The sequence below is a fragment of the Flavobacterium sediminilitoris genome (assembly GCF_023008245.1).
Classification (GTDB): domain Bacteria; phylum Bacteroidota; class Bacteroidia; order Flavobacteriales; family Flavobacteriaceae; genus Flavobacterium; species Flavobacterium sediminilitoris.
The window spans coordinates 2,362,464-2,593,149 of sequence record NZ_CP090145.1; the positions used below are offsets into that span (position 1 = coordinate 2,362,464).

Below are 230,686 nucleotides of genomic sequence, written 5' to 3' on the forward strand. Positions count from 1 at the left end.
TTATGTATTTACCAAATGGTTTCATTTAAAAAGAGGTAGTTGCTGTGCTAACGGTTGTAGACATTGTCCGTATTAATTATTTTAATGGTGAATTATTAATTAGTAAATAATGACAATATAAAAAAAACAAACATAGCAACTTGTTTTTATAAATAAGAGTAACTCTAAAACTAATGAGAAACATAATCAAACTAAAAAATAATGTCTACACAATCCAAATCCATTAATAATCAATCATCAACCATTAATAATTAACTCAATGTTTTATTTAATAACAGGAGGAGAACGCTCAGGAAAAAGCGGTTACGGACAAGATTTAGCAATGTCTTTATCAAAAAATCCAATGTATGTAGCAACAGCGCGCAACTGGGATGGAGATTTTCAAAAGCGAATTGATCGTCATCAAAAAGATAGAGATGAAAATTGGATAAATATTGAAAAAGAAAAACACTTAAGCGAGATTGATTTTTCAGGAAAAGTAGCTTTGATTGATTGTGTAACGCTTTGGCTAACTAATTTCTTTGTAGATACTAAAAACGATGTGGAATTGTGTTTAGAACAGGCTAAAAAAGAAATTGAATTAGTATTACAACAAGAAGATATTACTTTAATTGTTATAACCAATGAAATAGGGATGGGTGTTCATGCAGCTACACACGTGGGTAGGAAATTCACCGAATTACAAGGTTGGATAAACCAATATTTAGCTAAAAAAGCAGATAAAGTAGTTTTAATGGTTTCAGGAATTCCTGTGCCAATTAAATAAAAGATATGAAAGTTTTAAGTTCTTGGAGCGGAGGAAAAGATAGTTGCTATGCTCTAATGCAAGCTGTTAAAGAGGGTTTACAACCAACTGTTTTATTAAACATGATGAATGAAAATGGAAAAGTATCACGTTCGCATGGTATTCCATTGGCTATTTTAGAACAGCAAGCCACTCAAATAAACGTACCTTTAGTAGCTGTTCCAGCTTCATGGTCACAATATGAAGAAAATTATATTGCTACGTTACATAAAATTAAAGAAGAGTATCAAATAGAAGGAGTTGTTTTTGGAGATATTGATTTAGAATCACATCGTGAATGGGAAGAAAAAGTATGTAAAGCAGCAAATTTGAAGGCTTTTTTACCCTTGTGGCAACAAGATAGAATTGCATTAGTGAACCAAATGCTTAATGCGGGAATTGAAACAATGATTGTTTCTTGCAATTTAGAAATGGGAGAGAACTATTTAGGGAAAATACTAACGAAAGAATTAGCCTTAGAATTAGAAGCAAAAGGAATTGATCCTTGCGGAGAAAATGGAGAATTTCACACCCTAGTTATAAATTGTCCATTATTTAGAAACCAAATTCAATTGCCTAAATTTGAAGTGAAAACCTATGATAACTATTGTTTTGTAGTTTGGGAATAAAATTTAATAGGAGACTGATACGAAATAATAGTTCACGCAGATTTTGCTGATTTTTATGTTTGGAATTAGCTTCTCGATATGTTTCTTACTTGAAATGACGTGGTTTGTGTGAATTGAGTATGTGATTACATTACGTTAGTTTGAGTGTTTTTATGAAATGAAGTGGAATAAAAAATGTATCGAGAACATTTAAAACAAACAAATATTCAGAAAAGAATTAAAATTAAATGAAAGATTTATACGAAATAATAACATCACGAAGAGATACACGTCATTTTACAACAGATAAAGTACCTAATGAAGTGCTTGAGAAAGCTATTGAAGCAGGTCATCATGCTCCGTCTGTTGGTTTAACAGATGCGACTCGTTATTATGTTATTGAATCAGTAAGTATAAAAAAGAAGATAAAAGAATTGTTTTTAACTTATCATGAAAAAGCAGCCAATGCTACAGATGATGAAGCACAAAAAGAATCCTATTTGAAATTAAAACTAGAAGCTATAGAAGAAGCACCTATCGGAATGGTAATTGCGTATGATCGTTCTGTTTTAGATTCATTTACTATTGGAACAATTGGAAGTAATGAAGCTATAAAGTTTAGTGCGGTTTGTGCTGCGCAAAATATATGGTTGTCTTTAACCGAACAAGGCTATTCTATGGGTTGGGTTTCTATTTTAAATTATTACGATTTCAAAAGCATTTTAAATATTCCAGAACACATTGAACCTTTAGGGTATTTCTGTATAGGAAAACCCGCAACAGATTATGGAAATCAACCCATGTTGCAACAATTACATTGGAAAGAGAAAAAAACTGTTGCTAATGTAATTAAAGTGAAAGAAATACAAGAAGTAACTAAAACAACTTTTACTATTGAAAAAGAAACAACTTTTAAAAGTGAGGATTTAGTTCAGAAATTACAATACAAAATAGACCATAAAACCAAACCTGAAGGTGCTTTAGGACTTTTAGAAAAATTAGCGTTACAAATAGGATTGGCTTTTAAAACGGAAACACCACAAATTCAAAATCCACATATTGTTGTTTTTGCTGCCGATCATGGAATTGCAAATCACGGTGTAAGTGCTTATCCACAAGAAGTAACGCGTCAAATGATAACTAACTTTTTGGAAGGTGGTGCAGCTATTAATGTTTTCTGCAAGCAAAGCAACATTGCTTTAGAAATAGTGGATGCAGGAGTGAATTATGATTTTCCAACGAATATCAACCTCATTAATAAAAAAGTAGCCAAAGGCACGCAATCCTTTTTGCAAACGGCAGCTATGAGTTACACGGAAATGGAGTTGTGTTTTCAAAACGGAGCTACTGTTGTAAATGAGATTCATCAAAAAGGTTCTAATTGTATTGGTTTTGGTGAAATGGGTATTGGGAATACTTCAACTGCTTCCGTTTTAATGACTGTTTTAACTTCTTTTTCAATTGAAGAGTGTGTAGGAAAAGGAACAGGCGTTACTAATGAAAAATTAGAAAACAAAATAAATATTCTTTCAAAAGCAATTCAAAATTATACAGGTTCAAATGAATTAGAAGAACTTATAGCTCATTTTGGAGGATTTGAAATTTTACAAATGGCAGGCGGAATGTTGCAAGCGTATCAAAATAACATGCTCATTTTAGTAGATGGATTCATTTCGAGTGTTGCCTTTTTAATCGCTTATAAAAAGAAGCCAGCAATAAAAGCTAATACTATCTTTTGTCATTGTTCGGAAGAAAAAGCACATAAAACATTGTTGGATTATTTAGAAGTTGAACCTGTTTTACATTTAAATATGCGATTAGGAGAGGGAAGTGGTTGTGCGGTTGCGTTTCCAATTATACAATCGGCTATAGGTTTTTTAAATGAAATGGCTAGTTTTGAAAGTTCAGGTGTAAGTAATAAATAAATTAAAAATGAAAAAAGAAATCGATATATTTTTTACAGCACTGATGTTTTATACCAGAATTCCTTGCCCAAAAAAAATTACACACGATCCTGATTATTTGAACAAGGCTACTCGTTATTTTCCTTTAATTGGTTGGATTGTAGGTTTGTTTTCAGGAGTAGTATTTATTGCTTTTACTCAAATTTTACCTGTAACTATTTCTGTTCTGTTGAGTATGATTGCTAGTATTTTAACAACAGGAGCCTTTCATGAAGACGGTTTTGCCGATGTTTGTGATGGTTTTGGCGGTGGTTGGAACAAAGAGAAAATTCTGAAAATAATGAAAGATAGTGCTATTGGTGCTTATGGCGCTATTGGAATTTTACTTTTATTGGTTTTAAAATATAGTGTTTTAGTTGAAATTTTATCAGCTCAATCGAATATTGTTACAATTCTTTTAATTTTTATAGCGGCTCATGCTGTAAGCCGTTGGGCAGCAGCAACCATTATTTTTACTAATGAGTATGTTCGTGAAGATGAATTAAGTAAAAGCAAACCCATTGCAAAGAGTTATTCATGGAAAGAAGTTTTTGGAACTGCTTTTTTCGGATTTTTACCTTTACTGTATTTTGTTTTTTATAATTATAAGATTGTTTTTGTTCTTTTGCCTGTTTTTATCTTTCGATGGTATTTAGCGCGCTATTTCAAAAAATGGATTGGTGGTTATACAGGCGATTGTTTGGGTGCTACTCAACAAGTTTGTGAAGTTGTTTTTTATATTTCAATAGTAATTTTATGGAAGTTTATTTAATACGGCATACAGAAACTGTTTGTGAAAAAGGCATTTGTTATGGTCAAGCCGATGTGACTATTCAAGAACCATTTGAGCATTTGTTTCAAGAAATAAAAGACCAACTTCCTTCTGAAGAAATGAAAGTAATTTCAAGTCCATTAAAAAGATGCACCGTTTTAGCCGATTTTCTTTCGAATGAAAAGATTGAAAAAGACAAACGTTTAATGGAAATGGATTTTGGTAATTGGGAACTTAAAAATTGGAATGATATTCCTCAGGAAGAGTTAAACCCTTGGATGAAAGATTTTGTTTCGGTTCAAGTGCCAAATGGAGAATCTTTTGAAATATTATATGATAGAGTGCTTTCTTTTATTGAAGATTTAAGAATACAACAGCATAAAAAAGTCGCAATTGTAACGCATGCGGGTGTAATTAGAAGTTTCTTATGTTACCAACAAAATTTACCTTTAAAAGAGGCTTTTCAAAATAAAGTTACCTTTGGACAAATTATAAAAATAATACTTTAAATTATGAATACGGATTCAAAAGAATTTATGGCTGCACTATATACAATAATTGCTATTCATGTGATTATTGGTCTTATTATTTTGGTGCGTAAAATGAGGAAAAAGAAAAAGAAATGAAAAGCTTTTTTATAAAAAGGAATAAGAAAAAACAAATTTTATTTATCAGTTAAACTAAAAGTAATTATTGAAGCATATTTCACTGCTACAATTTTGCCTTTTTGCTCACCTGGAATGAATTTTGGAAGCTTTGATATAATTCTAATGGCTTCTTCTTCAAAAAGAGTATAAAAATCTTGATTTGTAGCTTTGATTTTAGTTTTTAAATTGGTAATATTTCCTTCTTTTGAAATTTCAAATTGTACAATTGCTTTTGCTTCAACTTTATTTTGTTTTGCAGCTTTAGGATATTTTAAATGTTTTTTAATATGTTCTTGTAGTTTTTCGTGAAAGCAAGCTTTGTTTTCAGTTTCGGTAGTGTATTTACAATTTACAAAAGATGGTGTTTTGTCTATAAAAGCATAAGGTAATATTAAATCTTCATCAAAATCACTTACTTCTACAACAGTTGGTTGAACCACAACAGGCTCAGAATTATGTCTGTCAATAGCAGGTTCGTTTGTAGTTTGCGAAAAACTATTTAAAACTAATAAAAGCGCAAAAAATGTAAATACAGATTTCATATTTAAAATATATAATTTCAAAAATAGTATTAAATCTTGTAATATGCTAAAATATATGTACTTTTGCACTCGAATTTTGGTTGTTGTTTTGAAAATCTTTTTTTAGAACAACATTAAAAGGGAATTAGGTTTAATGCCTAAGCTGTACCCGCAACTGTAAGCTACAAAGCTTGTTATTATCTACATACCACTGAGTTAATTGATTTCTATCAATGTCTTGGGAAGGTGAATAACAAGACGCAAGCCAGGAGACCTGCCACATTCGTTAGTAACAAACTTTCGGGAAAAAAGGTTTGAGTATGGGTAAATTCTATGCTTTTCTTCCTATTTATTAAAATCTATTATTAACTAAAATGAACATTAAGTTTATTAGATGGAGTGTGTGTGCAACATTCTTAACGAGTATTGTTTTTGCACAAGAAAAGAAGGACTCTTTAAGGGTAACTCAGTTAAATGAAGTGGTTGTGTCTGATACTAAGTTTGCTCAAAGCAAAGAAAAATCGGGTAAAATTATAGACAAAATTACTGCGGATGATTTACAAAGACGAAAAGGACAATCTGTAGCAACAGTTTTAAATCAGGTTGCAGGTGTTGAAATCAATGGAAATCAAACAGGTAACGGAATGAATGTTGAGTACTACATTCGTGGAGGAAGAAGTCGTCAAGTTTTAATCATGATAGATGGCGTTCCTGTTACAGATGCTTCGGGTTCAAGTATGACCTATGATTTAAGATTATTACCAGTAGATCAAGTAGATAGTATTGAGGTTATGAAAGGATCATCAAGTACGCTTTATGGTTCAAATGCTGGAACAGCAGTGATAAATATTACGTTAAAAAAAGCAAGAAAGGAAAATATTTCTGGAGGAGCTTATTTTAATTTGGGAACAATGAATTCTGTAAAAGATGATAAAACTTCTGCTCAAGATTTTAATCAAGGTTTTTCATTTAGTGCAGGTTCAAAAAAGCTAACATCATATACTTCATTTAATAGTACAGAAACTACAGGTTTGAGTGAAGCTTTAGGAGAAAATTTTGAAATCGATCATTTTTCTAGAGTAAATGCTTTACAAAAAATAGGATATCAATTGACTGATAAATTAAGTATTTCTTCATTTTTTGGATATGATAAAATAAAGAATAAATATGATTCAGGTTCGTTTGCAGATGAAGACAAAAATTCATTTTTAAGTGAGCAATTCAGAACAGGCTTGAATTCTATATATAAATATAACAAAGGTGAATTACACATAAATAGTAGTTTTTCAAATTTAGAGAGATTATATAATAGTTATACAGCATATAATTCAACATTAAATAATTATGATTATAAATCACGTCATTTTAATGCTGATATTTTTAATAAATATGTAATTAATAAGCAATTATTTTTTGTTCTAGGAGGTCAGTTTCAATTTATGGATATGAATAATGTAACAACTCCTTCGTCTATTTATACAGTAAATGTTTTAAATAAGAACACTAAATTTAACATGATAGATCCTTATACAACATTTGTATATAATTCTGATTTTGGATTAAATGTTAATGTAGGAGCGCGTTTAAATATGCATAATGTTTATGGTGAAAATCTAACTTATAATATTAATCCATCTTATAAAATTAAAAATTTACCAGTTCGTATTCTCTCATCATTAAGTACAGCATTTATTACACCTTCTTTGTATCAATTGTTTTCTCAATATGGAAATTCAGAATTAAAACCAGAAGAAAATACAACAGTAGAAGTAGGCTTTGAAACGGAATTACTAAATAAAAAAGTAGTTATTAATGCAGTAGGTTTTTATAGAGAATCAAAAAACAGAGTAGATTTTTATACAAATCCGGTCACTTTTACTTCAAATTATATTAATAACGATTTGTTAGTAAACACAAAAGGTATTGAGACTAATGTTACAATTTTTCCAATAAAAAATGTACAATTGACAGGGAATTATACATACTTGCAATTTTCGGAAGAAGAAAATATTAGACTACCTAAGCATAAAGCTAATGCATCAATTGGTGTGAATTTTACAAAAAGAATTCAGTGGAATGCACAATATCAGTATGTAGACCAAAGAGCAGATAGATATTATGATAGTGCTACTTTTTCTTCTAAAAATGTAGTTTTAAGCTCTTACCAATTAGTTCATACAAATATATCTTTTGATATTTTACCAAATAGACTTTCTGTTTTTGGAGCTGTAAACAACTTATTTAATGATGATTTTGTTGAAGTGAGTGGATTTACAACAAGAGGAAGAAATTTCAAATTAGGTTTAAATCTTCAATTTTAAAGATTAATATAAAACGCTTCTTTATTACAAAGAGGCGTTTCTGTTTTTATTTTCAAATTAGTTAAGAATACTTTCTTTATCGTTTTAAAAAGATTAGTGATTTTATGAAATTCATATTCGTTTTATTCATTTTTATCTATACTTCTATTGCTTTTTCGCAACAAGATTCTGTTGTGAAATTGAAAGAGGTAGTCTTAATCGATAGTAAATTGAAGACCTTTTCTTTGGCTCATTCTATATTTAATTTATCAGATAGTATTATACAGCGGAACAACACATCATTAACAGATCTTTTACGAAATAATACCACAATTTATTTTAAAGAAAATGGAAAAGGAATGGTGTCTTCTCCTTCGTTTAGAGGAACAACTGCTCAACAAACGGCTGTAATTTGGAACGGTATTAATATTAATTCACAATTTAACGGTCAAACAGATTTTAACACTATAAATAGTTTCGATTTTAACTCTATTTCAGTTAGAACAGGTGGTGGAAGTGTGATTTATGGAAGTGGAGCAATTGGCGGTACAATTCATCTAAATTCCTATTTAAATTTTGAAGATAGAATATCAAATACATTGCGTTTAAATTATGGAAGTTATTCTACTCTTGGATTACATTACAAATTAGATGTTGGATCAGATAAGATTTCAGCGAATATAAATTTTTCAAGAAATGAATCGGAAAATGACTATGAATATATTGGATACAATAAAAAGAATGAGAATGGGAACTATCAAAATAATAGCTTTAATAGTTTATTTGGGTATAAAATAAATGAGAAAAATGTACTAAAATTTGCAACTCATTTTTTTGATGGAGAACGTTTTTTTTCAGGAACAATAGCATCACCTTCAAAGAGTAAATATCAAGATTTTAATACTAGAAATTTAATAGAATGGAAATTTGAAAATAATGCTATAATTTCTACTACTCAATTTGCATTTTTAACTGAAAAATATAAATATTTTGAAAATAAAAATAGTGATTTATTTTCCTTTGGAGAAGCAAAAAACGCTGTTTTTAAATATGATTTAGTGTATAAAGTGTCTTCTAAAATAAAGATTAATCCAATTGTTAGTCATACACAAAGCACAGGAAAAGGAACAAATGTTTTAAAAATTAATAGAGACATTACATCATTTAGTTTTTTACTAACTCATAAAATAGATAAGAAACTAGATTATGAAGCAAGCGTTAGGACAGAAATAACCTCTAATTATGAAAGTCCTATACTGTACTCAATAGGAGTGAAATATAATCCTTCTTCTTTTTATAGTCTTGCTATTAATTCTTCTAAAAATTTTAGAATTCCTTCATTCAATGATTTGTATTGGGAAGGATTAGGTAATCCCAACTTAAAGCCAGAACACTCTTTACAATATGAACTTAATAACATATTTAAAATTAAAGAAATTGAAATTAAACTTTCTCCATTTTATACTAAATTAAAAGATATGTTACGATGGGTTCCAAATGCATCGGGAGTTTGGCAACCCATAAATACAGATAAAGTGAAAATTTATGGAGTAGAAACAGCATTGACTTGGATGAAAAAAACAAGAATTGGTTTGTTTCAATTCAATGGGAATTATGCATACACAGAATCTATAAATGAACAAACAGATAAACAACTTATTTATGTTCCTTATCATAAACTTAGTACGGGTTTAACATTAAATGTAAAATCAATTAACCTGAATTATAATTATGTTTTTAATGGAAAAGTATTTACATCTTCGGATAATTTTTATACTCTAAAAGAATATGGATTATCGAATGCTTCTTTAGATTATACAATGGGTACAAAAATTAAAGGAATAATTTCTTTTCAAGTTTTAAACTTAGAAAATAAACCATATCAAAATGTACTTTCAAGACCAATGCCAGGTCGAAATTATACAATAAACTTAACCCTTAACTTTTAAATAATATGAAATTAAAAAAACTGTATTTATTAGGATTTTTATTAACAGCATTATTCTTCTCTTGTAGTAGTGACGATGAGTTAAGAGACGAACCTCTAGGTGCTTATGATAATGGAATAATAATTCTGAATGAAGGAAATTTCAATACAGATAATAGTGAAATTACTTATCTATCAAACGACCTTTCTACATTAAGAAATAATGTTTTCAATACGATAAATTCAACTCTTACATTAGGAGATACAGGACAAAGTATTGGATTTTATAATGAATTAGCATTTGTAGTGGTAAACAATTCTCAAAAAATTGAAGTAGTAAATCGTTATACAATGTTGCATGTTGCGAGTATTACAACAGGATTAAGTAATCCTAGATATATTGCTTTTTCAAATGGTAAAGGATATGTGACAAATTGGGGAGATGGTGGATCAAGTACAGATGATTATATTGCTGTTATAGATTTAAATACTTACACTGTTTCTTCAACAATTTCTGTTAGTGAAGGTCCAGAACGTATTATTTCAAATGGAACTAAACTATATGTAGCACATAAAGGAGGTTATGGAGAAGGAAATACAGTATCGGTAGTAAATTTATCAGATAATAATGTTACATCTATACCTGTTGGAGATATTCCAAATTCTTTAGAATTAATAGGAACCAATCTATATGTTTTATGTGGAGGAATTCCAAGTTGGTCAATAGTATCAGCAGAAACAACAGGAGAATTAGTCATAATAAATACATTAGATAATACAACTCAAAGAAAAGTTTTTTCGGGTATTGTGCATCCTTCTAATTTGTATTATGAATCAAATAACTTTTATTACACAGTAGATTCTAAGATATATAAAATGGGAATTAATGATACTTCATTACCTACAACTGAATTGTTTAATACGGTGAATCAAGGAGCTTATGGAGTGTATAGTCTTGCCGTTAATAATGGGAAAATTTACTTAGGAGATGCTAATGATTATTCTTCTAATGGAAAATTACATGTTTATTCTTTAACAGGAACTTTAATAAACAGCTTTGACGTTGGAGTTTCTCCAACAGGAATTTATTTTAATAATTAAAAAAACAAACAACATCCTTATTTAATATAGTATTAAAGGAATTTTAAATTAATATACAATGAAAAAAAATTACATTTTATCTCTTATAACTTTCTTAGTTGGTTTTCTTGGTTTTTCTCAATCTTATTTAGATGGTATTTTAGTTCTAAATGAAGGAAATTATGGAAGTAACGCAGCATCTGTTAGTTTTATGACAACCAATAATCAGGTTACAGGTGACATCTTTGGACTAGCGAATAATAATGATCCTTTGGGAGATGTTGCTCAGAGCATGAATTTTATTGATGATAAAGCTTATATTGTTCTAAATGGGTCAAGCGCTATAAAAGTTGTAAACTATGAAACGTTTGAAGTTTTAGCCACGATAGATCAAGGATTAACTAATCCGCGATATATAGCTTTTCATAATAATAAAGGATATGTAACATGTTGGGGAGATGGAAGTGTTACTACCGATGATTATTTAGCTGTTATCAATTTAACTACTAATTTGGTCGAATCTACTATACCAATGGCTGAAGGTGTTGAAACAATAGAAGTTATAAATGATAAACTTTATGTTGCACATCAAGGAGGTTATGGGTATGGAACAACAATATCTGTTGTTGAAATAAGCAATCAAAATGTTTCCTCAATTATAGTTGGAGATCTTCCAAGCTCAATGATAGTTAAAGATAATTTTTTATATGTATTATGTCGTGGATTACCAAGTTGGTCAGGACAAACAGAAACTACTGGGAAACTAGTAAAAATAGACCTGACAGATAATAGTATAGTAAGTGATTTACCATTTGATAATATTACACATCCATCACATTTAATTGCTGATGCAGATAATTTATACTACACAATTGGTTCAGATATTTTTAAAATGCCATTTACAAACACAACATTACCTACAACCTCTTTTATCACAACACCAGTAACAGATTATTTAGGAATTTATGGATTAGATTTAATTGATGATAAAATATATGTTGCAGATGCTAATGGATATGCGGCTACAGGATTTGCTCATATTTACAATGTAACAGGAGATTTTGTAATTACAAATACAGTTGAAAATATTCCAAATAATTTCTATAAATCTAAAGAAAGTAGCCTTGGTTTAGATAATAATCTAGCAAATACATCTTTTTCACTATATCCAAATCCTGCAACAACAACATTTTATATTAATTCAAATAAAAATGTAGCTGTTAAAATATTTGATTTAACAGGGAAAGTGGTGAAAACCCAACTATATAATACATCAGGAATTGATGTTTCAAACCTTGAGAAAGGAATTTATATTGTAGAAATAAACTCTGAAAACAAAAAGCAAATATCAAAACTGATTGTTAAATAAAAACAAATAGAAATGAGAAGAATTATTTTTTTAACTAGTCTTTTATTAATCGGATTAAACAGTTATTCGCAACTTTATCCACCAATAAATGGACAAATTGGCTCTACAGCAATTCATAAAAATAATTCTTCTTTTGTGGCTTGGGCAACCGAAGTCCAAGTTAATAGAGGTTATAAAAAAATATCTGATCCAACTTTAGGGTATGCTTCAACAGGTGAAAGTTCAAATGCTATTGGAATGCCTAATGGTGCTATTGTTAGTTTAGGAGATAGAGGAGAAGCAATTATTACATTTGATGTTCCCATAATTGATGGAAACGGATTCGATTTTGCTGTTTTTGAAAATGGAAGTATTAGTTATTTAGAATTAGCAATTGTAACAGTAAGTTCAGATGGTGTTAATTATTTTGGTTTTCAAACGCATAGTCAAACACAAACAAATACTCAAATAGGAACTTTTGAAACTCCACACGCAGAATATCTCAATAATATAGCAGGAAAGTATGAAGGAAATTACGGAACGCCATTTGATTTAAATGAAATACCTAATAACCCATTATTAGATAAAAACAATATAACTCATATTAAAATCACCGATGTAGTTGGAAGTATAGAAGCCCAATATGCTACTTATGATAGCTTTGGCAATGTAATAAATGATTCTTATCCAACAGCTTTTCAATCTGGAGGATTTGACTTGGATGCAGTTGGTGTAATAAATCAAAAAACATTAGGATTGAACGAATCTAATCTCCATTTATTTTCAATTTATCCGAATCCAGCAACTAATACTATATTCATAAAGTTAGAAGAACAAGCAGCTATTGTAATTTATGATTTATATGGAAGAAAAATAAAAAGCTATCCAAAAGGAAATTATACAACTGTAGATATTTCAAATTTGCCATCAGGAAGTTATTTAATAGAAGTATTAATTGATGATAAAAGAGAAATTAAGAAAATGATTATTCAATAAAAACAACCAAATAAATTTTAAAAAAAAATGAAAAAAACGTTACTTTTAATTACGCTATGCGTTGCAACAATTTCAAATGGACAATCTTATGCTCCTCCAGCAGGACAACCAGGCTCAACAGCTATTGCTGCAAGTAGCCCTTCCATAGTAGCTTGGGCTACAGGAGCAACAATTGTGAGAGGAAAACAAGATATCTCAAATCCGTCAAGTCCATTAGCTTCTTTTGGAACATCAAGTGATGCTTTAGGGGCACCAGTTGGAAGTACATTAGGTGTAGTAAGTCTTGGAGATGGTGGATCTGCAATTGTTACATTTGAACAACCAATTATTGATGGATCAGGTTATGATTTTGCTGTTTTTGAAAATAGCTTCTCAGATACCTTTTTAGAACTAGCATTTGTTGAGGTAAGCTCTGATGGGGTTAATTTCTTTAGATTTCCATCTCATAGTGAAACACAAACAGCAACTCAAATTGGAGGTTTTGGATCTGTTGATTGTAGATATATCCATAATTTAGCAGGAAAATATAAAATAAATTATGGTACACCATTTGACTTGTCAGAAGTGCCAAATAATGCATTATTAGATAAAAATAATGTTACGCATGTAAAAATTATTGACGTTGTAGGAAGTATAAATGCAGCTTACGCTTCCTATGATAGTTTTGGAAATAAAATAAACGATCCCTTTACAACTCCTTTCAATTCAAGTGGATTTGATTTAGATGCTGTAGGTGTTATAAATCAAGGCTCTAGTTTAAGAGTAATGTCTAAAAGTGAAAAAGAGGATATTGTTGAATTTTCAATGTATCCAAATCCAGCAAATGATGTTGTTTACATGAATTCTAACCAACAAACAGCAATTACTGTTTTTGATCTTTCAGGACGAATTGTGAAAAACCTACCTAAAGGAAATTACAATCAAATAATAGTATCAGATTTAAAATCAGGAATTTATATTTTTGAAGTTATTGTAAATAATGAGAAAATAACAAAAAGAATAATGATTAATTAAAAACAATCTTACTTTTTAAACATAAAAAACGTCTATAGCTATAAGTTATAGACGTTTTTTTTATAATTGTAGAATTATTTTAATAAAAAATCAGGCACCTTTTCTAAATACATTTCATTACCAAAAGGTTGTATGGATTTAACATCTCCAAAATGTTTGAAAGTATGTTCTGGCTGATTAATTGAAAAACGACCATTAACATCTACATAATTTAAAGCAGTATTTAGCAAAGGATCACTCTCTTCCCCAAGAACACCTAAATTATTTAAATCTTCTAATTGACTAATACTAGGTTGTAATCCATTTGTATAATCACTAAAATTATTTTTATTTGCTATCTTTAAAACAATAGGTTGCATCGCATAACGATGATTAGGATTTACATTTTGTTTTCTGAAATTTGGAGAATCATAAAGCGTAATAGAACCTACATTTTTACCTGTTGTAGCGTCTCCTATTTGTACTACGTTTATGTGCGGAGCTAATCCGTTAATAATTAATTCACTGGCAGATGCAGTTCTTTTTGAGGTCAACACATACAATTTGTCTAAATTTAAACTCTGAATACTCGAACCGTTACCTAAAGTAGTTGTAAAACGATTTAACAATTCTTCCGGATTATTATTATTAAATATATTTTGAATTTTATAATTCCATTGTTGTTTTCCAAATATTTCATTGTTAAACTGGCCAGTTATCATACTAGCAAGTCTTGTAGCAGTATCTACAGAACCACCAGAATTATAACGTAAATCTAATATTAAATGGCTAATTCCTTCTGAAGCAAAATAACCAAAAGCATTATTTAATTCTGTTTCATATTGAGAATAAAAACCATTATACATTAAATACCCTACTTTTTTAGTTCCAACAGTAAATGTTTTCTTTAAATATACAGGATTTTCTGAAAAAGCAGTTTTTGTAAGTGAAACAGTATTTCCATTTGAAGTAATATTTCCATTATCATAATCAGCTAAATTCAAAGTATAAGTATCATTGTTAAGAAGAGAGCGGTAATTATCAACAGTTAATGAGGTTCCATTTACAGCGTAGAAAAAATCTCCTCTTTGTATGTTTTTTGAAGCAGCATCAGAATTAGGTAAAATATATCTTATCCATCCAAATAATTCTGTTGAGCTACCTGTTTTGTAACGTAATTCATAGTCAACACCATTACTTTTTTGTGTTCCAGATAAAGTTTGTTCAAGTGCGTCGTAATCTGAAAAAATAACACTAAAACGATCAATTTGTCTATCAACCACTAAATGTTCAAATAAAGATTCTGGAGGTGAAAAAGAATTTAAAAAATTTTGATAATCACTATTTGTTGAAAAACGATTATCAACCAAATCAGGTGAATCTTCAAGCCAATAGTAATATTGATTTAATCCTTTCCAAATAAAATCATTTACACTTGTTCGTTGCGGATTATCATCAAAATCATCACTACAACTGAAAGTAATAAAGAGCGCTAGAAATAGGCTAGATAATAAATAAATTCTTTTTTTCATTAGTTAATGTTTTTTATTATTTGGGTTGAAATAATTAAATTATAATGAGCGTTTCTTCTTATTTATAGGACTTTAGCTCATTTTAGACCGAAAATTGTATTGATTAATAAAAATAGGTTTATTTTTTAATGTAACAAAATTAATTTACATTCGTCTGTATTTAAAACCAACTAAATAAAATGAAACAACAGGAGTTTATACATATCATTTCTCCTTTTAAAGATAAAATTTTTAGAATAGCAAAGAGGTTGTTAATAAGTATTGAAGAAGCAGAAGATGCAACTCAAGAAGTATTAGTTCGTTTGTGGAATAAAAATGATGGTCTATTAAAATATAATAGTGTAGAAGCTTTGGCAATGACAATTACAAAGAACTATTGTTTAGACCAGTTAAAATCAAAAAGGGCATCAAATTTGCAATTAGTACATAGTAATTATGGAGATAATTCAGCAGGAGTTGATAAACAAGTAGAAGATAAAGATAGTTGGAACTGGGTAGAGAAAATTATTGATGAACTACCAGAACAACAGAAAATTATCGTTCAAATGAGAGATGTAGAAGAATATGAATTTAGTGAAATTGCATCCATATTAGATATGAACGAAGCAACAGTTAGAGTAGCTCTTTCAAGAGCTAGAAAAGTGATAAGAGAGAAATTGTTAGAAAAACACAATCATGGAATTAAAGTTAGTTGAAATATTATTAGAAAAGTACCTAGAAGGTACATTAAGTATAGCAGAAGAGAAACAATTAAAGGCCTATTTTTCTTCTGAAGAAGTAGCATCACATTTGGTTCAGTATAAACCTTTGTTTTGTTATTTCGAAAATCAAAAAGAACAACAATATACTAAAGCCCTACCATTACAATCTAGAAAGCATTCATATGGGAAGTGGATAGGAGTAGCTGCTGTAATTGTTGCTTTTTTTGGAACAGTGGGATATTTTTATAATAATTCCTCAGATGTTGATTTAGGAACATATACTAATCCTGAAGAAGCATTTGTAGAAACACAAAAAGCCCTCGAAATGCTTTCTGAAGAAGTAAATAACGGAGTAGAAAGTGTTGTCATCTTAAAAGAGTATGAAAAAACAAAAAAAACAATTTTTAAATAATTAAGAAAATGAAAAAAATAATTTTAGGTATAGTATTTATGATGTTTGCATCAGTAGGATTTTCTCAATCAACATTTGATAAATATGAAGATAGCGATGTAGTAAAAACAATCATTGTGAACAAGAAGATGTTTGAGTTAATGGGGAAAATTGAAGTTGATGCAAAAGGAACCGAAAAGCAATTTATAGAACTAGTTAAAAAATTAGATAATTTAAAGGTATTTATGACAGGAAATGTAAAAGTAGCTAGTGATATGAAAGGAACTGTTGCAAGCTATTTAAAATCAAACCCTCTTGAAGAATTAATGAGAATTAGTGATGGCGGAAAAAAAGTTAATATTTATGTAAAATCAGGAGCTTCAGCTAATATCGTTAAAGAATTATTAATGTTTATAGAATCTCCTGAAGATAAAGAAAATCAAGCAATTGTTCTATCTTTAACTGGGAATTTTAACTTAGATGAAATTTCAGCATTAACTGAGAAGATGAATCTTCCTGGAGGAAATGAATTGAAAAAAGCATCTAAAAAATAGAAAAATGAAAAAAATTATATTAGGTATAATGGCAATTGTATTGTTTAGTTGTAACAATAAAGGAAGTTTACAGAAATATTTCGTAGAAAACTCTGAATCTTCAAACTTTATCTCTTTAGATGTTACACCTTCAATAATTAATACAGAGAAATTAACATTGTCTCAAAAAGATAAAGAAACACTAAGCTCTTTTGAAAAGATGAATATTTTGGCTTTTAAGAAAGATTCATTAAATGTAAAAGTTTATGATGTAGAGAAAGAAAAAGTTAAAGGATTACTTAAAGATGAAGCATATCAAGAACTTTTAAAGATAGGTTCAGGAAGTGAAGGAGGAGCGCTTTATTATGTAGGTGATGAAGAAAAGATTAATGAATTTGTACTATTTGCAAATAGTAAAGAAAACGGATTTGCAGTAGTTAGAATCTTAGGTGATGATATGAATCCTACGCGGATTATGAACTTGATTAGCTTAATTAATAAATCAGACGTGAAGCTAGATGAATTTAAGGCATTGCAAAATATGTTGAAATAAAAAAAGCCCAGTTTTGGGCTTTTTTTATTGGAATAAAGTAAAAATAATTGTCAATATAATTTTAAAATTATACGTAAACAGAATTTCAACGGGTTTAACTTTTTATAGTTGAACCCGTTTTTTAAATATAGTTAAGTATCAACTCCAAATTTTGTATCGAGATTGTCCACTTTGTTAGTGATTTATATTAACTAATTTTTAATACACAAAACATACTAATTAGTATGTTTTGTGTATTTTTGTAAAATAACTAATCAATTAAGCAATGCAAGATAATTTTACACAATTAGGGATTTTGAATAAAAATGAAATTTCAAGATTTAAGATTTCACTTATAAAGTCTACATTAAATGAAAATATAAAGAGAGTTTTAACTCAATTAGGGTTGAATTCGTATGCTAAATTTAACTTTAACGATTTGACAATTCCAGATTCAAAATTAGCGCTGTTAGCTATCGAGGAAGCAAATGATATCTATAATCCTATTCTTTTAAAACATTGTTATCGAACTTTTTTTTGGAGTGCAGGAATAGCAATTTCTGAAGGAATAAAAACAGACAATGAATTATTATTTATATCCTCTATTTTACACGATTCAGGATTAACAGATAAACACAATCATATTTGCAGTCAACAATGTTTTGCTAATTATGGTGGAGACTATGCTAAAAATTTTGTTCTGAAAAATGGGATGGATACTAATAATGCAAATCTTGTAAAAAAAGCTATTGATTTGCATTTATATCCTAATGTAGATAAAGTGAAATTTGGAAATGAAGCTTATTTGTTATCAAAAGGAGCTGCTATGGATGTTATTGGGTCTCATTATTTTCAACTTCCAAATGAATTTATTAAAGCTACTCATAAGAAATATTCAAGAATTGATTTTAAAGATGATATTATACAAACTATAGAAGAGTTGAAACATAAAGAAAATACAAGAGCAGATATACTTTATAAAATGGGATTTAATAAATTAGCGAATAAAAATAGATTAGATACTAATTTTTAATTATTAATATTTTTTCATGACAAAAGCATCAAATACAAGATATACAATACTTGAAAAAGCATTTGAATTAATCTATAAAAAAGGATATCAAACAACAAGTATAGATGAAATTATAGCCACAACAAAAGTAACTAAAGGAGCGTTCTATTATCATTTCAAAACAAAGGATGAAATGGGAATTTCCATTATCAATGAGATTGTTAAACCAACTATGTATAATTCTTTAATCCGTCCATTAGAAAACACCTCAGAACCAATTGAAGAAATCTATTTGGTAATGAAATCACTTTTATTAAAAAATCCAGTTTTAACATTTGAATATGGTTGTCCTATTGGAAATTTGGTACAAGAAATGACACCTTGGAATTCCGAATTCACAAAAGTGCTTAATGAAGTTGTATTAGAATGGCAGGAAAGTATGGAAAATGCCTTAAAAGAGGCAATTAAAAGCAATTGTCTAAGTAATAATATAAATACAAAGCAAGTTGCTCATTTTGTATTATCAAGTTATTGGGGTATCAGAAATTTTAGTAAAATATCTAATAATGATGAGTGTTACCATACTTATTTAAAAGAACTTAAAACTTATTTAAATAATCTTGAATAGTTAAGATTGTATGTTTACACAAGCATCTTTTTATGATACCCCGCTTTTAGAAATCTTTAAAAAACCGTCGAAGTGATCTCTGGTCTTGAATTATTTTAGCTATTCATCATGGAATAATTCTTTTATTTTGACGCTTTAAGAAGTAATTTTATTTACGTATAACTTCACTAGCTTGATATATATCCGCTTCTGCTTTATATATTTTAAACTGTACATCAAATCCTTCAGGAACATAGATAACAATAGGAGATCTGCCATTGTATCTTGTTATTTGAGGTGGAGCAGTAATAAATCGATCAACTTTATTGCTGTCTAGGCAAGCCATTTGAGTCGATATACTATTTCCATTTGATTTGAATACATAATAAGAACCCCATCCCTTTAAATCTTTCTGTTCTAAAGATCCTTGAAGACCATGTTTGTTACATGTATCAACCTCCATCCATTTACCAACTGTAAATTCTATTTTCTTAGCGTCATCATTGTTAGAATGAGGAACTTCAATGACCATTTGTTTGTAGCCTTTTTCAGGTTTTGGATAAATAGACAAGTCAACTTTAGAAACGGATGATTGCCCTATAACGGATATACTACTTAAACATAAAAATACGATAAAAAAGAAACTGATTTGTTTGTGTGCTTTCATAATTATTTTTTTATGACTGATTTCAATATTTGTGCCAGAAATTATTATACTTGAAAATATGATGTATTTTTTAACAAGAATCTAAATCTAATTAGTTGATAAAATTATCCGTTTTATTTGGTTCTGAAATTAGTTTTATGCAATCCTTAACATTGTGAAGATTATGAACACTGTTAAGTTGCTTCTACGGAGTTTTAAACTTAAAAAATGTTTTTAAAATTAAATAAAAACTAATAGTATATAAGTAGTTGGTTGTTATCGTATAAATAAAAAGCTATATGGCAGTATTTCTTGCCATATAGCTTTAAGTGACCATGATGGGATTCGAACCCATACGTCTTGCGACACCACCCCCTCAAGATGGCGAGTCTACCAATTCCTCCACATGGCCATAAATAAAAAAAAGTTAAGCATTTTTTGCTTAACTTTTTCTGTGACCTGGCTGGGGCTCGAACCCAGGACCCCATCATTAAAAGTGATGTGCTCTACCAACTGAGCTACCAAGTCTATGCTTGAAGTGTTAAAAAAATTGTGACCTGGCTGGGGCTCGAACCCAGGACCCCATCATTAAAAGTGATGTGCTCTACCAACTGAGCTACCAAGTCATTTATTTCCTTCAATGCGGGTGCAAATATAAGGGGTATATTTTATTTTCCAAGGATTTTTTTGCATAAATTTACATTTTTTTTAAAAATATATTTTAACTCCTTAGTTTTTAGACAATTATTTATATTATGAAAATCGTTTTAATTGGTTACATGGGATCAGGTAAATCTACAATTGGTAAAGAAGTTGCTAAAAATGTAGGAATTCCCTTTTATGATCTTGATAAAATAATAGAAGATAGAGAAGAAGATACTGTGAAAAATATTTTTAAAAGAAAAGGAGAAATCTATTTTAGAAAGAAAGAGAGTATGGTTTTTAGAGATTTTATACAGAATAATGATACGTTTATTTTGGCACTTGGTGGAGGAACTCCATGCTATGCAAATAATCATGAAGTTTTAAAAAATGAAGATATAGTATCATTTTACTTAAAAGGGTCTATTAAAACGCTTTCAAATAGGCTTGAAGACGAAAAAAAGAATAGACCCTTAATAGCTAGTTTGTCAAAAGATGAATTAGATGATTACATACGAAAGCATCTGTTTGATAGAAGCTATTATTATTTGCAATCAAAGTATATAATATCTATTGATGAAAAATCTATAGAAGAAATTACAAATGAAATAATCTTGAGATTAACTTAAATATACATAGCTATTGTCTTTTTCAAAAACAACTTGAATGTGTTCTTGTAAAGATGTAGAAAGAGACAATCCTTTAAAATCGGCTTTTACAGGATATTTTTTGTGATTTCTATCAACTAACACTGCGGTTTTAAATTTACTTAAAGGAACTTCTAAAAAGTGCTTTACTCCGTAAATTAAGGTTGTGCCAGAATTCAATACATCATCTACAAGAATTAAGCCTTTGTTTTGATATAATTCACTCGAAATTGAAGTAGTAATTTTTTCTTGTGGATTCTGTTTGTTAATGTTCACTTCGCAAAGTGTTATTTCTAAATCTGAAATTATTCTTAATTCTTCACAAATTTTTTCAGCTAAAACATATCCGCTTTTTGAAATTCCAGCTATAATAATTTCTTTTTCATTAACAAAAGTTTCAAATATTTGATAGCTAATCCTTTTTATCTTATGCTGGATTTCTTGGTGATTTAAAATGATATTTTGCATATTATTGTATTGTTTTTATAATTAAATAAGAAAGGGCTATTTGAAAATATACTTTTTTCAATGATGTTTTATTCAAAATCAGTTGAAGAATCATTTTCAGTTGTATAATCATCAATATCTCTTCTGTCTTTTTTCGTAGGTCTTCCTTCTCCTTTAGCTCTGTAATATTCTTTACTTAATTTAAGTAATTCTAAATGAGCAAAAGCTTCATCTGGAGTGGTGTCTTTTCTGTAAATATCAACAAGTTTTGCTCCAACTCTGCTAGGAGGAATATCTAAAATAGTTAATTGATAATTAATCTGATCTTTTCTTAATACAATTTTGTCTGTTGGATATACTTCTCTTGAGGCTTTTGCAACTTGCCCATTTACGGTTACATGTCCTTTTTTTATAGCTTCTGATGCAATGTTTCTAGTTTTAAAATAACGGGTGCACCATAAAAATTTGTCTACTCTCATTTTTAATCAAAAATCATTGTTAATTTTTATACAAAAATAAAGTAAAATTGTATCTTGCAACACAAAATTTATGAAAATGAAGAATATTTTTAAGAGTAGTTTTTTTGTCATGGTAGCCATGTTAGTAATTTCTTGTAACAAAGATGATAGTTCAAATTCTTCCATCGAGTTAAGAAATAGACAAGATGTGTATGATGAAAATATTGCTGAAATAGAAGCATATTTAAAAGCTACTTATCTTACTGTTGATGCAGATTTGGATGCTACAGTAGATAGTATTGATGCAGGACAGGTTTCTATATGGGATCAATTAGATTACCCTTTACAATCTGTTACAGTTAAAAACGACGCAAGGACAACAAATTTTACTGATGGAAGATTTCCAGATGATGTAGACTATAAATTATATTATATTGTTTTGAATGAAGGAGGAGGAGAGTTTCCAAAAAGTGTAGATTCAACACTTGTGGGATATAAAGGGTGGAATTTAGAAAATAAAATATTTGATCAAAATGATCAAGGAGTATGGTTTACATTTCCTCAGTTAGGTCAGTTTGACCCAGTTTCAATTTCTGGATTTAGACAAATATTGTCAAAAGTAAGAACGTCTCCTAATGCTCCTACTTTAGAGTCAGATGGGACTTTAACATGGTCTGATTATGGAAATGTATTAGTTTTTATTCCATCAGGATTAGCTTATTTTAGTTCACCAAGAGCAGGTATTGGAGCTTATAAACCAATTGCTTTTCAAACAAAGTTATATAAACTTAAAAAAAATGATCATGATAGGGATAGAGTGCTAAGTGTATATGAAGATTTGAATAATGATAATGATTACTTTAATGATGATACAGATGGAGATAGAATACCAGATTTTCTTGATATAGATGATGATGGAGATGGTTTTGTTACTAAAACAGAGATTAAAAAACCAGAAGGAGAGGCAGGATTGTTGAAATATTATCCATTTAATATAGTACTTGATGATCCGACTACACCTGAAGATGAAACAGAATTAAAAGGAATTCCAAGTTGTTCTAATGATTTTACTACACCAGCAAGATTGAGAAAGCATTTAGATAGAAATTGTCATTAATATTTTCGATAGTAAATAAAAATAAGTTATAAAAAACGCCCAACTTTAAAGTTGGGCGTTTTTTATGCAATTTGAAAATATATTACTTTCTTTTTATAACCTTTTCTGCTGCATTAATAATTGCATCAGCATTTAAACCATATTTTTCCATTAATTGAGCAGGTGTTCCACTTTCTCCAAAACTATCATTAACGGCTACAAATTCTTGAGGAACAGGATTATTAGATACCAATGTTCGGGATACACTTTCACCTAAACCACCTAAAATATTATGTTCTTCTGCTGTTACAATACAACCTGTTTTTGAAATTGATTTTAAAATAGCTTCTTCATCAAGAGGCTTAATAGTATGTATGTTGATTACTTCAGCAGAAATTCCTTTTTCTTCTAATTTTTCAGCAGCAATTAAGGCTTCCCAAACTAAATGACCTGTTGCCACAATAGTAACATCTGTTCCTTCATTTAGCATAACAGCCTTACCAATGACAAATTCATCATTTTCAGGAGTGAAATTAGCAACACTAGGACGACCAAAACGTAGGTAAACAGGACCATGATGATCTGCAATAGCTATAGTTGCTGCTTTCGTTTGGTTATAATCACATGGATTAATAACAACCATTCCAGGTAGCATTTTCATTAAGCCAATATCTTCTAAAATTTGATGAGTAGCTCCGTCTTCACCAAGTGTTAAACCTGCATGAGAAGCACAAATTTTTACATTTTTATCAGAATAGGCTATAGATTGACGAATTTGATCGTAAACTCTACCTGTTGAGAAATTAGCAAAAGTACCTGTGAAAGGAATTTTTCCTCCAATAGTCATTCCTGCTGCAATTCCCATCATATTTGCCTCTGCAATTCCAACTTGAAAGAAACGTTCTGGGTGATTTTTTTTGAAATCATCCATTTTTAACGATCCAATTAAATCAGCACAAAGTGCTACAACATTTTCATTTTTTTGACCAAGCTCAGTTAAACCAGCACCAAATCCTGAACGTGTATCTTTATTTCCTGTATTTGTATATTTTTTCATTTTCATTTTAGTTGAAGGATTAATAGTCACCTAGAGTTTCAGGATTTTGCGCTAATGCATTTGCTAATTGCTCATCATTAGGTGCTTTACCATGCCATGCATGAGTGTGCATCATAAAATCTACACCATTACCCATTTCAGTGTACAATAAAACACAAACGGGTTTTCCTTTTCCTGTTTTTGCTTTTGCTTCCGTCATGCCATTAATAATAGCATCAATATTGTTACCTTCTTTGATTTCTAAAACATCCCAACCAAAAGCTTCAAATTTAGCTCTTAAGCTTCCCATTGCTAAAACTTCGTCAGTTGTTCCATCAATTTGTTTACCATTTACATCTACTGTAGCAATTAAATTATCTACTTTTTTAGCTGATGCATACATAATTGCTTCCCAGTTTTGACCTTCTTGTAATTCGCCATCTCCATGTAGTGTGTAAACTAAACTAGAATCGTTATTTAGTTTTTTTACTTGTGCAGTACCTAAAGCAACACTTAATCCTTGACCAAGAGACCCAGAAGCCATTCTTATTCCAGGTAAACCTTCATGTGTAGTTGGATGCCCTTGTAAACGAGAATTTAATAATCTAAAAGTAGCTAGTTCACTTATAGGAAAATAACCACTTCTTGCTAGTACGCTATAGAAAACAGGAGAGATATGACCGTTAGATAAGAAGAAAACATCTTCATTAATTCCGTCCATATCAAAACCTTCTTTTCTGTTCATTAAGTTTTGATAAAGGGTTACTAAAAATTCTGTACAACCAAGTGATCCTCCGGGATGACCTGAATTTACAGCATGTACCATGCGTAGGATATCTCTTCTTACTTGGACAGTTAATTCTTGTAATTGTTGTGTGTTTGGTTTCATTTACATAAATAATTTGGGCAAAAATACTTCATAATTTTTCTTTCAACAAACCTTTTATCAGGAAGTTATTCGAATTAATGAATTTATTTATTCACAATTAGTATTTCATAAAACTATTTTAAAATTTTAGTTTGAGTAACATGCAAGTGCACTATTTGATTTATATTTGCCCAGTAAAATTGTTATATGAAGTTCGATTTAGTTAAAAAAGATCCAAAAAGCCAAGCAAGAGCAGGAGTGATTACTACAGATCATGGAGTTATTGAAACCCCAATATTTATGCCTGTTGGCACTGTAGCATCTGTAAAAGGTGTTCATCAAAGAGAATTAAAAAATGATATTAATCCAGATATTATATTGGGAAATACATATCATTTATATTTAAGACCGCAAACAGATATTCTTGAAAAAGCAGGTGGTTTGCATAAATTTATGAATTGGGATCGAAATATTTTGACAGATTCAGGAGGATACCAAGTATATTCTCTTTCTTCAAATAGAAAAATAAAAGAAGAAGGAGTGAAATTTAAGAGTCATATTGATGGTTCATATCATTTTTTCTCTCCTGAAAATGTAATGGAAATTCAAAGAACCATTGGTGCAGATATTATTATGGCGTTTGATGAATGTACTCCATATCCATGTGATTACCGTTATGCAAAGCGATCTATGCACATGACGCATCGTTGGTTAGACAGATGTATTACGCATTTAGAAAAACTGCCATTTAAGTATGGCTATGAGCAAACTTTTTTTCCAATTGTTCAAGGAAGCACTTACAAAGATCTACGTCAACAATCAGCAGAATATATTGCTAATGCAGGAGCACAAGGAAATGCAATTGGAGGACTTTCAGTAGGTGAACCTGCTGAGGAGATGTACGCAATGACCGAAGTTGTTACCGCAATTTTACCAGAAGATAAACCAAGATATTTAATGGGAGTAGGAACACCAATTAATATTTTAGAAAATATTGCTTTAGGTATTGACATGTTTGATTGTGTTATGCCAACACGTAATGCAAGAAATGGGATGCTTTTTACAGCTCATGGATCAATCAATATAAAGAATAAAAAGTGGGAAGCCGATTTTTCTCCAATTGATGAAATGGGACATACTTTTGTTGATTTAGAATATTCAAAAGCTTATTTACGTCATTTATTTGCTGCAAATGAGTATCTTGGAAAGCAAATTGCTACTATTCATAATTTAGGTTTTTATATGTGGCTTGTTCGTGAAGCAAGAAGACAAATTGTAGCAGGAACATTTAGAGAATGGAAAGATAAAATGGTAATTCAAATGAGTCAACGCTTATAGTTAATTTAATGAAGCTAATTGATAAATATATTTTAAAGAGATATCTAGGTACATTTAGTGTAATGTTATTATTATTTATTCCTATTGGAATTGTAATAGACGTCTCTGAAAAAGTAAATAGAATGATTGAAAGGAAAGCTCCTTTTAATGAAATAATAATGTATTACGGTGATTTTATAATATACTTTGCTAATTTATTATTTCCTATTTTCCTATTTTTATCAGTTATTTGGTTTACCTCAAAATTAGCAAACAATACAGAAATTATTGCTATTCTTAGTTCTGGAATCTCGTTTAAAAGATTTTTAAGACCTTTTCTATTTGGAGCAACTATTGTTTGTGTTTTTGCATTATTAATGGGGTTTTTCTTAGTACCAAAGGCAAGTAAAGGATTTCTAGATTTTAGAAATACATATTTGAGAAGTAGTAGTTATAAAACAATGGAAACTTCGGATATATTTAGACAAATAGGAGAAGGAGAATACATTTACATTAGCAATTATAATTTTACCTCTAAAACAGGATTTAACTTTACGTATGAGAAATTTAAGGATAATGTTTTAGTTGAGAAAATTACCTCAAATAGAATAAAATATGATGAAGAGATAAAAAAATACTCTTTATTTAATTATGTAAAAAGGAATATTGGGAATAACAATGATATATTAGAGTTAGTAGATAAAAAAATTGTTGATTTTAACTTTGAACCAGACGAATTAACTCCAGTTTTTTATATTGCAGAGACAATGACAATTGGAGAGTTATTCAAATTTATTAATAAAGAAAAAGAAAAAGGAAATACTAGAATCAATGCATATTTAGTTGTATTGTATAAAAAATTTAGTTTACCAATTTCAGCATTCATACTTACTATTATTGCAGTAGCAGTATCATCCATGAAAAGAAGAGGAGGAATGGGAGTTAATTTAGCTATTGGAATTGTAATTGCATTTACCTTTATATTTTTTGATAAAGTATTTGGAACCATTGCAGAAAATTCAGATTTTTCGCCATTATTAGCAGTTTGGATTCCAAACATATTTTTTGGAATATTAGCCTTTTATCTTCTTAGAAATGCAAAACGATAGTATAAAAACATATTTGCATCTTCATTTAATAGTGTTTATTTGGGGATTTACAGCCATATTAGGAAAACTAATATCATTAGAAGCATTAAACTTAGTTTGGTATAGAATGTTTTTTGCGTCACTCTTTGTTTTAGCTTTTTTACTTATAAAAAAGAAAAGTATGGTGATTACAAAAAATGCATTTATAAGTTTTTCATTTGCCGGAATTGTAATAGCAGTACATTGGTATACTTTTTATGAAGCAATAAAAGTATCAAATATTTCAGTAACACTGGCATGCTTATCAACAGGCGCTTTTTTTGCATCTATTTTAGAACCTATCATACACAAAAAGAAAGTAGTTTGGTATGAAATGCTTTTCGGAATAATAACAATTATTGGATTAGGAATTATCTTTAAAGTAGAAACCCAATTTAAAGCGGGGATTTATTTAGCCATTACTTCAGCATTCTTATCAGCCCTTTTCTCTGTATTAAATGGAAAATACGTAAAAGAGTATGATCCAAATGTAATCTCTTTCTATGAAATTTTAATAGGCGTTTTAGGAATAAGTGTATATATGTTATTTACTAATAATTTTGATACAGCTTTTTTTGAAATATCATTAGAAGATTTATTTTGGTTATTAATACTTTCATCAATTTGTACCGCTTATGCCTTTTCTGCATCTGTGAAAATTATGAAGTTTTTAAGCCCATTTACAGTGATGCTAACTGTAAATATGGAACCTGTTTATGGAATTATTTTAGCATTGTTAATATTTAAAGACTCAGAACACATGAATTCCTATTTTTATCTAGGAGCAGGAATTATTTTAGTGACAGTTCTAGCAAATGGATTAGTGAAAAATTATAAAAAAAGAAAACTAAAATTAGTTGAATAATACATTTAATTAATTGAAAATTTTATCTTTGTCACAACAAACACAAACCAAAATTTAGTCCCATGGAATATTTAGATTTTGAATTACCTATTAAAGAGCTTGAAGACCAATTAGATAAATGTGTCGTTATAGGTCAGGAATCTGAAGTAGATGTAAGTAATACATGCAAACAGATTGAGAAAAAATTAGAAGAAACTAAGAAAAATATATATAAAAATTTAACTGCTTGGCAACGTGTTCAAATGTCACGTCACCCAAATCGTCCTTATACGATGGATCATATCAAAGCATTATGTGGTGATACTTTCCTAGAATTATTTGGAGATAGAGGAGTTAAAGACGATAAAGCCATGGTAGGTGGTTTAGGGAAGATTGACGGACAATCATTCATGATTGTAGGACAACAAAAAGGATATAATACGAAAACGCGTCAATATCGTAATTTCGGAATGGCAAATCCAGAAGGATATAGAAAAGCACTTCGATTGATGAAAATGGCAGAAAAATTTGGAATTCCTGTTGTTACTCTTGTTGATACTCCAGGGGCATATCCAGGTTTAGAAGCAGAAGAAAGAGGACAAGGAGAAGCAATTGCTCGTAATATTTTTGAAATGATTCGATTAAAAGTTCCTATTATTACAATTGTTGTTGGAGAAGGAGCTTCAGGAGGAGCATTAGGAATTGGAGTAGGAGATAGAGTATTTATGTTAGAAAATACTTGGTACTCTGTAATATCACCAGAATCATGTTCGTCTATTTTATGGAGAAGTTGGGAATATAAAGAACAAGCTGCTGAAGCTTTGAAATTGACACCAACTGATATGAAGAAGCAAAAATTAATTGATGATATTATTCCAGAACCACTTGGAGGAGCTCATCATGATAGAGAAACTACTTTTAAAAATGTTGAGACTTTTATTATGAAAGCATATAAAGAATTAAAAGACTTATCAACAGAAGATTTAATCGTACAAAGAATGGACAAATACAGTAAAATGGGAGAATTTAAAGAATAATTCATTTTACATTCAACATATAAAGTCCGAAGCCTAATAGTTTCGGATTTTTTTTGTGTTATTAACAAAAAGAATTATGTTTTCAACAGGTTTTTAACACAATAGAGCTAATAAGTTAGGATATAATTTATCAAAATTTGGTTACCTTCGCAATATGGAAAACGTCAGAAATAGCAGCTTTCAAAAAGAAAATAAAAGCGCTATTATTAATCTAGAAAAAGGAAAACTTCCTCCTCAAGCTGTAGATTTAGAAGAAGCAGTTTTAGGAGCAATGATGATTGATAAGAAAGGTGTAGATGAAGTAATTGATATTCTTCAACCTGATGCTTTTTATAAAGAATCTCATAAACATATTTTTGAAGCAATTGTTGAATTGTTTAACGATACTCAACCTATCGACTTATTAACAGTTTCTTCTCAATTAAAAAAGAATGCAAAATTAGAGTTAGCAGGAGGCGATTTTTATCTTATTCAATTAACTCAAAAAATATCATCTTCAGCTCATATTGAATTTCACTCAAGAATTATATTGCAAAAATATATTCAAAGAAGTTTAATAAAGATTTCCAACGAAATAATTGAAGAATCTTATGATGAAACAACAGATGTTTTTGATTTATTGGATAAAGCTGAATCTAAATTGTACGAAGTTACACAAGGGAATATTAAAAGAAGTTCTGAAACCGCCCAAAGTTTAGTTATCCAAGCTAAAAAGCGTATTGAAGAAATTGCAGGAAAAGAAGGATTAAGTGGTGTTCCAACAGGATTTCATGATTTAGATAAACTTACTTCTGGTTGGCAACCTTCAGATTTAATTATTGTGGCAGCTCGTCCAGGTATGGGTAAAACAGCCTTCACATTATCAATGGCAAGAAATATGGCGATTGATTATGGAGCTCCTGTTGCTTTTTTCTCTCTTGAGATGTCTTCAGTTCAGCTAATTACGCGTCTTATTTCATCTGAAACTGGCTTGTCATCTGAAAAGTTGAGAACAGGAAAGTTAGAAAAACACGAATGGGAGCAACTTTCAATAAAAGTTAAAGATTTAGAAAAAGCTCCTTTATATATTGATGATACTCCATCATTATCCATTTTTGACTTACGTGCCAAAGCACGTCGTTTAGCTTCTCAATATGGAATTAAAATGATTGTAATTGATTACCTTCAACTAATGACTGCTGGTGGAAATGGAAAAGGAGGAGGAAATCGTGAACAAGAAATTTCAACCATTTCCCGAAATTTAAAAGCATTAGCAAAAGAATTAAATGTACCAGTTATTGCTCTTTCACAGTTATCTCGTGCCGTTGAAACTCGTGGATCTAGTAAAAGACCATTACTTTCCGATTTAAGGGAATCGGGAGCGATTGAGCAAGATGCGGATATTGTTTCTTTTATTTATCGCCCTGAATATTATAAAATTGATGAATGGGATGATGAAGAGCGTTCTCCAACGCAAGGTCAGGCTGAATTTATTGTAGCAAAGCATCGTAATGGTGGTTTAGATAATATACGACTAAAATTCGTTGGAAACTTAGGTAAGTTTGATAATTTAGATGATTTTAGTTCTCCTTTTGATTCGCTACCTTCAAAAATGAATTTAGATGAACAAAATCCTTTTATTACTCAAAATCTTCCATCAGCAAATGAAGCATTTGGGAGTAATTTTAGTAGTGTTGATGATGAAGATTCAGATGTTCCTTTTTAAAAAGAACAACGATAATAATAAAAAAAAGGTTCCTTACAAGGAACCTTTTTTTTATTAGAATTTTAAGTTTTTAAATTTTAACTAAATGAAAATTAAAAGAGGATGTTGTTTGATTTCCAGAATTGATATTCTTTGGAGTAAATTCGGGTTTAAAATTAGGATTATAATTCCATTCTTCAGAGTGAATATAGCATCCTTTTGTAGTTAAATAAATATTACCATTATAAGGTTTGTATCCATCAGCTTGAATATGAATATCTATTTTATCCTGTATGTTTGATTTTGAAAACCCAGTTTGTATATGATAACTACTATTTGTAGATTCTAAAGATTTATTTAAAGGGAAAAATCGATTCCTTTTTACTTTTGCTTCCATCTTAATAGGTGATAAGATAGGTTTTAAAGTTATTGAATCTATAAAGAAACCTTTTAAAGTTAATTCATTTTCAATTAGCGCTACAGGAGAAAAATCTATTGTGTTTAAAGAATTTTCCGTTTCAGTAGCATATAGATTAGTGCTTGATAAGGCAATCGTACCAGTAGTAAAAATACCAACTTTTTTTACAAATGATCTTCTTTTCATAATTATTGGGATTAATAGTGTTATTTTAAATCTAGTTTTTAATTTAAGTTGACTTTTTATATAAAAGGTTGTTATATATTCTATAACAACCTTTTTTTAACCTTCTAATTAAAAGATAAGATTATTTTTTAATTATCAGTTTTTGAGAACTTATTTCTGTTCCATTAGTTCCTTTTATGAAGTAAATACCGTCAGATAAATTTTCAACATTTATTGTATTTTCAATATTTGAATTTACTCTAAATGATTTTACTGTTTGACCTACTTGATTTACAATAATAAATTGACCATCAAAATCAGCATTGATATTTAATTGTCCATTATTTGGATTAGGATAGATTGAGAATTTTGATTTGTTTTCAAAAGTATTTGAACCTAAAGTATTAACTGTATAACACGCTGATTCAACCGTACAAGTTCCAACAGTTACTTCAACTTTATAATCGCCAATTACTGTTGGAGTAAAATCTTGATTTGTTTCTCCTGCTAATAATGTATTTGGACATTCATACCATTGATAAGTAGCACCCACTTCGTTTGCTGTTAAAATACCAGTAGTTAATTCAGATATAGTATTATTAATAGCAGATGGCTCAGTAATTGTAACTGAAGCTGTATTTGTACAACCATTATCATCTGTTATAGTCACAATATAAAATCCAGCACTTATACCAGTAATTGATGCTGTTGTAGCTCCGCTGCTCCATAGGTAAGTATAAGGAGCTGTTCCTCCAGATGCAGTTGCAGTTGCAGCACCATCAGCTTCTCCATTACAAGAAGCATTGTTGTCTACACTTGCAGAGGCTATTAAAGCAGTTGGCTCAGTAATTGTAACTGAAGCTGTATTTGTACAACCATTATCATCTGTTATAGTCACAGTATACATTCCAGCACTTACACCAGTAATTGATGCTGTTGTAGCTGAATTACTCCATAAGTAAGTATAAGGAGCTGTTCCTCCAGATGCAGATGCAGTTGCAGCACCATCAGTTTCTCCATTACAAGAAGCATTGTTATCTACACTTGCAGAGGCTATTAAAGCAGTTGGTTCAGTAATTGTAACTGAAGCTGTATTTGTACAACCATTATCATCTGTTATAGTCACAGTATACATTCCAGCACTTGCACCAGTAATTGATGCTGTTGTAGCTGAATTACTCCATAAGTATGTATAAGGAGCTGTTCCTCCAGATGCAGTTGCAGTTGCAGCACCATCAGTTTCTCCATTACAAGAAGCATTGTTATCTACACTTGCAGAAGCTATTAAAGCAGTTGGTTCAGTAATTGTAACTGAAGCTGTATTTGTACAACCATTATCATCTGTTATAGTCACAGTATACATTCCAGCACTTACACCAGTAATTGATGCTGTTGTAGCTGAATTACTCCATAAGTAAGTATAAGGAGCTGTTCCTCCAGATGCAGATGCAGTTGCAGCACCATCAGTTTCTCCATTACAAGAAGCATTGTTATCTACACTTGCAGAAGCTATTAAAGTAGATGGTTCAGTAATTGTAAAACTTTGAGTAGTAGTACAACTGTTAGCATCTGTTACTGTTACTGTGTATGTTCCCGCAGTAAGTCCTGTAGCTGTAGCAGCAGTTCCCCCTGAAGGTGCCCAAGAATATGTATATCCAGGAGTTCCACCCGTAACACTTACAGTTGCACTACCATTAGTACCACCATTACAAGAAACATTAGTTTGCGAGTTAGCAGAAGCAACTAAAGCAGTTGGTTGAGTTATTGTGAAACTTTGAGTAGTAGTACAACTGTTAGCGTCAGTTACTGTACAAGTCCAAGTACCCGCTGGTAAACCAGTTACAGAAGTTGTTCCGTCACCTGTAGGGTTACCAGGAGTCCAATTATAAGTATATCCACCTACTCCACCAGTTGCAACGTTTACAGTTGCTGCACCGTTTGAACCACCATTACATGATACATTAGTTTGAGAAGAAGGCGTAAGTACTAAAGTAGTTGGCTCAGTTATAGTTACGGAAGTTGAAGCACTACAGTTATTAGCATCTGTAACCATTACATTGTATGTTCCAGCAGCTAAACCAGTTGCTGTAGCCGTAGTAATTCCAGAAGGAGACCATGAATAGTTAAAAGGACCAGTTCCTCCAGTAGGTGTTACAGTAGCAGCACCATTTGTTCCCCCATTACAAGCCACATTAGTTTGTGAAGATATAGATGCTGTAAGTGCAGGATTTACATTAATAGTTATTGTTGCACAAGTTCCAGGTGTTACACAACCTCCTTCACCTCTGATATAATATGTTGTGCTAGAACCAGAAGGAGTAACAGCAAATGTAGAACTTGCAGTAGTTCCTAATAATGACCCTCCGCAAGAACCCGTATAAATAGCCCATTGCGTAGCATCATTTAAAGTTCCAGTAATATTTAAAGTAGTAGATGCACCATTACAAACAGGATTTGCTGTTGCAGTAACCGTAGGTACAGTTGGATCTGTACATGATGGAGCTTCAAACAATCTAAAATTATCGACTGCGATTTCTTGAGAAGCTGAAGCATTTGCATGACAATTAAATCGGATATCTAAAGTTGAACCTGTATTAGGGATATTAGCAGATAATTCTGTAAAAGCATATGTTAATGCGGTACCATCACCTAAAAGATCTCCGTTAGTATCAACACTAAAAGTATTAGAAGAACTAGCATTGTCAGCATATATACCTATTATTTTATTCCAAGAACCACCATCAATTCTATATTCGATTACGATAAAGTCTTGCGCTGGAGGTCCTGGATTGATCCAATCAGTACCTTGAAAACTACCATTTATATTGTTACATGCAAAAAAGCCTTTAAAAGAAAGACCTGTTTTTCCAGCAATATTAATTCCTGACCAAGTTACTTGTTGATTTGCTGATATAGAATTTGATGAACAAGTAGGACCTCTATCAATATCTTCAGCTGCCCAAAATTTTGAACCTTCAAAATTGGAGTAAGTTCCAGACTGTAAGGCTATACCAGATAAATCAGTTCTCTTAAAATAAGCTGTTGCAGGAGGACCACCACAAGAAAATTCAGCTATTGAAGGTGTTCTAGTTCCAGAACTTGGAGCGCCAACATCTTCAAATGAGTCACTCCAAAACTGAGTTTGTGCATTTCCTTCTAAACAGAAAAAGGAAATGATGAATAAAAGTAAAGTAATTTTTTGTTTCATATTAGTCTTTTTATTGTTAATTTTTATACAAATATACTATTTAATTAAATGCTAAATTTATTAAATTCAATTTTGTATGTAATTGTTTTACAGTTTGTATGCCCTCTTGAGTTTGTATTATTGTAGCACTTATATGTAGATTATCTGAGGTAGCAATATGAATCTCATTTTCATCAATAATACTTACAATTGTACCAGGAAAGATATTGTGGTGTGGTTTATTAATTATTTTTGCATCTATTATTTTTGCTGGTTGTCCTAAAAAAGTAGTGTCAGCACCTCCATTCCAAGGATTACAAGCATGTATTAAAGCTACAATTTCATCTGCATCCATTTTTTTCCAATTAATATAAGTATCAGATAGAGTAGGTTTTTCATAGTAATAGGCCAGCTCTTCATCTTGAATAATACTAGGAATAGAATTAGCATATTGTAGCATATTAGCCATATTTAGGGTTACTTGGGCTATTCTATTACTTAATTTTACAGTTAAGCTACCATATGTTTCAGCTTCATTGATGTTAACGGGATCATTAAAGATAATATTTCCTTCATCAAAATTAGAATTCATAAAATGAGCACAAATGGCAGTTTGTTTTTCTTGATTTTTTAGGACATCAAAAATAGGCATCACACCTCTGTATTGTGGTAATGGTCCTGGGTGAAAATTGATAAATTTTTTAGTTCCGTACGCTAGTACATCGTCAGGAATTAAGAATGGAAAAGAAATGGAAAAAATATAGTCTGGTTTAATCTCATTAATCCAATCTTTCATGTTTTTCATTTTTGATTTATTAGGAAAATGATTGAATTTTATTTGATTATTAGCACATTCATTTTCTAATGCATCAACAATGTTATCAGAGCCTTTTCCAATAGCTACAGCATATAGAAATTTTTCAAAAGCTAACAATTGTAAAGCTGGAAAAGCAAATCTACCACCACATAATAATACTATTTTTACATTTTTTTCCATATTATATACAAGTATAACTATTATACCAAGCCGAGTTTATATTTTCTAATTCAAAAGAAGCTAGTTTTTCAAATTCTTCTTTATAATTAGGAATGCTTTTCTCTATTTCAATCTCACAAAAACCGTTTTTTTTAATAAGTTTAGCTTCAAATAAAGGACTTAAAGTTGTATTTGTTTTAACGTCAAACGAAATAGTACCTCTTGGACTATCAAATTCAAACTTTTTTAATTCAGTAGAAATTTCAACTAGGTTGTTTTTATGAATGTCTAATAAGTCAATTATTTTATCTACTATTGAAACACTTTCCCAACTTATTAGTGAAAACATATTTGGTTTTCTTCCAGAAGTTTCTAAGGTTTCAATAAAGGTTTTATTCTCTTGATTATTTATTTTTTTTGACCAAGAAATAATTCCTTTCACATTATTACTAGGAAAAACAGCTTCTTCCAGCGTTGATTCTTCCATACCAAAAGGAGTTAAATAAATAGGAATATTATCATTTTTAAAATATTTTTCAATTTCTTTAAAATACCACTGTACAAAATCACCACTAAAAAGTGATAAAAGAGCGGTATTAGGATAAGTATTCAGATGAGATTGTAAAGGTTCCATACTGAAATCTTCTGTTTTATAACCTGTAGCATGATTAAAAACAATTTTTCCATTAAAATCTTCAAAACTTTTACTGATGCTATAGGTATGCAAATAACCACCATCATAATAACCTGTTATTAAAGCTCCTTCATTAAATCCATCATTTACAGCTTTTTGAGCAGTAAGTCTTGCACCTAATGCATTGTGTAAAGAATGGTAAAAAATATTCGGACAAGAAGGCCATTCATTTGGTAAATTAGCACCAGCATCCAATACTACAAGTATTTTGTTAGCCGCCAAGAATAATGGTCTTAATAATTCCGCTGTTCTATGGCCAATGTAGGCTACAACTATGCTAACATTTTCTTCTAATAACAATTTTTCAGCTGCTCGATAACATTGTTGCTTATCAGCACCAAAACCAATATTCTCTGTTATGATTTTATACTCTTTATTTTTAAAGTTTTCTAAACCTGATTTTAGCCCTTGAAAAATATCAAAGCTAATGGTTTCATAATAAGTGGATCTTGGTAGAAGGAGTCCAATTTTTTGCATTTTGTTATTATATTTACAAAGGAAACATCATTATGATGTTTCCTTTATTTTTTAAATTTATATTTGAATTAATTCCTACTTGGAAAAATTCCTACAGTAGCAATAGAATAATTAATAGTCAGATAAGGATTCATAATGCTTAAAGGAATATTTGAACCTGTTGGATCTGTAGAACCAGTCACTTGAGTTCCTCCTGTAAATACTCCTGGGGAAGCTCCATTTCCGCTATAGATAGGGTTGTTAGTCGTAGCAGGAAAATTTCCATCAGGTGAAATTTCATCAGCATTTCCCGAAGAAGCTTTTAACAGAACATGAACATTGTTCAATGTATGAATATGAGCGGGTAAATTTGTAGAGAGTAATGTTACTGTTGTGTTACCGCTTTTTTGTCCTATATTGTAATTTGGTAATCCTGGTCCTTGACCTTGTCCAATTGGCATTCTTCCTTGTAAATCGGGAAGTGCAAAAGTCGTTTGCCCATTACCTCCGTAGGTTGTTCCGATTAATGAGAATAATGCTGTGTTTTGAGCAATTGAAAGGATTTGACCCTGACAAGTCATGTATCCTCTTGGCGGAAAGTAAAAGCCAAAAATTTTGATTTCTCCTATGAAAGGTTCTGTTGACATGATTTTATATTTTTTAAAGGTTATTAATTTAATTAATTGCGACTTGGGAAGATCCCATAAATTGCAATGGAGTAATTAATCGTTAAGTAAGGATTCGTTATATTTATTGGAATATTTGATCCAGTTATATCTGTTGTCCCTGTGACTTGCGTTCCTCCAGTAAATACACCAGAAGTTGCACCATTACTACTATAAATAGGACTATTAGCTGTAGCAAGAAAATTTCCATCAGGTGAAATTTCATCAGCATTTCCCGAAGAAGCTTGTAACTTAACTTGCATTGAATTTAATGTATGCACGTGTTGAGGAATATTCGATGTTAAAAGAGTTACATTGGTTGTACCCGCAAGTTGTCCCATATTATAATTAGGTAGTCCAGGACCTTGTCCTTGTCCTATTGGCATACGTCCTCTAAGATCAGGTAATGCAAAAGTAGTTTGTCCATTGCCACCATAAGTAGTCCCTAATAGTGAAAATAAAGCAGTATTTTGAGCAATTGACATTATTTGACCACTACATAGCTGGTAACTCACTGGAGCAAAATTGAATCCGAAAATCTTAATCTCTCCAATAAAAGGTTCTGTTGACATATTTTAAAAATTTAATGGTTAGTATTATTTTCTACTAAGTTAATTAAAAATATACTAAGTTAACACTTACTAAAATTATCTATCTTTTAATTATTTGCTAAATTATTACATATCCAATAAATCTATACCCGTAAAAATACCTGTTTTTTGGTTTAGATGCTTTATGAATGAATTTTAATATTAAATTTGTGATAATAATTTAACAAATTAAAACGTATTATTTATGAAAAATGATAACTCAATTCCATTGACAACAGCTCAAGGATGGGCTAAAACATGGGTGAATTCTCAACCTGCAGGAGCAGTTAAAGCTCATTTAATTCCTATGGAAGATTTTGTTGCTTTGAGCAAAGAAGAAGGAGTAGAAAATATTCGTGCCTACATAGGTATTGATGAAAATGGAGTAAATAAATTAATGCTTGTGGGTGTTAATGCAAAAGGTCTTGATATGGTTAATGAAGAAATAGGGGAGAGAGTTTATGATTTCACGGCTCCATGTCCTACAACGTGTGATCCTTCAAGTCCTTTATTTATAGTAAAAGAGAAAGAATAAAGGTTTTTAAAATTATTTATAGAAATGAAAAGTGTTGTTTAAAAATAAGTAAAATTATGACGGATTTTTTTTTATTTGTAGGATACTTTTTATTACTAATAAATTTTTTTTTATTCCTTAGAGGCTTTTCTAATCAAGGAAAGGCCTTTAAAATTTTTACAATTTATTTATTTGGTATTTTTGTTATACAAATAACAGCTTATGTATTTAAGATAGAAAGAATTAATAATCTCTTTATATCTCATTTCTATTTTATATTTCAACTCATAATCATAAGCCTATTCTATCATAATCTTTTGAAAGAAAAATATCAGCGAAAAATTATTCAAATAAGTTTTTTGCTTTGTATAGTTTCATTGCTTATCCTATATTTAGTAAATCCTTCATTGTTTTTTGAATTTAATTTATTTGAAGTTTTTATAACCTCTTTCTTATTGATTATTTATTCTACTTTTCATTTATATAATCAGCTCGATAGTAAAAGAGAATATTATTATATAAATTTAGGCATATTAATATATCTTTTTGGAAGTACAATATTGTTTTTAGTAGGGAACTTAATGTTAAGTTTTAAAACAGAATTGAATAAAATTACATGGAACCTAAATGCATGTTTATATATAGTTTACCAATTATTTATTTTATATGAATGGAAAATAAGTTTTTCTAAAAATAAAAAACAACAGAATGAATTCTGAATTAATACATCAAAATGATATAATAAATATCATAATTTACACTTTCACAGCTTTTTTATTAATGGCTTTGGTATTAATTTTATTTTTCTATTTCTCAAGAAAAAAAATTGTACAACAAGAAGTAGAAAAGAAAAATTTAGAAATAGCACATCAAAAAGAATTGTTGCATTCTATAATTATCACACAAGAAGAAGAAAGAAAAAGAATAGCGCAAGATTTACATGATGATATTAGTTCAAAACTTAATATAGTGTCAATTAATAGTCATTTATTAAAAACACCAGGTTTAACATTTGATGAGTCTTCTGAAATTTCTACAAATATTTTTAATCTGACTAAAAAAGCCTTGGATAATTCAAGACGAATAGCACATGATTTGTTGCCTCCTGTTTTAGAAAAATTTGGATTACATGCAGGAATAGAAGAATTATGTGTTGAGTATAATAGTAATAAACTAATAAATGCAAGCTTTACAAGTTTTACAGAATTAGATAAAATTAATTCAGATAAGCAATTAAACGTATTTAGAATCTTACAAGAATTAATGAATAATTCATTAAAACATGGAAAAGCTAAAAATATAACGATTATCTTTGAAAGTAATTCTAACCTGATTACATGTAAGTATAATGATGATGGTATTGGTTTTGACATGAATGATGTGAAAAATCAGAAAGGATTAGGAATGAAAAATATTGAAAGTAGAATAAGCTTTCTCAATGGAGAATTAAAAATAATTTCAAGTGAAAAAAAAGGAATGCAAGTAATATTTAGTTTTTAGGTTATGGAAAAAATAAAAATAATATTAGCAGATGATGAAATTTTATTTCGAAAAGGGATAGCATTTATGCTTCAAAGAGAGCAAAATATTCAAATTATATTTGAAGCCTCAAATGGAAGCGAATTAACCTCTTATTTGTCAGAAAGCAGTATTCATCCTGATATTATTTTGATGGATTTAAAAATGCCTTTATTAAATGGAGTAGAAGCAACAAAAATAATTCATGAAACATATCCAGATATAAAGATTATTGCATTAACAAGTTATAACACAAGATCATTTATTGCAAATATGATACATGTAGGAGCATCCTCTTATTTAGTGAAAAATGCAACACCTGCAGAAATGCTAGAAACGATAAATGAAGTTTTTAAAAAAGGATTTTATTATAGCGAGTGTGTATTAGAAGTTATAAATGACGGAATAGCTATAAAAGATTATAGAATTAAAAGTTATTTTGATGATGATTATTTAACATCTAGAGAAAAAGAAATTTTAGAATTAATATGTCAACAATATAGCACAAGCGAAATTGCAGAAAAATTATTTATTAGTCCAAGAACTGTTGATGGACATAGAAATAATTTATTATTAAAAACCGAATCAAAGAACATTGCTGGATTAGTAGTTTATGCGATTCAAAACAAAGTTATTCCAATAAAAAATATTTTGAAAAGGATATAATTTTTTTAGATATAGAATGTTAAAGATATAGCGCTTTAAACCTAATTTCATACCTTTGAATAAAAAGCTATTACTTTGAAAAAACATATATACATACTTCTTTTATTGTTTTCTTTTTCTAGTTATGCTTCCTTTATCTTATTACCAATGGAAGCAGAAGGACAACAAAATCATTTGAAAGCTTATGGAATAACCTATTGGGCGTTAGAAAAAAACTATAAAGTAAGTTGGTTATTAAATTACAGAGGTGGTTCTTTTCTTCTACCAGATGATAATGCCATTAGAAGAGAATGCCAAATTAGAGGAGTTACATTTGAAGTTTTGTCAGACGGAAATGCTAATACTATTTTAGAAGAAATAAGTAGTCCTTCACAAAATATGGAAACTGTAGTTTTGGAAAAAGCACCCAAAATTGCTGTTTATACACCTAAAGGAAAACAACCTTGGGATGATGCCGTTACTATGGTATTGACCTATGCAGAAATTCCATACACAGAGATTTATGATGAAGAAGTATTATCCGATCAATTACTTTTATACGATTGGTTGCATTTACATCATGAAGATTTTACAGGTCAATATGGGAAATTCTTTGGAAGTTATAGAAATGCACCTTGGTACATAGAACAAAAAAAAGAAGCCGAAAATTTAGCTAAAAAATTAGGATACAATAAAGTCTCAGAAGAAAAAAGAGCAGTTGCCTTAAAAATTAGAGATTATGTAATTGGAGGTGGATTTATGTTCGCGATGTGTTCCGCTACTGATAGTTTTGATATTGCATTAGCAGCAGATGGAGTAGATATATGCGAACCTATGTTTGATGGAGATCCAAGTGAAGCAAATTATCAAACAAAAATAGATTATAATAATTCTTTAGCTTTTAAAGATTTTATCCTTGAACGAAAACCAGATAAATACGAGTTTTCAGATATTGATACTACAGACGATAGAGTTAACAAAAAAGTACCTTTCGAACAAGACTATTTTACATTGATGGATTTTTCTGCGAAATGGGATCCAATTCCTACCATGTTATGTCAAAACCACACACAGTTAGTAAAAGGGTTTATGGGACAAACAACAGCTTTCGAAGGAGATAGAATAAAAAGTAATGTACTAAGGTTAGGAGAAAATAAAATAAACGGAGAAGCAAGATATATTCATGGAACAAAAGGAAAAGGAATGTTTACATTTTATGGCGGACATGATCCTGAAGACTATCAGCATTTTGTAGGCGATTCTCCAACAGTTCTAGATTTACACCCAAATTCTCCAGGATATCGATTAATTTTAAATAATGTTTTGTTCCCTGCGGCTAGAAAGAAAAAGCAGAAAACATAATACGAAGTATTTTCTTTTTTTTAAATAATGACTTAATAAATGATAGAGAAAAATTGATTTATTATAATAAATTAGAAGAAGCCATTATTCATAAAAAATAAATTAAAAATCTTCATTGAGCTAAATATTACAATTGGAAAGTAGCATTTTTTACAGAATATTTTCACATTTAAACGTTACTCTTTTGTCTGCAAATAAATCTCTAAGCCTAGCAAAGCTTATAATGATAAAGACGATATATTTTATTCTCTTTGGAATTTACAACTAAGTATAACGAACTAAAAAACAAAATAGTAAATAAGATTTTATATAATTATTAGTTTATTATTTTTCACTATTTTAATTACGGTATTAGAGGGCTATTTTTTGGAGCAATCTAAACAATCCAATAAAAAAAATTAACATTTATTGGAACAAAAAAATCTTTACTAAGTGAAGTCAATCATTGTATTAATAACAATCTTCAATTAGTTATTATCCTAATTTCAAATCAACTGAATAAACTTACTGTAAATAAAATAAAGAAGTAAACAAATTTCAAAAGAAATGTTTGCTTTATATAAAAAAGACCAGTACTGCTACTAGTCTTTTCTGTTTGTATATGAGTTCTACTAAAAGAGCTTTTCTTATTATTAGTCCCAATTTATAACGGCCCAATTTTCTTGTTGTTGAGTTGTTAAAAAACTCCAAGCTATAAAGCGACTAATTTTGTTCCCTTGCTCCATATCAATAGTCTTAACTTCAACTGCACCTACTTTTTTTAAATGATTATAGAAAGGTTTTAGATTCTCTTTTTTAGAAACCAATGAAGTAAACCACATACATTGTTTTTTGAAATGGGCACTTTCATAAATCAAATTAGTAATAAAAGTAAGTTCACCACCTTCTGTCCACAATTCGTTATTTTGACCACTAAAATTTAAAATAGGTTTTCCTTCATTAGCTTTGCCAAGATTACGTAATTTTCTCTGAGAACCTTTTGTAGCTTCTTGTCTTGAACTATGGAAAGGAGGATTACAAATAGTAAAATCAAAGCGTTCATTCTCTAAAATACAATTTTTAAGAATATTTCGTTTATTTTGTTGAATTCGAATACTAATATCTTTATTCAGTTGCTCATTATTTTCAATAATTTTAGCACAAGCTTTTAAAGAAGGTACATCAGTTTCCGTTCCAATAAATTTCCACTGGTATTCTTTATTACCAATAATGGGGTAAATACAATTTGCTCCAATTCCAATATCTAATCCTTTAATATGATTCCCTTTTGGAATTTTATTATTGTTTGAAGTAGCTAATAAATCAGCTATATAATGAACATAATCAGCTCTACCAGGAATAGGAGGACAAAGATTTGTTTTTGGAATATCCCAGAATGTTACATCATAAAAATGAAGCAACAATGTTTTATTCAGTGCTTTTACAGCTTCAGGGTTTGCAAAATCGATAGTCTCATTGCCATATTTATTGGTTAAGACATGATTTTTCAATTTAGGATTAGTTTCGATTAATGATGCAAAATCATATCCGTTTATATGCTTATTTCTAGGATGTAGATTTTTTTTAATTGGAATGTTATTTTCTTTTTTCAAAATGATGATTTAATTTTTCAAAATTACGCATTTATAAATTGAAAATGATAAAAATAAAAATCCCAACCAAAAAATGGTTGGGATTTAATATATAAGTAAGATAAACTGTGGTTAGACGTTTATTTAATTTTATTAACGATAGCTGAAAAAGCTTCTGGGTGATTCATTGCTAAATCAGCAAGTACCTTACGGTTTAACTCAATGTTGTTAGCTTTTATTTTACCCATAAATTGAGAATAACTCATTCCATGTAATCTTGCACCAGCGTTAATACGCATAATCCATAAAGCACGGAAATTTCTCTTTTTTTGCTTTCTATCACGGTATGCATAAGTCATCGCTTTTTCTACCGCGTTTTTCGCTACTGTCCAAACGTTTTTACGTCTTCCAAAGAATCCTTTGGCTTGTTTTAATATTCTTTTTCTTCTAGCTCTTGAAGCTACTCTGTTTTTTGCTCTTGGCATAACTTTAAATGTTTTTTGTAGTAAGGCGACTTTTCAGTTCTTCTATTATTTTGAGTTTTAATTTCAAAAAAAGCCCACTCCAGGGTTATTAATTAATTTTAACCAAACAATCAATTAAATTAAATTTAATTGTTGTTTAATGCTTTTCTCATCTGTTTTGTGAACCAAAGTAGAGTGAGTTAAAGCTAATTTACGCTTTTTAGATTTTTTTGTCAAAATGTGACTCTTAAAAGCGTGCTTTCTTTTGATTTTTCCAGAACCAGTAACTTTAAATCGTTTCTTAGCGCTAGACTTCGTTTTCATTTTAGGCATTTTCTTCCTGTATTTAATTTATTCTTACTTATATTATTTGTAAAAAAGAGCTACAAAGCAAAACACTTTATTTATTTTACCTTTTTCTTAGAAGCAAGGTACATTATCATACGCTTCCCTTCTAATACAGGTAACTGTTCTACTTTTCCGTATTCTTCTAATTCTTGTGCTAATCGCAACAAAAGAATTTGTCCTTGTTCCTTATATATAATGGAACGACCTTTAAAGAATACAAACGCTTTTAGTTTTGCTCCATCTTGAAGAAACTTAATAGCATTTTTCTTTTTGAATTCATAATCATGCTCATCGGTTTGAGGTCCAAAACGGATCTCTTTTATAACCACTTGAGATGATTTTGCTTTTAGCATTTTCTCTCGTTTCTTTTGTTCATAAAGAAACTTACCATAATCCATCAATTTACAAACAGGTGGTTCTGCATTTGGAGATATTTCTACCAAGTCTACTTCTTGCTCTTCTGCAAAACGTAGTGCTTCACCTATTTTGTAAATACCTGGTTCAATGTTTTCACCTACTAAACGTACTTCAGGAACACGAATTAAATTGTTAATCCTGTGTGCTGCTTTTTTTTCTTCGCGAGGCTTATAACCTCTGTTGTTTCTAATTGCTATGGCTTTAAAAATTTAAGTTAAACTTAGAATTGTTTTAATGTTTTATTTATTTCTTCTTGTATTAATGCTGCAAAAGCATCAATTGACATTGTTTGGTTTGATTTTCCATCATCACCATGTTTTCTTACAGAAATTGTCCCGTTTTTCTCTTCTTCCTCACCTATAATAAGCATGAAAGGATATTTCTGAGTTTCCGCTTCACGAATTTTTTTACCAATAGTTTCGTTTCTATTATCTATTTGGGCGCGAATTTCGTGATTTTCTAGCAAAGAAAAAACTTTTTGAGCATAATTTTCATATTTCTCACTCAAAGACAAGATAATAGCTTGTTCTGGCATTAACCAAATCGGGAAATTTCCAGCTGTATGTTCTAGTAAAATGGCAATAAAACGTTCCATACTTCCAAAAGGAGCTCTGTGAATCATAACTGGACGATGTAATTCGTTATCGCTACCCTTATATGTAAGGTCAAAACGCTCAGGTAAATTGTAATCTACTTGAATTGTTCCAAGTTGCCAACTTCTTCCTAATGCGTCTTTTACCATGAAATCAAGTTTTGGTCCATAGAAAGCAGCTTCTCCTGATTCAATTACATAATTTAGCCCTTTGTCTTTTGCAGCACTTATAATTGCATTTTCTGCTTTTTCCCAATTTTCAACATTACCTATATATTTATCAGGATTGTCTAAATCTCTAACTGATACTTGAGCTGTGAAATTTTCAAACCCTAATGAACCAAATACATATAATACTAAATCAATAACATTTTTAAATTCAGCATCTAATTGATCGGGAGTACAAAAAATATGTGCATCATCTTGAGTAAATCCTCTTACACGTGTTAAACCATGTAATTCTCCACTTTGTTCATATCTATATACAGTTCCAAATTCAGCATAACGTTTAGGTAAATCTTTATATGACCAAGGTCTTGCATTATAAATTTCACAATGATGTGGGCAATTCATAGGTTTTAATAAAAATTCTTCTCCTTCTGCTGGAGTATGTATAGGTTGAAAACTATCAGCACCATATTTTGCATAGTGACCTGAAGTTACATATAATTCTTTTTGACCAATATGAGGTGTTACAACTTGTTCATAACCTGCTTTTTTTTGTGCTTTTTTCAAAAATTGCTCTAAACGATCACGTAATGCAGCACCTTTTGGTAACCATAACGGTAATCCTTGACCTACTCGTTGAGAGAAATGGAATAACTCCAATTCTTTTCCTAATTTTCTATGATCACGCTTTTTCGCTTCTTCTAATAATTGAAGGTATTCAGTTAGTTCTTTTTGTTTTGGAAATGAAATACCATATACACGAGTCAACTGTTTGTTTTTTTCGTTTCCTCTCCAGTAAGCACCTGCTACAGAAAGAATTTTCATAGCTTTAATTATTCCAGTATTTGGAATGTGTCCACCACGACATAAATCTGTAAAAGAAGAGTGATCGCAAAATGTAATTGTACCATCTTCTAAATTTTGAATTAACTCTGTTTTAAATTCATTGTCCTTATATAGAGCTAAAGCTTCTGCTTTTGTAACTGAACGCATTTTGAATTCATGCTTTTCTCTTGAAATTTCTAAAACACGATCTTCAATTTTTTTAAAATCAGCATCTGTTATTTTTTTATCTCCAAAATCTACGTCATAGTAAAACCCATTATCTATCGCAGGGCCAATAGTTAATTTTGAACCAGGATAGACCTCTTCTATCGCTTGAGCCATTACATGGGAAGTTGAATGCCAAAATGCTTTTTTACCTTCTGGATTATTCCAAGTATATAATATAAGAGAACCATCGGTGGTTAATGGGGTAGTGGTTTCAATTGTTGTACCATTAAAGGAAGCTGAAATCACATTTCTAGCTAAACCTTCACTAATGCTTAATGCCACATCCATTGGAGTTGTATGTTGTGCAAACTCCTTAACCGAACCGTCAGGTAAAGTAATTTTTATCATCTCTTAATTTTTATTGAGTTGCAAATATAATACAATAGAGAAATACATACAATATATATAGGTATAGATATTTCAAATAATTGAATAGCTTTTATTTTCTTTATATATATAGGAGATTAAGTTTGAGAGTAATTTGTTTGTGTGTGTATGGGATTTGTGTGTGTTAGTATATTTTTAGAGGTTTGGTTGTTGTGTTTAGGGTTGATTATTTTGTAAAGTTATGTAAAGGTTAAAAAAAGATTGTTTGTAAGTAATTGATTTTTAGGGATGATTAAAAAAGATTTAAAAATAGTTTAAAAAAGTCTTGTGGGAATGAAAAAAGTGTCTACTTTTGCACCCGCAATCAAGGCAAGTTCATATAAAGATTTTGAGAATATAACGGTAGTTATTTAGCTGATAAAAAAAGAAAAATTTTTTTCAAAAAAAGTTTGTCAGTTTCAAAAAAAGAGTTACTTTTGCACCCGCAAACAATTTCACTGAAATGCTTTAGAGATAAGGAGTGAGGTGATGAAGTTTAAGCGAAGTTCATGAGTGATTTTTTTGAGAGATAATGAAGGTTATAAGTTGACAAAAAAAAGAAAATTTTTTTCAAAAAAAGTTTGTCAGTTTCAAAATAAAGAATTACCTTTGCAGCCCGCTAAACAAGCGAAGTTCTGATACATATTGAGTAAGATTTTTTAGGGATTAATTTTAAGAAAAACTTTTAAAAAATATTTCAAAAAAAGCTTGCGAGATTAAAAAGAAGGTTGTAGTTTTGCAGCCGCTAAACGAGAGAATAGCGGAATAAAAAAGAATGACACGTTCATAGACATATTGGATTGACAGCATAACTTAAAGTGATTTAAGTTATAAAGTAAAAGAGAGTAAATTGAATTAGACTATACGTCAGCGATTATCGTACAAAATTAAAATATACGATGAAGAGTTTGATCCTGGCTCAGGATGAACGCTAGCGGCAGGCCTAACACATGCAAGTCGAGGGGTAGAGTTAGCTTGCTAACTTGAGACCGGCGCACGGGTGCGTAACGCGTATGCAATCTACCTTGTACAGAGGGATAGCCCAGAGAAATTTGGATTAATACCTCATAGTATTATCGGGAGGCATCTTCTGATTATTAAAGTTCCAACGGTACAAGATGAGCATGCGTCCCATTAGCTAGTTGGTATGGTAACGGCATACCAAGGCAATGATGGGTAGGGGTCCTGAGAGGGAGATCCCCCACACTGGTACTGAGACACGGACCAGACTCCTACGGGAGGCAGCAGTGAGGAATATTGGACAATGGGCGCAAGCCTGATCCAGCCATGCCGCGTGCAGGAAGACGGCCCTATGGGTTGTAAACTGCTTTTATACAGGAAGAAACACTGCTACGTGTAGCAGCTTGACGGTACTGTAGGAATAAGGATCGGCTAACTCCGTGCCAGCAGCCGCGGTAATACGGAGGATCCAAGCGTTATCCGGAATCATTGGGTTTAAAGGGTCCGTAGGCGGCCTTATAAGTCAGTGGTGAAATCTTCTAGCTCAACTAGGAAACTGCCATTGATACTGTAGGGCTTGAATGTTTAGGAAGTAACTAGAATATGTAGTGTAGCGGTGAAATGCTTAGATATTACATGGAATACCAATTGCGAAGGCAGGTTACTACTAAATGATTGACGCTGATGGACGAAAGCGTGGGTAGCGAACAGGATTAGATACCCTGGTAGTCCACGCCGTAAACGATGGATACTAGCTGTTCGGACTTCGGTTTGAGTGGCTAAGCGAAAGTGATAAGTATCCCACCTGGGGAGTACGCACGCAAGTGTGAAACTCAAAGGAATTGACGGGGGCCCGCACAAGCGGTGGAGCATGTGGTTTAATTCGATGATACGCGAGGAACCTTACCAGGGCTTAAATGGGAGACGACAGATTTGGAAACAGATTTTTCTTCGGACGTCTTTCAAGGTGCTGCATGGTTGTCGTCAGCTCGTGCCGTGAGGTGTCAGGTTAAGTCCTATAACGAGCGCAACCCCTGTCGTTAGTTGCCAGCGAGTAATGTCGGGAACTCTAACGAGACTGCCGGTGCAAACCGCGAGGAAGGTGGGGATGACGTCAAATCATCACGGCCCTTACGTCCTGGGCCACACACGTGCTACAATGGCCGGTACAGAGAGCAGCTACATGGTGACATGATGCGAATCTTCAAAACCGGTCTCAGTTCGGATCGGAGTCTGCAACTCGACTCCGTGAAGCTGGAATCGCTAGTAATCGGATATCAGCCATGATCCGGTGAATACGTTCCCGGGCCTTGTACACACCGCCCGTCAAGCCATGGAAGCTGGGGGTACCTGAAGTCGGTGACCGTAAGGAGCTGCCTAGGGTAAAACTGGTAACTGGGGCTAAGTCGTAACAAGGTAGCCGTACCGGAAGGTGCGGCTGGAACACCTCCTTTCTAGAGAAAAGATAAAGTTGTATGTATAAGAGATTGATTTTACTCTCGCTGTTAGTTCAAAAAACAATAAAAACTAAAGAAAACAGAGTCTCGTAGCTCAGCTGGTTAGAGTACTACACTGATAATGTAGGGGTCGGCAGTTCGAGTCTGCCCGGGACTACAATTTTCGAGTTTTTATAGGAAATTTTAGAGGTTGAGTAAGCCGTTTGAAGTCTGTTAACTGCAAACTGTTAACTATTGACTACTAAATGGGGGATTAGCTCAGCTGGCTAGAGCGCCTGCCTTGCACGCAGGAGGTCATCGGTTCGACTCCGATATTCTCCACGAATACTTTGTAAGAAAGTATAAAAGTTCATTGACATATTGAAAAAAGAAAATATAAAAATATAATAGAAAGCACAAATTTCGGGTGTTATATTCGTATAACATTTGAAAAACAAGTACAATAAGCAAAATAAGGGCGTATGGGGAATGCCTAGGCTCTCAGAGGCGATGAAGGACGTGATAAGCTGCGAAAAGCTACGGGGATTGGCACACACGAATTGATCCGTAGATATCCGAATGGGGCAACCCACTATGTTGAAGACATAGTACTCCGATAGGAGAGTAAACCCGCTGAACTGAAACATCTAAGTAGGCGGAGGAGAAGAAAACAAAAGTGATTCCGTAAGTAGTGGCGAGCGAACGCGGATTAGCCCAAACCAAAGTTGTTACGGCAATTTTGGGGTTGTAGGACTGCGACATTCTATGCGGATTGAATTAGAATAACCTGGAAAGGTTAACCAAAGAAGGTGATAGTCCTGTATAGGTAAGAGAAGATATAGATAGCAGTATCCTGAGTAGCGCGGGGCACGTGAAACCCTGTGTGAATCTGCCGGGACCATCCGGTAAGGCTAAATACTCCTGAGAGACCGATAGTGAACCAGTACCGTGAGGGAAAGGTGAAAAGAACCGTGAATAACGGAGTGAAATAGATCCTGAAACCATACGCTTACAAGCGGTCGGAGCCCTTTCGTGGGGTGACGGCGTGCCTTTTGCATAATGAGCCTACGAGTTACCGTTGCTGGCAAGGATAAGTACTTCAGGTATGGATCCGTAGCGAAAGCGAGTCTGAATAGGGCGCCATAGTCAGTAATGGTAGACGCGAAACCGTGTGATCTACCCATGGGCAGGATGAAGCTGTGGTAACACACAGTGGAGGTCCGAACCCGTTGACGTTGAAAAGTCTTGGGATGACCTGTGGGTAGGGGTGAAAGGCCAATCAAACTCGGAAATAGCTCGTACTCCCCGAAATGCATTTAGGTGCAGCGCTGAATTAGTTATATAGAGGTAGAGCTACTGATTGGATGCGGGGGTTTCACCACCTACCAATTCCTGACAAACTCCGAATGCTATATAATGATGCTCAGCAGTGAGGGCATGGGTGCTAAGGTCCATGTCCGAGAGGGAAAGAACCCAGACCATCAGCTAAGGTCCCCAAATGTATACTAAGTTGAAAAAACGCGGTTTGTCTGCTTAGACAGCTAGGATGTTGGCTTGGAAGCAGCCATTCATTTAAAGAGTGCGTAACAGCTCACTAGTCGAGCGGACGAGCATGGATAATAATCGGGCATAAGTATACTACCGAAGCTATGGACAGATTAATCTGTGGTAGGGGAGCATTCTAAACTGGGTTGAAGGTGATATGTGAGTATTGCTGGACTGTTTAGAAAAGAAAATGTAGGCATAAGTAACGATAATGCGGGCGAGAAACCCGCACACCGAAAAACTAAGGTTTCCTCAGCTATGCTAATCAGCTGAGGGTTAGTCGGGTCCTAAGGCGAACCCGAAAGGGACAGTCGATGGCCAACGGGTTAATATTCCCGTACTACTTATAATTGTGATGGAATGACGGAGTGATGAAAGCACCGCGAACTGACGGAATAGTTCGTTGAAGTACCTAACTATATTCTCTATAGGCAAATCCGTAGAGAATGGTGAAATACGATAGTACTCGGAGTCTTCGGACAAAGGGATAGTGTGCCTAAGGGCTTCCAAGAAAAGTTTCTAAACTTAGATTATAAGTACCCGTACCGTAAACCGACACAGGTAGTTGAGGAGAGAATCCTAAGGTGCTCGAGAGATTCATGGCTAAGGAATTAGGCAAAATAGACCTGTAACTTCGGGAGAAAGGTCGCCAGCAGCAATGCTGGCCGCAGTGAAAAGGTCCAGGCGACTGTTTATCAAAAACACAGGGCTCTGCAAAATCGTAAGATGAAGTATAGGGCCTGACACCTGCCCGGTGCTGGAAGGTTAAGAGGAGATGTTATCTTCGGAGAAGCATTGAATTGAAGCCCCAGTAAACGGCGGCCGTAACTATAACGGTCCTAAGGTAGCGAAATTCCTTGTCGGGTAAGTTCCGACCTGCACGAATGGTGTAACGATCTGGACACTGTCTCAGCCATGAGCTCGGTGAAATTGTAGTATCGGTGAAGATGCCGATTACCCGCAGTGGGACGAAAAGACCCTGTGCACCTTTACTATAGCTTAATATTGACCTTGGACACGTGATGTGTAGGATAGGTGGGAGACTTTGAAGTGGCGTCGCTAGGCGTTGTGGAGTCATTGTTGAAATACCACCCTTTGCTTGTCTGAGGCCTAACCCCGCTTAAGTGGGGGACATTGTTTGGTGGGTAGTTTGACTGGGGTGGTCGCCTCCAAAAGAGTAACGGAGGCTTCTAAAGGTTCCCTCAGCACGCTTGGTAACCGTGCGTAGAGTGCAATGGTATAAGGGAGCTTGACTGAGAGACATACAGGTCGATCAGGTACGAAAGTAGAGCATAGTGATCCGGTGGTTCCGCATGGAAGGGCCATCGCTCAAAGGATAAAAGGTACGCCGGGGATAACAGGCTGATCTCCCCCAAGAGCTCATATCGACGGGGGGGTTTGGCACCTCGATGTCGGCTCGTCACATCCTGGGGCTGGAGAAGGTCCCAAGGGTTGGGCTGTTCGCCCATTAAAGTGGCACGCGAGCTGGGTTCAGAACGTCGTGAGACAGTTCGGTCTCTATCTACTGTGGGCGTTAGAAATTTGAGTGGATCTGATTCTAGTACGAGAGGACCGAATTGGACAAACCTCTGGTGTATCTGTTGTTCCGCCAGGAGCACTGCAGAGTAGCTACGTTTGGAAGGGATAAGCGCTGAAAGCATATAAGCGCGAAACCCACCACAAGATGAGATTTCTTTTAAGGATCGTGGAAGATGACCACGTTGATAGGCTATAGATGTAAAGGCAGTAATGTCATAGTCGAGTAGTACTAATAATCCGTAAGCTTATGTACGCTTTTCCTGCGCCGCAAGGCGCAGGGAGAAACTTTCTGTAAAAAATAGATTTTCTTGTCTCAATATGTTAAGATATTATTGTAGTTATTCATTTTGAAAAATAAATGTATATTACAAATAGTTGCCTAAAGCAATTATAACCTCTTAAGGTGGTTATTGCGGTGGGGCTCACCTCTTCCCATTCCGAACAGAGAAGTTAAGCCCACCTGCGCAGATGGTACTGCAATCCTGTGGGAGAGTATGTCGCCGCCTTTCTTTTAAAAACCCTAATCAGTACGATTAGGGTTTTTTTGTTTTTAAAATTTATTGGATATTCGCTATTTTTAAATGATTACTAATATCTTAAGTAGGTACTAGTGCTTATCCTTATTTATTGAATTGATTTATTACTATTTTAAAACTATATTTGTTTTATGCAGTATTTTATAGAAGTCATTTTACCATTAGCTCTCCAAAAGTCTTTTACTTATGAGGTTTCGGAAGCCGAATTTAAGTATATTAATATTGGAATGCGGGTTGCTATTCCTTTTGGTAAGAGTAAAATTTTTACAGGATTAGTAATTGATAAGCATCATGTTTTGCCAGAATTATATAAGCCAAAGGAGATTCATCAAATTTTAGATGATATTCCAATTGTTAATACATTTCAGATTGAACATTGGAAATGGATAGCTAATTATTATATGTGTACTATCGGTGAAGTTTTTAAATCTGCATTACCTTCTAGTTATATTCTTGAGAGTGAGACTATTGTATCGATTAAGATATCAGATAATTTTATTGATAAGTTAAGTTTAGCAGATGATGAGTATTTAATTGTTGAAGCTTTACATAGTCAATCTTCAATTACTTTAAATGAAATAAGTAAGATTTTAGGAAAGAAAACGATCTTTCCTGTTATAAATAAATTATTAGATAAAGGATTTTTAATTTTACAAGAAGAAATTTCAGAAACTTATAAGCCTAAGGTTGCTAAGTATGTTAAAATTAAGGATGAATTTTTAATTGAAGATAAATTAGTTGAATTATTAAAAAGTTTATCTAAAGCAAAAAAGCAACATGAACTTATCTTAAAATATTTCCAATTAAATGCGTATGAAAAGAAGCCAATTTTAATAAAAAAACTTGTCGATTTTTCAGGAGTAAGTACTTCTATAGTTAAAAGTTTGATAGATAAAGAAGTTTTTGAAGAATATTGTTTAAATGAAGATAGAGTGATATTTGAAAAGGATAATTCTTCTTCCTTTGATTTGAGTGATTTTCAGTTGAAAGCTTTTGAGTCAATTAAATTAAATGAAAAAAAACATGATGTTACACTTTTACATGGTGTTACTGCTTCTGGAAAGACAGAAATTTATATTAAGTTGATTGAAGATTATATAAAAGCAGATAAACAAGTTTTGTTTCTTCTTCCAGAGATAGCATTAACAACTCAATTAGTTCAAAGGTTAACGGCATATTTTGGTAATCAGGTTTCTGTTTTTCATTCTAAGTATACAAATAATGAGCGTGTTGAAGTTTGGAATAATGTTTTAATTAATTCAGATAAAGCTAGAGTTGTTATTGGTGTTAGGAGTGCTCTTTTTCTACCTTTTTCTAATTTAGGTCTTATTGTTATAGATGAAGAACATGAACAGACATTTAAACAACAAGATCCTGCACCACGATATCATGCTAGAGATGCAGCCATTGTTTTGGCAAAACAGCATAATGCAAAAGTATTGTTAGGAAGTGCTACGCCTAGTTTAGAATCATATTATAATGTTAAAATTGGAAAGTATGGTTTAGTAGAACTTAAAGAAAGATTTGGTAATGTAGTATTGCCAGATATTGAGTTAGTAGATATTAAAGATAAATATTTTAGAAAAAAGATGAATGGTCATTTTTCTGATGTATTATTAAATAAAATTCAAGAGACTTTGTCATTAGGAGAACAAGTTATTTTATTTCAAAATCGAAGAGGCTTTTCTCCATTTGTTGAATGTATGACCTGTGGTCATGTTCCACATTGTCCTAGTTGTGATGTAAGCTTAACATATTATAAGTATAAAAATCAGTTAAGGTGTCATTATTGTAGTTATACAATATCAAATCCAACGCATTGCCATAGTTGTCAGTCAGTAGATTTATCGACTAAAGGATTTGGAACAGAGCAGATAGAATTAGAGTTAAAATCAATTTTTCCAGATAATACTATTGGACGAATGGATCAAGATACAACAAGAGGTAAATTTGGTTACGAAAAGATTATTGATTCATTTAAGAATAGAGAGTATGATATTTTAGTAGGAACGCAAATGTTAGCTAAAGGGTTGGATTTTGATAACGTAACATTAGTTGGAATTCTAAATGCAGATAATTTATTAAATCAACCAAATTTTAGAGCCTATGAAAGAGCTTTTCAAATGATGATTCAAGTAGCAGGAAGAGCAGGACGAAAAGAGAAAAAAGGAAATGTAATTATACAAACATATAATCCATATCATAATACAATTCAGCAAGTTTTGTCTAATGATTATGCCTCTATGTATAACGAGCAAATATATGATAGACAAAATTTTAAATATCCACCATTTTTTAGATTAATTAGATTAACGTTAAAACATAAAGATTTTGAAAGATTAAAAGAAGGATCTTTATGGATGTACAATGTGTTAGTTCAACATTTACAAATTCCTGTTTTAGGACCGGAAGAACCTGCTATTAGTAGAATAAGAAATCAGTATATAAGAACGATTATAATAAAAATTCCATCAAATGCTAATCTAGGAAAAACAAAGAATACGATACAAAGTACTTTGAAGAGCTTTGAATCGATTGCTCAATATAGGTCTATTAAGGTATCAATAAATGTAGATTATTATTAGATAGCTTCAATGGCTTTACTAATTACATCTTTTTTATTTCTACTAATAGGGATTTTTTGTCCATCAATTTCTGCAAATTTGCTATTGAATTTTTCAACTCTATCTAAATTTACAATGTATGACTTATGAATTCGAATAAACTTTCCTTGAGGTAATTCATTTTCAAATGACTTCATTGTGGATAATACTAGATGGCTTTCTTCATCAGTAACAACTTTAATATAATCACCATAGGCTTCAATCCATTTTATTTTATGAGTAAAAACTTTTAATTTTTTTAAGTTACTCTTAATAATAATAGTTTCACCTAATTCTTCATGAGAATCATTTCTTAATTGATGTAATTCAATAGCCTTTTTAACAGCTCTTAAAAAACGCTCTTTTGAAATTGGTTTTTGCAAAAAGTCTGTTGCTTCATAATCGAATGCTTTTACAGCATAATCAGCTTTTGAAGTTATAAAGATTATTTGGGGTTTAACTTTTAGTCCATCTAATAGGTCAAAACCGCTTATTAGAGGCATCTCTATGTCTAAAAATATTAAATCAACAATATTATTATTTAAAGAATTTTTTGCTTCTAACGCATTAGCAAAATCACCAACTAAATTAAGATTTGGGGATTCATTAACAAGCTTTGTTATCGTCATTCTTTGTATTGCACTATCATCAACAACTATACAATTCAACTTCATATACCTATAATTTAATGATAAAAGTATAGCAAAAAAATTAATACAGCAAATAAAAGCGTAATTTTTGTGTAAAAAATGAACTATAAATTGTTATTTAAAATAAATTGACTATTTTTGCACTCAATTTTAAACAAATTAATATAATTTATTATGAATCACTATGAAACTGTTTTCATCTTGAATCCCGTTTTATCTGAACAACAGATAAAGGAAACAGTAAGTAAATTTGAAAGTTTTCTTACTTCTAAAGGGGCTGAGATGGTATCGAAAGAAGATTGGGGCTTGAAAAAATTAGCTTACGAAATTCAACACAAAAAAAGCGGATTTTATCATTTATTTGAATTCAAAGCTCCAGGAGATATAATCATTGGATTTGAAACTGAATTCCGTCGTGACGAGCGTATTATGCGTTTCTTAACTGTAGCTTTAGATAAGCATGCAATTTCTTGGGCTGAAAGAAGAAGAGTAAAATTAAAATCTAAATCAAACTAATTATGTCAACTTTAGAGCAATCTGCAAAAGGGAAAAAAGAGGGAGATATTAGATATCTTACTCCTTTGAATATAGAAACTAACAAGCAAAAAAAATACTGTCGTTTCAAAAAATCAGGTATTAAATATATCGATTATAAAGATGCTGACTTCTTATTAAAGTTTGTTAACGAACAAGGTAAAATTTTACCAAGAAGATTAACAGGTACTTCATTAAAGTATCAAAGAAAAGTGTCTGTAGCTGTTAAAAGAGCTCGTCACTTAGCTTTAATGCCATATGTGGCTGATTTATTAAAATAATTAAAAATAACAGTTGTTGGTTTTCAGTTAAAATGAAACCTAACTTCTAAAAATATAAGGACAACAACATGGAACTTATTTTAAAACAAGACGTACAGAATTTAGGATTTAAAGATGATATTGTAACTGTAAAAAATGGTTATGGTCGTAATTATTTAATTCCACAAGGATTTGCAGCTTTAGCAACTCCATCAGCAAAAAAAGTTTTAGCTGAAAATTTAAAACAAAAAGCACATAAAGAGCAAAAAATTGTTGACGATGCTAAGAAAGTTGCAGAGTCATTAAGAGCTTTAGATATTAAAATTTCTGCAAAAGCAGGTGGTGATAAATTATTTGGTTCTGTTACTAATGCTAATATTGCTGAAATATTAGAGAAAAACGGTCAATCAATTGATAAAAAATTCATTACAAGTGGTGTAGTTAAGCGTGTTGGTAAATATACAGCTAGTGTTAGACTTCATAGAGATGTAATTGTAGAATTACCTTATGAAATTATTGCAGAAAAAGCATAATTTTATAAAAAAAATTATAGTTAGCCCTTCATTATTGGAGGGCTTTTTTTTTATATTTACACCATGAAGTACGCTAGACTAACAAAAGAACAATTAGAAGAACTTCACCCAGAATTTATTACTTTTTTAGCAACACAATCTATTGATAAAAAGGAATGGGATGAATTAAAAAAAAATAACTCAGAAATAGTATCGCAAGAAATTGATATTTTTTCAGATATGATATGGGATAGAGCTGTTTCTAATGTTAATTTTATAGACCACTTTTCTAAAAATTATATTTTTCTATTTAAATGTGTAGAAAATATAGTTTATTCTTATGTAATTAATACAAAAGAAGAATCTGTTGATTTCCTTTCAACAGATGGAATAAATTGGTTAAGTGAAAATATTTTTTCAGACGTAATTGAAATTCAAAAAGGAAGAAAAGACATTTCTGATGATCGAAATGGAGCTCTTTTTTCAATAATTAAACAAGGTGGAATTATTAGTAAAGGTGAACTTTTTACAAAATTAGAACATTTATTAAATCAATAATATTTTTATGGATATTTTGCAATCTATTCAGGTTTTAAGAGAAGAATTAAATCAGCATAATTATAATTATTATGTTTTAGATAAACCTACAATTTCCGATTTTGAATTTGATACGAAATTAAAAGAATTACAAGATTTAGAAGCAAAATATCCTGAATTTTATGATGAAAACTCACCAACAGTTAGAGTAGGAGGAGCTATTACAAAGAATTTTGATACTATTCAGCATGAATATAGAATGTATTCTTTAGATAATTCTTATTCGAAAGAAGATTTACTAGATTGGCAAACACGATGTCAAAAAATATTAGGTGATGTTGATTTAGAATTTACTTGTGAGTTGAAATATGATGGAGCTTCAATAAGTATTCAATATGAAAATGGTAAATTAAAGCGAGCAGTTACTCGTGGAGATGGTTTTCAAGGAGATGATGTTACAAATAATGTTAAAACAATAAAATCGGTTCCTATAAAATTAAAAAATGATTTTCCAGAGAAATTTGAAATTAGAGGAGAAATAATTCTTCCTTTTTTAGGCTTTGAGAAAATGAATCAAGAGTTAATTGAAATAGGAGAAACACCTTATTCAAACCCTAGAAATACTGCTTCAGGAAGTTTGAAATTGCAAAATAGTGCAGAAGTTGCTAAAAGACCATTAGACTGTTTGTTGTATACTTTGGTAGGGAATAATTTACCTATTAAATCTCAATTTGAAGGATTACAAAAAGCAAGAGATTGGGGTTTTAAAGTACCAAATGAATCTAAATTGGTAAAAAGTATAAATGAAGTTTTTGAATTTATTAATTATTGGGATACACACCGTCATGAATTACCTTATGAAACTGATGGAGTTGTAATTAAAATAAATCAAGTTCAATATCAGGAAGAGTTAGGTTATACAGCTAAATCACCACGATGGGCTATTGCTTATAAGTTTAAAGCGGAACAGGTTACAACAATTTTAAATTCTATATCTTATCAAGTAGGAAGAACAGGAGCAATAACACCAGTTGCTAATCTTGAACCAGTACAATTAGCAGGAACCATTGTAAAAAGAGCTTCTTTGCATAATGCGGATCAAATTGCAAAATTAGATATTAGAATAGGAGATAGTGTTTTTGTTGAAAAAGGAGGAGAGATTATTCCTAAAATTATTGGAGTTAATTTAGAGGAAAGAAAATTAGAAAATCAACCTACAACTTATATAACGCATTGTCCAGAATGTAATACGGAATTAATTAGAATTGAAGGAGAAGCAAATCATTATTGTCCTAATTTTTATGGATGTCCACCTCAAATTATAGGAAGAATTCAACATTATATCTCTAGAAAAGCTATGGATATTGATGGTTTAGGAGGTGAAACGGTTGCTCTTTTATATAATGCAGGTTTAATAAAAAATTATGCAGATTTATATGAGTTAACTAAAGACCAAGTTATTCCACTTGAACGTATGGCAGAGAAGTCTGCTGAGAATTTAATTAACGGAATCGAAAAATCTAAAAGCATTCCTTTTGATAGTGTTTTATATGCTTTAGGAATTAGATATGTAGGAGAAACTGTGGCTAAAAAGCTAGCTAAACATTATAAAAATATTGATGCAATAGCTTCTGCAAGTTTAATGGATTTAATTCTAGTTGATGAAATTGGAGAAAAAATTGCAAAAAGTGTAGTCTTGTTTTTTGAAAATGAAATAAACATTGAAATTATAGAAAGGCTTAAAAGTAGTGGAATACAATTTGAATTAGATGAAAAATTAAATACGAATGTATCGGATAAATTATCAGGGAAAGTATTTGTTGTTTCTGGAGTTTTTGAAATTTATTCTAGAGACAATCTAAAAAAAGCAATTGAAGATAATGGAGGAAAAGTAGGAAGTTCAATATCCTCAAAAACAGATTATGTAATTGCGGGCGATAATATGGGACCAGCTAAATTAGAAAAAGCAAATAAGCTAGGAATACCAATTATTAATGAGCAAGAGTTTAATGTATTGATTAATGATTAAACTTAACGCATCTCTTTATTTATATATTTGTTCAGCAGTTTTATATGTTTTGTCAATTATAATGCAATGTGAAATGCTTACGTTGATTACAAAACCAATATTTATACCCGCTATTATTTTTTATTATTTTACACAAGAAGAAAATGAATTCAATTATTTGTTTGTAAAATCATTAGTGTTTTTTTTTATTGGAGAAATGTTCTTTTTAATAAATTTTAAGGATTGTTTTTTTGCAGGTTTATCATTTTTATTGTTTCCAAACTTTATAATAATTTATTTTATTTATGAAGATTTTAGGATTTTAATGAAAACTAGAAATTTAAAACAATTAGATGTAACATTAATTATGTTATCTTCTATTCTGTTTTATTTGCTATTCAATATCTTTAATTTATTAGAATTTGATTCAATATATGAATTTTTGTACTTCATGATTTTTGGAACTTCACTCCTTGTTATGACGGTTTTAACAGCAATTTTATTTATTTATTCTAGCTATAGGAAAAATACATATTTAGTTTTTGCAGTATTCTCATTATTAATGGCGCATTTGTTTCTTGTGCTAGATATGCAATTTTTAAATTTATTAACTTTTAAATATTTAAATGCTTTTTCTCAAACAATTGCATATTTATTTTATACTAAATATTTTTTAGAAAGAAGTATTTTAGAAAACAGGTTGAAAACCATTGATGGTTAAAATTTAAATGCTATATAGTTCCTAAATGTAGAAACTATATAGCATTTAAAAGAGTATAGAATATTTTTATGAAACTTATAGAATAATATTTCTAGTAGTATTATCGTGTTTTTTATTGTTAGACAAATAGAAGTCAATTCTACCAAGGTTAATTCCAAAACATCCAACTTGATTCACTAGTACTGCTTTTCCATCAACATTAGTTTCTATGACAGGTTTGTCTAAAAAAGTGTGACTATGACCTCCAATAATTAAATCAATATCTTTTGTTTGTTTTGCAAGTAATATATCGCAAACTTTATCAGGTTCGTTTCTGTAATTAAAACCAAGATGAGAAAGACAAATAACTAAATCACACTTTTTATCTTCTTTTAATATCCTAGTCATATCTTTTGCAACTTCAATAGGATTATTGTAGACTGTTTCTTTATATAGTTTTTTATCAACTAATCCGTCAAGCTCAACGCCTAATCCAAATATTCCAATTTTAATTCCGTCTTTTATAATTATTTTATAAGGTTTTACAATTCCATCTAATATAGTATTTGTAAAATCATAATTTGCTGAAACAAAGTCAAAGCTAGCATGTGGTAATTGTGCATGAAAACCATCAATTCCATTGTCAAAATCATGATTTCCCATTGTAGCTAAATCATATTTCATCATACTCATTAGTTTAAACTCTAATTCACCACCATAATAATTAAAATAAGGAGTTCCTTGAAAAATATCTCCAGCATCTAAAAGAAGAACATTTTTTTCTTCTTTTCTAATTTGTTCTATTACACTTGCTCTTCTTGCTGCTCCACCCATATTTGGATTTCTTGGATGATCCGCAGGAAATGGATCTATATGACTATGAACATCATTAGTGTGTAGAATTGTTATTTTTTTCTCCTCAATAGTTGAAAAACTACTTAATGATAATCCTCCAACTGTTAATAAAGCCGAACTGGCTGCTGTTTTTTGTAAAAAATCTCTTCTTTGCATTTTATAGGCTTTATTTTATGATAATTCTTTCTGTTGTTATATTAGGTAATGTATCTATTTTCTTAAAATAGTCAATAAATAAATTTCTTAACTTGTAATCAATATCATATTTTAATGAACTATCTCTAAAAAATGTCATGCTATCGCCACCACTAGCTAAATAATCAGAAGTTGCTACATAATATATTTTATTATCATCAATAGAGTGATTGTTTATTTTTATATCCATTACAGTATTTTCATCCTTATTTGTATAGATTGTTATACCTGCTAAAGGATGCGGTTTTTTTTCTTTTATAATATAATCAGCTAAAGCTCTTACTTCTTTACCTTTTAAACCAATAATCATAATACTATTTTCAAAAGGCATTATTTCGTAGGCAGTTCTAGACGTAACATTCCCTTTAGGAATAATAGCTCTTATTCCTCCATGGTTTAGTAAACAAAAATCAATATCTTTATTTTCTCTTTTAAGAAATATAGGCTTACTAAATGCTAAAGTTGTTTCTGCAAATAAGTTGCCAATATTAGTCTGCCATTTGCCTTTACTTTTTTCTTGATTTACAGGATTGTAAGCCAAAACACTGTCTAAATCTTTAGTAATGTGTTCTCTATAAGGTTGTATGAATTTTTCTATTTCAGTGTTACCAGCATAAGATTCATTGATGTTAATTCTTTTACCTTCAACTTCATATATATTAGATTTAGAAGTTTTACAAGAGACTATAAATAGGAATGTTAATAATATAACAAAATAACTATATTTTACTCTTTTCTTTTTTACATTTACCATCCTTTAAATAGGTTTAAATATTTATTTTTGTCGAACACGTAAAATTACTATGTTTTCTAGAATAATTAAGAGGTTTTTCCTAAAAAAAATAATTAAGAAAAGGTTATCTAAGTATAACCTAGATGTAACTAATGATAAAATTAAAACAATAGGTATTATTGTAGATACAACTTATTTTTTTGATAAAGAAAAGCTTATATCGGAAATTAAATCACACAGCAATCATTTTGAAGATATAAGAATGATAGCATATCGGGATAAAATAAAAAATAAAAGCGAAAATGAATCACTTTTTTTCTCCATGAAAGATATTACTATCACAGGAGGAATTGGTGCAAAGCATATTCAGGATTTTGTAGATTATCCTTTCGATTTGTTAATTAATTATTTTGATGAAGAAAAATTACCATTATTATTAATTGCAAAAAAATCAAAAGCAAAATTTAAAATGGGATTTTCAACAGTAGACAAAAGAATCCATCATTTTATGTTAGCCTTGGAAATGAAAAACTATAAAGAGTTTGTCTCTGAATTATTCAAATATTTAAAAATACTTAATAAAATATAACATGAAAAAGTTTGAAGGTACTGGTGTAGCACTAGTTACTCCATTTAAAGAAGATTTTTCAATAGATGTTGAAGCATTAAAAAGAATCGTAGATTTTGTAACCAAAGGCGGAGTAGAATATCTTGTTGTTTTAGGAACAACGGCAGAATCAGCAACTTTGTCTCAAGATGAAAAAGAATTAGTCATAAAGACTATTGTAGAAGCTAATGCAGGTAGATTACCATTAGTTTTAGGAGTAGGAGGAAATAATACACTGAAAGTAGTAGAAGAATTAAAATCAAGAGATTTGTCAAAATTTGATGCTATTTTATCTGTTTCACCATATTATAATAAACCAACGCAAGAAGGAATTTATCAGCATTTTAAAGCAGTTGCAGAAGCTTCATCAATTCCTGTTATTTTATACAATGTACCAGGAAGAACAGCAAGTAATGTATTGCCATCAACAATTATTCGTTTAGCAAATGATTTTAAAAATGTTATAGGTGTTAAAGAAGCAGCAGGAGACATTGTGCAAGCTATGCGATTGATTCAAAATAAACCAGAGAATTTTTTAATTATTTCTGGAGATGACATGATTACTCTTCCAATGGTTTTAGCAGGAGGTTCTGGAGTAATTTCAGTAATTGGTCAAGGTTTTCCAAAAGAATTTTCTGAAATGGTACGTCTTGGATTGCAAGAAAAAGGAAAAGAAGCTTATAAGTTGCATTATCTTTTAGCAGATTCAATCGATATGATTTTTGAACAAGGTAATCCAGCGGGAATTAAAGAAGTTTTTAAAACTCTTGGTTTATCAGAAAATACGGTTCGTTTACCATTAGTTAATGTAGATGAAAATTTAGCTAATAAACTAAAAAATTTTACGAAAAAAATAAGCTAAAAAAAGATTTCCATAGTATTTAAATTATGTCTAAATTTGCAGTTGCTTTTTTAGGTGTTAATTCATGTGTATTAAAAAAGTAAAAAAATAAAATCAATGAATAAATTTATCTGTTTCATCCTTATTATTATTTCACTTTCATCTTGTAGTGAATATCAAAAAGCTTTAAAAAGCGAAGATTTAGCACTCAAGAGTAAAACGGCAAATGATTTATATGAAAAAGGGAAATACACAAAAGCACTGCGTTTATATGAGCAGATAATACCAGCTTATAGAGGAAAGCCACAAGCAGAGCGTTTGTTTTATATGTTTTCAAAATCATATTATAATACTAAACAATATTATTTAGCAGGATATCAGTTTGAAAGTTTTGCATCAAGTTATCCTAAAAGTGAGAAAAGAGAAGAAGCTGCTTTTTTAGGAGCTGAATGTTTCTATAGATTATCACCTAGGTATAGTTTAGATCAAATTGATACAGAAAAAGCACTTTCTAAATTGCAAAAATTTATTGATACTTATCCCGATTCAGAATATTTACCAAAAGCAAATGAGTACGTTAAGGAATTAAGAGAGAAATTAGAAAAGAAAGCTTTTGAAATAGCGAAACAATATTATACTATTTCAGATCACCGATTAGAATATAATGCAGCATTGAAAGCTTTAGATAATTTTATTTCAGATTATCCAGGAACCCCTTTTAAAGAAGAAGCATTATTTTTAAAATTTAGCACGGCTTATAAATTAGCAATTAATAGTGTTGAATATAAAAAAGAAGATCGATTAAATCTTGCTAAAACAATGTACAATAGTTTTATTAAGTTTAATGCAGAATCACAATTTAAGCCAAAGGCTGACACAATGTTAGCGACAATTGACAAAGAATTACAACAATTTTCTAAATAAATTAAATCATGGATTTAAAAAAGACTACAGCTCCAGTTAACACAATCACTTATAATAAAAGTAAGATTGAAGAGCCAACAGGGAACGTTTATGAAGCTATAACAATTATGGCTAAGAGAGCAGGTCAAATTAATACCGAAATTAAAAAGGAATTAATTGAAAAATTAGAAGAATTTGCAACTTACAATGATAGTTTAGAAGAAATCTTTGAAAACAAAGAACAAATTGAAGTTTCAAAATTTTATGAAAAATTACCTAAACCTCACGCTTTAGCTGTTCAAGAATGGTTAGAAGGTAAAATTTATCATAGAGAAGCAAAATAATACATGAGTATGACTGTATTAAGTGGTAAAAAAATCTTGCTAGGAGTTTCAGGAGGAATTGCCGCTTATAAAACAGCACATCTTGTTAGACTTTTTATAAAAGCAGGTGCTCAAGTACAAGTTGTTATGACACCTGCTTCTAAAGATTTTGTTACACCTTTAACATTATCTACACTTTCTAAAAATCCCGTTCATTCTAGTTTTTACAACGAAGATGATGAAAATGCAATATGGAATAATCATGTTGAGCTAGCTCTATGGGCAGATTATATGCTTATTGCACCAGCAACTGCAAATACAATGTCTAAAATGGCAAATGGCAATTGCGATAATCTTTTAATTGCTACGTATTTGTCTTCTAAATGTCCAGTATACTTTGCACCAGCAATGGATTTGGATATGTACAAACATCCTTCTACATTAGAAAGTTTTAATAAATTACAAAAGTTTGGTAATACTATTATTCCAGCAGAAAGCGGAGAATTAGCAAGTGGACTTTCTGGAGAAGGAAGAATGGCAGAACCAGAAAATATAATATCTTTTATAGAAAAGGATATTACTTCAAAACTACCTTTAAAAGGGAAGAAAATTTTAATTACCGCAGGACCTACTTATGAAGCCATTGATCCAGTACGTTTTATTGGAAATCATTCTTCAGGAAAAATGGGATTTGATATAGCAAGAATTGCAGCTCATAATGGAGCTGAAGTAATTTTAGTAGCTGGTCCAACTCATTTGAAAGTAGAGCATCCTTTTATACATTTAAGAAGAGTGCAATCAGCACAAGAAATGTATGACGTTTGTCATGAATATTTTGAAGAAGTAAATGTAACAATAGCAGCAGCAGCAGTTGCGGATTATAGACCAAAAAATGTTGCACTTCAGAAAATAAAAAAGAATGATCCTACGTTTATAATAGAGTTAGAGAAAACAAAAGACATCTTAGCTTCTTTAGGAGAAAAGAAAAAAAATCAGTTTTTAATTGGTTTTGCATTAGAAACAGAAAATGAAATTGAACATGCAAAGCTGAAAATTCAGAAAAAAAACTTAGATTTGATAGTTTTAAATTCTTTAAATGATAAAGGAGCTGGTTTTGGTCATGATACTAATAAAGTTACCTTTATAGATAAACAGTTTATTGTTGAACCAATGAACTTAAAAAGTAAAGAATCTGTAGCTCAGGATATTATAAATAAAATTATTCAACATTATGATGCGTAACTGGTTAACTATATTTATTGTTGTTATTTCATTCCAAATGAATTTTGCACAAGAACTGAATGCTTCAGTATCAGTAAATGCTGAGCGAATGACCGATGTTAACCCTCAAATATTTAAAAATTTAGAGAAACAAGTTTCAGAGTTTTTAAATACAACAAAATGGACAAATCGTGAATACGAGCAAAATGAAAAAATTGAATGTAATTTTTTTATAAATGTTTCAGAATTCAATTCAAATAATATTTCAGCTACATTACAAATTCAATCTTCAAGGCCAATTTTTAATTCAACATATAGTTCACCAATATTAAATTTGAATGATAAAGATTTTAGTTTCAGATTCATAGAATTTGAGCAATTAATATTTGACCAGAATTCATTTAATTCAAACCTTACATCTGTTTTAGCATTTTATGTTAATATAATATTAGGTTTAGATATGGATTCTTACAGTGAATTAGGAGGAACAAAATATTTAGGAGTTGCATCAAATATTATGAATGTTGCACAATCTAGTGGTTATAAAGGATGGTCACAATCTGAAGGCAATAATAATAATCGTTATTTTTTAATTTCAGATATGCTTTCAAACACATATTCACCTTATAGAACATCGTTGTATGAATACCACTTCAAAGGATTGGATCTTATGGCAGATGATTTGAAAAAAGGGAAAGAAGGTGTTGCAAATTCAATTGAAACATTAGCTAAAATTCAAAAATCAAGACCAAATGCATTATTGACACGTACCTTTTTTGATGCAAAAACAGACGAAATTGTACAAATATTTACTGGTGGACCAATGACAAATAATGCAGCGTTACTAGAAACGCTTAATAGAATTTCTCCATTAAATTCTATTAAATGGAATAAAATTAGATAAAATCTTAAAATACACACAATACTATGCTTTTATCACTTTCGATAAAAAACTATGCATTGATAGAATCTTTAGAAATTGAATTTTCGAACCAATTTTCTATTATAACTGGTGAAACTGGAGCAGGAAAATCCATACTTTTAGGAGCATTAGGATTAGTTCTAGGAAATAGAGCCGACTTATCTGTATTGAAAGATAAAGAACAAAAATGTGTTATTGAAGCTGTTTTTTCTCTTTCAAATTATAATTTAGAACCTTTTTTTGTAGAAAAAGAATTAGATTATGAAGCGCAAACTATTATTAGAAGAGAGATTTTACCTTCTGGAAAATCGAGAGCATTTATAAACGATAGTCCGGTTAATTTAAATGAATTACAAGCTCTATCTGTTTTTTTAATTGATATTCATTCTCAACATGAAACACGTGAATTGTTAAATGAAGAATATCAATTCCAAATAGTTGATGCTGTAGCAAAAAATGAAAAGCGAATAATAAGTTATAGAAAAGGATTAAGCTTGTTAAACAAAACAAATAAAGAATTAACCAAACTTATAGCTGAAAAGGAGTCGCTTTCTAAAGAACAAGAATATAATAGCTTCCTTTTAGAAGAATTATTAGCAGCAAATTTAAAAGTAGAAGAACAAGCAGAATTAGAAGAAGAATTAGAGAAGTTAAGTAATGTTGAATTTATAAAAGAAAATATAGACAAAGCGCTTAGCTTGGCTAATGAAGAACAACTAGGAACAATTATTACCCTTAATGAAATTAAACAATCATTTCAGAAAATTGCAACATTTTCAAAAGAGTATAATGATTTTCATGAAAGAGTTACAAGTGTTTCTATAGAACTACAAGATATTATTGATGAATGTTACTCAAATTCAGAAAAAATAATTAATGATCCTGAACGTTTGGAACTTGTAAATACAAAATTACAAACGATTTATAGCTTACAAAAGAAACATCAAGTTACTACTATTGAAGAGCTATTAAAGATTCAAAATGATTTAGATTCAAAAGTTCTTAGAGCAGATGATTTAGACACAGAAATAGAGAATAAGAAGGGTGAGTTAGAAGAAATTAAAGAAAAAGTAAATCTAGTAGCTGAACTTATTACAAAGGCAAGAAATGAAGCGGCTCCAATTTTAGCTAAAAAAATAGAAACCATTTTAGCATTATTAGGAATGCCTGATGCAAAAGTCTTTTTTGAAATAAAAGAAACAGAAAGCTTTACAAAATTCGGAAAAGATGTTATCAATTTATTATTTTCTGCAAATAAAGGACTTCAATTAGGCGCTATAAAGAAAATGGCATCAGGAGGAGAAATGTCTAGAATAATGCTTGCTGTAAAAGCTGTTTTAGCTAATTATTCTAAATTGCCAACCATTATTTTTGATGAAATAGATACAGGAGTTTCAGGAGAAATTGCAAATAAAATGGGTGAAATTATGAAAGAGATGAGTAAGAATATGCAAGTTTTTGCCATTACACATTTACCTCAAATTGCAGCCAAAGGAAATCAACATTATAAAGTGTTTAAATACAATGTAAAAGATGATACCCTTTCTGAATTAAAGTTATTAAATAATGAAGAAAGAATTGTTGAAATTGCTGAAATGTTGTCAGGAAAAGATATTTCAGATTCAGCCTTAAATCATGCAAAAGCTTTGTTGAACTAATTTATAAACTTTATATTTGTTTCTTCAAATTATAAGTAAATAGTAGCTATAAAAGATTACCTTAATAGGTATAAATACACAACGATATGATAATAGAACCAAGAATGAGAGGTTTCATTTGTTTAACATCGCACCCAAAAGGATGTGAACAAAATGTAAAAAATCAAATAGCATATATCAAATCAAAAGGAATTATTGACGGTGCTAAAAAAGTATTAGTTATTGGTGCTTCAACAGGATTTGGATTAGCATCAAGAATTACAAGTGCATTTGGTTCAAATGCTTCAACAATAGGTGTTTTCTTTGAAAAAGCACCAAGTGAAGGTAAAACAGCTTCTCCAGGATGGTATAATTCTGCTGCATTTGAAGATGAAGCAAAAAAAGCAGGTTTATATGCAAAAAGTATTAATGGAGATGCTTTTTCAAATGAAGTAAAACAGCAAACATTAGATTTAATAAAACAAGACTTAGGTCAGGTAGATTTAGTTATTTATAGTTTAGCTTCACCAGTTCGTTTACATCCAGTAACAGGTGTTTTACACCGTTCTACATTAAAGCCTATTGGAGGAACTTTTACAAATAAAACAGTTGATTTTCATACAGGAAAAGTGTCAGATGTTTCAATTGAACCAGCAAATGAAGACGATATTGAAAATACAGTGACTGTAATGGGAGGAGAAGATTGGGCAATGTGGATGAAAGCTTTGAAAGATGCTGACTTATTAGCAGATGGAGCGCAAACTATTGCATATTCTTATATAGGGCCATCATTAACGGAAGCCGTTTATAGAAAAGGAACTATTGGGCGTGCTAAAGATCATTTAGAAGCAACTGCTTTTGAAATTGCAGACGAATTAAAATCGATTAACGGAAGAGCTTATGTTTCTGTAAATAAAGCTTTAGTTACACAAGCAAGTTCAGCTATTCCTGTGATACCTTTATATATATCATTATTATACAAAATAATGAAAGAAGAAGGAATTCATGAAGGTTGTATAGAACAAATTCAAAGATTATATGCCGATAGATTGTTTTCTGGGAAAGAATTGCCTTTAGACGATAAAGGAAGAATTCGTATTGATGATTGGGAAATGAGAGATGATGTTCAGGCTAGAATTGCTAAACTTTGGGAAGAAGCAACAACAGAAAATTTAAGTGAAATAGGAGACTTAGCAGGTTATAAGCAAGATTTCTTAAATTTATTTGGATTTGGTTTTGATGGGGTTGACTATTTAGCCGAAGCAAACGAAATGGTGCAAGTGTCAAGTATTCAGTAAATAAGCACTTTATTGTTGAAATAATTTTAAGTAAAATATATAATTACAATTTATGTATAATTTATTAAAAGGAAAAAGAGGAATTATTTTTGGTGCATTAGACGAAAATTCTATTGCTTGGAAAACAGCAGAACGTGTACATGAAGAAGGTGGAACATTTGTATTGACTAATGCTCCAATTGCAATGCGCATGGGAACTATTAAAGATTTAGCAGAGAAAACAGGTTCACAAATTATTCCTGCTGATGCAACATCTGTAGAAGATATTGAAAATTTAGTAGACAAAGCTGTTGAAATTTTAGGAGGAAAGATTGATTTCGTTTTGCATTCAATAGGAATGTCAGTAAATGTTAGAAAAGGAAATCATTATACCAATCAAAATTATGATTACACTCAAAAAGGATGGGATGTATCTGCCGTTTCTTTTCATAAAGTAATGCAAGTATTGCATAAAAAAGAAGCCATGGCAGAATGGGGAAGCATTGTAGCTTTAACTTATATGGCTGCACAACGTGTTTTTCCAGATTATAATGACATGGCTGATAATAAAGCATATTTAGAGTCTATTGCTCGTAGCTTTGGATATTTCTTTGGAAGAGATAAAAAAGTGCGAGTAAATACTATTTCTCAATCTCCAACACCTACAACAGCAGGACAAGGAGTAAAGGGGTTTGATGGATTTATTGCTTATGCTGATAAAATGTCTCCGTTAGGAAATGCAACAGCTTTAGATTGTGCAAACTATACAGTTTCTATGTTTTCTGATTTAACACGAATGGTTACATTGCAGAATTTATTTCATGATGGTGGTTTTTCTAATATGGGAGTAAGTCAAGCAGTAATTGATTATTTTGATAAAGAGTAATTTTTTGAAAATAAGAATAAAAAAAACTCCTAAACTTTAAAGTTTAGGAGTTTTTGCTTTTAGAACTTTAATTGATCATAATATATTATAATTTTCTATCTTTTTCTTCAATCTCTACATCATTTATACTGGCAAAACGTTTACTCATTAATCCGTTTTCGTCAAATTCCCAATTTTCGTTTCCATAAGCTCGATACCAGTTACCATCCTTTGTTTGATATTCATATTCAAACCTAACTGCTATTCTATTTTCAGTATGAGCCCAATATTCTTTTTTTAGTTTATAATTTAACTCTGTCTGCCATTTTTTAGTAAGAAATGTGATAATTTCTTCTCTTCCATTAATGAATTGATTTCTATTTCTCCATTCGCTAGTTATGGTATAAGCATTTGCTATTTTTTTTGCATCTTGACTATTCCATGCATCTTCTGCCATTTGAATTTTTTCTTTCGCTGTTTCTAATGAAAAGGGCGGAAGAGGATATTTTTGTTCCATTTTTATTTGATTAATGTATTAATAATATTTTTAGATTGTTCTATTAGTTCATTTGATTTGAACATTTGACTTTCAATGATACTACTCTCGAAAAGTAAGTACACATGATCAGATACATATTTTTCTTTTAGTATTTCAAAAAAATAATGCCTTAAATCTTTTTTATGATTTTGAATGCAGGTTAATATTTTAGTGTTTTCAGGTTGTATTTCCGAAAGAATGTTAAGAAAGCTACAGCCTCTAAAGTCTTCTTTTTCATTCATGTAAATAAGAAAATTAAAGCTTGAAATTACTTTCTCTTTTGCGTTATTTTTTTTCGAAGTAAATTTTATTAATTCTTCAAACCAGAACTGATGACGAATTTTTAAAAATTCAAGACATAAATTTTCTTTAGAACTAAAATGTTGATAAAAACTAGCTTTTGCAACTTTAGCTTCTGCAATTATTTGATTTATACCTGTTGAATTATACCCTTGTTTATGGAATAACTCAAAAGTTGTATTTAATATTCTTTCTTTCGGTAAGAGCATAAATTAATTCTTTATTGCAAATATAAACATTTTTAGTTTATACAGACAAGTCTGTCTATTGTTTTTAAATAAAAAAATCTCAAAATTTAGAACTTGAGATTTTAGATGAATTTATTTATTATGTGTCACAACTAACGTTATCCCAATCTTGTCCCATATAGTTGATAAGCCAATTTAATGCATAATGACGTTCATATACAATACCTGGATGAATTGTTTCTATATTTTGTTGGTTAATTCTAGCATCAACACAAGCCCAATCAAATCTATAGTATAAATCAGCCATATCCAATAAATCAGCTACAGAACGACTTTCGATTACATTGTTAATAAAATCATTAGGATCTTTATCTTGACCAACAGGATATTGCTCATAAGGAATTTGATTTAAATCACATAATTCATTTGGAAAGGCTAAAGTATCAAAGCTTTTTAAAGCCCACATTAAAGTATAAATAGCTTCACATTTCCATGTTTCATACATTTTCTTTTCTTCAGTTGGATCAGTTAAAAAGTCTTTTTCTTTAGGAGTAACAAATTCCCATAAATTGTATTCTTTTAGGTATTCTATTGCTTCTTCGCTTGAAATAGTATTAAAAGCTACCATATTTGTGACTGCCAAAACGCTAACTCTTCGTGCTATCTCTTTTATCGAACGAATAGTTGTTTCTTCTTCCGATTCAATACAAGGAAGATTTTTATTAATCTTAATATTATAATCGGTTAAAGTATTTTCATTTCTGTTTTTTCGTTCAAGTTGCTCGTCTGTAACAGTATTTTGTTCTTCATCAAAATAAATAGAGTTGATAGAAACATCTAATTTTTCAATTTCACAATTTCCTTCAGTGTCAATAATTAATTGTAAATTTTTATCTAAGAAATGCTGAGATGTTGATTTACTTATAATTGTATTTGGTTGAGTAAATATAACAGTATCAAATTTATTTGCAATTTCTTCAATTATAGACTTTAGTTGGTTAATTGTTCCTGCTATTTCTTCAACGGAAAACTCACTATTTAAGGTTAGTATTTTTTGAAGAAAAAAACCTTTTATTGCTTCGTTTCTTGTTGGTAATGAGCTTACATAACCATAAAGCCCTTTTAGGTTATCAGTTAATGAGCTATCACTAATTTGAGGAATTTGATAAGATGGTTCTTTTCTTTCTCTATAAGTAATCCTTATTTTTTTAGCTGGTTTTAAAAGATTTTCTTTTAATGTAATCTCTGCAATAGTAGATTCATTTTCTGTTTTTGTTTCTATTTTTGCTTTTGGAATTGTATTCTTTATTATTTCTAAAATAGTTTTAAAACCGATTTGATGTGAATAAAATGTGCAAATCATTTATGTAGTATTTTTTTTAAGTTTCAAAAATACTTAAAATGCTTTATTTAGATGAGGTTTAATAAAATAAAAAAATCATATTTTACTTAAATAATCTACTATTATATCCGCAGTAATTTGACTTCCTTCTAAAGAAGGGTGAAAACCATCTGAACTATAATAATTTAATTTTTTTGTTCTGTCAAAATGTTCTTTCCATATTTTCCCAACAGGAAGTAATATAGCATTATTTATTATTGCAGCATCACTATAATTTTTGATTACATTGTCAAATGAATGATAATAATTAAGAGAAGGCCAAACCATAAAATAGCATAATTTAGTATTGCTTTTTTTACATAAATCATTATATTTTTTTCCATAGTTTATTAACATTTCTCTTCCTTCTATTTGAGAAGAAGGACCTTGTTGGATAATGACATAGTCATGTTTATTCTGAGCAATATTTTCTTGAACTTTTTCATCATTCCAATGATCTGCAATCGAATAATTTGGGAAAGCAATCATTTGAGTTTTTATGATTAAATTTTTTTTCTTGCCAGTTTTCTTTATCAGTTTTGGAAGGTTATTAGTATAAGTAAGGCTATTTCCAATAAATAAAATACTAATTTCAGTTTTTGAATCAATATTGGGGTAATATGAATTTGATGAGCTAAAAATGATGCTCATAAAGAAAAATAATATAAGCTTTAATTTATTCATGTTTTAGAATATCTATAATAAAAATGTTTAGTTTTCTAACACAAAATCCTTGAAATAGATTAATTAAAAGACTTCTATGATAAACAGTATTATTTTATAATAATATCATATTTTGACAATAAGCCTTGCAATCCTTCTAGTGAAAATTGTGCTTTTTTTATTTTAAAATAAAACTAATTATAAATGTTCGAGTATATTTTAAAATTATAAATAAAAATTGTTAAATAAAATAATTTGTCCTTTTTAAATTAAAAAAAGAACTGTTTGTCTTGTTCTAAACAATCGATATAGATTATCATATAAAAAAACAACTTATTTATAAGTTGCTTTTAAGTTTTGAATATTTTAAGTAAAGTTAAAATTTTAGAATTGTATCGTAATATTCATGATGTTTTTTAAATTCTTTTATTCCCTCACTAAAAGTTAAATATCTGGCACCATTTTTTTTGTTGTGTGTGCTTATTTGATACATATATTTAAAATGTCTAGTAAGTTCTTTCCATCCATATAATAATGAATGTTTTGGATCATACATGTGTGTAGGTTCACTAATAGCTCCATTAATCTCTACTATTTGAAAGTTAATTCCATTTTCTAAATCTTCATAATTATTGAACATTATATCCATTCTGCCAAAATGAAACCCATTTATTTCATCACAAATTTTGTTAAAGGTATCAATCATTTTGGGCGATATTTTATCACTTGCATCAACAAATTTTGTACCTCTACAATGGTTTCCATAAGGAACTAAATTGATACTTTCATTTTTAGGTAATAGTTCGTCTATTTTATTAGGATACTCTTTTTCTAGAGCTTTTATTTGGAATTGATATCTTGGATCTTGGTTTAAAAGTTCTCTAATTGTATTTTTTCCATTTCCAGTTATAATTAAAAATTCTTTTTGCACTATTCCAGTAATCGTTCCTGTTCTTTCGTTTGGAAGTTTTACGTAAAATAGTCCTATTTCATTTTGAAATGGGATAAGATTTTGTATCAAAAAGTTAAAATCAGCTCGTTTGATATAATTTGTGAGTTCGGTTTCATTATCTATTTTTTTAACAGCAGTACCTCTTAGTCCAATATCTGGTTTACCAATTAAAGGATAGTTTAATTGATTATTTTCTATTGATTTTTTTACAACTTCAATTGATGTGTTTTTGATGAAAAGTAACGTTTTTGGATAGTATTTTTGAGGTATTAAATCGTAGATCTCTTTTTTTGACTCCATAAAGAATCCTCCATTTTTGATAGTGGGATTTGAAGCATTAAAGAAGAAAAAGGATCTAGCTTTTACTGCATAATATAAATATTGAAAATATACAGGAAAGTATACAATTTGGTAAGGCCAATACTCCCAATTAGTTAACTTATGGAGGAATAATTTTATTTTTTTCATTAATCGAATAAATCAATATATTGTAACGAAATAGTTTCGTTTTTAATTTCTACTTGAGTGATACTAACGGTTTTTAAAATATTATTTCGGTTAATTTGAAGACCAAAATCTTTGTTTGTTGACTCTGTAAATTGATGGAAATTTAGAAGAGAATTAGCTTTTATTTCTGAGTTTGTTACTAGAAATTTGTTGAACCAGTTATTTCGTTTTTCTCTTATTTCTTCTTCATATAGAGTTGATGAAGACCAAATGTGATTTTCATTACTGTTTAATTCAAGAGTAGTTTTTTCAATTTCATTCCACTGAAATTGATATAGTTTTATTCCGTTGAAATATACTATTGTAAATGGTTCAATGTTGTTTAAATCAATTGAATGCCATTCTTTTAAAGGGTTATCAGTAATTATTAAATCAATTAAAATAAGCCCTCTACTTTTTCTGTAATTCGTTTTTGGAATATGTTTTTCTTTTGCTCCGTTCAGTAGAACTAAGATGTTTTTTTTATCATGGGCAAACCATGTTCCACCTGCTTTTGGATCTTTTGGAAAAACTATTTCTTTATTTTTTATGATGTATTTTGTAGGATGAATAGCTCTCTCTCTAGCAACTTTCTCATCTCGACTTGATGTAATACAAAAACTATCTTTTAGACGGACAAAAGTTACTGTGCACATTGTGTTTTAAATTCTATTGTAGATTTAGCAACACCAAAGTTATGAGAAATTTCAATGTTTTGGTTTTTTATTATAGCTACTTTTATTAAGGCTTGATGATGTATACTGTGTTCTAGGTTATATAGAAGTTCTCTAAAATAGTTTGTATCAACACTAAAGCGTATTTGTAAAGTTCCTTGTTCAAGAATTAGCTTTTTATTTGGGAGTTCTATTTTTGATAAAATACTATTTATTGCTTTTTTTGCTTCTATAATGGAAGTTTGAATTAATATGTTTCTTGCTCTTTTATCATAATTTATAACTCCAGTATTATAATTATCAATTAAAGCTTGATAAAGCTCAATTATATGTCTAGTATGCTCTCCAATTGTAGCATTACTTAATTCTGGGTGACAAAATATATAGTCTTCATCATTAAGTTGATTAAGTAATTCTATAATTTCTGAAAAATTTTCTCTGATTGAAGTTATTAGCATATTTATATAATATAAGTTTAGATGTTTTTGTTTTAGGCTATTTATTATTTTTGGGAATGAATTTTATAGATACAGAATTTGTACAGAATCGTTTTCCAGTAGTTTCTTTTGGACCATCATCAAAAACATGCCCTAAATGACCACCACATTTTGCACACATTACTTCTGTACGTACCATTCCAAAAGTTAAATCTTCTTTATAAATTACAGAGCCTTTTATAGCCTGATCAAATGATGGCCAACCGCAGTGTGATTCATATTTTGTATCTGATATAAAAAGTTCATTTTCACAAGCAGCGCAGACATATTTTCCTTTTTCAAAATGATTCCAATATTTACCAGTATATGCTTTTTCGGTTCCTTTGTTTCTAAGTACTTCATATTGTTCTTCGGTAAGTTGAGATTTCCATTCAGAATTACTCTTTGTTATCTTGGGTTTTATTTCTTTTTTTGTTTGTGATTGACACGATTGTAATGCAATTAAAATTAGAATAAGATAAATTTTCATAATGTTATAATTTTAATACTCAAATATAATAATTAAAAAAATGAGAAAATGTTACATATCTAACATACAAAAGCGCTATTTATGTGTTCGTCTCTAAGTCATTTATATATTCTTCATGTTCATAAAAAAACCTTTCAAAAGCATCCATTTTTTCATTAAAAAAATCAAATATTTCGTTCCAAGTATTTTTATTATTAATGCTTATATTTCTTTTTTCAACCCAGATTCTACTAACAATTTTACCTGATTCTAAATGATAATCTCGTTCAAATATAGCATCATTTATGAAATCTTCAAAGAGTATAGTCTTTAAAGACTCTATTTTCTCATAATATATTATACGTTTTTTTTCTTCTTTTGGTTCTATTTCTAATAAAACTTGAGCTTTTTTATTGTCTACAAAGAATTTAAATGATACATCTTTAATTTTTGTGTTATATAAAAGCCATTTTCTAGGATATTCTTCGGCAAATTGTATCCAAAAGTCTTTTTTTATTCTTTGTGCTTCTTCTTTACTGTACATTATTCTTTAAAATATTAATTTATATTAAAAAATTGAATTAACTTTATCTGTTCAAAAAAAGAAAAATGTTATTTCAGAATTTTATTAAATATGTTCCAAAAATAGAAAAAGAAAAGTTGTTATCAACAGAAGCTCACTTAAAAATGGCTCCTCTTGAGAGAATTTCTTTTTTGAAAGAAATGGATTATCTTGAAAAGGAACCAAGAGAAGCGGCTGTATTAATGCTTTTTTATCCTAAGAATGCCCAAACACATTTAGCTTTAATTGTTCGAAATACTTACCCTGGAGTGCATTCTTCTCAAATTGGATTTCCTGGTGGCAAGGTAGAAACAGAAGATAAAAACTTAACGGAGACGGCTCTAAGGGAAACACATGAGGAGGTTGGAATTTCTCCAGATAAGATAGAGGTAATTAGACCGTTTAGTAAAGTTTATATTCCGCCAAGTAATTTTTTAGTTTCTCCTTTTATGGGAATTTCTAATGAAGAGTTAAAGTTTATTCCTGATTTTGATGAAGTAAAAAGTGTACTTGAATTTCCTTTATCTTTATTTTTAGATGAACGAACAATTACTAAAGTAAAAATGACTACTTCTTATGCAACTGATATTGAAGTACCTGCTTTTATGGTAGAAAAGTATGTAGTTTGGGGAGCTACAGCAATGATGATGAGTGAATTAAAAGAAGCAATTAAAAATGTAATTCAATTTTAGTAATTGTAATTTAACTTTTAGTTGTTTTTTATTAAATAAGAGATAGGTTTTATTACATTTGTAGCCCTATTTCTAGACTTAAATACATAAAAAACTATGGGATTGATAAAAAGAAATCCTTTTGGACATATATTATTTTTGAAAAAATGGTTAATTCGTATAGCAGGTGCTTTTACTCATAAACGCTATAGAGGATTTAATAAATTACATATTGAAGGATCTGAAATTATTAGATCATTACCAGATACAAACGTATTATTTATATCAAATCATCAGACTTATTTTGCAGATGTTGTTTCTATGTTTCATGTTTTTAATGCCGCATTGAAAGGAAGAGAAAACAATATAAAGAATGTAGGGTATTTGTGGCAACCAAAAATGAATATGTATTATGTAGCAGCGAAAGAAACAATGACAGAAGGATTGTTGCCAAAAGTTTTAGCATATGCAGGAGCTATAACCGTAGAACGAACATGGAGAGCGAAAGGAGAAGATGTTAAAAGGGATGTAAACCCTAATGATACTGAAAATATTAAAATTGCTTTAGAAGATGGTTGGGTTATTACTTTTCCACAAGGTACTACACGCTCTTTTAAGCCTGTAAGAAAAGGGACAGCTCATATTATAATGCAACATAAACCAATTGTAGTTCCTATTGTAATTGATGGCTTTAGACGTTCTTTTGATAGAAAAGGACTTAGAATAAAAAAGAAAGGAATTCTGCAATCTTTTGTTATAAAACCACCTTTAGATATAGATTATGAAAATGACACTGTTGATAGCATTGTAGAAAAAATTGAATATGCAATTGAGCAACATCCATCTTTTCTGAAAGTTATTCCAGTAGAAGAATTAGAAGAACAAGCAAAACTTGATAAAGAAAGAATGTGGAGATATTAATAAAATATCCCGTTATTTTTTGATAACGGGATATTGTTTTTTTATTTAATAGGCTCAACATTATAACCTTGCTTTTGTAATAATTTAATAACACCATTATTACCTGCTAGATGACCTGCTCCAACTCCTATAAATGTTGGTTTTTCTTTTACTACTTTTTCAATAATAGGAATCCAGTTTTTATTTCTTTTTATTAATAATTCTTCAGAAAATTTAGAAGTTATTTTATTATCTGAATCTTTGGTTAGTTTTAGCATTTCTTCAATGTTTTCACTTTTGTAAACCGTTAACATCTTTTGAATTTCTTTTTTATCATTAACTAACCCATTTTTTGCTACTTTCATTAGCTCTTCAATTTGTACTTTATAAGGTATTCTATCAAAAACAGCTAGCTGATCTTCTACAGTTTCTAAACCAAAAGTTTCTTCATTTTGTTCCTTAGATATTTTCATTAGTTCTAAATCTACTGCTTTCATTGGGCAATCGAGTAATTTAGGTAAATACATTGTTGAGACCATGAATGGTTTAAATGTATTGATTAGGCTTAATGAGTATCCAACATTTTTAATTAAAAAAGCATCTAATAGTTTTGCATCATCTTCAGATATTAAAGAAGTAATTGTAATACCATCTTTCATCATAAGCCCATTCATCATTGAAGCTTGTAAATTTGGATCATCCATATCTAATTCTAAATATAATTGATCGGTTTCTTCAAATGCTTTCATTACATCTTCATCTATATTTGTTTCACAAACAGCATGCATTGTTCCATATAAGTAAGAAGGTTTTTCTAATCCATTTCCAGAAATTTTCCATAGGAGGCTATTGTCTAATTTCTGAGCATTAGTAACCAAGGCAATAATAAAAGAAGTTATTGTTAAAATGATTCTAGTTGTCATAAGTCTAATTTTTTAAGTTCTTTATAATTGTTGTTTAATCGTTTTAGTAAAATGCCATAAATTAATTTATAGAATAGCCATATTAAAGCTATTATTATTAATGCAATAATTATATAGAAAGCGAATAATAATATATAGAAAATATTTGGATTCATACTTTGTGACGTTTTTTCAATAAGGTTATTTAAATTAGCGTCATATTTAATTTGGAAAGAAAACACTAAAATAAACATCAAAAATGTCATAATAAGGTTGTACCAAACATAGTATGTAACAGTTTTTCGGGTTTTTAAAATAGATTGCATTAATTTTTTTACAGTTTCAGTAGTATTAATATTTTTGAAATTTTTATAAAATAAAAAGATGAAAAATAGTATTACTGAATAATTAATAATACCTATAATAGGTATTATAATATTTAAATGATATGTTTCAAGTGTTTTGAAATAGTTTTCATCGGATGTTATAAAGCTTAAAGTAGTCCAAAATAAAATTTCTAAAATACTTATAATCAAAATCCATTTCACAATAGAAGAAGACTTCTTGTGTATCATCTTATAGATGTCTGTTTCCGTAAGTTGGTTGAAAGAATGATCTCTTTTTTTCCAATCTTTTTTTAATATATCTAGTTCATCCATTGGTTACGGATTTAATATTTTTTTTAATTTTCCTTTTACTCTGTTCATTTTCACTCTAGCATTTACCTCACTAATACCAAGTGTTTCTGATATTTCGGTATAATCTTTATCTTCAAGATATAAAAAAACTAATGCTTTTTCAATATCATTCAATTCACTTATGGCACTATATAGGAGTTTAAGTTGCTCTTCCTCTTCAAAATTGTAATCTTCTTGTTTTACTTTATGAAAAGTATTATCAAATTCAATTGTATTTAATGTTTTTTTCTTCTTACGATATAATGTAATAGCTGTGTTTAATCCAACTCGATATGCCCAAGTTGTAAATTTAGAATCTCCTCTAAACTTTGGAAAGGCTTTCCAAAGTTGAATAGTTATTTCCTGAAATAAGTCCTTATGTGAGTCTTCATCAGTAGTATATAACCTACAAATTTTGTGGATTATATTCTGATTTTCTTGTAATTGTTTTACAAAATGTTCTTCCGATGTTGAATTCATATTCTATAAGTAGTTATTTTATGAATGTTGTTACAAAGTAACATGAAAAAAAATATTCTTAATTTTAAAATTTAAAAACTTTGTATCTTTGGGACACATAAAGAGTGACTCAAAAATGAATATACCACGTAGTAGTTTCCCAAGAATTGTTATTATTGGAGGAGGATTTGCTGGCATTGCTTTAGCCAAAAAACTAAGAAATAAAAAGGCTCAAGTTGTATTATTAGACAAACATAATTATCATAATTTTCAACCGTTAATGTATCAAGTAGCAACAGGAGGCCTTGAGCCAGATTCTATTGCATACCCTATTCGAAAAGTTGTTCAAGAACATAATGATTTCTACTTTAGGTTAGCAGATGTGAAGGAGATTGATGCTAAAAAAAATAGGATAATTGCAGATATTGGAGAATTGAAATATGACTATTTAGTATTAGCTACAGGTTCTAAAACTAATTTTTTTGGTAATAAAGAAATGGAGCGAAATTGTATGGCGATGAAAACAATTCCTCAATCTTTGAATATTAGGAGTTTAATTCTAGAAAATTTTGAGCAAGCATTGTTAACTAATGATATAGAAGAACGAAATAGTTTAATGAATTTTGTTCTAGTAGGTGGTGGACCAACAGGTGTGGAGTTAGCAGGAGCTTTAGCAGAAATGAAAAAAGCAATTTTACCTAAGGATTATCCGGATTTAGATGTTCGAAAAATGGAAATTAATCTTATTCAAAGTGGTGATAGAATTTTGAATACCATGAGCGAACATGCTTCTAAAAAAGCAGAAGAATTTTTAGTAAAACTAGGAGTAAGTGTATGGAAAAATGTGCGTGTTACTGGATATGATAGTAAAACAGTTAGCACAAATTCTGATTTGTCATTTGATAGCGCAACAGTAATATGGACAGCAGGTGTTCAAGGAGCTTTAATAGGTGGTTTAGATGCTAATTCTTTAATTGAAAGAGCAGAAAGAATAAAAGTAAATCAATATAGTCAAGTAGAAGGTTATGATACTATTTTTGCGATAGGAGACATTGCAGTTATGGCTTTAGAAGATTTTCCACAAGGTCATCCTATGATGGCTCAACCCGCAATGCAACAAGGAAGACATTTGGCTGATAATTTAGTTCGTTTGCTTAATAAAAAAGAAATGATTCCTTTTGAATATAAAGATAAAGGATCAATGGCAACTATTGGAAGGAATAAAGCAGTTGTAGATTTACCAAAATATCATTTTAGTGGTGTTTTTGCGTGGTTTGTTTGGATGTTTGTGCATTTGTTTTCATTAATTGGTTTTAAAAATAAAGCAGTTGTATTTTTAAACTGGGTTTACAATTATATTCGTTTTGATAGAGAAGCAAGATTAATTATAAGACCTTATAAAAAGAAGCAAATAGCGAGTTTTACAAGTGATGAAATATAATTTTTATTATATTTTTATAGCTTTACTTTAATTAAAGAATTAACAATATTATATTTTATAAAAAAATCCGATTATGATTTATACATAATCGGATTAATGTTATTTAATTACCTAAAATTATTTTTTATCACTCCTAGTTATAGGGGTATAGTTTGGATTAGGGTTAGGATTTGCGACATTGTCATCTCCGACAGGACTACTTGATTCCGGATCATTATTAGGATCTGTTATTAAACCTTTACCAGTTATAGTATAAAGTTGATTTTTTTGAATTAGCTTTTCATTGAAATCGCTAATTTTTTTTAGATTTTTTTTCATGATTATTATATTTAAATGTTTAAGATTAAAAAAGTTATTGATATCATTCTTTAATAAATTGCTTTTTATAATTCCCTTTGTCAGTTTCTATATTAATTATGTAAAGCCCTTTTCTTAAATTGCTTAAATTTATTTTTTGCGTGTTAGATTCTGAATGAAATTTACTATTTAGATCAACTGTAAATCCTGTGCTATCATAAATTGTATAGGAAATTATTTTTTCAAATTCACCTACTGTAATTGTGATATTATCTTTAGTTGGATTTGGATAAATGTTTATCGTAGTATTTGTTTTATCATCTTTAAAATTTTCTAAACTAACGCTTATGCAATTTTGTACTCTAAAAAATTGAGCTGGTGCAGAATGCCAAGTTGGACCAACATCAAAAGTTACAATATATAATTTAGTAGGGTCAAATGATCGAGATGTCCATCCATTATTTGCAGAAGGTGTAGAAATTAAGCTTGTTAAGTTTATTGAATTAGGAGCTGTTCCTGAACCAACCCAACCACTGTAATAATCTGCTGGTATAAATTGCCAAGAGTTAAGATTGAACTCAGCAATTCTTATATGATAGCCTTGTTCATTTGTGCTGCAACTTCCATCAATTTCAATTTGAGGTAAACATAATATTTTTATGGATGTAGGTCCATACAAAGATGGTTCAGTTTGTTGACTATGGATGTTTTTAATGGAAAAACAAGCTCTTGGACAGTTTTTTACTGTTATCGTAGCACTTTGTGTTGTTGAGCAACTATATTTTGCACCATTAGTAACTTTGAAAGTATAATTGGTTGTTAGAGTAGGAGAAAGAGTTATAGGATTGGAATAAAAAGTTCCTACTAACGAAGCTCCATTATACACTTGCACAGGCCAATTACTAGTTGAAATGGTAAAAGAAGCATTATCTCCATTACAAATAGTTTGATTAGGGATAGGATTTAAAGTTGGTGCACAATTTAAATAGATTACTTTCGAAGATTCTACCCATTCACAAGAAACATTATTACTGGTCGCTAGCTTTACTCTATAATATTTATTACAAGGTAAATTTAAACTACTAGGAAAAGTGTATGGAGACGGATTTCCCCAAAGCCATTGATTATGTAAAGGAGAGCCTATTAAAATAGTTCCATTGTAATTACATTCTTGTATTTCCCACATGTGAGTTAATGAATTTTCACCTGAAGGTATTGATCCAGAAAAAGTTAGAGGAGTATTTGAACAATAAAATTTTGAAACATTAATTATTGGATTTATATCTGCTTTTTTTAAGGAAACATCATCTATAAAAAATCCATTAACACCATTTATATCTTTCATTCTAAACTCTATTCTATCATAGCCTTTTGCAGCGGCAGCACAATCAATTACAAACGAACCACCAGATTGTTGCCAGCTTCCTATTGTATTAATTTGTGAAGAAGTCCACATTACAGGAGAAGATGAATTACATAAATCCGTTGATTTTCTTAAAACAACTTCAATGGTTGCCCCAGGATCTGAAGATGGAAATGTAGTAATAGAATTATTACAATATCCTCGTCCTTTTATTTTTGAACCATAGAGAGAAACATTATAAGTTCCAGCAGTTAAAGGCTGAATTAATTCTCCAATTATAGATTCTCTTATACTATAGTTTGGATTTGCACTTGTATTTACTCCTCTCACACATTTTACATATCTATTTGTTCCTGTAATTCTTGGAGCTAAATTTTGTGTATGATTGTTGTTTGGAGCATTCCAATAGCATATTGTAGATCCAACTGTTTGTATATCAGGAGTAAAGAGATATCCCGTTATGGGATCAGTATCACAACCTTGTCTCCAATAAGGAACGTTCTCAGGAAAATTACCAGTATAATCTGGAGTGTATATAGGAATTGTTCCTTGTTCAAAACCATTATTTTTTATTAATTCTTGACTATAGGTATAATTAATAAAAAGTATAATTGCTATAAAGTATAATATTTTTTTCATCAGTATAATGTATTAAAAGCACTCTCTTTTTAAAAGAGAGTGCCTTATTGTTATTATTTTTTTATTATTTTTTTGGTAGTTGTTATTGTATCAGATGTGATTTTTACCAAATAAATCCCTGAGTTGTTATTTTCTAAACTAAGTTCAAAATTCTTTTTGCTCTTAAACTCTTCTGTGTAAATTATTCTTCCAGTAATATCTATAATTTCTAGTTTTCCATTACTTTCATTTTGTAATTGAATTGAGAAATCACTTTCTATAGGATTTGGATAAACGATCATAACGTTTTCATCTATTGGATTCTCATCAGATTTACTTACAAATAATTGTGAGCTACGACATGTTTTTACTGTAAAGAATACATCTGTTGAATGCCAAATAGGGCCAACAGCAAGTCTGAAACGATAAACGACACCAGTTTGTAAGTTAAGATTTGTACCTAAGAGTGTGCTAACATTTAAATAATTTGGGACTGTTGTTCCTCCTGGAACCCAACCAGAATACAATGGAGATCCAATATCTGACCATGTTGTTAAATCAAATTTTGCTAATTCTACAAAATATGAGTTCTCATGATGACTTGCTGAACCGTCAATAATAGCACCAGGTAAACAAACTTCAGGAACATTAATTGGCCCATACTTTGATGACATTGAATTAATTCGTTCACCGTTAGTAATTGACATTATAGCAGTTGGGTTACAATCTTGTATAGTAACTGTTATACTGTTTGATGGAGTTTTGCATCCTGACTTTGATATGGTTACAGTAACCGTACTTCCATTTCCAGGGGACATTTGTAATGTAGTGCCACCATTTTGAACAACAATACCATTTATATACCATGTAATTGTATAACCAGAGTTTCCAAATATTTCATAAGGAATTGAAATTGTAGGCATTCTTTCTCCTTTACAAACAACAATGTTACTTCCTAAATTTGGTTGAGGGATAGAGTTTGTAACACTAAAATGATGTGTTTCAGAACAGCCATATTGATTTGTAACTTTTAATAAAAAACTACCATGCAAGTTAGGAGTAAAACAAGAACTAGTACTAAGTAATGTTGAACTATTACTTCCTGCTGATGGTCCCCACCATTGATACGAATAATTAGAACCTACAGGTGCTAATGGAGCACAAATCTGTTCAAAATTGTTGCACATTGAAAAGATAGTAGGAAGTGGTATTTTAATACTTTTTAATAAATTAATAGTATAGGTTTTAGAACATTCTTCACCCGAATAGGTCATATAGGTAACAGTAATATTATATATACCAGAAGAGTTTAGTTTCAAATAATAATTACTATCAAAATAATTATTATTTGTTATATTATAATTATCAAAAACAACCAAATTATTAATTGTTATTTTTTTATAATTATAATCAAAAACGCTAATGTCACTTAAATAGGGTAAATTACCTCCACAAACATAGTTGTCAGAAATTAATTCAAATTCAGGTTTAATTATTTTTATTGAAAAACTGCAATTAAAAGAACATGTACCATTACTTAAGGTAACACTGTAATTTGTGTTTTGAGTAGGAGTATTTATTCTAGGATCATTTGGAAGCCAATTTGAAGCTGTTATTCCAGATTCTATTCCTAAAAGCATATTAGTTATTGATTCTCCTTCACAAATGTTCTTATTTGTAATGCAAATAGGTGCTTTTTTTACTTTAATTTTTAATGCTATAACTCTTTGACAACCAGAATTAGAGTTGTAAACTCCAGCAAAATGGCCATTGAGTACAGGCGCAATTAAAATAGTATGATAAGCATATTGTCCGGAACCAGTTGAGTTCGGAATTGTATATGTTATTCCAGTATTATTATTCCATATTTGATTATCAATAATTGTCCCAGAAGTACTCCATGCATTATCAAAAGATAAATTAGGATTTGTTTTATAAGTATATCCTGGTTTAACATCCCATAATGTAGTAGAAGTTAAGCTATAATTCCCAATTGAAGGAAGTAAAGACCCATTTGAAAAATTTTTAATAGTTATTTGATCTCCTTCACAAACAGATTGTGATAAGTCTATTTGTTGAGTATATAAATACCAACTATTTGCATTGTCATATTGAATAGGTGTATTCACTCCTATTTGTGTATTATTTGTATTATAAAATTTAAAACTAAAATTAAATTGAGCAGAAGCAAATAATACTGAGAACAAAAAAAAGAGAAGGACTGTTTTTTTCATGTTAAAATGTTTAAAAGTTTGTAGGATAAAAGTAGTACCTATATCGCATAAAGAAGCTTATTTTAAAGCATTTGTGATTAAACAGTATCTAAATAGTGATGAACAAATTAAGAAATGTGACGAATTGGTATTATAATGTGATAAATGTTTTATATTAAAAAAAGAGCTTTTCAATTTCTATTTCATAACTATTACTTACAGGAAGTTTTTCATCTTTAATTACAATCTCAGTTTTAGATTTTGATTCTACTTTGTCAATACGAATAATGTAAGAACGATGAATTCTTAAGTATTCTAATGGATCTGGTGTTGAAGAAATAAAATCACCTATTTTGCATCTTATTATATAGGTTTTGTTCTCTGTTTTAAGGTCAATATAGTTCCCAGAAGACTTAACATATAATATAGTATCTGTTTTGATTCTAATTTCTTTTCCAGCTTCTTTAAAAGCATAATATTTTTCTTTTCTTTTAATTTTTTTCATTAATAATCTTAATAATTCTCTAATAATATCTTGATTATAAACCAGAACTCTTGTTTTGAAAAATAGATAAATTAGAGTAATCAATGAAAAAATAGATAAAATGATAAACCAGCTTGTTTTCCAAAATGGGGCTTTTATTGAGATTGGAATTTTTAAATATTTAATATTTTTATCTTTAAGAGATGTTAATACTGCAACTTTAAAAATGTAATTTCCGTTTGGTAATGAAGGAAAAGTAATTTTTCTGTTTTTTGTATAATACCATTTTTTATCTAATCCTTCTAAAGTATATTTATATGTTAATTCATTATTGTTTTTAAAAGATATACCTTCAAAAAACAATTCAATCCTGTTTTCATAATAGGAAAGGTTTTTTAAACTTTTTATGGATGAAAGAGAATCATTTACATATACACGATTAATTTTTAAATAATTGTTTTTATCTTCTTTTACATTTTCAAACAATGATTCTGGAGCATAGACTAATCCTTTTTTTGATGCAATCCAAACGGTATCATTAAGAATCTCAACATCATTTATACCATCATTTAGAAGACCATTAGAGCTTTTTAATCCAGTAATCTTATAATGTCCATTTTTATCAAAAAATATTTTATTCAAGCCTGAATTTGTGCAAACCCAAATCTCATTTTTATTTTCAATATGAATTTCATTAACAATATCGCTTAAAAGACCTTCTTTTTTAGAAATTGAATATACATTTTCATTATTCTTGTTATATACAATTAATCCATTACCAATTGTAGCAAAGTACAATTCGTTTCTTTCTTCATTATAATCAACATCATCAACTCTATTTTTAAATAGACTATTTATTTTGGAAAGATCATGGAGTTTTTCATTGCTATAAATGTATGAACCTTCAAAAGTACCAAGATAAATGTCATCATTCCAATAACAAGCATCATGAACCCTAAATGGGAAAGCTATTAATTTATATGTATCATTATCTTTCCCGCTAACTAATGTTATTCTATTTATATGAGAAAAAATCAACCCTTTTTCACTGGGTTCTGAAACTTTTAATATATAAGCTATATATTTTTGCTTGTTTGTGAAATTTTCATTAATAATTAAATGATTGTGTGATTGCAGATAAATGTTATTTGTTTTAGCATCAAATTCTACAAATGCTCTTAGTTTTTCTTTTGAATTATAAATAATAGAAGAATTCCCTTTAGAATCAATTTTTAAGACTTTTCCATCATTATATCCTACAAAAATTTCATTTTTATTGTTTTTTGTGAGTGAGTTTATAGGTTTTCTTAATGGACTTTGGCTATATACTTTTATTTTGGGCTCTTTTATATAATAAACACCTGAATGAAGAGTTGTTAGCCAATAACCTCCTTCATGATCGATTAAAAAATTACTAATAGATTCATTTTCTAAGAAACTTTCAATGATATTCCCTTTTACATCAACAATTTTCCCACCACCATACAAATATCCAATGAAAAAATGTGTTTCATTCAATGCCTTTATATATAGTGGATTATAATTGGTTTTAATTTCTTTAACCTTGTCTCCATTTTTGTTAAATATAGAAATGGAATTAAGACTTTTGTGAATTAAATAATTATCATTTTTAAGTAGAATAACCTGATTTTTAACATTGTTCTCATTTTTAATAAAATTAAAGTCTTTATTTTTTACTTGAGAAGAATTATTTGATAAATAATAAAAAATAGCATTATTAGGTTTTTTTTCAAAAACAGTATATGTTTTTTCAATTGATAAATATGTGTTTTTTACCGTTTTAGTAGTAACTTTTCCATTATTTGAAATGGATAGTTTTCCATTCATAGATTCACAACCTATGTTTATAGTGTTATTATCATCTATATATAAATTTAAAATGGTTTGATTATTTTTTAAATATTTTGATAATAGGTTATTGTATTTATAAGGTTTAAATCCTGTAAAATTTTCATTAAAATAGAAAAGCTGGTTGTTAAAAGTTGAGCAATAAACAACACCGTTTTTTTGCGGATAAAGGTTCAGAACAACATTGTTTAGAACTCCATCTTTTATTCCAAATGTCTTTATTTCATAGCCATTGTAATTTGCAATACCTCTATCAGTTGCAAACCAAATTATCCCGTTTTTGTCTTGGTAAATATCATAAACTTGAGAACTAGGTAAGCCTTCATTTAATCCAAACTCTTTATAAATATAATCCTGAGAGTAACTGAATAGATGCAAAAAAAATAAAGGAAGAAAAGCTATTCTAAAACTCATGTTAAGTTAAAATTTTTCATCATATCTAATCATTAATCCAACAAATTTACTATAGCTTTCTAAACCATCTTTTTGTTGATTTAATTTTAAGAAATTATCATAAAAATATTCAAAAAAAGTATCAATAGGAGTGTGGTGATCTTTCCAAAAAGTTTCATTTTCATCAAAATTTTTTAAAACACCTTTATTTAATTTTGTTAAAAAAATATCGCTTTTACCTTCTTGAATTCTTTCCAGATTTCCTAAGCAATATCGAGTGATGAAATTATAAGCTGAATATTGAAAATAAATGTCATCATTATTAATAGCAGCAATAAAACCAATAAAATTGCATTCACTTTCGCTTCCTATTCCTGCTTGATGTGCCATTTCGTGACAAGTAGTCATTGGGGAGTTAAATTTTGGCTTTAGAACATTTACTTGTGCTTCATTAGTAAAAGGATTTAAATATCCTCCAAAACCCATATAACTTAAAGGATAACTTAAAAGAGAAGCTTTAATACTTTTGTTTGTATATTGAAAACATTTTAAATTTTCAGGCAAATTTTGATACCCATTTACAGCTAAATTAAAGATTTCTGTATCAGAATAAGGTATTTTCACAGCAATAGAATCATTCCCTGTGATTAATTTTTGTAAAGCATTTGTTTTACTAATCATTTTATAGGTAAAAGCTTCTAGCTCATCAATACTATACTCTTTTTTGATATTTAATTTTTCGTTTAGTGGAATTCTATAATAATTCATTCCCCATAAAAAGTGGAATAGAAAATAGAAAATAGAAAGCCAACTTAATACTGTTAATCCATTTGTTTTCCAGTTTTTAAAAAATCCTTTTCTATGCTTCCAAATTGAGCGAATTAAAAGAAAAATCAAAATGAAATAAATTATATCTCCAATAGAGAAAGGAATCCAGCCTAATATTCTTCTAGAAAGAAGAGCCATTTTAGGGTATAATCCATTACTATACCATTCTTCAATGAATGTTGGAAATTGTGCTAATGTTTTTACAAGAACAATTTGAAGTACTAATAATAAGGGAAGTATGTGTTTTTTTTGCAAAGCTGTAATATTAAAACGTAAATATAATTAGAAATCATTTATTAAAGAATTTAAACTTTGTAACTTTGGCACTTTATAACTTTTGAAACTATAAAACACAATGAGCCAAGAAGTAAGAAACCTTGAACCAAAAGCCCTTTGGAACAAATTTGCCGATTTAAATGCTGTACCACGTCCATCTAAAAAAGAAGAGCGAGTAATTGCCTTTATGATGGAATTTGGTCAAAAATTAGGCTTTAAAACTATAAAAGATCATGTTGGAAATGTTATTATAAAAAAACCAGCTACATCAGGAATGGAAAACAGAAAAACCATAGTAATGCAATCACATTTAGATATGGTACATCAAAAAAATAACGATACTGTTTTTGATTTTGATACACAGGGTATTGAAATGTATGTAGATGGAGATTGGGTTAGAGCAAAAGGGACAACACTTGGAGCAGATAATGGATTAGGAGTAGCTACTATTATGGCTATTTTAGAAAGCACAGATATTCCTCATCCAGCTATAGAAGCATTGTTTACTATTGATGAAGAAACAGGAATGACAGGAGCAATGGGCTTACAAGGAGGAATGCTTGAAGGTCAGATTTTATTGAATTTAGACACAGAAGAAGATGATGAAATAGATATAGGATGTGCAGGTGGAGTAGATGTAACGGCTGTTGCCGAATATGATGAAGAAGATACTCCTGAAGGAGCGGTTGGATATACAATTACTGTAAAAGGATTGAATGGAGGACATTCAGGAATGGATATTCATAAAGGTTTAGGAAATGCAAACAAGATCATGAACCGTTTGTTATTTGATGGATTTGATGATTTCGGATTGCAAATAGCTTCGATTAATGGTGGAAGTTTACGAAATGCAATTCCTAGAGAGAGTGTAGCTGAAGTTGTAATTGCTAATGTATATGATGAAGCATTTGTATTTGATATGCAAGATGTTATCAACGAAATAAAAACAGAATTAAAAACAACAGAACCAAATCTTCAAATTGTAATTGAAAAATCGGTTACAACACCCAAAAAAGTAATGCCACCTATGGCTCAATACTTTTTAGTACGTGCTTTGTACACTGCTCACAATGGAGTTTATAGAATGAGTGCTGATTTTGATAACTTAGTAGAAACATCAAATAATATTGCAAAAGTAATTGTAGGAGAAGGAAAATTAAGTATTCAGTGTTTAACACGTTCGTCTGTTGAAACAGCTAAGTTTGATTTAGCAAACTCATTGCGTTCAGCATTTGAATTAATGGGTTGTGAAGTAGAATTTTCAGGAAGTTATCCTGGTTGGACACCGAATGCTAACTCTGAAATTTTAGATGTTTTATCTTCAATTTACGAAAAACAAAATGGAACAAAAGCAGATGTTGTTGCTTGTCATGCAGGATTAGAATGTGGTATTTTAGGCACTAATTATCCTGATATGGATATGATTTCTTTTGGACCAACTATAAAAGGAGCTCACAGTCCAGATGAAAGAGCAAGTATTTCTTCTGCCCAAAAATATTGGAAATTTGTATTAGAAATTTTAGCAAATATTCCGGAAAAAAATAAGTAAAGAAGAGAGAGTAGTATATAAAAACCTCGTTTGTAATGAACGAGGTTTTTTTATTAGGATTTTGAAAGTAATTAAACTACTTAGCGAATAAATTACTTTTTATAATAGGTATTAGTCACTTTTCCACCTGTTTGTAAATTCATTTCTAAAGTTCCTTTTAATAAAGTACAATCTTTCTTATTTAAAATATATTCACCTGCAACATTATTTTGTTCTAATAATCCAGGTACTCCATCTATTACAGCGTTTACTGAAATGATTATTTTATCTTCAGTTATATCTTTAATTGTGTATGTCGATTTTGTTTTTGTCTTTGTTAAAGGGTTTGTTTTTTCATCTTCCCATTTGCTATTAATAGTTACTTTATCTTTAGGAAACACTAATTGAATGTTGCTAATATCAACAATAGCATCAGAAGCACCACTACCATCTGTATTATAAAAAGGTTTTACAATATTTCCTTTTTCATCAATAAGAATTTCAAATGTTGAATCCAAAGTATTTTTAAATTCATAATGCATACTTTTTTCATCACTAGTCATTAAAGATTCGTCTTTGTTTGAATCATATTCTTCAATTTCGCCAAACATTTTAGTTTCAGATTTAATATTAAGAACATTAGTAGTATAGGTATATACATTTTTGGCATCTTTTGCAGACACTTTAAAACGAGCTATTACTGTACTTTTCATACTCATCTGTTCATTTCCTTTAGTTTCTATCTCAGAAACAATAGTTTGTTCATCACCAACTTTTTGATTAAGAGTTAATATTATTTCTTCCTTATTTTGCGAACAGCTAATAAAAAATGCGATTACAGAGAAAAATGTTAATTGTTTAATTGCTTTCATTTAGATTTGTTTTAATTGTAAATATACTATTTTCGAGTACATTGAAAATAATTTTTTTTAACAATAAAGAAGATTATCATTATTTGAATGTTTAATATTTAGTTTAATTTTTAATTTTTTGTTTAAAAATAACTCAAAGAAATATAATTTTATGCAGAATTTGCGTTGTACTAAAAATGGTTATCTTCAAATGAAAAAATCTTTATTATTAATCCTATTTATCTTAGTTTTTCAATCGTGTTCTAAGTCTAATAAGGTTGAAAATGTGGAACATGCTTTTTATTATTGGAAATCTGATAATTGGCGTTTATCAGAAAATGAAAAAAAAATTATTGATTCGCAAAATGTATCCAAGTTATACGTTAAGTTTTTTGAAGTAGAACACAATGATTTAATGGGAAATATTCCTGTTTCAAAAAATAATTTGTCTATTTATTCTAAAGAAAATTATTCAATCATTCCATGTGTTTATATTCGAAATGAAGTTTTTCTGAAAAGTAAAAAAGAAGAACTTGATATTTTAGCAGATAATATTATTTTTTTAATCAATAAAAAGAAGGAAGAGCATTTAAGAGATGTAGAAGAAATTAATGAAATTCAAATGGATTGTGATTGGACTCTTAAATCAAAAGAGAATTATTTTTATTTTTTAACTAAACTAAAGCAAATTTATAAGAAGAAGATAAGTTGTACACTTCGTCTGTATCCTTATAAATATCCTGAAAAAATGGGAATTCCTCCAGTTGATAAAGCTACATTAATGTGTTACAATTTAATAAATCCATTAGAAGATAAATCTAAAAACTCTATTTTAGATACTAATGAATTGAGTAAATATTTAAACAAAAATAGAAAATATCCATTACATTTAGATATAGCTTTACCTGTTTATTCATGGATGCAGTTATTTCAGAATAATGAATTTACTAAAGTTATTTATACTGATTTTGAAAAAATTAAACCCATTTTAAAACCAGTAAAGCCTTTATGGTTTGAAGTTACAAAAGATATAACCATAGCAGATGTTTATTTGCGAATAGGTGATAAAATAAAATATGATGAAATCACAGCAAAAGAAATAAAAAAAGCTATTGAAATTATCAAAAAAAACGTGAATTTTGACAAACAAACAACAATATCATTATTCCACCTTGATGAAGAACAATTAAAACAATATTCAAATGAAGAAATCTCTAGTTTTTATTCTCTTTTTACTGAATAGTCTTTCTATTCCAGTTTTTGCATGCGGATTTTATCCTTATGGAGAAGATATCCGATTTTGCTTTTCAAAACCTAATAATTTTGCTTTATATAGTTTTTCCGAATTTGATTATTCGTCAGATTTATTCTATCCTAACAGTGAATTATTTAGAACAAGTGAAGAAAACCCAAACAATGTATTTTGGCACAACTACTGTAAAGGTAAAGTAAATTATGATGCTATTGAAGAATGTGTATATAGTATTCCTTTGGAACAATTCAATAATAAATCGGCAAATAAAATGTTGCAATATTTTTATTTAACAAACGATTTAGAAGCTCTTGAATATTTAAAATTTGCAAAACAATGTGAAGTTTTTAATGCTATTTATAATGATCCTTGGGAAAGAAATGAATCGGTTTCGATTCCTGAAAGGGGAAAAATGATTCAGTTAGCAGAAAAGCAAGCACAAAAAGTTAAAAATACCGAATTACAAAAGAGATATGCATTTTTAGCCATTCGATTAGCCTATTATAATGGACAAACAAAAGATATAGTTCGATTATTTGACTCTCATTTCTCAGATGCGAAACAGAAAGATCTTGTTTATTATTGGAGTTTATATTTTAGAGCCATTACAGAGTCAAACAAAGCGTTACAAAGCTATTATGCCGCTCAGGTTTTTGTAAATGCACCTGACAAACGTTTTGCTGTTTTTTATACTTTTGATAAAACAATTGCTATAAAAAACATCTTATCCTATGCTAAAACTAATGAAGAAAAAGCAAATATATATGCTTTAGCAGCAATTAGGAAACATGATCAAGCTTTAGAGTATATCGAAAAAGTATCTGAATTAGATGCTTCAAATGTAACATTACCGTTTTTGTTATTGCGAGAAGTAAATAAACTCGAAGATTGGGTTTTTACACCTTATTTTTCACTTTATGATCCATCTGTCAACAGTTTAAATAATAACGAAAAATACAGTAACGAATTTTCTTTGAATGCTATCCAATCAAGAATTATAAAAGACAGGCAATATGCTAAAAAAGTATTAGAATTTGCTAGTAAAGTAAAACTTAAAAAAATAAGTAACCCTACAGATTGGAATGTTTTAAAAGTTCAATTGTTATTTATAACAGAAGATTTTGAAACGTGTTTGAAAGAGATTTCAGATTTAGAGAAGACATCCTTAGATAAAGAGTCTCAAATATATAATCAATTACAGCTTACAAAAGCATTATGTTTGGTTTCTAAAGAAAAACAAGGAAGCGCAAAAATTTCAAATGAAATTCATGATATAATAGTAAAAAATAAGTCTAATTCTCAGTTTATTTTTGCAATAGGAAGACTATTAGAATATAAAGGAAACAAAATTGATGCTGCGTTACTATTTTCAACATTACAAGGTAACGTAACTTGGAAATCGTCAAAAAACAAAACAAGATCTTATGTAGATTATTTTTATGATTATTTTCAATATATTAATGTAATGTACTCAGTTGATGAGGTTAAAAGCTTAATTGCAGATATTGAAGAAAATAGTAAATCAAAAGATGCTTTTTCAAATTGGAAATATAGTTTCATTAAAAATGAAATCCCTAGATTATATGATTTAGTAGGAACACAATACATTAGGAAAAATAATTTAGAGAAAGCATTAGTTTATTTTAATAAAGTAGATAATAAACAATGGGATAATTATTATGGCTTATGGCAAAGAATGGATAATAATGGTAATTATTTTGATGAAAATCCGTTTTATACATTAAAATATACTCCCGATTTTATAAAGAAAAAAGAAAATTTTCAGTTAAATAAAAAAACAGTAACAGCAAAACTGATTGAATACATAGAAAAAGCAGAAAAGACAAACAATAAAGATTATTACTATTTTCTAGTGGCTAATTGTTATTATAATATGACTATTCATGGTAATGCATGGATGATGCGTCGTTTTGGGGTTTCTGCTTATGATGTAGAACCTTATCCTGAAGATGAGGCTGAATTTAGAAATGGCTTTTTGGCTAAAAAATATTATCAATTAGCTTTTAAAAATGCAAAAGATAATAAATTTAAAGCACTTTGTTTACGAATGATAGGACGATGCGAATCTTTCGAAATTATGAATGAGAGTCCGAACATTGATTATAGAGAGAAAAATGCATATAACGATTCTATTTTTAAATTGAATAAAACCTATAAAAAATTAAAAGATGAATATCCAAATTATTATGAAGATTTAATTTATGGATGTACAGCTTTTGAAGATTATTTTAAGGCTAAGAAGTAAAAAAACTCATATAACAAACGCAAAGACCTCGTTTATAATTTTATAAACGAGGTCTTATTTTTCATAAAATTCAATAGGTAAATTATCAGGATCAGTAATGAAAGTGAAACGTTTATGAGTAAATTCATCAATTCGAATAGGTTCGATATAAATGTTACTATTTTTAAGATGATTGATGATTAGTTCTAAATTGTCAACTTCAAAAGCCAAATGTCTCAATCCTGTAGCTTCAGGTTTAGATATTCTTTCTGGTGGATTTGGGAAAGAAAAAAGCTCAATGCAGTATTTTCCGTTTAATGCTAAATCAAGTTTGTAAGATTCTCGTTCTTTTCTATATATTTCTCTAACTATTTTTAAACCAAGTATATTTACATAAAAATATTTTGAAGCTTCATAGTCGGAACAAATAATAGCTGTGTGATGAATTTGATTTAACATTTGCTTTGGGAATAGGAGTGTTTGGAGATTGAATGAATCAAAATCCAAATATAAAAAAATCCTCAATAGTATTAACAATTGAGGATATTAGAAATGTTTATAATTTTTTTTTACGAAAGTATTAAAAACAAAATTGGAAACACAATTCCAGCTAAAGCGAGTTTCCAACCACGTCTCTTAAATGTATGTTTACCATGTTTAACCATCATTGCTCCAGAAATAGCGATAAAGATTAAAGATAAACCAAAAATATCAGAGAAATAAATCCACCAGTTTGAAGTGTTCTTATGGAGAAACATAGCCTGATTTATTATAGGTGTTTTAATAAAAGAGATAATCTCACCTTTTCCGGTTTCTATATCAATCTCTACCTCAGTATTTTCAAATTGAATTTTAAATGTTCCTTTTCTAATATTATGTCTTTTAACTTTATCCGTAATTTTTAATTCGGTTGTTATTTTTTGTGCATAATCATCATTAAAATTCTTTTCATCGGGTAATGCAACTTGAATTTCTTTTGTTTCTAAAGTATATTTTTCAGGATGCCAATCATTTCTATGATTCATTAATATTCCAGAAAATGCAAAAGAAATGATTAATCCTACATAGAAATAACCAAAATCACGATGTAGATTTCTTAAATTCAATTTTTTCATATATCAATTTATGTTACTTATATTTTTTTCCCCACCAAATTAAAAAACCAGTAATGGGTAAACTTGCAATTAATAAACTAATTAAAAAAGCGAATATTTTTCCAGGTAAACCAATAATTGCACCTGTATGAATGTCATAGTTCATGCGTAATAATTTATCGGCAAATTTAGCTTTTGATAATCGGCCGTAAATATGCGAAACATTTTTCTCTTCTAATGTATATTGATCAAAATATCGATAATCGGTTTGCCAATAAGTGCCATCACCTATATTTGCATTTGCTGCAATAGGTGAAGTATCTGTTTCTACAGGATGTACTTCAATAGATTTTGCATTTGGATATTCTTCTTGCATAATTAAAAAGACTTTGTCTAAAGGATATTCTATCGCTTTTTTATCAATAGATTTTATAGAAATAGGTTCTTCATATAACAATGATTTTTCACCTCCAACAACTGTATAATAGCAATATGCAAACCATGGAAATCCCCAAACTAAACCTGTAATAGCAAAAATTAATGCAATAGCCATTACATAAAACCCTGTTATGTTGTGTAAATCATAATTTTTTCTCTTCCATTTTATTCCTTCTTTCCATCTAAACCAAAAACGTTGTTTAGCTGCTTTTCTATTTTTAGGATACCAAAGAATGAAGCCACTTATAATAATAAGTATAAAAATTAAGGTTGCAGAAGCAATTATTGTTTGTCCGATTTCATGAGGAAGCCATAAATAGAAATGTCCATCTAAGATAAATCTAAAAAAACCAGAAAATTCATCAACTGTTTTTAAAACTTCTCCAGTATAAGGATTTATGTAGCAAATATCATAGTAAAGAGGATCATCATTGTAAAAAATAGCTTCGGCAGCAACATTTGATTCTCTATATTGAATGGCGTGCAAATGTTTATTAGGAAGTTCTTGTTTTGCGATTTTTTCTATTTGAGATGGAGGAATATATGGTTTGTTTTGTTTTTCTACAAAGCGATAATCTTCGGTAAGATTTAAAATTTCTTCTTGAAAAGCATATAAACAACCAGTTACTGCTATTATAAAAACAATAATCCCCGATGCTAATCCAAGCCAAAGATGAATTTGTCTGATGATTTTTTTAAGATTTTTCTTTTTCATTTTTAAACGATAAAAACTCCTCATCTAAAATGAGGAGTTTGATTAAAACTAAAATAAATTAAAATTTATAGGTTAACCCTGCTGTTAATGTTCGTAACTGTTGAGGCGTAACGGTTGACCAACCTGAATAATATTTTTCATTAAGAATATTGTTTAATTTTAATGTTATATTAAACTGATTAGAATCATACGATAAAGCCGAATTTAAAATGGTATAACTTGGTATTTCAAAAGTTCCAATGTTTGCTCTATTTAAAGTTTTGTTTTTGCTGGCATGGTTTTGACCTAAACCAAATCCAAATCCTTTTAAAGTTCCTTTTGTAATAGTATAACTTGCCCAAAAATTTATTAAGGTTTCAGGTCCGGATTCTTCAGGTCTAAGTCCAATATATCCATCAGCAAGATTTCCTTTTGTATATTTTGCTTTGTTATTACTAATTCCTAAAATCATATTTAAACCATCAATTGGATTTGCAATGATACTTACTTCTACACCTTTACTTTCAATCTCTTCCCCTTGAATGGAATTGTTAATATTATCAGGATCGGTCATTACTCTATCTTTTACATTAATATTGTAATAACTTACTGTAGCTGAAATTTTATCTTTTAATAAATTTGTTTTTACACCTACTTCAATTTGATTTGCATGTTCTGGATCAAAAGTTTTTAATCTAGGATTTGAACCATCAATGTTTGAAACTTCTTTAGGAGATATGTTTGTAAACCCGTTCATGTAGTTCGCAAAAAGGGAAACTTTGTCTAAAACAGGTTGATAAACTAAACCAAATTTTGGAGATATTGCAGTTTGTCCATTTACTTCTTCATCAATAAAATAAGCTGTTTTCCCTTTGAAATGATCTATTCTAACACTAGCCATTACAGATAGTTTTTGAGTAATATTTATTAAATCAGAAACGTAAGCGCTATAGACTTCATTTTCTGCATTAGAATTTCCATCAAAAGAATCTATTAATAAGTTGTCAACACCAGCTCTAGTTAAATCACCAGTATCATTTCCATCATGAAGTGTAACAACACCGTTAGAAACCCAACCTGTGCTTCCGTTTTTAATGCTCGATTTATAATAATCTAATCCAGCAACTAATCTATTTCTAAATTTCCCAATTTTAAAGTCTCCTATGAAGTTTTGTTGAATATCTGTTGTATAAGTTTCTCCATTTCTTTTAGATATTGATCTTCCAAAAGCAGTTCCGTTTGAAGCATCAAATAAATATGAATAATAACCATCAGTTTTAGTGTTTCCTCTTGAAAGAACGGTTTGTGAAGTCCAATTTTTAGATAATTTATATACCATTTGTGCCTGAATACTAAAAGTAGGATTGCTAATTGTTAATTCATTTGAAGTAAACGATTTCTTATAATTTTTTTCGAATAAAGAAATGTCATTAAAAGAAAGTGGAGCATATCTACTTAAGAAAAGCATTGGTGCATTTGCAGATTCTCTTTGTGTAAATTCAGTATTAATTAAAAAAGAGAGTTTATCATTTACAATATAGTTTAAAGATGGAGCAATAAAGAATGATTTATTAAATCCTGCATCTTGAAATGAATTCTGCTTTTGATAAGCTGCATTTACTCTTAATAAAACATTTTTTTCTTCATTAAGAGGTGTATTTATATCTACAGTTACTCTATCTGATCCATAAGTTCCAGAATTGTATCCTATTTCACCCCCAAAATGGTGTTTAGGTTTTTTAGTCACAATATTAATTAAACCACCATAAGAAATTAAACTACTGCCAAATAATGTTCCTGAAGGACCTTTTATAACTTCTATACTTTCAATATTTGCAGGATCAATGATTCCATTATTAAGTGCAGGAAAACCGTTAACCATTGTAGGTTGAACGCTAAATCCTCTCATTGTGTAAAATTCACCACCGTCGCCACCACGACCGGTTGATTCCCAAACCCTAGTTATTCCGGTTGCATTTTTTATAGCATCATTAAAATTTGTAGCAACTTGGTCTTTTAGCAAAGCAGCAGAGATAGAATTATAAACTTGTGGATTTTCTAATTCTTTTAAGTTCATTTTTGAAACAGTTGAACTAGTTTCCTTTGTGTATTTGATCTCTTTTTTACCTTCTATAATTACTTCTTTGAGTTGTTTAATCGTATCTGTTTCACGATTTTTTTTCTCTTGTGCATTTATTGTTTGAAGCACTATAAAAGCAGATAAGGTTAATAGTGTTTTATACATTTTTATTTAGATTTAATTAAAATAGTAGAGCAAAAATAAATAGTTTCTGGATATTCTCAAAACTTATTTAGACTAATTTTAAATAAAATAAAGTAACTATTTGATTAATAAGTAGTAAAAACTATAAATTAAGCATAAACAAGTAATTACTATTTTTGTTAACTTTGCAATCCAAAATAAATGACAGCTATGTTAGATAGATTACAATATGTAAAGCAACGTTTTGACGAGATATCGGATTTGATTATTCAGCCTGATGTTATTGCTGATCAGAAGCGTTATGTACAATTAAATAAAGAATATAAAGACCTCAAAGGATTAGTTGAAAAACGTGAAGAATATATAGTTCTTGATGGTAATATTAAAGAAGCTAATGAGATTATTGCAGATGGATCTGATGCTGAAATGGTTGAAATGGCTAAAATGCAACTTGAAGAAGCAAAAGAGCGTTTGCCACAATTAGAAGAGGAAATTAAATTTATGTTGATTCCTAAAGATCCTGAAGATGCTAAGAATGTAATGGTTGAAATTCGTGCTGGTACAGGAGGAGATGAGGCTTCTATTTTTGCAGGTGATTTATATAGAATGTATACTAAATATTGCGAATCTAGAAACTGGAGAACTTCTGTTGTAGATATGAATGAAGGAACTTCAGGTGGATTTAAAGAGGTTATTTTTGAAGTAACAGGTGAAGATGTTTATGGAACTTTAAAGTTTGAAGCAGGTGTTCATCGTGTTCAACGTGTTCCTCAAACAGAAACACAAGGACGTGTTCATACATCAGCCGCTACTGTTATGGTATTACCAGAAGCAGAAGAATTTGATGTACAAATTGATATGAATGATGTTCGTGTAGATTTTTTCTGTTCATCAGGACCAGGAGGACAATCTGTAAATACTACAAAATCAGCAGTGCGTTTAACGCATATTCCAACTGGTTTAGTAGCACAATGTCAGGATCAAAAATCGCAACATAAAAACAAAGACAAAGCATTAAATGTACTTCGTTCTCGTTTATATGAAATGGAGTTAGCTAAAAAAGAAGCTGAAGATGCTACAAAGAGAACATCGCAAGTGAGTAGTGGTGACCGCTCTGCAAAAATTAGAACTTATAATTATGCTCAAGGTCGTGTAACAGATCATAGAATTGGTTTAACATTGTATGATTTGGGTAATATTATGAATGGTGATATTCAAAAAATTGTTGAAGAATTACAGCTTGTTGCTAATACTGAAAAATTAAAAGAATCAGAAGTTTTTTAAAATAAAATACAGTATTTTTGAGGTTATAAACGTTTAGTTTATAACCTTTTTTGTTTTAAAAAATATTTATGATATGAAAAAATGTTTATTTGTATTTATTGTTTCTATTACGAGTTTTTATGGTTATTCACAATCTTTTTTTGGAACCCAATATGATAATTATTCAGGAATAAATAGTGTTATTTCTAATCCTTCAAATATTATAAATTCTCGTTTTAAAACAGATATTAATTTATCATCAGCTAGTTTATTTGCTGGAAACGATTACTATTCTGTGAAATTAGGAGATTTACTATCAAATGATTATGATTTTGAAAAACAATCAACAAAACACCCAAAGGCAAATAATAATTTTTATACTAATATTGATGCTCTAGGACCTTCTTTCATGGTGAATATTAATGATAAAAGTGCAGTTGCTTTCTTTTCAAGAGTAAGAGCCATTACTCATGTGAGTAAGATAAGTGGTTTGTTTTTAAATCAAATTCAAGATGAGGTTAATGAAGACTTTTATTTTGAAAATCAAAATTTTAGCGGAGCTTCAAATGCTTGGATTGAGTATGGATTAAGTTATGCTAGGGTTTTAATTGATAATGATACTCATAGTTTAAAAGGAGGAATATCAATTAAGTATTTAAATGGAATATCATCGGGTTATATAAAAGCTAGAAATTTATCTGTTAATTATGATTATACAGGTTTGGATGTAACAGATAGAACCACTACAACAGGAAATATAGAAACAGGAAATATTAGTAGTTTAAATGATTTTGATGATCCATTTGACAATAGAGGATCTGGTTTTGGAGTAGATCTAGGTGTTACATACGAACTGAAATCGAAGGATTTTGATGATTATTTATTGAAATTTGGATTATCGGTTACTGATTTAGGAAAGCTTAAATATAAAAATGCTACAAAGGTATATTATGATGCCAATGCTTCATACACAGATGCAGAGTTTGCTCTAAATGATGATTTTGATTCATATTATACAAGAATAAGTGAAAGTAAATCATTTAACGTTTCATTACCAAGTACTTTGCATTTAAATGCAGATTGGCATTTGAGTAAGAAATTCTTTTTAAATTTAAATTCGGATTTAAACCTTATAAGTGTTGATAATACAAATTCAAATTTTGTAAATAATACTTTTTCTTTAACACCAAGATTTGAAACTAAATGGTTGAGTATATATGCTCCTTTAAGTAGTGTTCAGAATTCAGGATTTCAAGCAGGTTTTGGTTTTAGAGCAGGACCATTATTAATTGGTTCAGGTTCGGTTGTTTCTGCTTTATTTGACGAAACGGATGCAATAGATGTCCATGTAGGATTAAAAATTCCTATTTATAAAGGAAGTAAGAATAATTAAAAATAAAAACAGCGAGAATTTTCTCGCTGTTTTTTGTCAATCAAAACTAAACCAATCACATATTACTAACTTTTACTCTTTTGCTTCAGCGTTTTCATCTGATTTTGCACCCATTCTATTAACAGTATACATTGGAGCAAATTTTATTTTTAAAGCGGCAATCTTTTTATTGTCTTCAGAAGATAAACCTTCATTCTCTACTGTATTCTTTCTAGTATCTAAAGCTTCATATAATAACTTAATTTCATCCCAATCTTCTCTAGAATAAGAATCTTTGTTTTTATCAACTGTAGTAACAAAACGTTCGTAGATTGCGGCAATATTATCTTTATTTACCCAGCTAAATGTTTTGTCTTTGCCTATTATTTCTTCTCCAAATAATGATTTTTTGAAGTTTTCTTCTTCTATTTCGGCTTTGTTCATTATTGCTTTAGCTTTGTATTCCTCATACTTTAAAGTTGATTCATTTAAAGTTGCTTCAACATCTGATTTATTTTCTAGCTCACTTGTTGCATTTTCGGCATTCATTTTTTTAACGTCATAGTTTGCTTGAATTTTATCCCAATCTTGAATTGTTTCGCTTGTTTCAATTGCACTAATAGAATCTACATACATTATATACTCATCTATTTTATTTTGTGCTATTTCCTGTTTTTCATTTTTACAAGAGGTTATTCCAATTGCAATTGTTGCAAATCCTAATATTACTTTTAAATTTTTCATGTTTTTAAATTTTAATTGTTAGTATTTCTTTTGTAAAGGTATTGTGGTTGTTAAACTTTTATGTTACATAATATTCTTAGAATGTTATATAATTTTAAATTAGCTATTAAAGTTTAAATCCGTAAGCTAATCGAAGTGCAATTTGTCCTAATCCTTTATCTAATGTATTGTTACTGATTGTTGGAAAATCAGGTAAATATTCATATCGAACACTTATATCAATGTATTTTGTTGCATAACCAAAAGTTGGGCTTAGCAATAATGATGTTTTATTATAATCATTTGTTACAGCAAAAGCAGCTCCTGCTTCTCCCATTACATAGAACTGATCTTTAAAAATAAAGGCTTTAAATCCAGCTTTTACAGGAATATATCCTAAATCATTATCATCGCCACTTACAAATAAATTGTTGAAACCTGTTGTTAAGGTTAGAGAATAGACTTTAGAAAAATCATATTGTAAACGAACGTCTCCACCAATATTTAAATCGTATGGTTCACTAAATGGATAACCAGCAGTTAAACCAAAACCTAATTTAAATTTTTGATCATAACTTTCAGAAGTACTCTTTTGTGAAAATGATTTTGAAGTTCCAATGAATACTAGCATTATTACTAGAATGCTTTTAATTAATTTTTTCATGATTACATTACTATTTATTTTCGACTTTATTTGTTATCAGGTTTGTTATTATATATTGTAGAACATTTCCTGATATTTTTTTAAATGGATTATTTGAATTCCCAAAAAGTACTTTCTTGGATATATAACCACCTAAAATTCCTAATGATGTTTTAAAAATATTTGTTTTGATTTCCGAATCGTGTTTTATTTCGTTGAACGTTTCTTTAATCAGGTTTATAGGTTTTAGGCTTTCGTATGTTATTTCAAACTGATTTTTTAATATAATAAAATCGGTTTCTTGCTTTGCTTTTAAAAGTTCAATTCTATTTGCTAGTTGAACTCTTTTATCTTTCTTTTTCATTTTCTTCAATTTTATTTTTTAGCAAAGTATTTATCATTAATTCGTTTATTGGATTCTCAATAGTTTTCTTCTTATACTTATATATAAGTAATCCTAAGAGTAAATAAACAAATGAAACGATTAAGAAACCGATGTAATATTCACCAATTAATTTTCCAATCCATAGGCTTATGCCAATATTGATAAAAAATAGAAAGAAGGCTACTAAAACTATAATTGCAATGTGTGATACTAAAACGGATATTGCTTCTGAAATTTTTTCAATTGCGCTTAGTTTTATAAGCTCAACACTTGTTTTGGTATAGTTTTCTGCTTTTTCAAATAGATTCTCTATTGCAGTAGCTTTATCTTCTATTTTTGTTTTCATTATTGCATTTTTTTAAGTTCGCTCTCTATTCTTGACTTTCCTTCTTCTATAATTGACTTTGCATTTTCTGAAACAGACTGATATTTTTCTTCCATTTCAAGCAGGAAAGAATCAAAATCTTCTTTTAGATTATCTTTCAAATCTTTTGACTTGTCTTTGATTTTTTTTCTTGTGTTTTTTCCTTTGTCTGGAGCAAAAAGTACACCTAATACAGCTCCTGCTGCTAATCCTCCAATTACTCCTAATACTACATTACTTGTTTTCATAATTTTTTATTTTTTAAATATTCTTACTTTTTTTAATTATTTTTAATAATACTGCTATTACTGCTATAACAAGTAGGATATGAATTAGATTTCCAAAACTTCCTACATATAATCCTAAGGCCCATAATATTACCAATATCACAGCGACCAGATACAAAATGTTTCCCATGATGTTACTTTTTAAATGTTACTATTGTTTTTTATAGACGAAAACCTACATACAAACTAAGTGCACTATTTTTTGCATCTGGAAAAGTGTAAGTTGTTCCACCAAAAGATTGTTCTTTACCAATAGTTTGTAAACCATAGTTGTATCGAACACCTATTGAAGCAGATTCAAAGTCAAATCCAACTCCACCAGATAAACCGTAATCAAATTTGTTTAAATCGTCATTACTAATGTTCTCTTCAAAGTCAAAAACGCCATTACTTGTTTCGTTTGTTGCTTTTCCATCAATTAAGTAAGCGACATAAGGTCCAAAATGAAGATTGAAGTTTCGGGTTACGTTTAATTTTAATAAAAGAGGTACTTCTAAATAGTTTAATTTTAATCGAGATGTACCAGATGCGAATGCATTGTCATAAACCAATTCGGCTCCTTTTCTAGAGAAGTTAAACTCTGGTTGAATAGATACCGCATCTGAAACAGGTAAATTTGCATAAAGACCCAGATTAAAACTGGTTAAAATATTATTGTCGTCAACTTCTTCCGCATATAAATTAGTAAAATTTACACCACCTTTAATTCCTACTGAAGGATTTTTTGTTTGCGCATTGGTAACATTTAAAAATGCAACACAAGCCATTCCTGTTAAAAATAATTTCTTCATTTTGTTTGATTTTTTTTTAAGTTACTATAATTTGTTTTTGTAGCTTTTCTTATACTACATTACAAAGGTGCAACTTATCTAAAGCTTTTGTGTTACATGATAATAAGAGAGATTTATACAATTCCCACATCTCTTATATTAGACATAAAAAAACTCCTTGTAAGAAAGGAGTTTGTTAAGATTTTAGGTTATATTTATTCAAGTCTCTGTTCTATTTTTTTCAGATTCTTATTTAGTATTGCAATTGTTTTTACTGAAAAAACTTTTAAATCTATGTTTGATGATGATTTTGTAATTGTCTCAAACGTATTGATTTCTTCTTTTAATGAACTTTCTAATTCGGATAAATAAATATAATCACGATTTGTATTTTCAGTTATTGTATCTAATTCTTCATTGATATCATAAAGTGTATCTGGAATTATAATTAAATTTTCTTTTGCAATTTTTTTTATCGATTTTTTAATTTCAATATGTTGCTTTTCTATGTCTTTTAATAAATGTTTTGTTGTAGTATTTAAATCTTTAGTTTGAGCAATGCTAGATAATTCAATTACTTTTAAATTAGATTCAACAACTTCAGTTAGTATTTGAGAATCAATTTTAGTATCAATATTTTGATTAATTAATTCAAGTATAGATTTGTTTTCGTCATTACTTTTCTTTACACATGATGCTACACTAAAAAAGGCTAGTAAAGTTAAAGCTAAGTAAAATGAAAAGATTCTGATTTTTAGCTTTTTCATTTTTATTTTATATTTATTACGAAACAAAGTTCTAAAAAACGGTTTGAAAAGATGTTATATAACTTTCCTTAAGTGTTATATAATTTTAATATAAATGTTTCTCTATAAATAAATATTGAAAAAAAAAGATTGAATTAATTGGAATATTTCAAACTCTAATATAATTTTTATTTAGGAAGATAAATAATAAACGTAGCGCCTTCATTTAGAACACCTTCTGCAAAAATGTAACCTTTATGATTTTCGACAATTTTTTTACAAATTGCTAAACCAACACCAGTTCCTGGAAATTCATTTTTACTATGTAATCTATTAAATAATAGGAATATTTTGTGTGCATAAGCTTGATCAAAACCTAATCCGTTATCAGTAAATATAATTTTGATATACTCTTTATTTGATGAGTCATTAAGTAAAGGTTCGTTTATGGCTTTTACTTTTTTAGAACGTATTGTTATTATTGGAGGAACATCCTTTTTCGCATATTTTAAAGAGTTGCCAATAATATTAATAAACAATTGTTGTAATTGAAATTTTACCGCTTTAATTGTGTGTAATTTTCCAATGTTAATAGTCGCTTTTTTCTCTTCGATGCTTTCAGATAATTCTATTTTACTTTCTTCAGCTATTTCATTAAGATTAATTTTGCTAAAGACCTTTTCAGAACGATTAGTTCTGGAATATTGTAATAAATCATCAATTAAAACACGCATTCTACTAGAAGCCTGTTTTATTTTTTCAAAGTATATTTTGCCAGATTCGGATAAGTTATCTTGTTCTTTTTCTGAAATTCTAGAAATAAAAGTCTGAATTTTTCGCAAAGGCTCTTGTAAATCATGACTGGCTACTTGATTAAATTCATTAAGTTCTTTATTATTTTGCTCCAGTTCTTTATTACGTTGTTTAATTAGTTCTTTTTTATTAAAATCATCAGTAATATCTTGAGTTGTTCCAATCATATTTTTATGACCTAAACTATCAATAAATATTTTACCAATTGTTCTGAAATGTCGTATTTCATTATTGTTTTTACGAATAATCCGATAATGAATTAATGGTAATGATTCATCTTTTAGAATGCTATCATTAGCTTCAATTAAAATATGTTTATCATCTGGATGAACAAACTCTAATAAATTAGCTATTGTAGGATTAAAAGATTGCGGTTCACAGCCTAAGAGACGAAATTTATTATCAGAATAAGAAAATTGGTGGTTTTCAAAATTGAGTACCCAACTTCCATAATTTCCTAAAATTTCTGCTTGTCTACTTGATTCGTCGAAAATTTTAAGTTCAATATTTTGCTTTATAAGTGATTTATAGTTTTTAATAATTCGTAAATAACCTAAAACTAAAATAAGAATTGAAATTAAAAATGATGAAAATATGATTAAAGGAGTATTTGAATTATTGTATTTGTAAATTTTCTCATGAACATATAAAAGCTTGTTTTCTAATGTAATCATTTTACTAACTTCACGTCTAATAGAATCCATTACAACTTTGCCTTCTTTAAAAATAGTATTAAATTCTCTTTGTGTTTTAAAATCTTTCTTAAAATAAGAGAATCGTTTATCAACAAGATTGTATATTTTTTTTAAGTGTTTTTGCTGATTTTGGTTATTTTTTGTGCTATTGTTTAATATTTCAAAAGAAATATTAATATTGTTTCGAGCATTAATATAAGGATCAAGATAAATAGAATCTCCACCTGTTATTACAAAACCTCTATGACCTGTTTCAGCATCTTTTATATAAGACATTAACTGTTCTAATTCTAATGAAATTTCATAAGTATTCATCAAAACAGCACTGGTTTTGTCTAAATCTTTAATATGTCTATACGTAATAGAAGCTAAAAGAATTAGAATAAATAGAGCAATTAGAAAAACAGCTCTAATAAAAGCGATTGATTTGAAGAATTTTGATTGGAACATTATAATATTCGTAATAAAAAATTTTCTTTATTTAATCCAGATGTGTGATATTGCCAATTCAATGTTACAACTTCATTTAAAACCTTCTTTAAAGTATTAAAATCGCTTGGTTTCTTAATATAAATATTTGCGCCTAATACAAAAGTATTTTCCACATCTTCATCAGAAGAAGAAGTAGAATAAATAGCAATGGCAATATCTTTAAACCTATCATTTTGTTTAATTTCTTTTAAACAATCAATACCAGATTTTATAGGCATATTTAAATCGAGAAAAATGATATTTGGCAAAACACTTTCAGGATTATTAAGAAAATCCATCAATTGTACACCATTATTTACTGTGTTAACAACAGTATTAATTTTTAATTCATCGAAAGCATCAGTAAAAAACAGTCTATCATCTTCATCATCATCGGCTAATGTTATTAGAATAAAATCTTTTTGCATATAAAATAATGGAATTAATTAATGTTTTGAGTTGTAATTTCGCGTCGTTTTGTTATAATTCTTTGAAACGCTGACGGAGTTATTCCAGTAGTGTTTTTAAATTGTGTACTTAAATGTGCAACACTAGAATAGTTTAATTTAAAAGCGATTTCAGTCAAAGTTAAATTATTATTTGTAATTAGCTGTTTTGCATATTCTATTTTTTGAATGATAATAAAATTTTCAATAGAAGTATAAGTTATTTCAGAAAACAAATTTGATAAATAACCATAGCTATGATCTAATTTCTCGGCTAAATACACTGAACTTTTTACATTAGGAACTTCTTCATTAAAAATCATTTCAACAATAGCATCTTTAATCTTTTGAACAATTATATTTTTTTGATTTTCAATAATTTCAAAACCATATTCCTTTAAAATTAAAGAGATAGCATCATATTTTTCAGATGAAATATTTTCTAAAAAAAGAACTTCATTTAAGTTAACTAAAGTATATTTAATATTAAACGTATTAAGTTTTTCTTCTAGAATTTTTTTAGCTAAAAAAGTAGTGTCAATTTTTAAAAAAAGTTTCATAAATGAGTGTTTAATGGTAAAGATAATGAATTGTTACTAATACTCTAGTTCGTTTAATTGAATTAAAAACGTAATATTTCTCTTTTATTTCATCTTAGTTTTAATTTATATCAATTATTAAATGAAAAAAAGTATAAATATAGAAATGAAATATTTCCAATTTTTAACTCATTGTAAAATTTTAAGGAATGATACACTATAATTTAAATTAGAACTTACACTAGTTTTTAATTCAATTGCAAAAGCAATAAGAAACATTTCAAAATAATTTACCTGTTTCGCATGTACAACTAAGTCATTAGTACAAGTCGATATGAATAATTTGAAAGCAGAAATAAAAGTGTTTTGAATAATACATATTGTTTTCATAATCTAAGGCTTTTATAATTCAAATGTATTGCAAGCAAGAACAAAACATGTTACAAAATTTCAATAGATATTTATACAATATTTAGTTAAGACGTTTAAACTTTGTAACTTTGCACTTTGTAAAGCAAAAACAATGACAACACAACAACTAATTAACCAAATTGAGTCTAAAAAATCGTTTTTATGTATTGGACTTGATGTTGATCTGAATAAAATTCCGCAACACCTTTTAGAAACAGAAGATCCTATTTTTGAATTTAATAAATCCATTATTGATGCCACACACGACTTGTGTGTATCTTATAAACCCAATACAGCATTTTATGAAGCGTATGGAATAAAAGGATGGAAATCACTTCAAAAAACAATTGAATATATTAATGAAAAACATCCTGAAATATTTACAATTGCCGATGCAAAACGTGGCGATATAGGAAACACTTCATCAATGTATGCAAAAGCATTTTTTGAAGACCTAGATTTTGATTCGGTTACAGTTGCACCTTATATGGGAAAAGATTCTGTAGAACCATTTTTAGCATTTGAAGGAAAACATACTATTATGTTAGCATTAACATCAAATGAAGGCGCTTTTGATTTTCAAACTCTTCAAACAGAAGGAATCCATGGAGAAACTAAAGAATTATATAAAACCGTTTTAGAAACATCAAAAACATGGAAAAATTCTGAAAATTTAATGTATGTTGTAGGAGCTACCAAAGCAGAATATTTTACTGAAATTAGAAAAATTGTACCAGATAGTTTTCTTTTAGTTCCAGGAGTAGGAGCACAAGGAGGAAGTTTATCAGAAGTTTGTAAATATGGAATGAACAAAAACATAGGATTACTTATCAATTCTTCAAGAGGAATTATATATGCTTCAAATGGTGTTGATTTTGCTCAGAAAGCCAGAATAGAAGCACTGAAATTGCAAAACGAAATGGAGCAAATCCTAACCCAATAAAAGAATGACAAAAAAAGATTTCTTTAGATTATTAATCAAGGTTTTCGGATTATATAATTTAGTAACTGTTTTGTTTTATTTTGTACCTCAAGTATTTTCTACTTATTTGTATGGTTTTGATTTATCCTATTTTTTAATGGTTCTAGGTAGTTTATTATTGATTATAGCTTTGTTTTTATTCTCTGTTTTTAATACAGATTTAATCATTAAAATATTAAAGTTAGATAAGAATTTTGATGATGATAAAATTATATTTGGTAATTTAAATTCATATTCAATTATTTTGATTTCTGTTTCAATGATTTCACTATTATTGATTGCTAACTCATTACCAAGCTTTTTATTTAGTATTCTTAATATATTTAAAAAAGAAGTTAGTACCTATGTTATAGCCAATAATGAAATTGATTATTTGGCACTAATAACAGACGGATTAAGTATTGTTTTAGGATACTTGTTCTTAACTAATAACAAAAGAATAGCTAAGTTTTTAGATAAAAATTAATTAAAAAATGAGACAATTAATAGATCAACTTGGCGTAAATCATACTTTTGAAGCAACACCAAAACGAATTATTTCATTAGTTCCTTCACAAACAGAACTATTGGTTGATTTAGGATTAGAAGAATCAATTGTAGGAATTACAAAATTTTGTATTCATCCTTATTATTTAAAATCGACTAAAAAAAGAATAGGAGGAACTAAAAAAGTAAATTTTGACAAAATAAAAGAACTTCAACCCGATATCATAATTGCCAATAAAGAAGAAAATACAAAAGAAATAGTTGAAGAATTAAGTAAAATTTGTCCAGTTTGGGTTACAGATATTTACACTATTGAAGACAATAACAAAATGATTCAAGATTTTGGAGAAATTTTCAATAAAAGAACCAACGCTCAAAAATGGATTGATAAAATTAATTTTGCGCACAACGATTTTAAAAACTTCATAAAAGATATACCATTAAAAAAAGCAGCTTATTTCATTTGGGCAAATCCCTATATGGTAGCAGGAAATAATAACTTTATTAATGAATTGTTAAGAATAAATCATTTTAAAAATATATACGAAGATAAAGAAGGTCGCTACCCAGAAATAGAATTGAAAAAAATGAGATTAGAAGGTGATCCAGATTATGTACTATTATCTTCAGAACCATTTCCGTTTAAAGACGAACACGCTTTTGAAATAGGTAGATTCAGTCATCATGCTAAAACTATTTTTGTAGATGGAGAAATGTTCTCTTGGTATGGAAGTAGACTAGTAAAAGCATTTGATTATTTTAAATTACTACATAGTAAAATAAGATAAAATAATAGTCATTAGAAGATTTATCACATAAAAAAACCACGTCCTAAAGACGTGGTAATTTTTTTAACTAACCTTAATCCAAATATATGATATATTAACAGTACAAATATCCGACTATTTTAAGCTAACTCATGTTAACAATTTGTTATATATATGTTATAGTATATTAAAGTTTTTAACGTTATTATTTTTTATCCTGTAAAGCAAAAACCTTCTTTAATAAATCAGAGCTTCTTGAGCTAAAATTAGTTCTAATATTTTGTTCTTCAACAGCAATCATTTTAAAAACACCTTCCATTGCTTTATTAGTAGTATAATCTGTAATATCAGGATTCACTTTACTTACAAAAGGAATACTATTATACTTTGTAATAATATTAGTCCACACCTTATCAGCACCTACTTTAGCAAACGAATTTTTAATCACCGGATTAAACTTTCCGTACAAAGCAGTAGAAGTAGAATTTTGTAAATAACTAGTTGCCGCAGAATTATCACCCATTAAAATATTTTTAGCATCATTAAAAGTCATTTGTTTTACAGCGTCAACAAAAATAGGAGTAGCTTCTTTTACAGCATCTTCAGCAGCTCTATTAATAACCTTTAATCCTTCATCTGCTAGGCTAGATAAACCAATGTCACGCAATCCTTTATCTACCTTTTTTAATTCCTCAGGAAGTAATATTTTAACCGCTTCATTTTTAAAAAAACCATCAGTAGCTGTTAATTTAGATACTTGTTTATCAATTCCTTTGTCCAAAGCTTCCTTCAATCCATTAGCAATATCTAATTGACTTAATCCAGGAGTACCTTGAGGTAATTGGTCAACAACTTGTTGTAATTCAGCACAACTAAATAATGTGAAAGCAAAAACGCTCAATACAATTTTCTTCATAATATTTTAATATTTCTTTCTAAGAGATCAAAGATAATGCCTTTTTTTAAAAACAGATAAAATCTACAAAATAAACGTGTTGAAAATTTATTAAATTCGTAAATTGCGCTACATAATTTGATATATAATTAGAAATGGAACAACAACAACCTTATATTCCTAATAATAAAGTAAGAATTGTTACTGCCGCTTCTCTCTTTGACGGACATGATGCAGCTATTAATATAATGAGAAGAATTATTCAATCTACTGGTTGTGAAGTAATTCATCTAGGACACGATAGAAGCGTAGAAGAAGTAGTAAATACAGCAATTCAAGAAGATGCGAATGCCATTGCAATGACTTCTTATCAAGGAGGGCATACAGAATATTTAAAATATATGTTTGATTTGCTTAACGAAAAAGGAGCAAGCCATATTAAAATATTCGCAGGTGGTGGAGGAGTAATTCTTCCTGTAGAAATTGAAGAACTACATGCTTATGGAATAGAAAAAGTATATTCTCCAGATGATGGCCGTGCAATGGGACTTCAAGGAATGATTAATGATTTAGTAAAACGTTCTGATTTTCCTATTGGAAATGTATTAAATGGAGAAGCAAATCATTTAGAAAATAAAAATCCAAGAGAAATTGCACGTGTTATTTCAGCAGCCGAAAATTTCCCAGAAATAGCAAAAGAAACACTAGATAAAATACACAAAGAAAACGAAACCTCTAAAATACCAGTTCTTGGAATCACAGGAACAGGTGGAGCAGGAAAATCATCTTTAGTAGATGAATTAGTACGTCGTTTTTTAATCGATTTTCCAGAGAAAACAATCGGATTAATTTCAGTCGATCCTTCAAAACGTAAAACAGGAGGAGCACTTTTAGGAGATAGAATTCGTATGAATGCCATTAACAACTCTAGAGTGTACATGCGTTCGTTGGCTACACGTCAATCTAACTTAGCTTTATCAAAATATGTAGCGGAAGCCATTCAAGTATTAAAAGCAGCTAAATATGATTTAATTGTATTAGAAACTTCTGGAATTGGTCAATCGGATACTGAAATTATGGATCATTCTGATGTTTCTTTATATGTAATGACACCAGAATTTGGTGCAGCAACGCAATTAGAGAAAATCGACATGTTAGATTTTGCCGATTTAGTAGCGTTAAACAAATTTGACAAACGAGGAGCTTTAGATGCTATTCGCGATGTGAAAAAACAATACCAACGCAATCACAATCTTTGGGATGTAAATCCAGATGAAATGCCTGTTTTCGGAACTATTGCTTCGCAATTCAACGATCCAGGAATGAATACGTTGTACAAATCTATAATGGACAAAATTGTAGAAAAAACAGAATCAGATTTAAAGTCTACATTTGAAATTACACGTGAAATGAGTGAAAAAATCTTTGTGATTCCACCTCATAGAACACGTTACTTATCTGAAATTGCAGAAAACAATCGTAAATATGACGAAACCGTTTTAACGCAAGTTGAAGTTGCTCAAAAATTATACGGAATTTTCAAAACAATTGAATCAGTTCAAGGAAACTTTCCTCAAATTGATAAAGCTGGAATCATTGAAGAATCCTTGCAAATTAATGATTCAAACAAAGAATTCGTTTCATTATTAGTAAAAGAATTTGACCGAGTAAAAATGAACTTAGATCCATTCAATTGGTTAATCATTCAAACTTGGGACGAAAAAGTAAACAAATACAAGAATCCAATTTACAGCTTTAAAGTTCGTGATAAGGAGATAAAAATTCAAACCCATACAGAATCACTTTCACATTCACAAATTCCTAAAATTGCCTTACCAAAGTATCAAGCTTGGGGTGATATTTTACGTTGGAATTTACAAGAAAATGTACCAGGAGAATTCCCTTTTGCATCAGGATTGTATCCATTTAAGCGTGAAGGAGAAGATCCAACACGTATGTTTGCAGGAGAAGGAGGTCCAGAAAGAACAAACAGACGTTTTCACTATGTTTCATTAGGAATGCCAGCAAAACGTTTATCAACAGCATTTGATTCTGTTACCTTATACGGAAACGATCCAGATCATAGACCCGATATCTATGGTAAAATTGGAAATGCAGGAGTTTCAATCTGCTGTTTAGATGATGCTAAGAAATTATATTCTGGTTTCGATTTAAGTCATCCAGCCACTTCGGTTTCCATGACGATTAATGGACCAGCACCTATGTTGCTTGGTTTCTTTATGAATGCTGCAATTGATCAAAACTGTGAAAAATATATTAAAGAAAATGAATTAGAAGCTGAGGTTGAAGCAAAAATCAAAGCAATCTATGCAGCAAAAGGTACAGAAAGACCAACCTATAACGGAGCTTTACCAGAAGGGAACGATGGTTTAGGATTAATGTTGTTAGGCGTTACAGGTGATCAAGTATTACCAGCTGATGTATATAATGATATTAAAATAAAAACATTAGCACAAGTTCGTGGAACAGTTCAGGCCGATATTCTAAAAGAAGATCAAGCGCAAAATACTTGTATTTTTTCTACTGAATTTGCTTTGCGTTTAATGGGAGATGTTCAAGAATATTTTATTAAAGAAAATGTTCGTAATTTCTATTCGGTTTCCATTTCAGGATATCACATTGCAGAAGCAGGAGCAAACCCTATTACACAATTGGCTTTTACTTTAGCAAATGGTTTCACTTACGTGGAATATTACTTAAGTAGAGGAATGAACATCAACGATTTCGGGCCTAATTTATCGTTCTTTTTCTCAAACGGAATTGATCCAGAATATGCAGTAATTGGTCGTGTAGCACGTAAAATTTGGGCAAAAGCCTTAAAATTAAAATATGGAGCCAATGAAAGAGCGCAAATGTTGAAATACCATATTCAAACATCAGGACGTTCTTTACATGCACAAGAAATTGACTTTAATGATATTCGTACAACATTACAAGCTTTATATGCCATTTACGATAACTGTAATTCTTTACATACAAATGCGTATGACGAAGCAATTACAACACCAACAGAAGAATCGGTACGTAGAGCAATGGCAATTCAGTTGATTATCAATAAAGAATTAGGATTAGCGAAAAACGAAAACCCAATTCAAGGTTCATTTATTATTGAAGAATTAACCGATTTAGTAGAAGAAGCAGTTTTAACAGAATTTGACAGAATTACAGAAAGAGGAGGCGTTCTTGGAGCAATGGAAACCATGTATCAAAGAAGTAAAATTCAAGAAGAATCATTGTATTATGAGACGTTGAAGCATACAGGTGAATTCCCAATCATTGGTGTGAATACTTTCTTAAGTTCTAAAGGTTCACCAACAGTTATTCCAGCAGAAGTAATTCGTGCAACAGAAGAAGAAAAGTTGTTCCAAATAAAAACATTAGAAAATCTTCACAAAGGAAATGCCGATAAAGTAAAAGAACAAATTAACTTATTGCAAGAAGCAGCTATTAAAAATCAAAATATTTTTGAATTATTAATGGATGCTACTAAATACTGTACGCTAGGTCAAATTACTTCAGGATTATTTGAAGTAGGAGGACAGTATAGACGAAATATGTAGTTTGTAGAAAATAGAACAAAAAATAGAGTAAAGACCTTCCAGAAATGGAAGGTTTTTTATTTGATTAATAGCTAAACTATATTAGTTATAACCTAAAAGCTATTAAATATAATCTCAGAGGTATTAAATATAATTTTAGAGCTATTAAATATAACCTCAGAGGTATTAAATATAATTTTAGAGCTATTAAATATAACCTCAGAGATATTAATTATAATCTCAGAGCTATTAAATATAACCTAAAAGCTATTAATTATAACCCCAAAGGTATTAATTATAAGCTGTTAGGTGTAATTATTAGAAATGTCAGTTCAGGAGATGTCTTTTAGGCTAAAAAAGCAATTATACCTAACGAGTTCAATTTAAACCTATTGATAATTAAAAATTTAAAGATTTATATTGTTGATTTTATTTATGTATAATTTTATGTAAAATCAAAAGACCTTCCAAATTGGAAGGTCTTTTTGGAATCAACAATAACACATTTTATTATTCAACAACTACTTTTTGACTGATTCCTTCTTTTGTTTTAATGAAATATATCCCTTTTGGATAATTCATTTCTAATAATTTTGTATTCTCTTTTTCAGTTATTTTTCTTCCTAAACTATCAAATACACCTACAGTAACAGTTTGGTTAAAATGAAGTATTCCATTTTTTACAGGATTTGGATAAGCTACAAAACCTTTTTCTTGACTAAATGATGGATTAGATAAAACATCATTTGTTATTTCATAAATACTAAGAGTAGCACTCACTTCATTTGCCATTATTACTAATCCTTTAGTGTTTGGACTGTTTTCAGGAGTAATGTAAATAATTCCTTCCGGACCTAGATCACCACCAACACCAGTTGTACTTCTACTATTTTTGTATGAAACAAATGTTGGAGCCATTGGATTTGTAATATCATACGTCATAAGTCCGCCAATTCTTTCTAAAGTGATGAATGCATAAGTAGCTCCATTAATTTCAGCAACTGTGATTCCTTCTGGTTCAGGACCTTTATTATCACTTCTATTTTTCAAGTTATTATTATCATTACTAGCATTGAAAAAAGAACCAAAAACAGGATCAGCAGCCGTAATTTTTTCAAAATCAGAACCACTATCATAGACTAATGCACCTGTTGAAGCATTCCAAATACTAAAAGAACGCGTTCCAAAAACATGAATCTCATCAAAGTCACCATCTCCATCTGTATCGCCAGTAGCATTAGTAACGGTTAATCGACCTAAATTTTTATTGTTTTTATAAAAAGAAGCATCAGGAAAAACAGTATCATCTAAAACATAACTATTACTATTTATTCTTGTTTCTTCAGATAAGCCATTATAATCTCTAGAATCACCTTCATTAGCTGTTACTAAATACGTTGTACCATTTACAGTATAATTTGCAATAGCATCAGGCATATACATACCTTTTATTGGCCAGTTACTCATAAAAATAGTACCAAATTGATCGGAAGTGTCTAATTCATTACCAGAAATAGCATGATCTTTTAATCCGAGAGGAATGATATCAGTAATTTCATTTGTTACTAAATTTATAATAGCCAAAGCATTGTTTTCTTGTAAAGTAACCCAAGCAGTTAAACCATCATCAGCAATAGTAATATATTCAGGTTCTACATCTTTTGAAACAGAAGCATTAACACCATAAATTCTAACACCTGCTGTTTTTAAAGAAGCTAATTGACTATCAAAAGCATTAAAATTCAATGTCGTTACATTAGATTGTTGGATAGCATTGAATCCAGAAGAAATATCAATAATCGAAATACTTCCTTCTGGATCTATTGTATAATCATCATTTGGTTGTCCTTCATTAGCTGTTAAAACCTTTGTCCCATCAGGAGAAAAAGTAATCATATCAGGTAAAACACCCACTTCTACTACAGAACCAATAGTTCCATTAATGTCCATGAAAATCACTTTTCCATTGGCAAAATTGACACTTTCAACAGTTGCAGCAACAATACCGTTTTTTACTGCAACACTAGTTCCACCAATTCCATAACTTGATAAATCGATTGATTGAATAGACGTAATAGCAGAAACATTTGAAAAATCTAAAACCTCAATTTTAGAAGCAGTAGAATTCATCACAAATAATCGTTGAGAAACAGGATCATGAGCAACAATTTCAGCCGAACCAGTCGCATCAACTAAATAACTTGATAAGTAGTTAATATCTAAAGAAGTAGAAGTAGAAGGAACAGACTCTTCATCATCTAAAATATAGATAGTTTTTTGAGAAATACCAGATATAGTTCCATCAACAGCATTTGCTAACTCTAGGACAAAATAAGAATCTCCATTAAAAGAAGCGTCATTTGTTATCGGAATTGTAATTGTTTGTTGTGTTGAATTTACAGGAAAAGAAACCGTTTCATTTGTAAATGCATATTGAGAACCATTTGCAGCTGTTCCTAATACTGTTGAAACCATTACATCTACAGCAGTTGTTCCAGTTGACGGATTCGTTAATGTAATAACAACATCAACACCAGCATTACTTTCATCTATAATTGAAAACTCCGTAGAAAAAGATATATCTGAAGCAGTTGAATTAAATGTTGTTGAATTAAAAGGCAAATCGGGAATTGTGCCATTATTACTATCATTAGCACCTGTATTTTCTGTTTGCCAATTAGACATCGTATTTATAGCTGTTAGATAGTCATGCATTGCAAGTCCAGTTCTTGGACCATTATAATTCGCTATATCAGTTCCTTCAGGTAATAAAATAGCTGTTGAACCAATTGTTAATCCAGAATTTGTTAAATCACCAAAACCAGTTGATGAATTAGATATAGCAGCTAACAGTGTAGTTACCGTTCTTGGAGAAGTACCTAAAAAGGCAAACATAGCATCTGCTGTAGCAGAGATTCCACCAGCATTATTAACTGTAATAGATCCTATAGAAGGCGAAATAGAAGCACTAATATTATTAATACTTATAACCGTTCCAGCAGGAATACTATTTGCTCCAGAAGACCAAGTAAAATCGCCTTCATCTGTTCCAAAGCTAGTTCCGTTCCATTCAGAATCACAAAAAATAATCGTAGAATTTGCAGGAATATCTTTAAAAGTAACAAATGCAATATCATCATCTCCATCAGCATTAAAACCTATAAATGCAATATCTCCAGCATTTGAAAGTTGAGCACTAACTAAATGAGAAATAAAGATTAGTAATACAAAAGTAATTTTTAACTTCATGGATAAAATGTTAATAGTTTATCCTACAAACTTACTTTCTAAAACAGGGTAAGCAGGTTAATTAAAAATCATCATTTCATATAGAAAACATTACTATTTAGTTTCGTTAATATTAAAAAGTAAACTTAATGTTAACTCAACAAAACTATGTTTTTTGATGATGAGTCGTTCTAAAATAGATTGACCAATTTTACAATAAATTAGTTAAAACCAGTGAAATGTTATCTACTGGTTTTTTTCATATACAAAATTAGGTATTTTCATCATTAAACTTAAATGTGGTTTTTTATTATTGTAACACTCAATAGATTCTTTAATTAACGTGTTGATTTCTTGAGTGTTTTTGTATTTGTAAATCAAGAATTCATGCTTTAAAATCCCATCATTTCTTTCTGCTAAAGTGTTTAAGTCTAAATCAAAGTATGGGTTTTATTCTGAGTGCGTGTTAGTTTCCTCAAACACTTTTCTCTATTCTAAATTTAATAAATAAATCTAAAGAAGTTTCTATGGATTTCGACGTAAAAAGAAGATTAGGTCTGCTCTAATTTAAGTCACCAAATTTTTTTGACCATACCAAAACAGTGCTTCTACTTTTAATATCGTTTTTTTCTAGATTAATCATAGTAAGTCAATTTTGTGTCAACTTATTTCAGGTCTTTTTTTTATATATTTATAGGACTAAATTCTGTAATATGAAATATTGTAAACATTTATTTTTTCTTGTTTTTCTTTTCTTATTATCTTGTGATAAGGATATAGTTTATAGTAAATTTTATTCTGATTTTAAAGAAAATAGATGGTTGACCAAAGAAGTGAAATCATTTGATTTTTTAATTAAAAATAACGAATCTAAAGTAAATTTGATATTACATCTTGGTCATGTTTACGATTTCCAGTTTCAATCGGTTCCATTTAATGTTATTATTTTTTATCCTGATGGTAAGAAAGAATCTACTCCTATTAATTTAAAAATAAAAGATGAAAATGGAAAAGATTTGGCAGATTGTTCAGGTGATATTTGCGATTTGTATTTTACAATCAAAGAAAAAATGGCATTGCAAAAAGGAAAATATAAAGTTGAAATTAAGAATAATTTTAGCGGAGATTACCTTCCCAATGTACTTGGTGTAGGAATTAAAGTAAAAAAACAATAGACTATTCTATATTAACAATCTTATTTTTTATTGCATACAAAACTAAACCTATTCTAGTTCTTATCTCTAATTTTGAAAATAGATTTTCTCTATAACCATCAATAGTTTTAGGGCTTAAACACATTTCATCAGCTATTTCTTTATACGTTTTTTCAGTACAAGCATGTTTGATGAATATGATTTCTTTATCTTTCAGTTCTAATCTTATATTTTTATTATTGTCTAATCTATTAATAAGAAGTCCAGAAACTAATTCAGTAAAGAAAAAACCTTTATCTGAAACAGTATTTAGAGCTTCTTCAAATATTTGAGGAGAAGTATCTTTTAGTAAGTATCCTTTAGCTCCATTTTTCATCATTTTTATAATGGTTTCCTCATCATCATTTACAGAAAGAGCAATTACTTTTGAACTTTCATGATTAATTTTAATCCATTCCATTGTTTTTAGTCCATCAAGTATTGGCATATTAACATCAAGTAATATAATGTCAATTTCATCCAAATTCATCTTATTTGCAACTACAGAATCAATAAAATCTTTTCCATTTTCAAAATTATTTACAACAATAAAGTCTTCAAAACTATTAATCAAAAATTTTAAAGATTGTGAGAATAATAAATGATCGTCAATAATTATTACTTTATTTTTAGTTTTCATTTTTCTTGTTTAAAAGGTATTCTAAAAGTAAAATTGTTCCATTATTATTAGATTCGATTGAAACAGTTGCTCCTATAAGTTTAGCTCTAAACTTTATATTGTTTAAGCCTAAACCTTTACTTGTCTTGTTTAAATCAAACCCAATACCATAATCTTTTAATCTAATTAATAGTTTTTTCTTTTCACAAGTAACGTCAATCTCTATTTTTTTACTTAATGAATGTTTTAAACTATTATGGATTGCTTCCTGAAAAATACGATATAGAATTAATTCATGCTCTACATTAATTTTAGGAAAGGTCTCATCGTGATTAAAAACACATTCTATATTTTTTAACTTTTTAATTCTATCAAAGTCATTTTTTATAGACTCTATAAAGTTAGTATTTATTAAATTGTCTTTGTTAATTATTCTCGATAATATTCGAATTTCATCTAATGACTTGGCTAAGACATTCTTTAATTCATTTAAATCTGCTTTTGTAACCTTCTCTTCATTTTTTAAATACAAATTCACTTGCATTATTGCAACAGATATTATTTGACCTATATTATCATGTAATTCTTTACTTATTTCTGATAATGTTTGATCTTTTATTTCAACTCTAGTTTTAATTAATTCAGATTGAAAATGAATTTCAGACTCCATTTTATCTATAAGAAATTGTGTTTTCTTTTTCTGAAAATAAAAAAATAGCGCAAACAGTATTATTAGTAAAGTAAAAAATACAATACTAAGTGATATTACTAATAATTGTACCTTTTCTCTGTCCATATGAATCCTATTATAAAACAACTATGCATTAAAAAATTTAAAATAAACACTACAAAACTATAGATTGATTCTACTCTTTCTATTAAAAACCAATCAAGTGCTAATAAAAAAGGTAAATATGGAAGATGGAAAAGTAAAACACCTAATATAAACCAAAAATAAATTGACTTTTTAAAATTTAAAATCTTTTCAGAATTAAACATCTCAATTAAATATAAGCAAGATAGAATTAAAACAAAAAGAACACCTATTGCAAAACTATTGGTAAAAGTTTCATCAATATTATTTTGAATAAGTATAAAATTGATAGCATAAAAAATAATATAAATAACTAAGAATAGGTTTGCAATTGCTTTATATATGATTTTATGTACTAATAATTTTAGTAGGTATATATAGTAAATGAAGCTTATTAAAATGTAAAAATTAAATATGAAATAATTGATTATGCCTGTCCATTTGCTAAAATTGATTCCTAAAAACTCAATTATAACAGATAGCCATATCATAACCAAAATAGATTTAGCTTTGTTATTTGGTAGTTTGTAAAAGAAAAACAAACCAATAATTCCAGATAACAAAGCTAAATAAATAGTATAAAATCTTATATTTTCTAACATTTTTTAATTTGAAGGATACGACATTTTTGGAGGGTTTCCCATTGAACCATAATTTAGCGGACTAATTTCATCAACATCACTGCTTTGTCCTAATTCTTCTTTTGATGAATAACTTAGTAAACTACTTTTTTGCGCTTCTGTTTTATATCCAGTTGGACTTAAAAATATTGTAGTCATTCCCGCTTTTTCCTTATATTCTTCTTTATTTGGATATTTACCTATATAAAATCTGATGCCATCAATTTTATAGCCTTTTTCAATTCCTTCTGTTTTAATATGATTGATGTAATTTTCCAATTCTTCTAATGAATACCAAAAAGCATTTGCGTCATCCTTCGCATTTTTATTTGCAGTTGCAATTGCTTCTGTATGATTATTATTCAGTTCTTTAGCAAACGAATTCGTGATTAACTGTTTAGGTTTGCTGTAACTCATGTTGTCTTCTTTTGATTTAATTTCAATTGTCTGAAGATCATCTGCAATTAAAACGTTATTCATTTTTTTCATAATAGTAATGGTTTTAAATTGATATGGGACAAATGTATTCCTAACCTTAAAGTGAAACAAGGGGAAAATCCCCCTTTTTCAAAGGATAATTACTTTTTCTGTTGATTTATAGTGATTTATTAATAAGGATAGTACCTGTTTCTTATTTATAAGAAGCTTATTTAGTAATTGAATTCTCGTAAATAATTTATTTTATATTATTTTTCCTTTATTTTTGCTCAAAATAGAAAAATAGATGAAAAGTAAAATTGAAGAGCAATTAGAGAAAGGATATAGCTTAGATTTGGGTAAAGTGATAGATCAAAGTATTGAAATATATAAGAAAACATTTCTTATTTCAGGATTAGGATATCTTTTACTAATTTTTGTAATGATTGTTTTATATAGTTTTTTATTTTTGTTTATATATGGAATTAATGATTTTGCAGACTTTGCAGTTGAAATGAATGAAATGAAGCTCGATTCAACATATTTAATTGGAAACCTTATTCTTTCAGTTGTTTTTGCATCATTAACAGCACCGTTAAACGCAGGATTTATAAAAATCTGTTTCTTAGCAAAAAGGAATGAACCTCTTAATGTTAGTACAATATTTGATTATTACAAAGGAAAGTATTTTAAGGATATCGTAATAGGTTCGGCTATAATTGCATTAGGAACGCTTATCTTAACAGGACTATTTGATTTTTTAGCATTATCATTTATAAATATAATTGTACATATTATATTTAGTCTTTTTACAGTATTATTTATTCCTATAGTAATATTTGGAAATCAAAGTTTTGGTGAAGCTATTGAAAAAAGTATTAAATTAGTAGCAAAACAACCAATACATATTTTTGTAGCATTACTTATTGCAATTGTAGTAATTATGTTAGGACTTATAGGTTTATGTATTGGGATTCTTTTTACACTACCATTTTGGCCAGCAATGACTTTTGTATTGTATGATAATATTATAGGTATTGAAGAAGAAGAGAATATTATTGATCAAATAGGATCATCTGAGGTTTAATTTAAATAGATTATTTATGAAATGGCAAGGCAGACGTCAAAGTGATAACGTAGAAGATAGAAGAGGAATGTCTTCAAAAGGGAAAGTAGTTGCAGGTGGAGGAATTATAGGTATAATTGTCCTTTTGTTACAAATTTTTGGAGGTGATACAGGTAAGATGGTAGCTCCAGTTTTAGAACAAATGAATCAGCAACCTACTACTCAGCAAACAGAACAGAGAGAATTAACAACAGAGGAAAAAGAGCTTGGTCAGTTTGCCGCTACAGTTTTAGCAGATACAGAAGATATTTGGACTAAAATTTTTAGAGATAACCAAATAGGTGAATATGAAAAACCAAAAATGGTATTATTTACCGATGCTGTTCAAACAGCTTGTGGAGGAGCTAGTTCTGCATCAGGACCATTTTATTGTCCAGCAGATCATAAAGTATATATGGATTTACGTTTTTTTGAAGAACTTCGTACTCGTTTTGGAGCAAAAGGAGGAGACTTTGCAATTGCTTATGTTATCGCTCATGAAGTAGGGCATCATATTCAAACTTTACTTGGGACTTCACAAAAAGTAAGACAAGCACAACAAGGGAAAAGTAAGGTTGAAGCAAATAAACTATCTGTTTGTTTAGAACTTCAAGCCGATTTTTATGCAGGATTGTGGGCACATTATAATAAAAAGTATTTAGAAGCAGGTGATATTGAAGAAGCATTGAGCGCTGCTCATGCAGTAGGAGACGATGCTATTCAAAGTAAAATGCAAGGTCATGTGGTTCCAGATTCATTTACTCATGGTTCATCTGAGCAACGTATGAAGTGGTTTATGAAAGGTTACAATTCTGGAGATATTAATCAACATGATACTTTTAAAGAAGAATTGTAAAAAGATTTTAAATAAATAAAAATACCCCAAAAGTTAATTAAACTTTTGGGGTATTTTTTATGAAATAAACTCTCCATCAATCATTACTTTTTCAATGAGGTTATTTCCAAATTCATAAGGTAATTGATAATAGGATGTGAGTGGTTTTGTGACAATAATATTTGCTTTTTTTCCTTTAGTAATACTTCCATGAGTTTTACTAATTCCCATAGCATAAGCACCATTTATTGTTGCAGCATTAATAGCTTCTTCAGGAGTCATCTTCATTTTGATACAAGCTGTTGCTACAACAAAGTTCATGTTTCCAGATGGAGTAGTACCCGGATTAAAGTCAGTAGCAAGAGCTAAAGGTAAACCAGCTTTTATCATTTTTCTAGCAGGTGTATAAGGAATACTAATAAAATAAGAACAACTAGGTAAAGCAACTGGCATAGTATTACTGTTTTTTAGTACTTCAATATCTTCATCAGTTACAATTTCTAAATGATCTACAGATAAGGCACCTTGCTCTACACAAGCTTTTATTCCTTCAATTGCAGTAAATTGATTTACGTGGATTTTTGGGATTAAACCATATTTTCTTCCTGCTTCCATAATTTTAACAGTTTCATCTACAGAAAAATATCCAGTTTCTAGAAAAGCATCTATATAATCGGCTAAATTTTCAGCAGCAATTTTAGGTAGCATTTCATTAATAATAACATCAATATAAGCAGCATGATTTTCTTTATATTCAATAGGAAAAGCATGAGCACCAAGAAAGGTAGCTTTTATAGGAAGGCTATAATTCTCTTTTAATCGTTTTATTACACGAAGCATTTTTAGTTCGCCATCAATTGTTAAACCATAACCCGATTTTATTTCAACAGCTCCAGTCCCTTGTAGCATCACTTCTTCTAAACGGAGTTTTGATTGTTCATAAATCTCATCTTCAGAAGTTTCATTTAATTTTTTAGCCGAATTTAAAATACCACCACCACGATTAGCAATTTCTTCATACGATAATCCATTAATTCGATCTACAAATTCTTGAATTCTATTTCCAGCATAAACAATGTGCGTATGACTGTCAACCCATGTAGGTAAAATTACTTTTCCTGTAGCATCAATAACTTCAGTGTTTTCAAGTTTCGGACAGTTAGCCATTGTTCCAAAATCTTCAATGATATCATCTTTAATAAGTAAAAAAGCATTATCAATTTTTGGTAATATTGCCATTGCATCACCCGATACTTTGTCTATTGGATTAGTTCTTATTTGAAGAAGTTCTTTTATGTTGATAAAAAGTTTTTGCATGAAATAAAATTTTCACAAAAATAAGCAGCAATTTTTAAAAACACCTATCTTTATGCTTAAAAACTATAAATCTTGAGAAAATTAAGATATAAAAAAGGAAGAAAAGTAAATTCACAACCGTTAGAATATACAGGAGTTTATAAGGATAAGCAAACTGAAATGCAACTTTTTGTATTTAATGAAAAAGAGGTTGACGAATATGAAAAAATATCTGTAAAAGAGTTTAATGAAAAAAAGAAATTTGAATTAAATAATTGGCTTAATATTCATGGCTTAAATGATGTAGAGATCATAAAATCATTGGCAGAATATCTTCAACTAAATAGTTTAATTGTTTCAGACATTTTAAATATTACTAGAGGAACTCGATTAGATGAGTTAGATGATACCTTGTTTTTTAGTGTAAAATCTATCTTGCCAAATGATGACGAAGGAACTATATTGATTGAACAAATTAGTTTTTTACTACAGGATAATTTAATTGTATCTTTTCAAGAAAAGAGAGGTGACTTTTTTACGCATATAAGAGAACGTTTAAGAGGAAACACTGGAATTGTTCGTAAAAAGAAAGTGGATTATTTACTGTATTTAATGCTCGATTCAATTATTGAAAATTTTTATATTACTATAGAAAGCAAAGAAAATAAAATAGAATCTCTTTTATTAGCTTCAAAAACTTCTGATAGTCCAGAAATAATGGAAGAAATTGAGAAGTTAAGGGAGATTTTTCATTTGTTAAAACGTTCTATTACTCCTTTGCGAGATGCGTTATTTACGATTAAAACAATTAAAGATGATGATGAGTTTGATTGTATAGAAACAGCGAATTATATTTTCTTTGGTAGGTTGCACCAAAAGGCATTGGAACTTTTGGAACAAATTGATTACGATATGAAAACTTTAGATAGTGCAAGCAATTTTTTCTATACTGCTCAAAGTCATAGAATGAATGAAGTGATGAAAACATTAACCGTTATTTCATCAGTGTTTTTACCTCTTACATTTATAGCAGGTATATATGGAATGAATTTTAAACATATGCCAGAACTTGAATATCAATACGGATATTTTACTATTCTAGGAGTAATGATTGTTTTAGTATTATTAATGCTTTACTATTTTAAAAAGAAAAAATGGTTTTAGATTCTATGAAAAAGAAAAGTAGTTTAAGCCAAATCTAAAAATACTTTTAGATAAAAGATTGAAGATAAAGTATAAACGAATATAATTAGTAATCTTAAAAAAGTTAAATCATATTTTCAGGTTTTACCCAAAGATCAAAATCTTCTGCTGTAACATAGCCTAATCGAATTGCTTCTTTTTTTAAAGTGGTACCGTTTTTATGAGCTGTTTGTGCTATTTCGGCTGCTTTATAATATCCAATTTTAGTATTTAACGCTGTAACAAGCATTAATGAATTAGCAACTAATTCATCAATTCGTTTGTTGTTAGGTTCTATTCCTTTAGCACAATTCTCATTAAAAGAGTTGCAAGCATCGCCTAATAATTGTGCTGATTGAAGAAAATTAGCAATAATCATAGGTTTAAAAACATTTAATTCATAATGTCCTTGTGTTGCACCTATTGTTATGGCTACATCATTCCCCATTACTTGAGCACAAACCATTGTTAAAGCTTCACATTGTGTTGGGTTTACCTTACCAGGCATTATAGATGAGCCAGGTTCATTTTCAGGAAGTAATAATTCTCCAATTCCCGAACGAGGACCAGAAGCTAGCATTCTAATATCATTAGCTATTTTATTTAAGGAAATTGCTAGTTGTTTTAATGCGGAATGACTTTCAACGATTGCATTATGAGCAGAAAGAGCTTCAAACTTATTTGGAGCAGTTATAAACGGATAACCTGTAAATTTTGAAATATAATGAGCTACTAATGTATCGTAATCTTTAGGTGTATTTAAACCTGTTCCAACAGCTGTTCCTCCAAGTGCTAATTCAGACAGACTTGATAAAGAGTTTTTTAAGGTTTTTAAACCGTTTGCTAATAATTGAGTATATCCAGAAAATTCTTGACCTAAGGTTAAAGGTGTTGCATCCATTAAATGGGTTCTTCCTATTTTAACAATGTCTTTGAAGCTTTCAGATTTATGTTTAAAAGTATTAAGTAGATTTTCAATAGCAGGAATAGTTTTTTCAACAAGCATAATATAAGCAGAAATGTGCATAGCAGTTGGAAAAGTATCATTTGAAGATTGCGATTTGTTAACGTCATCATTGGCTTTTAAAACGGGTTCTGTACCAATTTCTTTCTTCATTAAAAGCTGCGCTCTATTAGCAATAACTTCATTTACATTCATGTTAGACTGTGTTCCAGAACCTGTTTGCCAAATAACTAAAGGAAAATGGTCGTTTAATTGTTCTTCTATTATTTCATCACATACTAGAGTAATTAAATCTCTTTTTTCGGTAGAAAGTACTTTTGATTCTGTATTTGTGTAAGCTGCGGCTTTTTTCAAATAAGCAAAAGCTTTAATTATTTCAAAAGGCATTGATGCTTCTGTTCCAATTTTAAAATTGTTTCTTGAACGCTCTGTTTGTGCACCCCATAATTTATTTTCAGGAACACGTACTTCACCTAATGTGTCTTTTTCAATTCTATATTTCATACTACTTTTTATTATTTAAGAAAAATACAATTTATCAGGGTTTTAAAGAAATAAAAAGTGTTATTATATTGCTAAAAAAAATAAATACTAGTATCTTTGGCATGAATTCATAAATTCCGGAAAACATGTTTGAATTTGATCAGTATTTAGGTTTTTTACTTTTCTTAACCATTTTAACAATCGGGTTTTGGTTAATGATTTTTTTAGCGTCGTTTGTACCTTATTGGTTAGGTGGTGCTATTGTTGAATTAATCAAAGAGAAAAGAGCCAAAAAACAGCAAGAAAGACAAGAATAATAAATAATAATTATTTTTCTTGTTTAAAAATAAAAAAGGACTGCATTTGCAGTCCTTTTTTTTATATTATCCCATGAAGTCATCTCCACCGTTATCGTCTCTTCTCTGATTTTCTCTTTCATTTTTCTGCTTATTAAATCTATAAGTAAAAGAAAGATTAATTTGTCTTTGTCTCCATTGAAATTCTGAATAACTAGTTATATTTTCTAAATTAGTTTCAGAACGTCTTTTTCTAGAATTAAATAAATCGCTAACATTTAATGCAATTGTTCCTTTGTCTTTTAAAACATCTTTGCTAAATGCTAAATTTACACTAGTCATTGATAATCTTTTACCTTGTGCATTATTTTCTGGTGCACTATAGGTTGCATTTGTTTGCCAATCAATTTTGTATGGTAATGTAATTTTAGAAGAAACTCTTGCAAACCAACTTGATGCTACATTATCGAAATTTTGAACGATTTCTTCATTTAATGAATTTATATATCTATAATCTCCTTTTGTTTCGTTTCTATAAAGATTGAAATTAGTATTTAATCTCCACCATTTATATGGAGAATAATTTACATTAAATTCAAAACCAGATCTAAATTCTGTTGCTAAGTTAATGGGCGTTGCTTCAATAACGGGAACACCATCAACGATTGATCCAGATTCTCTTCTGATGAATTGGAACGAATCATCTGTTAAATTAGCATAAACAGAGGTGTTGAATGTTACTTTATTCCATCTTTTTAAATATCCTAAATCAAATGCATTTGTATAAGCAGGATTTAAATCAGGATTTCCTCTAAAAATATTAATTCTACTTGAATAAGTTGAAAAAGGATTTAAGAAACGACCTCTTGGTCTATTAATTCTTTTACTATAGCTTAAACTTAAACTACTTGTTTCCGAAAATTCATAGTTTACAGTAGCAGTTGGGAAGAAATTATTATATTTTTTAGTATTATAATCGTTAACCGAAATTGAGTTTACATCAATATTACTATCTTCAAAACGTAATCCTAAGAAATAAGAGAATTTATTGATCTTTGAACCAAATTGAACATAGAAGGCATTTACATTTTCGTTATATTCTAATAGATTTGAATATAAATCATTTCTAACCCAGTTTCCATTGTCTAATAAATCAATTTGGAAATCAGTTAGGTTTTTTTGAAAACTACCACGATATCCTGCTTCAAAACGAGATTCTTTTCCTATAGGTAATACATAATCAGCTTGAAAAAGATTGCGTTGTTGAGTTTGAGGATTTAATGTTCTTTCAACAAATAATGAACTAGGATCGTTTAAAACTTGATCATTAATTATAGAATTGTCATTTTCTCTGTTTTGAGAGAACGACATATCAATTGTTAATTTGTGATCTTCTTTTTTAAAGTTTTTTGTAAAATTTGTAGCGTATTCAAAAGTTAAATCTTTACTTCTTTGATCGTTAAAACGATTTCTAGTATAAGTAGGATTTCTTAATTCATCAAAATTATAGAAAAATACATTATCTGGATTTTCTCCTCTACTATTCTGTATCGTTAATGAATTTGTCCAGCTAGTTGATTTATTTATAAATAATTCTATTCCAAAGTTTGTATTATATCCTTTGTTTAAACGTTCATTATTTCTTTTTTCATCAATATAGTTTTGAATAACACCATTATCAAAGTAAGTAGAATTATTAAATGAATTCCCTAGAGAAGTTCTATAATTATAACCAGTATTTGAAAATAAATTGAATTTATCACTTCTATAGTTTAAACTTGAACTTACACCATAGCTTTCAGGATCACCAGCAGAAACTACAAACGAACCATTTAATCCTTGTGCTTTTCCTTTTCTTAAAATAATGTTTATAATTCCACCACTACCTTCAGCATCATAACGAGCAGATGGGTTGGTAACAACTTCTACTTTTTCAACAGAGTCTGCTGGAAGTAATTTTAAAGCATCTGCAATATTAATTCCAGCTAAACCAGATGGTTTTCCGTCTATTAAGATTCTAACATTTTCATTTCCTCTAAGAGCAACATTTCCTTCTGGATCAACTGTAACAGATGGAACATTATCCAAAACATCACTAACTGTTCCACCTTTTACCATCATATCTTTTCCTACATTATAAACTCTTTTGTCTAGTTTTATTTCTACAGTAGAGCGTTCCGCAATAACTTCAACAGCTTGTAATTGAGCAATATCAGCTTCTAAATATACAGTACCAAAATCGGTATTAGTATTATATGTTTTATTTTTTAATTCAACAGTTTTGAAAGAAATAAACTCAAATCGAACATTATATGTCCCAGATTGTATTTCAAAGTTAAAATCACCATTTAAATCAGTAACACCACCGCTTAATTTTTCAGGGTTTTTAACATCCTGAAATACAACAGTTGCGTATTCTAAAGGTAATGTAGTTCCTTTTTCAATAATTTTACCAGAAACTTTAATTCTTTTTGCATCTGGTCTTTGTTGAGAAAAAACCATCATTGGTAATGAGAGTAAAAAGAAAAGGGCGGTTAATTTGTAATTCTTTAGCATGATAAATTTGTATGTTTTTCTTTAAGACAGCAAATTTATGTTTAGGTTTAATCTACACTTCCCAATAGTATGTTAAAAAAACTATAGAATTTTGTTAATCATTTCTAAAGGTCGTGCTATAACTGCTTTATTATCATTCACAACAATAGGTCTTTCTATTAATTTAGGATGATTTAACATAGCGTCAATTATAGCCTCATCAGAAAGTTCTTTCCCTTTATAGTCATCAATCCAAATTTTTTCTTTTACTCTTACTAATTCAATAGGTCTTATTCCTAATTTTTTTATTACGTCTTTCAATTCTTCTTTAGAGAAAGGCTCGTCCATATATTTTCTTAATATAAAAGGCTTGTTGAAAGATTCAATTTCGCATAAACCTTCTCTCGATTTTGAACATCTTGGATTGTGGTAAATTGTTATCATAATAGTATAAATTTTAATACAAAGGAAATGATATTATTGTTTGTAACAAAATACTCTTAAATTTGACTGATTAAAAAAAATAAAAATATGTACTTAGAACAAGTAAAAAAATTCACTGCCAATCCTATTTTGTATTTTATATTTCCTATTTCCTTTATTGGTTTAATAGCAGCAAATTATGTGGCAAGTGAAGGAGTAGATACTAATGAATTACTACAACAAATGATTAACTCCGTTGGAGTTAATGGTGCTTTTATAATGCTTATAGCACCACTTTCTGTAGGGATATTTGCTATTTGGTTTTGGGTTAAGTTTATTCAAGGGCAATCTATAAAAAGTTTAACAACATCAAGAGCGAAAGTAGACTGGAAACGTATCTTTTTTTCTTTTTCACTATGGAGTTTAATTACTATAGGAATGACCTTATTAGCCTATTACTCAACACCAGAAGATTTTGTATGGAATTTTAATCCTCAAAAATTTGCAATATTTTTTTTAATAGCTATAATTTTAATTCCATTACAAACAAGTTTTGAAGAATATTTGTTTAGAGGTAATTTTTTACAAGGATTAGCATTGGTCACAAAAAGTAGATTAGTACCATTATTAATTACTTCAATATTATTTGGGCTTATGCATATTGCAAATCCAGAAGTAGGGAAAATAGGTTTAATAATCATGGTTTATTATATTGGAACAGGTTTGTTTTTAGGAATTTTAACCATAATGGATGAAGGATTAGAACTAGCTCTTGGTTTTCATGCTGCTAATAATTTAGTAGGAGCACTTTTAGTTACTGCTGATTGGACTGCTTTTCAAACACATTCTATTTTAAAAGATGTATCCGAACCATCTGCTGGATTCGAAATTATATTTCCTGTTTTAATTGTTTTTCCTTTGTTGTTATTATTGTTTTCAAAAGTTTATAAATGGAAAAATTGGAAAGAAAAACTAACAGGACCATTAGAAATCAATAAAGGAGCTGAAATTTAATAGAAAGAATAAAAAATGATGGTAACGCATAAAAACGTACATAATAGATTTAAACTCAATGGATATCATTTTAGTTATGATGATTTATGCAGAGTAGCATATTGTTTTATTAAAGAAGGAAATGAAAATGAAAGATATGTAGGTGAATTTCTATTAGAATGGTTAGATGATAGTTCATTTTTAGAAGTTCAAACATCAGGTACAACAGGAGTTCCAAAAATAATTAAGCTTGAAAAACAAGCCATGATTCAATCAGCATTAGCTACGGGAGATTTTTTCCAATTAGAACCAGGAAATTCTGCTTTACTGTGCTTATCTGCAAAGTATATTGCAGGGAAAATGATGCTTGTAAGAGCCATAATTTTAGGATTAGAGCTTGATATTGCATTGGTAGACGCTAATCCTTTAGCTTTAGTCAATAAAGAATATGATTTTGTAGCAATGGTTCCGCTACAAGTTGAAAATTCATTACAGAAATTATATACAATTAAGAAATTAATTATTGGTGGAGCTGCTTTATCAAAACCATTAATTCATAAGATAGAAAAAATAGATGTAGAAGCTTATGAAACATATGGAATGACTGAAACAATTACACACATTGCAGTTAGAAAAATTGGAGATGAAAATTTTAAAACATTACCTAATGTAATAGTTAAAGTAGATGCTCGAAATTGTCTTTTAATTGAAGCACCAAAAATTATTACAGAAGAAATAATAACTAATGATATTGTTGAAATTATTTCAGAAAAGGAATTCAAATGGTTGGGTCGATTTGATAATGTGGTTAATAGTGGAGGAGTGAAGCTATTTCCAGAACAAATAGAAGCTAAGTTGCAAGGCACTATAAAAGATCGATTTTTTATTAGTAGTGAAAAAGACGAAAAATTAGGTCAAAAACTTATATTAGTCATAGAATCAGAAGAAAAAGAATTACCACTTTCATTTTTTGATGCATTGGATAAATTTGAAAAACCCAAAGCTATTTATTTTATCCCAAAGTTTGTTGAAACTAAAACAGGGAAAATAAACAGGAAATTAAGTTTAGAAAAACAAAAAGGAGCTAATTAGCTCCTTTTAAATTTTTATTGATTCACTTTAATGAAAAAGTGATTTGTTAAAACTTCTATATCATTAAGATTTGGAATTACTTCTTTTGATTTTTGCCATTCATTAGTAGCATCCAATCTCATTTTTTTACCTTCAATCATAATATCTACAGGCATTTCAAAGTTAGGTACATTAGTTATCCATCTATATTGAAAACGCTTTTTATACTTTTTAAATTCAAGTTTTGGAATAGTTGTATATTGAAGATATTGTTCAAAAATAGGAGTTAAGTTACGACCAGTTTCTTTATTGAAAAAATCTACAACTGTTTTAGTATCAATAATTTGTTTTCTAAAAGTTTCTGAATATTTTAAAATAATATCCCACCATTTTTCATCATTGTTTACTACGTGTCGCAATGTATTTAAAAGCAAAGCACCTTTATAATACATATCACCACTTCCTTCATTGTTTACACCATATTGACCAATTATAGGTTTGTCATTTTGCACATTTTGAGACTGACCATTGATATATTTCATGGCAGCATCATATCCTTTCATGCATTCAACAAATACGGTTTCGCTATAAGTAGTAAAACTTTCATGAATCCACATATCAGCAATATCTTTACTTGTAACGCTATTACCAAACCATTCGTGACCTGTTTCGTGAATAATAATAAAGTCAAAGTTCATTCCTTCACCAGTTCCCGATAAATCTCTACCTAAATATCCTTTTCTATATTTGTTACCATAAGCAACAGCACTTTGATGTTCCATTCCTAAATAAGGAGTTTCTACTAATTTATAGCCATCTTCCCAAAAAGGATAACGACCAAATTTAGCTTGAAAACATTCCATCATTGGTTTAACATCGGCATCAAAATGATTTTTAGCTTTTTCTTCATTTTCTCTTAAAACATAATAATCTAAATCTAAATTATCCATTTTGTCCTCAATATGAACATAATCTGCAATATTTACTGTTATGGTATAATTGTTAATTGGATTTTTTACTTCCCAATTCCAACGTGTGTAGCCATTTTTTAAATCTTCAGATCCTTTGAAACGTCCATTTGAAACATTCATCAATCCGTTCGGAACGGCCACTTTTATAGTTGCACCATTATTAGGTTCGTCTGTTTGAGAATCTTTCACAGGATACCACAAACTAGCACCTGTTCCTTGAACTGCTACTGCTACAAAATGCTTATCGTTACTATCTTTTTTAAATACAAAACCACCATCCCAAGGAGCATTTTTTGCTACTTTCGGTTTTCCCGAATAATAAAAACGCACTTTATCATTAGTATCTTTTGCTAATTCCTTTGGAAAACTAATAAAAACAGCATCGTAATCACGTTCATACTTTAGTTTTTGATCATTCCAAACAATAGAATCTACATGCATATTATCAAATAAATCCAATTGAATTTTTGAAGTAGGTTCTACTACATTAAAAGTAATATCATTATATCCAACAATACTTCTTTCATCTGGATTAATTTTAATATTCAAATCATAATGCTGCACATCAAAACAATTACGTTCAAAGCGTAATCCTCCATGTAATGAATCTCTACGAGTAAAGTTTTGTGCTGATAATTGTTGCAAACTAAGTGCAAGTATACTTAGTAAAAGTGTTTTTTTCATTTGGTACGTTTTGATAATAAGTTGTTAATTGTAAACATGAGTTACAATTAATCTTTATAATATTCAAAAATTCTTGTTGCAATTATTGTAGGTGTATCTATATCATTAGTTAAGTACATATAGCATTTTGTCCAATTACCATACTTATCATATTCATACTTGTAATATTTATCATTATTATGGGATACTAAACCTCTTTTTCCAGGAGGAGGCAAAAACTCATGCTTGTATTTTTTACTCGTTATATCTTCGTGCTCGTTGTAAGTTATTATTGTTGTATCATTTAAAAAACGTCGATACAATTCGTCTTTAAATCTATTGTCAATAAAAATTTCTTGCTTTTCTAAATACCCTTTGGTAGGGTGATAGGTAAACTTCTTTGTTTGTACTGCAATTCTTTTGCTTTCATCTTCTGGGTCTATACAACTTACTATTTCTTCTGTTACTCTATTATTATTGTTGTACTTAAAATTAACTTTAGGTTCTCGAGAAATACCTAAATTCACATAATCAAAAGATTGGGATCTTAGACTTTGTTCAGCCATGGCATAGGTTAATTCTATTATACGATCTTTATCATCATATTTATAAAACGTTGTTTCGTCCCAATCTTCTTCTTTTAAATCTTTATACTTCGTTTTCTCTTGTTGCAAAGGAAATTTCTCCCATTTTTGCCTGTATATAGAATCACACATATAGAATCTATTCTCTTTTATTCTTCCTCCTTTCTCATCTATTATGTACCAATTCACATATTCATCAAAATCGGTTCGATCAAATTCCTCCCATTCATAAATTTTATATCTATTTAATTGCAATTTATACAAATCCCCACCCATATAATGTTTATAACTGTATTTGGGTTTATAATTATATTTTTCCTGTATACCTATGGTGTCTCTAAGCCAATTATCTGGAAAAGGTGATACTGTAGTATCAATACTTTTTAAGAACTTTGGCACCAAAGAATCATATTCCATATTATTTTCACCATTACCATACATTTCATAACTTCCAGGTATTAATCCCTTTTTATCATATTGAAGAACTCCTTGAGCTAATATGTAATCATGATCATGTTCCCTAAATGAAAAAAAATTTTTATATACTTTTTCTTCATATTTTCCTGTTCTGTTAATTACCTTATATTGTATTATTCTCTTAATAGGCCCTTTCAAATTTTGAGAAATACCAGGATAATTACAATCTATACCTCCACCCCAATTTTCATTTACATTCTCTTTTTGAGAAGAACACTTAATAAATGTTAGACTCAAAATGAAAATAACAAGATTTTTAAATATCGTTTTCATATATTTTATTTTCAAAATTTAAATATAAGAGTTTGGATTTAAAATTTTATAATTTAAATAAAATAAGATTTTAATTATGAGGTAAAGGATACTAGTACAACTTTACTTTGGTATTAAAGAATAATGAATTGTTAAATATTTTTTAATCGGATAAAATAGCTTTAAATTTGAAATTATTTATTTGAAATGAATCGGTTTAATCTTTTTACCATATGTATAGTTCGAAGTTTTATCACTTTGAATTATTTGCATGATGATTCTTTTTTAAAAAGTTCTAAAGACTTCATTAAATAATCCCTGTCAAGCCCATGGCAGGGAAAATTCTATTTTCTTACTCAAAATAAATAATAATCATTTGCTTTTTGATGCTTTTGTGCTGAATTCAATTTTGAATTTAGTTGGGTATTTATTTAGGTTTTATTAAAGCATTTGTAAAAAAAACAGAAATAATGAATCAAGATATTGTATTGACAACAGGAATTTATGACTTAATTAAAGATTTACTAAGAAGAAAAAAAGTAACACCATTTGTAGAAGATCAATTAATAGTACAATTAAAACGTGCCAAACAAATTAGACGCAGAGAATTGCCCGATAATGTAGTTACTATTGATTGCAGAGTCACTATTAAAGATCTTAATACGAATGAATTGCAAACGTTTACCTTTGTAGCTCCCTCAAAAGCTAAAAGAAGAAATAATACGGAGTCAATTGTAGGTGAAGTAGGATTAGCTTTAGTTGGAAATAAAATAGGAGATCAAATAAAATGGGATTTTGGAACAGGAGAAAAAAACATTGAAATTGTTAATGTAGAAAAATTTCAGAACAAGCAGTAATAGAGCCAAAATATAATTTTAGTTAAGTAAAAAAGTGGGTTTCAATTATCCGAAACTCACTTTTTTAAAATTCAGCATTTGCTATTATTGTCATCCTTTCTTTTAAAATAGGATGGTTAAATGTGATTTCTTCTGCATGAAGGTGCAATCTATTAGCTTTAGTTCCATATAAATCATCACCAACAATAGGAGAATTTAGTCCTAACGAATGGGATGCATGAACTCTCAATTGATGTGTTCTACCAGAAATAGGGAAGAAGTGAATACGTGTTTTTCCGTCTTTTCTTTCGATTACTTTATATTCAGTTCGGGCTTGTTTTCCATGCTCATAGCAAACTAATTGATTTGGACGATTGTCTAAATCTACTCGTAAAGGTAAATCAATAAAACCTTCATCATTTGAAACAATATTTTCTAAAATGGCTACATAGCGTTTTTTAATTGTTCGTTTAATAAATTGAGATTGTAAATCTTTATAAATATCTTCCGATTTAGCAATTAAGAGTAATCCAGAAGTAGACATATCTAAACGATGTACGATTAATGGTCCGGTTGCATTTGGATATAAATCTTTTACCCGTTGATAAACAGAATCACTTACATTTTTCCCAGGAACAGATAAAAATTCAGCAGGTTTATTTATAACAGCTAAAAAATCATCTTCAAAAACAACCGAGATATCTTTTCCTTCTGCGGGATTTTCTAAAAACGGATTATCTTCCAAAGGAATATCTTTAAGCATGTGAGCTAAGATGGGTTCACATTTACTTCTACAAGCAGGATAAAATTGCTTATGTTTTCTAACTTCTGATTTAGGCGACTGTCCCCACCAAAATTCGGCCATACTTATAGGCCTCAAGTTATGATGAAAAGCATAATGAAGTAATTTTGGTGCAGCACATTCTCCAGCACCAGCAGGTGGATTATTATTAAAAATTTCACCTACACTTTTTAGTTCTTTTGCCTGATTAAAAAAAGAATAACTATCAAATAATTGTTGTTGTAATTCTCCTGATTTTTGTTTTCTAAGTTCTTTTAAACTGTTAATCTTTGAAGTAAACTTTGCAAGTTCATTTTCTATATTTTCAGTTTGATAATTCCAGTATTTAGTCATTTTTTTTAACAGAATACTTTCTTCTTTACTTTCGTTACTTAGTTCTTTTTGAAGTATTTTAAAGTTTTCAAAATCAAGATTTTTCTCTCCTTCAATTCTTCGTTCATCTCTAAGTGTTTTTAATCTTTTAATCCTTTCTTTTTGATTTGAAATATCTTCTAAAGCTTTCTCCTTAGTTGCAATGACTTTCTTTTTTGTTACAATATATTTAGGCGTTTTTTCTAATACTTCAATTTTTCTATTAATAGCATTTAAAACTTCCTCTTCTCTTTTGAAGAAGCCATCATGTTGTAACATATCAAAAACAGGAGGAACAAAATAATCATGATGATTGTTCTCAGCTAATTTTCCTGAAAAAGCCCATAAATAGCCCAGTTTTTTACTTTCGTTTTGGCAAACTAAAACACCAAACATTTTACCAATAACTAATCCTTCTTGATTTTTATCTAATCCAAAATTATGTTGGAAATTAGTTTGCGTTTCTAAATAATTTTGCAACTCTTTCGCTGCAATAACACTTAAAGCGTGTGGTTCATAATAAAAAGGGAAAGTGAATTTTTTAGGTAAATCGTTACTATCTATCTGAGTTGGAAATGGTATGAAATGGGGAGGAAGTATCATTCTTCTAATTCTAATTTTGATTTGTTTTTGATGTCTTCTAGTATATAATTTAACTCTGGGTCATTGTTATTTAACCTATCATTTAATGATGGTATTATTGTTACATCAGGATAAATACCATGACCTATTATATCTGTTTTTTCTTGAGCATTAACATACATTAAACCAATACGCATTTTTACTTTAGAGTTAGGCAGCGTTATTTGTGGCATAAACCCAGCAACAGTTCCATTATATTCTCCACCAGTTTCTTCACCTACAAAGATAGCTCTTTTATTTGCTTTTAGCTTAGTAGACAAAATACTAGATGCAGAGAAACTACCTCCATTTATTAATACATAAACATTCCCATTAAATCTTAAATCGCTTGATTTTTTTTCTTTTGCATTTGAATTAAAGTAATAATTTCCATCTTCTTTTTTATGTACTTTGAAAAACATATAACTATAAAAGAAAGGAGAAAGAATCCCTTTAACTATAAAAGAAACTGGTTTTGAACCTTTGAAATAATCTGTTTGCAATAGACTTGTTTTTCGGGTAACTTCAGATTCATTTACAAAAGTATATGTAGAGTCAGGAGCTAAATAGCTATATAAGCTACTAATTTCGTCAATTCTACCACCAAAATTATTTCTAATATCAATAATTAAATTTTTAGTTCCTGTTTTCTTTAAAAGATTAAAATTTTCTTTATAAAAACTATTATAATTACCTATTGTGAAACTTTTAATTTTCATAATAGCAGTACAACTGTCTTTTGCTGTAAATGTTAATTCTCTATTGTATTTTTTAGTGTCTTTGTTATAGCCTAATTTACTTAATCGTCTATTTACCTTTATGAGGCTATCTCTTTGAACTTTAGTGAATTTTTCGTTTTTCTTCTTACTCGTTTTATCAGAAACAGTGTCTTTGTTAATCCTTTTTATCCAGAAAGATTTATCATTATTAAATTGAAAAGCAACACTATCTTGTATTTGATATTTAAAGGTGAAAAAAGTACCTAAACGTTGCGCAATAAATTTATCTTGAAAAGTAGTATTATAGCCATCCGAAGTAATCCACGTTTTAGCATCATTTATAAGATTTTGTACGGGCTCATTATTTATTTGAGTCAATTCATCACCTATTTTTATAGAGTCTATTTTAGATTTATTTTCTACAACATATAATTTGTTATCAAAAATTTCAAATTCAAACTGACTAAAAGAACTAATTTGTTTTTTAAGATTCTTCTGTTCTTTTTTAGAATAGCGTTTCAGTTTTGGATAAGTAAATAAATGACCTTGTCTTACTTCTGAAACAACGGGACTCAATTTTGTAAAAAAATCATAGCTTGTAAGAGGTTTTGTAATAGATGCCTTTAAACTATCAAACTTATAATCCAGTTTTTCTTTACTAATATATTGATACAACTTAGGTTGCATTTTTTGCAACTTTTTATAGGCATAATCAACATCTTTGTGTAATTGTTTTACCTTTATTTCTTTATATAAAGTTTCATTGTGTTTCTTAACAGATGTACATTGTATCAATAATAATCCTAAGGCTAATAGTATTATTTTTCTCATAAAACAGGAATTAAAGTTCTATAAAGCCGAAATTATAAGATTTTTTAGGAAACACATAATTTTTGAGTTTTAATTAACAAATAAGCGAATTAAATAACAATATTATTGTAGCTTCTAATCGTCTTATGAAGAAAAAATAAACTAATCAGTATTAAAATAATACCATTAATTAAGTATTCAATATTTTTATTTTCCGTTAAGAAACTAGCAACTATATTAAGATAAGAATTTACTAATCCAGATGAAAAAACAGTACTAAAAGTATAAAACATAAATACAATAAAAAACGACAAAAAACTATTCCAAAACTTAGTTGTTTTTTTATATTCAAATACAATCAGAAGTAAATTAGAAATTATTAAAATAGAGCCTATTGTAATGAATATATTTAAATGAAAAATTTGAATATCGGATTCTGTAATCTTCTCAAGTTCATTAAAAATTTTAGTTTGTGTTGCAATAAACAATCTCTTTCCTCCATGTACTAGAAAAAAGATAAAAAAACACCCAAATAAAATAACTCTACTATTAAATTTTAAAATAAAGTGATATGTATTCATGTATCATTTATACTTGAATAACACCTAGATTAAATGGCTTTTCAATAGGCGCATGATTAGCAGCTTCAATTCCCATAGAAATCCAAGTTCTAGTATCTAAAGGATCAATTACAGCATCTGTCCACAAGCGAGCCGCTGCGTAATAAGGAGAAACTTGAGCATCATAACGAGCTTTTATTTTATCAAACAATTCTTGTTCTACTTTTTCATCGACTGTTTTGCCTTGCTTTTTTAAAGAAGCAGCTTCAATTTGCATTAATACTTTTGCAGCCTGAGCACCACCCATAACAGCTAGTTCTGCACTAGGCCATGCAAAAATTAACCTTGGATCATAAGCTTTTCCACACATAGCATAATTTCCTGCTCCATAAGAATTTCCAACAATTACAGTAAACTTTGGTACTACCGAATTCGAAACGGCATTTACCATTTTGGCACCATCTTTAATAATTCCTCCATGTTCAGATTTACTACCTACCATAAACCCAGTAACATCTTGTAAAAAAACTAATGGAATTTTTTTCTGATTACAATTAGCAATAAAACGAGTAGCTTTATCAGCAGAATCTGAATAAATAACACCACCAAATTGCATTTCACTTGGTTTTGTTTTAGCACTTGTAGTTTTTACAATTTTACGTTGGTTAGCCACAATTCCTACAGCCCAACCATCAATGCGAGCATAACCCGTAATAATAGTTTGACCATAACCTGCTTTGTATTCATCAAATTCAGAATTATCAACTAAACGATTGATAATGTCCATCATATCATATTGTTCGTTTCGAGCTTTCGGAAGAATTCCATAAATCTCTTTAGGCTCTAAAGCCGGTTTTTGTGCTTTTACACGATTGTATCCTGCTTTGTCAAAATCACCTATTTTTCCCACAATACTTTTAATTCTATCTAAAGCATCCTTATCATCTTTTGCCTTAAAATCGGTAACTCCTGAAATTTCACAATGAGTTGTTGCTCCACCAAGAGTTTCATTGTCAATACTTTCGCCAATTGCTGCTTTCACTAAATAGCTTCCCGCAAGGAAAATACTACCTGTTTTATCCACAATTAGAGCTTCATCACTCATAATAGGTAAATAAGCACCACCAGCAACACAACTTCCCATTACGGCTGCAATTTGCGTAATTCCCATACTACTCATTACCGCATTGTTACGAAAAATACGCCCAAAATGCTCTTTGTCTGGAAAAATTTCATCTTGCATAGGTAAATATACACCAGCAGAATCCACTAAATAAATAATAGGCAATCTGTTTTCAATAGCAATTTCTTGTGCTCTTAAATTCTTTTTTCCCGTAATAGGAAACCAAGCACCTGCTTTTACTGTAGCATCATTTGCCACTACAATGCATTGCTTGCCTTGTATGTAGCCTATTTTTACTACTACACCACCAGATGGACAACCACCATGCTCTTCATACATACCATCACCTACAAAAGCTCCAATCTCAATACTCTTTGCCTTTTCATCTAATAAATAATCAATACGTTCACGTGCCGTCATTTTTCCTTCAGTATGAAGTTTATCAATGCGTTTTTGTCCACCACCTAGTTTTACCTGTGCGAAACGTTGTTTTAAATCAGAAAGGAGTAATTTATTGTGATCTTCGTTTTTGTTGAATTGTAAATCCATGAATAGTTTATGGTTTTATAGTTGTTTTCTTTAATTGGTTCGCTAAAGTACAAAAAGTAAAATCAAAAATCAATGTCAAAATCAAAGACAATTTCAAACTTTAACATAAGAATAAATTATGTTTTTACTTTAAAAAAAAGAAATCAAAAAATATTTGAGAAATAAGTAAAAAAAACATTCAGAAGAATGAGTATCACAAAATATAAAAAAAGAAAAAGCACCTTATAATATTAATTATAGAGTGCTTTTTCAAATGAATTAAGTAACCTTAATTTTGTATTTATACTTTTCTATTATTGTGCGATCTTGAAAACGAAGCTAAATGCTCTGGATCAATATTTCCATCTAAATCAATTACTTTATTAATGAAAAGCAATTCAATAATTTCCTTAAAATTTTTATTAATAAGCAATGTAGATTCAATCGTAACCTCATTTTTTGGAAACACAATTCTTATATAATCATCATTTAAAAATGAAATAGTATTATTATTATTTATTTCAATGAATATAACTTCTATAGTAGTATCCAATTTAAAAAGAGAAATCTCACTTCCTAACTTTCTTTTATCAAAATTAAAAACACTTTTGCTATCGGCTAATACTTTTCCTCTCTTTAAAATTATTTCTTGCGAATAAAGATTACAACCAATAAGAAATAGCGTAAAGAATAAAAGATAATTTTTTTTCATGGGTTAAATTTTAGTTAATATCAGAATTTCGGAGGGCAAAATTAATCCTTTTTAATAAAAAAGAAGCATTGAAAGAGCTGATTTTAAAATAAATAGAATAATATATAAAAATAAAAAACGAAGAATAATAAAAAAGAGAAAGCAATGAGTAATAATGTTTTAAAATAAAGAGTCAAGAAGTGTAAAAACTATTTAAATTTAGTTAAATAATTGTTTTTTATTTGTTTCTCAATTAAGTTAAAAATTTATAAAAAGAATGTATTTTTATGATTTATTTACAAAAATAACAAGCCAGAAACCTTATTCTTTCCTTGAAACATAAGAAAAATTGGATTTAAAATAGAATTAGTTAAGATGAATCAATATCAATTTAGAAGAGCAACACTTGTCGAAATTCCTCAAATATGGGAAATTTTACAGCAAGCCATACAAAAAAGAAAACAAGAGGACAGTAACCAATGGCAAGATGGTTACCCAAACCCAGAAGTTATTCAAAAAGATATAGAAAAAGGAGTTGGTTTTATATTGACAGATAATGAAACAATCGTTGGCTACACCGCAATATTACTAAATGACGAACCCGAATATGAAAAAATAATAGGGAAGTGGTTAACAAATACTGATTTTATAGTGTTTCACCGAGTAGCCATTTCTAAAAATCATTTAGGCAAAGGCTTAGCCAAAATAATGATGAATCACATAGAAACATTTGCATTAGAAAACAATATCTACAGTATAAAAGCCGATACTAACTTTGATAATAATGCCATGATTGCCATTTTTGAAAAATCAGGCTATGTATATTGTGGAGAAGTACATTTTAGAGGAAGTCCAAGAAGAGCGTATGAAAAAGTTTTAACAAAAACGACTTAAAATAAACTCCCTTTTCTTTAGTAGAAGCGCTAATGCTTCATGATTTAGATTTAAAATCAATTAGATTTAAAGATTATAAAAACTTTGAGAATAAAAAATAAAACTGAATGAAAGAAAGAATGGTTTTGATTTCAGCAATAATTCTGACTTTAATAGTCGAACTGATTTTAATGGTTTTGGTTTATAATAAAGTTGGTAGTGAAAGAATTCCGTCTCAAATTGTTCGTCTGACTATTCAATTGATTTTGATTACAATGATTTTAACACGGAAATCTAACGTTGCATTATTTTTATTAACAACTTATCACATTGTTTCTAGTCTGTTTGGTTTGTATTCGAAAGGGTCAACCGAATTATTAGGACAAATATTAATTGGTTTTCATTTCATAATTGGAATCATTATATACTTCCACGATTGGATTGAAAACAAGATCGGATTAAAAAACATTGAGTAATAGCCGTTTGTTAGAATTGCTAGGCCAGTTCGCACGTAGTGCTCGAGTCTCCGAAAATTCCATGAGGAGTTTTGTACTTGTAATCTTTTATTATAAATTTATGCAATTGCGACAAGTGTCAATGTATTGACCGTCAGGCTAAAAAGAACGTTTTTTTACAAATGACTATATTGATTACAAGCATGCTAAAACTCATATCCAGATAGAAATGAAAGAAATCGTTGAGCTTTCAGACAAGACAATAACCCTTGACAGAAACGAATTTCTGAAAGTAAAAGGTAGTATTGATACAAATATATATTATGTAGAAAGCGGAAGCTTGAGAATTTTTGTGTTAGACGATTATGAAGAACAAACTATTCGATTTGGATATAAAGAAAATTTAATCGTTGCTTTAGACTCTTTTCTCACAGGTAAACCTTCCAATTTATTTATTCAAGCTATTAAAAAGACCATTATAAAAGTAGTAACCAAACAGCAAATTCAAAAATTCTTAGAAACAGAAAATAATAGAAATTTATGGATGCGAATTTTGGAAGATTTAGTTCTTCAACAAATGGAACGAGAAATAGATATTTTAACGAACTCACCAAAAGAACGATATAAAAGAGTTTTAAAGCGAAGCCCACAACTTTTTCAAGAAATTCCAAACAAACATATTGCTAATTATTTAAGAATGAGTGCTGAAACCTTGTCCAGGCTAAAAAAATCTTGACTTCAATCAAGATTTATAGAAAATACTTTTTAGAACTTTGCTTAAAAATTAAAAATTATGCAATCCAAAAATTTAATAGAATCGCTTTTAGAGCAGACAAGACAAATTATAAATCAAACCGAAAAACTAAAAAACTATGATTTACAGACTTTAACGTGGAAAGAAAATGAAAATTCCTGGAGTATTTTAGAATGTTTAGAGCATTTGAACTTATATGGCGATTTTTATTTGCCACAAATAGAAAACAAAATAAAAAATTCAACTACTAAAACAGAATTTGAATTTAAAAGTGGAATTTTAGGAAATTACTTTGCAAAAAGTATGTTGCCTAAAGAAAAACTAAACAAAATGAAAACCTTTAAAGATAAAAATCCATTAAACGCTAACCTAGACAAAACGGTTATCGACCAATTTATTAAACAGCAAATCAAGTTGTTGGATTTACTTAATCAATCAAGAAATGTAAGTCTGAACAAGGTGAAAATTCAAACTTCCATCTCAAGTCTAATCAAACTAAAATTGGGAGACACTTTTCAATTTTTTGTCAATCACATAATCAGGCATCTCAACCAAATTGAAAGAATACAAACAGCAATGTTATAGCCTATGCTAGAACAATCGCTTAAATCACAACATACTGAATGTTTTGATAGTAATGATAAAATTATAGCAGATATTGCAAAAGCAACTTATGTCTTTTACACAAACAAAAATGAATAAAACTGTAACTAGTTACAAATAAGACCAACAAATACAACAACAGATAACAAATTATTTTAGTTATGAGAATTATAATCACAATGTTTAGTTTGTTGTTTTATACAACAACTTTTGCACAACAACTTAAATCAAACGACTCTATATACGTAATTCAAGACAGTGTTTTAATTCCAACAAAAAGCGGTATAGATATTTCTGCAGTAGTCGTTCGTAAAAAGACAAATAAAAAACCACTACCCGCAATTTTGTTTTATACAACTTATCATCAAGGAACAGGAGATAATATTTTCGGAAAACGTTCGGCCGACAAAGACTATGTAGGCATTGTAGCTTATGCTAGAGGCATTCGGACGAATCTGAAAGATTATGCTCCATATGAACATGAAGGAACTGACATTTACGACATTATCGACTGGATAAGCAAACAATCGTGGTGCAATGGCAGTGTAGGAATGTTTGGCGGAAGCTATACCGGTTTTTCACAATGGGCTACTGCTAAAAAACTACACCCTGCACTGAAAACAATTGTCCCACAAGTTGCAGTAATGCCTGGATATGATGCACCAATGGAAAACAATGTCCCTTTTGGAGGAATTTTAGGTTGGGCAAATGACAACATTTACAAGAATAAACCATACAGTAGAGATCTGGTTTTTGATTGGTTCAATTCTGGAGCTTCTTTTAACAGTTTAGATACTTTGGGCGGACAACCTAATCCTATATTTCAAAAATGGCTTAAGCATCCCGCTTATGACAATTATTGGCAATCAATGGTGCCAACTCCTTCAGAATATGCTAAAATAAATATCCCTGTATTATCAACAACAGGGTACTATGACGGTTCACAAATCGGTTCCATTCAGTATTTCAAACTACATACTAAACATAATAAAAATGCAAATCATTATTTTGTAATAGGACCTTATGATCATTGGGGAGGACAACGTAGACCAGCAAAAAACTTAATGGGTTATGAAATTGACAGTGTGGCTAATGTTAATATGATGAACTTAGCCTACGATTGGCTTGATTATGTACTAAAAGATAAACCAAAACCTGAACTGTTGAAAGATAAAGTGAATTATCAAGTTATGGGAACAAACGAATGGAAACATAGCTCAAAACTTGAAAAAATTAACAATGATACTTTGACTTTTTACCTTGATAAAACTAATCTAATTTCATCTAAGCCAAAGAAAAAAGGATTTCAAAAACAAACAATAGACTTTAAAGACAGAGAAAATCAAAATAATTATTATACGCCAAGCATTATTTTTGATACCCTCGATGTAAGCAATGGGTTGGTTTTCACAACAGAAACTTTTCAAAATGACTTCACGATTAATGGCTCATTTTCAGGTAATCTTTGGGCTACTATAAATAAAAGAGATATGGACGTTTCAATGGCATTATATGAACTAATGCCAGATGGGAAATACTTTTTCCTTACAAGATACGTCGGTAGAGCAAGTTTTGCAAAAGATAATACTAAAAGGCAGTTATTAAGACCAAACAAGAAAGAAAAAATACCATTTGATAATACCCGTTTCGTGAGTAAGAAAATAAACAAAGGAAGCCAACTTGTAATTTTGCTCAATATCAATAAACATCCTTTTGAAATAATCAATTATGGCTCAGGTAAACCTGTATCAGAAGAAACAATTAATGACGCAGGAAAACCACTAGAAATAAAGTGGCACAATGATAGTTATATTAAAATTCCTGTATGGAAAGATTAATCAGAAAAATAAAACCCAGTTCTAAATCTGCATTTTCAAAATATTAATGAGTAAGATAAAATTCAAAAAAATAATATGAATTTCACCGTTTTTTTAGCTGTACTGGTTGGAATAATTTTTCCAACTTACATCCTATTGACCTATAAAAGAGTAAATAAAAACATTAAGAAAAACGAAAAATACCGTTTGCTTGATTACAAACAAACGATATTCATATTCTGGGTTTTGACAATTTTGGTTTTAGCCAATTATTTTCTATACAATCAACCAACACTAAATCTATATCCCAAGTTTTCCATAATAAATATTGGACTAGCAATATTGATTTTAGCTTTCGTATATTTCTATAGACATAAAAGCAGGAATTTTAGGTTATAGAGTAAGTGAAGCGACTAAGAATAATGATATAAAAAGCCTGAACTATTAAGAAAGTATTGCCAAAATCGGAGCTGAAGTCCAAAATTTAGGTTTTTGTATTTCTATCCCGCAAAGATATTTTTTTATTTACTTTAAAATCTAACACCTAAAAGTTGAGAAATTTTGAGGTGCATATTATTAATATGGTACTGTTGTTTATAAAATGCGAACAGTAATTTCATGAGAATTGTATCGAAAACTACAAAAAAGCACTCCTTTACGAAAAACTGTAAAACAAATAAAAAAACACTAAAGGCTAAATGTTTTGGCAAACCATTTAGCCTTTAGTGCGTATAAATACGTATTGCAAGACTAAAAAGAATAGTTTAGGTTTGTAAGGAGCAAATAAAGCAAACAGGATAAAAAATGAAACAAATGAATAAAATAGGTCTATTCTTATTGCTTCTAATACTATTTATAAGTTGCAATGGACAAACAAACGCTAAAAGTCAAAATCAGAATGTATCTGAGATAGACAATAAAAAAATTATTGGAGGTGGCTGTGAAGGTTGTGAATTGATGTATGTTGAAATGCCCGAACAAATACTGCCCGAGCACACGAGTTTAGGTTGGACTGAAGGCAAACAAAAACTTATTTTGACAGGTAAAGTTTTTCAACTTGATGGGAAAACACCTGCATCTGATGTCATCATCTATTATTGGCATACAGATGATAAAGGATTGTATTCATCAAGTAACCAGACACCTAAAAAAGCAAAGGAACACGGTAAACTTCGAGGTTGGGTAAAGTCTGACAAAGATGGAAATTACACTATTAAAACTTCAAGACCAGCTGCTTATCCGAATGATAATATTCCGCAGCACATTCACTTATCTATAAAAGAACCAGACATTCCAAATGAGTATTATGCTGATCTTTATTTTGATGATGATCCATTGTATTTAAAACATAAGAAAAAGTATGGTAACCTTGACAGAGCAGGAACTGAATTGTTAAGAGTGGTTTTGGACAGTAAAATTCAAATTGCAGAGCACAACATTGTATTAGGATTAAATATTCCCGATTATCCTACTAAAAATAGAACAGACATTCAATCGGGTTTAAACATAGGTGAAGATCAGCCTTCATTTATACCATTTCACGCATATGGACCCGACAAAGGGACAAGAACTTGCCCCGTTTGTAAATATGGACGTTATCACGGGATTGTATATTTTGTTGGTGATAATCCAAATTGGGACGACATCAAAAAATGGCTTAAACAATTAGACAACGAAAGTGTAGTAAGAGAAAAGTATCTTAAAGCATATTTTGTTTATGGAAATTCGAAAAATTATAATAAGCAGACACGTCATACAGAGTTAGACAAGATAGGTAAAGAATTAGAGCTTCAAAAGATTGCTTTGACTTTTGTTCCATCATTTAGCGACACCGAAAGTGAAGCAAACCTTAATAAAATAAATCCTAATGTTGAGAACACTTTTATCATATACAGGCACAGAACAATAGTTGACAAATATGTAAATCTAAAACCGAAAGAACAAAACTTTAAACTCATAACAGAAATACTCGACAAGACAAAAGGCAATTATTTTGACTTTAACGAACCAAAACACGAATGACAGAAAGGGCGATAACAGCAGTTTTACAAAATGGCAAGTTTAGTAATATAATTAAAGTTATTTTTACAAATTAAACTTTAGTACTTAATTAAAAGTAATCGCCTTGAAATCTGCCGCTTTACCAAGCTGCAAAACGAGTAAAAAGATTATAAGAAATAAAAATTAAAAATATGAAATACGCCTATACAATACTTTATGTTGAGAGTGTGTCCGAAACAATTGAGTTTTATGAAAAAGCGTTTGGATTTAACCGAAAATTTTTGACACCTGAAAGTGATTATGGAGAATTGATTTCGGGAGAAACTACAATTGCTTTTGCTTCTATCGAATTAGGAAACTCAAACTTCAAAAGGGGATTTGAAAAAATATCAAAATCCCAAAAACCTTTTGGAGTAGAATTAGTATTTACGACTGAAAATATTGAAAAGGACTTTCAGAGCGCAATCAATTTTGGAGCAACCGAATTTGAACCAATAACCGAAAAGCCTTGGGGACAAAAAGTTGGATATTTAAGAGATAATAACGGATTTCTAATAGAGATTTGTACGCCAATGAAAACGGAATAAAACACGAGTGAAAATAAACTGAAAATAAAACCTGTTGCCTAACAGCATATATGAATTATTGCTAGTTCTAGCTTCTTTATAAAAATCCTCGTGAATTTTCTATTTGGTTTTTATTTATTAAATTAGGTGCTAGAACATGTCGCTAATTATATACAAAATCGTTAGACAACATAAAGAAAACGACATTGACAAATAGAAAAATTAACTTCAAAACCATTTGGCAAAGAGCCAAAATCAGACCAATTTTACTACTCTTTGCATTTCAAGGAATTGCATTTTCATTACTTCTTTTTCTTCCGATGGGCTTAATGATGAATTCATTAGGAGATAGTTTTCCATTTGTTGAAAACGCTGAAAAAATTCAATCTGATGGAATAAAAACTAATGCAATTCTAACTGGAATTAAAGGGATTGATAACATAACGATAAATGGAAATAATCCACAAATTTTGACTTATGAATTTGATAACAACGGACAGAAAACGGAATCAAAATTTAGTGTTTTTGAACCAGAAAAAACAGATAATTTAAAAATTGGAGATTTAATTCCAATTAAACATTTGAATAAAGAATCAATGCCTACAGAATTTGAGCAATATTCGTTTAGTATGGATTTTATGTATTACATAGCTGGAGTTGTCTTTTTAATTGGACTAATTCTTTGCTATTTTCTATACTCACGAATAAATAAAGAAATCTCATTGTATAAAACAGGTAGAATTATGGAAGGTAAAATAATTTCAATTAGCCATAATAATGGTTTCACATTTTCGAAATTTGGTTCGTCAATGGATGTGCATTATGAATATGGAAATAACGTTGCGAAATCAAGGACTAATAATTTTGCTTTGACAAATAACAAATCAATTGGAGATTCAATTAAAATTTTGGTTTCACAAGACGGAAAATCATCTTGTCTATATCCAGAATTGATTGCCAAAACTAATGGTTGGAAAGAAAATTACGTTGCCTAACACCGTATATAATTTATTGCTAGTTCTAGCTTCTTTATAAAAATCCTCGTGAATTTTCTATTTGGTTTTTATTTGCTAAATTAGGTGCTAGAACATGTCGCTAATTATATACAAAATCGTTGTACATCACCTTATGAAAAAAAACACTTTAGTAATTTTAATATGTTTTGTTATAATTATAAGTTTGGTTCTAATTTCTAATTTGTTTTTTCAGAAAAAGGAAGATATTAAAAGTATACTTTCTGCAAAAGAATTATCAAAATTTGAAAACTTCATCAAGCAAAAATTTGAAGAGGATGTATTTAATGGACATTGGAAATATTTACGAGATATTACTTATGAATATAAAGAAGGAATTTTTGAGTTTAAACAATATATTAAAGATAACAAAGGAAGAAATACTACTTCATATGAAGTATTTCAAGTTAAAATAATTGCATCTGGAAATCAAATTATATTTTATGAATTTAGCGTTCAAAAAAACAAGAAAGTTAAATATGAATGGAAAGATTCTTTTAGTTGGGAACCTTATTATGTTTCTATTGAAAAATTCAAGAATGATGAAGAATACAAAAAAATAAAAAATAATTTCAAAAAAATATTTGGATCTGATTTAAATGAAAGTGAATTATTTATGGCTGATATTGTTTATGGTGGAAGTTGTGGAGCGGGTGCAATGTATTCAAGTGAAAGAATGCAATTAAACAGTTTTGTTGATAAAAAAGACAAGATTAGTATTTTAAAATGGTTAAAATCAACAAATGCTGAAAAACAGATATATGCTGTTGAGGGGCTTCTTAAATTAAAAAAAATGGGGATAGTTCTAAATAAAACAGAATTAGGAATAATTAAATATATAACACATAAAAAAGGAACAATAAAAGTATGTAATGGCTGTATATATTCAAGTAAAGAACTAAGCGAAGTAATTAAATTATTTGAATTATAAAAGGCAAACATACAACAGTAACCGTTGTTGTGCAACCTCTTTAAAAAATTAAATCTTCATATAATTAGCTTCTCAAAAACGTAATGAAAGCTATAATAAAAACAACTAAGTAGACTACGAAAAAGTTGCACAAGCTACGTATGGTGTACTACTATTATTTAGAGTAACATTGTATTTTTAAAAAAAAGATACAATGAAGAAAAAATACTCATTATCCATTTCATTAGTTTTGATGCTGTTGCTATCAAATACTATTTACTCGCAAAACATTGTGGCTACTTCTCCAACTATGAACGCCATAAATGTACCTGTAAACGCTAATTTAACTATTACTTTTGATGCCGTTATTACACCTGTAATATTTGTTTCTGCAACTGTTACAATAATGGGATCTCAAACAGGTAGAATTTTGGGAACTTTCTCAGGAATAAATACAAACGTAATCACTTTTAATCCAAATGTAGATTTTAAACCAGGAGAAATTATTAGCATCTCTTTAAAAACTAGTACAAATAGAGTAGTAGCTAGTTTTACAACTGAGGTAAGCCCGAATAGTGCAGGAGCTTTTGATTATGGACAAAATGTAATTACTACTAATGCAAATAGAGCTTTTTCTGTGTTCTCTGCTGATTTAGATGGCGATGGAGATTTAGATGTGCTATCGGCTTCTATAGATGATAATAAAATTGCTTGGTATGAAAATGACGGAAATGGAAACTTTGGAGCCCAACAGATTATTACCACAAGTGTAGATGAGGCTTGGGGCATTTACGCTGCCGATTTAGACAATGATGGCGATATGGATGTTATATCTGCTTCGTCAAGAGACGATCGTATTGCTTGGTATGCCAATGATGGTTTGGGAAATTTTGGATCTCAACAAAATATAACAACCCGAGCTAATTTAGTAAGGAGAATCGATGTTTCAGATATAGATGGCGATGGCGATTTAGATGTAATTTCAACATCTTCTAATACAGGACATATTTATTGGTATAGAAATAACAATAATGGTAACTCTTGGACAGAAGAAATTGTTACAAGTTCGGAGGCTACTGGAAGTGCAATATATACAACAGATTTGGATAATGATGGTGATATAGATGTACTAGCTGCTTCAAATGGCTATGTTATTTGGTATGAAAATAATGGATTGGCAAACTTTAGTTCTCTTCAAAATATAAGTACATCTGGCTATAGTGTAGCAGGTATATATGCAAAAGATTTAGATGGCGATGGCTATCAGGATGTATTGGTTGCAATAACTAGCGTTGGAACAGTTTGGTACAAAAATAATGGGAATGGAACATTTGGTTCCCAACAAATTATTGCACCTCATGCGATAGCTCTTTTCTCATACGGTGTTTATGCTACTGATTTAGATGGTGATGGTGATATGGATGTAATTTCAGCCTCATCAAGTGATGATAAAGTGGCTTGGTATGCAAATGATGGAACGGGTAATTTTGGTACTCAGCAAATTATAACAACTAGTGCAGATGCAGTTCGAAACATTTATGCCGTAGATTTAGATGGAGATGGAGATATGGATATACTCTCGGCATCTGGTAGTGATAACAAGATTGCTTGGTATAAAAATGAAAATAACCCTTTAAGTTTAAATAATAATGAGCTTAAAGATAATGTGCTACTGTATCCTAATCCAGTTAAAAGCCAGATAAACATTAAAGTTGCAAATGGAGTTATTATTCAAAAAATAGAAATCTATGATCTTACTGGACGCTTAGTAAAGAAACAAAATATAGAAAATAGTTTGGAAATAATTCAGATTGATATTTTAAACTTAAAACAGGCTAATTATAATATTAAAATAACAACAGATAAAGGAATATTAACCAAAAAGCTTATTAAAATATAAAGTACTAGTAACTTGAATTAATTAGGAAGACCTTAATGCAAATAGTATTTAAGGTCTTTTTGTTTTTTATACTTTTTTAAGATACGTATGTTACGAGATAATTGCTCAACCTACGTATTTTATGGTATTTATAAATATCGGAAATTGCATTATCATTAAAGTAGCATTGTTTTTCAGAACAATATTGCGTTACCAGAAAAAGTGAATTAGTATATATATAAGAAATTATTCAAAAAGATTTTAAGAGACTAAGTTGATATTAAACCTTAATCTATAATAAATGATTGTTTAACGAATAACAACATGATACATCTTAATAAACAACAAATAAAATAACATGTAATTTAAAAATTAATAAATATGAACGATCTAAAACAAAATCCAAAACTTATTGAAGCTGGTGATGAGCTAATAAGAAAAACATTAAAAGTTAGTATGACTGATAATGAAATTGATAACTATATGCTTGAAAGAAGTAAACTATTAGACCCAATTGATGCTGAGTTAGAAATAAAAATGGTAGCAGTTGATGGTAAGTTAAAATGTAGTCCTAAAGACATGAACAAATATCCATATGTATGGGAGCATAGAGTATTTGGTTTTGGACTTATCAATTTAAAATGTGAAGGGCTACTAGGTACAGGTTATAAAAGTTGGGATAATTTTTGGAGTAATACTACCTCCATAGCACTAACTTCTGTTAATCTAGAATTTGGAATAGTAGGAATAATATTTTTCAGAAAAGATGGAATGCCTATAGGAGATTTCAGATCTGTAAACATGGGCAGTTTAGGTTTCATGGCAGGTGGTGCAGCAGGTGGTTGGGAAAGAAAATAATACTTTTTTGTAATACTATAATTAATTTCCGTATAATTTAATTAATAAGACCTTAACACTTAATACAAGAGCAGTTAAGGTTTTTTTATATCATATTATACGTATCCTACGTAATAATTACATACTCTACGTATTTTTGTAATAAAATAAATAGAATACTTTTGTAGTATAAAAAATGTTAATTATGAGTATAAAAACTACTTTAACCGCAGTATTCTTTTTCTTTTGGGGAATTGTAATACTACAAGCCCAAACCATTACGCCTCTAGGAGTTATTAATACTAGCGGTACTACTGCTAATTTAACAATAGGAAATGGTGATAATACCAGTTCAGGGAATTCATACTCTGGTAGACCAGGAAATGATGTTTACTTCTCATTTTCAACAAATGAAGAAATGGCATTAGCAATCATTTTAAATAGAGAAACTATAGGAACAGAAACGAGTATGTATTTATTAGATGCTAACAATAATCTAGTAGTAAGTACAACCACAACTCGATTAGCCTCAACCTTACCCATAGGAAATTATACTTTGATTTTAGATGCTGATGTTGGAAATACGGGTACTTTTAAAGTTACAATGAATCCTGTTATTGCAAAATTTAGTGCAAGCCCATTAGTAGGTAATTCAACACCGTATACTGTTTTTTTTACAGATCATTCTGTTTTTCCTGATACTTGGCTGTGGGATTTTGGAGACGGAGGCACTTCCACAGCTCAAAATCCAATTCATACTTATACTAGTTTTGGTGCATATACAGTAAAATTAACGATACACGATACAAATGTTGGAATCAATCATGTTATCAACAAGGTGTCATACATTAAAATTTCTGCTCCAGTAGCTGATATTGGAGGGCCAGCATCAGGGTATTTTGGTTGTGCACCTTTATCTGTCAATTTTATTGATGCATCTGTGGATAATGGAGCACCTATTATTAGTTGGCTATGGGATTTTGGAGATGGTACGACTTCTACTGATCAAAACCCTTCACACACTTACGATACTACAGGTAACTATACTGTTTCTTTAACCGTTACAGATAGTTTTGGTAATACTGATACGGATGTATTTACAAATATGGTACAAGCTATTGGAGCTAAGCCTAATTTTCAAGCTAATCAAACACTAATACAGCCAAATACAAGTGTTACTTTTACTGATTCAACTATTTTTGGGGCTCCAGCTACTGGTTGGCTATGGGATTTTGGAGATGGAAGTCCAACTTCAACTGCACAAAACCCTTCTCATACATATACTACTTCAGGAAATTATACAGTTAGTTTAACGGTATCAGATCTTGATGGTTGTTCTAGAACACTTACTAAAGCAGCTTATATTAAGGTTTTAGGTTGCCCAGAAAGTGTAACAGTAAATAATAATGCTGGGCAATGTGAAGCCAATGTAGTACTTCCAGATTTTGAAGGTTTCAGTAATGGAAATGCTATTCAACTGGATGGAACAAATGACCATATTATGGCTTCACTTCCTACTATATTTAATTCTATTGGTACAAATAATTTTACTATTGAAATGTGGGCTAATAGAACATCATCTTCTACCAGTAGATTGTTTTTTGCACAATTTGATTCGAATAATTTTGTAACTATATTAATAAACTCATTAGGTGTACCTTATATTTTTATAAGGGATAATTCCATTTTTTATAGTGTAAATACTGCAAATAGTATCCCTTTGAATCAATGGACACATTTAGCTTTTAAATGGAATGCAACTTCAAAAACAATTACTGTTCTTATTAATGGTGTTGAACTACAAAATACTGCTAGTGGTGGTTCAAGTACTTTTGGAGATAATAATCGTATGACTATTGGTTCTAGAACGGATAGTGCTCAATTTTTTAAAGGTAAAATAGATGAGGTACGAATTTGGAATCAAGAAAGAAGTAATGCAGATATTGCGGCTTCAATGAATATTTGTGTTTCAGAAACAGATGCTAATTTAGTAGCTTACTATCATTTAGATGAAGACTCTGGAAGTACTATTGTAAATGATGCAACTGGGAATGGTTATACAGGTACTTTAATCAATAGTGACACAACTACAGCTTGGGCTGATGGAATTGTTTCTTGTAACGGATATGTTACTAACGATTTTACAAACACAAATAATGCATCGGGAGTTTATCCAATAGGAAATACTACAGTAACATGGACTGCAACCAATACTATGGGAAACACAGCTACTTGTACACAATTAGTAACTGTTGTAGATAATGAAAATCCAGTGATTACTTGCCCAGCAGCTATTACAATAAACACAGATGCAGGAGAATGTACATCAACAGCTTCAATAGGTACTGCAACTGCAACCGATAATTGTGGAGTACCAACAGTAAGTAATGATGCTCCATCTTCTTTTCCAATAGGAGATACTACAGTAACCTGGACAGCAACCGATGCTACAGGAAACACAGCTACTTGTACGCAATTAGTAACTGTTGTAGATAATGAAAATCCAGTGATTACTTGTCCAGTAGCTATTACAATAAACACAGATGCAGGAGAATGTACATCAACAGCTTCAATAGGTACTGCAACTGCAACCGATAATTGTGGAGTACCAACAGTAAGTAATGATGCTCCATCTTCTTTTCCAATAGGAGATACTACAGTAACTTGGACAGCAACCGATGTTACAGGAAACACAGCTACTTGTACGCAATTAGTAACTGTTGTAGATAATGAAAATCCAGTGATTACTTGCCCAGTAGCTATTACAATAAACACAGATGCAGGAGAATGTACATCAACAGCTTCAATAGGCACTGCAACTGCAACCGATAACTGCGGAGTCCCAACAGTAAGTAATGATGCTCCATCTTCTTTTCCAATAGGAGATACTACAGTAACTTGGACAGCAACCGATGTTACAGGAAACACAGCTACTTGTACGCAATTAGTAACTGTTGTAGATAATGAAAATCCAGTGATTACTTGCCCAGTAGCTATTACAATAAACACAGATGCAGGAGAATGTACATCAACAGCTTCAATAGGCACTGCAACTGCAACCGATAACTGCGGAGTACCAACAGTAAGTAATGATGCTCCATCTTCTTTTCCAATAGGAGATACTACAGTAACCTGGACAGCAACCGATGCTACAGGAAACACAGCTACTTGTACACAAGTGATTACAGTTACAGATATAGCACTTCCTACAACAATTGCTCAAGATATAACTATTTCATTAGACACTTCGGGAAATGCAAGTATAACACCATTAATGATAGATAATGGAAGTAATGATAATTGTACAATAGCTTCGTTAACTTTAGATAGAACCACTTTTAACTGTTCAGATGTTGGAACTCCAGTTTTAGTAACACTTACAGCAATTGATGCCAGTGGAAATACGAGTAGTGCAAATGCATTTGTAACAGTAGAAGATAATGAAAGTCCAGTAGTAATTACCCAAAATATTAGTGTAGAGCTTAACAGTTCTGGAACTGTTACAATTACTCCTGAAATGATTAACAATGGAAGTTATGATGCTTGTGGTATTGCAAACATGGCATTAAGTATAACTACTTTTAATTGTCCAATACTTAATGAAGATCAGTTAGTTACATTAATAATTACGGATGTTAATGGGAATAGTAATACCGCTACTGCTTATGTGTCGTTTACTGGTTCCGATTTAGATTTAGATAATATTGCAGATTCTTGTGATACGGAATTAAATCCAGATGTTACACCAATTTTAGGTATTTCACCAAATAACGATGGAGAGAATGACACTTGGGTTATTGAAAATATTACCAATTTTCCAAAAGCAAAAATAGAAGTTTTCGACAGAAATGGTGTTGCTGTTTACAATGCTACTAATTATCAGAATAATTGGGCAGGAAATAGAAATGGATCAGGAGAATTAGTGCCAGTAGGTTCTTACTATTTTAGCATTAATATTTTTGGAGATGGATCCTTATTCATTAAAGGATGGTTATACATTAATTACTAATTGTTTATAAAAGATAAAATGAAACTATATAAAATATTTTTTTCGATATTATTCCTTTTCATCACGTCATCAAACGCAGTGGCACAGGTAGAACCAAATTATTCCCTGTATCGTTATACAACCAATTTTTTTAATCCAGCAGCTTTTGGTGTTGATGAGAAAGTGACAATAAAAACCAATTTTAGAAGCCAATTTCTAGGTATTGATAACGCTCCAGAAACACAAAGTATCAGTTTAGGAGTTCCAATAAAGGATAAAATGAATTTAGGAGCTATTGTAATAGCAGATAAAGTTTTTATTGAACGAACTACTTCTTTGTTTGCCACTTTTTCATACAAAATACAAGTAGGAGAAGCAACCGATTTATTATTTGGAATTCAAGCAGGAGGAACATTTGTAAATATTGATTTTGAGAGGCTCGGTTTACCAGTAGATCCTTTTCTTTCTCAAAATGCCAATTATTTTAACCCAAACATAGGTGCTGGTTTTTACTTAAAAAACGAAAAATATTTTGCATCATTATCTGTTCCTAGACTTTTTGAAACAGATCGTGTAGCAGATAAAAATGGAATAGTAACCCAAGCTAATAATAAAGCACAACTCTATGTAAGTGGAGGATATCATTTTAATATATCAAATGACATTAAGTTTATCCCGTCTACTTTAGTGCGTTTATCAGAGGAAGAAATAATCACAGATGCTACAGGGACTTTCGAATTCTTTAAAAAATTTGATGTAGGTGTAAATTATAGATTAGATAGAGCTATAGGCGGACTTTTATACATAACGGTAAAAAACCGACTTAAATTAGGTTACGCTTATGAATCTAACCTAAGTGATATAAATAAATATGATAACGGAACACATGAGTTTGGATTGAGCTTTGAATTTTAATAAAAGAAAAAAAGCTGTTCTTGAAATAGAGAATAGCTTTTTTAATAAATTTTAATTGATTGATATTGAATATCTAAGTTTCTTTAAGACTCATGATATTCAATCCAAGATTTCATTTTACCAATATACATTTTTAAATAATTTTCAGATAAAAAAATATTCGACCAGTCAAATCGTTGAGATTGAACGCCAAGATAGAAAATCCAAATAGCAGCACCAGCTTTAGGAATTAATAGCATTTCTTCTTTAGTTAGTTTTCTAATACTCTCATATCCATTTAAAAAAGACTTCATTTTAGATTCATATTCCTTTTTATCAGTTTCAATATGAAATAGCTGTTTGCAAAAATAAGCAACATCAAAAATTAAATAACCATTTCCACAAAAATCAAAATCAAATATGGTAACCTCATTTTGCGTTGTAATACTCATATTATCATACCAAATATCCATGTGAACAACTCCTTTTGGGATATTTTTTAATTCGTTCAAATCAAAATAGTCTTTAATTTCTATACTTTGCTTTTTTATAAATTTCATTTCCTCTAATGTTTCAGAAAAGAAAGGTTTTGCATATTCATAAGGAAGCTCAAGTAGTGTTTCTAAATTATAATGTATTCGGTTAATTTCTTTGTCAAACATTTTAGTATGAATACTTGCCATAATTGAACCAATAGAAAAACAAGTTTCGTTATTTATAAACCTAACCTTATTTCCCTCTGCAAAGGAAAAAAGAACAAGATATCGAGTTCCTTCAGGCGCATTTATTTCTTGAATATACTCTCCCTTTTTATCTGCAATAGGATAAGAAATGTTGATAGCATGCTCTTTTAATACATTTAATACGTTAATTTCTGCAAGAATTTCCGATTTAGAACGCCACTTGTAGCTATAAACGCGTGCAACATATTTTATTTCATTTTCCGTAATAAAATAAGTATGATTAATTCCTGTTCTAAACAACTCACAAGAGCCGTTTTTATTTAGATTGTATTTTTCTATGATGAATAAGCCTAATTCTTTTGCCGAAAGAGTAGAAGATGTAACAGGAAATGCAGTCATTTTTTTCTGAAATTAATATTTTCATTGCAAAAATAGGGATATAAAATAGGCTTAACATAATTAATTCTTAATCTTGTTATCCTGTGAAGCATCTTGTTTGTATTTTTAAAACATGTTATTAATTATAAGTTTTAGAGCCATCGACTCGGTTAATAGTATAGAGGCAAGGTTTTAATTCACACATTACAGCACATCACGAAGAAAAAGAGTCGCAGATTTAATATAATATTGTTTTCTATTACACCCTAGAAAACATGTAATTCAAATTTTTTGCATTATAATAATAAGTTTGTATTTTAATTATTAATTATCCACAATTAATAATTAAAAAAGAGCCATTACAAGTAGAAACACATTGCCATGCGTCTCTGTTTTGTTGTTAATTATGAAGGAGACAGCAAGCATTGCCTCTTTGAAGTTAAAATAGGGTTTGGTTTTTAGTAAATGATCTCTCTTTTTTTGGGTTTAGTAGCAGTCAAGTAGCAGTTTCGTTCGGAAGTTGTTGCGAAAAAGTGCCTGTTTACCGCTACTTGACGCTAGCGTTTCCGAACAATCTCCGAACAAAGGCCTTATTTGACTGGTTTTAATACATCAGAATACGTCAAAACCAGTCAAAACCGGTCAAAACCAGTCAAAACCAGTCAAAACCATTCAAAAACGAGTCAAGAGTGTTTTTTTTGATAAATTGGAATGCCTTTTGATGTAGTACTCAATTGATGAGTTTGTTTTCAGTGTTTAGTGTTGAATCTTAGTTTTTCAGTTTACGAGTAATTAATCGATTAAAATCAGTAGAGTTTGAGTACCAAAATAAATAGTATTAGTTTACGGTTTTGAAAAAAATTAGTCCATCGAGCAAAAATTACCGGAATATATATTGTTATCTCCATCCTTGTCCCAAATACGAGGTTTAAGAGTAGAAAAATCGAAATCTTGATTTAACAAAGAAGAACATTATTGCCAATGTACTAAACCTAGAGGTAACCAAGCCAAACTTTTATTCAAAGGCGAGAAAACCGATAGCAAAGGCTACACCAAACGCACTTACAGAAGTAGCGAGAGCGATTGTAAAAATGATGCTTTACAACTTTAAAAACTGGATTTTAAGCCAACAAAATTTTTACATTTATAAACTACATTTAAAAATAAACCTCCTTTAAATCACTTTAAAAGAGGTTGGATTTTTATGATTTTGATTCTGAAGCTTCAAGATGTTTTAAAAAAGGGTAGTTGTGCAACAGTTACCATTGTTGTGCGATCGTTTTTATTTTAAATAATCATCAATTGCTTTCTTATTTTTAATGGCGTATTTAAATGGTTTATTAGATTTATCTTCATCAATTAATCCTAGTTTTATAAGTTCATTTATATCCTTACTTGCTGTCTGTCTTACAATTTCATGTTTTTCACTATAGGAATTCACTGTGACATTGTTTTTTTCTTTTAAGTATAAAAAACCAATTAGATCAGCTTGTCTTTTATTTAGTCCTTTGTTAAGTAATTCATATGAAACAAGGTTTGCTTTTTTTCTCTCATCTAATTTTTTATCTCTATATTGTATTAATTTTTCAAATGCTATTCTAATATTTTTTATTGAGTAAGTAATAAAATAGTTTAAATCATTTTCATCATATTCAGTTTTAAGAAAAGCTTTGTCATATTGAGTTCTAGATTCTAGTATTACTCTTGAAATGGAAATATTTTTAACTAATGTGTAGCCTTTTTTTAATAAATACCAATAGAATAATGCTCTTGCTGTTCTTCCATTACCATCTTTAAATGGATGAATATATCCAATCATAAAATGAATAATTGAAGCTTTAATAATAGGATGAATAAACTTTTCATCATCATTAATAAATTCGCATAACTCTCCCATTAATGATTTTACTTCATTCCAATCTGGTGGAATATGGGCAATTTCTCCATCAACATGATCAGTTACATATACTTCCCCTTCTCGAAAATCACCAGAATACTTTTCCGCATCTGTATTAGCAGTCATGATTTTATGAAGTTCAATAATTATTTTAAAGTCAATACTAGCATTTACGAATTCGCTTATGTATTCAATAGCTCTTAAGTTATTGAATATCATTTGTTCTGATTCATTTCTTGGATTTCGACCAGATTTAAGCATATCTCTAGCTACTTCTGTAGTTGTTGCTGCTCCTTCAACTTGCGAGGATGCTACTGCTTCTTCAAGCAATGAACTTTTAAAAAATTCTATTCTATCTGACGGTAGGATAGGATTCTGCTGAAGTCCTCCTATTAATTTTAAATCAAAATCATGCAGGTTTTTAGAAATATATTCGGAAATAAAATAATTGAATGTATAGTTTCCAAATTTTATTTTTTCATATTTTGAAGTTCTGTATGTCTTAAGTAATGTCCAATTTTCTATTTGACTATCAAATGGAGCATCTTTTCTGTATTTTAAATCGTCCCAATAATAATATTTTTCATCAGATTTTATAATGAAATCTCTAAATTCTCCCTTCCAAACTTTTTGTAAGTACTCAATATTTAATTTGGTATATGGTTGTTTTTCAAGTTTCATTTTATATGATTGTTAAATTGTCGTTCAAAATTAACAATGTTTATTTGACAATGCAAATTTTTCTGAATTAAAATGTCGCACAACGGTTAAGTATAACCGTCAGTTACGGGTTAAAGTTACTAAATTTAAGTTTATGCACTAGCCTTAGCAATTCCGAGTGGATTCGGGCTCAGTCGAATCCGCCGTAATTGCGGTTATACATTGTTGTGCAACGTTTTTTTTAATTCAATCGCATCTGTAAATTTTTCGCGAAACTTATTCTCAATTTCCATATTTTTTGTTTTAAAAATTGTTGCTGTTCCGTCAAAACTTATAATTTCAATTTCGCTTTGTTTGTTTAAAAATTCATTCGGTTTGTTCCAAATATCAGAGTTTAAGTCCGCATAAGGCAATTCCGATTTTTTTAGTTTTGGAATATCATTTTTAAATCCGCAAAACACACACCAAGAAAAATCAATTTTGCGGTTTTTTATGATTTCCAAAAGTTCAATTCCGCTAAAAGTTATTTTTTCCGATTCAAAATCCAGTTTTTCAATTCTGCCTTTTTGGTCGTAATCTAAAATTCGATAATCTTGATTTGTTAATAACCAATTTAATTCAGAAAACTCCTTTTCAAACGGTTCTATTATTTCATACAATTCAGTGTGAAATTCAACTTGTTTTGTGTTTTCTAATATTAATGTCATCGTTTTTTTTAAATGTGCTACAACGGTTTGGGGTTTTGCGTTCGGGCGGGAAATAGAAGCACAAAAGCTTGTTTTATTACTAAAGTTTAATTGAAAAACTTCTGTTGAATTTTGCACTTCAGCCCGCCTGACGCAAAACCCTTGTTAGCGGTTCGGGCTTTCATTGTTTCTTAGTCTGTGTTATAAAAAATATTAGACTGAGGACGAGAAAAACAATGTTTACAGCCCGAGCAAAAGGAGGTGCACCTTCAGGATAAATTTGCCCCAATAAAACTATTGAATTTAGAATAATCAAAATGACTATTAATGTTTTTCGGTTTTTCATAATAATCCCTGTTTTTTATTTAATTTAAATATTGTCAATTCTTAGTTTGCATTTTCTTTATCAAAGAAATTTGTCCCAAATGATAATAGCTATGTTCAATTACACCTTCAATATTTCGTAAAAATGTCCCATACTTTTCATCAATAAACGGTTGGTCAAAATAACTGTCGTCCATTAGCTCAACTTTGTTCGCAAACTTTTCAGAATTGTTCAAAAAGTCAGCAACTAATTTATTCCAATCAGCTTCTGCTATAATTGGCGGAAGGTCAAAACTATACTTGTCGCTAATTTCAAGTTTTCCATTTTTAAAAGCGTTTAATAGTCCTTCCAAATAATAGTTTATATGATAAGTCAGAGCTGCTATAGTATTTAGGTTGGCTACTTTTTGGGTTGCTTGCTCCCAATTAATATTTTGTATTTGTTCTTTATAGTTGGTGTTTGCAATCCAATGTCCATTGAGTAAAACTTCTCTTAGTCGGCTTGCAATTGTTATATTTCTTGTCATTATTCTTTAAGTTAAATTATTGAGTTAAGGTTCGTCCTTGCCTGACCGCTAACGGCCCGTATAACCGTCAGTTACGTGTTAATATGCGTTAATTTTCGGTTTAGCACTGACCTTAGCAATTCCGAGTGGATTCGGACGTAGTCGAATCCGCCGTAATTGCGGTTATACATTGTTGTATGCAGTTTTTATTTTAATAATTGTCATTTTGGAAATCGTCTATAAATGGTTGTTTAATTGGTGGTGACCAGTTTAGAATATTGAAATCAGAGCTTGTCAAAGTTTTGTTTGTCGCATTGGGATTTAAATAAATATAAACGTCATTAATGTCTTCTCCTGTTTGCATTATTGAATTGTCTTTAATGAAAATAATTCCGGTAATTTTTTTGGCAACATCTGATATCTTTAAGTTATGACCAGTCAAGTCTGGAAAAATGATTTCCAGATCAGTATTGTCTTTGGTTAGTTCCATAAAAACTCTTCTTGCTAAAGACCTCAAGAAAGTACTGAAGAATTCTCCAAGTGTTGAGTTTAATTCTTGATTGAACCAAGGATTTATTACGAATGTAATTAAGCTCGGTTCATCAATCAACAATTTATTGTAATAATCTAAAATCTTGTATTTGTAGTCAATTGCCAATTTGTATGGATCCATTGCTCTCGTAGTTGTAAGAACTGTATTTTTCCCAGGCTGTGAGTATGAAATCCTAAATGATGCTTTATTTCCGCTAATTAATGTATGACTATAATATTTACTACCTTGATTTATGCATTTTTCAAGTTCTGCTATAAGATTTCCAGATTGTAATTCTGACACAAAATCTGCTTTAGTTCTTAAAAAATCAACATCATAAATGTCATCTATTCCGATTAAATAGTCTTGTCTTGTGGTTTTAGATTTTACTCGAGTTAAAATTTGGTCAGTTAATTCTGTATGAGTAGGAATTAAGCATTTTACATCTGTATATATCTTTTTTGTTGACAAATCTAAACTAATGTCTAAATCAATTTCTTGCTGTCCAATTTGTTTTGCAATACTGTCTACAAAGTCATTTACATTGCCTCTGTCTGGAAAAGTAATATTAGATAAATCTTGAAATTGAATCCAATAATCCAATGCAACTAATTCAGAATAAGCTCCTGCCCATTTATAACCCTTTGTTTGACCAATTTGCTTTGCAGTATTGATAACCTCGGTAATAATATCTTCTGAATCAGAAAAGTAATCGTTAATCCTTTTTAAGCGTTCAATAAAATTATTGCTAAAAACACTATAATTGTCATTACTTTGTAAAGCTCCAATGCAATTATTTATGATATTGTTATTTGAAAAGCTAATCTCCTTTTTAAAAATATTTTCAAGTATCTGTTTGTAGTTTTCAACCTGTGTCATTCAATCTCAATGTTTTGCTCTAATTGCATACAACACAAATATATACGAAAGTTTTTAATAAATTAAAAAAGCGTCAAAAGAATAATCAAAAAACCTATAAATCACAACTATTCAGGTCGTTGTATCGTGATTATAGTTTGCTTAATTGGTATATATAATTAAAAAATATTATACTTACAGTTATAATATATATATATTAATTGGGGCAATACATTGAAACATTTTATAATACAAACAGAAGTCATAAACAATTAAATAATTTAACTATTTTAGAGTATCAAAAATTAATCAATAACAATTTAAAAATGACAGTTTAGGGTCGATTAAAATTTGTCCACTTTTTTCTAGGAATTCCACTAAGTCAAATATACAAAAAGATCGTCCCATTAAACAGCCAAACCCCACTTGCTCAAAACCGCTGTTATGCACAGTTATATTTGGTTTCTGCTAATTTATTATTTATGCCTTTCCCTTTTATAATTGAAATATGAGAGTTGTCGATTTTGTCTTGATGATGGATGTGTATTTCATATTCACAATCAAGAATATGTTTTTCACCTATTGTCCTTGAAAAAATTTTCCTTTCAGTACCTTTCTCCATAATAAATGGTAAATGTTCATTATGAAGTATTAAATCTTCTGATATAAGTTCGAATTTTGTCAAAGTAGTTCTTTCTCCAATATTTTCAATCCCAATTTGTAATTCTCCATCTGCACCTTGACTCATTGTACTTGTTATTTTTACATCAGGTCTCACAGTAAGATTAAGCTTTTTATTTTCAATATCTTTCAAATCTTTTAAGGCTGACACTAAGTTGGTTAATTTGTCAATTTGATTTTGTTTGTCTTTATCTGTAATAAATAGAAAAATGAAAGCTCCAAAAGTTGCCAAATTACCTATTGCAGAAATAATTTGAAATGTAATATTTAAATTTTTTTCACTCTCACTTTCCTCAATAGAAACTTTAGTTACATCAGATTTTAAAGCTTTTTTATCTGAGGCACATGATGTAATTATTTAACTTAGGAATATTATTTGGATTAGTTTTTTCATAATTATGCATAACGTTCCGGCGCTTGGCAAGGTTGCGAGCTTCGGAACCGATTATTTTATGTTAAAAATAAAATTTCTTGCGAGAAATAAACGTGAATTTACTATAAAATTCGCAATCTTGCCAAACGCCTGTTAGCAGTAGTAGTTTTATTTACTCATTCTGGATCAACCATCATCCATGGTAATATTTCATCACAAGGGAAATTTTCACCCCAATTAATTTCGATATTCATTTTTGAAATATCATTTTTGTGAATTTCAGAAAGATTTGAAGAATCTTCAGTTGTCCAATATATTTCAACAGGAATAGAAAAAGAACCAGGAGTTATAAAATCTATTTTAGCAAACATTTTATTATCAACTTGTTTAATTTCAGAATCTTGCATTCCAATAATGATTTGAAAGTCAAGTTCTTCAAAATTTTTAAATCCAGTTCTAATACTTCCTTTTTCAAATAATTGTTTACTCAATTCTTTTTGAAATGTTGGATGAAATTCATCACTTAAAAATAATGCCCAATCGAATGCCATATATTTTACGTTCTGTTTTTTTACTATTACTGCTAACGGTCTCGTATAACCGTCAGTTACGGGTTAATATGCGTTAATTTTCGGTTTAGTACTGACTTTAGCAATTCCGAGTGGATTCGGACGTAGTCGAATCCGCCGTAATTGCGGTTATACATTGTTGTGCAACGTTTTTTATTTATTACTTTTGGTAGATTCACTTTTTTCTTCAAATGATTTATTTTCAGGCTGAAATAAAAGTAGTCCAAGTCCCAATGCAAATAGAAAACAAGAAACCGCCATCAACATCCCATTTTTTAAGATGAAAAACGAAATTCCGATAAATGGCGCTCCAAGTATTGCCAATAAGGAAATTAATGGTTTTCCACGAATAAAATTCCACGCGTGCAGCGATAATCCAATCAATAGGAGTGAAGGTCCGAATACTTGAAATGGATAAAATATTGAAGGTGTTTTACTAATTTGATTTCCCAATTCGGCTCTTCCTTCAAAGTCCATTCCGTAGCTCCACATTAGCAAATCTAAAGCGCAAAGTCCAATATTGCCAATTACTCCCAAGGTTGTTAAAAAGGAAGCAACTGAATTTATTTTATTTTTAGGGAAGACATTATTAAAATTGATTAGAAGTGCTCCGCCAATCAAGTTCATCCAATGGGCAAAATCAATCGGTTTCTGAGAATAAATGAATTCTCCACCTTGTGAGAACATTATATAACTGATTACGAATAGGGTAAGTCCAACAAGACATAATATTTTGGTTTTATTCATATTTTCAGGCAGTTTTTCAAATGTTGCACAACGGGTTACAGCTAAAATAAGTGGCGACGAGCCAAAACCTAGCCAAAACAAATATACCGCAAACTTTTGAATTTTTGGAGAAAATTCGGAAGTATGCCCTTGCCTTAGCCATTTATTTTAACTGCTGTTGTACACATTACTTTATAACCATTTTCTTATTAGTTCATTAAGGCCTAGTAATATTCCGTCATAATAGTTTCCTTTTTTAAACTCAGGTATCATATTTTCGTCAATTACTTTTTTGCAGAACTCGTCAGAAAGATAAAGTTGTTTTGTTTTGTCAGTTGTTGAAATTCTGATTGTTTTTAAGTTTCTACTTAAAACAACTGTAAGTCCATTTCCGTTATTGTTTTTTCCCACTTTCCAATTTTCTGAAATTTTGATAGCATATTGGTCAAATTCCATACTCTTTGGAATTGAATCTATAGTTATTACCGCAATCTCTCGGTTTGATGTGTTTTGATAGTAACTGAGAAATTTAGTCAGTTGATCTTCTTGTGCCTCCGTGAATATATTCTCAAAGTCATTTATAAATCCGATTTGTTTTGGAAAATTGGATTCGGTTTGTTCCGTTTTTTGAGATAAAGAATTCGTCTCCATTTTTGCAGTTTTGCAAGAAATGAAAATTACGAATACAATTATTAAAATTTTACGGAGTGTCATTTTTAGTATTGTGTACAACGGTATAGGCTATGAGTGGTTGCGTGGGTTAGCACTTGACTTTGCAAGTACATACCAAACTGAAAATCCGCGAAGATTTTCAAAAGGAGGCGAGAACAAGCAATTACTTATAGTCATTGTTGTGCATAGTTTTATTTCTTATAATTCTATCTTGTAATTCATCTAGTTTTAAATCTTGTACTTTTGACTTCATATGTTCTATATGAGAGTTAATGTTTTTTAATTCGTGTTTTAATCGAATCATTTTACTATCGTCAAATCCACTTGGGTCACTATTATCTAAAGAATGATATTGTTCATTTAAAGCTTCTTCCACAAATCCTCTTTTATCAATTAGAAACTTTAATTCATCTTCAAGTACTATTTTTTGTTTTAATATTTTCTCTTTAATTTCTCTATATTCAAGATATTCTCTTTTTTTTCTCATATTTTGAAGACGTCTTCTCTCATCAAGTTGTCTTAAATCTCTAATTTCTTGAATAGCGTTATCATTTATTTTTTCGTTTAAATAGTCTCTTGCAAATTCAAGAAATCTATCCGATTGATACATATGAAAAGGCTGTTCTGTCTCCGTTTGAAATTCTTTCTTTAATTCAGGTCTTGGGCTTAAGGTTTTTCCTTTAAATCTTACCCACCAATCTTCTTTTCTATCATCTGTTATAAGGATTATACTTTGTTTTAGTTCTTTACTTTTTTCTAATATTTGTTTCCAAACTATCAAATCCCCAAACTTTCTTACATCTTTTGAAGTTTCATCTTTTTTCCCAACGTCTTTATAGCCAGGTGGGATTTTATCTAAAAATCTGATTTCTCCTTCTTTATAGATTTCCTCGAGTTTACTTTTTTCATATTCGTTGCCGACCTTTTCATTAAATAAATTCTCAATTTTATTCAAAATATCGTCTTGATGAATTCTCTTATTATGAAATTCTTTAGATTCAGTTAATTGACCACAAATTTCCTCACTTAAAATTGAAAACTTTTTTAATAATTTTGGTGTAATAAATGGATGTTGACGAGAATTTTTAAATTCATTTTCTATGGATTTTAATGAATTAATTGCTTCCTCATATGATTTTTCCTGTTGACTTATTACATTGAGCCTATTTTCGAAAAATTCGCTTGCAGATTGGTGAGGAATCCAAATTCTATCTTTGACTTTTTCTAAAATTTTAAAGAAATCATCCCTAGTTTCATCTGAATACCTGTAAAGATTTAAAAGAATATTTGCATCAAAAACAAACAATGAATTTCCCCACAGGTGGTTGATTTCTTCATCGATTAATTTGAAATATCCGGGAAATTTTGATTTCATATTCTCTTTTTTTTAATTATGCACAACGGTCTAGTGTATGAGTAGTAGCGGATTTTACTCACAAACCTTTCGGTTTTGCACTGACCTTTGTTTTATGTTTATACTTTTGTTTTATCACTTAAACCGCTATTACTTATACACCGTGTTGGGCGTTCGTTATTCAATTAATTCTCTGCCTTTATACTTGAAATATTGCACATTATCTTCAGTAGAAATTTGAAAAGTCAATTCACTATCTTCGTGAACGAAACGTTCATAAATTTCAATCTTTCCAATTCTTCGGGATGTATTTGGCAAAATTACGGATCTTTCTGAATTTAAAGTAAAGGTATCATTTCCAATTGTGACTTCCCGCTCAACTATATTTGAGAAGTATTTTTCAAATTCCTTATTTACAAAAGGTTCAGATATATTTTTGGCAGTATTCGAATCTCCAGTCATATAACAATCTAAATATTTGATAATCTTATTTCCAGAGTTATGAATCCAAATTTCAATTCCTATTTTTGGAGTTAACCATTTTCCCAATAATCTTTTAGGAGTATTTGTCTCAAAACGTAAACTGAATTGAGTTTTAGATAAACGATTAATTATATCTTTGATTTCCCAATCTTCCATAGCTAAAGATTGAAAATTATACCTGCGGTAATATCTTTTGTCATTCATTTGATGAGCTGTATTACTTTTAGGAATTTCAACTACATATATTACTTGATTATCTTCTTTTTTACCTGTTTGAATTGGAGTGATTAGTATATTTTACTAACTGGTCGTAAGTCAATGGTTTTAAAATTAGTCTTTCCGTTTCTATCATTTATTTGATATTTTTTGTTATGTTTCTGTGTCGCTCTACAATTCTAACTAATGTTTTATTAATATTTTGTAAATCAAATATTTACAAAAAAAATATTTTCTATTTATTAATTCCTTTCATTACTCCACTTTTCTGCCGTTAGCTTACGGGGTCAGGGCGGTAGTCTAGGGGGAATGACCGCTAACGGCTCCGTATATGAAAAGTAGTGCTGAAAATAAGCGGTTACTTTTCGGATTAAACACAAGCCAAATTTTTAAATTTTACTATTTATCTTTTTACTTGGAAATCGTCAAATTTAAAAATTTGGCGACTTTCCAAAAATGCCCAAACCTTTGCGTTAGCAATGACTTGCGCTATTTTTTATATACAACTTAAGTTAGCATTTTAATTAAATAACTAAATTACATATTATTAATCAGAAAGAATAAAAGAGAGAATTAAGGTTACTATATACGGTAAAGCGTTGACTTCGACAACATTGATAATCCTCTCTCTTTTCTACTAAAAATCACGTTCAGTTCTGTGAGACCTAGATCTCGTTTTCAAGTTGTTGTGAGTCAAGTAGATTATTCTTTCATAAATTATTTCTGATGAATAAATATAATGAAACTTTTGGAATTGACATTAGTAAAGATGTTTTTGATTGTTATGGTAGTGTTCAAGGACATCTACAATTTAAGAATGAAGCTACTGGATTCAAGAAGTTTTTAGAAATTCTATCAAAAGATAGTTTAGTAGTTATGGAAGCTACAGGTTATTATCATTACCGATTTGCACAGTTTTTATACAACCAAAATGTGATTGTTTCAGTAGTAAATCCTTTGTCAGTAAAACGATTTATCCAGATGAAATTAGCAAAGGTAAAAACCGATAAGAGCGATGCAAAAGCAATCTGTAATTACGGTATGATACATGAGGTTCCACTGTATAGTGCACTTACCGATGTTCAAAGTGAATGCCTACAACTGTTTCGATTACTAGATAGTTTTATCAAAAAAAGAACAGCAACTAAGAACAAATTACATGGAGAAGAAGTCATGGGAACTCCATCTAAATGTGTGTATCGTTCTTTAAATAGAGACAAAAAACATCTTGATAAAGAGATATTAGGCATTGAGCAAAAGTTGCTTAGTTTGATAAAACAAGATCAACAAAATCAATTGACACTATTACAGAGTATCCCAGGAATAGGTTTGAAAACAGCTTTGTTCTTAATTGTCGTAACCGATGGATTTAAGAAATTTGAAACAGCATCACAATTATGCAGCTATGTTGGAATCACACCAACCATAAGAGAATCAGGGAGTAGTGTTAAGGGTCGCAGTCGGATTAGCAAAGTAGGAAACAGAAAATTACGAAATCTTGTTTTTTTATGTTCCTTCAATGCTTGTAAGCACAATAAGGCTTGTAAAGCAATTTACGAACGAATAGTAAACAAAGGGAAGAGTAAAAAGCTAGCATTAATAGCAGTTTCAAACAAGCTCTTAAAACAATCCTTTGCCATTGCAAAATCAGGAAATCCTTATGATGAAACTTTTGTTTCTGTATTAGGATCAAATTAAATTATAAGCAAAAAAGAAGAAATAAGGCTTCAATAATAATGTAAGCCTAGACGAATAGTGTGAAAAATTACTCTAAAAAAGTTTGTTTTTTATCTCAGTTCTTTGTTGTGTGTAGTGCTTTCATTACATTTTTGTTTCAATATAATATACTTTGTTTTCATTCGGTATTACAAAAATTAATTCCGCACCAATTGGGTCAATTCCATTGCAATATATGCTCCAAGGATAGACATAAACATCTTCTTTTTGCAAATCTTCTAATTTCGGAAACCAAGGGATTTGATATTGCCAGCCATTCGTCATTTCAACAGCATCATTCAAAACTTTAGGTAAACTATCTAATCGATAAAAGCCTTTTTTGTTTTTCAGTTCATCGTGAGTTACTTTCGAAATGTCAATTCCATATGCGACCAGATTCATAACTATTCGTCACTTTCTCAATTCTATCGTCTCCAAGTCCACACCAATTTAGCACGAATCTTACATCAGATTTCGTTGCTTTATTTTCGACAGTTTTATTTCCAATTGTAGTCGAGTAGGCGAGATAGCCAAAAATCAGAATTATTCCAATTAGTGATATTCCACCCCAAATCATTAGAGATTTTTTTCCTAAATTATAAATCTTTTCCTTCAATTATTTTTTAGTTCAGATGTTTGTCTCGCATTACACACAACGTTTCGCGGCTTTAAGAAGTGGCGACGAGCCAAAACCTAGCCAAAACAAATATACCGCAAACTTTTGAATTTTTGGAGAAAATTCGGAAGTATGCCCTTGCCTTAGCCATTTATTTTAACTGCTGTTAGCGGCTGCTTTTTTAGCTTTTAAAATTATAGCCTAAAATACTTTTCGGCAATCCTTGATTAATATTGATTTTTGATTCGGTTTTCCTATCACACTCATCATTTACATTGCTAATTATTAAAAAACCATTTTCGAGTTTTGTAGGCAAATCACATGAATCAAATAAGTAATAATTTCCAACATACTCATCCTTTTCATTAAATACCAATATTCTTGTTGTTGCACGACAAGATATTCCCCAAGTCCATATAGAGTTCAGTATTTTGTAAGTTTTGCCTTTTTCGGTTTTTACGCTTCCTAAATAGGTCAGAATAGTTTCTGTTCCGCCTTTTTCGTCGCATTCACCAAACGTAAATTCTTTACCAACAATATTTTCTTTCAATACATTAATTCTGAATTTAGAATCATCTATTTGTCCAAATGAAATTTCCGAGATAATGAATATGAGTAAAGCAATTTTAAATTTCATTTTAAGCACAATTTTGTAAAGTTGACGCTAACGTTTTGCAGCTACCCGAAGGGCGGGACTTTTACCACAAAACTTGATTTGAAAAACTAATGTTCCATTAACCACAAAACTGTCTTTGGAACACGAAACCCCGCCTTTTGGGTAGGTGCTGTTATAGTGCGTTTTTCTTTTCATTCGTCAAGTTGTTTAAGCAAATAATTGAGTTCAGAATAAGGTGCAGTATTGTCTGTTTCCCATTCTTTTTTATTATTTATTCTTGTCTTTATCGCTTGGATGCTCTCAGGACGGTTTTTCTGTAAAACATTAAATACTAAATCTCTGCTGGGAAAATCTATTGGGTCGTAATACATCCATATATTAATTAAAATTTCTAACTCCTCAGGTTCTGTCACCTTGTCAAGTGATTTAAGACTGTTGGTCATTAAATCTTTGTTGTCTTGAGAGTCTGTTGATTCTTGATGCTTAACATAGTCGTCAAATACTTTCTTAATTGTTTCAATAGGCTTGTCAATTTTTTCTATATCCTTTTCTATTTCATCACATTCGTCACCCCAACATTCACGGCAAGGCTGGTCAAATTTCTCAAAGTTTGTTTGCTTGTCTCCTGTTACAAATAAATTGTCTGAGGTAAAACCGCTTGAATATGTTGTAATAAACCTTCCTAAGCCTTTTTCTTTATTTGTCCAAAAGAATTTGAAGTCTTGTTTTTCGTCAGAGCCCTTCCATTTTGCTTTTAGGAAAATCGTATCATTTAGTTGAGCTGATTCTAATATTTCAAAGTCATAATCTTCTTGTTGTCCGTGCAGTAATAATTCAAAATGGTTTCTGTTGTTGGAAATTGTCAACAACAAATTTCCTGCGTCACAAGAATTATATACAACAAGTTTTCCTTCCTTGTCTGTTAGTCTAACCCACTCCTTTGGAAATGAGTTTAGGTCAAAAGTCTCTTTTTTTGTCTCCTTATATGAAGTAAAAAGAAGTAAAAATGATATTGTCAGTCCTAATATTTTCATCTGTTACTGTCGTCTTTTAAAATGCCCTATAACGGTTCGGCTATGAGTAGTTGCGTGGGTTAGCACTTAACTTTACAAGTACACACCAAGCTGAAAATCCGCGAGGATTTTCAGAAGTAGGCGAGAACAAGCAATTACTTATAGTCATTATTGTACTGCGTTTTTTTATTCAGTTAACAATTTATTCTTTTTTATTTCCAGTCTTTCGGGATATTCTCCACTAAAGTACGAAACAACATTTTTAATCAAAATAGCTTTGTTGCCAGCTTTTGGAATTGAGTCAGAATAATGAAAATATATTGTATCGTTTTTTAATTCCATAGTTCCAGCATAAATATCTCCTTTGCGTTCTAATCCACGAGATTCAAATTCAAAAGTCTTGTCTTTATAAATTCTTAAATAAACCCAACCCAAAGGTGCTTCTCGGTCAGCCAGAAGAATTGTCTCTTTCTTTTCATTCCAATGGTTGCAAGACTCACAAATCAAAACCAAAATTAAAATTCCGATAATTTTTTTCATTCTATACAAATTTGAATTTCATTAGTTGGAAGATAGTTTTGGAAAAAGCCCAATATAATAAGGTTAGATTTTTTGACTTTTAAGTCCGAGGGATTTAAAAATTCAATTTCATATGTTGCTCTTTTCGGGATGTCAACTGAAGCTATCTTTTTTGCTCTTTTTCCAAAGGCAAAAGATTGAATTCTCCAAAACGTTTCTTTTGGTTTAATGATAGTTTCTCCGTTTACTTCTCGTAGAATTAAAGAAAAGTTATTTGTAATTACTTTCCAACCGCCTAAAACTTTCAGACTGTAGATTCCAACTGGCAATTCCACTTGTTGTTTTTTGTCCAAAATGTTAATTGGTTCTCTCATCTCTTAAATGTTTTACAACGGTCTCGTATAACCGTCAGTTACGGGTTAATATGCGTTAATTTTCGGTTTAGTACTGACTTTAGCAATTCCGAGTGGATTCGGACGTAGTCGAATCCGCCGTAATTGCGGTTATACATTGTTGTAGGTAGTTTTTTAATCATTCCAACCATAAGTTATAAATTCTCTATCCGTTGAATTATATCTCACTGTTTCCAAAAATCCTCTTGAATATTTAAATCCGTATCCGTTTTTTCCAGCAGTATATTCAATTCCCATTCTCAAGTCAACGTTTTTCGGAAACTCGCCAGTTAGAACTTTGGATTTTTCAATTTCAGTTACTGCTCTTTTTATTCTAAATCTTTGGAATCGGTCAAATAAAAAGTCAGATGTTAATTGAGACACAACAAAAATCGGAAGTATTGAAAACACAAACATTGCTTTTCGAGTGTTCAATTTTTTATTTAGCAGACTAATAATTAAATATATTAAAGTCACAACGAAAATTATAGCAAAGGGAATTAGTAAAAAGAACATTTCGAAAATCAGAACAGAGTTAATAAAAGGAACAAAAATTCCGAATACAATTATAAAGGAAAGTGCTATTTTTTTATTTCTGTTCATTCAGTTTTGCGGTTTTGATAAATTACTTACAACGGCTCCGGCTATGAGTAGTTGCGTAAATTTAGCCTAAAAGTTTACAAGTACAAAACTCCTCGTGGAATTTTCGGAGAAAATTCCAAAAAAGAACTATCCTAGCAATTACCACAAACGGTGGTTAGCAGATGTTTTTTTCTTAAATTTTACAAAAGCTATAAAATCTTTAATTAATTATTTTATTCAAAATTAGTAAAACTTAGTATCTATTACTTTTCCTTCTGTATCGTAATATTTCCATTCTCCTATTTTGTGTCCATTTTCAAAATAACCAACTGAATGTAATTCACCTTTTAAAAAATAAAAGTTTTTTGTTTCACCATGTAGTTTGCCGTTTAAATAATTATTAATAGCAGATAAAGTGTCATGTCTAGTGTAAGATTTAAATTCTCCTGTTGGCTCACCGTCATAGTATGAACCTGAAAGTTTTAATTGTCCATTTTCATAATATGATTTACTTTCACCTGTTCTTATATTATTTACATAATTTCTAGAAAATTCTATTTGACCATTTTCAAAATATGCTTTCCACTCTCCATTTAGATTACCATTTTTATAGTTTTTAATGTATGATAGTTGTCCTTTTTCGTGATTTAAAGTAAATTCACCATCTTCTTTACCTGCTTTATAATTACCAATACCTTTTAATTGTCCATTTTCATAAAAGACTTTAGTTTCTCCGACTTCTAGACCATTTTCATAATTTCTTATAGACTCTAATTTGCCATTTTCATAATAAGCTTTCCATTCACCAATAGGCTCTCCATTTTTATTTAGTTCTCCACTTTTTTTCAAAGCACCATTTTCATAATATTCATTATGATTTTGAGCATTGGATTTAAAAGAGAAAATTATTAAAATTATTATTAGAATTTGTTTTTTCATTTCGTTTTTTGAATATCAGCTAACGGTATAGGCTATGAGTGGTTGCGTGGGTTAGCACTTGACTTTGCAAGTACATACCAAACTGAAAATCCGTAAGGATTTTCAGAAGTAGGCGAGAACCAGCAATTACTTATAGCCATTGTTGTGCGTTCGTTTTTTATTCTTTATCAAACATATTTTCATACTCTGTTTACGTGGTATGGAAACTCCTCTTCGTAAAATGGATATGGAATACCTAAAATTGAGATTTCATATCCTTCGTCTTTCATACCTGTGATTGCATTTCCAGCGACTCCTTTTATTTCCATTCCATCCTGTCTAAATACTTTTAATTCCGACATTACTAGAGTATCAATAAATTCAAATTCTGGATCATCAGTATTTATCACGATTTTGTTTTTTAGGTAATAATCTTTGAAGAATTCGTATGGCGATTCAATTTCGTTAAATTCAATTAGTCCAAATGCAACTCCAATAGGTACATCAGCCTTTTCTAACTCAGTTGTTCCAATTAGAAGTCCATTTAGCAGTATGTTGTATATTTTATTCAATTACTTTTTTGATTTTGCCATTTAAATATAATTTTTCCACAATTAGCTTTAATTTCTGCCAATCTATTTCTGCAACTTCACTTTTGTACTTATCGACTGACTGCATATAAGACAAAAGAAACCAAGTATCTATATGTCCAAATTCAGGTGGATTAGTTAAAACAACTTCTACTTGCTTTTGATGCTTTTTATTGTAGAATCCACATTCTCCTCCGTGAAAGCTATAATTCCATCTTTTTGAAAGTTCTCCTCTTCTTGGGATACTTTTATTGCCTCTAGAAATTAATTTTTCGTATTCCTCCTTAATTTCAATATTTAAACCAAACTTTACTCCAAGCTTAAACATTAGTTCTTTTCCTTCTTGCCGATAATCAATTATGGCTTCTTGAAAAATATCAAGATTGATATCATTACTTTCTTCTTTTTTGAGAAGATTATGAATCCACTTTTTAATCATTGATGACTGTTCAATTTTGGTTCTCGTAAATAACGCACAACGGTCTAGTATAACCGTCAGTTACGGATTAAATATACGAAAAGTTTCGATATAGTCTAAAGTTAGCAATTATGAGTGGATTCGGACGCAGTCGAATCCGCCGTAATTGCGGTTATACATTGTTGGCAACAGTTTTTTATTTTCCATAATACATTTTTCCATATCGAGAGTCTGAAATAACTTGGTCATATCTTTCGACAAATAATGAGAATTTATCCCGATTTTCATTAAATGATAATCCCCATTTTTCAAGTCCATTTGTTACAATTGTAATTAAAGTTTTGAGATTGAAAAATTTTGTTTCTCCATCGCTTTTTCTTTCTTCAATGTCGAAATGACTAACATAAAAATTCAATTTTTTAACTGCTTTTGATTTTACTTTTCTAGATATTGCATTTGTCATATGCAATAATGAATTTCTGAATTCCCAAAGTTCATCTGAAGTAATATTAACTTTCTCAATTTCACAATATTCGTTAATCCATTTTTTAAAATTACCTGGTATATCTCCATATTCAAGAAATGCAATAGTGTCAATTGCAGATAATAACAATTTTAAAGCAGAAACATAACAATCATTTTGAAAAAGAATTTTTATTGCTTTTATGAAGTCATCTTCTAAAAGCCTGTCCATTTCAAATCCTTTATCTGTGAAATGACTATCTATATAATCGATTGGAATTTTTTCGTCAAGTGAATGAGTAAATGGAACTGTTGGATTTGCGTTTAGCTTGTCAAAACCTTCAATTTTGATTTCCCCATCTACGATAAACGTTACAACGAATAGAGGTGTTTGGCTAACATCGTACATTTGAAATATTGGCTCAAACAATACGCTTAATGTTCCATTATGATTTAAAGTGTTGTAACTTTCAAAGGTTATTCCACCAACAATTTCAGTATTACCTTTAGTCAGCTTAAAGCTTTCTGGAATTTTAATATATTTTAAATCCGATGAATCAGATTCTACATTTTTTTGTAGAAATTCTATTTTTTTTCATCAGTTCCTTCGAGTTCGTGAGTTTTAAACCCAATGTATTCTATTACTCCATCGCTGCATATAGTAAAAATATTGAATATTGTTTCCATCCTTTTGGTTTCTCAAATTGTTGCCAACGGTCTCGGCTATGAGTAGTTGCGTGGGTTAGCACTTAACTTTGCAAGTACACACCAAACTGAAAATCCGCAAGGATTTTCAGAAGTAGGCGAGAACAAGCAATTACTTATAGCCATTGTTGTGGGCAGTTATTTTTTCAATTAGTTGTTTCAAATTAGAGTTCATTTCTTCGTCCAATTTCCATTCGTATTTTCGTTCCGTTTTAAAATCGGTTAATTCATACCGAACTCCGTCTAAAATAATTTTTTCAGTTCTATTAATTGTCAGGTCAGATTTTAAAAGATTTTGAATTTCAAATAGTTCATTTAATGATATCGACACTTCTTTTTCGTCTATTTTAATATTTTTTAAACTAAAAATTCCTAAATCATTTTTCGAGTTTTGTTCAGAGTTTTTCCAGTTCCGATAAATCAGTTTTCGGTTTTCTAGTCCGCCTTTCATTAGAAAAGTCCAAGAGTGTCCTTTAATCAGCATTGATGTCATTTCACAATAATTCCATAGAGGTGTCCAGTCCGTATCAAATTCAGATGTCAGACGTTTATTTATTTCAAAATAATATTTTAAGGAATCAGTTGTTAAATTCAATTTTCGCGTTCGGTTTTAATTGGTGGCAACGTGTTTGTATATGGAAAGTTGAGTGTTTGCGTGCGAGGATTTTCCGAAGGAAAATCAAAAGCTAGCAAACAAGCAACTAACATTGGTTTAGCTAAAACTAGCAATTTTTTATATACTGTGTTGGCAACAGTATTTTTTTATAAATTATTAATTCAATCGTTTTGTTATAAGTTCTATCTTTTAATGAAATCAGCGTTTTGTTTTCGTTATTTTCCATTTTTACAATATTGTCAAAAGTCGAAAGTTTATAAATAGTTCTAAAAGGATGAACATTTTCTTTTGGGCAAATTATAATCGGTTGTTCCATTTGAGTAAAAAACTGATGTATATTTCCAGGTTCAGGTGAATGAAATGGGAAAATCACTAACATCTGATTTTTCATTACTATAAAACCTTTATTAATTTTTTCCGTAACATTTATCTCCGCAATTTTACTTGCTTTCTCGAATGGTCTCATCTTTTCAATACTTAAACTTATCCGAGTATTATCGCCCAAATCATTTTCGGTTAATTTGAGTTCTTTTAATACATTAAGCCACTTTTTATGAATTCTGTAATTCATTCCTACTGTAATTGGAAAGAAAACAAAATTCCAAATTCGAGAAGCAAAGTGTTTATTCTTTAGTCTGTCTCTATATTCAGAAGCGATGAAGTTTTTAATATGCAATGTCGTTTTTTATATTGTTGCCAACGGTCTAGTATAACCGTCAGTTACGGGTTAATATGCGTTTAGTTTCGGTTTAGAACTGACGTTAGCAATTCCGAGTGGATTCGGCCGCAGTCGAATCCGCCGTAATTGCGGTTATATATTGTTGTACGCAGTCTTTATTTTATTTAAGCTCTCCATTTGACTTTCAAATCCCTTAAATGAATCCTCTAAATTTTGAGCATATTTGTCGGAAACCCAATCTTTGTACAAATCCAAATAATTTTCCATTTCATTTGTTCCGTTAAGTTGGTCAGTCCATTTTAGCGCGGATATAGCATCTCTTTGGTCAAAATGTAAATGTTTTTGGATCAAATAATAGTCAAGATATTTTTTTAAATATTCAATTCCGTTTTTGGTATTGAAAGAAGCTAAAGTCAAACAATATCCAGTTCCAGCATAACAAACTTGACTTTTTAAAAGATGAATTCCGATTATATCTTCAACTTCTTTTAAATCCATTATTGTCGAGAAATACGCTCCAACAATTCGTGTTCTCCAATTAAAATCGCCAAGTAAATTCTTAACAACTTCATTGTTTAAATCGGCTTTTATTGGCTCAAGTTTCTCTATAAATTCATTCGTATTATTTATCTGAAACATATAGAAAGGAACACACCATTTTTTAATAAAATCAGGTTCGAGTTTTAATTCGTTTGAATAATGCTCCAATTCCTCAAATGAACTTTTGTGTCTGACTGTTGCTCCAGCAGAATGTAATTCGATTTGTCTTTTTGTTTTTTCGTCCATTTTTCAGTTCGGGCAAATTGCGTACAACGGTTCAGTATATAAAAAGTAGGCGGTTCGAAGCTCAAATTTTTCGGTTAAGTACAAAGTTTGATAAGAGCCATAAACCTGATATTTAACACTACTTCTCCTATTTTTTTTATACATTGTTACCACACGTTTTTTTCTTTCGGTGTTGATTTATATTCTCTATTCGCACTTTCAAGTACTTTCTTCTCAAACAATTTCGGAAAGAATTTCATTATTATTTTTGACTTCAGCATTGTGAATATGTTTACATTTTGGTCTGATTTTTTCCACAGGTTTTCAGCATCTTTTTCAGTCAGAATTTTTTCAATTCCGTTTTTAGTGTCAATTTTTATTAGTGGAAATTCAGGTTGATTTTCTCCACTAAGAGTTACTTCTTTCTTTAATATAGAACTTAATGATGACAAAAAAATCAAAACGAAATTTAGCTCGTTTTCAGTTTTTATATCTTCTGGCCATAAATCAAACTCGATTTGGTCTTCAAGAAAAAAGTAGCACTTAACAATAATTCCATTCAAATCAATTGTTGCAAATTTTCTTTCTAACTCACCTGTTTCGTCCGCAAACATTGTCTTCACATATTCAAATTCAATTTTATTGGTCAAATTATCTTCACAAACTCCAAAAGTTAATTTGTAATCAGAGTTCAATAAATTAACCACTTTTTTCCAATCCGAAATTGTTGCGTTTTGAACATAAATATCTCTTAAGGCTCCATCCTTCTCAAATATCCATTCTATGTCTTTCCAATTTCTCAATGTTGCTCTTAAATGTGTGGTAACGGCTCCGTATATGAAAAGTAGCGCTGAAAATAAGCGGTTACTTTTCGGATTAAACACAAGCCAAATTTTTAAATTTTGCTATTTATCTTTTTACTTGGAAATCGTCAAATTTAAAAATTTGGCGACTTTCCAAAAATGCCCAAACCTTTGTGTTAGCAATAACTTGCGCTATTTTTTATATACAATGTTGTGTGTAGTGCTTTCGTTACATTTTTGTTCCAATATAATATACTTTGTTTTCATTCGGTATTACAAAAATTAATTCCGCACCAATTGGGTCAATTCCATTGCAATATATGCTCCAAGGATAGACATAAACATCTTCTTTTTGCAAATCTTCTAATTTCGGAAACCAAGGGATTTGATATTGCCAGCCATTCGTCATTTCAACAGCATCATTCAAAACTTTAGGTAAACTATCTAATCGATAAAAGCCTTTTTTGTTTTTCAGTTCATCGTGAGTTACTTTCGAAATGTCAATTCCATATGCATCCAGATAATCTCCAGTAAAAGAGCGACCAGATTTATAACTATTCGTCACTTTCTCAATTCTATCGTCTCCAAGTCCACACCAATTTAGCACGAATCTTACATCAGATTTCGTTGCTTTATTTTCGACAGTTTTATTTCCAATTGTAGTCGAGTAGGCGAGATAGCCAAAAATCAGAATTATTCCAATTAGTGATATTCCACCCCAAATCATTAGAGCTTTTTTTCCTAAATTATAAATCTTTTCCTTCAATTATTTTTTAGTTCAGATGTTTGTCTCGCATTACACACAACGTTTCGCGGCTTTAAGAAGTGGCGAAGAGCCAAGACCAAGCCAAAACAAATATAACGCAAACTTTTGAATTTTCGGAGAAAATTCGGAAGTATGCCTTTACCTAAGCCATTTTTTTTAACTGCTGTTATAGCTAGTAGCAGTTTTAATTCAGACTGTGTCAATTCGGAACGAATTTATGTATGCTGAATTAAAAATTTATGCGCAAACTTTTAAAATCTAAGCAAAATATTCACATTTTTCTTTTTTTGATAAAGCTCGGAAATTCTATTTCAAAGTTATCAATCAAACTTTTGCAACAGTTCGGTTATATATCATACTTACTTTATCTGCTTCGTTTTCAAATATTTTGTTTAAACACCAAATGCATGGAAAAATTAAATTCCCTTTAAAGTAATATGGAAAACTATCACTTTCTAACGTAATAAGTTTTCTTTCTAAATATCCTTTTCCCTCGTTTCGTTCAAAAACTTCAATAATATATAGACCAAAGATTAGAGCAAGGTTTTTTAATTCCTCTTTATTTTGTTTAGTTAAGTAGTTTTTACTTAATAGGTCTAATATTTTGTCTACTTTTTTTAGAGAATCTACTGAATAATCTAATTTTGAATTATAAATTTTTGCGTGTTGAACGGCAAGTTTAGCACCTTCTTTTTGAATTTTTAAAGCTTCTATACTTGTACTTTTAGTAGTTCGGAAAAGTGAAGATATTAAGTTAAGTATTTTCATTTTAAGTTTCAATTCGGAAAGTTATTAGCTATAACGTCCCGCTGGCTTTAAGAAGTGGCGGAATTTTATTACTGATGTTTACAAATATACCGAAAAGTTTGAAAGAAAAAGCCTCACTACGGAGAAGAAAAATATTCACTGACCATTACCGATAAATCCCTAAACCCGCCATTTCTTAAAACCGCTGTTATAGGCAGTGCATATTAGCACCATTCACTTAATCTTTTTAATTTGTCAATATGCTCCGAGTTTACTAAATCTATTTGATAATCAATATTTGTATTAAATGTTATATTATCAATAAAATTAAGATTTAAGGTTTTGTTGGTTATGAAAACTTTAGTTGGCTTGAAAATTCTTTTAAAGGAAAGAGTTTTTTGTAATTCATCTGGATTGGAACTTAAAATGAATGGATTTTCTATGGTTTTAAAAATGAAAGGGAATTTATTTTCCCCAACAAATATGATTTCGTTTTCGGTCAAATAAATTTCTAGTTTACAGGGGTAACTTGGATAATTTTTTTTAAGCCCAGTTGCTGAATAATAGCATTTGTTACCGTAAAGTTTTACATATGGTTTAGTATTTAGATATGTAAAGATTTTAGTTACTCTTTTTTTGTTGACAATTGATTTCACCATTGATATTATGATCAATATTGAAAGTAGAAATAGTACAATGAGTATAATATTTTTAAATTGCATTTGTTACTTCGTTTTATTTTTGTGACGAGTTTTGTTGCATTGCCTATAACGGTTCGTATAAGAATAGTTGCGGGTTTACGTGCGAGGATTTTCCGCAGAAAAATCAGACGTAGTAAACTTGCAACGACCTTTAGTTAAGCCTAAAATTGAGCAATTATTTTTATACATTGTTACCAAACGGTTTTATTTTGTTTCCAAATTCAGATTTTCCAAGACAGTATTTAATTCCGCAAGAGATTTTTCTTCAATCAGTTCCGTATTAATTGTTAATTCAGTTTCGTCAGTTTTTAGTATGTATTCTCCCGCGAACTTTTTAATCCGCTTAATTTTATTCAGATTTATTTTTTTCGGAATCAAATGATTTTTTGAAATAATTCCGTTTTCTATTGTCAGATACTGTTTTTTGTTTTCAAAGAAATAAGTTCCGATATATAAAATTCCGATTACCAAGTAACCGTAATTAAAAATATTGTCCGAGTTAAATATGATTACTATAGTTCCAAGAACTAACCATAAAATTCCGAAAATTAAATAATTCCTAAAACGCTTTTTTTTAAATCGTATGTTCATTTTTTGTCAACTGTTTGGTAACGGGTTTGTATAAGAATAGTTGCGGGTTTGCGTGCGAGGATTTTCCGCAGGAAAATCAGATGTAGCAAACATGCAACTACCTTTGTTTTAGCACAAAACCGCAATTATTTTTATACGTTGTTGTGTGTAGTTTTTATTTCGTTTATCCATCTATTGAAACTCCGACTTGTTTGTTATTCTCAAAATGAACATTAAAAAAATAGTAAGGGTCGTTTTTTTGTTGAAAAGCCATTTCAAATCCCTCGTCCCTCACAGAAATTCCTTTCAGGTCAAAATGTTCTTCAATTGATTCAAATTCCATTTCGGCATTTGCATATTGTTCTTTTAGTGCCTTTTCCGATTCAGATTTGATTTCCGTTTCGTTATTCAGAGCATTTAGTAAAATCCGTCTTTGATTTTCCGCAATTCCGTCTTTGTCTCCTGCGATTAGTATTTCAATGTCAAAGTTCAGATATCTTTTATTTATCTGCCAACCAACATCATTTCCTCTTGTGCTAAAACTCTCGATTTCTCCAAAATCAAAGTCAGTCGTTTTTAGTTTTTTACTTCCAAATATATTTCCAAATATTCCCATTCAGTCTGGTTTTTAGTTCGGTTGCTTAAATTACACACAACGGCTCGGCTATGAGTAGTTGCGTAGTTTAGCGATTAACTTTGCAAGTACACACCAAACTGAAAATCCGCGAGGATTTTCAGAAGTAGGTGAGAACCAGCAATTACTTATAGCCATTGTTGTGTGTTCGTACTTTTATTTTATCATCTTTTTGTGATGTTCTTCATATCCTGCAACCTTAAACAATTCAGCAAAACCGTCTTTAAAATCAACGTAGTCAAATTCTTTAAAGTCAAATATATTTTGACTTAATGAATGTGATTCTCTGTTGATATATCTATAAAAGGCTTGAAATCGATTCGCTTTAAGTGGCTCTTGATTGAAGTTTGTAAAGACTTTAATTTATTGTCAGATGCTTTTTTGTCTGTCAGATACGAATCAATTGTTTGATTGTACTCCCAACGCATTAGATTCCAAAAAGAAGATTTTATGTTATTTCTTACTTTAGCTTTTTGGTCGATATTGTTGTTATGCTGTAAAATTGAAGCATTAATATTCTTAATTACATTATTAAGTTCGTCCAATTCAGATGTTGATTGTTGAAGTGTTTTGCTTAAACTTGGACTTTTTATTTTAGCCTGAATCTTTGACAAATTAGATTTAATCAATTGATTAAAGGCATTAAATTTAATATCAAAGTCCTTTTGAAACGACTCAAATTTTGGATTGCTTTCGTATATAGATTTATCGGGTAGTTGTTGAATAGATTGTTGGTAGTTTTCAAGAAATCCTTTTAACGTATTGATGTCAGCTTCGTAAGAAGCATCAAAATAATTTTTGATTTCATCTATTAGTTCATTCGAAATGGTTTTTTCTTGACAAAACGGACAATTTTCGTTTTCTTCAATAGGTTTTTCTGGTAAATATTTAAGTCCTGTTTTAACCCAATCAGAGTTCCCAAGTTTTGTGATTAATTCAGAAACACTACTGTTTTCATTACCTACAATCTGTTTATTGAAAATACCCTCATTCTCTATATTTAATGACGAAAAATCAATTTTAGGGACGTGAGTGTACTTTTGAGCATTCTCTCCAGAAATAGCTTGAATTTCATTTTTTAAGTCATCAATGCTTTTTTCTGGTTTATCATTTGGTTTTGGAATAGACAATATGTGATTGAATAAATTATCTTTTGAGCCTTTATATCCTTCCAAACAAAATTCAAGCACACGGTCTCCACCACTATAATCTGTTTTGATTTTCCAAATTGTGTTCTTTGCTCCTTCAAGTTTCTGATTTATTGATACTCTTACGGTTTCAAGTTGTTCACTTTCTTTAGCTAAATCTTTCTCAAGCTTTTCTATTTCTTTTTGAGCATCAGAAATTTTAGTCTCGGCTTCTTTGTTTTCTTTTGAAAGGGTGAATATTCCCTTTAGACTTTCCGATTCGAAAAAGTTTTCTTGAATAAAAGTTTGGTTATAAACAAGTATGTCGTGATTTTCATCTAATCCCTCAATTGAACAGTTGTCGAACTTTTCATCAGTTGGTTTTAGAAGATAATTTGATAATGTACTCTTACCTGTACCATTTAAACCATAAATTAAATTTAGAGGCTTGTCAGTTTCTAAAGTCGCTTGACTTTTATAACTGGCTACTTTATTTAGGTTTATTTTGGTTATCACTTTTTAATTCGTTTCTAATTTCGCGAGTTCTGTCAGTATGACGCACAACACAAATATATACGAAAGTTTTTAATAAATTTAAAAAGCGTCAAAAGAATAATCAAGAACCTATAAATCGTAACTATTCAGGTCGTTGTATCGTGATTATAGTTTGCGTAATTCGTATATATAATTAAAAAATATTATACTTACAGTTGTAATATATATTAATTGCGGCAATACATTGAAACATTTTATAATACAAACAGAAGGCATAAACAATTAAATAATTTAACTATTTTAGAGTATCAAAAGTTAATCAATAACAATTTAAAAATGACAGCTTAGGGTCGATTAAAATTTGTCCACTTTTTTCTAGGAATTCCATTCTCTCGCTTTTCTTAATAGTAGTCCAATTTTAAAAGACTCGAAATCTCTGTCAAGTTCATCTCTGCGTTCCGTTCCTTTTTTTCCATAAACAGAATCTTTTATTTCTTTCCAGCTTTTAGTTTCCATTTTATTTGTTTTTTTCTTTGTAATACGTTTCCATTAAATTCAACGCTTTGTCAATTTCTTTTTTTGGTGTTTTCTGTGTCTTTTTTTGAAAACCTTTTAAAAGAATGACCAATTTTTCTTTATCAAAAAAGCAAAAAAACCGCCAAAAAAATCATTAAATTAGCAGACCAAAACACCAAGCTCAACACATCATGGATTCCTTTACACAAATTGTTTTAGGTATTGCAACAGCAGAAATAGTAGCAGGCAAAAAACTACAAAACAAAACATTCTGGTATGGAGCCATCTTAGGGACTATTCCCGATTTAGATATTGTAGTTGGTAAATTCATGAGCAACGTTGATGGTGTAGCTATTCACAGAGGAATAAGTCATTCCTTGCTCTTTTTTTTATTTTTAACACCACTCTTAGGCAGATTAATTGTAAAAATAGAAAGAGGAAAAATAGACTTTAAATCGGCTTCTTGGATGGTTTTTTGGTGCTTAACAACACATGTATTCTTAGACTTGTTTACTTCTTGGGGCACTCAAATTCTATGGCCATTGCACTATAGATTTGCTCTAAAAACAATATTCGTAATCGATCCATTATACACAATTCCGTTATTCATTTCATTAATTTATGTTTGGAAAAACAAAGAGCATTTCATTCGAAAAAAATATGTGTACAAAGGTCTACTCATCAGTTCTGGCTATTTACTACTAACGTGTATAGTAAAATTAGTAGCGGTACATCAGTTTGAAAAAGCATTGAAACAACAAAACATTGTGTACCAAGAACTCATTGTAAAGCCCACTGCTTTTAATACCATACTATGGAATGCTAATATTGCAACCGTTGAGGGGTATTTCTTAGCAGATTATTCCTTTTTTGATACACAACCTATATCTTTCACATATTACGCTAAAAACAATGTTTTAGAAGAAAAAGTAAAACTGATTGAAGACTTTCAGAAATTAAAACAAATAAGCGAAGGATGGTATTTAATTACAGAAAACAATCATAACCTTTATTTTAATGATTTACGCTTTGGTTTATTAAAGAACAATCCTGAACATCCTCAATTTGCTTTTAGTTACCTATTTGTATCAGATAATAACGGACAATTTATTGCAAAAGAAGTTCCTAAAGAAAAGCGAGATGGAAAGGCATTATTAAAAAAGATTTTCACACGCTTAAAAGGCAATTGATTTTTATAGAAGTTAGTACTCCGTTTTCGTTTTCAGTTTTACAAGCAGTTAGTCTTGTAAAATTTAAGACTTTACTTTTTTTATTTATAAGAGGTTGAAAGCATGGAAATGTAAAAAAGTTGTATGGTTCTTTTATTATTAAGTTATGAATTAATTTTAATAACTTATTTTTGGACTACACCAATTCAGAATAATGTTTTTAAACCATTCTAATATTAATTTTAAAACTATCATAACATTCAGTTTTTTACTGATTGTACAGCTTTTATACAGCCAAAATAATAAAATTGACAGTCTTAAAATTGAATTAAATAATTATAAGTTTAACGACACCATCCGAGTAAACTTACTATGCGATTTAGCACATGTGACGCTTCAAACAGATATAAAATTAATTAAGCGATATCTTGAAGAAGCCGAATCTATAAGTAATACTTTGAAGTATGATAAAGGTAAGGCAAGAGTATTTTATCTAAAAGGAATACTTGAAAATATAAACTCTAATTATGATTCAAGTTTGCAATTTTTTAATAAAGCTCTTAAATACTATGAGTCAGTAGATGATAAAAAAGGAATTGCAGATGTATATACTGCTTTTGGTATTACAAATTACGATTTATCTCAGTATAAACAAGCCTTAGAAAACTATAAAAAAGCTACTATTATTTATAAAGAGTTAGACAATAAAAGAGCTATTGCAACAAGTTTAATAAACTCTGGAAATGTATATTCTGAATTAGGCAGTTATAATGAAGCTATTTCAAACTATAAAGAGGCCTTACATTTGAGTAAAATTATAAATGATGAAGATGGTATTTCTTATGTACAAAGTAATTTAGGAACAGTATATAAAAGTCAGGGTAATTATTTTTTAGCAATAGATAATTTTAATAAAAGTTTATATTATGATGAAAAAACAAAAGACACTTTAGGAATTGCGCATAAACTAAATGATATTGGAGAGGTTTACAGTTTTTTAAACAAACAAAATAAGGCTTTAGTTTATCATAAAAAATCATTGGATTATTCAATAAAACTGGGATATAAAAGGCTTATTGCTGTTAATAATATTAATATTGGAAATATTTACCTACAAAAGAATGAGTATGAAAAAGCAATACAATATTTTGAAAAAGCACTTAGAGCAAGTGAAGAAATAAATGATTTGAAGCAGGCTTCAATAGCATATATCAATATTGGAAAAATTCATTCAATTCAAAATAAACCCATAATAGCTCGTAAAAATTATACTATAGCAAAAAAAATTAGCCAAGAAATAAATAACAAACGGGTACTTTGTACAAGTATTTTGGGAATTGCTCAAACCTATTTGTATGAGAATGAAAATAAAGAAGCTCTTTTATTTGCTCATGAGGGTAAAAAAATGGCAAAAGAATTAGACTTGTTGGAAAACCAAAAAGAGGCTTCAAAATTACTTTCAGAAATCTATAAAAATATAGGTGATTATAAAAATGCATTATTAAACCAAGAGCAATTTAAAGTTTTAAGCGATAGTATTTTGAATAAAGATAATATTGAAAAAATTACACAATTAGAATACGAATATAAATACAAAAAGGAACTGGATGATGCAGCAGAACGAGAAATAAAATTAACTAAAACAGTGGCATCAACTTCAAAAGACTTAGAAAAATCGCAACGCAATTTGTTACTTGGTATTATAACATTTTTAATTGTTGCAATGGTTTTGAGTAGTATAATATTCTTTTTAAAACTTAGAAATTCAAAAGCTAAAACACAAAATATCATTACCGAGCAGAAATTGTTGCGCACGCAAATGACACCACATTTTATTTTCAATTCACTTTCGGTTTTACAAGGCATGATTTTGAATAAGGAAGAATCAAAATCGGTAAGCTATTTGTCGAAGTTTTCAAAACTGTTGCGTATTACGTTAGAAAATTCAAGAGATAAAACAGTTTTACTTTCGCAAGAATTAGAAGCGGTTAAAAATTATTTAGCACTACAGCATATTGAAAACGATAAGATTACTTTTCAATTAAATGTAGATAATACAATTGAAACTAATAAAATAAAAGTGCCACCTATGTTGATTCAACCCTTTGTGGAGAACGCTATTGAACACGCTTTTAATAAACAGAAAGAGAATTGTATCATAGAAATTAAGCTTACTTTAGTCGATTCTAAACTAATTTGTGTAATTTTAGATAATGGAATAGGTGTCGATTCGAGTGAGAGAAATTTCAATCAAAACAAAAAATCGTTGGCAACAAAAATTACAAAGGAACGTTTAGGTTATTTGTCAAAAGATTTTAAAATGGAGGCTTCGATTGCTATTGAAGACAGAAGTAAATATGATGCACAAGGAACGCAAGTAACCATTGAAATGCCTTATACTAAAACCGTATAATGAGATCAATAATTGTAGAAGACAAAGAATACATTAGAAAAGGATTAATTAATTTACTGGCTATTATTGATGCTGATGTTGAGGTAATAGGCGAGTGCGAATCGGTTCAGGAAGCTGTTATTGTTACGAAAACCTGTAAACCTGAATTGGTTTTTCTCGATATTAATTTAGCCGATGGAACTGCTTTTGATTTTTTAGATAAAATTGGAACTATCGATTTTAAAATCATTTTCATTACGGCTTACGAAGAATATGCTTTAAAAGCTTTAAAAATTGGTGCGGTAGACTATTTGCTAAAGCCTGTTGATGTTGAAGAACTTAAAATTGCGTTACAAAAAGTAGCAAAATTATCAACTGCCGATCAAAAGAATCAAATTGCCAAAGCCAAACAAGTTTTTAATAACGAAGGCAATCATATTATTTTATCTTTTCACGATAGTTATCAAGTAATTAATTTAGACGAACTCATCTATTGCGAATCTGATAAAGGGTACACCACTTTTTATTGTAGTGATGGGAACAAGCATTTGGTTTCAAAAACGCTTAAAGATTTTGAAGACCGTTTGTTAGAAGCTAACTTTCAACGTCCGCATCAATCGTTTATGATTAATATGAAGTTTGTAGATAAATACGACAAAGCAGGAACCATTCATTTAAAAAACGGAACAAAAATTCCTGTTTCCTCTCGAAAAAAAGAAACCTTTCTTTCTTCTTTATTCAACTGGAATAAGAAATAACGGCATTTTTTAAAATCACATTTTTACTATACTTTAACGAATATTGATTGTAACATATCAGATATTGGTTTGCTATTTCGTGTTGTGTTTTCAATGTATACTTTTGATTGGTAACATTAAAAAAAACACAATATGAAAAAGATTTGCGTTATAGCTTTATTGCTTTTATCAACACTAATTTTAACCTCTTGCGGTGGCGGAAGTGCTAAACAAGAAGCGACAGCTAAGGGATTTTTAGAAATTGAAAATCAAATTAAAGATGAATTTGGTAACGATGCTTATTATACCGATTTATCAATTACCTACAATGAATCTATTGGTAATATTGTTAGTATAACGGTTACTAAAAATCCGGAATCTTTACAAATGGAGCAATGGAACCAAACGCAGGACAATTGGAACCAAACATCAGATGTTACTATAGAAATTCCAGAGGGAACAAAAGCTGCTGACTTTATGTTTCAACTGAACGATGCAGTTAATTTAAAAAAACTAGGCGAATTAGTTGAAAAATCAAAAATTCAACTTACCAAAGAGAAAAATATAGAGAATCCTAAATTACATATAGCTTCTGTAAAATTTCCAGATAATGGCGATGTTTCAAAAGCGGAGTATGTAGTAATGCTTCAACCTGAAAATGGAGGCACAACTTTTAGTTTCTATTATTCTTTAGCGGGAGAATTAAATGATATAAAATATTAATTAAGAATTAAATAAATATAATAATTATGAAAAAGATTTTTAAAATAAAAAGTTTAGTAGCTGTAGCTTCCTTACTATTTGTAATAGGTTGTAGTAGTGATGATGATGTTAATGATCAACCAAACAATCCAATAACGGTTCAAGATTTTTCTGCAACAGTTGATGAAAATCCTACAAACGGACAATCATTAGGAATAGTTCAAGCAAGTAGTAATGAAACATTAACATATAGTATATCTACATCAACTCCTTTGAATGCATTAAGTATAGATGTCAATACGGGAGAATTAACTGTAGCCGACGAAACTTTGTTTGATTATGAAATAAACACAGAAATCACAGCAACAATTACTGTAGAAAATTCAATGGAAACAGAGAATTTAGCAGTTACTATTAATTTAACAAATGTGAATGAAATAGGTGACTATAACTATGGTGGTGTAATTTTTTGGGTAAATGCTACAGGAGATGAAGGCTTGGTGTGCGCAATTAATGATGAAGGAACAGCTGAATGGGGATGCGCAAGTACAGATATTACTGGAGCAAATGGAACTGTAATAGGTACAGGTGAAGCTAATACTTTGGCTATAATAGCTGATTGTTCAACTATAGGTACTGCTGCAGATTTAGTTTCTAACTCAACTTTGAACACTTTTAACGATTGGTTTTTACCAAGTAGAGATGAAATTCATGAACTATATATGAACAGAGTTGTAGTAAATAATACAATTTCATTGTATGGTGGAACGTTACTTAATGATGGACTTTATTGGTCTTCTTCTCAAAATAATCCTTCTTCAACTGCTTGGTATCGCGATTTTTCTACAGGTCAAGTTTCAACAGATTATAAAGCGGCTGTTTATAAAGTTAGAGCCGTAAGAGCTTGGACAGAATTTTAATTTAAAATGCCATAATAATGAAAATTTCGTTTAAATATTATCAAAAAACTAAGGTGTTATTTATTCGAAATTTTCTCTATTTGTATCTTTTAATTTTTACGATTTCTTGTCAAACAAAAAACAAAAATATAGGTTTACAGAAACGGATCATTTGCAATATGAAAAATTAAGATTTGTAATAACATTGTTTAATGCAAAATAATTTAAGTAAGTAGAAGAGCAATTAACAGATTTTAGTGCTAGTTACCGTTTTATATTGGATTGCCATAATTTAGGGTTTGAAACGCTAGAAAGTCATTTTAAACAATTAACTTTACCTTATTGCCAAGATTAATTATTTAGAAAATTGAAAGTACTAAAATCGATATTGGGTTATCTTCTATGGATTATTTTATCCTTATTATTAGGGATTGCTTATATGCGATTGCTTTTAGGTGAAATTCCAAAAGAAGATAGTTATAGCGGTTTAGGCTTTTTTCTTAATTTATTTTATCACTATGGTTTAGTATATGTTGGATTAACAATTGGTAGCATTATAGCGTTCTTTTTTATTCTTACAGATTTCATTTTTTTAAGAAAAAAATTAAGTTTCGACTTTACATCATTATTAATTAGAATTTCAATTTTCTTATTGATTTCAATAATTGTATTTATACTTCATTATTTTTTAGAGAAAATTATTGATGTTATTTAATATGAAATACCCATTAACAAAATTGAAAACCAACAAAGATGAACAAAATAGGCATTTATGTTCCTATATTTAAAATAATTCATACAGATGAAAAAGCACAAATTAATAGTTTTAATGTTACTTTTAGGAAACTTTATTAGTCAAGCTCAAACTAATGCTATTGAAGATTTTATTCCAAAAGGATATGTTTTATATGAAAAAGTTTTTGGTGATTTAAATAAAGATAAACAAGAAGATTGTATTCTAATTGTAAAAGAAACCTATAAAGAAAATATTGTTACAAACCGTTTTGATGAAGTAGTAGATCGCAATCGTAGAGGAATAATCATTTTGTTTAAAAATGAAAATGGTTATCAAAAAGCAACTGAAAATTTACATTGTTTTTCTTCAGAAAATGAAGATGGAGGAGTTTATTTTGCACCAGAACTTTTTTTTGAAGTTAAAAAAGGAAACCTTCTTATCCATTATGCTCATGGAAGATATGGAGCTTGGAAATATACCTTTAGATATCAAGATTCAAAATTCAAATTAATTGGATTTGACAATACTTATGGAGGAGTAGTCATTAGAAATGAAACCAGCATTAATTTTTTAACTAAAAAGAAACTATTTAGAGAAAATATAAATGAAGATGCTGATGGTGGCGATGAGGTTTTTAAAGAAACCTGGAGTAAAATTGAAATTAGCAAATTACTCATTCTTTCAGAAATTAAAGATTTTGATGCATTAGATTTTGGTAACTAAAGTTAAAAATGATTAACCTATGTTTGTTTTTTTGCTACTAATTTTATTGGTTTCTATTGTTCTATTTTTTTATGTTTTTTTTAGAGTTGGGAAATGGATTTTAAAAGAAAAGATTAGAATAAAATGAGTAATATTGATTCTTACATTTCTAGTGTTAGCATTTGCGATAAAAAAACGATTGATTTAATTTATTGAATTTTCTTTATTTATAAAGGTTTAAGAGAGCAGAGGTGAACAAGAGGTGTTAGTAGAATTTAAAGATCATAAAGTAAACTGTCTTGATTTGTTTTTTCCAAATAATTTCAAGGGATTATAATTTCTTAATTTTGTAAATACTAAATTTCTAAATAATTGAATACTTTAATAACATCTGCAATGTTTAAAGGGAAATATTTAAAGAATATTCCTCCTGATTTTCAATGGCAGAAGACACCCTTACAAACATATCCTTTAAGTTTTCTTCGTAATCATTTTATACTTCCCTTACCTGTAATACAAACAAGCTATAATTTTTTATTCTACATAAAAGAAGGGAGTTTTGTTAATCGGATAAATAACAATCTATATCATTGTGGACCAGGCTCTCTTGTTTTTGTTTCAGCAGGTACTATTAATGCACTTCAAAAAACGTCTGATGATTTAAAAGGTTATTTTGTATTGATTGAAGAAAAGATAATGACTGTTTTATTTAATCAATCGGAACTTCTCAATGTTTTTATGATTGACCCGGTACTAAAGCTTAAAGAAGTAGAAAGCGAATGGATGTACACAATTTGTAAGTTACTTTTTACGGAACTAAACTCTAAATTACCCAATATTCAAATTAGTAGTAGTTTAACACAAGCTTTACTGAGCAAAATAATACAATTGTCTGAAAAACAAAGAACAATAACCCGTTCACAACAAATAGCCATCAATTTTAAGAAGTTAGTACATCAACATTATATTAAAGAAAAAAAACTATCTTTTTACACTGATTCTTTGGCTGTTTCTGCAAATTATTTGAATAGATGTGTTAAAATGGTTTTTCATAAAAGTTGTAAAGAAATAATTGCAGAAGTATCTGTTTTAAATAGTCAAATTTTACTTTTAGATAAAACTAAAACAATAGCAGAAATTAGTTTTCAACTTAATTTTGATGATCCATCTTATTTTACTAGAATCTTTAAAAATTTTACTGGGATGACTCCAACCGAATACAGGATAAAAAACATGCACGATTTATCCTAGTTAAAGCACATTAATTACTCTTTATTAAAAATGGGCTGATTGTAGCTTTGCAATAATTTCAATCATCACTTAAAGTGATTAATTATTGTACAAAGTAAACAATTAAAAAATGAGCAAATTTTTATTATCTGCTATTATAGCAACAGTTCTTTCAATATCTTCAATTCAGGCACAAAATGAAAACGAAGATAAAAATTCTAGTTTTCAAAATCCACCAATTACCATGGAAACGGTTGCGGGTTCTAGAGGTGTAATGTATCAATTACTTGTAAATAAAAAATTTATAAGTGTCCCAAAGCTAGGTTTTTTCAGTGTCACTAATGCAAATGCTCCTTGGGAAAAAGAGATAACACCAGATATAATGACACAAGCACACCTTACATATAGTTTATTCAAAGGTTTAGATGTTACATCAGGAATGCAATACAGTCCGGTTTATGGTTTTCGTCCTGTTGCGGGTTTAATTTATTCTTATGCAACACAAAATTTGTTAGTAATCGTAAATCCTAAAGTAGATATTGCTGATGATCTTGCTTCGGAAGGATTAGCATTAATAGAATATAAACCTAAAATAAATGAAAAGTTTAACTTTTACAGTCGCATACAAGGTTTATATGGTTTTGTGCCAGAGTCAGGTAATCACAATAGGAGTTATATCATGTTGAGAGCTGGTTTAAGCTACAAAGAATTCTCATTTGGAGCTGCATCAAATTTTGATTGGTATGGTCCTTTTAAGCATAATGAAAATAATTTTGGAATTTTCGGTAGTGTTTTGTTATTCTAATTCTTAAACGTTTTATAGCGAATTAATATGTATTCAATAGTAAAAAATTCACATTCATTTATAGCATTTTTATCATTAATCTTTTTGATTATATCAACGATATATGCTTTTTATGGTTATAAAGCTAAAATAAAATATACTAAAAAAAGTAAAATAGTATTTACTATAGGCCTTATTACAATGCATACCCAGTTTCTTATTGGTGTTTTATTGTATTTATTGTCTCCTTTAGGGATTTCAAATTTTTCAAAAGAGATGATGAAAAATAGTTTTTCTAGGTTCTATGCATTAGAGCACCCAACTATTATGTTATTAGCTCTCATACTAATTACAATTGGCTTTTCTAAATCAAAAAGGAATACGGATAATAATATAAAGTTTAAACTAATTGCTATTTTTTATAGTATAGGATTAATTTTAATTATGTCAAGAATACCTTGGAGTTCATGGTTGTAATTACTTTAGTAACACATAGTGTTTGATAAATAAAGAGTTGAGATATCATTATATTTCAACTCTTTTTATTTAGTATAATAAATGAATATACTAGTTTGGTGTGCATAGCATTTAAGACTAATCGGATATAATTTAAAGACTCTTTAGAATTAAAAATGTAGAGGTGTATAAAAGGTGTTCATAAAATTAGTCTTTTCTATAAAAAAATCTAATTTACATTTTATTTTTATTAATTACATATAGGTTTCTTGACATTGTAGATAGGGCTACATTTATCTTTTCTTGTCCATAAAATTAATAAGCTCTTGCTTTTCGGTTTCATTACCTCTTTCATAAACACGTTGAATAATGGCTCTATATTGTTTGTCCCAATTAATTTTAGAAATATCAGTATCCCAAAAAAGTGATTTTCGTAAATGGGATAAGTTAGGAGTATGAAGTGCTTTCTTTTTCATTTGAGCAATTTCGTAATAGGTTTGAAGAAATGCCAATGCCCCTTCTTCTAAACTTAGAGCAGCTTCTATTTTTAAAGCTAATGCAGTATTAAGGCTTCTTCTCCCTTTTGTAATAGCATTAATGGTTTGTAGATGTTCTCCTATAGAAAGGGCAAAAGGTCGCTGAGCAATCTCTTTTTTAGCTAATAAGCGCTCTAAAATGATTCCTGGATGAATGCCTTTATATTTTTCTAATTGAAAACGCATAGTACTAATGTAAACAAATTTGTTTATATAGACATATTGTAAAGTATAGTTCCGAGTAAAAAGGAAATTTAGAAGTAGTAAATCTTAAAATTATGTGATTTATACTATAAAAGTTTGTTAAAGAGGATGTTCTGGTATATAAATTGTTTTGTGAAAAGTATTGTTAAATTTTAAAACTATAAAATATGAGTGCAAAAAATCAAATTAGTATCGAAATTCCTCAAGAAGTAATTGATACGGTGACCCAAAAATTACAAGAATGTAAAACGGCTTTAGCTCCTTTTTTACAAGGACTTACCGCAGAAGAACGAGTATCGTTGTTTAAAATGGGAGACAAAACGGTTGCCACAGTGCAAAAAACAAAATCTTATGTAGATACGAATCCAGAGTTTGTACCTGCTTACATGGATAAAACAGAATTTTTAAAAGACGAAGCCGTTGTTTCTATCTTAAACCCATTGACTAATTTAGCTTCGCAACTTACTTCAGATTTAAATGACACTATTATGCTAGCAGGTAGTGAAGCTTTACAAGCTTCTATGTTGTATTACGGACAAGTAAAAGAAGCTCATAGTAAAGGAATTGTTACTGCAAGACCTATCTACGAAGATTTGAGCCAACGTTTTGCTAAAAGAAACCGAAAGGGTAGTACAGATAAACCAGAATAAGTTTAATAATTTCTTAAAAATGAGACTCCAGCAATGGAGTCTTTTTTTGTTTTATACCTAAAACATTATAATTATAACCTAAAAGGTATTAATTATAAGCAAAAAGGTATTATTTATACTCTCAAAGCTATTAATTATAAGATAAAAGATATTATTTAATATCTAAAAGCTATTAATTATACTGTTTTTGCTATTAATTAATAGGGTAGAGGTTTTAAGTTGAATTTTGATGTTTTTTTTATTTACTCTCAACTTATTTTAAAACAACATTATTTTTAAAAGGTAAACTTTAACCACAATCTTGTCATGCTGTAAGCATCCCATTCGTAGCTCAAAGAGAAGTGTTTTGTTTTTTGAATAGAGAACTTAATGAATATTAAAACAGGTAGTTTTACTATTGTTAATCTTGCTGAAAATGGTTAGGTTTGATTTATCAAGTAGAGTTTTTTTAAATAATGAAAAAACTAATAAAATTTATTTTAGTCGTTTCAAAAAGATGCTCTAACTATTAAAGAGAATATAAAATATATAAAAATGGAAATTTTATACCTGTGGGTTAGAAAATATAAGAATTTAGAACATCAAGGATTTAACTTATCCAGTAAACTTACTTTTGAGACAATCATAAATAGCGAAGAAGAAGATGAGACTTTAAATGTTACTTTAAAACATTTTGAGAACGAAAAATATTTTTCCTTATTTCCAAGTAATATTATAGATGTAAAAGCAGTAATTGGTGAAAATGGCAGCGGAAAAACAAATTTATTGGAAGCAATATTAAATTTCTTTTTAGATAAGAGAAATATTTTTAAAGGATTTTTAATCACATCTGACAAAATCATTGTCCGTGATAAACTTAATTTTGAAAAGGTACCAAATGAACTATTTGGAAAGCCCCTTCATTTTATAAATCCAGAAGATATTTGCAATTTTTATAATTACGAAAGCCAATCAAAAAAGACAAGAAAAGAAGCTGTTCATTCCACTAAAAACAATTTAATGGAAACGTATTTTAAAGATAACTATATTATTAAATACGCTTCTTTTATCAATATGGATAATATTCACAATGTTGATGGTTTAGAAAATGATTATGCTAGATATGAAAATGGAGAACCTAATTTTATAAATATTGCTACAGAATCCATTATTGTTAGTGATTATCAATCTCTAAATAATAATGAAAGATATATAGTTACTGGTGAAAGTGAATTGTTAGCGCATAAATATCGAGAATCGTTAAGAATGGCTAATTTTTTAAAAATAGCTAAAGAGATTTTTTTTGATGAAAATAGATTTTTTAGTGTGCCAGTTGCTGAATTTAATGATTTTAGTGAAAAATTTTGGTATAGCGTAGATAAAATTATTTCTCCAAATTCTGAATCCTATAATCAAAGTATCGAAAAAATTTTAAAATTTGAATTATTAGAAACAAATCTCAGTAATGATGAAGAAAATTTTTTCAAATATTTATCAAGAGACATTACGTATTGTTTTTTAAGCTATGAATTAAAACATTACTTTAATTTTACACCTGAATATGAATATCCTCTAGTAAAATTAATTGACAATTTAAAAGAAAATTATAATTCTAAACTAGATCGATTTGAGGCATTATACCTATATATTGAAAAGACCTCTTTTTTTTCTGAAAATGCAGAAGTAATAATTAAACAGATAAAAGAAATAAAAAAGTATTTTATTGAAAAATTTGAATCAAAGGAAATTATTTGTGATGGAATTTTTGGTTTTAAAATTTCTGAAAATAAAGTTACAGATATAATTCAAGATTTCTTAAAAACTCCACTCTTTGGTATCAAAATAGATGAAGGTCGATTTTTAGCTTTAAATATTTTTGGTTTTAATTTTAATGGTTTGAGCGGAGGTGAATATGTTTTTTTATCTCAGTTTGCTAGAATCTATGAAACTTTAAATAATCATATTAAAACAAATAGAGACATACTTTTTTTAATTGATGAGGGTGATGTATCTTTTCACCCACAATGGCAAAAAAAGTATTTAAAATTTTTGCTTGATTTTTTTGAGAAGTTTTTTCCTAAAAATAGAGTACAACTAATTTTAATGACACATTCACCTTTTATAGTTTCTGATTTACCTAAAGAGAATATCGTTTTCTTAAAAAGGGACAAATACAGTAAGACAGAAGTAAGTGATATTACTCATCAAAACTTGACATTTGGAGCTAATATACACGATATTTTAGCAAATGATTTCTTTTTACAAGATGGATTTATGGGTGAATTTGCTAAAAATGAAATAAATAATATAATCGACTTTTTGACTAATAAGAAATTACAAATTAAAATCGATAGCCTCAAAAAAGAGATAGATGAAGTTAAAAAAAGGATTGCTAAAACCAGTAATGAAGAAGAGAAAAAAGAATTAGGAATTGATAAGAAAAATTTAACTAGACAAAAAAATGAACTAATTAAGAGAACTAATGATTTTCAGTTTTCTGATAAATATGATAAGAATTATTGTAAAAATATAATTGATATCATTGGAGAACCTATTTTATCATTTAGTTTAATAGAGTTGTATACAGAAGCTTTTCCAGATGAAAAGAAGTCTTTTATTGACGAACAAATAAAAAGACTTCAAAACTTATAAACTGTATTAAAATTATGATAGCAATACCTCTTGATAAAGTAAGAAATATTCAAAAAGCATATCAATCAGAAATAGATATGCAAAGGCAAAATGCATTGGATGAACTTAATGTATTGAATAGTGAGAAACATACTGTTGTTGATAAAGAATATTTAGAATTTGTTATAAGTAAATTTGAAAATCAAAATGATAATATACTGCTATGGGATTTAAATAGAATTAAGGAGGAAATAAATAAAATAGATTTTAAAAATGTTCCTACTGAAATTAAAAATGGAAAAACAAGGAAAACAGGAATAAAAGATAAGATTATTAAATGTTTAGGCTATACAAAATTAAGAAGTAGTTTTTACCCAAACTATTTTAATGATATTGGAATTAAAGCTTGTGTGTATTGTAATTCTCAATTAACTATTGTAGCCAATAAAAAGCACGCAAAATTTGAAGTAGATCATTTTTATTCTAAAAGTGATTACCCTTTTTTAAGTATTTCTTTATGTAACCTATACCCAGCTTGCGCTTCATGCAACGGAACAAAGAGTTCAAAAAAAATAGAGTTTGAGTTATACACTGATGACATTTCAAAGACAAAAAAATCAGATTACAAATTTAAATTAACATCAAATTCAAAAGCAAAATATTTAGTTACGAGAGATAGAAATAATATTGAGGTTGAATTTGAAGAACCTGATTATAAATCAAATGAATTTGCAAAATTTAATGATGTATTCCATGTAGAAGGGATTTATAAAACACAAAATGATTTAGTTGAAGAATTACTAATAAAGAGTCAAATTTATAATGAGAGTTATTTAAATATACTGAAAAGTAGTTTTTATAAATTAAATCTTAATCCAGAAGTTTTTAAAAGAATTATTATAGGTAACTATACAGAAGATATAGATATTCACAAAAGACCAATGAGTAAAATTACTATGGATATTGCAAGGGAATTGGGGTTAATTGACTAGTTTTTTTATAATATGGTTAATGTTTTCTTTGTAGATTTTCTAATGAGATGCTTACAGCATGACAAGTTTGCGTGTAAACTAGACTGAGAATATAAAAATTAATAATAGTAGTGTTCCAATCAATCGCAAAATGTAAACTGCCAACTGCGACTGAACACTGATTACTAAAAGCCTACTTCTCAATACAAAATTTGTTGCGAACTGAAATTTTCAGTGTTATAGGTATACTTATACCTAAAATAAGGCGAAAGCTTTGGAATTAAGCGAAAATATTAATTAAAATACAAAATTAGATAAACTGATATTCCATTAAGCGTTGTTCTCCAAATTTAGTTAAAAGCTGTTGTTCTACTGCCCATTTTAAATCTCTACTTTCGTAATTCGGTGGCAGGTTTATATAAATGAGTAGCGTTAATTTCTCCTATCTTTTCTGAAATAGAAGCTACTAGCGCTAAAATTTTATCAGTGATTGTATAAGGTGGTTTCATCCGTTTTTGATTATTTTTCTAATACTGTCGGATGCAATCTCACAAACTCGATTTCATTTATGATAGTATCATTTGATAGTATCAAAGATAATAAAAGTTATTTTCCGATACAGAAATTAGCAAAAATATTCCCTAACAACTCATCATTGGTTACTTCACCCGTAATTTCACCAAAGTAATGTAAGGCCTCTCTAATGTCCAAGGCAATTAAATCAGAGGAAATACCTGAATCTAATCCCCATTTTACTTTTTGTACTTCTTCCAAGGCTTTTAATAACGAATCGTAATGACGTGTATTGGTTACAATAGTTTCATTATTGCGTAAAGCTCCTGTATTTACAAAGGAAAGTAAAGTTTCTTTTAGAATATCGATACCTGTTTTTTGTTTGGCGCTTATGGTTATAAGTTGTAAATTATAAGTTGTAAGTTGTTCTTGTAGGTTTGTAATCTCTTTTTCAGTTAATAAATCGGCTTTGTTGGCAACCACAACAATTGGTTTTAAAGGAAACTTATTTTTGATTTTTTCTGTTTCAACTTTTAAGCTTTTTAAACTGTCAACTGTCAACTGTAAACTGTCCACTAAATACAAAACTACCTGTGCTTGTTCTATCTTCTCGAAAGTTTTTTGAATACCAATACTCTCTACTACATCTTTTGTTTCGCGAATACCAGCGGTATCAATAAAACGGAAACCAATACCGTTAATCACTAATTCGTCTTCAATAGTATCGCGAGTTGTTCCAGCGATATCGGAAACAATCGCACGTTCTTCATTTAATAAAGCGTTCAATAAGGTTGATTTCCCCACATTGGGTTCGCCTACAATAGCAACAGGAATTCCATTTTTAATTACGTTTCCTACAGCGAAGGAATCGATTAATCGTTTTAGTACAAATTCAATACGGTTTAATAATTCATAAAAAGCAGTTCTATCGGCAAATTCTACATCTTCTTCTGCAAAGTCTAATTCTAATTCGATTAAAGAAGCAAAGTTTAATAGTTCTTCTCTTAGCTTGGCAATTTCATTACTAAAACCACCACGCATTTGTTGCATGGCTATTTGATGACTCGCTTCATTATCTGAAGCAATTAAATCGGCTACAGCTTCCGCTTGTGAAAGGTCTAGCTTTCCATTTAAAAAAGCACGCAAAGTAAACTCACCAGCCTGAGCCATTTTTGCTCCTTTACGAAGTAATAACTGAATAATTTGTTGTTGAATAAAAGTAGATCCATGACAAGAAATTTCCACTACATTTTCACCTGTATACGAATTAGGCCCTTTGAAAAGAGATACTAAAACTTGATCGTAGGTTTTGTTTTGATCTACAATATGACCTAAATGAATAGTATGTGTTTTTTGTTTGCTTAGGTCTTTTCCTGAAATAGATTGAAAAACAGAAGCAGCAATAGTAACAGCATTACTACCAGATAATCGAATTATAGCTATAGCACCAGCACCAGATGGAGTAGCAAGAGCAACAATAGTTTCTTGTGGAATCATTTTAACAAATTAGACTGCAAAGATAAGGGTTTTTTGGTAGGTAGTGAATAGCCTTTAGTAATTAGTGACTAGCGAGAAATACTTTGTTAAGATCCTTTTTATTTATTGAAAGTAAGATTAATTATCATTCACTAGTTACTAGCAGCTAGAAACTCTTTATTATTAAATTTCATTTGACTATTTAAACTCCAATTATACTCTAAGTAGCTAATAGTAGCTTGTTCTTTAATCTTAACAGTTGAATATTTATTAATATAACTGATGATAGAAGTGTTGTTTTGAAGAAAATGATCCGAAAACCATTCAAATATTTTGGATAGTTTTATTTCTTTTCGGCTAATATTATTTTTAGTCATATCATTAATAAATACTTTTGCAGCTTGTTCTAATTGTTCATCCAAAATATCACCATAAAAAGGTTTTCTGTTTAAGCTAGGACAAGAAATAGAAGCACAGTTTATAGCAAAATGGATGCGTTCATCTAATGTTTTGCTTAAAATTTCTTTTTCAATATAATTTAAAGAAATAAGTTGCTTTTGATATGGAATAAAGCGCAAATCAAAAGATCCATAAATGTCTTTTATACTATTTATAGGAAAATGATCTATAATTAATTTAATAGAGTATACATTGTAGACATTTATCCAATAGGATAGTTTTTGATTTTTACTCCAATTATCATAAACTTCAATAGATTTAAAACGGTCGATAATCATAGTTAAATCTTTTTTATTCTCATAAATAGCATCATAATCTACGTTTCCTTCTTTAGAAACATATTTTGTTAAAAAATCTTCATAGAATTTGTAATTAATATATTGTCCAAAAGTTGCAGATTGAGTTAAAAAAAGCAGTAATAATAGAATATTTTTTTTCATAGTATATAGTTTTAATGTACTTATCTTATATCGTTTTATTTTCCTGTTTGCACAAGTAAAATATTAGTAACGATTAATAAGAACAGGTTTTATTAATTTATGAATCAAATGTAATTTGTAAGAAAAAGAATAAATGTTAGGTGTATGACAATAAAATAATTTTATGAAAATTATAACATTTATAGATTCTACATATTGTGTGTTTGTGCTTTTAAAAAATAGAGTGATAAAATGAGTATTTGTCAAAGATTATGCACAAGTTTAAAAACTTATATTTGCAGATAAATAGATAATATGGAACTATATATAAACCTTAAAAGAGAAGCTGAAATTGCTATAAAAAAAGTAAAAAGAGATTTAAACATATTGAGTTTTTTTAGATTTTTTACAATTATTTTGGCCTTGTTTTCAGGATATTACTATTATAAAACGGATAATGAGAATTATATATATTCTTCATTGTTCTTTTTTGTTTGCTTTCTTATTTTATTGCGCTATTATGATAAAAAAGCAAATGAGAAACGATTAAAAGACGCTATTGTTTCTATAAATGAAGATGAAATATCGTTTTTAAAAAATGAAAAAAATCCATTTGAAATGGGTGTTGAATTTCAAGATTTAAACCATGAGTATGCACACGATTTGGATATTTTTGGATATAAATCTTTATATCAAAATTTAAATAGAACACATACGTTTATTGGAAAAAAAACGTTGGCAACTGCTTTGTTAGAGCGTATTTCAAATAATCAAATTATAGAAAATCAGGAAGCAGTTAAAGAGTTATCAGCTAAAATAAACTGGAGACAGCAATATATGTCATTCGCAAAAGTGAGTAATGACAAAGAAGAATATTATAAAAAACTAATAGTATGGAGTAAGTACAACAGTGAAAAGATATCTAAACTATCAAAAGTTACTTCTTTTATATTGCCAATACTTTTTATAGGTTGTTTTGTAACTTATAGAATAACCAATTCGAGTGTGTTTTTAAACTATACGGTATTTTCATTTGTAATTAATTTATTATTTGCAGTTTCTTTTTTCAAAAGAGTGAAATTAGAAAACGCAGAATCAACAGCCATAGATAAAATTATAAAACAGTATGGTTTAATGTTGGATAGTATAGAAAGAGAATCTTTTACTTCAAAAAAACTGATTGAGTTGCAAAATGAGCTAAAAGCAGAACAAAACAAAGCGAGTCATTTACTTATTACGTTGTCTAAGCTCTTTTCAATATTAGATAGTGTTGCTAATCCTGTAGCAGCTATTTTATTAAATGGTTGTTTCTTATATCACATACATAATTTAAACGCTATTATACGTTGGAAATCAAAAAATGCAATGCATTTAGAACGATGGTTAGCAATAATAGGAGAATTTGAGAAATTAAATAGTATGGCTAATTTTAGTTATAATAACCCACAATTTGCATTTCCAGAGTTAAATGAGAAATATGAAATCTCTTTCTCAGAAATAGCACATCCATTATTAGATACCAATAATAGAGTAACAAACACAGTAGATTTTCAGCCTCAATCTTTTATGATACTAACAGGTTCTAACATGTCTGGTAAAAGTACGTTTTTAAGAAGTTTAGGTGTTAATATGGTTTTAGCAGCTATGGGAGCGCCAGTTTGTGCTACAAAAGCAAATGTGCATCCTATGCCAATTTTAGTGTCTATGAGGTTATCGGATTCGTTATCAGATAATGAATCTTATTTTTATGCTGAAATAAAACGATTAAAGAAAATAATGGATGCGTTGGAAAATGAGCGTTCGTTTGTGTTATTAGATGAAATATTAAGAGGAACAAATTCAGATGATAAACGATCTGGAACAGTTGATGTCATAAAAAAAATGATTGCTAAAAATGGAGTAGGAGCAATAGCAACACATGATATTGAAGTGTGTTTAATAGCAAGCGATTATCCGCAACAATTAGTAAATAAATGTTTTGAAGTAGAAATTAATCAGGATGATTTACACTTTGATTATAAGTTAAGAAATGGTATTTGTAAAAATAAAAGTGCTACTTTCTTGATGAAGAAAATAGGTGTTATATAAAAAAATAAGAAGGCAGTAACAATTTGTTACTGCCTTCTCTCATTTAGATAATTAAAACGCAAAATTTATGAAAAAAAGTCTTTTTATTTTAATGCAAAATATTCCTTCTGAATAAATTTCTTATGACTGTTTAAACTCCAGTTATAATCTAAAAATTCTATTGTAGCATTTTCTTTAATTTTTTTATCAGAGTATTTATTGATGTATTTTATTATAGAGGTATTATTCTTTAAAAAATCATCTGAAAACCAGTCAAATATTCGAGATAGTTTTACCTCTTTCCTAGAAATATTATTTTTAGTCATATTGTTAATAAAGCGTTTTGCTGATTTTTCTAATTGCTCATCAACAATATCACCGTAAAAAGGTTCTCTGTTAATATTCGGACAAGAGATAGATGCACAGTTTATAGCAAAATGTATTCTTTCATCTAATGTTTTGCTTAAAATTTCTTTTTCAATATAGTTTAAAGAGATAAATCGTTTTTGATAAGGAATAAATTGTAAATCAAATGATTTATGAATGTCTTTTATACTGTTTATTGGAAAATGGTCTATAATTAGTTTAATTGAGTATACATTGTAAGTATTAATCCAGTGTGCTAGTTTTTGTGTTTTGCTCCATTTATCATCGGTTTCAATAGACTTAAATCGCTTAATAATCGCTTTTAATTCGTCTTTGTTTTCATGAATAGCATCATAATCAACATAGCCATCTTCAGAAACATATTTGTTTAAAAAATCTTCATAGAATTTATAATTAATATATTGACTGAAAGAGCTTAATTGTGAGAATAGAAGAAATAGTAATAGAATATTTTTTTTCATGACTTTAACTTTTTATACTTTTTTGAAGATCAATTTTAAATACTTACGATAAAGTAGTTGTATTGGTTTTCAAAATAAAATGTTAAAGTTTTTATTTGCTGTATGTTATAAAAATATAGACAATAAAAAAACCGCATTCACTTTTCAGTTTCTGCGGTTTTTTTGGGTTAAGGTTGGTTATAGTCATTTTAAGCATATAGAAAAAAGGTTGTTTCTTTTTACTTATGCTTTTGTTTTTTATTAATTGCTTAACATAACTGGCATAACAAGCATTGTTACTGTTTCGCCATCATCTAAACCATCAACAGGGGTAAGTATTCCTGCTCTGTTTGGCATAGACATTTCTAATTGAATTTCGTCACTTGTAAGATTGTTTAACATTTCTGTTAAGAAACGAGAATTGAAACCAATTTGCATATCATCACCTTGGTAATCACAAGTTAAACGTTCGTCTGCTTTGTTAGAGTAATCAATATCTTCAGCAGAAATGTTTAATTCTGTTCCTGCAATTTTTAGACGTATTTGGTGCGTTGTTTTGTTAGCAAAAATAGCCACACGACGTACAGAGCTTAAAAATTGAACTCTATTGATTAATAATTTATTTGGATTTTCTTTTGGAATTACGGCTTCGTAGTTAGGATACTTTCCATCTATTAAACGACATGTTAGCACATAGTTTTCAAAAGAGAATGTAGCATTAGCATCATTATATTCTATTTTTACTTCTGCATCAGAAGCCGCTAAAATTCCTTTTAAGATGTTTAAAGGTTTTTTAGGCATAATAAAATCGGCTACTTGAGACGCTTTAACATCTGTACGAGCATATTTTACTAGTTTATGAGCATCTGTAGCAACAAATATTAATCCTTCTGGTGAAAATTGAAAGAAAACACCGCTCATTACAGGTCTTAAATCATCATTTCCAGCAGCAAAAATTGTTTTACTTACAGCAGTAGCAAGTACTTCGGCTGGTACAATTGTAGAAGATGGATCTTCTAGTGCAACCGCTTTTGGAAATTCTTCTCCAACTGCATAAGCAATAGCATATTTACCAGAATTAGAGCTTATTTCTACAGTACTGTTTTCTTCTACAGTAAAAGTTAAAGGTTGTTCTGGAAATGTTTTAAGTATATCTAATAATAGTTTTGCAGGTACTGCAATACTTCCTTGGCTTGTTGAATCTATTTCTAACGAGGCTGACATTGTTGTTTCTAAATCTGATGCAGAAACAGTTAGCTGATTATTGTTTAATTCAAATAAAAAGTTGTCTAAAATAGGTAACGTATTACTACTATTAATGACGCTTCCTAATACTTGTAGCTGTTTTAATAAATATGAACTCGATACTATAAACTTCATCTTCTTTTATTTTAAAATCTTTTATGATTTTATTTCACAAATATATTCTAATTATTAGCAAACACAAAAACATTTTATTAACATCTATTTGCTATAGGTTCTTTTTCTTAAATAAGTGAATAAAAAACCAAAAATTCCTAAAATAACTATTGGCAACCCGATAGTTATCATTTGTGCCCAAGTATAGTTTTGGTACACCTTTTCTTTATCTAATAATGGTAAATTAACATCTTTACTTCTAATGTTGATAAGTCCAGTATCATCTAATAGGTAATTTACACAATTCATTAAGAACTCTTTGTTGCCATATAAATTATTTGTCCACTTATCAAAACCTAATTCTAATGGTGCGTTATTTTCAATTTGATTTTTTATAATATCGCCATCAGAAATTACAATCATTTTGTTTGCAACACCATCTGCTTTGTATGTATTGTCTTTAAATGGAAGTACTCTGTTTTTATACATAGATGGAAAAGATCCTTCTAATAGAACAGCAACAGGCATTAGTCCTTTTCCTAAATATTCTTCTGGACTTGTTTCTTCTGAGACCATATCTAATGAAATTTGAGAAGGTGTTCCTATTGGTCTTGAATATTCGGAGCTACTTAATAGTACTGTTTTTTGGATATCATTTTTTAATAATTCAATAGGAGAGGCAAATTCAAACTTAATGCCTTCCATGTTTTTTACTAATGGGTGATTTGTTGATGGATAGATAAAAGGGGAAAATTTCCAAAAATATTGTTCATATTGAGTTTGGCTTCCTTGCTTTCCTGTTGCTAATTTTATAGGTGTAGCTTGCTCGTCTTTAATTAGCAATGGATTAATCCTTAATCCATATTTAAAAAACATATCAGTAAGATTCAAATCATTTTGATGCGCTAAAATACTTCCTGTTTGGTTATATAAATCTTCATAATTAGCTACTACATTATCAACCATCCATAATGTTTTTCCTCCATTTACAATAAACTGATCTAGTACTTCTTTTTCTTCTTCTGTAAATTGTTCGGTTGGTTTTGCAATTATAGCTAAATCATATCTTTTTAAAGCTCCTAAAGATTCTTTAGGTTGTTTTGCTACAGAATCTAATGTAAAAGTACCAATGTAATAACTCTCACGTACTGATTTTATAAAATCGGCAATATATAAATCGTCTAGTTCTCCGTTTCCTTTTATAACGGCTATTTTTTTCTGCTTCTCTTTGCTTATTTTGTTGAATGCTTCTGCAAAAGCGAACTCTAAATGTTGTACGGAACTGATTACTTTTTGCTCAGTAGAAGCACCCATTAAATTTTTTAATAATGATACTTTAGCATTTTTTGTTCCATAACTGGCAACTGCCCAAGGAAATACGACTTCCTGGCTTTGTTTTCCTTTGTCTTCAACAGTTATGTTTAGAGGTTGTAACCCATTAGCATGAAAAGTTTGCATTACAGCAAATCGTTCTTCTTCTTTTTCAACAGGATTTTTAAATTCAAAAACTATATTTGGATTGTAAGCAGAAAATTCTTCTAATAGTTGTTTTGTTTCGTTTTGTAAACGTTTAAACTCTGGAGGAAAATTGCCTTCTAAAAATACTTCAATTTGCAATGGACTATCTATACTCTTAATAATATTTAATGACGTTTCAGAAAGAGTATATCGTTTATCTTGTGTTAGATCGAAGCGTTTGAAATAATAATTACTACCAAAATTAATAGCAATTAAAACAATTATTGTAATGAATAATGATTTTAGATTTTGTTTTTTAGCTGCTTTCATTATCCTTTTAATGTTTTAAGTTTATAAACAGTAATTGATAAAAATAGAATCGTTACACTTAAAAAATAAAGTACATCTCGTGTATCAATAACACCTCGACTCATACTTTTAAAATGATAATCCATTCCTAAAAAGGCAATGAACTTACTATTTTCTTTTAATAAATTTGAAATGCCTTCAAAACCAAAATAGAAGAAAAAACAGACAAATACTGCTAATATGAAAGCAACAATTTGATTTTCAGAAAGTGTAGAAGTATATATTCCTATTGCTGTATAAGCTGCAATTAAAAATAAAAGACCAAAATATGAACCCATTGTGCTTCCCATATCAATATTGCCTTCGGGATTTCCAAAATGAGAAATAATCCAAACATATACTAATGTTGGTATAATTGCTAAAACAATTAATACAAAAGCGCCTAAAAATTTTCCATTAACAATTTCCCACATTGATAATGGTTTTGTGAAAAGAAGTTCTATTGTACCTTGTTTTTTTTCATCTGAAAAAGTACGCATTGTTACGGCTGGAATAAGGAAAATTAAAATCCAAGGCGATAATTTAAAAAATGGACCTAAATCGGCAAAACCAGAATTTAAAATATTAAAATCGCCTTCAAAAACCCAAAGGAATAATCCATTAAGTAATAAGAAAATGGCAATAACAAGATACCCTATTGGTGATCCAAAGAAAGATTTTATTTCTCGTAGCAGTAATGCTTTCATTTATTTATGTTTAAAGTTTGACTCAAATGATTTTATCTCATTTTGATAATAACCTTGAATGCAAATTTATATTTTTTATTGTTTTATTTGTATAAAACTTTTTATTGTATCATTTTATGGTAAAGAAACTATTTTATCTACACTCCAAGCTTCTGGTTTATCGCTAAATAATGCTTTAGTGAAAGTCCAAACTTCATTAAATAGATCCGATTTTCTATAGTTTTCTAAATCTTCTTCAGTATTCCAATAACTATAAGTGAAAAAAATACGGTTGTCATTTTTATCTTGATATAGTTCAAGAAACTGATTCCCTTCAAAATGTCTAATATTTTCTTTTATTACGTTGAATTTTTCTAAGAAAGTGTCAATTTTATCTTCTTGAAAACGCATTTTTACAATTCGTACAAACATTTATATATTTTTTATTCATTAAAAATAATACTTACTACATCTCTAAATTTTAACCCTAGAAGAGTAGAGGCAGAACCCACTGTTTTAGGATTGCTTTTATAAATAGCAATTTCCAAATAACCATCATCATTAAAAAGGCAAAGTGCATTTCCTTCAAACGATTTTAAAGAGTATTTATCGGTGTTTTTAAAATCAGAGTAAAAATCATGGATTCGCTCTAATTTTTTATTGTGAAATTTTATTGTAAAAGTTCTATTTCGGGCTGTTTCATTAAATATTTTTTTAGAAATATTCGTCACACAATTGCCAAATTCATCGATATGAATAATAGATCCTTTAATAGTAAGCATATCACTAGATATTTGAGCCGTTAATTCATTTATTGGTTTTAATTCATTTATTTCTTTTCCAATTACATTTAATAATCCTCCTCTTGCAATATGACAAGCAACAGCAACAAAAACATTCATATCTGTAGCATCATCTTGAAGACGATTGTGAATATTAATAGCAACTAGTTTTTGTGGAATCTTCTTTTGGATTAATGAGCTTAGAATACCATTATCGGCGCAAATAAAATAATGATCGTCCCATTGCATTGCAATATGTTGTGTAGTAGTAGTACGTTCACTATCAACACCTATTATATGGATAGTACCTTTTGGGAAATTTTTATATGCAGCAGCAATACAATAACTAGCTTCAAGTGTATTAAATAGATCTATATTATGAGAAATGTCAATAATAACAGGGTTTTCAAGTCCAGAAATTAGTTTCCCTTTTAAAGATCCAACAAAATGGTCTTTTAATCCAAAATCGGTAGTAAGGGTAATTATTGACATAAATTTGTTTATAACTTATTCTAAAAGCAAGCTTTGTTTTTCTTAAATTTGAATACAAAGCTACTATAATTTTAGTATAACAAAAACAATTTAAAAAGAAAGCCTTTGAACGAAAGAATAATTGAATTAGTAGAAATTACTCCAAAAGATTTTTGGGGTGCACAAGATGTTCATTTAGAAGCGGTTAAAAAGTATTATCCGAAATTGAAAATTGTTGCTAGAGGAACAACGCTTAAAGCTTATGGTGAAGAAGAGATTTTAGATGAATTTGAAACTAAGTTTAGAAGATTAATGCTTCATTTTACACGCTATAATACCATTGATGAGAATGTGATTCTTCGAATTTTAGAAAATGAAGCTCAGGAAACACAACACATGCATGATAGAGATAAAATATTAGTACATGGAGTAGGCGGAAAGCTGGTTAAAGCCATGACACCAAATCAACAAAAACTAGTAGACACTATAATGCGAAATGATATGGTATTTGCTATAGGACCAGCAGGAACAGGAAAAACCTATACTGGTGTTGCTATGGCAGTGAAGGCATTAAAAGAAAAACAAGTAAAACGTATTATTTTAACTAGACCAGCAGTAGAGGCAGGAGAGAATTTAGGGTTTTTACCTGGTGATATGAAAGAAAAGCTTGATCCTTATATGCAACCACTATATGACGCATTAAGAGATATGATCCCTTCAGAGAAGTTGGAAGATTATATTTTAAAAGGAATTATTCAAATAGCACCTTTGGCTTTCATGAGAGGAAGAACACTAGACAATGCTTTTGTAATTCTTGATGAAGCACAAAATACTACTCATAGTCAAATGAAAATGTTTCTGACACGAATGGGAAAGAATGCTAAATTTATGATTACAGGTGATCCAGGTCAGGTAGATTTACCTAGAAGAACTATTTCGGGATTAAAAGAAGCAATTCTTATTTTAAAAGATGTAGATGGAGTAGGAATAATTTATCTTGATGATAAAGACATTGTAAGGCATAAATTAGTTAAAAAAATAATCGATGCTTATAAGAGTATTGAAAACCACGATTAATATAATTTGATAATTTATTTAAGAGCCAATCACTTTGTGATTGGCTATTTTGTTTATTATGTTTTGATAATCAAGGAATTGTTTTTTTAAAATACTTATTAACACGAAAACGTTTTCGTTAGTGTATTCGTAATTTTTATGTTATTTAATTATTAAATATTAATTATTTTTAGATAAAATTAATTAACTATATAAAATATGAAAAATAATATAAACTTAAAAATACTGATTTCGTGTGTCTTTTTTTCATTACTATCATGTAGTGATGAAACAATTGACTATGAAGAAACAACAAAAGATTTTAAAACAATACAGGTTACAAATCATGATGGAAGACCATTTAGTACAACATCAACAAATGAGACAGCTAAATTTGTTTCTGGTGCAGGAGGCGGAGTAATGATGCAAGCTTTTTATTGGGATGTTCCTGCTGGCGGAACATGGTGGAATGTTGTTAAAGGAAAAGTTACAGATTGGGGAAATGCAGGAATTGAATCTATATGGTTGCCACCAGCATCAAAAGCGCAAAATGGTCCTTTTTCAATGGGATATGATCTTACAGATTATTATGATTTTGGAGATTATAATCAAAATGGGACAGTTGAAACAAGATTTGGATCAAAAACAGAACTTGTTAGCTTAATAACAGCAGCTCATAATGAAAACATAAAAGTATATGCTGATATTGTTATAAACCATAATAGTGGAGGACAGTCCGAGTTTAATCCTTATACAAATTCAAATACTTATACACAGTTTAATGTAGCTTCAGGAAAATTTAATAGAAGTTACCATGATTTTTATAAGAACTCTTATGGAAACAATGATGAAGGAAGTTTTGGAGGTTTTCCAGATCTATGTCATGCTAATCCTTATGTACAAGATTGGTTATGGGGACGATCAGATGCAGTAGGGAAATATTATAAAAACACAATGAAGTTTGATGGATGGAGATTTGATTATGTAAAAGGATTTGGACCTTGGGTTGTGAATCAATGGAACGCAAATGTAGGAGGATTTTCAATAGGAGAATATTGGGATGCTAATGCAGCAACTTTAGAATGGTGGTGTGATAACGCAAATAGTTCTGCTTTTGATTTTGCATGTTATTATAGAATGGATGATGCTTTTGATGGAAATGATTTAACAAAATTGAGTACTGGTGATATGCTTTGGAAAAGAAGGCCTTTTAGAGCTGTTACTTTTGTTACGAATCATGATACAGACCAAATTTGGAAAAAAGATTTAGCATATGCTTATATTTTAACACATGAAGGATACCCAACAATTTTTTATAAAGATTATGAAGAATGGTTAGATAAAAATAAACTTAATAACTTAATTTGGATACATAATAATAAAGCAACGGGAAATACATCTATTCTTTATGCAGATAATGATGAGTATATAGCTAGACGAAATGGCTATAATGGAAATCCTGGATTGGTTGTGTATTTAAATAATTCAGGTTCATGGCAAGAAAGATGGATTCAAACAAATTGGTCAAATACTACAATAAAAGACTATACAGGAAACTCAACTTGGCAACCTGTAACTCAAGGAGATAAATGGGTTAAAATTCAATGTCCTCCAAATAGTTATTCTATTTGGTCAACATTATAAAGAAATATTTGAATTGGTTATGTTAAGGATACTACTTATTTTTTATTTAGTATCCTTTTTTGTTTTTTGAGTATAACTTTGTTATTTACTTTTAAAAAACCTTTATTTGTAAAATAAAAGTTAAAAAGATTGAATACTATATTAATAACAGGAGCTTCTGGAGGATTAGGTAGGTTAACATCAAAATATTTTGCAGATAAAGGATGGAATGTAATTGCTACTATGGTTAATTTAGATTTAGCAGGAGATTTAGTCAATTATAAAAAAATTAAATGCTACAAATTAGATGTTACTTCATCAGAATGTATAGAAGAAGCAAAACAAAACATTTTAAGAGACTATAAAGTAATAGATGTAATTATAAATAATGCGGGATTAGGTTATAGAAGTTTTGTAGAGCTTTCAGAAGATTCAAAAATTGATACAATTGTTAATGTTAACTGGCTAGGAGTTGTAAAAGTATGTAGGGCTTTTATACCCATATTTAGAAAACAAAACCATGGACAGTTTATAAACATAACATCTATTGCAGGATTAGTAAATTTGCCATTAGGTAATTTTTATCACTCTACTAAACAAGCTGTTGAAAGTTTTTCAGAATGTATGTCTTATGAATTATTAGATTTTAATGTAAGTGTTTGTACTGTACAGTTTGGAAATGCACCAACCAATTTCCAGAAAAATGTAACTAAGTGTAGACAATCAGATATTCCTTCTTATAATAATATGATGGAAACAATAGATCAAATTTTAAATAAGAAAAACAATAAGAATAAAGATTTAACAAACTCTATTATTAGTAAATTATATTCAATTTCTGAGAATCCATCAAAAAGATATAAAAAATATACTATTGGTTTTGATGCTAATTTAATGCGATACTTGAGGAAATTTTTAGGATATAGATTATTTAATTTTGTTATTAAACAAGCTGTTTTAAAAAGTTGAATCCTTTTAAAAGCTCAAGATTAAATAAAATAGATTGAATCTTTTATAAAGTATGAAAAGTTAGTTCCTTTTATTTATTTTTGCACAAACAACAACACAACAAATTGATGAATACAATTACTTCGACCAATTTTAATTTTCCAGGTCAAAAATCCGTTTATAACGGAAAAGTGAGAGAAGTTTATAATATTGAAGATGAACTTCTTGTGATGATAGCAACAGATAGACTTTCTGCTTTTGATGTAGTAATGCCAAAAGGGATTCCATATAAAGGTCAGATTTTGAATCAAATTGCTACAAAATTCATGGAATTAACACAGGATATTGTACCGAATTGGTTAATTGCTACTCCAGATCCAAATGTTGCAGTAGGACATTTATGTGAACCATTTAAAGTAGAAATGGTAATTAGAGGTTATTTGGCAGGCCATGCAGCAAGAGAATATGCTTTAGGAAAAAGAACCCTTTGTGGTGTTACGCTTCCTGAGGGATTAAAAGAAAACGATAAGTTTCCAACTCCAATAATTACACCTTCAACAAAAGCAGATAATGGAGAACATGATGAAGATATTTCTCGTGAAGCAATTTTAGCAAATAAGATTGTTTCTGAAGAAGATTATATAGTTTTAGAACAATATACAAGAGCTTTATATCAAAGAGGAACTGAAATTGCAGCGTCACGAGGCTTAATTCTAGTAGATACAAAGTATGAATTTGGAAAAACGAAAGAAGGAAAGATTGTTTTAATCGATGAAATTCATACACCAGATTCTTCACGATATTTTTATGCAGATGGATATCAAGATCGTCAAGATAGAGGTGAAGCTCAAAAGCAATTGTCAAAAGAATTTGTTCGTCAATGGTTAATTACTAATGGTTTTCAAGGAAAAGAAGGTCAACAAATACCTGAGATGACAAATGAATATATTGCATCAGTGTCTGAACGCTATATAGAATTATTTGAAAATATTTTAGGAGAATCATTTGTGAAGGCAGATATTTCTAACATAAATGCAAGAATTGAAGAAAATGTATTAGCCTTTTTAAAAACGAGATAAAATAACCTTATTTTAAAGATACATTAACCACGCTTTGCGTGGTTTTTTTGTTCTTTGTAGTGAAATAATAAAACACAATTAAGTATTTATTTTAAAAAAGACATTATGAAAAAAGTAATCGGGTTATTAAGTTTTGCTTTTATTTTATCTGTAAATGTATCCAAAGCATCTAATATTGAGATGGATTTTGGGAAGAATGTTATTGAAGTGTATGATGATGTAACGCCACTTTGTAAAGCTATAAGTGATGGAGATGTAAATTTAGTTGAAAAAATAATAGAATACGGTATTGATTTAAATGGAACAACACACAGAGGAATGACTCCATTAATGTTTGCTGCAAGATATGATAATGTGGAAATTATTAAATTACTTGTTGAAAAAGGAGCAGATTTAAAAATAAAAGATAAAAATGGATTTGCAGCATTAGATCATGCTATAAGTAGTGGTGCTAAAAAAGCAGAACTTTTAATTCAAGAATTTTTAAAAAAATAAGAATTTAAAGTTATATTAAAGAAGGTTAGTTATAAAAAATAAATCCGAGTACTACTCGGATTTATTTTTTATAATTCTATTCTATTATTCGTTAGAGTCTATTTTTCTCCTAAATAAATAAAAACATTAGTTACAAGGCTTAAACGAGTTGAGTTTACAGTTGTATTTCCACCGCCACTATTCACAGTTGCAGTATGATTGTGATTACCACCTGCATTTATGTCTAATGTGTGATTATGATTACCATCAGTTCCTGTTGTATATGAGCTACTTGTATCATCTGCAATTGTGCCAGAATCACCTCTATTGTCGTAATTTGCATTAACAGTACTATTGCCACGATCTGTGTAAGAATGGGAATGATTTCCATTAGAGCTTGTAGTTCCAGTATGGTTATGATTACCTGTTGATGATGTAGTTCCTGTAAAATCGATATTTGGTAAATTAGCTTGACTTATTGAAATTATATTTGATCCAACAGAACTAGTTATGGTTTCTGAAGGAGTCTTTCCTTTTAAAACTTTATCCAAAGTATTAGGTAAATTAGTTGTCATACCTAAACTCTGAGCTACCATTTTTGCATTATCAGGTAGTGATGTTATAGATCTTCCGTCTAATAAATACCAGCCTTCAAAATCAGTTGTTTTAAGACTATAAGTTACATCTCCATAATCATTCTTACAAGTCATGCAAATCCAGCTATCATTGTTGTTTGACCAATAATAAAATCCTTCTGGCTTTAAACTAGATAATCCATCATTATATATTAAGGTACTTTCAGCTAAAGAAGTTCCATCTGGATTCACAATTGTTGTCTTATCTCCTATTGATGTAAGTGAAGCTCTAGGAATAAAAAGAGTTCCGTATGTATCATTTTTAACATCTAATGCTGCTTCAGGATTATTAGTTCCTACACCTATTTGTGCGTAGAAAAAATTAGACATTAATACAATTCTTAAATAAATATATTTTTTCATAGTCTCATTTTTTAAATTATGTATAGTATTTATGGCATAATTTACTCTCCTAAGTAAATGAAAACATTAGTTACTAAACTAAGTGGAGTTGTATCAATTGCAGTATTAGTACCACCGCTATTTACAGTTACAGTATGATTATGAGATCCAGCTGAGTTAATATTTAAACTATGACTATGGTTTCCGCTAGATCCTGTAGAATAAGATCCTGATGTATTATCAGCAACAGGGTTTATAGGTCCATATGAAGATGAATAAGCATTGGTGTTGTAAGTTGTGTTACCTCTGTCTGTATAACTATGTGAGTGGCTTCCATCAGTACTAGTAGTACCAGAGTGTGTGTGACTTCCACCTGTTGATGTAGTTCCTGTAAAATTTACATTTGGTAAATTAGATTGGCTTAATGTTACAGAATTTGCCCCAACAGTACTTGCTAAAGTTTCAGAAGTATTTTTTCCCTTAAGAACTTTATTAGTTGCGTCTGGTAAATTTGCTCCTAAACCTAATGCTGTTGCTATTGCTTGTGCATTCGTTGAAAGTGAAGACGTTGATCTTCCATCTAATAAATACCAACCGTTATGATCTGATGCTTTAAAACTATGTTTTAAGTTTCCATACTCTTTGCAGTTAATACAATTCCATTTATCATTTGACCAAAAATAAAATCCAGATGGTTTTAGACCAGACAACCCATCATTGTAAACAAGCGTGCTTTCTGCAATATTTCCTCCATTAGGATTGATAATAGTACTATTATCTGTATTTGAAGTTAAAGATGTTCGTACAATTAAAGTTCCATATGTATTACTTGTTACATCCAATGCAGCTTTTGGAGTTGTGGTTCCTATACCTACTTGTGCAACAGAAATAGAGCACAAGGAAATAAATAGATAACAGTAAAATTTTTTCATAATTAAAACTTTTTTGGTTAATAAACAGTTTTATTTTTTAGACTTACTAATTAGGTAATATAATGAGTGGCACGTATAACAAAGATTTGGAAGATATAATTTATTGATACTTATAACGTTAGTGCAAAAATACATTTTTTTTAACAAAGATTACATTAAAACTGTATTTTTTGTTAAAATTTATATTTTTAACATTGTTTAATAAATTATTCAGTACCTTGACCCTATTACTTTGTCTAAACTTTATTAAACAAATGTATTGTTAAATAATATCTTATATTGTGCTTAATACATATATACCCGTGTAGAATTTTATCTACAAAAAATGTATTAAAATCTAAAAGCCGAAGCTATTTTATTTATAGATTTTAATGTTGTTGTTTATAAACTAAAAAAGTTTTAATTATGAAAAAATTATAATACTTTTTCTATTGAAAAATTGGTTGATAGTGATGTTCCAGTAGATCCGTAGTTTTGATATTTTAATCTAGCATCACGAGTTGTGTTATTTTCGTAATCTGAAAATATTCTAAAACCATAAGAGTGATTAGAATGTAATTGAACATAATTTGTTATTCCATAACTTTCGTTTCTACCAAGACCTATTGAATTATTACTTTTATGTTTAAAAGTTCTTCTTAAAACCCATTGATTTGTAGTGAAATCCCAAAGTCCAATAAGAATGTCTAAATCATTTGTAGTACTAGAATAGTCTCCAATATCGAAATCCATTGAAATTTTATAATAACCATCTATAACAGGAGAATATCTACCTGATGAAGTATTATATTCATTTGAGACATCAATTAACTCATTTGATAAAATGATATCTCTAAAACTAGAATCTGTATTTAAAGAAATATCAGATGATAAAAAGCCTACAAAGCGTATTCCAGGAGCATTGTTATTTGTTGATGTGGTTACTAAAGTTCCATCTGGAAGTGCAGAAACCTGTGTTGTTCTTCCAGAAGAGTTAGAAAGGCCTCTTATTCTAATGTTTCCATTAACATCTAATTCTTCTGTTGGGGAAGTTGTCCCGATACCTACTTGTGCTATTGTTAATAAAGGTAGTAATACTAAAATGATAAGTACATTTTTTGAATTCATTTCTAAAAATTATAAAAAATTAATAATTCTAAAATCAAAAAAATAGTGGTTAACTAGACAGTTTGATTTTTTGCTTGTTGGGCAAATTTTAAATTATTAAATTGATATATTGTAAAGAAATCGATTAAGTACAGATATAATCGTTATATTATCTTAAAATATTGATTTTGAGTATAGAAAAACTGTAAAATTTCATAAAAATAAATGCTTTTTTAAAAATAATAGCATTGAAAATTAGGCAGTATGTAAATAATTGGTTAAATTAAACCCAGCTTTTTGTAAAATGTTCTACTCCATTTTTATGTAAAGAAACGGAGTAGAATTACTATTAAGTGATAGATGTTTTAGTCTGTGAAAGTAAAAAATAGTATAATAATTACTTTAGATGATTTTATCTTTAATTATATATAGTGAATAAGTTTTTTACTTAAAATATGAGAATGTTTCATTATTCTCAATTTTTAAAAGACTCTCGTAAATTAATTTAATAACATTTTCAACATCGTCTCTATGAACCATTTCTACGGTAGTATGCATATAACGAAGTGGTAAAGAAATTAAAGCGGAAGCAACACCACCATTACTATAAGCAAAAGCATCAGTATCAGTCCCTGTTACACGAGAAGAAGCATGTCTCTGAAATGGGATTTTATTAGCTTCAGCTGTTTCAACAATCATCTCTCGAAGATTATTTTGTGTTGCAGGAGCATAGGCAATAACTGGTCCTCGTCCCATTTTTAAATCTCCTTCGATCTTCTTATCTATCATTGGAGTAGTAGTGTCATGGCAAACATCAGTTACAATGGCTATATTTGGTTTTATAGTTTGTGTAATCATTTCTGCTCCGCGAAGACCTATTTCTTCTTGTACAGAATTAACAATATACAGACCAAAAGGTAGTTTTTTCTTATTTTCTTTTAATAAACGAGCAACTTCAGCAATCATAAAACCACCCATTCTATTATCAATTGCCCTACAAATAAATTTATTTTCATTTAATATTTCAAATGTATCAGGATAAGTAATAACACAACCTACATGGATTCCTAATTTTTCAACCTCTTCCTTTGTATCGCATCCGCAATCAATAAATATATTATCAATACGAGCAGGTTCTTCTTTCGATTTGTTGCGAGTATGAATTGCTGGCCAACCAAAGACTCCTTTTACAATCCCCTTTTTTGTATGAATATAAACTCTTTTAGATGGGGCAATCATATGATCACTACCACCATTTCTAATAACATAAATAAAACCATCATCTGAAATATAATTTACGTACCAAGCAATTTCATCTGCATGCCCTTCTATGACTACTTTGTATGGTGCTTCTGGATTAATTATTCCTACAGCAGTTCCATATGTATCGGTAATAAAGGTATCAACATATGGTTTTAAATAATCCATCCATATTTTTTGACCTTCAGCTTCATATCCAGTAGGAGATGAATTATTTAAGTAATTTTCTAAAAAAGTTAAAGAACTTTCTTTTAATATTGATTTTGTACTCATTATAATATAATTATTTTTTGCTAAATTATAAAAATGCTTTAAGACTTATCTATTATTTATTTATTTTTGAGTAGATTTTTACACTATGAAAAAAAATATCATCTACATATTATTCTTTTGCAGTCTTTTTGTAAATGCACAAGTACAAGATACATTAAAAATGACAGAACAAGATTCTTCACTTCTTTATTCAATAGAATTAAAAGAAGTAGTAGTATCAAAAGATGATGTTTCTGGTGTTGATCTAGAGAAACAGAAATTACTTATATTAAAGAGAAGAGTTTATAAAACATATCCATACGCAACAATGACATCTCAAAAATTAAAACAATTGAATGAGACTATGGATAAACTGAAAACAAATAAAGAAAAGAAAAAGTACTTTAAAATAGTAGAGAAATACCTTCAAGAAGAATTTGAGCCAAGATTAAAAAAACTATCAAGAAAAGATGGTCAGATTTTAGTAAAATTAATTTATAGACAAACAGGGCAAACAACATTTGATTTAATAAAGGATTATAAAAGCGGATGGAAAGCATTTTGGTCAAATAATACAGCGAAACTTTTTGATATTAATATTAAGGAGGATTATAAACCATTTGATGAATTAGAGGATTTTTATATAGAAAGTATTTTGATTACAGCGTTTCGTAATGGTAGTTTGCAAAATCAGTCACCAGCAAATGAAGTTGACATAAAGCAATTAGCGAAAGTATGGAGGGAAAAGGTTGAAAAAATGAAAGCAGAACGTTTGGATAATAAATAATACAATATATATAGGTATAGATATTTTAAATAAGAATAGCTTTTATTTTCTTTATATATATAGGAGATTAAGTTTGAGAGTAATTTGTTTGTGTGTGTATGGGATTTGTGTGTGTTAGTATATTTTTAGAGGTTTGGTTGTTGTGTTTAGGGTTGATTATTTTGTAAAGTTATGTAAAGGTTAAAAAAAGATTGTTTGTAAGTAATTGATTTTTAGGGATGATTAAAAAAGATTTAAAAATAGTTTAAAAAAGTCTTGTGGGAATGAAAAAAGTGTCTACTTTTGCACCCGCAATCAAGGCAAGTTCATATAAAGATTTTGAGAATATAACGGTAGTTATTTAGCTGATAAAAAAAGAAAAATTTTTTTCAAAAAAAGTTTGTCAGTTTCAAAAAAAGAGTTACTTTTGCACCCGCAAACAATTTCACTGAAATGCTTTAGAGATAAGGAGTGAGGTGATGAAGTTTAAGCGAAGTTCATGAGTGATTTTTTTGAGAGATAATGAAGGTTATAAGTTGACAAAAAAAAGAAAATTTTTTTCAAAAAAAGTTTGTCAGTTTCAAAATAAAGAATTACCTTTGCAGCCCGCTAAACAAGCGAAGTTCTGATACATATTGAGTAAGATTTTTTAGGGATTAATTTTAAGAAAAACTTTTAAAAAATATTTCAAAAAAAGCTTGCGAGATTAAAAAGAAGGTTGTAGTTTTGCAGCCGCTAAACGAGAGAATAGCGGAATAAAAAAGAATGACACGTTCATAGACATATTGGATTGACAGCATAACTTAAAGTGATTTAAGTTATAAAGTAAAAGAGAGTAAATTGAATTAGACTATACGTCAGCGATTATCGTACAAAATTAAAATATACGATGAAGAGTTTGATCCTGGCTCAGGATGAACGCTAGCGGCAGGCCTAACACATGCAAGTCGAGGGGTAGAGTTAGCTTGCTAACTTGAGACCGGCGCACGGGTGCGTAACGCGTATGCAATCTACCTTGTACAGAGGGATAGCCCAGAGAAATTTGGATTAATACCTCATAGTATTATCGGGAGGCATCTTCTGATTATTAAAGTTCCAACGGTACAAGATGAGCATGCGTCCCATTAGCTAGTTGGTATGGTAACGGCATACCAAGGCAATGATGGGTAGGGGTCCTGAGAGGGAGATCCCCCACACTGGTACTGAGACACGGACCAGACTCCTACGGGAGGCAGCAGTGAGGAATATTGGACAATGGGCGCAAGCCTGATCCAGCCATGCCGCGTGCAGGAAGACGGCCCTATGGGTTGTAAACTGCTTTTATACAGGAAGAAACACTGCTACGTGTAGCAGCTTGACGGTACTGTAGGAATAAGGATCGGCTAACTCCGTGCCAGCAGCCGCGGTAATACGGAGGATCCAAGCGTTATCCGGAATCATTGGGTTTAAAGGGTCCGTAGGCGGCCTTATAAGTCAGTGGTGAAATCTTCTAGCTCAACTAGGAAACTGCCATTGATACTGTAGGGCTTGAATGTTTAGGAAGTAACTAGAATATGTAGTGTAGCGGTGAAATGCTTAGATATTACATGGAATACCAATTGCGAAGGCAGGTTACTACTAAATGATTGACGCTGATGGACGAAAGCGTGGGTAGCGAACAGGATTAGATACCCTGGTAGTCCACGCCGTAAACGATGGATACTAGCTGTTCGGACTTCGGTTTGAGTGGCTAAGCGAAAGTGATAAGTATCCCACCTGGGGAGTACGCACGCAAGTGTGAAACTCAAAGGAATTGACGGGGGCCCGCACAAGCGGTGGAGCATGTGGTTTAATTCGATGATACGCGAGGAACCTTACCAGGGCTTAAATGGGAGACGACAGATTTGGAAACAGATTTTTCTTCGGACGTCTTTCAAGGTGCTGCATGGTTGTCGTCAGCTCGTGCCGTGAGGTGTCAGGTTAAGTCCTATAACGAGCGCAACCCCTGTCGTTAGTTGCCAGCGAGTAATGTCGGGAACTCTAACGAGACTGCCGGTGCAAACCGCGAGGAAGGTGGGGATGACGTCAAATCATCACGGCCCTTACGTCCTGGGCCACACACGTGCTACAATGGCCGGTACAGAGAGCAGCTACATGGTGACATGATGCGAATCTTCAAAACCGGTCTCAGTTCGGATCGGAGTCTGCAACTCGACTCCGTGAAGCTGGAATCGCTAGTAATCGGATATCAGCCATGATCCGGTGAATACGTTCCCGGGCCTTGTACACACCGCCCGTCAAGCCATGGAAGCTGGGGGTACCTGAAGTCGGTGACCGTAAGGAGCTGCCTAGGGTAAAACTGGTAACTGGGGCTAAGTCGTAACAAGGTAGCCGTACCGGAAGGTGCGGCTGGAACACCTCCTTTCTAGAGAAAAGATAAAGTTGTATGTATAAGAGATTGATTTTACTCTCGCTGTTAGTTCAAAAAACAATAAAAACTAAAGAAAACAGAGTCTCGTAGCTCAGCTGGTTAGAGTACTACACTGATAATGTAGGGGTCGGCAGTTCGAGTCTGCCCGGGACTACAATTTTCGAGTTTTTATAGGAAATTTTAGAGGTTGAGTAAGCCGTTTGAAGTCTGTTAACTGCAAACTGTTAACTATTGACTACTAAATGGGGGATTAGCTCAGCTGGCTAGAGCGCCTGCCTTGCACGCAGGAGGTCATCGGTTCGACTCCGATATTCTCCACGAATACTTTGTAAGAAAGTATAAAAGTTCATTGACATATTGAAAAAAGAAAATATAAAAATATAATAGAAAGCACAAATTTCGGGTGTTATATTCGTATAACATTTGAAAAACAAGTACAATAAGCAAAATAAGGGCGTATGGGGAATGCCTAGGCTCTCAGAGGCGATGAAGGACG

Annotated in this window: 214 protein-coding genes, 7 tRNA genes, 5 rRNA genes, 2 pseudogenes and 1 riboswitch (2 of these 229 only partly in view); of the genes and pseudogenes, 108 read left to right on the plus strand and 120 right to left on the minus strand. The window is 29.6% G+C overall.

Going from position 1 to position 230,686, the window contains the following annotated elements; genetic code table 11:
- From LXD69_RS10770 to cobC, 6 genes are all read left to right on the plus strand, one after another.
- Window positions 1–76: the 3' end of a DUF5522 domain-containing protein gene (locus LXD69_RS10770; RefSeq protein ID WP_246915349.1), read on the plus strand. 287 nt of this gene lie to the left of the window's left edge; the window shows 76 of its 363 coding nt (coding positions 288–363); its start codon lies beyond the left edge, outside the window; the stop codon is at window positions 74–76.
- A 183-nt stretch (window positions 77–259) separates the two neighbouring features.
- Window positions 260–766: a bifunctional adenosylcobinamide kinase/adenosylcobinamide-phosphate guanylyltransferase gene (locus LXD69_RS10775; protein WP_246915352.1), complete on the plus strand. Its 507-nt coding sequence runs from the start codon at window positions 260–262 to the stop codon at window positions 764–766.
- 5 nt (window positions 767–771) lie between these two features.
- A complete protein-coding gene (locus LXD69_RS10780) occupies window positions 772–1,413 on the plus strand; it encodes a Dph6-related ATP pyrophosphatase (RefSeq protein ID WP_246915354.1) in 642 nt (213 codons plus the stop codon).
- 227 nt (window positions 1,414–1,640) lie between these two features.
- Window positions 1,641–3,317, plus strand: a complete 1,677-nt coding sequence (gene cobT / locus LXD69_RS10785) for a nicotinate-nucleotide--dimethylbenzimidazole phosphoribosyltransferase (RefSeq protein WP_246915356.1) — start codon at window positions 1,641–1,643, stop codon at window positions 3,315–3,317.
- Between the two features lie 7 nt (window positions 3,318–3,324).
- Window positions 3,325–4,107 (plus strand): adenosylcobinamide-GDP ribazoletransferase, encoded by a 783-nt coding sequence (locus tag LXD69_RS10790; protein WP_246915358.1) that lies wholly within the window; start codon window positions 3,325–3,327, stop codon window positions 4,105–4,107.
- Window positions 4,092–4,616 carry an alpha-ribazole phosphatase gene (cobC, locus tag LXD69_RS10795; RefSeq protein WP_246915360.1) on the plus strand — a complete coding sequence of 175 codons (525 nt, stop codon included), beginning with the start codon at window positions 4,092–4,094 and terminating at the stop codon, window positions 4,614–4,616. The genes LXD69_RS10790 and cobC overlap by 16 nt, the downstream gene beginning before the upstream one ends.
- Before the next feature lie 155 nt (window positions 4,617–4,771).
- Here the strand turns inward: cobC and LXD69_RS10800 are convergent, their stop codons facing one another.
- Complete coding sequence (locus LXD69_RS10800) at window positions 4,772–5,296, minus strand: energy transducer TonB (protein WP_246915362.1); 525 nt, start codon at window positions 5,294–5,296, stop codon at window positions 4,772–4,774.
- A gap of 60 nt (window positions 5,297–5,356) precedes the next feature.
- Window positions 5,357–5,571: riboswitch (cobalamin riboswitch) on the plus strand.
- Window positions 5,572–5,649: 78 nt separating this feature from the next.
- Here LXD69_RS10800 and LXD69_RS10805 point away from each other — a divergent pair.
- The 6 genes from LXD69_RS10805 to LXD69_RS10830 all read left to right on the plus strand — a co-directional run bounded on the left by LXD69_RS10805 (window position 5,650) and on the right by LXD69_RS10830 (window position 13,940).
- Window positions 5,650–7,596 carry a TonB-dependent receptor plug domain-containing protein gene (locus LXD69_RS10805; RefSeq protein WP_246915363.1) on the plus strand — a complete coding sequence of 649 codons (1,947 nt, stop codon included), beginning with the start codon at window positions 5,650–5,652 and terminating at the stop codon, window positions 7,594–7,596.
- A gap of 104 nt (window positions 7,597–7,700) precedes the next feature.
- Window positions 7,701–9,524: a TonB-dependent receptor plug domain-containing protein gene (locus LXD69_RS10810; protein WP_246915365.1), complete on the plus strand. Its 1,824-nt coding sequence runs from the start codon at window positions 7,701–7,703 to the stop codon at window positions 9,522–9,524.
- A 5-nt stretch (window positions 9,525–9,529) separates the two neighbouring features.
- Complete coding sequence (locus LXD69_RS10815; RefSeq protein WP_246915367.1) at window positions 9,530–10,603, plus strand: YncE family protein; 1,074 nt, start codon at window positions 9,530–9,532, stop codon at window positions 10,601–10,603.
- 58 nt (window positions 10,604–10,661) lie between these two features.
- Window positions 10,662–11,951, plus strand: coding sequence for a YncE family protein (locus LXD69_RS10820; protein WP_246915369.1), 1,290 nt, complete (start codon window positions 10,662–10,664; stop codon window positions 11,949–11,951).
- A gap of 12 nt (window positions 11,952–11,963) precedes the next feature.
- Window positions 11,964–12,926 (plus strand): T9SS type A sorting domain-containing protein, encoded by a 963-nt coding sequence (locus LXD69_RS10825; protein ID WP_246915371.1) that lies wholly within the window; start codon window positions 11,964–11,966, stop codon window positions 12,924–12,926.
- A gap of 27 nt (window positions 12,927–12,953) precedes the next feature.
- Window positions 12,954–13,940 carry a T9SS type A sorting domain-containing protein gene (locus tag LXD69_RS10830; RefSeq protein ID WP_246915373.1) on the plus strand — a complete coding sequence of 329 codons (987 nt, stop codon included), beginning with the start codon at window positions 12,954–12,956 and terminating at the stop codon, window positions 13,938–13,940.
- Between the two features lie 74 nt (window positions 13,941–14,014).
- On the opposite strand, the gene LXD69_RS10835 is transcribed toward LXD69_RS10830, so the two are convergent.
- The gene (locus LXD69_RS10835; RefSeq protein ID WP_246915375.1) at window positions 14,015–15,451 is read right to left on the minus strand and encodes a S41 family peptidase; all 1,437 of its coding nucleotides are present in this window, start codon (window positions 15,449–15,451) and stop codon (window positions 14,015–14,017) included.
- Between the two features lie 179 nt (window positions 15,452–15,630).
- Between LXD69_RS10835 and LXD69_RS10840 the strand changes: the two genes are divergently transcribed.
- The 6 genes from LXD69_RS10840 to LXD69_RS10865 all read left to right on the plus strand — a co-directional run bounded on the left by LXD69_RS10840 (window position 15,631) and on the right by LXD69_RS10865 (window position 19,248).
- Window positions 15,631–16,146, plus strand: coding sequence for an RNA polymerase sigma factor (locus tag LXD69_RS10840; RefSeq protein ID WP_045968173.1), 516 nt, complete (start codon window positions 15,631–15,633; stop codon window positions 16,144–16,146).
- Window positions 16,127–16,564 (plus strand): hypothetical protein, encoded by a 438-nt coding sequence (locus tag LXD69_RS10845; protein ID WP_246915377.1) that lies wholly within the window; start codon window positions 16,127–16,129, stop codon window positions 16,562–16,564. Before LXD69_RS10840 ends, LXD69_RS10845 begins: the two co-directional genes overlap by 20 nt.
- Window positions 16,565–16,572: 8 nt before the next feature.
- A complete protein-coding gene (locus LXD69_RS10850) occupies window positions 16,573–17,097 on the plus strand; it encodes a DUF4252 domain-containing protein (RefSeq protein WP_045968177.1) in 525 nt (174 codons plus the stop codon).
- 4 nt (window positions 17,098–17,101) lie between these two features.
- Complete coding sequence (locus LXD69_RS10855) at window positions 17,102–17,629, plus strand: DUF4252 domain-containing protein (RefSeq protein ID WP_045968179.1); 528 nt, start codon at window positions 17,102–17,104, stop codon at window positions 17,627–17,629.
- A gap of 265 nt (window positions 17,630–17,894) precedes the next feature.
- Window positions 17,895–18,641, plus strand: a complete 747-nt coding sequence (locus tag LXD69_RS10860) for an HD domain-containing protein (protein WP_045968180.1) — start codon at window positions 17,895–17,897, stop codon at window positions 18,639–18,641.
- 16 nt (window positions 18,642–18,657) lie between these two features.
- Window positions 18,658–19,248: a TetR/AcrR family transcriptional regulator gene (locus LXD69_RS10865; RefSeq protein WP_246915379.1), complete on the plus strand. Its 591-nt coding sequence runs from the start codon at window positions 18,658–18,660 to the stop codon at window positions 19,246–19,248.
- 148 nt (window positions 19,249–19,396) lie between these two features.
- Here the strand turns inward: LXD69_RS10865 and LXD69_RS10870 are convergent, their stop codons facing one another.
- The 4 genes from LXD69_RS10870 to LXD69_RS10885 form a co-directional block, all read right to left on the minus strand.
- Window positions 19,397–19,894 (minus strand): ecotin, encoded by a 498-nt coding sequence (locus LXD69_RS10870; RefSeq protein ID WP_246915382.1) that lies wholly within the window; start codon window positions 19,892–19,894, stop codon window positions 19,397–19,399.
- Window positions 19,895–20,203: 309 nt separating this feature from the next.
- Window positions 20,204–20,285: transfer RNA gene (locus tag LXD69_RS10875), tRNA-Leu, on the minus strand.
- A 43-nt stretch (window positions 20,286–20,328) separates the two neighbouring features.
- Window positions 20,329–20,401: transfer RNA gene (locus LXD69_RS10880), tRNA-Lys, on the minus strand.
- 25 nt (window positions 20,402–20,426) lie between these two features.
- Window positions 20,427–20,499, minus strand: a tRNA-Lys gene (locus LXD69_RS10885).
- 129 nt (window positions 20,500–20,628) lie between these two features.
- Between LXD69_RS10885 and LXD69_RS10890 the strand changes: the two genes are divergently transcribed.
- Window positions 20,629–21,144: a shikimate kinase gene (locus LXD69_RS10890; protein WP_317236291.1), complete on the plus strand. Its 516-nt coding sequence runs from the start codon at window positions 20,629–20,631 to the stop codon at window positions 21,142–21,144.
- Here the strand turns inward: LXD69_RS10890 and LXD69_RS10895 are convergent.
- A complete protein-coding gene (locus tag LXD69_RS10895) occupies window positions 21,136–21,630 on the minus strand; it encodes a phosphoribosyltransferase family protein (RefSeq protein WP_045968188.1) in 495 nt (164 codons plus the stop codon). The two genes, LXD69_RS10890 and LXD69_RS10895, sit on opposite strands and share 9 nt — an antisense overlap.
- A gap of 68 nt (window positions 21,631–21,698) precedes the next feature.
- Window positions 21,699–22,088, minus strand: a complete 390-nt coding sequence (locus LXD69_RS10900; RefSeq protein ID WP_246915384.1) for an RNA-binding S4 domain-containing protein — start codon at window positions 22,086–22,088, stop codon at window positions 21,699–21,701.
- A 76-nt stretch (window positions 22,089–22,164) separates the two neighbouring features.
- Between LXD69_RS10900 and LXD69_RS10905 the strand changes: the two genes are divergently transcribed.
- Complete coding sequence (locus LXD69_RS10905) at window positions 22,165–23,184, plus strand: FKBP-type peptidyl-prolyl cis-trans isomerase (protein WP_246915386.1); 1,020 nt, start codon at window positions 22,165–22,167, stop codon at window positions 23,182–23,184.
- 82 nt (window positions 23,185–23,266) lie between these two features.
- Here the strand turns inward: LXD69_RS10905 and LXD69_RS10910 are convergent, their stop codons facing one another.
- Both LXD69_RS10910 and LXD69_RS10915 read right to left on the minus strand, forming a co-directional pair.
- The gene (locus LXD69_RS10910) at window positions 23,267–24,220 is read right to left on the minus strand and encodes a transketolase family protein (RefSeq protein ID WP_246915388.1); all 954 of its coding nucleotides are present in this window, start codon (window positions 24,218–24,220) and stop codon (window positions 23,267–23,269) included.
- A gap of 19 nt (window positions 24,221–24,239) precedes the next feature.
- A complete protein-coding gene (locus tag LXD69_RS10915; protein WP_246915390.1) occupies window positions 24,240–25,088 on the minus strand; it encodes a transketolase in 849 nt (282 codons plus the stop codon).
- Window positions 25,089–25,274: 186 nt separating this feature from the next.
- Here LXD69_RS10915 and tgt point away from each other — a divergent pair, with 186 nt between their 5' ends.
- The 5 genes from tgt (at window position 25,275) to dnaB (ending at window position 31,097) form a co-directional block, all read left to right on the plus strand.
- Window positions 25,275–26,405, plus strand: a complete 1,131-nt coding sequence (tgt, locus tag LXD69_RS10920) for a tRNA guanosine(34) transglycosylase Tgt (protein WP_045968196.1) — start codon at window positions 25,275–25,277, stop codon at window positions 26,403–26,405.
- Between the two features lie 8 nt (window positions 26,406–26,413).
- The gene (locus tag LXD69_RS10925; protein WP_045968198.1) at window positions 26,414–27,493 is read left to right on the plus strand and encodes an LptF/LptG family permease; all 1,080 of its coding nucleotides are present in this window, start codon (window positions 26,414–26,416) and stop codon (window positions 27,491–27,493) included.
- Window positions 27,480–28,376 (plus strand): DMT family transporter, encoded by an 897-nt coding sequence (locus tag LXD69_RS10930; RefSeq protein WP_045968200.1) that lies wholly within the window; start codon window positions 27,480–27,482, stop codon window positions 28,374–28,376. Before LXD69_RS10925 ends, LXD69_RS10930 begins: the two co-directional genes overlap by 14 nt.
- Window positions 28,377–28,438: 62 nt before the next feature.
- Window positions 28,439–29,392, plus strand: a complete 954-nt coding sequence (locus tag LXD69_RS10935) for an acetyl-CoA carboxylase carboxyltransferase subunit alpha (RefSeq protein WP_045968202.1) — start codon at window positions 28,439–28,441, stop codon at window positions 29,390–29,392.
- Window positions 29,393–29,546: 154 nt separating this feature from the next.
- Window positions 29,547–31,097, plus strand: a complete 1,551-nt coding sequence (dnaB, locus tag LXD69_RS10940) for a replicative DNA helicase (RefSeq protein WP_045968204.1) — start codon at window positions 29,547–29,549, stop codon at window positions 31,095–31,097.
- Between the two features lie 70 nt (window positions 31,098–31,167).
- Here dnaB and LXD69_RS10945 read toward each other — a convergent pair whose 3' ends face one another.
- The 6 genes from LXD69_RS10945 to LXD69_RS10970 form a co-directional block, all read right to left on the minus strand.
- Window positions 31,168–31,680, minus strand: a complete 513-nt coding sequence (locus LXD69_RS10945; protein WP_045968206.1) for a hypothetical protein — start codon at window positions 31,678–31,680, stop codon at window positions 31,168–31,170.
- Between the two features lie 121 nt (window positions 31,681–31,801).
- Window positions 31,802–34,867, minus strand: a complete 3,066-nt coding sequence (locus LXD69_RS10950; RefSeq protein ID WP_246915392.1) for a T9SS type A sorting domain-containing protein — start codon at window positions 34,865–34,867, stop codon at window positions 31,802–31,804.
- Between the two features lie 40 nt (window positions 34,868–34,907).
- Window positions 34,908–35,843 (minus strand): methionyl-tRNA formyltransferase, encoded by a 936-nt coding sequence (locus tag LXD69_RS10955; RefSeq protein ID WP_246915395.1) that lies wholly within the window; start codon window positions 35,841–35,843, stop codon window positions 34,908–34,910.
- Window position 35,844: 1 nt separating this feature from the next.
- Window positions 35,845–36,993 (minus strand): ABC transporter substrate-binding protein, encoded by a 1,149-nt coding sequence (locus LXD69_RS10960; RefSeq protein ID WP_246915397.1) that lies wholly within the window; start codon window positions 36,991–36,993, stop codon window positions 35,845–35,847.
- A gap of 68 nt (window positions 36,994–37,061) precedes the next feature.
- Window positions 37,062–37,619, minus strand: coding sequence for a phage tail protein (locus LXD69_RS10965; protein ID WP_045968214.1), 558 nt, complete (start codon window positions 37,617–37,619; stop codon window positions 37,062–37,064).
- A gap of 32 nt (window positions 37,620–37,651) precedes the next feature.
- Complete coding sequence (locus LXD69_RS10970; RefSeq protein WP_246915399.1) at window positions 37,652–38,209, minus strand: phage tail protein; 558 nt, start codon at window positions 38,207–38,209, stop codon at window positions 37,652–37,654.
- 223 nt (window positions 38,210–38,432) lie between these two features.
- On the opposite strand from LXD69_RS10970, the gene LXD69_RS10975 reads away from it, so the two are divergent.
- The 4 genes from LXD69_RS10975 to LXD69_RS10990 all read left to right on the plus strand — a co-directional run bounded on the left by LXD69_RS10975 (window position 38,433) and on the right by LXD69_RS10990 (window position 42,266).
- Window positions 38,433–38,762, plus strand: coding sequence for a hypothetical protein (locus LXD69_RS10975; protein WP_045968218.1), 330 nt, complete (start codon window positions 38,433–38,435; stop codon window positions 38,760–38,762).
- A gap of 687 nt (window positions 38,763–39,449) precedes the next feature.
- Window positions 39,450–40,241, plus strand: a complete 792-nt coding sequence (locus tag LXD69_RS10980) for a sensor histidine kinase (RefSeq protein WP_045968220.1) — start codon at window positions 39,450–39,452, stop codon at window positions 40,239–40,241.
- Window positions 40,242–40,244: 3 nt separating this feature from the next.
- Window positions 40,245–40,925, plus strand: coding sequence for a response regulator transcription factor (locus LXD69_RS10985; RefSeq protein WP_045968222.1), 681 nt, complete (start codon window positions 40,245–40,247; stop codon window positions 40,923–40,925).
- Window positions 40,926–41,072: 147 nt separating this feature from the next.
- The gene (locus LXD69_RS10990; protein ID WP_394799756.1) at window positions 41,073–42,266 is read left to right on the plus strand and encodes an asparagine synthetase B; all 1,194 of its coding nucleotides are present in this window, start codon (window positions 41,073–41,075) and stop codon (window positions 42,264–42,266) included.
- Window positions 42,267–42,898: 632 nt separating this feature from the next.
- Here LXD69_RS10990 and rlmF read toward each other — a convergent pair.
- The 5 genes from rlmF to thrS all read right to left on the minus strand — a co-directional run bounded on the left by rlmF (window position 42,899) and on the right by thrS (window position 47,227).
- Window positions 42,899–43,858, minus strand: a complete 960-nt coding sequence (rlmF, locus tag LXD69_RS10995) for a 23S rRNA (adenine(1618)-N(6))-methyltransferase RlmF (protein ID WP_246915401.1) — start codon at window positions 43,856–43,858, stop codon at window positions 42,899–42,901.
- 119 nt (window positions 43,859–43,977) lie between these two features.
- A complete protein-coding gene (gene rplT / locus LXD69_RS11000; protein ID WP_045968228.1) occupies window positions 43,978–44,322 on the minus strand; it encodes a 50S ribosomal protein L20 in 345 nt (114 codons plus the stop codon).
- Between the two features lie 114 nt (window positions 44,323–44,436).
- Window positions 44,437–44,634: a 50S ribosomal protein L35 gene (gene rpmI / locus LXD69_RS11005; RefSeq protein WP_045968229.1), complete on the minus strand. Its 198-nt coding sequence runs from the start codon at window positions 44,632–44,634 to the stop codon at window positions 44,437–44,439.
- Window positions 44,635–44,705: 71 nt separating this feature from the next.
- Window positions 44,706–45,257, minus strand: a complete 552-nt coding sequence (infC, locus tag LXD69_RS11010; RefSeq protein WP_200894138.1) for a translation initiation factor IF-3 — start codon at window positions 45,255–45,257, stop codon at window positions 44,706–44,708.
- Window positions 45,258–45,286: 29 nt separating this feature from the next.
- On the minus strand, window positions 45,287–47,227 hold the full coding sequence (gene thrS, locus LXD69_RS11015) for a threonine--tRNA ligase (RefSeq protein ID WP_246915403.1): 1,941 nt from the start codon (window positions 47,225–47,227) through the stop codon (window positions 45,287–45,289).
- A gap of 914 nt (window positions 47,228–48,141) precedes the next feature.
- Here thrS and LXD69_RS11020 point away from each other — a divergent pair.
- The 6 genes from LXD69_RS11020 to priA all read left to right on the plus strand — a co-directional run bounded on the left by LXD69_RS11020 (window position 48,142) and on the right by priA (window position 55,846).
- A 16S ribosomal RNA gene (locus tag LXD69_RS11020) occupies window positions 48,142–49,659 on the plus strand.
- 86 nt (window positions 49,660–49,745) lie between these two features.
- A tRNA-Ile gene (locus LXD69_RS11025) sits at window positions 49,746–49,819 on the plus strand.
- A 90-nt stretch (window positions 49,820–49,909) separates the two neighbouring features.
- Window positions 49,910–49,983, plus strand: a tRNA-Ala gene (locus tag LXD69_RS11030).
- Between the two features lie 119 nt (window positions 49,984–50,102).
- A 23S ribosomal RNA gene (locus tag LXD69_RS11035) occupies window positions 50,103–52,978 on the plus strand.
- 146 nt (window positions 52,979–53,124) lie between these two features.
- Window positions 53,125–53,234 (plus strand): 5S ribosomal RNA (rrf, locus tag LXD69_RS11040).
- The 16S, 23S and 5S rRNA genes sit together here with 2 tRNA genes alongside, the layout of an rRNA operon.
- Before the next feature lie 158 nt (window positions 53,235–53,392).
- Complete coding sequence (gene priA / locus LXD69_RS11045) at window positions 53,393–55,846, plus strand: replication restart helicase PriA (protein ID WP_246915405.1); 2,454 nt, start codon at window positions 53,393–53,395, stop codon at window positions 55,844–55,846.
- On the opposite strand, the gene LXD69_RS11050 is transcribed toward priA, so the two are convergent.
- Window positions 55,843–56,538 carry a LytR/AlgR family response regulator transcription factor gene (locus LXD69_RS11050; RefSeq protein WP_045971802.1) on the minus strand — a complete coding sequence of 232 codons (696 nt, stop codon included), beginning with the start codon at window positions 56,536–56,538 and terminating at the stop codon, window positions 55,843–55,845. The genes priA and LXD69_RS11050 overlap by 4 nt on opposite strands.
- A 150-nt stretch (window positions 56,539–56,688) precedes the next feature.
- Here LXD69_RS11050 and rpsF point away from each other — a divergent pair, with 150 nt between their 5' ends.
- The 6 genes from rpsF to LXD69_RS11080 all read left to right on the plus strand — a co-directional run bounded on the left by rpsF (window position 56,689) and on the right by LXD69_RS11080 (window position 61,086).
- Window positions 56,689–57,030, plus strand: coding sequence for a 30S ribosomal protein S6 (gene rpsF / locus LXD69_RS11055; protein WP_045971800.1), 342 nt, complete (start codon window positions 56,689–56,691; stop codon window positions 57,028–57,030).
- A gap of 2 nt (window positions 57,031–57,032) precedes the next feature.
- Window positions 57,033–57,329, plus strand: coding sequence for a 30S ribosomal protein S18 (gene rpsR, locus LXD69_RS11060; RefSeq protein ID WP_045971798.1), 297 nt, complete (start codon window positions 57,033–57,035; stop codon window positions 57,327–57,329).
- Between the two features lie 68 nt (window positions 57,330–57,397).
- Window positions 57,398–57,841 carry a 50S ribosomal protein L9 gene (gene rplI / locus LXD69_RS11065; protein WP_045971796.1) on the plus strand — a complete coding sequence of 148 codons (444 nt, stop codon included), beginning with the start codon at window positions 57,398–57,400 and terminating at the stop codon, window positions 57,839–57,841.
- 63 nt (window positions 57,842–57,904) lie between these two features.
- Window positions 57,905–58,378 (plus strand): DUF6495 family protein, encoded by a 474-nt coding sequence (locus LXD69_RS11070; protein WP_045971794.1) that lies wholly within the window; start codon window positions 57,905–57,907, stop codon window positions 58,376–58,378.
- A gap of 7 nt (window positions 58,379–58,385) precedes the next feature.
- Window positions 58,386–60,386 (plus strand): NAD-dependent DNA ligase LigA, encoded by a 2,001-nt coding sequence (ligA, locus tag LXD69_RS11075; RefSeq protein ID WP_246915407.1) that lies wholly within the window; start codon window positions 58,386–58,388, stop codon window positions 60,384–60,386.
- A complete protein-coding gene (locus LXD69_RS11080; RefSeq protein ID WP_045971790.1) occupies window positions 60,379–61,086 on the plus strand; it encodes a hypothetical protein in 708 nt (235 codons plus the stop codon). Before ligA ends, LXD69_RS11080 begins: the two co-directional genes overlap by 8 nt.
- Before the next feature lie 75 nt (window positions 61,087–61,161).
- Here the strand turns inward: LXD69_RS11080 and LXD69_RS11085 are convergent, their stop codons facing one another.
- Complete coding sequence (locus LXD69_RS11085) at window positions 61,162–62,076, minus strand: bifunctional metallophosphatase/5'-nucleotidase (protein WP_246915409.1); 915 nt, start codon at window positions 62,074–62,076, stop codon at window positions 61,162–61,164.
- A gap of 10 nt (window positions 62,077–62,086) precedes the next feature.
- Window positions 62,087–62,869: a 5'-nucleotidase C-terminal domain-containing protein gene (locus LXD69_RS11090; RefSeq protein WP_246915411.1), complete on the minus strand. Its 783-nt coding sequence runs from the start codon at window positions 62,867–62,869 to the stop codon at window positions 62,087–62,089.
- 49 nt (window positions 62,870–62,918) lie between these two features.
- Between LXD69_RS11090 and LXD69_RS11095 the strand changes: the two genes are divergently transcribed.
- The 9 genes from LXD69_RS11095 (at window position 62,919) to LXD69_RS11135 (ending at window position 71,465) form a co-directional block, all read left to right on the plus strand.
- Window positions 62,919–63,437 carry a DUF6913 domain-containing protein gene (locus LXD69_RS11095; protein ID WP_246915413.1) on the plus strand — a complete coding sequence of 173 codons (519 nt, stop codon included), beginning with the start codon at window positions 62,919–62,921 and terminating at the stop codon, window positions 63,435–63,437.
- Window position 63,438: 1 nt separating this feature from the next.
- Window positions 63,439–64,317, plus strand: a complete 879-nt coding sequence (gene dapA, locus LXD69_RS11100) for a 4-hydroxy-tetrahydrodipicolinate synthase (RefSeq protein WP_045971782.1) — start codon at window positions 63,439–63,441, stop codon at window positions 64,315–64,317.
- Between the two features lie 96 nt (window positions 64,318–64,413).
- Window positions 64,414–65,220, plus strand: coding sequence for an outer membrane protein assembly factor BamD (locus tag LXD69_RS11105; protein WP_246915414.1), 807 nt, complete (start codon window positions 64,414–64,416; stop codon window positions 65,218–65,220).
- 8 nt (window positions 65,221–65,228) lie between these two features.
- Window positions 65,229–65,543: a DNA-directed RNA polymerase subunit omega gene (locus LXD69_RS11110; protein ID WP_045971778.1), complete on the plus strand. Its 315-nt coding sequence runs from the start codon at window positions 65,229–65,231 to the stop codon at window positions 65,541–65,543.
- A 9-nt stretch (window positions 65,544–65,552) separates the two neighbouring features.
- Window positions 65,553–66,764, plus strand: a complete 1,212-nt coding sequence (coaBC, locus tag LXD69_RS11115) for a bifunctional phosphopantothenoylcysteine decarboxylase/phosphopantothenate--cysteine ligase CoaBC (protein ID WP_246915416.1) — start codon at window positions 65,553–65,555, stop codon at window positions 66,762–66,764.
- Window positions 66,754–67,647: a type IX secretion system protein PorD gene (gene porD / locus LXD69_RS11120; RefSeq protein WP_246915418.1), complete on the plus strand. Its 894-nt coding sequence runs from the start codon at window positions 66,754–66,756 to the stop codon at window positions 67,645–67,647. Before coaBC ends, porD begins: the two co-directional genes overlap by 11 nt.
- 23 nt (window positions 67,648–67,670) lie before the next feature.
- A complete protein-coding gene (recN, locus tag LXD69_RS11125) occupies window positions 67,671–69,323 on the plus strand; it encodes a DNA repair protein RecN (RefSeq protein WP_246915420.1) in 1,653 nt (550 codons plus the stop codon).
- Between the two features lie 86 nt (window positions 69,324–69,409).
- The gene (gene fabV, locus LXD69_RS11130; RefSeq protein ID WP_246915422.1) at window positions 69,410–70,600 is read left to right on the plus strand and encodes an enoyl-ACP reductase FabV; all 1,191 of its coding nucleotides are present in this window, start codon (window positions 69,410–69,412) and stop codon (window positions 70,598–70,600) included.
- A gap of 52 nt (window positions 70,601–70,652) precedes the next feature.
- Window positions 70,653–71,465, plus strand: coding sequence for an enoyl-ACP reductase FabI (locus LXD69_RS11135; protein WP_045971769.1), 813 nt, complete (start codon window positions 70,653–70,655; stop codon window positions 71,463–71,465).
- Between the two features lie 85 nt (window positions 71,466–71,550).
- On the opposite strand, the gene LXD69_RS11140 is transcribed toward LXD69_RS11135, so the two are convergent.
- From LXD69_RS11140 to LXD69_RS11180, 9 genes are all read right to left on the minus strand, one after another.
- Complete coding sequence (locus tag LXD69_RS11140) at window positions 71,551–71,961, minus strand: nuclear transport factor 2 family protein (protein ID WP_246915424.1); 411 nt, start codon at window positions 71,959–71,961, stop codon at window positions 71,551–71,553.
- Window positions 71,962–71,963: 2 nt separating this feature from the next.
- Window positions 71,964–72,491 carry a TetR/AcrR family transcriptional regulator gene (locus LXD69_RS11145; RefSeq protein ID WP_045971765.1) on the minus strand — a complete coding sequence of 176 codons (528 nt, stop codon included), beginning with the start codon at window positions 72,489–72,491 and terminating at the stop codon, window positions 71,964–71,966.
- A gap of 118 nt (window positions 72,492–72,609) precedes the next feature.
- The gene (locus LXD69_RS11150; protein WP_246915426.1) at window positions 72,610–73,833 is read right to left on the minus strand and encodes a DUF4272 domain-containing protein; all 1,224 of its coding nucleotides are present in this window, start codon (window positions 73,831–73,833) and stop codon (window positions 72,610–72,612) included.
- Between the two features lie 75 nt (window positions 73,834–73,908).
- Window positions 73,909–74,535, minus strand: a complete 627-nt coding sequence (locus LXD69_RS11155; protein WP_246915428.1) for an SGNH/GDSL hydrolase family protein — start codon at window positions 74,533–74,535, stop codon at window positions 73,909–73,911.
- Between the two features lie 355 nt (window positions 74,536–74,890).
- Window positions 74,891–75,934, minus strand: a complete 1,044-nt coding sequence (locus LXD69_RS11160) for an ATP-grasp domain-containing protein (RefSeq protein WP_246915430.1) — start codon at window positions 75,932–75,934, stop codon at window positions 74,891–74,893.
- A complete protein-coding gene (locus LXD69_RS11165; protein WP_246915432.1) occupies window positions 75,934–76,608 on the minus strand; it encodes an NRDE family protein in 675 nt (224 codons plus the stop codon). The genes LXD69_RS11160 and LXD69_RS11165 overlap by 1 nt, the downstream gene beginning before the upstream one ends.
- Window positions 76,596–77,084 carry a DinB family protein gene (locus LXD69_RS11170; RefSeq protein ID WP_246915434.1) on the minus strand — a complete coding sequence of 163 codons (489 nt, stop codon included), beginning with the start codon at window positions 77,082–77,084 and terminating at the stop codon, window positions 76,596–76,598. The genes LXD69_RS11165 and LXD69_RS11170 overlap by 13 nt, the downstream gene beginning before the upstream one ends.
- 37 nt (window positions 77,085–77,121) lie before the next feature.
- Window positions 77,122–77,592 carry a peptide-methionine (R)-S-oxide reductase MsrB gene (gene msrB / locus LXD69_RS11175; RefSeq protein WP_246915436.1) on the minus strand — a complete coding sequence of 157 codons (471 nt, stop codon included), beginning with the start codon at window positions 77,590–77,592 and terminating at the stop codon, window positions 77,122–77,124.
- A 79-nt stretch (window positions 77,593–77,671) separates the two neighbouring features.
- Window positions 77,672–78,115, minus strand: coding sequence for a DUF4268 domain-containing protein (locus tag LXD69_RS11180; protein ID WP_045966277.1), 444 nt, complete (start codon window positions 78,113–78,115; stop codon window positions 77,672–77,674).
- Between the two features lie 65 nt (window positions 78,116–78,180).
- Between LXD69_RS11180 and LXD69_RS11185 the strand changes: the two genes are divergently transcribed.
- Window positions 78,181–78,825, plus strand: a complete 645-nt coding sequence (locus LXD69_RS11185; protein WP_045966279.1) for an NUDIX hydrolase — start codon at window positions 78,181–78,183, stop codon at window positions 78,823–78,825.
- A gap of 96 nt (window positions 78,826–78,921) precedes the next feature.
- Window positions 78,922–79,725, plus strand: a complete 804-nt coding sequence (locus LXD69_RS11190; protein WP_246915438.1) for a lysophospholipid acyltransferase family protein — start codon at window positions 78,922–78,924, stop codon at window positions 79,723–79,725.
- A 41-nt stretch (window positions 79,726–79,766) separates the two neighbouring features.
- On the opposite strand, the gene LXD69_RS11195 is transcribed toward LXD69_RS11190, so the two are convergent.
- Genes LXD69_RS11195 through LXD69_RS11205 form a run of 3 tightly spaced genes read right to left on the minus strand, consistent with a single transcriptional unit; the run spans window position 79,767 to window position 81,763 of the window.
- Window positions 79,767–80,627 (minus strand): TraB/GumN family protein, encoded by an 861-nt coding sequence (locus tag LXD69_RS11195; protein WP_045966283.1) that lies wholly within the window; start codon window positions 80,625–80,627, stop codon window positions 79,767–79,769.
- On the minus strand, window positions 80,624–81,265 hold the full coding sequence (locus LXD69_RS11200) for a hypothetical protein (RefSeq protein WP_045966285.1): 642 nt from the start codon (window positions 81,263–81,265) through the stop codon (window positions 80,624–80,626). The genes LXD69_RS11195 and LXD69_RS11200 overlap by 4 nt, the downstream gene beginning before the upstream one ends.
- 3 nt (window positions 81,266–81,268) lie before the next feature.
- Window positions 81,269–81,763 carry an RNA polymerase sigma factor gene (locus tag LXD69_RS11205; RefSeq protein WP_045966287.1) on the minus strand — a complete coding sequence of 165 codons (495 nt, stop codon included), beginning with the start codon at window positions 81,761–81,763 and terminating at the stop codon, window positions 81,269–81,271.
- A 115-nt stretch (window positions 81,764–81,878) separates the two neighbouring features.
- Between LXD69_RS11205 and LXD69_RS11210 the strand changes: the two genes are divergently transcribed.
- Window positions 81,879–83,183: an NAD(P)/FAD-dependent oxidoreductase gene (locus LXD69_RS11210; RefSeq protein ID WP_045966289.1), complete on the plus strand. Its 1,305-nt coding sequence runs from the start codon at window positions 81,879–81,881 to the stop codon at window positions 83,181–83,183.
- Window positions 83,184–83,300: 117 nt separating this feature from the next.
- On the opposite strand, the gene LXD69_RS11215 is transcribed toward LXD69_RS11210, so the two are convergent.
- From LXD69_RS11215 to LXD69_RS11235, 5 genes are all read right to left on the minus strand, one after another.
- Complete coding sequence (locus tag LXD69_RS11215) at window positions 83,301–83,501, minus strand: hypothetical protein (protein ID WP_246915440.1); 201 nt, start codon at window positions 83,499–83,501, stop codon at window positions 83,301–83,303.
- A gap of 43 nt (window positions 83,502–83,544) precedes the next feature.
- The gene (locus LXD69_RS11220) at window positions 83,545–85,482 is read right to left on the minus strand and encodes a T9SS type A sorting domain-containing protein (protein ID WP_246915441.1); all 1,938 of its coding nucleotides are present in this window, start codon (window positions 85,480–85,482) and stop codon (window positions 83,545–83,547) included.
- 53 nt (window positions 85,483–85,535) lie between these two features.
- Window positions 85,536–87,695 (minus strand): T9SS type A sorting domain-containing protein, encoded by a 2,160-nt coding sequence (locus LXD69_RS11225; protein ID WP_246915443.1) that lies wholly within the window; start codon window positions 87,693–87,695, stop codon window positions 85,536–85,538.
- Window positions 87,696–87,849: 154 nt separating this feature from the next.
- Entirely contained in the window at window positions 87,850–90,441 is a 2,592-nt protein-coding gene (locus tag LXD69_RS11230; RefSeq protein ID WP_246915445.1) for a ligand-binding sensor domain-containing protein, read from the minus strand.
- 6 nt (window positions 90,442–90,447) lie between these two features.
- Window positions 90,448–91,503 (minus strand): DUF3810 domain-containing protein, encoded by a 1,056-nt coding sequence (locus tag LXD69_RS11235; RefSeq protein ID WP_246915447.1) that lies wholly within the window; start codon window positions 91,501–91,503, stop codon window positions 90,448–90,450.
- A gap of 100 nt (window positions 91,504–91,603) precedes the next feature.
- Here LXD69_RS11235 and LXD69_RS11240 point away from each other — a divergent pair, with 100 nt between their 5' ends.
- Window positions 91,604–93,073, plus strand: a complete 1,470-nt coding sequence (locus LXD69_RS11240; RefSeq protein ID WP_246915449.1) for an aminoacyl-histidine dipeptidase — start codon at window positions 91,604–91,606, stop codon at window positions 93,071–93,073.
- 92 nt (window positions 93,074–93,165) lie between these two features.
- On the opposite strand, the gene LXD69_RS11245 is transcribed toward LXD69_RS11240, so the two are convergent.
- Window positions 93,166–93,924, minus strand: coding sequence for a DUF6263 family protein (locus LXD69_RS11245; RefSeq protein ID WP_246915451.1), 759 nt, complete (start codon window positions 93,922–93,924; stop codon window positions 93,166–93,168).
- Between the two features lie 190 nt (window positions 93,925–94,114).
- Here LXD69_RS11245 and LXD69_RS11250 point away from each other — a divergent pair, with 190 nt between their 5' ends.
- Together LXD69_RS11250 and LXD69_RS11255 are read left to right on the plus strand one after the other, a co-directional pair.
- Entirely contained in the window at window positions 94,115–95,146 is a 1,032-nt protein-coding gene (locus LXD69_RS11250; RefSeq protein ID WP_246915453.1) for a hypothetical protein, read from the plus strand.
- Window positions 95,106–97,421 carry a hypothetical protein gene (locus LXD69_RS11255; protein ID WP_246915455.1) on the plus strand — a complete coding sequence of 772 codons (2,316 nt, stop codon included), beginning with the start codon at window positions 95,106–95,108 and terminating at the stop codon, window positions 97,419–97,421. Before LXD69_RS11250 ends, LXD69_RS11255 begins: the two co-directional genes overlap by 41 nt.
- Before the next feature lie 54 nt (window positions 97,422–97,475).
- On the opposite strand, the gene gloA2 is transcribed toward LXD69_RS11255, so the two are convergent.
- The 4 genes from gloA2 to LXD69_RS11275 all read right to left on the minus strand — a co-directional run bounded on the left by gloA2 (window position 97,476) and on the right by LXD69_RS11275 (window position 101,871).
- Entirely contained in the window at window positions 97,476–97,859 is a 384-nt protein-coding gene (gloA2, locus tag LXD69_RS11260) for an SMU1112c/YaeR family gloxylase I-like metalloprotein (protein ID WP_246915457.1), read from the minus strand.
- Window positions 97,860–97,969: 110 nt separating this feature from the next.
- Entirely contained in the window at window positions 97,970–98,515 is a 546-nt protein-coding gene (locus tag LXD69_RS11265; RefSeq protein WP_045966657.1) for a PepSY-associated TM helix domain-containing protein, read from the minus strand.
- A 13-nt stretch (window positions 98,516–98,528) separates the two neighbouring features.
- Window positions 98,529–99,647 (minus strand): PepSY-associated TM helix domain-containing protein, encoded by a 1,119-nt coding sequence (locus tag LXD69_RS11270; RefSeq protein ID WP_246915459.1) that lies wholly within the window; start codon window positions 99,645–99,647, stop codon window positions 98,529–98,531.
- Between the two features lie 58 nt (window positions 99,648–99,705).
- The gene (locus LXD69_RS11275; RefSeq protein WP_246915461.1) at window positions 99,706–101,871 is read right to left on the minus strand and encodes a TonB-dependent siderophore receptor; all 2,166 of its coding nucleotides are present in this window, start codon (window positions 101,869–101,871) and stop codon (window positions 99,706–99,708) included.
- A gap of 189 nt (window positions 101,872–102,060) precedes the next feature.
- Here LXD69_RS11275 and prfA point away from each other — a divergent pair, with 189 nt between their 5' ends.
- Window positions 102,061–103,134 (plus strand): peptide chain release factor 1, encoded by a 1,074-nt coding sequence (prfA, locus tag LXD69_RS11280; RefSeq protein ID WP_045967437.1) that lies wholly within the window; start codon window positions 102,061–102,063, stop codon window positions 103,132–103,134.
- A 73-nt stretch (window positions 103,135–103,207) separates the two neighbouring features.
- Window positions 103,208–104,506 carry a DUF5723 family protein gene (locus tag LXD69_RS11285; protein WP_246915463.1) on the plus strand — a complete coding sequence of 433 codons (1,299 nt, stop codon included), beginning with the start codon at window positions 103,208–103,210 and terminating at the stop codon, window positions 104,504–104,506.
- A 72-nt stretch (window positions 104,507–104,578) separates the two neighbouring features.
- Here LXD69_RS11285 and LXD69_RS11290 read toward each other — a convergent pair whose 3' ends face one another.
- The 12 genes from LXD69_RS11290 to LXD69_RS11345 form a co-directional block, all read right to left on the minus strand.
- Entirely contained in the window at window positions 104,579–105,229 is a 651-nt protein-coding gene (locus LXD69_RS11290) for a hypothetical protein (protein WP_246915465.1), read from the minus strand.
- A 106-nt stretch (window positions 105,230–105,335) separates the two neighbouring features.
- The gene (locus tag LXD69_RS11295; RefSeq protein ID WP_246915467.1) at window positions 105,336–105,872 is read right to left on the minus strand and encodes a putative porin; all 537 of its coding nucleotides are present in this window, start codon (window positions 105,870–105,872) and stop codon (window positions 105,336–105,338) included.
- Window positions 105,873–105,882: 10 nt separating this feature from the next.
- Window positions 105,883–106,215, minus strand: a complete 333-nt coding sequence (locus LXD69_RS11300) for a hypothetical protein (RefSeq protein WP_045966667.1) — start codon at window positions 106,213–106,215, stop codon at window positions 105,883–105,885.
- The gene (locus LXD69_RS11305; protein ID WP_246915469.1) at window positions 106,199–106,582 is read right to left on the minus strand and encodes a phage holin family protein; all 384 of its coding nucleotides are present in this window, start codon (window positions 106,580–106,582) and stop codon (window positions 106,199–106,201) included. Before LXD69_RS11305 ends, LXD69_RS11300 begins: the two co-directional genes overlap by 17 nt.
- Window positions 106,582–106,848 (minus strand): YtxH domain-containing protein, encoded by a 267-nt coding sequence (locus LXD69_RS11310; RefSeq protein WP_045966669.1) that lies wholly within the window; start codon window positions 106,846–106,848, stop codon window positions 106,582–106,584. Before LXD69_RS11310 ends, LXD69_RS11305 begins: the two co-directional genes overlap by 1 nt.
- Window positions 106,849–106,861: 13 nt before the next feature.
- Window positions 106,862–107,017 (minus strand): lmo0937 family membrane protein, encoded by a 156-nt coding sequence (locus LXD69_RS11315; RefSeq protein WP_246915471.1) that lies wholly within the window; start codon window positions 107,015–107,017, stop codon window positions 106,862–106,864.
- 31 nt (window positions 107,018–107,048) lie between these two features.
- Entirely contained in the window at window positions 107,049–107,678 is a 630-nt protein-coding gene (locus tag LXD69_RS11320) for a porin family protein (protein WP_082084283.1), read from the minus strand.
- A 194-nt stretch (window positions 107,679–107,872) separates the two neighbouring features.
- Window positions 107,873–108,424, minus strand: coding sequence for a DUF4142 domain-containing protein (locus LXD69_RS11325; protein WP_045966672.1), 552 nt, complete (start codon window positions 108,422–108,424; stop codon window positions 107,873–107,875).
- A gap of 167 nt (window positions 108,425–108,591) precedes the next feature.
- Window positions 108,592–110,361: a sensor histidine kinase gene (locus tag LXD69_RS11330; protein WP_246915473.1), complete on the minus strand. Its 1,770-nt coding sequence runs from the start codon at window positions 110,359–110,361 to the stop codon at window positions 108,592–108,594.
- Window positions 110,361–110,810, minus strand: coding sequence for a response regulator (locus LXD69_RS11335; RefSeq protein WP_045966676.1), 450 nt, complete (start codon window positions 110,808–110,810; stop codon window positions 110,361–110,363). Before LXD69_RS11335 ends, LXD69_RS11330 begins: the two co-directional genes overlap by 1 nt.
- Window positions 110,811–110,824: 14 nt before the next feature.
- Complete coding sequence (locus tag LXD69_RS11340) at window positions 110,825–111,388, minus strand: helix-turn-helix domain-containing protein (protein ID WP_246915475.1); 564 nt, start codon at window positions 111,386–111,388, stop codon at window positions 110,825–110,827.
- Between the two features lie 168 nt (window positions 111,389–111,556).
- A complete protein-coding gene (locus tag LXD69_RS11345) occupies window positions 111,557–111,757 on the minus strand; it encodes a hypothetical protein (RefSeq protein WP_246915477.1) in 201 nt (66 codons plus the stop codon).
- A gap of 133 nt (window positions 111,758–111,890) precedes the next feature.
- On the opposite strand from LXD69_RS11345, the gene pyrF reads away from it, so the two are divergent.
- The 3 genes from pyrF to LXD69_RS11360 are packed head-to-tail and all read left to right on the plus strand — an operon-like array spanning window position 111,891 to window position 114,034.
- Window positions 111,891–112,721, plus strand: a complete 831-nt coding sequence (gene pyrF, locus LXD69_RS11350; protein ID WP_246915479.1) for an orotidine-5'-phosphate decarboxylase — start codon at window positions 111,891–111,893, stop codon at window positions 112,719–112,721.
- Between the two features lie 4 nt (window positions 112,722–112,725).
- Window positions 112,726–113,226 carry a hypothetical protein gene (locus LXD69_RS11355; RefSeq protein ID WP_246915481.1) on the plus strand — a complete coding sequence of 167 codons (501 nt, stop codon included), beginning with the start codon at window positions 112,726–112,728 and terminating at the stop codon, window positions 113,224–113,226.
- Window positions 113,227–113,233: 7 nt separating this feature from the next.
- Window positions 113,234–114,034, plus strand: coding sequence for an ABC transporter substrate-binding protein (locus tag LXD69_RS11360; protein ID WP_045966685.1), 801 nt, complete (start codon window positions 113,234–113,236; stop codon window positions 114,032–114,034).
- 184 nt (window positions 114,035–114,218) lie between these two features.
- On the opposite strand, the gene LXD69_RS11365 is transcribed toward LXD69_RS11360, so the two are convergent.
- Complete coding sequence (locus LXD69_RS11365; RefSeq protein WP_045966687.1) at window positions 114,219–114,929, minus strand: DUF4197 domain-containing protein; 711 nt, start codon at window positions 114,927–114,929, stop codon at window positions 114,219–114,221.
- A gap of 134 nt (window positions 114,930–115,063) precedes the next feature.
- Between LXD69_RS11365 and LXD69_RS11370 the strand changes: the two genes are divergently transcribed.
- Entirely contained in the window at window positions 115,064–118,489 is a 3,426-nt protein-coding gene (locus LXD69_RS11370) for a methylmalonyl-CoA mutase family protein (protein WP_246915483.1), read from the plus strand.
- A gap of 489 nt (window positions 118,490–118,978) precedes the next feature.
- Here the strand turns inward: LXD69_RS11370 and LXD69_RS11375 are convergent, their stop codons facing one another.
- Window positions 118,979–121,717, minus strand: coding sequence for a choice-of-anchor I family protein (locus LXD69_RS11375; RefSeq protein ID WP_246915486.1), 2,739 nt, complete (start codon window positions 121,715–121,717; stop codon window positions 118,979–118,981).
- Between the two features lie 225 nt (window positions 121,718–121,942).
- Window positions 121,943–122,113: pseudogene (locus tag LXD69_RS11380) on the minus strand (IS3 family transposase); the annotation flags it as partial.
- A 296-nt stretch (window positions 122,114–122,409) separates the two neighbouring features.
- On the opposite strand from LXD69_RS11380, the gene LXD69_RS11385 reads away from it, so the two are divergent.
- Window positions 122,410–122,871 (plus strand): gliding motility lipoprotein GldH, encoded by a 462-nt coding sequence (locus tag LXD69_RS11385; protein WP_246915488.1) that lies wholly within the window; start codon window positions 122,410–122,412, stop codon window positions 122,869–122,871.
- A gap of 1 nt (window position 122,872) precedes the next feature.
- Here LXD69_RS11385 and LXD69_RS11390 read toward each other — a convergent pair whose 3' ends face one another.
- From LXD69_RS11390 to LXD69_RS11405, 4 genes are all read right to left on the minus strand, one after another.
- Complete coding sequence (locus LXD69_RS11390) at window positions 122,873–123,529, minus strand: response regulator transcription factor (protein ID WP_246915501.1); 657 nt, start codon at window positions 123,527–123,529, stop codon at window positions 122,873–122,875.
- The gene (locus tag LXD69_RS11395; protein ID WP_235270871.1) at window positions 123,519–124,178 is read right to left on the minus strand and encodes a sensor histidine kinase; all 660 of its coding nucleotides are present in this window, start codon (window positions 124,176–124,178) and stop codon (window positions 123,519–123,521) included. Before LXD69_RS11395 ends, LXD69_RS11390 begins: the two co-directional genes overlap by 11 nt.
- Window positions 124,179–124,276: 98 nt before the next feature.
- Window positions 124,277–124,924, minus strand: a complete 648-nt coding sequence (locus LXD69_RS11400; RefSeq protein WP_045966378.1) for a hypothetical protein — start codon at window positions 124,922–124,924, stop codon at window positions 124,277–124,279.
- 3 nt (window positions 124,925–124,927) lie between these two features.
- On the minus strand, window positions 124,928–125,422 hold the full coding sequence (locus tag LXD69_RS11405; RefSeq protein WP_246915503.1) for a hypothetical protein: 495 nt from the start codon (window positions 125,420–125,422) through the stop codon (window positions 124,928–124,930).
- A 244-nt stretch (window positions 125,423–125,666) separates the two neighbouring features.
- Between LXD69_RS11405 and LXD69_RS11410 the strand changes: the two genes are divergently transcribed.
- Window positions 125,667–126,446, plus strand: a complete 780-nt coding sequence (locus LXD69_RS11410; RefSeq protein WP_246915505.1) for a hypothetical protein — start codon at window positions 125,667–125,669, stop codon at window positions 126,444–126,446.
- Between the two features lie 16 nt (window positions 126,447–126,462).
- Window positions 126,463–127,320 carry a KPN_02809 family neutral zinc metallopeptidase gene (ypfJ, locus tag LXD69_RS11415; protein ID WP_045966380.1) on the plus strand — a complete coding sequence of 286 codons (858 nt, stop codon included), beginning with the start codon at window positions 126,463–126,465 and terminating at the stop codon, window positions 127,318–127,320.
- Between the two features lie 57 nt (window positions 127,321–127,377).
- On the opposite strand, the gene hutI is transcribed toward ypfJ, so the two are convergent.
- On the minus strand, window positions 127,378–128,616 hold the full coding sequence (hutI, locus tag LXD69_RS11420) for an imidazolonepropionase (RefSeq protein WP_246915507.1): 1,239 nt from the start codon (window positions 128,614–128,616) through the stop codon (window positions 127,378–127,380).
- Between the two features lie 72 nt (window positions 128,617–128,688).
- On the opposite strand from hutI, the gene corA reads away from it, so the two are divergent.
- Window positions 128,689–129,759, plus strand: a complete 1,071-nt coding sequence (gene corA / locus LXD69_RS11425) for a magnesium/cobalt transporter CorA (RefSeq protein ID WP_246915509.1) — start codon at window positions 128,689–128,691, stop codon at window positions 129,757–129,759.
- A 103-nt stretch (window positions 129,760–129,862) separates the two neighbouring features.
- Here the strand turns inward: corA and fumC are convergent, their stop codons facing one another.
- Complete coding sequence (gene fumC / locus LXD69_RS11430; RefSeq protein ID WP_246915511.1) at window positions 129,863–131,245, minus strand: class II fumarate hydratase; 1,383 nt, start codon at window positions 131,243–131,245, stop codon at window positions 129,863–129,865.
- A gap of 125 nt (window positions 131,246–131,370) precedes the next feature.
- Between fumC and LXD69_RS11435 the strand changes: the two genes are divergently transcribed.
- A complete protein-coding gene (locus LXD69_RS11435; protein WP_045966390.1) occupies window positions 131,371–131,541 on the plus strand; it encodes a hypothetical protein in 171 nt (56 codons plus the stop codon).
- A gap of 66 nt (window positions 131,542–131,607) precedes the next feature.
- On the opposite strand, the gene LXD69_RS11440 is transcribed toward LXD69_RS11435, so the two are convergent.
- Together LXD69_RS11440 and arsC are read right to left on the minus strand one after the other, a co-directional pair.
- Complete coding sequence (locus LXD69_RS11440) at window positions 131,608–134,076, minus strand: outer membrane beta-barrel family protein (protein ID WP_246915513.1); 2,469 nt, start codon at window positions 134,074–134,076, stop codon at window positions 131,608–131,610.
- Window positions 134,077–134,157: 81 nt separating this feature from the next.
- The gene (arsC, locus tag LXD69_RS11445) at window positions 134,158–134,499 is read right to left on the minus strand and encodes an arsenate reductase (glutaredoxin) (RefSeq protein ID WP_045966394.1); all 342 of its coding nucleotides are present in this window, start codon (window positions 134,497–134,499) and stop codon (window positions 134,158–134,160) included.
- An 87-nt stretch (window positions 134,500–134,586) separates the two neighbouring features.
- Here arsC and LXD69_RS11450 point away from each other — a divergent pair, with 87 nt between their 5' ends.
- Together LXD69_RS11450 and LXD69_RS11455 are read left to right on the plus strand one after the other, a co-directional pair.
- Window positions 134,587–135,492, plus strand: a complete 906-nt coding sequence (locus tag LXD69_RS11450) for a CPBP family intramembrane glutamic endopeptidase (RefSeq protein WP_246915515.1) — start codon at window positions 134,587–134,589, stop codon at window positions 135,490–135,492.
- Between the two features lie 15 nt (window positions 135,493–135,507).
- Entirely contained in the window at window positions 135,508–136,563 is a 1,056-nt protein-coding gene (locus LXD69_RS11455) for an AMP-binding protein (RefSeq protein WP_246915517.1), read from the plus strand.
- A gap of 14 nt (window positions 136,564–136,577) precedes the next feature.
- Here the strand turns inward: LXD69_RS11455 and LXD69_RS11460 are convergent, their stop codons facing one another.
- Together LXD69_RS11460 and LXD69_RS11465 are read right to left on the minus strand one after the other, a co-directional pair.
- Window positions 136,578–138,197, minus strand: a complete 1,620-nt coding sequence (locus LXD69_RS11460) for a M1 family metallopeptidase (RefSeq protein WP_045966398.1) — start codon at window positions 138,195–138,197, stop codon at window positions 136,578–136,580.
- A 47-nt stretch (window positions 138,198–138,244) separates the two neighbouring features.
- On the minus strand, window positions 138,245–139,510 hold the full coding sequence (locus LXD69_RS11465; RefSeq protein WP_246915519.1) for a hypothetical protein: 1,266 nt from the start codon (window positions 139,508–139,510) through the stop codon (window positions 138,245–138,247).
- A 449-nt stretch (window positions 139,511–139,959) separates the two neighbouring features.
- On the opposite strand from LXD69_RS11465, the gene LXD69_RS11470 reads away from it, so the two are divergent.
- Window positions 139,960–140,346 (plus strand): GreA/GreB family elongation factor, encoded by a 387-nt coding sequence (locus tag LXD69_RS11470; RefSeq protein WP_246915521.1) that lies wholly within the window; start codon window positions 139,960–139,962, stop codon window positions 140,344–140,346.
- A gap of 64 nt (window positions 140,347–140,410) precedes the next feature.
- Here LXD69_RS11470 and LXD69_RS11475 read toward each other — a convergent pair whose 3' ends face one another.
- The 4 genes from LXD69_RS11475 to LXD69_RS11490 all read right to left on the minus strand — a co-directional run bounded on the left by LXD69_RS11475 (window position 140,411) and on the right by LXD69_RS11490 (window position 146,551).
- On the minus strand, window positions 140,411–142,081 hold the full coding sequence (locus LXD69_RS11475; RefSeq protein ID WP_246915523.1) for an RluA family pseudouridine synthase: 1,671 nt from the start codon (window positions 142,079–142,081) through the stop codon (window positions 140,411–140,413).
- A complete protein-coding gene (locus LXD69_RS11480; protein ID WP_246915524.1) occupies window positions 142,078–143,649 on the minus strand; it encodes a S41 family peptidase in 1,572 nt (523 codons plus the stop codon). Before LXD69_RS11480 ends, LXD69_RS11475 begins: the two co-directional genes overlap by 4 nt.
- Window positions 143,650–144,216: 567 nt before the next feature.
- Complete coding sequence (locus LXD69_RS11485) at window positions 144,217–145,860, minus strand: acyl-CoA carboxylase subunit beta (protein WP_246915526.1); 1,644 nt, start codon at window positions 145,858–145,860, stop codon at window positions 144,217–144,219.
- 280 nt (window positions 145,861–146,140) lie between these two features.
- Window positions 146,141–146,551, minus strand: a complete 411-nt coding sequence (locus LXD69_RS11490; RefSeq protein ID WP_045966410.1) for a hypothetical protein — start codon at window positions 146,549–146,551, stop codon at window positions 146,141–146,143.
- 354 nt (window positions 146,552–146,905) lie between these two features.
- On the opposite strand from LXD69_RS11490, the gene LXD69_RS11495 reads away from it, so the two are divergent.
- The 13 genes from LXD69_RS11495 to LXD69_RS11565 all read left to right on the plus strand — a co-directional run bounded on the left by LXD69_RS11495 (window position 146,906) and on the right by LXD69_RS11565 (window position 163,141).
- A complete protein-coding gene (locus LXD69_RS11495; RefSeq protein ID WP_246915527.1) occupies window positions 146,906–147,424 on the plus strand; it encodes a GNAT family N-acetyltransferase in 519 nt (172 codons plus the stop codon).
- A gap of 107 nt (window positions 147,425–147,531) precedes the next feature.
- Window positions 147,532–147,879: a hypothetical protein gene (locus LXD69_RS11500; protein ID WP_045966414.1), complete on the plus strand. Its 348-nt coding sequence runs from the start codon at window positions 147,532–147,534 to the stop codon at window positions 147,877–147,879.
- A 208-nt stretch (window positions 147,880–148,087) separates the two neighbouring features.
- Window positions 148,088–148,594, plus strand: coding sequence for a Crp/Fnr family transcriptional regulator (locus tag LXD69_RS11505; RefSeq protein WP_246915528.1), 507 nt, complete (start codon window positions 148,088–148,090; stop codon window positions 148,592–148,594).
- Window positions 148,595–148,651: 57 nt separating this feature from the next.
- Window positions 148,652–149,197, plus strand: a complete 546-nt coding sequence (locus LXD69_RS11510) for a DinB family protein (RefSeq protein ID WP_246915529.1) — start codon at window positions 148,652–148,654, stop codon at window positions 149,195–149,197.
- Between the two features lie 179 nt (window positions 149,198–149,376).
- Window positions 149,377–151,053, plus strand: a complete 1,677-nt coding sequence (locus tag LXD69_RS11515) for a CocE/NonD family hydrolase (RefSeq protein ID WP_246915530.1) — start codon at window positions 149,377–149,379, stop codon at window positions 151,051–151,053.
- A 792-nt stretch (window positions 151,054–151,845) separates the two neighbouring features.
- Window positions 151,846–153,054 (plus strand): dioxygenase family protein, encoded by a 1,209-nt coding sequence (locus LXD69_RS11520; protein ID WP_246915531.1) that lies wholly within the window; start codon window positions 151,846–151,848, stop codon window positions 153,052–153,054.
- 170 nt (window positions 153,055–153,224) lie between these two features.
- On the plus strand, window positions 153,225–153,620 hold the full coding sequence (locus tag LXD69_RS11525) for a VOC family protein (protein ID WP_246915532.1): 396 nt from the start codon (window positions 153,225–153,227) through the stop codon (window positions 153,618–153,620).
- 185 nt (window positions 153,621–153,805) lie between these two features.
- Complete coding sequence (locus tag LXD69_RS11530) at window positions 153,806–154,594, plus strand: hypothetical protein (RefSeq protein ID WP_246915533.1); 789 nt, start codon at window positions 153,806–153,808, stop codon at window positions 154,592–154,594.
- 133 nt (window positions 154,595–154,727) lie between these two features.
- Window positions 154,728–155,543 carry a hypothetical protein gene (locus LXD69_RS11535; RefSeq protein WP_152640780.1) on the plus strand — a complete coding sequence of 272 codons (816 nt, stop codon included), beginning with the start codon at window positions 154,728–154,730 and terminating at the stop codon, window positions 155,541–155,543.
- 193 nt (window positions 155,544–155,736) lie between these two features.
- Window positions 155,737–157,422: an FG-GAP-like repeat-containing protein gene (locus LXD69_RS11540; protein ID WP_246915534.1), complete on the plus strand. Its 1,686-nt coding sequence runs from the start codon at window positions 155,737–155,739 to the stop codon at window positions 157,420–157,422.
- A gap of 360 nt (window positions 157,423–157,782) precedes the next feature.
- A complete protein-coding gene (locus tag LXD69_RS11545) occupies window positions 157,783–158,259 on the plus strand; it encodes a hypothetical protein (RefSeq protein WP_045972321.1) in 477 nt (158 codons plus the stop codon).
- Between the two features lie 184 nt (window positions 158,260–158,443).
- Window positions 158,444–162,247 (plus strand): PKD domain-containing protein, encoded by a 3,804-nt coding sequence (locus LXD69_RS11560; protein WP_317236293.1) that lies wholly within the window; start codon window positions 158,444–158,446, stop codon window positions 162,245–162,247.
- Window positions 162,248–162,265: 18 nt separating this feature from the next.
- Window positions 162,266–163,141, plus strand: a complete 876-nt coding sequence (locus LXD69_RS11565; protein ID WP_082084380.1) for a PorP/SprF family type IX secretion system membrane protein — start codon at window positions 162,266–162,268, stop codon at window positions 163,139–163,141.
- A gap of 83 nt (window positions 163,142–163,224) precedes the next feature.
- Here the strand turns inward: LXD69_RS11565 and LXD69_RS11570 are convergent, their stop codons facing one another.
- The 11 genes from LXD69_RS11570 to LXD69_RS11620 all read right to left on the minus strand — a co-directional run bounded on the left by LXD69_RS11570 (window position 163,225) and on the right by LXD69_RS11620 (window position 174,706).
- Window positions 163,225–164,202: a phosphotransferase gene (locus LXD69_RS11570; protein ID WP_045972324.1), complete on the minus strand. Its 978-nt coding sequence runs from the start codon at window positions 164,200–164,202 to the stop codon at window positions 163,225–163,227.
- Between the two features lie 1,261 nt (window positions 164,203–165,463).
- A complete protein-coding gene (locus LXD69_RS11575) occupies window positions 165,464–166,759 on the minus strand; it encodes a Fic family protein (RefSeq protein WP_246915535.1) in 1,296 nt (431 codons plus the stop codon).
- Between the two features lie 194 nt (window positions 166,760–166,953).
- The gene (locus LXD69_RS11580) at window positions 166,954–167,562 is read right to left on the minus strand and encodes a hypothetical protein (protein WP_246915536.1); all 609 of its coding nucleotides are present in this window, start codon (window positions 167,560–167,562) and stop codon (window positions 166,954–166,956) included.
- A 242-nt stretch (window positions 167,563–167,804) separates the two neighbouring features.
- Window positions 167,805–168,275, minus strand: coding sequence for a DinB family protein (locus LXD69_RS11585; RefSeq protein ID WP_246915537.1), 471 nt, complete (start codon window positions 168,273–168,275; stop codon window positions 167,805–167,807).
- Between the two features lie 190 nt (window positions 168,276–168,465).
- Window positions 168,466–169,665, minus strand: a complete 1,200-nt coding sequence (locus LXD69_RS11590) for a hypothetical protein (RefSeq protein WP_246915538.1) — start codon at window positions 169,663–169,665, stop codon at window positions 168,466–168,468.
- Between the two features lie 421 nt (window positions 169,666–170,086).
- Window positions 170,087–170,557 (minus strand): hypothetical protein, encoded by a 471-nt coding sequence (locus LXD69_RS11595; RefSeq protein WP_246915539.1) that lies wholly within the window; start codon window positions 170,555–170,557, stop codon window positions 170,087–170,089.
- 317 nt (window positions 170,558–170,874) lie between these two features.
- A complete protein-coding gene (locus tag LXD69_RS11600; protein ID WP_246915540.1) occupies window positions 170,875–171,249 on the minus strand; it encodes a hypothetical protein in 375 nt (124 codons plus the stop codon).
- A gap of 171 nt (window positions 171,250–171,420) precedes the next feature.
- On the minus strand, window positions 171,421–172,014 hold the full coding sequence (locus LXD69_RS11605; RefSeq protein ID WP_246915541.1) for a hypothetical protein: 594 nt from the start codon (window positions 172,012–172,014) through the stop codon (window positions 171,421–171,423).
- A gap of 171 nt (window positions 172,015–172,185) precedes the next feature.
- Window positions 172,186–172,644 carry a TPM domain-containing protein gene (locus tag LXD69_RS11610; RefSeq protein ID WP_246915542.1) on the minus strand — a complete coding sequence of 153 codons (459 nt, stop codon included), beginning with the start codon at window positions 172,642–172,644 and terminating at the stop codon, window positions 172,186–172,188.
- A gap of 184 nt (window positions 172,645–172,828) precedes the next feature.
- Entirely contained in the window at window positions 172,829–174,040 is a 1,212-nt protein-coding gene (locus tag LXD69_RS11615; protein WP_246915543.1) for a PIN-like domain-containing protein, read from the minus strand.
- A 156-nt stretch (window positions 174,041–174,196) separates the two neighbouring features.
- The gene (locus LXD69_RS11620) at window positions 174,197–174,706 is read right to left on the minus strand and encodes a hypothetical protein (RefSeq protein ID WP_246915544.1); all 510 of its coding nucleotides are present in this window, start codon (window positions 174,704–174,706) and stop codon (window positions 174,197–174,199) included.
- Window positions 174,707–175,444: 738 nt separating this feature from the next.
- On the opposite strand from LXD69_RS11620, the gene LXD69_RS11625 reads away from it, so the two are divergent.
- Complete coding sequence (locus LXD69_RS11625; protein ID WP_246915545.1) at window positions 175,445–176,416, plus strand: IS110 family RNA-guided transposase; 972 nt, start codon at window positions 175,445–175,447, stop codon at window positions 176,414–176,416.
- Between the two features lie 123 nt (window positions 176,417–176,539).
- On the opposite strand, the gene LXD69_RS11630 is transcribed toward LXD69_RS11625, so the two are convergent.
- The 21 genes and pseudogenes from LXD69_RS11630 to LXD69_RS11730 form a co-directional block, all read right to left on the minus strand.
- Window positions 176,540–176,836, minus strand: coding sequence for a hypothetical protein (locus LXD69_RS11630; RefSeq protein WP_246915546.1), 297 nt, complete (start codon window positions 176,834–176,836; stop codon window positions 176,540–176,542).
- Between the two features lie 395 nt (window positions 176,837–177,231).
- The gene (locus tag LXD69_RS11635) at window positions 177,232–177,687 is read right to left on the minus strand and encodes a hypothetical protein (RefSeq protein WP_246915547.1); all 456 of its coding nucleotides are present in this window, start codon (window positions 177,685–177,687) and stop codon (window positions 177,232–177,234) included.
- A 170-nt stretch (window positions 177,688–177,857) separates the two neighbouring features.
- Entirely contained in the window at window positions 177,858–178,700 is an 843-nt protein-coding gene (locus tag LXD69_RS11640; protein ID WP_246915548.1) for a hypothetical protein, read from the minus strand.
- Window positions 178,701–178,865: 165 nt separating this feature from the next.
- Complete coding sequence (locus tag LXD69_RS11645) at window positions 178,866–179,219, minus strand: hypothetical protein (protein WP_246915549.1); 354 nt, start codon at window positions 179,217–179,219, stop codon at window positions 178,866–178,868.
- A complete protein-coding gene (locus tag LXD69_RS11650; RefSeq protein ID WP_246915550.1) occupies window positions 179,216–179,572 on the minus strand; it encodes a hypothetical protein in 357 nt (118 codons plus the stop codon). Before LXD69_RS11650 ends, LXD69_RS11645 begins: the two co-directional genes overlap by 4 nt.
- A gap of 153 nt (window positions 179,573–179,725) precedes the next feature.
- Entirely contained in the window at window positions 179,726–180,025 is a 300-nt protein-coding gene (locus tag LXD69_RS11655) for a hypothetical protein (RefSeq protein WP_246915551.1), read from the minus strand.
- Between the two features lie 390 nt (window positions 180,026–180,415).
- Window positions 180,416–181,111 (minus strand): toxin-antitoxin system YwqK family antitoxin, encoded by a 696-nt coding sequence (locus LXD69_RS11660; protein ID WP_246915552.1) that lies wholly within the window; start codon window positions 181,109–181,111, stop codon window positions 180,416–180,418.
- A 179-nt stretch (window positions 181,112–181,290) separates the two neighbouring features.
- Window positions 181,291–181,662, minus strand: coding sequence for a hypothetical protein (locus LXD69_RS11665; RefSeq protein ID WP_246915553.1), 372 nt, complete (start codon window positions 181,660–181,662; stop codon window positions 181,291–181,293).
- Window positions 181,655–182,119 (minus strand): DUF6896 domain-containing protein, encoded by a 465-nt coding sequence (locus tag LXD69_RS11670; protein ID WP_246915554.1) that lies wholly within the window; start codon window positions 182,117–182,119, stop codon window positions 181,655–181,657. The genes LXD69_RS11665 and LXD69_RS11670 overlap by 8 nt, the downstream gene beginning before the upstream one ends.
- A gap of 175 nt (window positions 182,120–182,294) precedes the next feature.
- Window positions 182,295–182,969 (minus strand): hypothetical protein, encoded by a 675-nt coding sequence (locus LXD69_RS11675; protein WP_246915555.1) that lies wholly within the window; start codon window positions 182,967–182,969, stop codon window positions 182,295–182,297.
- A gap of 408 nt (window positions 182,970–183,377) precedes the next feature.
- The gene (locus tag LXD69_RS11680) at window positions 183,378–183,860 is read right to left on the minus strand and encodes a hypothetical protein (protein WP_246915556.1); all 483 of its coding nucleotides are present in this window, start codon (window positions 183,858–183,860) and stop codon (window positions 183,378–183,380) included.
- Between the two features lie 127 nt (window positions 183,861–183,987).
- Window positions 183,988–184,557, minus strand: a complete 570-nt coding sequence (locus LXD69_RS11685) for a hypothetical protein (RefSeq protein ID WP_246915557.1) — start codon at window positions 184,555–184,557, stop codon at window positions 183,988–183,990.
- Between the two features lie 135 nt (window positions 184,558–184,692).
- Complete coding sequence (locus LXD69_RS11690) at window positions 184,693–185,346, minus strand: DUF6000 family protein (protein WP_246915558.1); 654 nt, start codon at window positions 185,344–185,346, stop codon at window positions 184,693–184,695.
- A gap of 146 nt (window positions 185,347–185,492) precedes the next feature.
- Entirely contained in the window at window positions 185,493–186,209 is a 717-nt protein-coding gene (locus tag LXD69_RS11695) for a hypothetical protein (protein ID WP_246915559.1), read from the minus strand.
- Window positions 186,210–186,357: 148 nt separating this feature from the next.
- Window positions 186,358–186,735: a hypothetical protein gene (locus LXD69_RS11700; protein WP_246915560.1), complete on the minus strand. Its 378-nt coding sequence runs from the start codon at window positions 186,733–186,735 to the stop codon at window positions 186,358–186,360.
- A gap of 483 nt (window positions 186,736–187,218) precedes the next feature.
- Entirely contained in the window at window positions 187,219–187,662 is a 444-nt protein-coding gene (locus LXD69_RS11705; protein WP_246915561.1) for a hypothetical protein, read from the minus strand.
- Window positions 187,663–188,546: 884 nt separating this feature from the next.
- Entirely contained in the window at window positions 188,547–188,933 is a 387-nt protein-coding gene (locus tag LXD69_RS11710) for a hypothetical protein (protein ID WP_246915562.1), read from the minus strand.
- 163 nt (window positions 188,934–189,096) lie between these two features.
- Window positions 189,097–189,528: a hypothetical protein gene (locus tag LXD69_RS11715; protein WP_246915563.1), complete on the minus strand. Its 432-nt coding sequence runs from the start codon at window positions 189,526–189,528 to the stop codon at window positions 189,097–189,099.
- Between the two features lie 287 nt (window positions 189,529–189,815).
- Window positions 189,816–191,189 carry an AAA family ATPase gene (locus LXD69_RS11720; protein ID WP_246915564.1) on the minus strand — a complete coding sequence of 458 codons (1,374 nt, stop codon included), beginning with the start codon at window positions 191,187–191,189 and terminating at the stop codon, window positions 189,816–189,818.
- Between the two features lie 354 nt (window positions 191,190–191,543).
- Window positions 191,544–191,684 (minus strand): hypothetical protein, encoded by a 141-nt coding sequence (locus LXD69_RS11725; protein WP_246915565.1) that lies wholly within the window; start codon window positions 191,682–191,684, stop codon window positions 191,544–191,546.
- A 1-nt stretch (window position 191,685) separates the two neighbouring features.
- A pseudogene (locus LXD69_RS11730) lies at window positions 191,686–191,817 on the minus strand (type II toxin-antitoxin system RelE/ParE family toxin); the annotation flags it as partial.
- 58 nt (window positions 191,818–191,875) lie between these two features.
- Between LXD69_RS11730 and LXD69_RS11735 the strand changes: the two are divergent.
- From LXD69_RS11735 to LXD69_RS11780, 10 genes are all read left to right on the plus strand, one after another.
- Window positions 191,876–192,874 (plus strand): metal-dependent hydrolase, encoded by a 999-nt coding sequence (locus LXD69_RS11735; protein WP_246915566.1) that lies wholly within the window; start codon window positions 191,876–191,878, stop codon window positions 192,872–192,874.
- Window positions 192,875–193,067: 193 nt separating this feature from the next.
- Window positions 193,068–195,266: a tetratricopeptide repeat-containing sensor histidine kinase gene (locus LXD69_RS11740; RefSeq protein ID WP_246915567.1), complete on the plus strand. Its 2,199-nt coding sequence runs from the start codon at window positions 193,068–193,070 to the stop codon at window positions 195,264–195,266.
- Window positions 195,266–196,003: a LytR/AlgR family response regulator transcription factor gene (locus LXD69_RS11745; RefSeq protein WP_045972379.1), complete on the plus strand. Its 738-nt coding sequence runs from the start codon at window positions 195,266–195,268 to the stop codon at window positions 196,001–196,003. Before LXD69_RS11740 ends, LXD69_RS11745 begins: the two co-directional genes overlap by 1 nt.
- 132 nt (window positions 196,004–196,135) lie before the next feature.
- On the plus strand, window positions 196,136–196,705 hold the full coding sequence (locus tag LXD69_RS11750; protein ID WP_246915568.1) for a hypothetical protein: 570 nt from the start codon (window positions 196,136–196,138) through the stop codon (window positions 196,703–196,705).
- A 26-nt stretch (window positions 196,706–196,731) separates the two neighbouring features.
- Window positions 196,732–197,604: an Lcl domain-containing protein gene (locus LXD69_RS11755; RefSeq protein ID WP_246915569.1), complete on the plus strand. Its 873-nt coding sequence runs from the start codon at window positions 196,732–196,734 to the stop codon at window positions 197,602–197,604.
- Window positions 197,605–197,950: 346 nt separating this feature from the next.
- Window positions 197,951–198,298: a hypothetical protein gene (locus LXD69_RS11760; protein WP_246915570.1), complete on the plus strand. Its 348-nt coding sequence runs from the start codon at window positions 197,951–197,953 to the stop codon at window positions 198,296–198,298.
- Window positions 198,299–198,385: 87 nt separating this feature from the next.
- Window positions 198,386–199,042 carry a hypothetical protein gene (locus tag LXD69_RS11765; protein ID WP_246915571.1) on the plus strand — a complete coding sequence of 219 codons (657 nt, stop codon included), beginning with the start codon at window positions 198,386–198,388 and terminating at the stop codon, window positions 199,040–199,042.
- 351 nt (window positions 199,043–199,393) lie between these two features.
- Window positions 199,394–200,272 carry a helix-turn-helix domain-containing protein gene (locus LXD69_RS11770; protein WP_052705399.1) on the plus strand — a complete coding sequence of 293 codons (879 nt, stop codon included), beginning with the start codon at window positions 199,394–199,396 and terminating at the stop codon, window positions 200,270–200,272.
- A gap of 109 nt (window positions 200,273–200,381) precedes the next feature.
- The gene (locus LXD69_RS11775; protein WP_246915572.1) at window positions 200,382–201,056 is read left to right on the plus strand and encodes a hypothetical protein; all 675 of its coding nucleotides are present in this window, start codon (window positions 200,382–200,384) and stop codon (window positions 201,054–201,056) included.
- A gap of 27 nt (window positions 201,057–201,083) precedes the next feature.
- On the plus strand, window positions 201,084–201,512 hold the full coding sequence (locus LXD69_RS11780) for a hypothetical protein (protein WP_246915573.1): 429 nt from the start codon (window positions 201,084–201,086) through the stop codon (window positions 201,510–201,512).
- A gap of 272 nt (window positions 201,513–201,784) precedes the next feature.
- Here LXD69_RS11780 and LXD69_RS11785 read toward each other — a convergent pair whose 3' ends face one another.
- On the minus strand, window positions 201,785–202,213 hold the full coding sequence (locus tag LXD69_RS11785; protein WP_246915574.1) for a helix-turn-helix transcriptional regulator: 429 nt from the start codon (window positions 202,211–202,213) through the stop codon (window positions 201,785–201,787).
- 185 nt (window positions 202,214–202,398) lie between these two features.
- Between LXD69_RS11785 and LXD69_RS11790 the strand changes: the two genes are divergently transcribed.
- The 3 genes from LXD69_RS11790 to LXD69_RS11800 all read left to right on the plus strand — a co-directional run bounded on the left by LXD69_RS11790 (window position 202,399) and on the right by LXD69_RS11800 (window position 206,483).
- Window positions 202,399–202,881, plus strand: coding sequence for a hypothetical protein (locus LXD69_RS11790; RefSeq protein ID WP_045972395.1), 483 nt, complete (start codon window positions 202,399–202,401; stop codon window positions 202,879–202,881).
- A 534-nt stretch (window positions 202,882–203,415) separates the two neighbouring features.
- Complete coding sequence (locus LXD69_RS11795) at window positions 203,416–205,512, plus strand: AAA family ATPase (RefSeq protein ID WP_246915575.1); 2,097 nt, start codon at window positions 203,416–203,418, stop codon at window positions 205,510–205,512.
- A gap of 14 nt (window positions 205,513–205,526) precedes the next feature.
- Window positions 205,527–206,483 (plus strand): hypothetical protein, encoded by a 957-nt coding sequence (locus LXD69_RS11800; protein WP_246915576.1) that lies wholly within the window; start codon window positions 205,527–205,529, stop codon window positions 206,481–206,483.
- Between the two features lie 585 nt (window positions 206,484–207,068).
- Here LXD69_RS11800 and mnmE read toward each other — a convergent pair.
- The gene (gene mnmE, locus LXD69_RS11810; RefSeq protein WP_246915577.1) at window positions 207,069–208,472 is read right to left on the minus strand and encodes a tRNA uridine-5-carboxymethylaminomethyl(34) synthesis GTPase MnmE; all 1,404 of its coding nucleotides are present in this window, start codon (window positions 208,470–208,472) and stop codon (window positions 207,069–207,071) included.
- Between the two features lie 131 nt (window positions 208,473–208,603).
- A complete protein-coding gene (locus tag LXD69_RS11815; protein WP_246915578.1) occupies window positions 208,604–209,350 on the minus strand; it encodes a DUF547 domain-containing protein in 747 nt (248 codons plus the stop codon).
- Window positions 209,351–209,644: 294 nt separating this feature from the next.
- On the opposite strand from LXD69_RS11815, the gene LXD69_RS11820 reads away from it, so the two are divergent.
- Complete coding sequence (locus LXD69_RS11820; RefSeq protein WP_246915579.1) at window positions 209,645–211,417, plus strand: MutS-related protein; 1,773 nt, start codon at window positions 209,645–209,647, stop codon at window positions 211,415–211,417.
- Window positions 211,418–211,500: 83 nt separating this feature from the next.
- On the opposite strand, the gene LXD69_RS11825 is transcribed toward LXD69_RS11820, so the two are convergent.
- The 6 genes from LXD69_RS11825 to LXD69_RS11850 form a co-directional block, all read right to left on the minus strand.
- Window positions 211,501–212,244, minus strand: coding sequence for a DUF547 domain-containing protein (locus tag LXD69_RS11825; protein WP_045972409.1), 744 nt, complete (start codon window positions 212,242–212,244; stop codon window positions 211,501–211,503).
- A gap of 240 nt (window positions 212,245–212,484) precedes the next feature.
- The gene (gene dnaN, locus LXD69_RS11830; RefSeq protein ID WP_045972411.1) at window positions 212,485–213,603 is read right to left on the minus strand and encodes a DNA polymerase III subunit beta; all 1,119 of its coding nucleotides are present in this window, start codon (window positions 213,601–213,603) and stop codon (window positions 212,485–212,487) included.
- Window positions 213,604–213,687: 84 nt separating this feature from the next.
- Complete coding sequence (gene gldG / locus LXD69_RS11835; RefSeq protein ID WP_246915580.1) at window positions 213,688–215,370, minus strand: gliding motility-associated ABC transporter substrate-binding protein GldG; 1,683 nt, start codon at window positions 215,368–215,370, stop codon at window positions 213,688–213,690.
- Window positions 215,370–216,095, minus strand: coding sequence for a gliding motility-associated ABC transporter permease subunit GldF (gene gldF, locus LXD69_RS11840; RefSeq protein ID WP_045972416.1), 726 nt, complete (start codon window positions 216,093–216,095; stop codon window positions 215,370–215,372). Before gldF ends, gldG begins: the two co-directional genes overlap by 1 nt.
- A gap of 114 nt (window positions 216,096–216,209) precedes the next feature.
- Complete coding sequence (locus LXD69_RS11845) at window positions 216,210–216,506, minus strand: putative quinol monooxygenase (protein ID WP_246915581.1); 297 nt, start codon at window positions 216,504–216,506, stop codon at window positions 216,210–216,212.
- Between the two features lie 11 nt (window positions 216,507–216,517).
- A complete protein-coding gene (locus tag LXD69_RS11850; RefSeq protein ID WP_045972420.1) occupies window positions 216,518–217,348 on the minus strand; it encodes an SAM hydrolase/SAM-dependent halogenase family protein in 831 nt (276 codons plus the stop codon).
- A gap of 105 nt (window positions 217,349–217,453) precedes the next feature.
- Here LXD69_RS11850 and LXD69_RS11855 point away from each other — a divergent pair, with 105 nt between their 5' ends.
- The 5 genes from LXD69_RS11855 to LXD69_RS11875 all read left to right on the plus strand — a co-directional run bounded on the left by LXD69_RS11855 (window position 217,454) and on the right by LXD69_RS11875 (window position 222,528).
- Window positions 217,454–218,404 carry a PhoH family protein gene (locus LXD69_RS11855; RefSeq protein ID WP_045972422.1) on the plus strand — a complete coding sequence of 317 codons (951 nt, stop codon included), beginning with the start codon at window positions 217,454–217,456 and terminating at the stop codon, window positions 218,402–218,404.
- A 198-nt stretch (window positions 218,405–218,602) separates the two neighbouring features.
- Window positions 218,603–220,027, plus strand: a complete 1,425-nt coding sequence (locus LXD69_RS11860) for an alpha-amylase (protein ID WP_246915582.1) — start codon at window positions 218,603–218,605, stop codon at window positions 220,025–220,027.
- Window positions 220,028–220,156: 129 nt separating this feature from the next.
- Window positions 220,157–220,975 (plus strand): SDR family NAD(P)-dependent oxidoreductase, encoded by an 819-nt coding sequence (locus LXD69_RS11865; RefSeq protein ID WP_045972426.1) that lies wholly within the window; start codon window positions 220,157–220,159, stop codon window positions 220,973–220,975.
- A 107-nt stretch (window positions 220,976–221,082) separates the two neighbouring features.
- A complete protein-coding gene (locus tag LXD69_RS11870) occupies window positions 221,083–222,033 on the plus strand; it encodes a phosphoribosylaminoimidazolesuccinocarboxamide synthase (protein ID WP_045972428.1) in 951 nt (316 codons plus the stop codon).
- A gap of 105 nt (window positions 222,034–222,138) precedes the next feature.
- Window positions 222,139–222,528: an ankyrin repeat domain-containing protein gene (locus tag LXD69_RS11875; RefSeq protein WP_246915583.1), complete on the plus strand. Its 390-nt coding sequence runs from the start codon at window positions 222,139–222,141 to the stop codon at window positions 222,526–222,528.
- A gap of 98 nt (window positions 222,529–222,626) precedes the next feature.
- Here the strand turns inward: LXD69_RS11875 and LXD69_RS11880 are convergent, their stop codons facing one another.
- From LXD69_RS11880 to LXD69_RS11895, 4 genes are all read right to left on the minus strand, one after another.
- The gene (locus tag LXD69_RS11880; protein ID WP_246915584.1) at window positions 222,627–223,505 is read right to left on the minus strand and encodes a hypothetical protein; all 879 of its coding nucleotides are present in this window, start codon (window positions 223,503–223,505) and stop codon (window positions 222,627–222,629) included.
- Between the two features lie 41 nt (window positions 223,506–223,546).
- Complete coding sequence (locus tag LXD69_RS11885) at window positions 223,547–224,416, minus strand: hypothetical protein (RefSeq protein ID WP_246915585.1); 870 nt, start codon at window positions 224,414–224,416, stop codon at window positions 223,547–223,549.
- A 414-nt stretch (window positions 224,417–224,830) separates the two neighbouring features.
- A complete protein-coding gene (locus LXD69_RS11890) occupies window positions 224,831–225,523 on the minus strand; it encodes a hypothetical protein (RefSeq protein ID WP_045972434.1) in 693 nt (230 codons plus the stop codon).
- A 423-nt stretch (window positions 225,524–225,946) separates the two neighbouring features.
- A complete protein-coding gene (locus tag LXD69_RS11895) occupies window positions 225,947–227,035 on the minus strand; it encodes a M42 family metallopeptidase (RefSeq protein ID WP_246915586.1) in 1,089 nt (362 codons plus the stop codon).
- Window positions 227,036–227,120: 85 nt separating this feature from the next.
- Between LXD69_RS11895 and LXD69_RS11900 the strand changes: the two genes are divergently transcribed.
- The 5 genes from LXD69_RS11900 to LXD69_RS11920 all read left to right on the plus strand — a co-directional run.
- Complete coding sequence (locus LXD69_RS11900) at window positions 227,121–227,801, plus strand: DUF4294 domain-containing protein (RefSeq protein ID WP_045972438.1); 681 nt, start codon at window positions 227,121–227,123, stop codon at window positions 227,799–227,801.
- A gap of 865 nt (window positions 227,802–228,666) precedes the next feature.
- A 16S ribosomal RNA gene (locus LXD69_RS11905) occupies window positions 228,667–230,184 on the plus strand.
- 86 nt (window positions 230,185–230,270) lie between these two features.
- Window positions 230,271–230,344, plus strand: a tRNA-Ile gene (locus tag LXD69_RS11910).
- A gap of 90 nt (window positions 230,345–230,434) precedes the next feature.
- A tRNA-Ala gene (locus tag LXD69_RS11915) sits at window positions 230,435–230,508 on the plus strand.
- 119 nt (window positions 230,509–230,627) lie between these two features.
- Window positions 230,628–230,686, plus strand: a 23S ribosomal RNA gene (locus tag LXD69_RS11920) (it continues 2,817 nt past the right edge of the window).

Coding starts and splice junctions, on each gene's coding strand:
- LXD69_RS10775 (WP_246915352.1), top strand. CDS start 260: ATGTTTTATTTAATAACAGGAGGAGAACGCTCAGGAAAAAGCGGTTAC.
- LXD69_RS10780 (WP_246915354.1), top strand. CDS start 772: ATGAAAGTTTTAAGTTCTTGGAGCGGAGGAAAAGATAGTTGCTATGCT.
- cobT (WP_246915356.1), top strand. CDS start 1,641: ATGAAAGATTTATACGAAATAATAACATCACGAAGAGATACACGTCAT.
- LXD69_RS10790 (WP_246915358.1), top strand. CDS start 3,325: ATGAAAAAAGAAATCGATATATTTTTTACAGCACTGATGTTTTATACC.
- cobC (WP_246915360.1), top strand. CDS start 4,092: ATGGAAGTTTATTTAATACGGCATACAGAAACTGTTTGTGAAAAAGGC.
- LXD69_RS10800 (WP_246915362.1), bottom strand. CDS start 5,296: ATGAAATCTGTATTTACATTTTTTGCGCTTTTATTAGTTTTAAATAGT.
- LXD69_RS10805 (WP_246915363.1), top strand. CDS start 5,650: ATGAACATTAAGTTTATTAGATGGAGTGTGTGTGCAACATTCTTAACG.
- LXD69_RS10810 (WP_246915365.1), top strand. CDS start 7,701: ATGAAATTCATATTCGTTTTATTCATTTTTATCTATACTTCTATTGCT.
- LXD69_RS10815 (WP_246915367.1), top strand. CDS start 9,530: ATGAAATTAAAAAAACTGTATTTATTAGGATTTTTATTAACAGCATTA.
- LXD69_RS10820 (WP_246915369.1), top strand. CDS start 10,662: ATGAAAAAAAATTACATTTTATCTCTTATAACTTTCTTAGTTGGTTTT.
- LXD69_RS10825 (WP_246915371.1), top strand. CDS start 11,964: ATGAGAAGAATTATTTTTTTAACTAGTCTTTTATTAATCGGATTAAAC.
- LXD69_RS10830 (WP_246915373.1), top strand. CDS start 12,954: ATGAAAAAAACGTTACTTTTAATTACGCTATGCGTTGCAACAATTTCA.
- LXD69_RS10835 (WP_246915375.1), bottom strand. CDS start 15,451: ATGAAAAAAAGAATTTATTTATTATCTAGCCTATTTCTAGCGCTCTTT.
- LXD69_RS10840 (WP_045968173.1), top strand. CDS start 15,631: ATGAAACAACAGGAGTTTATACATATCATTTCTCCTTTTAAAGATAAA.
- LXD69_RS10845 (WP_246915377.1), top strand. CDS start 16,127: ATGGAATTAAAGTTAGTTGAAATATTATTAGAAAAGTACCTAGAAGGT.
- LXD69_RS10850 (WP_045968177.1), top strand. CDS start 16,573: ATGAAAAAAATAATTTTAGGTATAGTATTTATGATGTTTGCATCAGTA.
- LXD69_RS10855 (WP_045968179.1), top strand. CDS start 17,102: ATGAAAAAAATTATATTAGGTATAATGGCAATTGTATTGTTTAGTTGT.
- LXD69_RS10860 (WP_045968180.1), top strand. CDS start 17,895: ATGCAAGATAATTTTACACAATTAGGGATTTTGAATAAAAATGAAATT.
- LXD69_RS10865 (WP_246915379.1), top strand. CDS start 18,658: ATGACAAAAGCATCAAATACAAGATATACAATACTTGAAAAAGCATTT.
- LXD69_RS10870 (WP_246915382.1), bottom strand. CDS start 19,894: ATGAAAGCACACAAACAAATCAGTTTCTTTTTTATCGTATTTTTATGT.
- LXD69_RS10890 (WP_317236291.1), top strand. CDS start 20,629: ATGAAAATCGTTTTAATTGGTTACATGGGATCAGGTAAATCTACAATT.
- LXD69_RS10895 (WP_045968188.1), bottom strand. CDS start 21,630: ATGCAAAATATCATTTTAAATCACCAAGAAATCCAGCATAAGATAAAA.
- LXD69_RS10900 (WP_246915384.1), bottom strand. CDS start 22,088: ATGAGAGTAGACAAATTTTTATGGTGCACCCGTTATTTTAAAACTAGA.
- LXD69_RS10905 (WP_246915386.1), top strand. CDS start 22,165: ATGAAGAATATTTTTAAGAGTAGTTTTTTTGTCATGGTAGCCATGTTA.
- LXD69_RS10910 (WP_246915388.1), bottom strand. CDS start 24,220: ATGAAAAAATATACAAATACAGGAAATAAAGATACACGTTCAGGATTT.
- LXD69_RS10915 (WP_246915390.1), bottom strand. CDS start 25,088: ATGAAACCAAACACACAACAATTACAAGAATTAACTGTCCAAGTAAGA.
- tgt (WP_045968196.1), top strand. CDS start 25,275: ATGAAGTTCGATTTAGTTAAAAAAGATCCAAAAAGCCAAGCAAGAGCA.
- LXD69_RS10925 (WP_045968198.1), top strand. CDS start 26,414: ATGAAGCTAATTGATAAATATATTTTAAAGAGATATCTAGGTACATTT.
- LXD69_RS10930 (WP_045968200.1), top strand. CDS start 27,480: ATGCAAAACGATAGTATAAAAACATATTTGCATCTTCATTTAATAGTG.
- LXD69_RS10935 (WP_045968202.1), top strand. CDS start 28,439: ATGGAATATTTAGATTTTGAATTACCTATTAAAGAGCTTGAAGACCAA.
- dnaB (WP_045968204.1), top strand. CDS start 29,547: ATGGAAAACGTCAGAAATAGCAGCTTTCAAAAAGAAAATAAAAGCGCT.
- LXD69_RS10945 (WP_045968206.1), bottom strand. CDS start 31,680: ATGAAAAGAAGATCATTTGTAAAAAAAGTTGGTATTTTTACTACTGGT.
- LXD69_RS10950 (WP_246915392.1), bottom strand. CDS start 34,867: ATGAAACAAAAAATTACTTTACTTTTATTCATCATTTCCTTTTTCTGT.
- LXD69_RS10955 (WP_246915395.1), bottom strand. CDS start 35,843: ATGGAAAAAAATGTAAAAATAGTATTATTATGTGGTGGTAGATTTGCT.
- LXD69_RS10960 (WP_246915397.1), bottom strand. CDS start 36,993: ATGCAAAAAATTGGACTCCTTCTACCAAGATCCACTTATTATGAAACC.
- LXD69_RS10965 (WP_045968214.1), bottom strand. CDS start 37,619: ATGTCAACAGAACCTTTCATAGGAGAAATCAAAATTTTTGGCTTTTAC.
- LXD69_RS10970 (WP_246915399.1), bottom strand. CDS start 38,209: ATGTCAACAGAACCTTTTATTGGAGAGATTAAGATTTTCGGATTCAAT.
- LXD69_RS10975 (WP_045968218.1), top strand. CDS start 38,433: ATGAAAAATGATAACTCAATTCCATTGACAACAGCTCAAGGATGGGCT.
- LXD69_RS10980 (WP_045968220.1), top strand. CDS start 39,450: ATGAATTCTGAATTAATACATCAAAATGATATAATAAATATCATAATT.
- LXD69_RS10985 (WP_045968222.1), top strand. CDS start 40,245: ATGGAAAAAATAAAAATAATATTAGCAGATGATGAAATTTTATTTCGA.
- LXD69_RS10990 (WP_394799756.1), top strand. CDS start 41,073: ATGGAAGCAGAAGGACAACAAAATCATTTGAAAGCTTATGGAATAACC.
- rplT (WP_045968228.1), bottom strand. CDS start 44,322: ATGCCAAGAGCAAAAAACAGAGTAGCTTCAAGAGCTAGAAGAAAAAGA.
- rpmI (WP_045968229.1), bottom strand. CDS start 44,634: ATGCCTAAAATGAAAACGAAGTCTAGCGCTAAGAAACGATTTAAAGTT.
- thrS (WP_246915403.1), bottom strand. CDS start 47,227: ATGATAAAAATTACTTTACCTGACGGTTCGGTTAAGGAGTTTGCACAA.
- priA (WP_246915405.1), top strand. CDS start 53,393: ATGCAGTATTTTATAGAAGTCATTTTACCATTAGCTCTCCAAAAGTCT.
- LXD69_RS11050 (WP_045971802.1), bottom strand. CDS start 56,538: ATGAAGTTGAATTGTATAGTTGTTGATGATAGTGCAATACAAAGAATG.
- rpsF (WP_045971800.1), top strand. CDS start 56,689: ATGAATCACTATGAAACTGTTTTCATCTTGAATCCCGTTTTATCTGAA.
- rpsR (WP_045971798.1), top strand. CDS start 57,033: ATGTCAACTTTAGAGCAATCTGCAAAAGGGAAAAAAGAGGGAGATATT.
- rplI (WP_045971796.1), top strand. CDS start 57,398: ATGGAACTTATTTTAAAACAAGACGTACAGAATTTAGGATTTAAAGAT.
- LXD69_RS11070 (WP_045971794.1), top strand. CDS start 57,905: ATGAAGTACGCTAGACTAACAAAAGAACAATTAGAAGAACTTCACCCA.
- ligA (WP_246915407.1), top strand. CDS start 58,386: ATGGATATTTTGCAATCTATTCAGGTTTTAAGAGAAGAATTAAATCAG.
- LXD69_RS11080 (WP_045971790.1), top strand. CDS start 60,379: ATGATTAAACTTAACGCATCTCTTTATTTATATATTTGTTCAGCAGTT.
- LXD69_RS11085 (WP_246915409.1), bottom strand. CDS start 62,076: ATGCAAAGAAGAGATTTTTTACAAAAAACAGCAGCCAGTTCGGCTTTA.
- LXD69_RS11090 (WP_246915411.1), bottom strand. CDS start 62,869: ATGGTAAATGTAAAAAAGAAAAGAGTAAAATATAGTTATTTTGTTATA.
- LXD69_RS11095 (WP_246915413.1), top strand. CDS start 62,919: ATGTTTTCTAGAATAATTAAGAGGTTTTTCCTAAAAAAAATAATTAAG.
- dapA (WP_045971782.1), top strand. CDS start 63,439: ATGAAAAAGTTTGAAGGTACTGGTGTAGCACTAGTTACTCCATTTAAA.
- LXD69_RS11105 (WP_246915414.1), top strand. CDS start 64,414: ATGAATAAATTTATCTGTTTCATCCTTATTATTATTTCACTTTCATCT.
- LXD69_RS11110 (WP_045971778.1), top strand. CDS start 65,229: ATGGATTTAAAAAAGACTACAGCTCCAGTTAACACAATCACTTATAAT.
- coaBC (WP_246915416.1), top strand. CDS start 65,553: ATGACTGTATTAAGTGGTAAAAAAATCTTGCTAGGAGTTTCAGGAGGA.
- porD (WP_246915418.1), top strand. CDS start 66,754: ATGATGCGTAACTGGTTAACTATATTTATTGTTGTTATTTCATTCCAA.
- recN (WP_246915420.1), top strand. CDS start 67,671: ATGCTTTTATCACTTTCGATAAAAAACTATGCATTGATAGAATCTTTA.
- fabV (WP_246915422.1), top strand. CDS start 69,410: ATGATAATAGAACCAAGAATGAGAGGTTTCATTTGTTTAACATCGCAC.
- LXD69_RS11135 (WP_045971769.1), top strand. CDS start 70,653: ATGTATAATTTATTAAAAGGAAAAAGAGGAATTATTTTTGGTGCATTA.
- LXD69_RS11140 (WP_246915424.1), bottom strand. CDS start 71,961: ATGGAACAAAAATATCCTCTTCCGCCCTTTTCATTAGAAACAGCGAAA.
- LXD69_RS11145 (WP_045971765.1), bottom strand. CDS start 72,491: ATGCTCTTACCGAAAGAAAGAATATTAAATACAACTTTTGAGTTATTC.
- LXD69_RS11150 (WP_246915426.1), bottom strand. CDS start 73,833: ATGATTTGCACATTTTATTCACATCAAATCGGTTTTAAAACTATTTTA.
- LXD69_RS11155 (WP_246915428.1), bottom strand. CDS start 74,535: ATGAATAAATTAAAGCTTATATTATTTTTCTTTATGAGCATCATTTTT.
- LXD69_RS11160 (WP_246915430.1), bottom strand. CDS start 75,934: ATGAAAAAAATAAAATTATTCCTCCATAAGTTAACTAATTGGGAGTAT.
- LXD69_RS11165 (WP_246915432.1), bottom strand. CDS start 76,608: ATGTGCACAGTAACTTTTGTCCGTCTAAAAGATAGTTTTTGTATTACA.
- LXD69_RS11170 (WP_246915434.1), bottom strand. CDS start 77,084: ATGCTAATAACTTCAATCAGAGAAAATTTTTCAGAAATTATAGAATTA.
- msrB (WP_246915436.1), bottom strand. CDS start 77,592: ATGAAAATTTATCTTATTCTAATTTTAATTGCATTACAATCGTGTCAA.
- LXD69_RS11180 (WP_045966277.1), bottom strand. CDS start 78,115: ATGTACAGTAAAGAAGAAGCACAAAGAATAAAAAAAGACTTTTGGATA.
- LXD69_RS11185 (WP_045966279.1), top strand. CDS start 78,181: ATGTTATTTCAGAATTTTATTAAATATGTTCCAAAAATAGAAAAAGAA.
- LXD69_RS11190 (WP_246915438.1), top strand. CDS start 78,922: ATGGGATTGATAAAAAGAAATCCTTTTGGACATATATTATTTTTGAAA.
- LXD69_RS11195 (WP_045966283.1), bottom strand. CDS start 80,627: ATGACAACTAGAATCATTTTAACAATAACTTCTTTTATTATTGCCTTG.
- LXD69_RS11200 (WP_045966285.1), bottom strand. CDS start 81,265: ATGGATGAACTAGATATATTAAAAAAAGATTGGAAAAAAAGAGATCAT.
- LXD69_RS11205 (WP_045966287.1), bottom strand. CDS start 81,763: ATGAATTCAACATCGGAAGAACATTTTGTAAAACAATTACAAGAAAAT.
- LXD69_RS11210 (WP_045966289.1), top strand. CDS start 81,879: ATGAATATACCACGTAGTAGTTTCCCAAGAATTGTTATTATTGGAGGA.
- LXD69_RS11215 (WP_246915440.1), bottom strand. CDS start 83,501: ATGAAAAAAAATCTAAAAAAAATTAGCGATTTCAATGAAAAGCTAATT.
- LXD69_RS11220 (WP_246915441.1), bottom strand. CDS start 85,482: ATGAAAAAAATATTATACTTTATAGCAATTATACTTTTTATTAATTAT.
- LXD69_RS11225 (WP_246915443.1), bottom strand. CDS start 87,695: ATGAAAAAAACAGTCCTTCTCTTTTTTTTGTTCTCAGTATTATTTGCT.
- LXD69_RS11230 (WP_246915445.1), bottom strand. CDS start 90,441: ATGAGTTTTAGAATAGCTTTTCTTCCTTTATTTTTTTTGCATCTATTC.
- LXD69_RS11240 (WP_246915449.1), top strand. CDS start 91,604: ATGAGCCAAGAAGTAAGAAACCTTGAACCAAAAGCCCTTTGGAACAAA.
- LXD69_RS11245 (WP_246915451.1), bottom strand. CDS start 93,924: ATGAAAGCAATTAAACAATTAACATTTTTCTCTGTAATCGCATTTTTT.
- LXD69_RS11250 (WP_246915453.1), top strand. CDS start 94,115: ATGAAAAAATCTTTATTATTAATCCTATTTATCTTAGTTTTTCAATCG.
- LXD69_RS11255 (WP_246915455.1), top strand. CDS start 95,106: ATGAAGAAATCTCTAGTTTTTATTCTCTTTTTACTGAATAGTCTTTCT.
- gloA2 (WP_246915457.1), bottom strand. CDS start 97,859: ATGTTAAATCAAATTCATCACACAGCTATTATTTGTTCCGACTATGAA.
- LXD69_RS11265 (WP_045966657.1), bottom strand. CDS start 98,515: ATGAAAAAATTGAATTTAAGAAATCTACATCGTGATTTTGGTTATTTC.
- LXD69_RS11270 (WP_246915459.1), bottom strand. CDS start 99,647: ATGAAAAAGAAAAATCTTAAAAAAATCATCAGACAAATTCATCTTTGG.
- LXD69_RS11275 (WP_246915461.1), bottom strand. CDS start 101,871: ATGTATAAAACACTATTAACCTTATCTGCTTTTATAGTGCTTCAAACA.
- prfA (WP_045967437.1), top strand. CDS start 102,061: ATGTTAGATAGATTACAATATGTAAAGCAACGTTTTGACGAGATATCG.
- LXD69_RS11285 (WP_246915463.1), top strand. CDS start 103,208: ATGAAAAAATGTTTATTTGTATTTATTGTTTCTATTACGAGTTTTTAT.
- LXD69_RS11290 (WP_246915465.1), bottom strand. CDS start 105,229: ATGAAAAATTTAAAAGTAATATTAGGATTTGCAACAATTGCAATTGGA.
- LXD69_RS11295 (WP_246915467.1), bottom strand. CDS start 105,872: ATGAAAAAATTAATTAAAAGCATTCTAGTAATAATGCTAGTATTCATT.
- LXD69_RS11300 (WP_045966667.1), bottom strand. CDS start 106,215: ATGAAAAAGAAAGATAAAAGAGTTCAACTAGCAAATAGAATTGAACTT.
- LXD69_RS11305 (WP_246915469.1), bottom strand. CDS start 106,582: ATGAAAACAAAAATAGAAGATAAAGCTACTGCAATAGAGAATCTATTT.
- LXD69_RS11310 (WP_045966669.1), bottom strand. CDS start 106,848: ATGAAAACAAGTAATGTAGTATTAGGAGTAATTGGAGGATTAGCAGCA.
- LXD69_RS11315 (WP_246915471.1), bottom strand. CDS start 107,017: ATGGGAAACATTTTGTATCTGGTCGCTGTGATATTGGTAATATTATGG.
- LXD69_RS11320 (WP_082084283.1), bottom strand. CDS start 107,678: ATGAAGAAATTATTTTTAACAGGAATGGCTTGTGTTGCATTTTTAAAT.
- LXD69_RS11325 (WP_045966672.1), bottom strand. CDS start 108,424: ATGAAAAAGCTAAAAATCAGAATCTTTTCATTTTACTTAGCTTTAACT.
- LXD69_RS11330 (WP_246915473.1), bottom strand. CDS start 110,361: ATGTTCCAATCAAAATTCTTCAAATCAATCGCTTTTATTAGAGCTGTT.
- LXD69_RS11335 (WP_045966676.1), bottom strand. CDS start 110,810: ATGCAAAAAGATTTTATTCTAATAACATTAGCCGATGATGATGAAGAT.
- LXD69_RS11340 (WP_246915475.1), bottom strand. CDS start 111,388: ATGAAACTTTTTTTAAAAATTGACACTACTTTTTTAGCTAAAAAAATT.
- LXD69_RS11345 (WP_246915477.1), bottom strand. CDS start 111,757: ATGAAAACAATATGTATTATTCAAAACACTTTTATTTCTGCTTTCAAA.
- pyrF (WP_246915479.1), top strand. CDS start 111,891: ATGACAACACAACAACTAATTAACCAAATTGAGTCTAAAAAATCGTTT.
- LXD69_RS11355 (WP_246915481.1), top strand. CDS start 112,726: ATGACAAAAAAAGATTTCTTTAGATTATTAATCAAGGTTTTCGGATTA.
- LXD69_RS11360 (WP_045966685.1), top strand. CDS start 113,234: ATGAGACAATTAATAGATCAACTTGGCGTAAATCATACTTTTGAAGCA.
- LXD69_RS11365 (WP_045966687.1), bottom strand. CDS start 114,929: ATGAAGAAAATTGTATTGAGCGTTTTTGCTTTCACATTATTTAGTTGT.
- LXD69_RS11370 (WP_246915483.1), top strand. CDS start 115,064: ATGGAACAACAACAACCTTATATTCCTAATAATAAAGTAAGAATTGTT.
- LXD69_RS11375 (WP_246915486.1), bottom strand. CDS start 121,717: ATGAAGTTAAAAATTACTTTTGTATTACTAATCTTTATTTCTCATTTA.
- LXD69_RS11385 (WP_246915488.1), top strand. CDS start 122,410: ATGAAATATTGTAAACATTTATTTTTTCTTGTTTTTCTTTTCTTATTA.
- LXD69_RS11390 (WP_246915501.1), bottom strand. CDS start 123,529: ATGAAAACTAAAAATAAAGTAATAATTATTGACGATCATTTATTATTC.
- LXD69_RS11395 (WP_235270871.1), bottom strand. CDS start 124,178: ATGGAGTCTGAAATTCATTTTCAATCTGAATTAATTAAAACTAGAGTT.
- LXD69_RS11400 (WP_045966378.1), bottom strand. CDS start 124,924: ATGTTAGAAAATATAAGATTTTATACTATTTATTTAGCTTTGTTATCT.
- LXD69_RS11405 (WP_246915503.1), bottom strand. CDS start 125,422: ATGAATAACGTTTTAATTGCAGATGATCTTCAGACAATTGAAATTAAA.
- LXD69_RS11410 (WP_246915505.1), top strand. CDS start 125,667: ATGAAAAGTAAAATTGAAGAGCAATTAGAGAAAGGATATAGCTTAGAT.
- ypfJ (WP_045966380.1), top strand. CDS start 126,463: ATGAAATGGCAAGGCAGACGTCAAAGTGATAACGTAGAAGATAGAAGA.
- hutI (WP_246915507.1), bottom strand. CDS start 128,616: ATGCAAAAACTTTTTATCAACATAAAAGAACTTCTTCAAATAAGAACT.
- fumC (WP_246915511.1), bottom strand. CDS start 131,245: ATGAAATATAGAATTGAAAAAGACACATTAGGTGAAGTACGTGTTCCT.
- LXD69_RS11435 (WP_045966390.1), top strand. CDS start 131,371: ATGTTTGAATTTGATCAGTATTTAGGTTTTTTACTTTTCTTAACCATT.
- LXD69_RS11440 (WP_246915513.1), bottom strand. CDS start 134,076: ATGCTAAAGAATTACAAATTAACCGCCCTTTTCTTTTTACTCTCATTA.
- arsC (WP_045966394.1), bottom strand. CDS start 134,499: ATGATAACAATTTACCACAATCCAAGATGTTCAAAATCGAGAGAAGGT.
- LXD69_RS11450 (WP_246915515.1), top strand. CDS start 134,587: ATGTACTTAGAACAAGTAAAAAAATTCACTGCCAATCCTATTTTGTAT.
- LXD69_RS11455 (WP_246915517.1), top strand. CDS start 135,508: ATGATGGTAACGCATAAAAACGTACATAATAGATTTAAACTCAATGGA.
- LXD69_RS11460 (WP_045966398.1), bottom strand. CDS start 138,197: ATGAAAAAAACACTTTTACTAAGTATACTTGCACTTAGTTTGCAACAA.
- LXD69_RS11465 (WP_246915519.1), bottom strand. CDS start 139,510: ATGAAAACGATATTTAAAAATCTTGTTATTTTCATTTTGAGTCTAACA.
- LXD69_RS11470 (WP_246915521.1), top strand. CDS start 139,960: ATGAATCAAGATATTGTATTGACAACAGGAATTTATGACTTAATTAAA.
- LXD69_RS11475 (WP_246915523.1), bottom strand. CDS start 142,081: ATGATACTTCCTCCCCATTTCATACCATTTCCAACTCAGATAGATAGT.
- LXD69_RS11480 (WP_246915524.1), bottom strand. CDS start 143,649: ATGAGAAAAATAATACTATTAGCCTTAGGATTATTATTGATACAATGT.
- LXD69_RS11485 (WP_246915526.1), bottom strand. CDS start 145,860: ATGGATTTACAATTCAACAAAAACGAAGATCACAATAAATTACTCCTT.
- LXD69_RS11490 (WP_045966410.1), bottom strand. CDS start 146,551: ATGAAAAAAAATTATCTTTTATTCTTTACGCTATTTCTTATTGGTTGT.
- LXD69_RS11495 (WP_246915527.1), top strand. CDS start 146,906: ATGAATCAATATCAATTTAGAAGAGCAACACTTGTCGAAATTCCTCAA.
- LXD69_RS11500 (WP_045966414.1), top strand. CDS start 147,532: ATGAAAGAAAGAATGGTTTTGATTTCAGCAATAATTCTGACTTTAATA.
- LXD69_RS11505 (WP_246915528.1), top strand. CDS start 148,088: ATGAAAGAAATCGTTGAGCTTTCAGACAAGACAATAACCCTTGACAGA.
- LXD69_RS11510 (WP_246915529.1), top strand. CDS start 148,652: ATGCAATCCAAAAATTTAATAGAATCGCTTTTAGAGCAGACAAGACAA.
- LXD69_RS11515 (WP_246915530.1), top strand. CDS start 149,377: ATGAGAATTATAATCACAATGTTTAGTTTGTTGTTTTATACAACAACT.
- LXD69_RS11520 (WP_246915531.1), top strand. CDS start 151,846: ATGAATAAAATAGGTCTATTCTTATTGCTTCTAATACTATTTATAAGT.
- LXD69_RS11525 (WP_246915532.1), top strand. CDS start 153,225: ATGAAATACGCCTATACAATACTTTATGTTGAGAGTGTGTCCGAAACA.
- LXD69_RS11535 (WP_152640780.1), top strand. CDS start 154,728: ATGAAAAAAAACACTTTAGTAATTTTAATATGTTTTGTTATAATTATA.
- LXD69_RS11540 (WP_246915534.1), top strand. CDS start 155,737: ATGAAGAAAAAATACTCATTATCCATTTCATTAGTTTTGATGCTGTTG.
- LXD69_RS11545 (WP_045972321.1), top strand. CDS start 157,783: ATGAACGATCTAAAACAAAATCCAAAACTTATTGAAGCTGGTGATGAG.
- LXD69_RS11560 (WP_317236293.1), top strand. CDS start 158,444: ATGAGTATAAAAACTACTTTAACCGCAGTATTCTTTTTCTTTTGGGGA.
- LXD69_RS11565 (WP_082084380.1), top strand. CDS start 162,266: ATGAAACTATATAAAATATTTTTTTCGATATTATTCCTTTTCATCACG.
- LXD69_RS11570 (WP_045972324.1), bottom strand. CDS start 164,202: ATGACTGCATTTCCTGTTACATCTTCTACTCTTTCGGCAAAAGAATTA.
- LXD69_RS11575 (WP_246915535.1), bottom strand. CDS start 166,759: ATGAAACTTGAAAAACAACCATATACCAAATTAAATATTGAGTACTTA.
- LXD69_RS11585 (WP_246915537.1), bottom strand. CDS start 168,275: ATGACAAGAAATATAACAATTGCAAGCCGACTAAGAGAAGTTTTACTC.
- LXD69_RS11590 (WP_246915538.1), bottom strand. CDS start 169,665: ATGACACAGGTTGAAAACTACAAACAGATACTTGAAAATATTTTTAAA.
- LXD69_RS11600 (WP_246915540.1), bottom strand. CDS start 171,249: ATGGCATTCGATTGGGCATTATTTTTAAGTGATGAATTTCATCCAACA.
- LXD69_RS11605 (WP_246915541.1), bottom strand. CDS start 172,014: ATGAATAAAACCAAAATATTATGTCTTGTTGGACTTACCCTATTCGTA.
- LXD69_RS11610 (WP_246915542.1), bottom strand. CDS start 172,644: ATGGAGACGAATTCTTTATCTCAAAAAACGGAACAAACCGAATCCAAT.
- LXD69_RS11615 (WP_246915543.1), bottom strand. CDS start 174,040: ATGAAATCAAAATTTCCCGGATATTTCAAATTAATCGATGAAGAAATC.
- LXD69_RS11620 (WP_246915544.1), bottom strand. CDS start 174,706: ATGAATGACAAAAGATATTACCGCAGGTATAATTTTCAATCTTTAGCT.
- LXD69_RS11625 (WP_246915545.1), top strand. CDS start 175,445: ATGAATAAATATAATGAAACTTTTGGAATTGACATTAGTAAAGATGTT.
- LXD69_RS11630 (WP_246915546.1), bottom strand. CDS start 176,836: ATGAATCTGGTCGCATATGGAATTGACATTTCGAAAGTAACTCACGAT.
- LXD69_RS11635 (WP_246915547.1), bottom strand. CDS start 177,687: ATGAAATTTAAAATTGCTTTACTCATATTCATTATCTCGGAAATTTCA.
- LXD69_RS11640 (WP_246915548.1), bottom strand. CDS start 178,700: ATGAAAATATTAGGACTGACAATATCATTTTTACTTCTTTTTACTTCA.
- LXD69_RS11645 (WP_246915549.1), bottom strand. CDS start 179,219: ATGAAAAAAATTATCGGAATTTTAATTTTGGTTTTGATTTGTGAGTCT.
- LXD69_RS11650 (WP_246915550.1), bottom strand. CDS start 179,572: ATGAGAGAACCAATTAACATTTTGGACAAAAAACAACAAGTGGAATTG.
- LXD69_RS11660 (WP_246915552.1), bottom strand. CDS start 181,111: ATGAAAAAACAAATTCTAATAATAATTTTAATAATTTTCTCTTTTAAA.
- LXD69_RS11670 (WP_246915554.1), bottom strand. CDS start 182,119: ATGATTAAAAAGTGGATTCATAATCTTCTCAAAAAAGAAGAAAGTAAT.
- LXD69_RS11675 (WP_246915555.1), bottom strand. CDS start 182,969: ATGTACGATGTTAGCCAAACACCTCTATTCGTTGTAACGTTTATCGTA.
- LXD69_RS11690 (WP_246915558.1), bottom strand. CDS start 185,346: ATGGACGAAAAAACAAAAAGACAAATCGAATTACATTCTGCTGGAGCA.
- LXD69_RS11705 (WP_246915561.1), bottom strand. CDS start 187,662: ATGAAAATACTTAACTTAATATCTTCACTTTTCCGAACTACTAAAAGT.
- LXD69_RS11710 (WP_246915562.1), bottom strand. CDS start 188,933: ATGAACATACGATTTAAAAAAAAGCGTTTTAGGAATTATTTAATTTTC.
- LXD69_RS11715 (WP_246915563.1), bottom strand. CDS start 189,528: ATGGGAATATTTGGAAATATATTTGGAAGTAAAAAACTAAAAACGACT.
- LXD69_RS11725 (WP_246915565.1), bottom strand. CDS start 191,684: ATGGAAACTAAAAGCTGGAAAGAAATAAAAGATTCTGTTTATGGAAAA.
- LXD69_RS11735 (WP_246915566.1), top strand. CDS start 191,876: ATGGATTCCTTTACACAAATTGTTTTAGGTATTGCAACAGCAGAAATA.
- LXD69_RS11740 (WP_246915567.1), top strand. CDS start 193,068: ATGTTTTTAAACCATTCTAATATTAATTTTAAAACTATCATAACATTC.
- LXD69_RS11745 (WP_045972379.1), top strand. CDS start 195,266: ATGAGATCAATAATTGTAGAAGACAAAGAATACATTAGAAAAGGATTA.
- LXD69_RS11750 (WP_246915568.1), top strand. CDS start 196,136: ATGAAAAAGATTTGCGTTATAGCTTTATTGCTTTTATCAACACTAATT.
- LXD69_RS11755 (WP_246915569.1), top strand. CDS start 196,732: ATGAAAAAGATTTTTAAAATAAAAAGTTTAGTAGCTGTAGCTTCCTTA.
- LXD69_RS11765 (WP_246915571.1), top strand. CDS start 198,386: ATGAAAAAGCACAAATTAATAGTTTTAATGTTACTTTTAGGAAACTTT.
- LXD69_RS11775 (WP_246915572.1), top strand. CDS start 200,382: ATGAGCAAATTTTTATTATCTGCTATTATAGCAACAGTTCTTTCAATA.
- LXD69_RS11780 (WP_246915573.1), top strand. CDS start 201,084: ATGTATTCAATAGTAAAAAATTCACATTCATTTATAGCATTTTTATCA.
- LXD69_RS11785 (WP_246915574.1), bottom strand. CDS start 202,213: ATGCGTTTTCAATTAGAAAAATATAAAGGCATTCATCCAGGAATCATT.
- LXD69_RS11790 (WP_045972395.1), top strand. CDS start 202,399: ATGAGTGCAAAAAATCAAATTAGTATCGAAATTCCTCAAGAAGTAATT.
- LXD69_RS11795 (WP_246915575.1), top strand. CDS start 203,416: ATGGAAATTTTATACCTGTGGGTTAGAAAATATAAGAATTTAGAACAT.
- LXD69_RS11800 (WP_246915576.1), top strand. CDS start 205,527: ATGATAGCAATACCTCTTGATAAAGTAAGAAATATTCAAAAAGCATAT.
- mnmE (WP_246915577.1), bottom strand. CDS start 208,472: ATGATTCCACAAGAAACTATTGTTGCTCTTGCTACTCCATCTGGTGCT.
- LXD69_RS11815 (WP_246915578.1), bottom strand. CDS start 209,350: ATGAAAAAAAATATTCTATTATTACTGCTTTTTTTAACTCAATCTGCA.
- LXD69_RS11820 (WP_246915579.1), top strand. CDS start 209,645: ATGGAACTATATATAAACCTTAAAAGAGAAGCTGAAATTGCTATAAAA.
- LXD69_RS11825 (WP_045972409.1), bottom strand. CDS start 212,244: ATGAAAAAAAATATTCTATTACTATTTCTTCTATTCTCACAATTAAGC.
- dnaN (WP_045972411.1), bottom strand. CDS start 213,603: ATGAAGTTTATAGTATCGAGTTCATATTTATTAAAACAGCTACAAGTA.
- gldG (WP_246915580.1), bottom strand. CDS start 215,370: ATGAAAGCAGCTAAAAAACAAAATCTAAAATCATTATTCATTACAATA.
- gldF (WP_045972416.1), bottom strand. CDS start 216,095: ATGAAAGCATTACTGCTACGAGAAATAAAATCTTTCTTTGGATCACCA.
- LXD69_RS11845 (WP_246915581.1), bottom strand. CDS start 216,506: ATGTTTGTACGAATTGTAAAAATGCGTTTTCAAGAAGATAAAATTGAC.
- LXD69_RS11850 (WP_045972420.1), bottom strand. CDS start 217,348: ATGTCAATAATTACCCTTACTACCGATTTTGGATTAAAAGACCATTTT.
- LXD69_RS11860 (WP_246915582.1), top strand. CDS start 218,603: ATGAAAAATAATATAAACTTAAAAATACTGATTTCGTGTGTCTTTTTT.
- LXD69_RS11870 (WP_045972428.1), top strand. CDS start 221,083: ATGAATACAATTACTTCGACCAATTTTAATTTTCCAGGTCAAAAATCC.
- LXD69_RS11875 (WP_246915583.1), top strand. CDS start 222,139: ATGAAAAAAGTAATCGGGTTATTAAGTTTTGCTTTTATTTTATCTGTA.
- LXD69_RS11880 (WP_246915584.1), bottom strand. CDS start 223,505: ATGAAAAAATATATTTATTTAAGAATTGTATTAATGTCTAATTTTTTC.
- LXD69_RS11885 (WP_246915585.1), bottom strand. CDS start 224,416: ATGAAAAAATTTTACTGTTATCTATTTATTTCCTTGTGCTCTATTTCT.
- LXD69_RS11890 (WP_045972434.1), bottom strand. CDS start 225,523: ATGAATTCAAAAAATGTACTTATCATTTTAGTATTACTACCTTTATTA.
- LXD69_RS11895 (WP_246915586.1), bottom strand. CDS start 227,035: ATGAGTACAAAATCAATATTAAAAGAAAGTTCTTTAACTTTTTTAGAA.
- LXD69_RS11900 (WP_045972438.1), top strand. CDS start 227,121: ATGAAAAAAAATATCATCTACATATTATTCTTTTGCAGTCTTTTTGTA.